The sequence below is a fragment of the Colwellia psychrerythraea genome (assembly GCF_000764185.1).
In the GTDB taxonomy this organism is placed as follows: domain Bacteria; phylum Pseudomonadota; class Gammaproteobacteria; order Enterobacterales; family Alteromonadaceae; genus Colwellia; species Colwellia psychrerythraea_B.
The window spans coordinates 1-230,686 of record NZ_JQEC01000002.1; the positions used below are offsets into that span (position 1 = coordinate 1).

Sequence of the window (230,686 nt, forward strand, 5' to 3'; positions counted from 1 at the left end):
CCCCCACCATAAGGCATATTCCCAAGCATTACTCACCCGTCCGCCGCTCGTCAGCAGATAGCAAGCTATCTCTGTTACCGCTCGACTTGCATGTGTTAAGCCTGCCGCCAGCGTTCAATCTGAGCCATGATCAAACTCTTCAATTAAAAATCGTTTGTGATGTCACCGAAGTGAACATCTGCTCAATGAATTCTGTCGTGATACCAACTCCCTCTAAAGGTAATTGATATCGCATTACATAGTCGCTACCTACCTCGCTAAAGATAAGTAACTATATTTATTTGCATGAACATCATTCATTAAGCGTTTTTGTTCTCCCGAAGGAAAACTATGTAAAACAACATTAATGTGAGTACTCACACAAATTGCATGATAACTAATTGTTAAAGAATGACTTCTAAATAATCGCTAAGATTAAGTTGAAGTAGATGAGAGTCGCATTCGCTCTTCACCTGAACTGAAAACCGTGTAGTTAATCAGTGTTGCTTGTTGCTGTTGCCCCGAAGCAGGAGGCGTATAATACGCTTCCGAGTTTTGATGTCAATGTTTTTTTCTATTTAAAGTAAAGTATTTTAAAACACTTTAAAACGAGACGTTAAGTTAACTGGTTTAGCTTAAAAGCAACTAGATAACTTATCAAAACGCCCAGTTGGTAGAGGTTTTCACCTGACCCCCTTGGAACTGGAGCGCATTGTAGAGAGTTTTACGGTTAGCACAAGGGTTATTTTAATCTTTTTATTTAAGTGTCTATATATACCTCAACATGTACACTTTAAACGCACATGGCTGCTATTTATATATGAAATGTTTAATCTAGTATGATTAATTGCATAATTTTTGCACTTGATAGTTGCACATTATAAAAAGCTGCGTAACATAGAATCGCTATTTGCATTTATTCAACCAGTTAAATTAGTTTATTAAAATAATAATTAGGTATCTTTATATGAAGTCTCCAACCTTACAAACAGTCATCATTGCTGTTGTTTTTGCCATCATCGCTTACATTGTCACTTTTGTTGTACCAACTAGCCCTATTCTTATAGCAGCTCTGGTATTTGTTAGTGCGCTTCTCGCACCGCTAGTTTCTGGTAGCTCATCAACTAGCCAAGACTCTGCTTCTTCCAACAACTCTGATGTTGCTGATGAAGATGTTAGAACACTCTATGTTGGTAACTTACCTTATAGAGCAAATGAAACCGCGGTACGTGAGCTTTTCTCAGATCATGGTTCTGTACTCTCAGTACGATTAATGAAAGATAAACATACAGGAAAGCGTCGAGGTTTCGGTTTTGTTGAAATGGCAGCAGCTGATTTAGATAAAGCTATCACCGCACTTAATGATACCGAGTTTCAACAACGTACATTAAAAGTAAGAGAAGCTAAGGATCGCCCTGAAAGAGCTGATGATAATAATCAAGATGATTGATATCTAATTTAAAACTTTCCTGATATGAAAGGCTACTAACGAAAGTTAGTAGCCTTTTTTAATGGTTTCTAGCTAAAGCTGAGTTGTTATCTTTTCCCTACAAGCTATGATTCTTGTTGTAATTTGAGAAGGCTTAACTTAATGCTTTGTAGTAATTATTTTATTTCATGCTTTATTCTCGCCAATTTCGACTTTAGCTTGAGTTATTTAGTTAATCTTTCATAAGTAATTATATTAATTAAAGGCTAGACAAAAGCTAAGTGAATAGTAAACTTCGCGCTGTAATTTACATCCCTATTATTTATACAAGGCACTATATATGTTTAGTCACATTCACCCCGATAATTACAATGCGCAATTATCGAAAAAACAACAAGATATGGCTAGATTATTTAGTGACTTTAATCTACCTGCCGCTGATTTATATCCGTCAGTCTCATTAAATTACCGTCAAAGAGCTGAGTTTAGAGTTTGGCATGATGGTGATGACCTCTATTACATAATGTTTGATAGTAAAACTAAGGAAAAATTTAGAGTTGATGACTTCCCTGTAGCCAGTATATTAATAAACAAAGCAATGAAGGCTTTACTCGCCGCCATCAAAGAACATAAAGAATTGCGTTATAAACTTTTCCAAGTCGATTTTTTATCAACATTGAGTGGTGAGTTATTGATTAGCATGTTGTATCACAAACCCCTAGAAGATAATTGGCAGGTCGAAGCTGAAAAATTAAAAGCTCAACTATCTTCAATAGCTCCTGTAGATATCATTGGTCGCGCAAAGAAGCAAAAAATTATTGTTGATAAGGATTATGTAATGGAATCCTTGCAAGTGGGAAGTAAGACATATATTTATCAGCAAGTAGAAAATAGTTTCACCCAGCCCAATGCTGGAGTAAATGAACAAATGCTATTATGGGCTCAACAAGCTACACAAAATGCAGAAGGAGATTTAATTGAACTTTACTGTGGCAATGGGAATTTTAGCATTGCTCTCGCTGAAAATTTTGAGCGAGTATTAGGTACAGAGATATCTAAAACATCTGTTCGTTCAGCACAAATAAACATTAATAAAAACAATATTGATAATATCGATATTGTTCGTATGTCGAGTGAAGAATTCAGTCAAGCAATGAATGGTGAACGAAAATTCAGACGTTTAGAAGGTTTCGATTTAACTGCATATAACTACGATACGGTTCTGGTTGATCCACCGCGCGCAGGCTTAGATAAAGATAGCGTTGAATTGGTCAGTCGCTTTAACAAGATTATTTACATATCTTGTAACCCTGAAACATTGAAAGATAACTTATCTCTTCTGGTAGAAACGCATAACATTGACAAATTTGCGTTATTTGACCAATTCCCTTATACCGACCATGTAGAAACAGGTGTAATACTAACAAGAAAGTAAGATTAGCGGTTTCTTCTCATTTTTTTTCGGCGGTCACTTAGTTCCAATGCGCCGCGGGCAATAAAGCGAAGTTGTTGAATAGTTTGCTGGGCTAACTGATCTCTTTCTACTTTATCTTCTATATCAAGCGCGTCGGAGCCAGCACTGAAAACAATGGTTACTGCAGCGTTTGCTTGCATATAGGCAACATCAGCATCAAGCTGATTCGCTTTTTGCAAGTAATCGCATAACTCCATAGTAAAGTAACGTATTTCTCGAATTACGGCGGCTCGAAAAGCTGCAGATGTTCCTGAACGCTCACGTAGCAATAATCTAAAAATATTACCGTTACTTTCAATTAATTCCATAAAAGTTTGCACTGAAATTTGAATAACAGATCCACCTTTGGCGATTCTTTGTCTTGCTTGACGCATTAGCTGCCTTAGAGTGAGGCCCGCTTCATCAACTAGAGTTAAACCTAATTCATCCATATCAGAAAAGTGTCGATAAAAAGAGGTTGGTGCTAATCCTGCCTCTTTAGCGACTTCACGTAAACTTAAGCTAGAAAAACTACGTTCGGCACTGAGTTGGTTTAAAGCCGCATTAATGATTTGACGACGGGTCTTTTCTTTTTGCTGCGCTCTTACACCGCTCATCTAATGGACTCTTTATGAAATAAATTCTAATATTATTGTCATAATACTGAATTAGCTCAATATTGTCAGTTTTAGTTCTGATAATATACAGCTATATTTTTTACATTAAATAACTTGAGGACTTACTATTGGCTAAATCAAAAGCAAGTAAAGCAGAAAATTTAAATTTTGATTATGACGTAATTATCATTGGTACAGGTCCTGGTGGCGAAGGTGCAGCAATGAATCTCGCTAAGCGTCAAAAGAAAGTGGCCATTATTGAACGATACCATCAAGTTGGTGGTGGTTGTACTCATTGGGGTACTATTCCATCGAAGGCATTACGCCAATCAGTAAGTCGTTTAATTGAATACAATTCCAATCCATTGTTTAACCAAAACGATCAAGTAAAACAGTTAACCTTTCAAGATATATTAAGTCATGCTTCTGCAGTAATTCGTAAGCAAGTTAATTTACGTAGCGGTTTTTATAATCGTAACCGTGTTGAGCATATATTAGGTGAAGCGTCTTTTATTGATGCTCATACAATACACGTCTTGCACACTGATGGCTCTGTTGAAAAAATTACCGCCAAGCAAATAGTCATTGCTACAGGCTCTCGACCTTACCGACCCGATGATATCGACTTTAATCATTCCCGCGTTTATGACTCCGATAGCATATTAAGCCTTAAACATGCACCTAGACACGTCATTATTTATGGTGCTGGTGTTATAGGTAGTGAGTATGCCTCTATATTTAGAGGCTTAGGGGTAAAAGTAGACTTAATCAATACCCGTGAACGATTGCTATCATTCTTAGATGCAGAAATGTCTGACTCGCTCAGTTACCATTTATGGAATAGCGGTGTTGTTATACGTCATGGTGAAGAAATTGAACGTGTTGAGGCTAGCGATGATGCTGTTGTAGTACATTTACAATCGGGTAAAAAAATGCGTGCCGATTGTTTGCTGTTTGCCAATGGTCGTACCGGTAATACTGCAGATTTAAACCTAGCGGCTGCTGGCTTAAAAGCAGATAGTCGTGGCCAACTAAAAGTAAACGACTGCTACCAGACAGAAGTTGACAATATTTTTGCTGTTGGTGATGTTATTGGCTACCCAAGCTTGGCTAGTGCAGCCTTTGATCAAGGCCGAATTGCTGCTTTAGCAATGGTTGATAGCAGTAGTCAGGCTAAATTAATTGTTGATATTCCTACTGGTATATACACGATTCCAGAAATTAGCTCTGTTGGTAAAACAGAACAAGAACTTACTGAAGCCAAAATACCTTATGAAGTGGGTAGAGCTCAATTTAAGCACCTTGCCAGAGCTCAAATCTCTAATAACTTGGTTGGCTCTTTAAAGATCCTTTTTCATCGTGAAACTAAAGAAATTTTAGGAATTCATTGTTTTGGTGAAAATGCTGCAGAAATCATTCATATCGGCCAAGCAATTATGCAACAAAAAAATGGTGGCAATACCATAGAGTATTTTGTTGAAACAACCTTTAATTACCCTACTATGGCGGAAGCATTTCGAGTTGCCGCCTTAAATGGCTTAAATCGACTGTTTTAGTGATGATTTAGACTTTACTGGTTAGGGTGATAGTTAAATACTTATGACTCTAACCAGTTAAGGTTCTTTGAAGATAATAATGTGTTGAAAGGTATATGATGAAAAATTTTAGTTTAGTGATTGCCATTGTCTTGTTGTTTCAACCTTGCTTAGCGAGCGATAATTTTACTCTTTACCTAGTAAGGCATGCAGAGAAGGAAACTGAGAATAAAAATCCAGCATTAACCCAATGTGGTAAAGAAAGAGCAAGACAGTTGGCAGTCTTATTGAGTACGGCGAATATAAAGTCTATTTATAGTACTAGCTACCAACGTACACTGTCGACAGCGGCCCCTTTGTCTAACAAAAAAAACATAGCTATAAAAAATTATGATCCAAAGCAACTTGAACAACTTTCTCTACATTTAAAGCAGCGTAAAGAAAATGCCCTGATTGTTGGTCATAGCAATACAACTCCCCAGCTGACTCAGTTATTAAGTCAGCAGGAAGTAGTCAACATTAGTGAAAAAGAATATCAAAGGTTATATCAAGTACAGTTTATTGAAGGCAATACTCTGCTCACACAACTAAAGCAACCCCACAGCTGTAGTCACAACAAGTAATGAAAAGTAAACTGCATTGGGTACACGAGTAAAGGCTAATTAATATATCAAGACTTCCGCTTCATACAATAGGCCTTCTTTACTACTATCATCAAAGAGCAGTGTTAATTGAAATTTTTCAGCCTCTACCTGCACAGTATCATCTAACTCAAATGATCCCACTGGAAAGTAACTTCTAAGTTGTTCTTTACTTTTACCTTGAATGAAATCACCTAATTTCCAAGGTAGTTCAGTTGCATAATCACCTTCTTTGTTAAATAACTCCTCTAACAATTGAAGTGAAACTAGCCTTGACCTCTTTGCTTCAACCAGCATATTGGAATTATATATATCTATATACGCATTTACCGAGAGTGTAATACGGCCGAGTGGTTCACCTAGCCTGCCTGATAATGATGCCAACTTTACTTCTTGATCTTGAACCAATGAAGAGAAAGCCAGCCCTAGTGTGTCTAATTGAGCTTTTTTCCTGTTATCTATTTGATAGCTAGATTTGATATATGAGTTATCTTGAAGAGAGAAGCCATCTAAAATATAACTGGTGTCACCACTATCATGGTTTTTACTAGCAGAGAAATATAATATTAAACTATTATTCTGATCGCTCATCACGACTTCTTTTTTGGATGATAGTTGAATATCACCTGCTAATACAGAAGTTACTTCCGATAGTAGAGAACGGTGCATTATTTGGTTAGCAATAAGCCAAGGACTATCATCAAAGAAGTCACGCAGCGGAATCTTATTCAAAAGCGTAGGTGATAAAATTGATATATCACTTTGAATATTGACTAAACGACCAGAACGAAAGTGTAGCCAGTGACTTCGTCCATAACCTATAACAACTTCACCTTTAAACATAAAAAATTCAACACTCGGATCACCAAGCTTTTCTACAACGCTTTGATAACTGGTTCCAATTTTAACGCCATATAAACCATTAGCTAGAGAAAGCTCTTTATTTGTTATTATGGGATGATTAAGTTTTTCTTTTATTAGGGGAGTGAAGGTATACGTCGTTTCAATGGTAGTGGTTGTGTTGAGAGTATCTATTACTTTGTGACCTTGATTATTATAAGGTGCTAGTTTTTGGTTTTTGCTGTTATTTCCTTTGCATTGACTGATTAACTCGGCTTGATAACTAACGATATAATTAGCTGCTGCCGATGATGCCAAGCCATGAGTCACAGCCTTATTTTTTTCTCTTCTAGTTTTTTTATCAATTAATATAAGCGCATCCGCATCAACCGCCAATGCCTTTTTTCTTAATTTAGTTAATAAATTCAATGTAGTATCAGTAGATAAAGGCTGATCTGTTTTCATTCTTACTTTAGTCGTATTAATAACCGTATAATCGCAATTTGGATAGTAATCTAGAATTTCAGGTAAGTCACTTGCAACACTTACTATTGAAAGGCAAAGTAACGATAAAAACATAGAGAAAACAATATATATCCTAGCTTGTGTCCAATTCATATATAATCCTAAAAATAGTGCTAAAAATTAAGTTGATGATAAACCGTAGTTTAATATTATCCGATCACGGTCTAACGTTTCAATTAAGCCATAAATACTTTCGTGCTTACTGATGAATAAATCTAAATTTAAAAAACCTTGTTCTAAATTAGGCACTCTTATTTTTGATTCTTGTTTAAAAGTACTTAATACTTTTTCACGGTCAGGGAATGCCTTTGGGTATTCAGAAAATGAGTCGCTATATTCCAACACTTGCATTTCAATACTACTCCAATGGCTATACCATTTAGCATGAGTATTTCGTTGTGTTAATGAACTAGACAATGACAAATTTATTGCTAAGTTAGCATAAGGCTCGAAGTCTTTTTTTGCTTGAATGAAATATGGCTGTATTGCCGCCTCTGCTAGACTTGACCGAACAAGAGATAACAAATTAGCACTTTCCTCAGTCAATTTAATATTGAGTGTTTGAAGCATCACAGCGCTATCACTAAGTGCAATATCAATTAAATAGTTTTGTGTACTTTGAATCATTCCTTGCTGATTTCGAATGCCAGCTTGCCATTTTTCTATTTCCGGAAATAGGTAACTATTATGTTCACGCTCTATAGCAAGCAATGAAGAGTTCAATGCTTTGGCAGCGTTCCTAAGTTGCCCAAGAACAGAGTTTATCTCAATAAGGTCCCATTCAAGAATAGGCAGATTTTGATATTTAGATAAAAGCTCAGGAATTTTCTCAGGTAAATACTGGAATGATTTACCAATATTGGTATGCACGCCTACTGCATAACTTAACATCGACTCGGTTTTGATAAGTATCTTTTTACTTTCTCCTGTTGGAATTATTCTATAGGACTTATGACTGGCAAGGTAAGCTAAATAAAAGTTGCCTTTGGCCATATAAGACTGGGCCTCTTGCAATTTGACTAATGCCATTTGAGCTGTCTTTAGTTTGATTTGATATACTTCTGGCTCTAACACTGCAAGTGTTTCTAATATTGCAATGATTGGTTCCACCTTATTTTCAACCTTCGCTTGCTCATAAGAACTTTCTGCAAAGTAGAGGTCGATTCGAGAGCAGCCAGTTAAGAGTAATAGAATAAATAAATAAATAAATACGGAACAAGACGATACTCCACGTTATAACTCCCTCCTATGCTAAGTGACTTCCTATCAATTAAAATGTTACACCTGCATCTGCCTTGCCTAATTTAACTAATTCAACATCCGTAATTTTAAAAGGTTGTCCCCATTGCTGAATGGTTACCATACCTTTAATAATTTGGCCTTTCACTTTAAGAACTGTGCCTGATAACTGGTATTTTTTGGCTAGGTTCATTGGTAATAATTTACCGCCTGACTTAGATGTTAGGCCATAAAAACCACCTTCTAAGTCATAATGTTTCACAGTAACTTCTTGCCAAACCTGCTCTTTTTTATCTGTCACTTGCTGTTTTCCTACTTTGACTAACGCTTGCTTTTGTTCTTTTTCTTGCACATTACTTGCTTGTGAACAACCCACTGTAAATAGTGAAAGCATAGTGATGAATAGTAAAACTATCGTTTTATACATAGAATTTTTCCCATAAAAAAGGTCATGATATTTATCATACCATGACCTTTATTTATATTGTTGTCAAAAAAATCAATAACTAACAACAGTAACTACTGTATTGAATAACTTTACAGTTAAGCTTGTTTTAACCATTAAAGCATATAGTTTTCTGGCATCTCTAGTGCAGCAACACCAGAATCAACGGCTGCTTGTGCCACAGCTTTAGCTACAACAGCACACAGTCGTGAGTCCATAGGCTTAGGGATAATATAATCTTTACCGAAAGTCAGGCTCTTAACACCACTTGCTTTAAGTACTTCAGCCGGTACAGGCTCTTTAGCTAGTGCTCTAATTGCATGTACTGCCGCAATTTTCATTGCATCATTAATAGTACTAGCACGCACATCTAGTGCTCCACGAAAAATAAAGGGGAAACATAAAACATTATTTACCTGATTAGGGTAATCAGAACGACCAGTAGCCATGATTAAATCATCACGTGCAGCAACAGCCAATTCTGGCTTAATTTCTGGATCCGGATTTGAACACGCAAATATAATAGGGTTACCTGCCATTAACTTAACTTGATCTTGATTTAATAAGTTAGGGCCTGAAACACCAACAAAAACATCCGCACCAATAATGGCATCATCCAAAGTACGTTTGTCAGTATTATTAGCAAATAATTTTTTGTATTCATTCAAGTCATCGCGGCGAGTATGTACTACGCCTTTTGAATCGAGCATGTAGATTTTTTCACGCTGGGCACCACATTTAATCAGTAGTTCCATACAAGCGATTGCTGCAGCTCCAGCACCTAAACAAACAATATTAGCTTGTTTGATATCTTTACCCTGTATATCTAACGCATTCATCATGCCCGCTGCCGTTACGATTGCCGTACCGTGTTGATCATCATGAAATACTGGTATTTTACAGCGTTCGATTAACGCTTTTTCAATGGCGAAACATTCTGGCGCTTTGATATCTTCGAGATTAATACCGCCAAAACTATCGGCTATATTTGCTACGGTATTAACAAAATCATCAATGGTTTTATGCGTTACTTCAATGTCAAATGAATCAATATTGGCGAAGCGTTTGAACAATAACGACTTGCCTTCCATAACAGGTTTTGAGGCCATAGGGCCTATGTTACCAAGACCTAATACTGCAGTACCATTACTAATAACTGCAACAGTATTACCTTTTGCTGTGTATTTATAAACATCTTCTGGATTAGCGGCAATCTCTCGACAAGGCTCTGCGACACCCGGGCTATAGGCTAATGATAAGTCATGACTTGTTTCAGCTGATGTTGTCAGTGCTACACTAATTTTACCTGGCGTAGGTTGAGAGTGGTAATCTAAAGCTTGCTGGCGTAGATCTGTCATGAGAGTTCCTAATGCGTTATTAATAATGTTAGTTTGTTGTAAATGCAAGTATAGCCATGATTGTTTTTTATTATCGTTATTATTAACACAAGCTTTTACTTACTTATATGGTATTTCATAGTGATAGAGCAATACAAGTCTGTTTTACTATATAAACGCTATGCAGACTGTAACTAATGAGACTATAGCATACGATAAAAGCATATTAATTTGATAAATATTGGCTATATACAATTAACTATTCAATTAAAAATACAACGTAGTTAAGATATAATTGACTTACACCCCTTTAAAACACGTTATCTACAATGTCGTCCTGTATATATGATTATGGAAGTTAAAATGAATTAATCTAGACATCCGATCACTTTTTTAATTCAGCTATAATAATAGAATTTTTTCCAAAAAAAAGTCCAGCACATGGCTAGACTTTTTTGCTAAGTAATCTCTCTACTTACCTTTTATAATAAAGGTAAGTTATTCTTAAAGAAAAGGATTTACTTTAATAATCGTTTCAACACGATCTGGACCGGTAGATATGATATCTACTGGTATACCGGTAATGTCTTCAATACGTTTGATGTAAGCAAGAGCATTTTCAGGTAAAACATCAACTGATGTTGCGCCTACTGTGCTTTCACTCCAACCTGGCATTTCCTCATATACAGGTGTAATTTTCTCATACCCTTCAGCAGCCGTAGGTGGCACAGTGATAATATCACCTGCTTCAGTTTTATAACCAGTACAGATTTTTAATGTTTTTAAGCCATCAAGTACATCAAGCTTAGTCAAACAAAAACCGGTGATACTATTTACTTGAATGGCACGATGCATAGCAACGGCATCAAACCAACCACAACGACGTTCACGGCCTGTAGTTGCGCCAAATTCATGGCCAACGGTACCTAAATGTTCACCGATATCATCATGCAGCTCTGTAGGGAAAGGGCCTGAACCAACACGTGTAGTGTAAGCTTTGGTAATACCTAAGATGTAATCTAAATGACGAGGTCCTACGCCACAACCTGTCGCAACACCACCCGCGGTAGTATTTGAAGAGGTTACGTAAGGATAGGTACCATGGTCGATATCAAGTAAAGTACCTTGGGCACCTTCAAACATGATTGACTCACCCGCCTTACGCGATTGATCTAATATTTCTGAAATATCAGCGGTCATGTTTTTAATAGTATCAGCAACCGCTAAGGCGTCTGCTAATATTTCTTCATAGTTCACTGGCTCAACTTTATAGTAGTTAACCAATGAGAAGTTATGATATTCAACAATTTCTTTTAGTTTAGCCGCAAATGTTTCTGCACAGAACAAATCGCCAACACGTAAACCGCGTCTCGCAACTTTATCTTCATATGCTGGACCAATACCACGACCTGTAGTACCAATAGCTTTATTACCACGCGCAACTTCACGTGCAGCATCTAAGGCGTTATGGTAAGGAAGGATTAGTGGACATGCGTCACTAATCAATAAACGTTCACGTACTGGAACGCCTTTGGCTTCTAACATGGTAATTTCTGTCATCAAAGCTTTAGGACATAAAACTACACCGTTACCGATAAGACATTTTACGTTATCACGTAATACGCCAGATGGAATAAGATGTAATACGGTTTTTTCACCGTTGATCACTAAAGTATGGCCAGCATTGTGACCGCCTTGATAACGAACTACATATTTAGCTTTATCGGTTAGTAAGTCTACAATCTTACCTTTACCTTCGTCACCCCATTGAGTGCCGAGAACAACTACATTTTTGCCCATGTTTTACTATTTCATAAGAAAATTAGGCGGGGATTTTACCAAAATTTCATTTATAGTCCAAGAGAAAAAAGCAGCTTTTTAAGCTGCTTTTAAAATAACCTATAAAGTTAACAAGTTAGCTTATAAATTAATCGTAACCCCATGGTGCTATAGGATCAGTAATTGGCTTAGTTAAATCGAAATCTACTCTAAATTCTCTACCTTGGCGTATTAAACGATAAGTAAATTTTTCTGGGTAGATGTACATTTGCCAAGTATTACCAACTGATTGTGGTATTCCTTGTTCGACAAATAGCTCTTTAGAGTATTGATCTGCCGGGAAAGATTGCATTTCCGACCAACCAGCACCATTAGTATGGCCACCATACATAGTTGATTTATCATTACTACCATCTTTTTGTCTATGATCATGCTTTAATGAAAGACCTGAGCCAGTTTTAGTAATGATCCAGGTACGCGAAGCATCATCACCAACATGAAAAGGAACTTGTAATTGGCTATCTGTACACTTACGCACATGCATGACCAATTTTTTATTTGAAAAACTGCCACCGGCCGCATTATCAATCGTAACCTTGCCTTCAAAAGCCTTACCACAGTGTTTACTTATATTGTTAAAAAAATCATCATGGGTTTTGATTGAAACAAGTGGTGCTTCAGCAGCCAACAAAGTGGCAGCCATTGGTAGTGATAGTATAACAGCGATTAGATATTTTCTTATTGTCATGTTTTTACCTTTATTAAGTTTATACTTTATAGAAATTTTTAGTTGCTCTATTCATTTTCTGCGCACTCTACTGCTAGTCGCTTTGAATATAACAGAATTTGATAACATTATTTGTTTCATAGTGTTTACTTTTGCTGCAGTTTTCCCTTATTTTTATCATCAAACTTATTTAGCATGGGCTATATACCGGACACAAAAAAGCCAGCAAAAATGCTGGCTTTATATAATTACTCATTAATAGTTACTATTTAGCGTTACTACCATCTTTTAAAAAACGGAAGAATTCACTATCTGGCTTAACCACCATGATATCATTTTTACTGCTAAAGCTTTTTTCGTAGGCTTCAAGACTACGGTAGAAGCTATAAAATTCAGCATCTTTGGTATAAGCATCAGCGTAAACTTTTGCCGCAAGTGCATCACCTTCACCACGCACAGTAAAGGCATTTTTTTGCGCTTCGGCTAACATAATAGTTACTTTAGCATCAATAGTAGCTCGAATAATTTCAGCTTGCTCTTGACCTTGTGATCTATGCTCTTTAGCAACAGCAGTACGTTCAGCACGCATACGTTCATAAATTGAATTACTTATCTCAGTCGGTAAGTTAATCGCTTTAATACGTACATCAACAACTTCGATACCTAAATCTTCACGACTACTAGCTGCACTTTCTAGGGCTTTGCTCATTATAGCCGAGCGATCACCGGAAACAATTTCTTTAATAGTACGATTACCAAATTCGGTACGCAAACCATTATTTACTTTTTGTTTAAGTAATGCACGAGCATTATCTACAGAGCCAGAAGTACGTAAGTAATAAGTAGAAAAATCAACGATGCGCCATTTAACAAATGAGTCGACCATTAAATCTTTTTTCTCTGATGTTACAAAACGATCTGCTGGTTCATCTAATGTTTGAATACGTGCATCTAATTTACGTACTGACTCAATAAATGGAATTTTGAAATGCAAGCCTGGCTTATACACCATCATTTCATCAGTAGCAGTATCACGTTTAATCTTTGAGAATTGAAATACGATGCCTCGTTGGCCTTCATAAATCACAAAAACTGACGATACAGCTAATACAAATAGCAACGATATTATAGCAATGGAAAAATTCTTCATTTCTTAGTTTCTCCCGTTACTGAATCTATCAGAGCGATCTGAAGATGATGAAGGTGATGTATTTATATTAGGCTCAGTTATCGGTGCATAGGTAGTTTTGCCACTGCGATTACTGGTATTTTGGTGCTGAATAATTTTATCTAAAGGTAAGTACATCATGTTATTACCCCCTTCAACATCAATCATAACCTTACTAGTATTACCATACACTTTTTCCATGGTGGCAATATATAAGCGTTCACGTGTAACTTTCGGGGCTGCTTGATACTCTGGTAAAATTTTCTCGAAACGAGCAACCTCACCTTGTGCATCTAAAACAATTTGAGCTTTATAGGCAATTGCTTCTTGCTCCATACGCTTAACACGACCACGGGCACGTGGTTCAATACCTCGAGCATAAGCTTCGGCTTCACGTAAGAAACGAACTTCATCTTCTTGTGCCGAAATTGCATCATCAAAAGCGTCTTTCACTTCATTTGGTGGACGCGCATCTTTAAAGTTAACATCAACAATAATTAGACCTAAATTATAAGGTGCAATTATTTTGTCTAACTCTTGCCAAACAGATTGACGAATAGACTCACGCCCACTGGTTAGAATGTCGTCCATATCTGCATGACCAACAACATAACGCAGTGCACTATCAAGTGATTGATTCAAGCTATCATCAGCGTTAGTTACACTAAAAACATAGTTACGAGCATCAACAACGCGATATTGAATTTGCATCTCTACACGTACTACGTTTTCATCTTTAGTTAACATAAAACCTGATGAAGGCATATCACGGGTACTTTGCATATCTACTGGAATAATGCGATCAATAAAGGTCCACTTCCAGTTAATACCCGGTTCAACTGTACCTGAGTATTCGCCAAATCTTAGTACAATGCCCTGCTCAGCTTCTTTAATAGTATAAAAACCACTAAATGCATAAACTACAGAGGCAACGATAAGAAGGATGGATAAACCAATACTGGAAAAGCTTTTACCTGATCCAGATCCGCCTTTAGTGGTTTTACCACCAAAAATCCCAGTAACTTTTTTACCAAGATCGTTAAGAAGTTCATCTAAATCTGGTGGCCCTTGATTCTTGCCACCTTTATTTTTCCAGGGGTCTTTATCATTATTCCCCGGTTCGTTCCAAGCCATATTGTTCTCCACTAAAATCGGCGAAAGTATAATTATCGCCACTATAATTAAAATTTATTTACACTTATGTTCAATATATCTAATACTCAATGTAACTGGCTATTGCATTACTTTCATTAGCGAGTAATTTCTGCCATTCACGCGAGGGTAAATTCACTTCAAGATGACAGTGACCATGCTCATCAAAAGTCTCGCTGGTAATACAATTTAATCGGTATAACTCTCCACGCAATTTCCCAGCATTTGGTGGGATATTTAATTGGTAATTTACCACTTGTATATCCAAGCGTTCTGCTAATGCCGTATATAATAATTCAATACCAATATTCGCTTGTGCCGATAGCCAAACACGAATTGGCAATCCTTGCGCGTCTCTATCTATTCGCGGCTCAATATCATCTAAATTATCTATTTTGTTGCAGATAAGTAGCTGAGGAACCTCGTTAGCCTCTATTTCTTTAAGTACATATTCTACTTGTTCTATATTTTCGCTACGTCGGTCATCTGAAATATCAACAACATGCAATAATAACTCAGCTTCGCGAGTTTCAGTTAGTGTTGCTTTAAAGGCAGCGACTAAATCATGGGGTAAATGACGAATAAAACCCACTGTATCAGCTAAAATAACACGGCCGACACCCGCTAAGTCTATTTTTCTCAAGGTGGGGTCTAAGGTCGCAAATAACTGATCTGCAGCATAAACTTCAGCCTGAGTTATGGTATTAAATAAGGTCGATTTACCTGCGTTGGTATAACCTACTAACGACAAAGTTGGTAACTCGGCTCGAGTTCTTGCTCTTCGCCCTTGTTGTCTTTGCACTTCAACTTTGGCTAAACGTTTGCGAATATTAACCATACGCTCTCGCAATAAACGTCTATCAGTTTCAAGTTGAGTTTCACCTGGTCCTCGAAGGCCGATACCACCTTTTTGTCTCTCTAAATGAGTCCAACCGCGAATTAAGCGACTACTCATATGACGCAATTGTGCAAGTTCAACTTGCAACTTACCTTCATGGGTTCTAGCGCGTTGTGCAAAAATATCAAGAATTAAAGTGGTGCGGTCAACTACTCGACATTCACATAGTGCTTCAATATTCTTTTCTTGAGACGGTGTTAGACTATGATTAAACAGCACAACATTAGCGCCAACTAAATGCACAGCATCACGAATTTCTTCTGCTTTACCTGAGCCGACAAAAAAACGGGGGTGAGGAGAATTTCGCTTACCTGTTACAACGGTTAACGCCTGTACACCAGCAGAAGACACTAACATCTTAAATTCGCTTAGATCTTCTCTACTGCTTTCATCTGGGAAGTCTACATGCACAAGTACTGCTTGTTCACCCGCTTGATAACGTTCAAACAATAGCGTTAAATCCTAGTACCATAAAGAATTGTACTCAAAAAGAGATAAAAATCTTTAATCATCAGAAGACTGATCATCCAAGCTAGGTACAGGTGCTGTATTAACAGCACGCGAAGGTACAACAGTGGATATAGCATGCTTATATACCATCTGACTTACTGTATTTTTAAGAAGAATTACAAACTGATCAAACGATTCTACCTGTCCTTGTAATTTAATACCGTTAACTAAATATATTGCAACTGGAATGCGATCACGACGTAATGCATTTAAGAATGGGTCTTGTAAAGACTGCCCTTTTGCCATTATATGGTCCCTTTATTATTATTAAACATTACTGGTAAACTTAAAACGCAGTAACAAATTATCTGAAAAATTTACTATGAAAACAACACAACTAAACGTTGTATTAAATAGCTAACGAGTTAATTATACATCAATTTTAAACTATTGCTTTATATTTGCTTGCCCTTTACTGCTTTGTCTCAAGCAGCGATAAAACATGTGCTAAGTTGCTTTTATCATCCGTTGTTAGCCAATGTAAATCAGGCCAATTCCTTAACCATGTTAACTGTCTTTTAGCTAACTGTCTGGTTGCACAAACACCACGAAAAATCATTTCATCGTGGTCAAATTCACCATCAAGGTATTGCCACATTTGTCTGTAACCAACACAACGAATAGCAGGTAAATTTTGGTGTAAATCAGCACGAGCTTTTAGCTTAATCACTTCTTGCTCAAAGCCCATAGCTATCATTTGCTGATAACGAAGTGCAATTCTCTGGTGCAATGTACTACGTTCTTTGGGTGTTATTGCCAATTGTAGAACATTGCCGCTGAGCTTATCACCTTTTATTTTAGTCAATTGTGTCAAAGTGTTACCTGTCAATCGATACACTTCAAGCGCTCTAGTTAAGCGTTGTGGATCGTTCGGATGTATCCGCTCCGCTGAAACAGGATCTATTTCCGTTAAATGATCATGCATTGCCTGCCAGCCGTTTGCTAAAGCTTCACTCTCAATCACATTACGAATTTCTTCATTCGCTGTCGGTAGCGGAGAAATACCTTCAATTAAACTTTTGAAATACATCATAGTACCGCCGACCAACAATGGAATGCGATTGTTACTTCTGATTTCAGCAATTTCAGCTAAAGCATCCCGACAAAAATCTGCTGCTGAATAACTTTCACTGGCATCACGTAAATCGATAAGTCGATGAGGGTATTGAGCTAATTCAGCCTTTGTTGGTTTGGCTGTACCAATGTCCATATCTCGATAAATAAGTGCAGAGTCGACACTCACTATATCGCAAGGTAATGCATCCTGCAGTGCCATAGCCAAAGCAGTTTTACCCGATGCAGTTGGTCCCATTAAACAAATAACAGGTGGCTGATTTGACTCTGAGATACTTTGAACTGACACGAATACTAAACTCTTATCTAATGAAAACTAAGTTAACTGCTTAATATGTGATGTAAGGTCAAGGGGGATAGAATTCAAGAGCAATTGCTGACTTAGTTGATCATTAAACAATTTTATCGACAGCTTTAGCAAACTATCAGTCTGTGTTTCATCATAATCTGGTAAAATCATCGCTACTGCAAGGCTTTGAGAAAGCTCCCCTTGGCATAATTGCTTACCAACATTTTTACTCTGCTTTTTAATAAGCTCATCAATAATAGTAACAAAGGCCTGACTTACATCTTGTTCACGTAATAATGCGGGAAATTGCCGTATTTGTATTTTATTTTTACTATGTTTTACAAAAATAACACCAGCTTTGGAGAGTATTTCTTGCTCCGCTATTGCGAGATTTAGTTGTTCATCTGAAAGCCTCACCATCACTGGCAATAATAATGGTTGGCTGACTAAACCTTCATTAGTCGAATTTGATTGATCGATGTTTTTTTGCCAGCTCTGCTCCACAAGTTTAGCGAATGTGCTCGCCGCTAATTTAAACAGTGATAGCACCCTTACCTTATTCTCAGTCTTATAAAGTGCATAACCTGGTTGATGCAAGCTTATAAAGATGTTCGGGTTTGACAAGCAATACTCACTTATTAACTCATGTTCGAGGGCAAAACCTTTATTAGCGGTCGATATTATTGGCCCCTTACTTAAAACGTCAACATGAGGCGTCATTAAAGATTGATAATTATTCGCAGCCACAGGAGAAAGACTATTACGGCTAGTTTGCTGAGAATTACCACTATAACCATAAGCTGATTGACGACTACTCGTATCATTAACATGCTGTAGGGGTTTAACATAATCTGCACGTGGGTAGTTTACTGAAGAATCGCTAGAGCTAGATAAAATCTTGCCTTGTCCTTCATTCTCGCCACTTGTTGAATAAGATTGCTCAGGCACTAGTGCCATATCACTATCGGGGGTAGCAAATAATTCTTCGCCAGCTAATGCCGACGTTAGTGCTTTATGACAAACTGAGTAGATAAAATCATGAACATAACGACTTTGGTGAAAACGTACTTCATGTTTTGCCGGATGCACATTTACATCCACTTCTTTATGATCGAGCTTCAAAAACAATACAAAAGCAGGATAGGTATCTGGTGGTAATAAATCTGCATACGCTTGGCGAATAGCATGGTTTATTAACTTATCACGCATCATCCGACCATTGACATAACTATAACAAAGATCATTTTGGCTGCGCGAAAAACTTGGTTTAGTTAACCAGCCAGACAGTGTCATATTGTCATGGGGGCAGTCTACCTCGACCGCATGCTCAATAAATTTTGGACCACAAACCATTGCGACACGTTTAGCCTGTTGTACATGAGTACTAGCTATACGATATTGGCGGACCGTATTTCCATTATGCGTTAGCGTAAAACTGACACAAAAATGAGCAAGCGCTATACGCCGAACCACTTCATCAATATGATTAAATTCTGTTTTTTCAGTTCTTAAAAACTTGCGCCTAGCCGGAGTATTAAAGAATAAGTCAAGTGCTTCGATGCTAGTGCCATCAGGGTGAGCCGCAGGTTTTACATTCACCGACATATCGCGACCTTCAGCAACAGCTTGCCATGCCGTTGTTTGATCTTTTGGTTTAGATGTTAACGTTAATCGGGAAACTGAACTAATACTTGCTAAAGCTTCACCACGAAAACCTAAACTATCGATAGCTTCCAAGTCATTTAAATCTTTAATTTTACTGGTTGCATGACGACTTAACGCTAAGGTTAGCTCATCTTTGACTATGCCATGTCCATTATCAGTAATTTTTATTTTTTTTATGCCGCCTTTATCAACATCTATTTGAATTGATGTTGCACCAGCATCTAAACTATTTTCAATTAATTCTTTAATAACAGACGCTGGGCGTTCGACCACTTCACCAGCAGCAATTTGGTTAGCCAAGCGTGCCGGTAATATAGCAATACTCATAAGGGGTTATCCGGTACGGGGAATTTTTAAGGTTTGACCAATTTGTAGAGAATTGGACTTTAAATTATTGATAGATTTTAACTTACTCATAGAAATATTATAACGTTTAGCCAATACTGAAAGTGATTCACCACTGCGTACTTTGTGTTTTTTATAACCGACAGATGCAAAATACGACCCGGTTAAAGGATGAGCCAAAAAGTGGTTTTTAATGCCTTTATGAATTGCATCAGCTAAACGCTGTTGATGTTTAGACCAAGTTAAATTCTTCTCTTCTCTATGGTTAGAAATAAAACCGGTTTCAACCAAAATAGAAGGTATATCTGAAGATTTCAATACACCAAAATTACCATTTTGTGGAGTTTTCTTGTGCATTTTAGTGATTTTTTTCAGTTCTTTTATTACGTTGTTAGCGACACCAAAACTCACACCTAGGGAGTGCTCTTTACTCATATCAGCGAGGGCAAGCGCTAAATGACTATCCGAAGTATTTTTGATTACCCCGCCACCACCGCCAAGTAACTCTGATTTTTTCTCTCTATTTGCTAACCATTTGGCTAACTCAGATTCGGCTCTACGTTTAGTAACAACCCAGACCGAAGCACCACTAGGTCCAGGGGTGTAAAAAGCATCCGCATGGATAGAGACAAAGAAATCAACGTGCTTTTCTCTGGCTAAACTAGTACGACGGTTTATCGCTACGGCATAATCACCGCTACGAATCATAACCGCTTTCATGCCTTTTTCTTTGTTAATTAGTTTTTGCAATTTTTTAGCTATTGCTAAAGTTACTCGCTTTTCATAAGTGCCTTTACCGCCAATGGAGCCGGGATCTTCACCACCATGGCCAGCATCTATGCCAATAATGATATCGCCGATATTACTTTTAGGTTTTGACTTTGCTTTGCCTGCTCTGTTTTTATCATAAAGATCAAGCACCAAACGATGGCCATATTGTCCCGCTGGCGCTAAAGGAAAAACAGTCAATTGATATGATTGCGCTAACTCTAAAACTAAGCGGGTTTTGCCTTTATTCACGCTGGAACGAAAAAGCTTTACCCGAGGATCGTTAGCGGCAAGGTTTTTCAAGGCTACGGTATTTTTAGTATTGGTAAAATCAATAACCAAACGGTTTGGTTTACTGAGAGTAAAATATTTGTATTCTGGCTTTTGCTTAACATCAAAAACGATACGCGTATTTTCTGGTGCCGGCCAGACACGAATACCATCAATGCTATTAGCCGCGAAAGCATTTACCGAATATAAACTCGATAAAGTAATAACAGCTAACAAACTAAATACGCGTAACTTTTCTATCGCCAGAATAACTCTGTGATACATCCAACTTACCCCAATTTTATAATTTTATAATTTGTGCAAGTGCTGTCATCATTTGTTCGCCATGAGTTGACTCTGCTTGCAGCTTGATGATTCTTTGTTCATCTTGATATTCTATATTAATGATTAAATCTGCTTTAGCCAATAGCCCTGAGCCTTTTTCTGGCCATTCAATAAAGCAGCAGCAATCATTATTAAAATAATCCCTTATACCCATATATTCTAGTTCTTCAGCATCCGCAAGACGATATAGGTCAAAGTGGAAGATCCGCCAATTAGCTAATTCGTAAGGCTCCACTAAAGTATAAGTTGGGCTTTTTACATTACCCTCATGTCCCATACCTCTTACAAAACCTCGTGTGAGGGTGGTTTTACCTGCACCTAAATCACCATTAAGGTAAACCACTAAGACTTGTTGAACGGTTGTACTTTTCAGTACATTGGCAAGCCCAGCACCAATGGCAATGGTAGCGGCTTCATCAGGTAAAAAATATTCTAATTGCTTCATTTTGCTTTTCTATATTTGTGACGACGACTGTTGTAGCGCTAATGATTTTGCTCTTTCCCATTGAGCATTACTGCAAGGGCATAAATAAATCAATGGCTAGCAAACCATGTTGATCATTTCTATTGGCTATAATATCAGCTGACGCTCCATGAATATAGGTTGCCAAACATGTTGCGTAAAAATATCCTCTCTTGGCATTACTAACGTGCTAATAATGCCATTGAATACGTCGTCCATACCACTCTCTATACCAACCCTGAATTTCATAAGCTATTAATAACAATTGTTCACCATCAGAAATAAGCCCTCCACCCCTTTAAGAAATTATCATCATATAACTTGGTAATTGCTTTAACTGCTCCACAACGGTCGCTTTCAACATCACTCACTGTCAACAATGATAGTACCACAGTACTATAAAGCTTCCGCTTCTTTCGGCTGCGGTATCAATATCTACTGTTCATTAGAGCATATATAAAGATGCCTTTACTTCGCGCAACCTTAGCCTCATTTCCCAGTACATGTTCAGCACTATACACTGACGTCACGGGCTGATTTTGTGATAAACTTAGCGACAATTTCATGGTTAACCTCAATCAATGATTCAACAAACGAACTTCAACTGGCTTTATTTGTATGACAATGTCTATTATTAACTATCAAGAATTAGCTGATAAAATTAACTGCTGGGGCAAGGAGTTAGGCTTTTCTGATTTAGGTATCAGTGATATTGACTTATCCGCCCATGAAAGTGTATTAGAGCGTTGGCTAGCCAATAATTACCACGGTAATATGGATTACATGGCACGCCATGGCTTAATGCGTGCACGACCAGCGGAATTAGTGCCCGGAACTATTAGAGTAATTAGTGTACGTTTAGATTACCTGCCCCAAAATGCTAAATTTGCTAGCATTCTAAAAGATAAAAACAAAGCTTATATAAGCCGCTACGCTCTTGGCCGTGATTATCACAAATTAATGCGTAAACGCTTACAGCTGTTAGGTAAAAAAATTGCAGAGCACTGCAGCGATTTTAACTGCCGACCATTTGTTGATTCTGCGCCCGTTATGGAAAGGCCTCTAGCAGAAAAAGCGGGATTAGGCTGGGCTGGTAAACATACGCTATTAATCAATAAAGAAGCAGGTTCATGGTTTTTCCTAGGTGAATTATTTATTGATATCCCACTGCCGGTTACTCGTAATGAATATAGTGTTCGGGCCATTCAAGCCGTTGAAACACAAATTAAGACCAACGATTGTGGCACTTGTGTTGCCTGCATCAAAATCTGCCCTACTAAGGCTATAGTTGAACCTTACACTGTTGATGCACGGCGTTGTATTTCTTATTTCACCATAGAATCACCCGAAGCTATTCCTGAAGAATTACGCCCTTTAATGGGAAATAGAATTTATGGCTGTGATGATTGCCAATTAATCTGTCCGTGGAATAAATACGCTAAACTTAGCCTGGTGGATGACTTTCAAACAAGAAATAATCTCGATGACATCAGTTTACTCGAGTTGTTCGCTTGGTCAGAAGAATACTTCCTCAATACATTGCAGGGCTCACCCATTAGGCGTATTGGTTTTCAAAGTTGGCAACGTAATATTGCCGTGGCATTAGGCAATGCCCCCTATAGTGATATGACAGTTAAAGCATTAACTGAAAAACTATCTGAGGCAAGTGCACTCGTTGTCGAACATATTAACTGGGCATTAGAACAGCAAATTAATAAAAAGGTAGTCTCGGAGAAAATTGCAGCAGAGCAAGGTAAAAATCATAGATTAACACTGCGCTTGATTCGCTCCGTTGAGAAAGGCCTTACTAGAGATGCTTGATCTTCTCGTTACCTTTCTTAATAGAATAAGTCTGATTGAGCATATCAATATCTGCTCTTGCTTCATCTAATTCATGCTCAATGCTTAACAGTTTTTTAATAACCTCATTTTTCTCGGTTATTGCTTTTTTCTCACCTGCTTTAGTCTCCTTCAATTGCTGCTGGGTTTTTGACAAAGTAGCCATCAAATTTGCAATATCACTGTTTTTAGCAAATTTTTGATCGTCTCTAGCATTGACAAAATCATCATCGGCTGTACTTAACAATTCCTTCGATTTAAAGCTTACATAATTAACAACCAAACGAATGACAAAAATCAAACAAGATAATATAAAAACAACAATATATTGATTATCATTAATTGAAGTTAAAGCTGCCGATACTTTAGTCAAAAAATCTCCCTTAGCTGTTATAAAGTGAGTAAATAATTGATTATGCCAAACAAGCCAAGTAAGGATATAGATAACGATAAAACTAGGTGCGGGGTGTTGATTCTCAGTAAAGGTGAGTATAGATTTGAGGGTTTTCTTATTAATCACAAAAAGTCCTTTCTTAAAATTGATTAGGTATACAGGGTTAATATTACATTAAACTGCTATCAGAATCTCTATCAATAATGCTTAATAGTTATGGTTACTGTTATCTTGTCGCTGATGACACAATGTAATAACTTGCTGCTTTTCTTGGTTATTAAAACTACGCCAAGCAATAATTTCATCAATATGACGAAAACAACCAAGACAAATATCATCTTCATCTAAGCAGCAATTTCTAACACATGGGCTGTTGATTAATTTTTTTTGAATATTATTAGTCATATGTGTTCCCATTTATAGCTGCTCAGCACCTGCAAAGACTTATAAAATAAGCATCTAAGCAATTGCAGTTGCATGTTCAGCGATAGCTTCAACAGCCAGTATAGTATTATTTAGTAAGCTGACTTGCACTTTATCATTGTTATCTAGCCCTTGAATATTCAATCTTCTTATCCAAATATCGCATAGGTCTATTAAATTCTCAGCAGCAAGTATTTTACCGTTAACCAATAATGCCTTAATAGCCATTTCTGCGTCAGTAGTATCATCAATTGCAATGGCTTGTTCTAAGCAACTAAGTAGTGAGGTGTTTTCTGAGGTATATTCTTCTAACATATAAATAGCCAATTCGGCTGAGCCTTGGTTTTTCAGATAACGCTGAAAATCAAAGCTTGATGAAACTTCGCTTGGTGCTAGCAAAGCACTTTCATATTGCTCGCTATTGACAGAAAACTCATTCAATGCATTTACTTGTACTGTCTTTTTCGAGCAGGCTTCACTACTTTCCCGTTCCTTTAACCAAGGTGTCATTGCTGTTATTAATTCACTTACTGCACTGTCAGCAGCTAACTGACCGACAAGCCAATGACTGTACTTTGTTGTTTTATTCGTTAAATCATTCAAGTTTTCTAAGTTAAAAACGCCTCTAACTAAAGTAGTTTTTTCCGAGGTTTGTTTACCCTCGTCAACCATAAAAGTGGTAAAAGGTTGGTAATCGAACTCAGTCATCAATATAACAAACCTACCACTTTGCCAGTATTTTTTTAGCATTATCTCGCAGCTCACGAACGTTATTTGTAAGCCCATATTTTGTAATAATTGTTGTAAACGTTGATATTTCATCGGTTCCTTTACAGCCAGCAGCACCTCTATAGGCATGATAAAATATTTAGCTGTTAATTTTTCACAAGCCGGGGCTATATTCGATAAATTTCTGGGTATCGACAGCACCTGATAACTATTTTCTTGTTGATTATTAATAACAGCTAACGGTAAAGTGAAGTTAAACAGGTAGCCCTGATCCATTAATTTTGCACTAATATCATTACCATGTTGATATCGCAGCAGGGTATTGAAGTACTCGCTTAGTTCGTCCAACTCCATACTGTCATCATTAAAGTTCTTTAATGATTTCGGCAGCTGAACTACTTCCTCAGTAGTGGTTACGTGGCCAGTGAAACATACCAGCTGTTGACCTTCATTTTTATCCGTCAATTGTAAACTTAGCTCAAGTTTCATCTGTTTATGTTGAGCAAATAATAATCGAATATAAGCTTTAAGCATTTCAGTGAAAAGCTCAGCATCCAAATTGACCTTAGTAATAATCCTTTCATCAATAGTCAGTGATATGCTGTTTTCAAATTGAGACAATTTATTACTGAGATTAAATAAAACGCTCTGGATCTGGGCGACTAAATTTACATCACTAAGAGTGAGTACTGCATCACTGCTTTTTAGGTAACGATAACAGCTAGCTCGGTTTAATTTTCTTATTGAATCCCTAGCTTGAAGATGGGCAAGAAACAAATAGTTATTTTCTGCCTTATCTATAGAGTTCATTGTCGTCGTCAATGCAATTCGCCCCAATAAAACTAACTGTCTTAGTGTTGCTAGCTGAAGAGCTTTGCCACGCTGTTGCTCAAGTTGTAATTGCGATTTTTTCTTCGCTAATGCATTGAATTCAACTAAATCTAATTCTAATTTTAGTTGTGCATATTTGCTATTTTCTTTAAGCACTTCATCCGTTAGCTTTTTATTTTTATCAATTAAAGCTGAGTAGTCTATTTCACTGAAATCACTGCTATTTATTTGTTCAATTTTATTAATTAGTTGCTCAGACTCAACACTGAGTACAGAGCTATTCTTAAGTGCTGTAAAAAAGAGGGGATCACCCGTGCTATCCGAAGGTTTCTCAGCTTCTAGGGCTCGAATTATACATCTAGTATTATATTGACTCGTGGCCTTTATCTTTGCTCGAATAAACCATAAGAGAGCAACAACACAAGCTAAAATAAAGGCAGAAACAATGAACTGCCATAATGATAATCTATTTAATACCGCCGTTTTATTATCACCCGTTAGATAATTTTTGACAGTGGGATTGTTACCTTGGCTTTCGTTTGATAAACCATCAAGAATACTCTGTAATTGTTGTTGCTGCACAACAAGTTGCTGCTGATAGTCGCCCATTAAGCTTAATTGGTCATGCCATTTAACTAATACCCCGGACTTTAATATGAGATCTTCTAACCGGATAAAGTCTCTGACGATGTCGGCCATATTCTGACTATCACCTTGCTGTTCGGCCAATAATTTTGAGTAATCAGCAACAAACATCTCATCTAATTGATTGCTCTGCTGTGCAAATGCCCCGATTGGTGTTTGTAAACTCAATCGTTTAAACATAGTAACAATGCCCATTAATCTGCTCTGTAACTGCAGTAATAACTTTTCTGGTAATGAATCAATACCTGGTTTATTTAATTCAATTAGTATCGCATCAAGTAAAGTATCAAGCTGAATTAAGGCTTTATTTTTTAATAACTCATTTTTAGTTTGGCTAGACTCAATACTAGTTACGAGGTTGGTAGCTATGTTGTTTTCAGAAAACCACTGTTGGTAAATACTCTTATTTGTAGATGTTAATAAAGAGAGTTTTTTGCTTTGCAATGACAGTGATTGTTGCAAAGTTATCAAGGTATGTGCATTAACACTTTGCAATATTTCATCAATGACTTTATTTGAATTAATAAGGTAAGTTTGTTGGTGAAATTGAGTCTGTAAAGGAACTAATTGCTCATTGATTAGTGTCTGGGAGTATTTATATTGTTGTAACGAAAACCATAACGCAGAGGCAAGTGCTATAAGCACAAGCAAAAATAGGGCTTGAAAATATAGGGTGAAATACTGATGGAATGGTTTGCTTATTCCACCTTTTTGATTAACTTTACTCAAAGCTAACTTATTAGTTTTTTTATCTGTTTTAATGCTAGTCATTACTGGTCAATTTAGTTCAAATCCCTTGGACTATATTTTATACCAATTAACCTAGTAAGACATTAAGCATTACAACTTTCCTACGCTATTTTTTACTTACCCATGCCCATTCCATCTGGCATTCTATTGGTGCTTGCCCAGACTCATCTTCAATTGTTACTTGAACAAACAAGCTGCCTTTTTTTTCTTGAGAAATAAGGGCTATTTGATCATCTGTTATTCGTGCTACAGCGGTTAAACTGCCTTGCATACGTCTTTGATAATTTACCTGCATATTTTTAAGAAGGGGTAATTTTGAATCTGGTACATTCATACCGAATACTATTCCAGTAGCAGATTCAGCCAATACCGCTGCTGCTATAGCATGAATACCACCGATGTGATTTTGTACCGATTTTTTATTAGCGAGAAAAATCTTCGTCTTTTTCGTACTAATTTCTTGAATGACAATGCCAGTGGTGCCAGCAAATTTTACTTTGCTGGCGAACAGTTTAGTTAATAAAAATGAACGTAAAAATTCTGGAGCTTTGTTAACCTTGTTAATGATGGTGCTGAACTTATTGGCCATATATTTATCTCTTTATTATTCCCCAAAAGCGTGTAATTCATTATGCACCCTAACTGGTCGGATCACTATCTTTTATTTGTTCAGCTAAGAGTGCAATTGTATCTTCACTAAATACCATAATGCCGTGTTGACGTAGTAGCTTAGTTGTTACACCTTCACCAGCAATTTTTTGCTGACTAAAAGATCCGTCATAAATAACTTGACTCCCACATGATGGGCTTGATTCTTTTAATAACGCAAACTTTATTTTATGTTTCTTGCATAAGTCTAATGCCTGTTTAGCCCCATAATTAAACTGCTTGGTAACATCAATATTCTCAATGGTGATAACTTTATTTGTCTTAGGGTTTATTTCGGCAGGGGCCCTTGGCACAGGTAAGCCAGAAATTACTTCAGGGCAAATAGCAACCAAACGACCTTCTTGTCGCCATTTTTCTAAAGTGGGATTAGTGAACGATTTTATTTCGCCATTATAACGAACTCGCTGCCCTAAAAAGCAGGCACTGATTAAAATTTTATCTAGTGGTGGTGTGGTTATTTTCATTTTTTTACACTTGTATATTGCCGATTACTGACTTCAGGTGAATTAACTTTTCCGTACTCAAAACATCTTGCCCTTCAATCCAACAGGATTGGCTATTACATTCGAAATTCAAAATATAGTAAGTGTTGTTCCAATTAAAACGAATATTTTCTCTATCAGCACCGATTATCCTCTCTTGTATAGTAATCTGCATATTTGGTAAAAAAAGTAATTCAATGAGTACATCGATATTCTCTTGATACCAATCATTTTGAAATTTCACATTTAAGTGATCTCTTTGATCCGTTATCGATTCGATGCTTTGTTGGGCTGCTTCAGACTTCATATTGTTCAGTTTTTCTCTCTTTTAGAATATAGTTAATTATACGACTAACGTTTGCTGTTAATCAGTGGTTTTGATAAAAAAAATCAACGACAAGTTAGCTTATTTTTCATATACTCAAAATAGAATTTTATCTTTGTAACTCAAATATCTTGCGTGTATTTACCTTAGTTACAAAACCTTTAAACTAAAGAGAGCGAAACTATGAATAAACTTATGCTTGCTGTTGCTACAGCAACGGTTATGATGGCATCTCCCGTATTTGCTGGCGATGCAGCCGCTGGTAAAGCAAAATCTGCTATGTGTGCAGCTTGTCACGGTGCTGCGGGTATTTCTGCTGTACCAACTTACCCAAATTTAGCGGGTCAAAAAGAAGCTTATATTACTAAGCAACTTAAAGATTTTAAATCAGGAAAACGTAACGACCCTACAATGAAAGGTATGGTTATGGCACTTTCCGCTACTGATATAGAAAACTTAGCAGCTTATTACGCTAACATGAAATAAACTTCGCTTTTTCAAGTCCTATTAAGCCCCAGTTTAACTAAGTTAAACTGGGGCTTTTTTTATCTGATTTTTGTTCATTTTAAAAACTACACAATGCCCGTATTAAGCCATCACGGAGCGCTTTGATAAAATAATAAAATGCTTAATAATAGGCTAGTTTGGTATCAACTTTGATTTATTATATTTTAGACATAAAAAAACCTCCTGAAGGAGGTTTTTAATGTCTAAATCTTAATTGCTGGTTAAACCAATAAGGTTTAACTATTTAAGCAACTTAAGCTTTACGGCGTGCAGCGCCAGCTAGACCTAAAAGACCTAAACCGAAGATAGCTAAACTAGTAGGCTCTGGGATTGAGTTACCAACAAAGTGAGCTGTACCAACTTGAGAAGTTGAAGCTCCGTGGATACTTCCAGAGAAAGCTAAATCAGCACCAAAATCTAAAGTGTTAGTATCAAAATTACTTGCAACTAAACCACCAACAACGTCTAAATAAGTATTAGTAGTGTCAACAACACTACCATTATCAAAATCATGAGCTGCAGAGCTAGAAACTAGGTCTAACCAAAGAGTACCATTTGAAGCGTCAGCATAAGTACTTGAACCGTTCAACGCTGCGCCGTCATTTACGTAAAATCCTGCAGTACCGCCAGTAAATAATGGAGCTCCTGCGCCAGTAGTCGCAGTAACGAAGAAATCAGTGTAAGAGAAAGTAAGTTGAGTACAAGTAACACAGTACTGACCTGCATTTTGGCCGTTTAATTCATTAATAACACCAAAACCTTGAACTTTATCACCAATAGCTAAATCAGCTGTGTTGTCAAAGATAGTGCCTGCTGGTAAAGAACCATTACCGCTAGCTACATAGTACTGTTTATATTTTGCAGCTGCAAAAAAATCAGTATCAAAGCTAGTGTAATCTGGATCCCAAGTAATGCCACCAGATTGGATTTGTGATGCATCAGCAGCAAAACTGGCGATAGCGATTGCAGAAGCTGCTGCAAAAGTTTTTAATAAATTCATTGAAATATCCTTTTAGATGTTCAGTATAGTTTTAAAATTCTAACCGTAATAAGCATTTGTTGTGCCAAGTTTAAGTTTTTATTTATTTTCGTTATAAAACAACACTTAACGTATGGCATACTTTATGCGGTTAACAATCAAATAACAGATTGTAAAATTTACTGACAGTTATTATTCAACATTCTAACTCTATTGTGACTTATCTACTTGTTGTCTTAATTTAGCAATCTTCACATTTAGTTTACTATCATGTGCACTTAAGCCCGTGAGGATGACTTTAGCTTGTTCTGGGCTATTCACAGCAATATAGGCTTCAGCCAAACTGACTTTAGCACTAACATCTTTTGAGCCTTTATTTATAACTTTATTAAGTACCTCGATACCTTGTATATAACGTTTGTTAGCGACTAAAATTACGCCATAACTTTCCAATATAGAATTGTTATCTGGGGCTAAAGTAAGTGCTTTTTCTATGTTGAGCTGCGCGTTATTCAAGTCACTACTCTGGTATTGCTGCCAAGCAAGGTTATTTAATGCGGGAACATTATTGGGTTGTGCGGCAACAACCTCTTCATAAGTTTTAATAATTTTAGCTGAGTTGCTATTGTCGATATTGTTAAAACCATAAAGCTCCGCAAGGAGCATTCTCACTCTATTATCACTCGATTCATTAACAAGGTACTGTTCAAGTACAGTCTCAGCCTCACTGCCTTGCTTAGCAAATTGTAATGCTCTCGCTAAGTTAATGGCATTACCACTTCTAGGTGTTTGTTGATAGATATCGCTATATAGCTCAATTGCTTGAGGGTATGCTTTCTCTTGCATCGCGGCTTTTGCCTTTGTCGCCATGACTAAATAGTTACTGATACCATTAGCCTCAAGTACTTGTAATTGCTGTTTTGCCGCCTGAATATTATTATTAGCTAGCTCAAGGTAAGCCAACATTATCATCAAGTTACTATCATGAGGAAAATCGATATTGGCAACTCTAGTCATTGTTAACGCTTGTGGGTATTGTTTCAATTTATCTAACACACTTATATATCCAACTCGAATAATATAACTTCTAGGTTGAACTTTGATAGCTTGGTCATAAGTTGATAACGCCTCTTCAAACTGACGCCCCTGCTGATAGCTCTCAGCTAATACGGACCAATAACGAGCTGGTAAATTTTTCTCGAGCTTAATTGACTCTAATAACTCAATAGCTTCAGCTATTTGACCGCTAATGCGTAAATTTTGAGCTAAACCGATAACAAGATTTTTATGAACCACTTTGTCGTTAAGTTTACTTTGATCATTTAATGCACTTAAGAATGAAATGGCTTGGGTAGCCTTATCCTCTCTTGCTTGTAATACACTATATCGACGAATAGCGTTATGATGATTGGGATTACGTTCGATAACTTGTTTGAAGCCAGAAATTGCCTTGCTCATTTCCTTATTATAAGCGGCAACCGATGCTAAATTATATAGCGCGCTAATACTGTCAGGTTCTAACCTCAGCGCTTGTTGAAAGTACCCTTTAGCTTCAGCCACCTTTTCCAACTGCATAGCAATAAGACCACTTAAGATATTTCCCGACACTTGATAACTTTCTGACATTAACCACTTGTTTGCAATAGCTTGTGCTTTAACGATTTCACTGCCATTAATATACTGGCGTGCCAAGGCGAACTCTGTATCGTGCAGACTAGGATCAATACTAAGTGCATGTTCTAACGACTTAACCCCTGATAAGTCTCGCTGACTTAATAGCAGTGCACCACGTTGAACTTGTATATTTGCATTACGAGGTGAGACCTGTGTCGCTTTATTTAACAGCGATTGCGCGCTAGCAAAATCTCCTGCTTTCATTAACTCAGAACTGGTGATTTGTAATAAGTCCGCATCACTATCGCTATTTTTTATTGCATTTAATTTAGCTACAGATGAAGAAATATCATCGGTGTGACCCAGTTTTATTTTTATTGATAACAAAATTACGTTGATAGGATGTGTTGCGGGTAACATACTCTCTAATCCGATCAAATAGTCATACGCTTGCTCCATTTCATCAAGTTTATAAGAGCTAATGCCAGCAATCATCTTAGCAATAACATAACTTTCATCCAAGCCAAGCGCTTGACTAGCAAGCTCCCTCGCTTCAATATAGTTACCATGTTGGTATTCAATTTGAGCTTTATATTGCAAGGCAAGTGCTGAATTTTTAAAAACCTTTAATAAGCCATCATTTACCTTACTTGCCTGCTCGAATTCCCCTGCCTTAATTAAGGTATTAACCTGAAAAAACTTGATATTATAATCAAGTGGGTAAGCCGTTAAATAATCAGTAAACGCAGTATTTGCTTGCTCATAATTACTCAGGGCAAAATGTAAATACCCTTGCAATAACGAGGCTTCTGAAAAATCACTGTGCTCGGTCAACAAACGAGTATTCACTTGTAGAGCTTGTGTAAAGTTTCTTTCAATATACAAAAGATAAGCTTGAGATAACTGACTAAAAGGTAAAGTAGGATTAATCGCAGCAGCTTGAGCAAAATAATCTTGCGCTTTAGATATTTCACTATTTGCAAGCGTACTAATGCCAGCATAACTTAGCAAGGTTTGGTAGATCTCGTCATTAAGTTCGCCACTTAATGCAACTAACTGCTCAACCTTCTTAGGTTTATTGAGACGAGATTTTACCTGTGCTAAAAGCATTGCGGTTTGAGCATGTTCGGCGCCAAGCTCTACTGCACGGTCTAACTCTTTTTCTGCACTAATATAATTACCCTGTTTGAGATATGCTGTACCTAAACCCAAGCGAGCATCTGCATTTTTAGAATCTAATCGAACCGCATTTTTATAATCTATTATTGCATTAGCTAACTTTCCTTGTTGGCTATATTGATTGGCACTAGCAACTAATTGCTCTGGCGTTTTTTGCTCACTACAAGCCGTTAAGTTAAGTGCTAACGTTATAGCAGATGTTAGTATTATTTTATTCATGATAAATCCTTTAATGAAATTTGAGACTTCTGCTTTATTGTTATATAACTATTAAGCGCTTCTATCGGCTAAACTTAGCAAACATTACAAAACGAAAACGACTGCAAAAGCAGTCGTTTTATATCTAACCTAAAGAATTATAATTGTGCTTGTAACTCAGATTTTTTCTTAATTTGTTCATCTGTTTGTGGGGTGGTTTTGCTTAATAAGTCTTTTGCTTCATTGACTCGACTATTCGCAATCAGTGCTTCAACATAATTAAGCTGGATATCAACATCCTGACCTTTAGCCAAATCAAAAGCGATATTAGCATATTTTAATGCCCCTCTTTTATCACCAGAGTTGAGCAACACTTTACCATAAGTATCCGCTATGTTGGGAATATGAGGCGCTAATGCAAAAGCTTCTTTAGCGTGCATTAAGGCTTTATCCACTTTATTCTGCTCTAGATACAACCAGGCTAAATTATTATGCGCGATAATGTTTTTTGGTTGCTTTATAACAATGTCTTCATACACAATAATGGCTTTATTGGTATCACTTTCTAAATGAAGGCCCGCCAGCATAGTTTTAATTCGGTTTTCATTTGGGTTAATGGTTAAATAATGCTCTAGCATTTTAACGGCTTTTGCTTCCTCTTTATTACCCATATAAGCAGCCACTGCATACACCACATTTTGACTGCTCGGGTATACTTGGTATAACTGATTTAACTTTGGTATAGCTTGCACATAGTTTTCTTCTAATAAGAAAATTCTGCCCAAAAAACCCTGCTTTAAAGCATCATTGATATTGCTAACCGCTAAAATTTTATAAAGAGTTTTAGCCGGAGTTATTTGCTTGCTATTAAGCAGTAATTGCATTTTAACCAACTGTAGTATTAAATTATCTTTATGATAATCCAAACCACGTTGCACTACATTTAACGCGCGCTCATTATTACCATTGCTGGCATGTAAATCTGCCAATAACACTACCGGCTCTATATGATATGGACTTGCCTTTAACCAACTTTCTAATAATGATTTAACTTTCTTATTATCATTTTGTTTCTTGTAGCTAAACGCAAGCAATTGCCAATAACGTTTTGGTAGTTTAGGTGTCTCAGCTAAGGAAATAAGCAAATTATCAGCCTGTTTGTACTGTCCTAAGCTCACCATAGCTTCGGCAACTAATATGGCTTTTTTAATATCACTTTTATCTAGCTGGTAGGCAGCCTGTAGGGTACCCAGCGCCATTTCATTTCGGTACACACCAAAGTAATGTCTCAAAACTTTATTATTGCTCGGCGCCAATGCAATTAAATAGTCAACTCGTTGTTTACTCAACACTTCGTTTTTTTGTTGGCGAGCTATTCTTAGCTGTTCTGTCAGTGCAAAGAGATTATCAGGTTCTATGGTTAAGCTTTGTTCTAATGCCTGCTCAGCGTCTTCATATTTTTTCTCTTTAATGGCAATGCTCGCTATTAAGTTATACCCGCCGGCTTTTTCAGGGTACTCCTGCCGCCATTTAGTCGCTATTTCGTGGGCTTTTTTAATGTCATTACCCTGTAGGGCGGCATAAGCTAATGCTAATTCAGCCTCAATAAATTTAGGATCTAACTTAACCGCATCTTGTAAATTTTGAATACCTGATGGATCATTCATCATCAACTTTAAAATACCTTGTCTAGCATTCTCACCAGCATCCTTTAGGGTGGTACTCTCATTTTGCACGAGTAATTTTCTTGCTTCACTCGTTGCGCCTAACTCTAATAATTTATAACTCAACGAGGTCATAAATTGAGCATCTCCACCTTGGTTTGCCTCAAAATCACCAACGGTTGCACTTATTTCATCAATTAAGCCAAGCTCTAATTGAGTAACAGCTAACATACGTCTAGCCTGATGATCTTTGGGTAAGTATTTAACAACCGAAGTTAAATGATGGTGACTCTGCTGCCAGTTTTTTATATAAAATGCACTAGCCCCTGCTACTAACTTTAAATTAAATTGATTAAAGTTTGCCGACAATGCCATTTCTGCATGTTCACTAGCCTTATCAAACGCTTTACCATTAAATGCCACCATAGCTTTAATATAATGTGCGAAAGGTTGGTTAGGAATTCTTTTCAATATGCCATCGGCAAGCTTTTCGGCCTGCTCATATTGTTCAGATTTAAGAAATGCATCTGCTAATAATAATTGCACGATGCCAGAACGAGGCTGTAAATTTAAGTATTGCTTAAAACTCAATGCAGCTTGGTCATAATCTTTAGTCACCATAGAGACCTGACCTTGCAACATAATTGCATCGACCTGTTGTGCATCTATGGTTAAAACACGCAAAATGAGTGTTTTAACTTCATCATAATTATTTTCTGATAACTGCAGGTAGGCCAAAGCCAGCATACTATATAAACTTTGTTTGCTAAGAGTCTCTGCTAATGAAGCACTTTCTTTAGCAATGTCAACTTCCTCACTTCGCAGTGAGGCTAACGTTTTATAAGCTAAATAATGACTTTGTTCTTCATTGGCAAGTTTTGCTGCTTTATCACTTAATGCTAAAACATCAGCATCACTATCAGTTAATGTATATGCTCTAGCAAGCAAAGGGATAACTTTATTTGCAGCATAATCAAGTTGGTGTGCTCGTTCTAGTTCTTTAACTGCCGAAACTCCGTCACCTAAATTTAAATAAGTACGACCTAATAAAAACCGAGCTTCCGCATTTTTGTTATCGCCTCTAATTGCGTTTTTCAGTTCTATAATGCTTTCGTTGACTTTATTTTCATTTAGATAACTTTTAGCATTGGCCAAATGAGATTCAACAGAGACCTGTTCACTACAGGCTGTTACCGCTAGAGCGATGCTTAAACATAGAGAGGCTTTTACAAATTTCATGTCGAATTTCCTGTTGCTGTTATCATTATTATTGAACGAGTACTGTAAAGTACTGCATTAGCAATTTAGCCTTAAAACTAACAAACAATAAAGCCCATTAACAATTAAGCTAATGGGCTTTATTTTTAAGCTCTGGTATTGAGCAGCTGAGTCGATACACTCAAGTTGTTATAACATTCGTGATCTGTCACTAAGATAAGTACATCTGCCCAATTATCAATATCGCTAATAGTTTCTTGGCCTGCACAATGCCAGTTTGGCACAAATGGATCATGGTAATTTACTTCAACACCCGCTTTGTTAAAATGCTCAAGAATGGCATCAGCAGGGGATTCTCGACAATCATCAACATTGGCTTTGTATGCGACACCAAGAATACCTACTTTTTTACCCACTAAGCCACCTTTAGTATCGCCTAATAATGCTAGTGCTTGCTCGGCAACAATGCTTGGACGTTTATCATTTATAGTACGTGCTAAACGAACAAATTCGCCAGCCGTAGTATTTTCAACTAAGAACCAAGGGTCAATTGGAATACAGTGTCCACCTACTCCTGGTCCTGGCGTTAATACATTCACTCTTGGATGACGGTTAGCTAAACGAATAACTTCATAAACATCAACTTCAAGCTCTGCACAAATTTGTGATAATTCATTAGCAAAAGCAATGCCCACATCACGCGAGGTATTTTCAACTAATTTAATGCACTCTGCAGTAGTTAAGTCTGTTAAAAATACTTCACCTTTAACAAAACTTTGGTAAACCGTTTTAACTTTTTGCTGTGCAATGGAGTTCGCTGCACCTATGATCCTATCGTTGTGTACAAGCTCATGTAAGGTTTGTCCCGGAATAGCACGTTCTGGACAGTGAACAACATCAATAGTTAAACCAGCATCCGTGAAACGTTGTGCTACCGCTAAACTAGTTTGCGGCGAAATTGTTGACTCAATAATAACCGTTTGGCCGTTTTTAGCCACTTTAGCAATAGCATCAACTGCACTAAATACATAACTACGATCACAGCTATTATTTTTGTGCGGAGTCGGCACCGCTACTAAGTAAGTTTCACTTGAAGGGATTTCAGTACTAGCGATTAAGAACCCCTGTGAAACCACCTTGGTAATAAGCTCTGGCAAACCAGCTTCATCAAACGGACATTCCGCTTTATTAATGGCCGCCACTTTATCGCTATTTAAATCAACACCTGTCACCTTGTAACCAGCTTCAGCTAATAAACTGGCAATAGGTAAACCCATATAGCCCATACCGATAACACTTAAAGTTTCGTTCTTAGCTATAATTTCCGCATCAAGGGTACTTGGTACTGAATTAGTAATAATATCGAGAATAGTTTCAGCAACATGACCATCACCAAAAGGATTATCCCAATTAAAGCTATCCACATCACTGGCAAGCCACTTCTCTGCTGCGGCCAAAGCTTTATCAGCATCACGGCCAACTAATACGTTAGCACCCACTTCAATAGATTCTGGTCGTTCAGTATTTTCACGTAGGGTAATACAAGGTACGCCTAATAAACAAGCTTCCTCTTGAATGCCACCTGAATCAGTTAAAATCAATTGCGCGTGTTTTTGTAATTGAATGAAGTCTAGGTAACCAACAGGTGGAGTTAGTTTTAAGTAACTTGGTAATTCAATAGAAAACTCTTTCAATTTAGCTTGAGTTCTTGGGTGGATTGGCCAAACAATTGTTTGACTGTATTTGTCATGTAACTTATCAAATAATGCTAATAACTCTAATAAATTCGCCATAACATCAACATTCGAAGCTCGATGAGCGGTAACTAAGAAAAACTCACCTGAAGAGACACCTAAATCAGCCAAAATACTACTAGTGCTGGCTGAAATATCTAAATGCTGAAATAAAGAATCGGAAACAGTATTACCAACAGTAAAAATTTTATCACCATCAATTCCTTCTTTCGCCAAAATAGCATGTTGATTTGGACCTACGGCAAATAAGTACTCACTCATGTGATCCGTAAGTATACGGTTAGTTTCCTCTGGCATGCTGCGATCATAACTACGTAAACCGGCTTCAATATGACCTACCTTAATGTCTAACTTAGATGCAGCTAGTGCACCCGCTAATACCGTATTAGTATCGCCTTGTACTAAAACCACATCAGGCTTTTCTTGTAACAAAATGGGTTCCATTTCAATCAAAATATTACCCGTTTGATTGCTATGTAAACCCGAGCCAACACCCAAATTATAATCTGGCGCTGGTAGCTCTAATTCTTTGAAGAAAATACTATCCATCTCTTGCGAATAATGCTGATTTGAATGGATAATAAAATAGGCAATACCACGTTTTTTACATTCACGGATAACGGGTGCCATTTTGATTATTTCTGGGCGAGTGCCAACGATAATCCCTATTTTCATTTTTCTTCCTTATGTTTCTTAATTAGCGTTATTAATTTAGCTTTATTGATTAAGAGGGTGAATACTTATTTTATTGTGCAATTGTAAAGCATTTTATTGATGCAAGTAACAGCAGTTAAGAAAATTCCTTAACGATCTATTAACTTTTTTATTTGACTAAAGCCCTACAGACTAATTTAACCAGCTGATTCTGCTTATCTCGTTGAGAAAAAGTATGATCTGTCTGACTAATTGTTTGCACATCAATAGTATCTCTAGCCGTTATATCACGCCAATGCTTATTACTTTTAACTAATAACTTAAATTCATCTGCGGTTAAATCATTACCACTGAGCATGATATTACATTTTCCGGTAAACTCATCTAACCCCTGTAGCATTTGTGTTACGAAGTTGTCCGCCGTGTTAGTATTTTGACTGACTTGACTCTGCTTATGAAAACTTTTAATTTCACCAAATGCCATCTTCCCTTTAACCTTGCCTGACAATAGTTTATGCCAAAAATCTTTACTCACAATACGTTTAATATAATAGGATCGTAGGTAAGTTTTGGCAGCTGTATGTGTCTGCCTTACCCAGGGGTTCACCAAAAATAAATGCTTTATTTTATCTTGCTGGGCAGTTTCATTGAGGTAAAGTAAAATAGCTGATGCTGCATCACATAATCCCCATAAAGCCAAATCAGTAATATCATCATGGCGTTGTTTAAAGGTATCAATAGCAGCACTAATGTCATTTTTAACGTTAGTAAAAGGGCTAATCTCCCCCTCACTATCACCAGCTCCAGTATAATCAAAGCGAAATACGGTAATCCCCCGCTTTGCTAGGGCTCTTGCTAAATAAACAAACAGCCGGTGACTACCAACACGCGTTTGTGGGCCGCCTACAACGATGATCAAACCTTTTTTAGCTTGTGTTTTATCACTTGGCAAAGCTTCAACCATAGGTAAATGTTCTATAGCAATTAACTGTTTTCCATTACTATTAAAAATAACCCCTTGCTCAATCATCAGCTGATTTCACTTTTAGATGAGTGCACAGGTGAAAAAACTATTTGTGAAAAAATAACCTGCTCTTGTCTTAAATACGAATCAGCTATTTGTAATTCTGATGCTTGCCAAAACTTGCCATCATCAACTTTTTTTATCGACAATCCACTATTTTTTTTAGTTAGTGCTTGTTGCTGTTTAACTCTGCCTGGACTCAACTCTTCAGATGCTGCTTGCCATTCAAACCAATAGCAACAACCATTAAAGTCAGCTAGTTTACTCAGACTCTGCCCAACTATTTCTTCTAATAAATCTGCATGCATTTGATAACCAGCAATCTCAATAATTTTTTGCTGGTTTGCTTGAGAGTGTATAGACTGATCGTTTTGGACCTTATTGTTTTTAGTTAGCTGAGCAGCTAGCGCTAGACGTTTAAACTGCAGGACAAAACGTTTGCCATTAAAGTCAGGCTGTAACAGCATTACCCCATCAACTTGTTTCAATATTTCATCCGATAATAATAATACTGCAGACAAGGGTAATGATAGATAAATCCCTAAAGTGGAACTCGCTTTAATATCTGTTAATTGCTGAAGTATGTCTTGCTGCCACAAAGCCAAGTTAGCATCAATCAACTCACCGGCACTATCACCTGTGCCATAGTGGTCAAAAACAATAGTTTTTATACCTTGATGATAAGCATTGATGGCTGAACGGGTAGTATGGTGCCGAGTTTGGTTGGCTTGTTCAAACAATGGAGGAATAAATAATAATTGCGCAAGTATTTGCTCTGGCGTTCTAATAATCCGACATAATGGACCTTTAGCGCCTTGATAAAATTCGACCTGAGTTGATACCTTAGTCAAAACTTTTTAACTACGTTCAAGTACTAGTTCGGTTAAACTGCTAACCGAGGCAAAGTTCTCTGCGCTGATATCATCATCGTCAAGGGCTATATCAAAATGCTCTTCTATTTCACCAATCAAAGTGACTAACGCCATGGAATCAAATTCCGCAATAGCGCCAAATAATTCAGTATCTGCGTTCCAAAAAGTATCATCATAATTAGGCATAATCGCAACAAGTAACTTTATTAATTGCTCGGTTGTTGTCTCGCTTATTTGTTCGGTAGTATGTGCTGAAGTCATTGCTTACTTATTTTTCCTGTTAATAAAGTCACTAAACGTGGTATTAAAATATGTCGAATAATAACTAACTTACCATAAATACTATTAGGATTAAAAACCTGAAAACTTTGCCGTGTTCTTTTCTCGGTTAACCAATCTTTTTTATAGGGTTCCGATCCCATACCAAATTCAATACTGCTGACTTTGTCTTGACTGATAACAAACTCAGACAAAGCTAAAGATAGAATAGAGCCAACAGAGTATTCTTGATATTTTGGTGTATAAGCCAGTTTAAAAATTGATGCGGTTGTTTGTAGCTGTCTGCTATTATTCTGAACCTCGCTATTCTCTTGTAGACTCCTAACATCATAAGTCGATTGTAAAAACCACAACTGCACTGCCGCTGGCTCATCATCCACATACAAAAGCCCAAAGCGTAACTTATTTTCAGCTAAGGCTGCTAAACAAACCTGTTCGATAAAATCGAAACTAAATTCATCACCTTTCCAGCTATGCTGGTAAATATCTTTATAAGCAATAAGTGCAGAGCTGAATTCATCAATACGGGTAATTATTTCAATGCGGTACTGATGTGCTTTAGCAAGTTTTTTCTCACGCCTTCTGATTGTATTGCGTAACTGGCTTGGCCTCTGTTGATAGTAACTGGCAAAGTCAGCTATGTCTTCTTGGTAAATATTGTCCGTTTGAGAAAATATTTTTTGATAGCGGAAATACTCAATTATTACCTGGCTAACCATGCCTTCTTCAAAAGCGCCAAGTTGCATACTTGTCCACTGACAATTCTGATCTATAGAGGAGAATAATTGATGCAGGTTTTCTTTAGTGGCAGGCATGAAGAATATTGGTTCAGCAATTGATGAATAAAAACTAGTGAGCGAAATAATTTCTGTTTTAGAAGATTTTCCCTTAACAATATGCACCAGAGGCCAAGCAATAGCTAATACCGACGTTTGTCCTTCAAGTTTTTGATATAAACAATGCACTATCACTTGGCTATTTTCAGGCAGCATAAACTGCTCAGTAGCAGTCAGCCAAGGCAAAGTTAACTCAAATAACCTCACCTTAGGTATTGTCCCTTGATACTGATTAACAAAGTCAGTCAATGCAAGTTCACCATAAGAGAATCGTTTGCTCTCAGTCATCAAGCGCTCAGCCATCAAAGCAGACTACTCAGCTAGCAACAAAGCTAATACTTGCTCTGTTTTTTCCTGCATCAGAGCTTTATCGCCTTTAGACTCAACATTTAAACGCACCACTGGCTCAGTATTACTGCTACGTAAATTAAAACGCCAATTGCCAAATTCCATACTAATACCATCGGTTTTATCAATCACTTGTGCTTGCTCTTGATAGAAGTCGAAAACACGCGATATAGCCGCTTTAGGATCGGTAATTTTATTGTTAATTTCACCTGATGACGGGTACGCGGCAATCCGCTCTTTCACTAAACTTGATAACGGTTGTTTACGTAAACAAACGAGCTCGGCGATTAATAACCACGGGATCATGCCGCTATCACAGTAAAAGAAGTCGCGAAAATAGTGATGTGCACTCATTTCTCCACCATAAATCGCATCCTCACTGCGCATGCGTTCTTTGATAAAGGCGTGACCGGTTTTACTTTGAATTGCTTGGCCACCGGATTTTTCGACAATATCGATGGTATTCCAAGTTAAACGTGGATCATGAATAACTTTTGCATCGGCCTTATTACCCTCAACTTTACTTAAAAAATTATCGGCCAATAAACCAACAATATAATAGCCTTCAATAAACTCGCCATTTTCATCGAAGAGGAAACAACGATCAAAATCGCCATCCCAAGCAATGCCCATATCAGCGCCATGTTTAATTACCGCATCACGTGTCGCAGCACGGTTTTCTACTAATAAGGGATTGGGAATACCATTGGGAAAACTACCATCTGGCTGATGATGTACTTTGATAAATTCCACAGGAACATTTAAGACATTAAAAGCAGCCTCGATAGCGTCAAGTGCTGGCCCTGCCGTACCATTGCCCGCATTGACGACTAATTTTAACGGGGTGATATTTTTTTTATCAATATAAGTGAGCAAATGCTCCGTATAAGGTTTAGTAATATCGACGGTTGTTAAAGTGCCTTTTACTGCAACATCAAAAAAATCGTTTTTTTCGGCTAATGCTTGAATGTCAAACAGCCCGGTATCACCACTGATAGGTTTTGAATTTTCACGAACCAACTTCATACCATTGTAATCGATAGGGTTATGGCTTGCAGTAACCACAATACCGCCATCACATTTTAAATGACTAGTGGCAAAATAAATATGTTCTGTACCTGCTAAACCTAAATCGATAACATTAGTACCACCGTCCATTAACCCTTGTGCTAAAGCTGCCTTTAGTTCTTCACTAGTCAAACGGATATCCCCGCCCACTACGACATTTTTTGCCTGAGTATGTTGAGAAAAAGCACGGCCAACGCGATAAGCAACATCGGTATTTAACTGTTCGCCTAACTTTCCGCGAATATCGTAAGCTTTGAAGCAGGTAATTTTTGAGGGGCCTGACGTTAAGGCTACTTTAGAAGATGACATGGGATAATCTCGTCCTTGGTAATAAGGTAAATAGGATTTGGTAAGGTAATAATGAAGTTCAATTTATAACGAACTAGCTGATATTTTCTCTTCTAACTCAGCTAGCTTTGCTTCAAGTTCACTTAATTTAGCGCGTGTTTTGATCAATACTTGTGTTTGTACATCAAACTCTTCACGTGTTACTACATCAAGCTGTGCTAGTTTATTTTGTAAAACTGTTTTAGCTTTATCTTCAAAATCACTAGCCATATTTTTTAAGCTGGGCGGGATTGAATCAGTTACTTGTTTGGCGATTTCTTCAATCTTTTTGGCATTGATCATAATAATTTCTCATCGATTTGCATTTGATATCATTGTAACTGTTTTGCACTTGACTAAAAACAGGTAAAATCTAACACACAAAAGTTTATTCGAATAAAGTAGTTAAAAAAGTAATGAAACTAAATCCCGGACAAAATGAAGCGGTAAAATTTGTGAGCGGCCCATGTCTAGTACTGGCAGGCGCTGGCTCAGGTAAAACCGGGGTTATTTGTCAAAAAATCGCTTATCTCATTCAAAAATGTGATTACAAAGCACGAAATATTGCTGCAGTAACCTTTACCAATAAAGCCGCCCGTGAAATGAAAGAGCGCATACAAAAAATGTTAGGTAAAGATCTTACCCGTGGTTTAACCGTTTCTACCTTTCACTCACTAGGCCTTGACATTGTTCGCCGTGAAATAAAAATCCTAGGTTATAAACCTGGTTTTACCTTATTTGATGATCAAGACTCGCTAGCCTTACTAAAAGAATTAACCATAGATGAACTCGATGGTGATAAAGATTTACTCAGTAAACTTCAGAGTAAGATTTCAAATTGGAAAAATGATTTGTTCTTGCCTGATGACGCTATAAAATCTGCAAATGATGCTGACAGCGTTGAATGTGCTGAATTTTATCAGCGCTACCATAAACACATGAAAGCTTATAATGCTTTAGACTTTGATGATCTGATCCTTATCCCAACACTGTTACTGAAAAATTACCCAGAAGTACTAGCACGTTGGCAAAACAAAATTCGCTATTTATTGGTCGATGAATACCAAGATACCAACGCCAGTCAATATGAATTAGTCAAACAGCTTGCCGGTGAACGCGCACGTTTAACCGTTGTAGGTGATGACGATCAGTCCATTTATTCTTGGCGTGGTGCTAAACCGGAAAATTTAGTACAACTGGGTAAGGATTATCCAAGCCTAAAGTTGATTAAGTTAGAACAAAATTACCGCTCCAGTGGCCGTATATTAAAGTGTGCCAACGTACTCATTGCCAATAACCCACATATCTACGATAAAGCCTTGTTTAGTGAGCTTGCCTACGGCGTTGAACTAAAAGTTATCCAAGCAAAAAATGAAGAAAATGAAATTGAACGTGTTATTGGTGAGCTGATTGGTCATCGCTTTATGAATCGCAGCCAATATAAAGATTACGCGGTACTTTATCGTGGAAACCACCAATCACGTTTACTTGAAAAAGCGCTAATGCAAAACCGTATCCCTTATAAAATAAGTGGCGGTACTTCATTTTTCTCTCGCGCTGAAATCAAAGACATCATGGCTTACCTGCGAGTATTGGTTAACCCTGATGATGATAATGCTTTTTTACGTATTGTTAATGTGCCTAAACGTGAGTTAGGTCCTGCTACGTTAGAAAAAGTCGGCACTTACGCAAATATGCGTCAAATTAGTATGTTTGCTGCCAGTTTTGAGCTCGGTTTAGAGCAAACCTTAACAGGTCGTAGCTTAATGAAGATGCAAGCCTTTACTCGGTGGGTAGTCGATATTAGCGATCAAGCTGAGCGCGGTGATACTGCCGCAGTATTACGCTCAATGATTCGCGAGATTAATTACGAAGACTTCCTTTACGATACCTCGCCTAGTGCAAAAGCGGCCGAAATGCGCATGAAGAATGTTACTGAGCTTTTTAGCTGGATTACACAAATGCTCGAAGGCAGTGATGACCAAGAACCGATGACCTTGCCAGAAATTGTCACTCGATTAACTTTGCGCGATATGATGGAGCGAAATGAAGAGGAAGAGAGTAACGACCAAGTACAATTGATGACCCTGCATGCTTCTAAAGGCCTCGAGTTCCCTTATGTATTTCTTATTGGTATGGAAGAAGGTTTATTACCTCATCAAGCCAGTATTGATGAAGGCAGTGTTGAAGAAGAACGTCGTCTTGCTTATGTAGGTATTACGCGTGCACAGCGTGAGTTAATATTTACTTATGCCAGAGAGCGCAGACAATTTGGTGAGCTTTCTCGCACTGAAGCTAGTCGATTTTTACATGAATTACCACAAGATGATTTAAATTGGGAACTGGGCGCCGCGAAGAAAAAAACTGTCGAGCATGTTGAGCAGTCCAATAAACAAGGTATGGCCGGTTTACGTGCCCAACTTGCTAAAGCCAAAGAAGCGAAAAAATAAGTTTTCTAATATTACCCAAAAAAGCCACTCGACATGAGTTCTAGTGGCTTAACAATATAGCCGCTGCAATGATAACCCCTACGACAATAATACTAGAAATAATCCTGTGGTTATTTTTACTCTGGCTAGCCAACATAGCTTGCATTAGCTGCGTTTGTTGATGTTGGTTTTCACGACTTGTTTTCAAATAATCGTATACTAAGTCTGGCATTTCAGGCAGCTTTTCATTCCAAAAAGGCAAGTTAGCTTTAATTTTACTAAAGACAGCTTTCACGCCCATTTGCTCTTTTACCCAGTTTTCTAAAAATGGTTTCGCCGTTTGCCATAAATCCAGTTGAGGGTAGAGTTGGCGACCCAAGCCTTCAATATATAATAAGGTTTTTTGCAGTAACACCAGTTGCGGTTGTACTTCCATATTAAAGCGGCGGGCAGTATTAAATAAGTTAACCAATACTTGACCAAAAGATATTTCGGACAGTGGTTTATTAAAAATAGGCTCACATACGGTGCGAATAGCAAACTCAAATTCATCGACACTGGTATTCGCCGGTACCCAACCGGAATCAACATGTAACTGTGCTACTTTTCGATAATCACGATTAAAAAAAGCAACAAAGTTTTCAGCTAAATAACGTTTATCTTCGCGATTCAAAGTACCAACAATACCGCAATCTATCGCTATCCATGTTGGATCATCGGGGTTAGTAGCATCGACAAAAACATTACCAGGATGCATATCCGCATGAAAGAAACTATCACGAAACACTTGAGTGAAAAACACCTCCACGCCACGTTCCGCCAGTAGTTTCATATTGACACCCTGCTGGTTGAGAATATCTATTTCGCCAACGCCGATGCCATAAATACGTTCCATTACCAAAACATTTTTAAAACTATACTCACTATGAATTTCAGGTACGTAAAGCGCTTTGTCGTACTCACTACCTTGTTCAAAATTACGTTTTAATTGGATAGCATTAGCGCCTTCACGGTTAAGATCCAATTCATCTAAAATAGTTTTACGATATTCTTCCACCACTTCTTTAGGGCGTAAACGTTTTCCATCAGGTAACCAGCGCGCGACAATGCCGGCAAATAATGACATCACTTTAATATCGGCCAATATGGTTTTACTTATATTGGGCCGTAATACCTTAATAACGATATCTTTCTCTGCATCATCTCTCAGTAATGTTGCCGTATGCACTTGGGCGATAGAAGCAGACGCTAATGGAGTAAGATCAAAGTCTTTAAAGTGCTGCTCAAATACTTCATCACCCATGGCCGCAATAATAAGTTGCTTGGCTTTTTCGCCTTCAAATGGTGTTACTTTGTCCTGCAATAAGGCTAATTCATCCGCTAATTCTGGTGGTAATAAATCACGCCGAGTAGACAACATTTGACCAAACTTAATAAACACTGGCCCTAAAGCTTCTATCGCTAAACGAAATCTTTGCTCTTGGGTTTTATCTTTATGTTGATTTCTCAGCCAAAATAAACTTGCCCTGCCAACTTTTGCATACCAAGGCAATAGTTCTGCGGGCACCATTTTGTCTAAACCAAAGTTCAAGAAAGTTTTAACGATTTGATAAAGACGTTGGCTACTCACGGCGGTTATTATTTCCTATGCATTAATTAGTCGAATGGTGAACTAAAATTTAGCTACTTGTCAGCGACAGTTGAGAAGAGTTTATCGATACGTGCAGACAAGGTATCGACCTTATTGGCGATGTCTTTTGCTTGTTGATTAAAGGCAGTTATTTGACTAGTTGTCACCACAAGACGTTTTTCATGTACTAGGTAATCGCCAATATCTGCTTCTATTTTCTTACCTGTAGCAAGTATTGATTTAGTAATTTTATTACCAAACTGTAATAACTTATGGGTGGGTACATCACCAAGGTGCCTAGCTAACTCTGATTGCCAGTCTATTGCAAGTGATTGAACAATGTTAGCAAATTGTTGTGCTATTTTGATATCACCGTTTACATCCAATTCATCTTGTTTGATTAACTGCGTCAGAGACTGGTTAGCTTTTAATTTTTTAAGCGTGTTAATGCTAGTAGTTATAGTGCAGTCACTAGACTCAACATGCGTTCTAACAATGATACTTGTTGAACTAGATACAGTATTTACCGTAAAAGATAGCGGAAATGAAAATTCTGCCAACTTTAGCGTTAGCGTTTTTTGGTTTATCGATGCAAATGAGGTTGATTTATTGTTATTTAAAGCCAAAGCTTTATTAATAATCAATTCAATGGCTGACGTAGCGGCTTGTGGTAATAATAGACCTTCGCTAAATAAGGTACTCAATTGGGTGCTAACTTGCTCACTCGATTTAGTAGAATTAGGTGTTAATGCCTGCTTATTGGAGCCTTGCATGATTAAAACTTATAACCTTTATGTAAAGCAACTACACCACCGGTTAGGTTTTTAAAAGTGGTTTGTTCAAAGCCGGCGTTTTCCATCATAACTTTTAAGGTTTCTTGGTCAGGATGCATGCGAATAGATTCTGCTAAGTATTTGTAGCTTTCGCCATCTTTCGCTACCAGTTCACCCATTTTAGGTAGAATGTTGAATGAATAAAAATCATACGCTTTATTCAATAACTCATGTTCTGGCTTTGAAAACTCTAACACTAATAAACGGCCACCTGGTTTTAAAACTGAATATATAGAACGTAATGCTTTATCTTTATCAGTTACATTGCGTAAACCAAAAGCGATTGTGACAATATCAAAAGTATTCTCTTCAAAAGGTAAATATTCAGCATTTGCTTGCACATATTCTATATTTTGTACTAAACCTTTATCGCGTAATTTATCACGACCAACATTTAACATTGAGCTATTGATATCAGCTAAAACAACTTTACCTTCACGGCCGACTAACTGTGAAAACTTAGCGGTTAAATCACCAGTACCACCAGCAAGATCTAGAACCTTATTACCAGGGCGTACGCCACTGGCATCAATGGTGAACCGCTTCCACAAGCGGTGAATGCCAAACGACATTAAATCATTCATCACATCATATTGTTTTGCCACCGAATGAAAAACTCCTGCCACCATAGAAATCTTATCGTCTTTTTCTATGGTTTTATAACCAAAATGCGTGGTGCTTTTACTTTCGGCTAAGTTATCGGATGAAGTATCAGTATCTGCTGTTTTCGGGCTTGTCGGTAAGTCACTGATTTGAGAGTTTTGATCTGTGGATGACATGATATTTTCACTTAAGACATTATTAAAACGATAATTGCCGATAGTTTACTGTATGCATGCTAAATCACCAAATACACTACCCGATTTTTATTGATCTAAGTAAACTAATCACATCATAAATTAACAATAAAAGCTTAAAAGGCAATTATTTTCGCCCGAATCGATGTAATAAAGAAACAAACACGAAATAAAATTACACTTTCACTTGTAAGTATAGAGTATATACTCTACACTTATTTCGTTCCCTTATGCGGACGCTTGTTGTAATAATTGAATATTCTAGCTTTCCTCATAGCTAACTCACCGATAGCCTTTGCTATCGGTTTTTTTTACTTGAAATAAAGTAAATCCATTTAGGAAATAAGGGTTATATACTGAAGGTCTGAGCTGATATAGCCGTTAAACTAGCAAGCGCATTATTCCGGCCTCTTTCTTTCGCTTTATATAAAGCTTCATCCGCGGCCGCAATAAGACTACTGGGATCACTCCCTTTTTGCGGAATGAGCGTGCAATAGCCAATACTAATGGAGACTACAGGTCCAACCGGAGAAAACTCATGTTTAATGTTTAATGCTTCAATGGACTTTAGACAGCGCTGTGCAATTAGTTCAACATTATGCGTATCAAGTAAAACAAAGGCGAACTCTTCACCACCATACCTGGCAACCATATCAACGGCACGATTAACCTGCTCTTTTAGACAAGCACCAACCTTTTTCAAACATTCGTCACCAGCCAGATGACCATAATTATCATTGTATGCTTTGAAAAAATCGATATCGATTAACAAAAAGGAAACCGATGACTCTTGTCTGATGGCTCGCAACCATTCTCTATCTAAAAACTCATCCATAAAGCGACGATTGGCAATACCTGTTAAACCATCAATTCTTGATAGCTTTTTTAATCTCTTATTAGCTTTATTCAGTTCATTGGTTTTTTCAATAACAATACTTTGCACTAAAAAAGCTTGTTTGGTAATACTACGAATATAAACAGTGATAAAGAAGGTAAAGATAATACCGGCACTTAAAACAAACAAAGGTAATATACTTCGCCTTACCGAGATATAACTTTGTGTGGGCGAGCCGATCAAGCTCCATTTTCGTCCCAAAATTTCAGGCAGTGCTTTTGTATAGCTAATATCTTTCTTAATGGTAAAGCCAGTTGATGAACTATGGCTATAAAGTAAATCAACCTTGCTTGGCTCAGTATCATCAACCACTTCAATAGCTAAGCCCAACAATTCATCATTCAGGGTTGAGCTAGCAAATATATCAGCGATTCGATATACCCCTAGAATAAAGCCCTGTAGGTTTTGTTTACGCTTAGCTAAAGTACTTGGCTGACCTTTATATATAGGTAAAAAAGCTAAAAAAGCTTTTTCCTTACTGTGCTCTTGCACTAACATAATGCTAGCTGTGGCTTGTGCTTTGGCACTGTCGCGGGACTTCTCTAACGTCTCTCGTCTGGTAACATTAGATGCTAAATCAAAACCAAACGCAGTCTCATTGCCCACTAACGGCTCAACATAGTAAACCGGAAAGTATTCAGCTCTTTGCTGGGCGACCGTCATATAACCTTGCGATTTTCGCTCAGTAAACTCAAAATCAGCAAAACTTTTTCTTAACTCATTTTCAAAAGCTTGTCTTTGAGCATGAGGGACACGTGGCACCCACTCTAACGCTTGAATATCATTATGACGGTTTAAGGTTTTTCTCGCTTGCGTAGTAAATGCATGAAAATCGGGGGTTGATTCTTGGCTAAATAAAGTTGCTAAGGTATATAGTGCCTCTATATTTATTTCTATTTCGCGAGATAATGAAGCAGCACGTTCATCAATATCTTTTTGAAATTCACTAACAATAGCTTTCTCTTCTATATTGTATAGGAACCACCCACTGAATAATGAAAATAATATACCGCAAATCATGACAAAAATTTGCATTGCTGCGCTGTTAGCTTTTAAAGCCATTTAAGATCCTTAGTTAACTTCGTCCCTACCACTATCTATATTATGAGGTCAACAACCGTTATATTGTCAGTCCATAATTAAAAAGTACTTTTAGGGTGATGGCGTTTAGCTGAGAGTATTCATGAGGGATATTAATAACATATTGGTAAGAGCACAAGGTCATAGCATTAAATAACCTGAACTCTAGATAAGCAGCATTTACTCAATATTCTCCTTTATCCAATCCTAAGCGTTAAAACGTCGATAAATAACTAGTTATTCATAAACCTTTGGCCTTGATAGTCGAATAAATTTAAAAATTGATAGAGTATATCGCTATTTAATCCGATAAATTTTATTTTTAATAACCGTAAACTGTTGTTTTTACTTAAACATCAAGCACTCATTATCCAGAGTTCAGATTAAATATAATTAACAATAACACCATGAGTAATTAAAACTCTTTTGTGCATTTAAATTACTCATGGTTGAATTTTGCTAAGGTAATATGTTTTTATTCAGTTTGAACTGTACTAGGGTAATCATCAAGACATTGTGTTAGGCAATCTTCCACTGAGCTTTGGATGCTTACAGAGAGCTCTCGACTTATCTTTTGAATGTCATTTTCTGATACTTGCAAACTTGCTTGAACATCAGGGTTTGATATCTGCGAGTTATCCTGAGCGAACATACTCATAGCACTTTTATCTTGGACAGCTTCTACTAGCGGGACCAAAAACGATTCTAAATCCTGGCTAAATTGTGATAGAACTTGTTGCAGTTCATCATTGTCAGTTTTTTCAATATTAACCTGTAACTTTAAAGCCGATAATGTTTCATTCAATCGTTGAAAGTCATCCGATTGAGGCTGTACTAATGCATCACCTATCTTAGACAACCCTTGTTGTAATAAGGATATTTGACTGGCGATATTAGCGATTGGATTATCACTATCACCAAGGTTTTGATGACGCACATAATCAGCTTTTATTTGCTGCCAACGGGTAAGTTGCTCATCAGTTTGTGTTTCTCTAAGCTCAGCTAATTTTAATAAATTCTCTTCAGCGCCTACCGTTAAGGTTTGCGCTTCACCACGATAATGATCCTCAATAAGTGACTCTACTTCGTCATCGGTCATCACAGGTACAACTTTTTCGACCATTTTGTTCATGTTACGATAACTACCTTGCAGCTTAAATGGTGGCTCAGTGCGGTACTTATCATCTTGTGCTGCTGAAGCAATATACTGTTCATTAGCTTTTAAAACGGTTTGCTGAATTTTGCGCATACGCTGTATCACCGCAATGATTTCATTTACTTCAGCTTGCGAATAATTATGTTTTAATTCGGTGGTTGCTAAGGGCTCACCATCAGCCATTTTAACTAATTGATATAAATCACTCATGTCTCGGGTAGCAAGCGGAGCGATATAAGCATTACTGGTTAAACTGTTCTCAATAAAACTCAATGAAAACTCTTGTTCTCGGCCACTTAAGGTATCACCTAAATTATAAATATCGGCACGGTTTGCCAGCATATCAGGAATACTGAACGCTTCTCCCGATTCGGTATAAGGATTACCTGCCATCACTACGGCGAATTTTTTACCGCGCATATCATAAGTTTTACTTACCCCATTCCAAACACCATCAACTTTTCTGGAGCCATCACAAAGCGAAATAAATTTTTGTAAAAACTCAGGATTAGTATGTTGAATATCATCCAAATACAGCATGACATTGTTACCCATTTCAAAGGATAAATTGATTTTTTCAATTTCATTACGTGCTGTTGAATTTGTTGCTTGGTCGGGATCCAACGATACTTGCTCATGACCAATTGACGGACAATTGATCTTAAAAAACGTCATACCTAATTTACTAGCCACATATTCAATTAACGTTGTTTTACCATAACCTGGCGGAGAAATAAGTAATAATAAACCCATTAAATCAGAGCGTTTTTTACTGCCAGCAGCGCCAATTTGTTTTGCCAAATTAGCACCAATAATTGGAAAGTAAACATCATTGATGAGCTTATTACGTACAAATGATGATAAAGCACTTGGTTTGAATTGCTCTAGTTTCAAACGTTGCTTTTGCTCGGTTAATACCTGTTGTTTTTGTTGATTAAATTGACTAAATGCAACGACGTCTTGCAAGCTAAATTTACGTAATCGCGTAATAAATTCTTGATAGCTGAATGTTAGTTTTCTGTCATTAATACGTGAATGTTGACCTAATAAATCATTAACCTCACCATGGGTATCAGCACTTGATGAATAAAACTTCAGCTCCGCTTCTAGTGTTATCAACGTAGCTGCTTCGATTAATAGCTCAATATCCGAAGTGAGCTGTTGTGAAACAGAAAAAGACTGTAACCAAGCAAGATATAACTGATATTTTTGCTGTAATGTACCGCAAGCATTAACAGCAGAAGTAACTTGTTGTTGTAAGCTCTTATGTTTTAATTGGTTTTTTAACTGCTTTACTAATGCTTCAGTGCTGTCCTTAACAACGAACTCAGCCCGAGCATTACCTAGCTCTTCAATTAAATAATCAGCGGCTAATGACGTATCGCAGAAAAGCCATTCTTGTTCCGTAACTAAGGCATTAAAAGCATCACTTAGCTCTTGGTTTAACTGTTGACGCAGATCACTGTGACCAAAAGTCTGTTCCATTAAATGCAAGTTATGACAACGATTTACCAGATCATTAGTGCCTTGCTTATCAAGTTTGCTAAAATAATAGATCACCGCAAGTCTTCGCTCTAGCGCGCCATAAGCAAGTAGGCCGATTGATTCACGTAAAGTTAATAGTTTACTTAAGATCAGCGCTGCATCGGCGTCATGAACACCTTTATCATAACCTTCTTGGTACCTTGGCTCTGCAGCTTTGCGAACTAATTCAACAAGACTGTTATCTTTATTAGCACTCGTTAACTCAGCAATGGCACTAGGTCCTTTAGCTTCAGCAGAAAACAATAAGCTAGCTGCTAAGTATTCCCCTCGATAAACCTCACTATTTTCTGAAATTAATGCCTGTTGCCATAAATGTTGTGTACCAGCAAAGAGTTGCTCGGGTAATGATTCAAAATAATCACTACCGCTGATGTGCAACAACATGGCGTCATCGCGAGGTAATAAAGTTAATTCGAGTGCTTGACGATTTACTGAGAATTGATGCTCACCAATTTTAACCAAGCTGCCATCAGCTGAATAAATATCGGTTTTATCGCGTAGGGCGCGAATACCTTGTTCTTTGGCATTCTTAAGCTGTGCCTCAATATCATCAGCGCGAACATTATCATCTAATTCACGCAACTGTTCGATAAGTTGTCGTAATTTAGCGACCATGGCATCGGCGGCAAAATAACTATTTAATGCGTCTTGATCAGACAATGATTGACTACGTCGACTTACACCAGCCAATATACGCCCTGCCGCCGTCATTAAGTTCAAGCAGCGACGTTGTTGGGCATCCATAAGTTGTTGCTTATGTTGCTCAAAGTTATCGTAAATTTCATCGCGTTTAGCGAGGATCTCAGCATAAAAATCATCATAGTCACTAAATTGACTTTCAAGATCTTCTAGCTGGATCAATAACTGCGATAATTGTTGTTCACAGCGTTGCGGAGTATCGCTAGCATTTAGTGCGCTAGTAACACTCTGACTGAGCAATTTAAAACGTGCACCAAATTCTGCTTTTGCCTCTTCACTACCTACACTTTTTGCAGCTAGATCAGCGCTGGCTTTAACGCGATTGATTTGGCTGAAAACACTAGAGATTTCTTCTAAGATGCGAGTACGTTGCCTACTATCTTCTATTTCTAGAGACAACATAGTGTGATTGAGTAATTCTAAGCCGGTAACCAGTTCGTCAATGGCTAAACGAATGGGTTTTAACACACTGATTGATTCAGCTTGTTCAACGGCTTGCGCGAGCTGACTGATCTTATTTTGATAAGGAGCTAACGCGGCCTCTTTTTGTAAGAAGTCCGCCGTTGCTTGGCTTAGTGTTAATGAAAGTTGCTCAACTTGCTGGGCAATATCTTCAATTTTAGCAAGATCAATATAACGTAATTCTTTGTGAGAAATTAGCTCACCTTTAAACGCCGACAACTCAGTAAGTTGTTGCACAAACTCTGTAGCATTATCAAAGTCAGCCTTAGTCGATATTTGCGCTAAGCGGTTAAATTTTTCTTTGGCTTGTAACATCACCTCATCAGATTTCGCCTTAATACTGGTTACTTTCTCAAATTCATCCAGAACTAACTCTGAGGTCAAGATTACTTGTTTAAGTAGCGTATTTAATGATGCTAATTGCGGATCGGTTAACCAATGATATTTATCAAGCAGTTGTCCTGACTCTTTAACCAAATCATTAAAATGATAAGCACTAGGCTCTTTAATTGCCATCAGCTTGGCAACACTATACAAATCTGAAATACCACGAACTAATTCAGGGTTGCCTATTTTGCCAAAAAAACTATTATCTTCTGGCTGCTCACTGGCATATTCCTCACTACAAAAAGGTGTTTGCCATATTTGCATGGCATGTACCCGTGAGGGCTCAGCCTCTGCACTAAAAACCACGGCACGGCCGTTGTTATAAAAACTTTGCCCGTGACCATAAATAGGGTTTTGCAAAGTACGGGTAATAAGATTGTAACCAAACAAGGCATACTGCCCTTCGTTTGGCTCATAGAAGGTATATAAATAGTCTTCACCATTGGGTGATTTAACTACTCGGTGTAACTGCAAATCTTCAGCGCTGTCGTCAAAGCTTTTATGTTCACCACTTTGTAAATAGTAACCACCAGGAAAAATAATACCGTGATCTTCTGGTAGTTGAATACAAGCATGAGCAATAGCATCTTGGCGTAAAACGTTTTGAGTTTTACAGTTAAATATTAGATGACGGGTTTGCTGCTCACGATAGGGCTTAATCTTTAATAAAATGAGCTCCCCTACTTTGGCGAACTGAATATCAGCGTCATCTAGCGATTGATGTTCATCATCAACCTTTTCAGAATAGATGCCTTGACCATTTTCAGTATTATTCTCTACTTTTAAGGTAATTGAACCACCAATAGATTCAACAAATAAGGTATCAAACAAGTTAAAGTGTGGGTGTTTACCTTGCTCTTGTTGTTCACGAGTAACTTTTTGCCACTCAAAATCAAAGTTTTCCGCCTTTTTAATATCTCGTTCACCACGATTATCAATGTATTTAACTTGCTGATTTGCATCGATGCCCCAGCGAAACACGCGAATATCATCTATACGTTCGCCAATTCTAAAAATAGCAAACACATTACTACCTTGACGATAAACATGAGTAAGAAAGGTTTTTTTGTAATAAGTATAAAGCTCATCAAAGTCACGGACAAACTCAGGTTCAGCTAAAAAACTAGCTTCAATAGGTACATCAATTATTTCAACATCACCGTCACTATCTTTAATTTGATGCAAACTAAAAACATCCGCAACGGTAATGTTTCGTTTTAACCCTAAAAATACGTTATAGCCAAAAAGTAAGGTATCACCTATGGCAGCAATATCTCTAGCAACACAGTTATGCTCGGTGCGTACTCTTACTCGAGCATCCACTTTCATATCAGTCGAACCAAAGGTAGCAATCCTATCAGCATTAAGTTGCTTAAGCTGGGTATTAAGATCGCTGCCTAGCCCATCTAAACGACGCTGAATTAGTTCAAACGAACCACCTTCAGCAACAGCCTGATTAGTGACACTTTCCTGATCTGCCATGTGAAACTCCATGAGGTGAATACAGCCATCACCTTTTAATGATGATGGCTGTTTCCTTTAATTTTATTTAAGGTTAATTTATACCAAGTGCATTAATTAGTATTAACTTTATTGAAGCTGTATTCGAGTAAATAACACTCTTTGGCTTAAGGCCTACTTAGCATCAGAGGTTTGTTTACCGGCAAGATTTAATAAACTTGCTAGTGCACCTTTTTGTGAATCATCGGCATTATTTAACGTTGATAATAACTTTGTCATGCTGATATTTTTGATGGTTTCACTTGATGCTGCTGCACCGCCAAGTACACCTTTTAGATCTTCAACGATATTACGCTCACCATTGAGATGATCTTTAAATAAAGCTTGCACTGTCTCACTTTCATTAACCAATCCATCAAGTGATTTACCCACAGTAATTGATTTCATAAATTGGCGTAAGAACTCCCCGTCACCACCCATAATGTTAATATTGGCATCTTGTAAAGCTGTACCTAATACTTCAGCTTGCTTCTCAGCTAAATCAACACTGTTATCAAGTTTAGCTAAGGTTAATTCTCGTTCTTGATTTAAACGCAAACCAAAGGTCTCAAATTCACGCGCCTGCTCAGACATAGCATTAAGCACTTCTTGTTTTTCACGTAAACCGGTAGCTTCTGCTAGGGATTTTTCTTCAATACCTTTAGCTTCTGCCGTTAGTTTAAGCTCTAATGTTTTCGCTTCAGCCTCACCTTGTCTTTCTTGTGCATCTGCTTGGGCTAAAGTGACCTGTGCTTCAGCTAACCCCATTGAAGCGGATTCAGCCTGATTACCTTCTGCCAATATCTTCTTAGACTCTGCTTGTTTACTCGCGGCTTGTAATTCAGCTTCAGCAATAGTTTGCATTTTACGCGCTATATGTTCAGCAGCCTGCTCTTCCGCTTTTGCTGCTTCAATATCCTTCACTAATGCTTCTTCAGCTTCAGCCTGGGCTCTGATCACTTGCTCATCTTTCAATCGGTTTGCTAGAGAAACGACCCGTAAATCCTTAATCAGCTCTTCTTCTTGCGCAACACTTTTTTCAACTGAAATTCTTTCTCTTTGCACTTCGGCAATATTTTTCCTTTCTACCTCAAGCGCCTTTTCTTTATCTATACGTAAGGTTTCTACTTCTTTTTCTCTGTCTATCTGCTCTACTTGGCGTGCTCGCGTTACTTTTTCTTCTTCAATAGCTACCGCACGTAATTTATTTTGCTCAGCAATATCAGCTTCACGTTGTTTATTCTGCTCTGCTACGGCAACTACTTGCTCCGTAGCAATACGTGCCTGTTCAGACTTACTCAGCTCTTCTTGCACAACTTTAGCAGTCTCAGCTTCTTCACGTGCTCTAACTGTTGCTATCTCTCGCTCTTGTTTCGCCTTGGCATCTGCTAACTGGCGATCAAGCTCTAACCCTTTTTCATCGGCTTCAATATCTTGACGCTTGATGCGAATTTCTTCTTGGCGCTTTAAGTCATTCGTTTCAACACTTTGCTGGGCGGTAAGTTCGGTAATACGACGAATACCCTCGGCATCCATAATGTTGTTTGGATCTAGATCATGAATTGATGTTTGCTCTAAGAAATCGATAGCAACATCTTCTAATACATAACCTGATAAGTCTTGTCCTATCACTTCTTTGATCTTGTCTCTAAAGCTATTTCTCTGGGTAAATAGCTCAGTAAAATCTAATTGTTTACCAACCGTTTTAAGTGCCTCAGAAAACTTAGCTTCGAACAATTCTTGTAAAGTTTCAGGATAAGAAGAACGTTCACAACCAACTTGCTTAGCAACACGCAAAATATCCTCTTTGGTTTCATTAACACGAATATAAAAGGTAATAATGATGTCGGCTCGAATATTATCTTGGCAAATAAGTCCTGATCTGCCTTTTCGTTCAAGCATCATGCGCTTGGTTGAGATATCCATAACTTCTTTTTTATGAATTATAGGAATAACCATACCGCCGGTAGTACTAATTTCGGGCTCTGCACGTAATTTATTAATAATAAGTGCTTGTCCCTGCTCAACTTTGTTATAAAATTTTGCGACCATAATCAATAGTGAAAAGACGAATAATGCGCCTAAGCCAATCGCTAAATAAAGTGGTTCCATTACCATGTGTATATCCTCTTATTAAACTAGTGCCACAGCTTTGTGGCGAAAACTTTGTTGTTATTAAATATGTTGAATGTGTTTCAAACTTACGCTGACAAAAAATTTTAACGGCTGTTGATAAAGAGTTACAGCAACTCTTCAGGAAAAGGCGCGACAATATAACTATGACTGCCTTTACTATATTCAATGAGTAGTACCTTATCTCCCATGCTGAGTCTGTGCTCAGGATCACAACGCACATCTAATAAGATTTCAGCACCTTCGTTAAGTACTTTTGCTTGACCAAAAGTTTCAGTAACTTTACCTGTAGCTATAGTGGCATCACTACCAACTAAGTTATGACTTGAGATGGTTTCAATACTAACGAACATGCCTTTGAGGGGACGGATAAGGAAACCGGTAATAGGTAGGGAGATGAAAAAAATCAGTACAGTACTTACACTGCCAAGTAGATAATACAACCAAGCACTATCAAGCAGAACAAAGGCATAAAGCTGTAAATAAATGCTAATTAACCAACTAATTAAACAGATAATACTGATGACTAAGGTAAAGGGCACACTGGTTAAACCAAAAGTGAGTAATAGCCCAGCTAAACCACCAAAACCTGCGCTTAGATCTGTATCAAGATCTGCCTCAACGTCAACATCGAGATCGGCATCAGGGGTAAGGTCTAAATCTATTATCCCCAACATGCCAACTAGCCAATAAATGGCAACAATACCAAGTAAAGTGGAGTAAATAACGGTAGGGAATTGGCCAGCTATGTATAGCAGTTGTTCCATAATTCATCCTTAAAATACTGATTAACAATCATTATTATGTGAAGCGAAGATAATAATTGTTGCAGTTAGCTTTATTAAATTTGTCTGTAGCTGAAACTATATCAACCATACCCTTGTGACATAATATGTCAAGATGAATTGTATGCCCGCTATTTTTCGACAAATAAATTACCACAGTTATTGACATAAAGCTGCCTAAGTTTCAGTTAATTTATGGTGTAAGATAAATTAACTAGCTTGATGATTTATTTAATTAAAATCTATATGATGGTTATATTTATAAAATTAAATACGATAAGGGTGTTTAACAGATGAAATGTACCAGTTGTAATATGGGGGAACTTATCCCTAGCGTCCTCGAAGAACAGTTCAAGGCACATAACTGCTCAAGCTGTCATGGTGATTGGTTACTAATTGAAGATTACCTCGCTTGGAAAGAGCGCAATCCAGAGTTTAATGTTTCAGAAAGTACTCACGGTGCAGCTGATGACTCAAAATCAGCCTTATTATGCCCAGTATCAGGGTTGATAATGCGTAAACTTCGTTTATCAAAAGATACCGACCATCGTATTGATTACAGCGCCAGCGTCGGTGGTGTCTGGCTAGACAAAGGTGAATGGCAATTGCTTAAAGAGCAAGGTTTGGCTGGCTCTTTAAATGCTGTTTTGACCAGTCATTGGCAAAAAAACATCCGCATTAATAACACTAAAGATAATTTTGCTGCGATTTATAAAGACAAGTTTGGTGATGAGAGTTACCAAAAAGTAAAAGAGCTTAGAAAGTGGTTAATTGAACAACCTAATAAAGCTGATTTAAGCGCTTATTTGTTAGCTGTAGACCCATATTCCGCAGAAAAATAATTTATTGCTAGATCTAGATAAACTAGCAGCAAAACATCAAAAATTATTCAGGGGTTAAAAATATATTATATTTTTAACCCCTTTTTTAATTCTTCTTCGTTTAACTGATAAGTAAGTAATTTATTTTACTTACTCCAATTGGAAGTACAGTGTGATCACACCTCTTTAATTTAACTATTTGTGAGGAAACGAGATGAAAAAAATAACAATAATTACCCTATTAGCAGGGGCAACTACCTTTGGCTTATTTGCCTTTATGGCATTTTTGGTTAGTAATGATCATTTAAGCTTCATTGTGCCACCCGATGATATACCTATTGATATAGTGCGTTTACCTGATGAAAAACCTGCTCAAACGAGAGTACGCCCTAACTTACAACCACCAACGCCACCGCCACCTATGCCAAGAACAAGCGTTCCTCCTGAGGTAGGTGACACTAAGCCAACATTGGTTTACAACCCTCCCGGACTTATAATATCGGGTAACAATGGCAATACATTCTCTTTGGGCAATAAAGCTGATGCAGATGCAAGACCACTGGTTAGAGTAAATCCTAAATATCCTATTGGTGCTGCTAGAGATGGTATTGAAGGTTGGGTAGTGTTAGCTTTTGATATTAACGCCATCGGTGAGGTAATCAATATTTCTATTGTCGACTCTCAACCGAAGCGAACTTTTGATAAGGCAGCTAGGCAAGCGCTTAAAAAATGGAAATATCGAGCAAAGTCAGTTGACGGTAAAGCTGTTGTACAGCAGAATTTTACCGTGCAACTTGACTTCTCTATGGCTCAACCTAGTTAAACCAAGTCAAACCAAGCGGACTAATTTATAGGTCACTTACCTGCAATAAATACTGTAGAGGTTAAACATTTATTACAGGTAAGCCCTAGTCATAATGAATAAAAATAGATCTCGCTTGTTATTGAAATTATCGCTTGTACAATATTTTAATCCGATTGCTATTAGGAAATAATTTGAAGCTACCGTCAATGATAAGAGGCTGGTTAAAGCCCACCATTACTGCTGAAAAGTTGTTGATGGACTATGTATCTACCGGTAATAACCGATGTTTAACTTTACTGGTAGAGCAATTTAACGGATCGCTTTATCATTATCTTTTAAGCCTCTCGCATAAAAATTTAGCCGAAGATGCCTTACAAACTACTTGGCTAAAGGTAATGAACAACAAATCACAAACTCACAGTAATGTTAAAAGCTGGTTATTTACTATTGCTAGGAACACATTAATAGACGAGCTTAGACATCAAAATAAATGGCAATACCAAGAGCTAAATGATGAACATGTGATTACGGTTAATTTATCTAAAGAATTAGAGCATACTGATAAACTAGCCAAGTTCAATGAAGCCATAATCATTTTGCCTTTTTACCAGCGTGAAGCTTTCATTTTTCAGCAAGAAGGTTTTTCCGTAACTGAGATTTGTCAGTTAACTGATGAGAATTTTGAAACGGTTAAAAGCCGCTTACGATATGCCCGTAACAATCTAAAGAAAATGTTAGGAACCAGTCCATGAGTACTGATAAATTTGATAATGAAATAGCCCAGCTTTATCAACAAAGAAAGCAGCAAATTGTTGTCCCGAAAATGAAGCTACAACAAGAGCCTAGCCGCCATAAATACTCTCCCCTTAATTTACTCACGCTGTTCTTGGCTGGCGGTATGGCATCATTTGGCATTATGGCTATTGTTAGCCATTTATCAACCAGCCAAATCAAGGCTATTGACCCGGCAATCAATAGCCAAGCTATTAAATTTATTGAACTCGCACCAAACAAACCAACAGAAAAAACACTCGCGACAAGTAAACCTTTGCCGCCGTTGCCAATTGTTACTTCGCCGGAAACGCCGCGGATAATACCCGTTCAAACAAAAACTAATAACCATGTTATCAAGCCTGCCAAGTTAGCAGTAGCATTGATACAATTAGTAACGGTGCCACAACTGAACGAGCCAAAATTAATCATTAAACCAATCTATAAAGTGCTGCCTGAATACCCGCTTGATGCGAGAATCAACAATCAAACAGGGGAAGTTAAACTGAGTTACCAAATAGATACCACAGGCAAGGTAAGTCATATTAATATTATTTCGAGTAGTGTCGAAAAGGGTTTACAACGCTCTGCTAAAAAAGCTTTAGCTAAATGGCAATATAAGCCCAATGCACAGCTGTTAGGCCCTCATGAAATTATTTTTAAATTCACTGCACCCAAAGGCTGAGAATAAAGCTAAATGCAAAGCTAAGCTCACCACACAAAAAATAGATAGCTTGTTACAAAACTGTTAATGCATAAGGTTTACTCTAACCTAATAGCACTATATGGTTTCCAGCAATGCTATTAGCTAGCTGCAACCCGCAATACAAAAAGGAAGTGTTTTGTCCCTATTTATCCAATCGCTCAACCACCAGATCATCGATGGAGATAATCATCGTCATTTATTAATTGATTTAAACTTATCCGTAGCTGCGGGCGAATGCGTAGCATTAATGGGCGATAGTGGCAGTGGTAAAACAACCTTGCTCAATTTAATAGCAGGTCTTGAGCCCATTCAGCACGGTAATATTGCAGTTGCCGGTATATCCTTAACACAAGCCAGTGATAAACAACTTAGTCTGTTACGCAAACAACATATCGGTATTATTTTCCAACAATTTAACTTACTGTCTAGCTTGTCAGTACAAGATAATATTGAATTCAGCGCCAAACTTGCTGGTCGCTATGATGCTCAACATGGTTTAGCCCTAGCAGAACAACTGGGTATTAGCAGCTTATTAAAAAAGTATCCCGCAACCTTGTCTGGAGGGGAAATGCAGCGAGTAGCCATTGCCCGCGCGCTAAACAGTAAACCCAAATTGCTGCTTGCTGATGAGCCAACCGGCAATTTAGATGAAAAGAATAGTAGTCAGGTAGTAGAGCAGTTAGTCAAACTGGCTAAATCTAACAATACAGCTCTGCTCATGGTAACACATAGTGCTGATGTCGCCGCGAGTATGGATAAAATCTACTGTTTACAAGAGTCTTCTATCAGCTTAGTTAACGGTTAAGTCGATGCAAAAAAGTCCGACCTCAACAAGAACTAGCGAGTTTTTCTTGGTATTAAAAGCGCACCTTGCTGAATACTTAAATAAGCCCTTATTAAACTTAGGCTTTATTTTAAGTTTAGCCATAGCCACAAGCACTTTACTGTGCATTTTGGTATTAAATCATGCCAGTGAGCAACAGTACCAAGAAGCCAATAGCCGGTTAAAATCTCCGGTGAGCTTTTATATTGTTGCCAATAAAGGCAATAATATTTCTATCGATGACTTTAGTACCTTAAAAGCTCAAGGCTTTCATCAACTTTCGCCAACACACCTTTTTCGTAAAACCCTCACCTCAGGTAAACAAATAACTTTTAGAGCCATTGATATTCTCCCACTGGTATTGACTATGCCAGACAGTTTTACCACTGATCGCATTAACCTAAGCAGTGACTACGCAAAATACCTTGGCTTAACGAAAACTTTAACTGAGCCCTTAACTAATCCTTTAGCTAAGGTCGTAACTGACGATTTATCCCCTGACATAACACTTGATTTACCAAAAGCTATAAATGATAACAAGCAAGTTACCTTAATTGGTGGGCAGTTATTAAAAGTTAACGACAACCAAATCAATGACTGGGGTAAAGTTGCCTTAATTGACTTACCACTTGCTTGGCAGCTATTCCCCGATATCGAAGGCTTTAGTCATTTAATGGTGGCGACTATTAGCGATACTGAAAAATCACGTTTGGCCGCAGCCTTACCTGGCTATTTATCCATACAAGAAGCTTGGTCACTTGAAGAGCGGGAAGGTTTTGCTGATGCTTTACATTTAAATTTATCGGCACTGGCCATTTTAGGTTTTATAGTGAGTTTATTTATCGCTTTTCAAGCTGCTAATCAGGCATGGCAAAAGCGCGGCGAATTAGCCGCAAAGTTACGCTTACTCGGCGTAGAATTAGCCAGTATACAAAAAGTCATGCTGTGTGAAGCTTTTGCTTTAACCTTGCTCGCCAGTATTATAGGCATCGCCATCGCTTTTTCCTTGGTTTCTATATTGCTGCCGATATTAGGCATTACCTTAGAGCAGCTTTATCAGCTAAGACAAACCGGACATTTTCAATGGAACTTGCTATATAGCTTCTGGGCATTCGGTATTTCTGGCGTGGCCGTTTTTTTGGCACTATTAAAACAGTTTAAAGTTATTAGTTCAGCGAAAATTGCGCTAACAGCCCGCATTGTTCCTCAACCATTTAACTACAGAGCAAGCGCAGTAGTTGGCGCCACTTTACTGGCTGTTTTTCTGCTTTGGCCTGACGTTTATGCTCAACACTCCTGGCATCAATTAATGATCAAGTATGGCCTATTATTAATTGCCAGTGTCGCCTTATTACCTAATATACTGAGTTACCTACTAAAGGCCATGTCGTATTTAACCCGTTCATTTCGTCTCAAGTTTGTTGTTAAAGATGCCCGCCAGCAAGTCGGTAGACGCTATTTACCCTTAGCGGCATTTTACCTAGCACTCACTGCCAGTATTTCAGCTGCGCTTATGGTCAACAGTTTCGAAAAATCTTTCACCGCCTACCTAGATCAGATCCTTAGTTCAGATCTCTTTATTAGTTATAACCACAAACAAAAAGACAAGGTTGAAAGCTGGCTTAATCAACAAGACAATATCGATGAATATGTGCTATTTAAGCAAACTACCGCCAAATACGGTAATGATACCCTAGCAGTTCATGCCCTTATGTCAGTAAAACAACAAAACAGTTTATTGTTTAAAGCGAAGTCTCCCAAGCAGAAACCCACTGGACAATTCTTTTGTTATATCAACGAACAGCTATCTCTGAAAAAAGGCCTAGCCTTAGAACAGGAGTTCACCATAAAACAGGGCAAACAAGCACTTAGCTGTACAATAAAAGCTATATTTTATGACTATGGCAATCAAGGCTACTCGGTAAAAATTCCGTTTAATACTAAGCAAGCTCCCCTTACAGGCTGGCGAGAACATGGTTTTGGTGTCTACTTTAATGACAGTAGTCATTTGAGCAAACAAGCGATTGCCAAGCAGATAGGTCTTGATGATGAGCAAATATTTGTCCCTGAACAAATCAAAACAATGGCATTAGCAATATTTAAGCAAACCTTTGTACTCACTCAGGCAATCGCTTTTGTTTTACTGACTATTGCTTGTTTTGGCCTATTTTTATCAGCCAATAGTTTAGAGTTAGCACGCAAACCGGATTTGCACACCTTAAGTAGTCTCGGTTATAGCCGCATTGAACTATTTAGCCATATGTTAATGCAGTGGCTATTATTAGCTTTTGGTATACTTTTACTTAGCTGGCCGGTAGCTGGCTTACTGGCTAAAGCCTTGGTAGCAAAAGTGCTACCCGCATCATTTGGCTGGTCAATGCCGCTAGTATTAGATGTGGCACCATTTTTCATCACTAGCTTTACCGGGCTAATTATACTGCTGCCTGCATTAGCCATTCCCTTATATAAGCTCAATGTGAGAGCCAGTCTGTAATGATAAATATTTGCTTAATACACTCCTTAAAACATAACTTAAACAATTGCCACAAACAGAGCTTAAAATCGCTATTAATATTGTTAGCCTGTGGCCAATTTGTTACTGGCTGTAGCGAAGAGCCGGATCAAAAACATAGTCCGCTAAAACTGCTTGCTGATGATAACGGTCAATTTGCTAGCCCTTCAATGACAAATAAAATAATTTTCCCACAAGCCCATGCTCCGCAAAAAGCTTACCGCCAAGAATGGTGGTATTTAACCACGACCTTAACAACCGAAGATGGCCAGTCATTAGCAAGCCAATGGACCCTTTTTCGCCGTGCAGTTGGCGATAAACATTGGTACTTCGCCCATGCCGCTTTAGCCGATGCACAAAGCCATAACACAGCTTATAGAAACGGTCGCGAAGAGCTAGGCAATGTCAACATAACCACTGAGCCTTTTAATGCCACAATAGATGACTGGCAATGGCAATCCTCATCTAACTTGCTGCCGGCAAATCTCGTTTATGGCTCAGCTGTTGGTTCAATAGCGAGTGAAACAGATTCCTTAATAAAGGAAAATACCGTTGTGGCTGCAGCAGAAAACCATTGGCAGGTAGAATTAAACCTTTCAACTAAACAAGACTATTTTCTGCAGGGCGAAAATGGCTTTAGCCTTAAGCATCCCAAGCTAAATATCGCCAGCCACTATTATTCTCAGCCCTTTATTGAAGTAACAGGCAAAGTTTATTGGCAAGGAAAATGGCAAAAAGTTACTGGTCAAGCCTGGTTCGATCGTGAATGGGCTTCAAAAATGTTAGGCCAAGATCAGCAAGGTTGGGACTGGTTTTCACTGCGTTTAAATGAAAACACTGCGCTGATGGTTTTCCGTGTTCGCTCAGACAGCGAAGATTACTTTTATGCCAGCATAATGGCACGCGATGGCGAAATTCGTAGTATTGCCTCGCACGAGATTAACCTAATCAGCCACAACAATAATGCCACTAGTGATTCACCCTACCCGCAATCATTTTCATTAGTTATCGCTAAAGAAAACATCGATATCAAGGTGGAAGTACTTAATGAGCAGCAAATCATGCGCTTTGGTATTGAGTACTTTGAAGGTATGGTGAATTTTAGTGGTAGTCATCAAGGTGAAGGGTTTGTCGAAATGACTGGCTATAGTGATAACTAAGATAAAATAACTCAACAAGTTGCTTCTACGTCTATATGCTTGCCATTGCAAACAATGGCCAGCTGTTGTTTGTATAAAGATAACACGATAAAATAATTACTCTTATTCTAAAAAGCCATTTTTGCCCATGCCTATATCAACAGAACAGCTTAATACCATAGAAAATTACGATGATGAAAAACGTTTAAACTATCTACTACAGCAAGTGGTTAGTAATAAAGAAATTTGGATATTAGCGGATGAACATGGCTGCATGATGCTAAATACTGATGATGAAGATTGTGTACCGGTATGGCCTAATGAAGAGTTTGCACAGCGTTGGGCTACGGGTGAGTGGCAAGCATGTAAGCCTCAGTCGATCTCCTTAACTAAATGGTACAGTCGTTGGAGTTTAGGCCTAACCGATGATGAACTTGCTTTGGTGGTATTCCCTAATCAAGAAAACCAAGGTTTAGTGTTATTTCCTGAAGAGTTCGAAGAGTCTTTGTTAAAAGAAACTAATAAACAAAAACGAAAATAATCAAAAAAATTGACTAACAATCAATCATTGTACCTGCTAATCACTTTGTATATATTGTCTCAATGGAATTAAACTTACGTACAACACAAGATGTCTGACTTAGCCGTATTAGAGAACATACAACTTTTTGAATTACAGCCAGGAAAGAGCTTAGACCTGCAAATAAATCATCCTATTTCGCTGCGACTTAAATTACCCCTCATAGGTTATGAACTCGGTAAGTACATCATATTAAAATATCCAAAAGGCGCCAGTACCTCTGAATATAATGATGTTTTGATTGAAGGTAATGTACTCATTGTGCGTTACCTGATGGAAGGCAACAAAGGTGAATGTTTTGCTTTTCGCTCTTCCATCAAAAGCATTACTCAATACCCTGAAAAAATGCTCTTTATCGAGTACCCTAAAAAAATAGAAAACCGTCAATTGCGTTTGCAACAAAGAACCAGCATTCACTTACCTGCGGTAATTATGTTGGAAGATTCAAAAGACAATAAAACCACAAAAATTAACGGTATCATAGGTGACATTTCAGCTAAAGGCTGTGGTTTTACTTTTAAAACAAAAAGCGTAAATGCAAAAGTAAATAAACGTGATATTTATGTCTGTTTACAAAGCCCATTAGATGGCGAAGTAAAAATATCAGCACGGGTCTGTAATAGTCGAAATGATCAAGGGGTGGTCAGCGTAGGAATACAATTTATTGATGAGAAAAAATTGGTGCCTCAATTGCTAAGCCAACTTTTTATTGATAATTCACAGAGCTAATTATTACATTTTAACGCTAACGCCATACTCTAGTTAGCACTTAAGGAAAACTATGGAAATCCGTATTGGGCAGCTATCACACCCCGCAGTCATAAACTTGTTAGAAGAACATCATCAAGACATGTTAATACACTCACCGCCGACAAGTGTGCACGCTCTTGATTTATCTGCATTATCACAGATAGGTGTTACCTTCTGGAGTGTATGGAGTAACAACGAACTTGCCGGTTGTGGCGCTTTAAAAGAATTGGATAGTAGCCACGGTGAAATAAAATCTATGCGTACCGCTAAAAACTTTTTACGACAAGGTGTTGCTAAATTGTTATTGGAGCATATGGTTGAGCAAGCGAGTACCCGAGGTTATCAATATTTAAGTCTAGAAACAGGTACTATGGCTGCGTTTTTACCCGCACAAAAACTCTATCAGCAACTTGGTTTTGAGGTTTGTCAGCCCTTTGCTAATTATCAACAAGATCCTTACAGCACCTTTATGACCAAAGGCATTAGCTAATTAAATACTAACTGTTATGTGAAAGATCACCCTCCATAAGACCGCTTAATCACTTTCCTTGCTCATTACCGCGAACCCGATGATAACTATTTAGGCCGTTTCTTCTCACAACAGGCAACGTTCAGCCAAGCTCAGATTATTAGTCGATTAGCTTGCTAAACAGCTGACCTAGATCTTAACACTCAAAACCACAGTTTAAGCTATAATAAGAAGTTAAAGTCATTTACAAACAATGATTTTAAAGCTTAAGGAGTAAGCTATCAAACTATATGAATTACCCTTCGCACAAATACTATTAATTAGTGAAAGTATTGCCGAAGTTATAGTTAATGAAGGTGTCGAGTTAAACCTTACTATGGTGCACCAATTTCATGATTTTTTACTTGGCCACCTTGTCAGCCCATTTTCATTACTAATTAACAAAGTTAACGCTTACTCTTATAATTTTGATGCGCAAGTCAATATTGGTAATCTAACTGAAATTCACGCCATCGCAGTAATTGCTTATCAAAATGCTAGCCACTTAAATACAGAATATTTAGCAAAATCAGTGCCCCGAGCCGTAGCGTGGAATGTCAGTATTCATTCAAACCGCGATGAAGCTTTAAACTGGTTACAGTTAGAGCAAGCACGACTTAATAAAGTATCAACCAGTCCAACAAACCACTAGCCTCTGCCCTATTTACTGTCAAACACTTCAGTTGGTATCAACAAATACTGCTACCCCCTTTCATATACTCTACCCAAAAGAATTATTAGTAATAAGTTATTTGTACTTGAACTTAACAAAAAGTTAGTTAAAATAACATTTGAACGACATTCGAATAACATTTCACATAGGTTTATTATGGCTCCAGCTCCAAGGTTTAGTGCAGAAGAACAAGAAAAATTGATTATATGCGCGGCAATTAAAGCTATAGAGGAGAGTAGCCTCTTAGATTTTTCTATGTCTGCAATTGCCAAATTAGCCGGACTGTCGATGGGCTCGGTTTATAAATTCGTACAATGTAAAGAAGATGTACTAATTGCGCTAGCCACCCGTATGTATCAAGAGCGCCAAGATGTATTTAAAAAAGTACTCGCTTTAGACTTAACTACACCAGAACGAATAATTGCCGCCAGCTTATTAGATTTTGCCAAAGTGCAAATGTACAACTTTGATAATCAGCTCGAAAGCATTGTTAATACCGAGGCGATGATGAAACGTTGCTCTCAGCGTTGGTTAACACAAATGATGACTTGCGGAGAACAATGCCAAACGATGTTCCAACAGTTTTTACAAGCAGCCGCAGATTCGGGTGAATTGACCTCAGGTAACCGAGATATTGAAGAAATCAACTTAGGTACTTGGTCGTTATCAATAGGGTATTTTCAAACTGTACGTTTGCATCATTGTAGAAACAATAATATTGATGAAACCTCAACAGAAGAAATGCCTGCTTTAGCTCCGGATGATTTGCATATCCGCAGCATGCAACGATTAGTTAATACTTATGATTGGCAGAAAAAAATAAGCAATGACGACATCAAAAAAGTTTGCCTATGCCTAAAAAACTCAGGGCTTAGGTAAGTATAAAAATACCATACCAACATTGATTTACTATCATTAAACAACATCGCCACAATACGGTAAAAGCGTTTAGTTATTATCTAAAAACATTGCCTAAACGTTTTAAATAAAAGAGATAAAGGAACAATCATGAATATAACAAAATGGCTTTTAGTGATTATCATATTAGCCGCAACAATTTTTGGCTTACATAGCTATAAATCATCATTGCAAGAGTCGGCAAAAGCGCAGGCAGCTAGTATGCCAGAGCCTGCGGCAACAGTGACTTCAGTGAAAGTTAAAAATATTAGCTACCAAAAACATATGCAAGTAAGTGGTGAGGTACAAGCGTTTAAATTTTTAATGCTCAATAACGAACTTGCTGGTGAAATTATTCGCTTAAATGCAGCCTCTGGTAGTGTCGTTAATAAAGGCCAGGTATTACTTGAGTTAGATCATAGAGATGAAGATGCTCGCTTAATGGCCGCTAAAGCAACATTGATGTTAGAGAATCAGACCTTAGCGCGTAATATTGAGTTACATAAAAATCGCACTATTAGTGAAGAGCAAGTAGATCAAGCACGCGCAGCAGTGCAAATTGCACAAGCCGATATTAGTGTGATAAAAACTGCGATCGATAAAAAAATATTAACCGCCCCTTTTACTGCCAAAGTAGGTATTCATACCTTAGAAATTGGTCAGTATTTAGATAAAAATAGTCAGGTACTTGAACTAGTTGGTGTTAATGATTTTACCTGGGTTGATTTTAACCTGCCGCAACTTTACCAAGAGCTGGCTTTAGGCTCGACAATAAAAATTAGCCCTATGAATCAAACAGCTGAGTATGAGGCAAAGATAATAGCTATCGACCCGCAGTTATCACGTATTTCACGCCATTTAAAATATCGTGCACAAATACCCTCTGCGACTTTAGCATTAAAACCCAACACCTTAATTTCAGTGATAGTGCCAATTTCTAAACAAAAAACACTCGCTTCAGTACCTGATCTAGCGATAAAACGTGATGCTTTAGGTAGTTATGTATTTATATTAGAAGCGAGTGATAAAGGAAGCTATCGCGCGAAACAAGTACCCGTCGAACTGGGTGAGCGACAAGGCGAACAAGTAATGATCCTTAGCGGCGTTGCCGCTGGTCAGCTTATTGCTAATAAAGGCGCCTTTAAATTGTATCCTGGCATGAAAGTATACCTTGCCAGCGAAATTGTCACTGCAAGTTCTGACGTAGCAGCTAAAACGCCTGTTGCTGATGTTAGTGCAAAATAATAAGGGATTATGATGCAAGAAAGTAAACCATCTATTATGGACATATTTGTTAGGCGACCTGTCGTTGCTATCGTCCTATCTATTATTATTTGTATTGCCGGCCTATGGTCAGCAAGTAAAATTCCGGTACTGCAATTTCCAAAAATTGAAAGTGCCTCATTAGTTATTGATACCTATTATATCGGCGCTTCTGCTGATGTAATACAGGGCTTTATTACTGAGCCAATAGAGCGTGTTGCTGCGACCGTGCCTGGTGTTGAATATGTCGATTCAACCAGTACTTCGGGTAGCTCTAAAGTTACCGCTTGGCTAAAACTTAATGAAAACTCTACCTTAGCACTTGCTGAATTAACCGCCAGGTTAAGCCAAATTCGCTTTGAATTACCCCAAGGTGCACAAGACCCTATGGTATCAGTGAGTCGTGCCGATAGACCTTTTGCGGTATTTTATTTAAATGTCCAAGCCAATGGCAATGACTTATCACGCATCACTGATTATTTAACTCGCCAAGTCAATCCAGTTTTAAATGCCATTGAAGGTGTGCAAAGAGTTGGTATCGAAGGCGCAAGAACACCAGCAATGCGGGTATGGTTAAATGCTGAAGCATTACAAGTATTTAACTTAAGTGCCAGTGATGTTTACCAAGCCTTAGCAACAAATAACACCATAGCGACTATGGGATATGTAGAAAATAGTCGGCAAAAAATTGATATCGTTGCTAATACTCAGCTAAGCAGTGTTAATGAATTTGAACAGTTGGTTATCAGTAAGTTAGATGGCGCTAATATTTATTTAAAAGATGTCGCCAAAATTGAACTCGCCGCAGAAGATAGCAGCGTTACCGCCAGATTAAACGATAAAGATGCCGTATATATTTCTATTTGGCCATTACCTGGCGCCAATGAAATTGCCATTGGCGATAGGTTATACGAGAAAGTAGCAGAGCTAAATCAAACCCTTCCGTATGGTATTTCTATTGATTATGCTTATGACGGCACTTTGTATATGCGTGATGCGTTGAGTGAAATTTTTACTACCCTAGCTGAGACTGTTATTTTAGTAGGCTTAGTTGTGCTGTTATTAATGGGTTCATTTAGAAGCGCGATAGTGCCATTAATCACCATACCTATTTCTATTTTAGGCGCCATAGCCGCCATGTCTATGATGGGCTTTTCACTTAATTTATTAACCGTGTTAGCTATCGTACTATCGGTTGGTTTAGTGGTTGATGATGCCATTGTGGTGGTTGAAAACGTTGCTCGTTTGATGCGTCAAGGTATGTCGAAATTTGATGCGGCGCTTATTAGTTCACGCCAACTGCTTGTACCTATTATTTCAATGACTTTAACGCTAGCGGCTGTTTATGCGCCTATTGGCTTTTTATCTGGCCTGACTGGTGTTTTATTCAAAGAATTCGCTTTTACTCTAGCTATAGCGGTCATTATTTCCGGTATTGTCGCCGTTACCTTATCGCCGATTATGAGTGCTTATGCCTCCCCTAAAGGAGGTGAGGAAGGTTGGTTTACTAGCAAAGTGAATCATCTTTTTGAAAAAATACAACGACGATACGCTAAATTATTAACGCAGATATTCAAATGGCAAGGGCAAGTATTCCTAATTGCCATCGTTGTATCGCTGCTGACAGTGCCTTTTTATCTACACTCGAAAAAAGAACTAGCGCCAGTAGAAGATCAAGCCATGGTTATGTTTGTTATTCAATCACCGCCTGATGCGTCACTCGAATACAACGTCGCACAAATGAATCCTGTTGTTGAAAGCTTACAAGAAATTGAAGGTGGCAAGAAAATTTGGCAAATAATTTTCGGTGGTGGTGGTTTTGGCGGTTTGGAATTAGTCAATGCTGATGAACGCGACTATAGCGCCCAATCATTAGTGCCACAAATTTATGGAAAATTAGCACAAATACCTGGGCTAAATATGTTTCCTATTTTACCGGCCTCATTACCGAGTTCAGGGCAATTTGAAGTGGAAATGATTGTTAAGGCATCAGCTCCTTACAGTGAAATGAAGCAATATGCCGATCAACTGGTTGGTGCAGCCTTTGCTAGTGGCCAATTCCTTTACGCTGATACCGACTTAAAAATAGATCTGCCACAAGTCGAGTTACAACTAAATCGTGAGAAAATTGCTGATTTAGGTATGACTGTGGGTCAAATAAGTGAACAGCTAGGCATTTTATTATCGAGTAATTTTGTCAATCGCTTTGATGCTAATGGTAAAGCGTATCGCGTTATACCTATCGTTAATGATGAAGTTCGCAGTAAAACCGAGGCTATTTTATCATTAAATATTAAATTACCTACAGGTGAACTATTGCCTGTTTCTGCCGTGGCTGAGTTAAAGTGGAAAACAGTACCTAGAGCACTCGGTACTTTTGCTCAGCAAGCTTCATTTAGAATCTATGGTGTTGCAGCCCCAGGTTCAAGTAAAGAAGCAGCTTTATCAGCTATTGAGAGTAAGGCTAAAGAGATATTGCCGTTAGGTTACTCTATTGATTACGCAGGTGAATCGCGTCAGTTACGCCAAGAGGGTAATACCTTAATTATGGTATTAGCTATCTCGCTATTGATTGTATTCTTGGTATTGGCCATACAATTTAATAGCTTTAGAGACCCGTTAGTTGTGCTGCTAGGCTGTGTACCGTTAGCATTATCTGGCGCCTTGTTAATCCCATACATGGAGTTAACCACCATTAATATCTATTCACAAATAGGTTTAATTACCCTAATTGGTTTAATCGCTAAAAATGGTATTTTAATTGTTGAGTTTGCCAACCATGCACAAGAGTTAGGAGCGAATAAACTGGCCGCGGTCACTGAAGCCGCAACGACACGTTTACGCCCTATTTTGATGACTACAGCAGCAACAATATTAGGCCACTTTCCGTTAGTGCTTGTTTCTGGCGCGGGCGCAGAAGCGCGTAATAGTATTGGTATTATTTTAGTTGCCGGTATGTTTATTGGTACGCTCTTTACTTTGTTTATTTTACCTAGCTTTTATTTATTATTAGCTGAGAAAAGACATAAGTTAGACGAACATGAATTTGAAGTATCAGAAGAGGCGCTCAATAAAGTTTGTTAGATAAAAACTGTACTGGCCTTACTAAACTTTGGCTACTAACGCGGTAAGTTGTACCCGAAAAATCAAAAAGCCACAGAGTGATTAATCTTTGTGGCTTTTTTTATTAATTAAAAATAACTAACTAGCAGTTCTGACCACTATTGATTTAATAAATAACAGCATCAAAAATAGTTAAAACTCAAATTTTTTATATGCAATGGACTGATCGCCATTTTGCGATGGCACGCTACTATCACCACGGGCAGAAATGAACGAACTATATGTCTGTGGTAAGCCGCTATAAGCGGATAAAACCAAAACGCTTTTCGCCTGGTTATCCAGAGACTGATTAACTTGCTCACCATAATTCAGGGTAATGGTTATGTTTGCACAACTGATGCCTCGACAGTGATATTCGTAAAAGCCATTCCTACTACGTTTATCATCCTGATAACTTAAGCTGTAATCGCCAACCTCTATTGATTGTAATCCTGACTCAACCGGAATATACAATTTAACATCGCTGAGCTGAGAATTTTCATCATTCACTTGTTCAGTAATAAGTTGCGCGTTCACTTGTAAACCATTGGTGTTGAATTCTTTCGATAACACGGTAAATACTGGCGCGATTTTATTTAATGAGGTGACAGCAGTTGTCTGATATTTCCTTTTACTCCAAGGGAAGACTTCGACATTTTTTATCGGCTGTGAGTTGTTTTTTCCCAGTGATGAAACTAACGAATCTGACAATATTTTTGCGGTCCTTCCTGTGGTAATAAATGCTTCGTTGTGTTGGTTTTGTACATACTGAATATTCAAGCGTTGTGGCAACCATGAAGTAAAGGTAGCTTGGGTGCTAGTCCAAACCACTGATGCACTAGCACTAAATGCAATGATGACGGTCACTAACCTAGACAGGTTATTAGACTGAGTTGAGTCAAAGGTTAACAGTGGTAACAGCGCTATAACAATAAACGCTAACACCACAGCAATAGCCACTGACATACCATAACCCACCATTAACTCTAATACGTAGGCAATTGGCATGAACATAATTGCGATGACAAGAGCCAGAGTTATTAACGAGGCTATTTTTAGGGGCGAAAATTGTGGTTGTGCAACTGTATTAACAATGCCTTGTTGTCCTGTATTGTTCAATTCTTTAGGTAATTCATTACCGGTAACAGCTCTAAATAGTAGTAAAGTGACCATGCCCATTGATGCTGGAATAAGGAATAAATAACTCACCCCTGTTAAGTAAATACTCGTTGTTAGACTTAACACGCTCAAGAGCAAGGTCACTGCACTAACGACATTAACTGCGCTAAGGTTTCGAACAGTTAAGCGACCTACAACCAGCCCACAAAGTAAGACAGCAAACCAAACCGATAACTGCATTGGTAATTGATTAGCGTGCCAAGGCATTTGATGGCCACTAAACAGTCTGACTAACTGTAATACCAAATACCCCATCAGGCCAGAGCTAACCAGAACCAACAAGCAAGCCAAAAGCCCTTTCGCCTGTTGTTTAGCGCTCAACTGTAACCGCACTTTAAACAAATACCACAGCGCACTAAAGACAACTAATAAAGCGATTGACCAAGCAAGGCTAGTGCTCTCACTCCATTTCACCATCCAAAGGCCGGCGATATCGCTATAGACTAGGTTTCCTGATGCCACTTTACTTAAATCCACATCTTTGATCTGCGTTAACACGCCCCAAACATTGTCACCATGATGCTGCAAGCTGCCTCGATCGAGATTTTCAAGATTATCTAATGGCGTATGATAATGAGGTAACCTGTCTGCATGAGCAAAATTTAGTCCTTGTAAGCCATGTTCTTTAAATATGGTTAAATCGGTATCGTTAGGCAAAAACTTATAGACTTCATAAAACAGCGAACTACTTAAAGGCGCGGGCGTGGTTTTACTATATTGCTCAACAAGCCAACCACTATCTTCTCCCGTTTCAAACATAACGCTTTTACCGGTACTACCACGCGCTTCAATATTGATGGCCAGTGTTAATTGCTGAGCAAGTGGATGTTGTTCCATAAAAGCTTGTGCGCCAAATAGACCAAACTCTTCCCCCTCATTAAACAATAAAACAATCGAATTAAGTGGAGGCTCGGTAAGTGTTAACAGTCGTGCCGTCTCCAAAAGCGTACCCACTGCGGCGCCAGCATCACTGCCACCCGGGCCCGCAGGTACAGAATCATAATGAGCCGCTAATAAAATCCCCTTAGCTACGCTACTACCTTGAATATGGACAATGATATTTCTGACTTTAGCGCAACGAGCGAATCCTCGTGAAGAGTCTCGACAAATAGTGGCCTCTTGAATTTCAGGCTGATAGCCCAACTCAGTCAAAAGACTGACAATGCGTTGCTCTACAACCCTATTAGCCAAACTATCTACCGGGTGTGGTACTTGCTCCTTAGTAAGCTGTTGCAAATACTGGAATGCTCGCTCACTTGAAAATACAGTGTCTGGCGCATTCGCCGGAACGGGATCAATAGTACTGGTATATTGAGTTTTCAGAAAAGTGGCTAAGAAGCTGAGCACAACTAAAGTCAGCAATAGCGGTTTGAAGTTCAAGGGGCTGTTCATCTTATTATTCTTTTTATAAATAATTTTCCCAATACATTAGCATAAACTTGGTTGGCACCTATCGAAATATCTCCCTCGATAAACAATAAATAAAACTATATTTATTGTGACATAATTGTTCAAATAGCTTATTAACCATTTGCATTTTTCATTATGAAACTACATCACCTTGATGGCCATATACAAACAATCTTGCTCGCAGAGTATCCTGACAGGTTATTATTACTTGATGGCTGTTGTCGCTCAGATATTTCACTGCTCAAGCATTTCATTACCGACTCCTTGCAACGCCCTTTTAATGATTTAACGTTAGTAGTGGTAACACATATGCACCCAGACCATGCCGGTGCTGCTAATAAACTACGTAAAATTACTGGCTGTAAAATAGCGACTGCCAATGTTAATGGCCAGTGGTATTCTGGTTTAGATGGGCGACTTATGCATCTTACTGACATGTTCCTCACTAAGTGGGTAGCTAAGCGAATGAAAAGACCCCGTCGTAAAATTTGGTATTCGAGCCAGTTGATTGCGGATTATAAACTTGATGATGGCGAATCATTGCCAGGTTTTCCAGAATGGATTGTCCTATCAACTCAAGGCCATACGGATAGGGACTTGTCTCTACATCACTTACCTAGCAATAAAGTTTATGTCGCCGATTTAATGGTAAAAGTTAGAAATAAATTTATTCCGCCCTTCCCCATTTTTTACCCCAATCGTTACCGCGCTTCCCTGCATAAAATAATCGCATTGCAGCCTGATAGCATTATTCTTGCACACGGTGGTGAAGTTAACTTATCGGTTAAGGACTATCAGCAGTTATTGCAATTAGCACCTAAAATACCAAGAACCCATTGGCGCAGCGTTAAAGCAAAGTTATTAAAACTATTTAAGAAATAGTAATATCAGATCAATTTATTGCTTCCGGCCATAAATTTACACGCCACGGTGGCATCCTTTTAGTTAAGGCATCGAATAAAGTCCAAGTGGACTCAAGCAGATCCCTTTTGTATTGCTAGTGTAGCAAATTACGATGTAGCCGAGTTTATTCCTACTAGGGCAGTAAAAGCATTTGAAGCGATCAAGAGTTACGTATAATCAACTAATTATTAAGGCCACTGTATGAATCAAGTTAAGGGTTTTATTTTTTCAATTGCGATAGTAATTATTATATTTATAGTTTCAGCGTTCGCTGCGGGGTTTCTTGCTGATTTAGCTAGCGTTTGGAAAAAACCCATTATTGGCTCTGTTGCTGCATTTTTTGTAGTTATTTCTGGTTATGCCACAGCACCTAGCCATAAAAAAATAGCCGCAGTTACTTGGTTAATTGTAGGCGCCATTTCAGCTTGGATTTTAGCGGGTGATTCCTACTACCCAGAAGATTATGAACATGCATACCAACTTACAATAATTCCTTTACTCGCAACCTATCTTAGCGGTCTATTGGCATTATCGATATGTCTGCTGTGGCATAAAAAAACAAACAAGCACACATAACAATTGGCAGGGTTTATAAATGGATAGTTCATCGATAATGATTTGGAGTGTTTTATTTGGTGGTATAGGCATTGGTTTTTTCTTGTATGGAAAAAAGCAGGGAGCTATTGTGCCATTATGCACAGGATTGGCACTTTTTATTTTCCCATATTTCATGACAAGCGTGCTTATGCTACTAGTCGTTGGTATTATTTTAATCGCCATCCCCTATTTTATTAGATTGTAGTTTACCCAAAAATACACTGCCGCTTATGATGTCGCTTGGTTTAAAACAAACTGCATCATAAGAATAATAAACAATGAGATGTCTATAACAGTTAACAAGAAAATATACCGGCACTTTATAGTTACTCGATCTTGTTTTGATCTTACATCCCCTTGGTAGACAGTACTCAACAAAAAATAATCAGCCCTAAATGGGCATTATGTATCTAGGAGTTATCTTGAATTCACGGTTTAACAAAAAGTCTTTAATTCGATGGAAGGTCTATATAGATCGCTCAAAAATGTATATTGGTTATGTACAGTTTTTGCTTATAATTTTCGTATTTATAAAGTCGCTAGGCGATAATCCCGTAACAGAGTTTGTATTTACCAGCCCTATGGTTGCCGTACCTATCATTTTGATGATATTTGTTCTTTTATCTTTGGCAATTGGTTACCTTGATTCAAGGCTTGGATTTCGTGAAGAAGAAATAAGAAACCACTCTAAATCTAACCCTGTTTTAATGGATATTCAAAAGTCACTTGCCGCGTTAAATGATAAAGTCGAAAAAATGGAACAGAATAGAAAAAAGGAAAAATAACAGATATTTGCACTAGTTTTTATTTTACTTCGTTATACCTTCAATCAACTATCAATTAGCCATTATAGCGATGTAGTATTTCATGAAGAAATTAGACGAATTAGTGTGGTGATGTCGCATATTAGGTTACCGATTGAAGCCCATCGAGTAACTGCTTTAATAATCAAATTTAATTTTCAGTATGGTGATAGTTATGTTGCTCATCGGTGCTTTTCTACTTATTTTTATTGGTTTTATTCATTCATATTTAGGTGAAAAATTCATTTTGATGCGTTTATTTAAACGTGATAACTTGCCCAAGCTACTTGGTAGCGATTGGTTTACTAAACGTATTTTAAGGTTTGCTTGGCACCTAACAACGCTAGCTTGGTGGGGATTTGCAGCAATATTGTATTTTCTTTCTAACCCAAGCGGTAATATTCGTACAGAAATTCTCATCACAATTGCTGTCGTATTCACAATAAGTGGACTTGTATCATTGCTGTTTTCTCGTGGTAAACACTTATCATGGTTGTTCTTTTTCGGCATTGCTTGCACTAGTTTATTTGGCGTAATATAAAGTTAATAGCATTAAATTGACTAGGAGATTTAAATGGTTACGGTTAGACAAGCAACAGTGTCAGATATCGACAAAGTTTATGATTTGATTCTTGCTATAGCCAAGCATCATGACCAAGAACAATATGTGAAAACCAATAAACAAGAATTAATAAATTCAGGTTTTGCTACTAACCCATCTTTTGGTGTGTTGTTAGCAGAAGTTAATGGTAAAACTGCTGGATATTGTTCATATACATGGAATTATTCTATTTGGCTAGGTTCGAGTTATATGAATATTGATGATGTCTTTGTCTGGGAAGAGTTCCGTGGACAGCAAGTAGGTGAAGAGTTAATGTTTAAAGCAAAAGAAGTGTGCTTAGCTAATGGTGCTAGTCGTATTAAATGGGAAGTTGAACAAGATAACCATGGTGCAATAAAGTTTTATCAGCGTTTAGGTGCCAATATCGATATCAAGGGCCTTTTCCGATGGGATGTTGCACCTTAGCTTAACAGGCCAATCAAGACAATACTTGTAGCTGTTGGCTACATTTTCTGCTGCGAACAATTTTACCTAACCATTAACGAATCAATAAACTAGCCGGTTATTTCGGCTTTATAAAGACCTAAAGGATAAATATGCAGGCAACCTTCTTTACAAAAACAGCTGATGACTCTTGCAATCACATTGAAGAAATCCCAGAAGAGACTATCCTCGGTGGAGGGCAATTTACTAAAGATAATATTAGCGAACTACTCAGTTGCTTTAAAAGTGGTAGCTCTGCTCAAACTGACAACCTGTGGTTGTTATCTATTAGTTTTTCGGAGACTTTATCTACCATCGACGATGAAAGTCTGAAAGAGATAGCTGGACATTGGTCTGATGAAAGTTCATGGCTAAATACTGACGTAAATACAACAGACTTAGCCGGCCATTTATTGGAACTTAAATATGCATATACCAACTCCGATGAAAGGATCTGGATATTGTTTGACTAAATTTTTATTACAAGCGGCTTAACTGGCCAAAATAATAGTTACTATGATTACGTTTAAATCAAAAGGTGAATAATATGGACCAAGCACTGCAAACGATGATTAATAATATGCCTGAAAAAACAGGTAAGACGCTAGCAGAGTGGCTTAAAATATTAGATAAAGAGAATGTCGAAAAACATGCAGTGGCAGTCACTTTTTTAAAAACGACACATGGTGTAAGCCATGGATTTGCCAATACTATAGTCACGTTATCTAAACAAAAAAATGAATTGCCCGAAGATCTAGTTGCAAATCAATACAAAGGTAAAGAGTCACTTAAAGCACTATATGAAATGCTAATTTCAACGGTAGAGACATTTGGTGATGATGTTGTCATTACGCCAAAAAAGGCTAGTGTCAGTTTAATTAGAAAAAAACAATTCGCCTTAATAAAACCGGCAACTAAAACAAGAATAGATCTAGGCTTAAAACTACAAGGTGTTGAAGTACAAGGTAGGTTGGAGGGATCTGGGCCATTTGGAACCATGTGCACACATAGAATCCAACTACAGAGCATTGCTGATATTGATAATGAAGTTATTAAATGGTTATTAACTGCCTATGAAAAGTCAGTATAAAAATCACCAGAAATAATTTCAGATCAAAGCACAAGTTTACCTGTGGATATTCCAAATGCTACACCAATAACAACTAAGAGCCTAAAAGGATAAATTAGTCTCAATTTTTACCATACCTTTTCTAATGAATAAACCATGTAATGTTACTGAACAGTCTCAGTAATTCAGCTGTTTGACTTATAATCCATTGATATTACGAATAATTATATTAAATCCTATATTGGATATAACTGAGGTTGCTCAGTCATATCCAAACTCTAACAAAAATAAAATATTTGTTGTTTCTAAAGCTTTGAAACTATGGGATATTAATATTGATTTAATAAATATTATAGGGCGAACATTACTGAGAAGCCTTCATAATAAGCGTTAGGTTTTTAAAAATTTTATCAACAACAAGGAGAGTCCAAAATGGATTATTTTGTAGGCGCACTGAAAAAATATGCTGACTTCACAGGTCGAGCACGTAGAAAAGAGTACTGGATGTTCATACTTATTTATATGATTATCCAAGTCGTTTTCGCAGTACTTGGATTAGATGTTATTTCAATGTTAGTAGGCCTTGGACTGCTAATTCCAAGTCTTAGTATTGGCGCTAGAAGATTGCATGATACCGGACGCTCTGGATGGTGGCAGTTAATTTATTTAGTTCCACTTATCGGTGTAATAGTGATGATTGTCTTTTTAGTACAAGATAGCCATGATGAAAATGACTATGGTGTTAACCCTAAATCGGGTGTTCCTGCGTAAGGCTTAACAAGGCACTCGCTCAAACGGAAAAACTACAGTTAGGCTAAACGGCGCGCAGCGCAAGCCAACTGTATTTTTCCGCTTTGCTTAGTATTTTTCTAAGTAATCAATCGAGGTAAACATGGATAGTATCGATATTCAAAAAAAATGAAGAAGTGCCGAAAGAATATCAAATAGGCATTTTACTCACTGTTTTTTTCTCCTTCGTCGCTTATTTTAAGCAACTATTATTTGCCTCTTCATAGGCGTTTTATGTTTCAGGAATACACTGCATGTTTAAATATCTTCTGCCAATTCTAGTATTGATACCTTGGCTAACTCAAGCTGAAGCTATTGAAGTTTTAACGGTTGACCGATCAGTATCAAAGAACCTCCAACTGTCTTTTCCAAATGATAATAATATTAAACCCAAAAAAAGTGACTTCGAAATAATCAACTATGTGCTGATGAGTAATGAAGTTGGTGAACGGTGGAGTGTTATAACACTTACTAATTTATCATCAGGCAATAGAGAGTTTACTCATGATCACTTAATAGGATTATTTGCTGATGGTAGTCGTATAAGTCCTCTTGAATATAAATTAAACTTTAAGGGCCAAGAAACTCAGTCTATTACAGTATCCTTTGGAGTGCATAAATTTCCAATACTAAGCATATATTCGAGTAATGAATGATACGCTAGTCAATCTCATTTTCTGTCGTCCCCCTCCTGATCAGAGTTGGTATGCGCCGTAGCTAGACTGAGATAAATTAATTAGCAGGTTTATGTCAATATTAGCGAAAAATCCAAAAAAACGTCACAAATTGCCTTATAAAATATGACCATTTTGTGTATCGGAATTAGGTAACACTTAAATCCTACCGACTGTTATTCATATAACAAGAAGTTTTTGCCGCTTGATGAGTAAGGCCATCAATTTTAAAAGAAAGGTTAGATAGCCACTGCTGGAAAGCTCTAAGAACAGATTAAACTATCGTCGATAGCCGTTTTATTATAAGAGAAAAACTCAATTATGATCCCATTCAAAAAATTCATAGCTAGCAGCATTGTTATATTATGCATATTGCCAATGTTTGGTTGTGGCTCTGACGATTCAGTCAGCGATACCGTCGACGATACGGAGCTTTCTTTAACTGAAAAAGTTCAGGTGATCGATAGTTATCTCAAAGTTCTTAACGAACAAGATCGCTTTAACGGAGCGGTTTTGCTAGCACAAGAAGGTGAGCCTGTGATGACGAAAACTTATGGCTACACAAATGCATCCAAAGATAGTTTGTTGACAATAGACTCATCTTTTCGCTTGGCTTCGGTTTCAAAACAATTTACCACCATGGCAATCATGATCTTAAAGGAGCGTGGACTATTGAATTTTTCGGACATAATTAGTCAACACCTACCAGAGCTTGATGACATGAATATTACCATCGAACACTTAATGCACCATACTTCGGGTATACAAGATTACACTCACTTTCCTAAAGCATATATCACTGAACAAGATGCGGATTTTATGACCATACCGGTATTCTTTGAGATCATTCAAGACCACCCATTGAATAGAGAATTTGAACCTGGCAGTCAATGGAAATACAGTAACACAGGCTATATTTTATTAGCCGAAATAGTAGCTCGTGTATCAGGAATAAATTTTGCAGAGTTTATGCATCAAGAGATATTTTTGCCTCTAGAAATGTATGATACGGATGTATATAACTTATTATCCGATCCCAATGAAGGACGATTACTAAATCGTACTGTGGGCATAAATAACGAGCAAAATGTGACAATGACCTTTCTTGACGGCATTGCTGGTGATGGTGCCATTTTCTCAAGTATTGCCGATTTATTAAAATGGGATCAGGCGATAAGAAATGATAAGTTAATTACTGCCGAAACAAAGTTGCAGGCTTTTACTTCTGCCGTTTTAACTAATGGTAGCGACACAAATTATGGCTATGGCTGGTTTATGAGCACTACTGGCAATGATCAATATGTTTCACATAGCGGAGGCTGGCTTTCGGCTCGTACCTATATTCGAAGAAATTTAACGACTGGTGCTGTCATAGTGATACTCGATAGCTCTAAAACAGGAGAGCTCTCATCTATCTTTGATAAAATTACCACGACTCTTGAAGGGGAAGGCTTCTAAAAATTTAGAATAAAATTATATTTCTCAATTTTTTTAGTTAGCTCTACTTTTATCACACTTCGGGGACGAAAACGCCTTAGATTTAATGCACGACTTTATATGGACCTTAGATATGGTCCTAATGTTCAATTTTGAGATTGGGAACAGAATCGTACGTTCAATATTTAGTAGGACTACCCCTGTAGTAAAAATTAACATAAAAAACATTGACTACCATAAAGCGGTTTGATTTTTGGCACAAGTCCCTGTTGCTTGCTTTTAAGGTCAACTGATCGCTAAAAATTAACATTAAGTTTAATTTTTTTTCCATATGTTTTCTAATGAATTGTCTTTAATATTGCATAAAGCCCCCCGTAGTAGGCTTTATGCTGCTAGGTAAGTCATCAATTATTATCGTGCTATTATCATCTCATATTCAACCATCATATCTGGCATACCTAACCGTTGCACATACCGTAATGTACCTCTAGCGGGTTTAACTTCTACGTCACTTAAAAACTCTTCCCATACTGTTGCAATTTGGCCAAATTGAGCTGAATCAACGTCATTGGTAAAAGCCCAATCTGTGCGAATAATGTCATCAAGAGTAAAGCCAGAATATTCTAAAAAATTCTGCATCTGGTTGAGGATTAGCCGGGTTTGCGCGACGGGATTCCCCAGGTACTGAGTAACAAAATCAGGGTTACAATCGCCATGATAGCTTTCCTCTGTTATTTCAATTGTTATTAAATTAGCTAAGTATTACGCGGCTACGTTTATAATGATTTTACCGCAGGCTCTTTGTGACTCACTTAAGGTATGAGCTTGCTTAACCTGCTCTAATGAAAAAATTTTGTCGATATTTACTTGAATTTTACCACTATCGATTAGCTGACTGATCTGCTGAAGATGTTTTGCATTAGGCATTACCCACCAACGTTGAAAGTTAACCCCTTGCCGCTGGGCAATATCAGCATCAAAATCATCCAATAATGAGATTAAATGGCCACCTTTGCGTATAACTTGCAAGGAACGCGATAAAATATCATTTCCACCTACAGCAGCTAACACTGCATCTACATCCTCAATCGTATCTTCAAAACGCTGACTACGATAATCAATAAACTCATCAGCTCCCAATGCTCTGACATAGGATTCTTTAGCTGCCGATGCCGTTCCTATGACATAAGCGCCACATGCTTTGGCTAGTTGCACCGCAAAACTGCCAACCCCACCAGAAGCATTATGAATCAATATCTTATCACCTGACTTTAATTGACAGCCTTGCATCAGAGCTTGCCAAGCGGTGGTTGCCGCAAGTGGCACTGCTGCTGCCGTTAGCATATTCAAGGAGTTAGGTTTAGCCGCCACTAAAGCACCGTCTACCGCAATATATTCAGCGTATGCACCTTGCCCAGAAATAGGCGCGTAAACAAATACCGCATCACCTAGGTTAATATCTTTTACCTCCTCACCCAGTTGAGCAATCTCTCCTGAGACATCCCAGCCTAATATTAACGGTAATTTATGCTCGCCGCTGTCTTGTAAAAACCCTTCGCGTACCATCCAGTCTACTGGATTAACGCCTGCGCCATGCACCTTAATAAGTACTTGATTAGGAAGTATTTTAGGCTTCGTAATTTCACCTACGATTAATTTTTCAGCACTACCATATTGTTCAATATAAACCGCTTTCATGTGTATTCCTTAGCGTTAGCTTTGAGTTAAGTTGTGGCCTTGTTGAGCCGATAAGGCTACTTTGCCAAAACCAATTCATACCGTCTAATTGATGGTTAATATAAGATTCATTGATAATATCAATGCAATTGGTAATACTAATTATCCCTAATGATTAATACGCAACATAATATGGCTAATCTTGATCTGAATTTAATGGTTATTTTTGATGTAATAATGCAAGAGCAGTCTATAACCGCCGCTGCTGAAAGACTGGCGATGACTCAACCTTCGGTCTCTAACGCCGTTGCTCGAATGCGTCATGCATGGAAAGATCCCTTATTTGTAAAACAGGGTCGTGGTATACGTCCGACTCCCTTTGCAGAACAATTATGGCGAGATATTGCAGTACCATTGGATGCGATTAAGCGCGCAGCCGAGCAACAAATATTTGATCCCGCTACTCTTAAACGTACTTTTCGTATTGCCGTTACCGACTGGATGGCTGATTTATTTTGGTTACCTTTGCGGAAAATTATTGAAGCAGAAGCACCACAGGTTAATATTCATGCGGTACCTTACACGGTTAATGGTGAGAATTTATTATTGAATGCCGATGTCGACATGGTGCTAGATTACTTTGAAGGTAGTTCTGGAAAAGTGCAAAGCCAGCACTTATTTGATAATCACTTTGTTTGTGCCATGCGCGCCGATCATCCACTCGTCAAACAAGATCTCAACTTACAATGTTTTGCCTCAGCCGAACATTTATTGCTATCACTTTCTGGTGAGGCTGCTGGAGGTGTTGATAAACTCTTACAGCAGCAAGGGTTAAATCGTCGTATCTCGATGACAGTTAACCATTGTTATAATATCCCCAAGTTATTGATCAATAGCAATATGATAACCACTATTCCTTTGCCCGTTATTTTAGAGAGTGTCGACAGTGGTCAACTGATTATTAAAAAGCCGCCTTTTGACCTTGCACCTGGGCCTATATCAATGACATGGCATACTCGACATCAACGCGATTCGGAAATATTGTGGCTTAGAAATAAAGTGCTAACAGTATTAAAGCATCATTTACACAACAGTATATGTATGCCACCTTTTTGATATATTGTGGCTTATGGCTATCGATGTATTATGTCGGCTTTGTGGTAACAGTGAACATAACCGGTCAGTCCAATTTATTTATGCACTCCTCATCATTTATGAATATTCACAGATATAAAATCGACTTAAAATGATCTAGATCAATAAAAAAGAGCAACTACTCTAGAAATAGCTTTACTTTTATAGAGCTGTTGCTCTATAGTATACTTGTTCTTAAGCGAACACTTATTGTAATAATTTTTCAGCTTCCCCATAAGCTAGTATGCCGGTGTAATTCTTAACTATTTATTAGTTCTGTAAGTATCATCGGCTTTTTTATGTCTGAAATTCATTGAACATTCCAGCTAAACCTCAGTGATAACAATTAAGTAAAGCCCTTTAAATACAGCACTTCCCTGACACCATCTACAAAATTTTCTACTGAAAATAACTTTCTCTTACATTTTTAACAAAAAGTTAGCGTTTTTTTTCACTAACGCCCCCATGTTATACCCAAGTTATTTGAAGATGTGTTTCAGAATGCCTGAACGAGCAAGGTAAATTATTTACCCTAACGTATTCACTAGTCGCTTCACTTTTATTATTACACGCTATAAATAAGGAATATTATGTCTGAACAACTATCTGCTAGTCAAGTTACCGGTGAAGTTGTGGCTGATCTAAAGCCAGATAAAAAAATTGCCATATTGTTTGAGCTTATTCAATTTATTAGCCCTTATAAAGGTCATATATTAGCTGCCTTTATCGCCCTTATTTTTACTGCTGCGGTAATGTTGTCAGTTGGCCAAGGCGTTAGGATGCTAATTGATGAAGGTTTTGCTCAGCAATCCATTGAACAATTACAGCAGGCAGTGTTATTTATCTTAGCTATCACTGTATTAATTGCTGGTGGTACATTTGCCCGCTTCTACCTTGTTTCATGGTTAGGTGAGCGAGTTAGTGCTGATATCCGCTTGGCTGTTTTTAATCATGTTATTACTTTGCACCCGAGTTATTTTGAAACCAATGGCAGTGGCGATATTATGTCGCGTATCACCACCGATACCACTTTACTGCAAAGCATTATTGGCTCTTCATTTTCTATGGCTATTCGTAGTGCCTTAATGCTTATTGGCGCATTAGTTATGTTGTTTGCTACCAACATAAAATTAACCCTGATTGTTTTATTGTCGGTGCCATTTATCTTAGTACCCATATTATTTTATGGCCGAAAAGTAAGAAAACTATCGCGTAAAAGTCAGGACTCTATGGCCGATGTTGGCAGTTATGCTGGCGAAGCCATTGAACATATTAAAACAGTACAAAGTTATACCCACGAACAACATGAAAGACACGCTTTTGGCGAGGAAGTTGAAAAGGCTTTTCAAATTGGTCGTAGTCGTATCAAGCAACGTGCTACCTTGATCGCTGGTGTTATTATTATTGTTTTTGGTGCCATTACTGGCATGTTATGGGTTGGTGGTAGTGATGTAATTCAGGGCACAATGAGTGGCGGTGATTTAGGCGCTTTTGTCTTTTATGCCATTTTAGTTGCTTCTTCATTGGCAACTATTTCCGAAGTATTAGGGGAATTACAACGTGCCGCTGGTGCTACTGAACGTCTCATTGAAATTTTGCAGGTTGAAAGCCATATTCTACCACCAGTAAAAAATACTATTGCAGCCAAAAACCTTAACGCTGAAATTTCTTTTCAGCAGGTAAGCTTTAATTATCCTTCTAGACCTGATCAAGCTGCAACCCAAACACTTAATTTGACTGCTAAGCAAGGTAAAGTATTGGCCCTTGTTGGCCCGTCCGGTGCAGGAAAAACTACACTATTTGAATTACTGCAGCGATTTTATGATCCACAAGCTGGTAAAATTACTCTTGGCGGCACCGATATACGCCAACTTGATCCAAAAGATCTGCGTCAACAAATGGCTTTAGTTCCACAGCAACCGGCCTTATTTAGTAGTGATGTTTTTCATAATATACGCTACGGCAAGCCCGAAGCCAGCGATGAAGAAGTGATAGCTGCAGCTAAAAAAGCCCATGCCCATGAATTTATAAGCCAATTACCTGAAGGTTATAACAGTTTCCTTGGTGAGCGGGGTGTTAGACTTTCAGGCGGGCAACGTCAACGTATTGCTATTGCTAGAGCAATATTGAAAGACCCACATATATTATTATTAGATGAAGCAACAAGTGCACTCGATAGTGAAAGTGAACATCATGTACAGCAGGCTTTAGAAGAGTTAATGCGTGGCCGCACTACTATCATCATCGCGCATCGGTTATCCACGATTAAACATGCTGATCATATTGCAGTCTTAGATCAAGGTCAGTTAGTTGATATCGGTGATCACCAATCATTATTACAAACCTGTGACTTATATCAGCGATTAGTTGAGCTACAGTTTAAGCAGGTAATAGCATCCGTATAAAGAAGTAAGCACTTTCTCATACTGATTGGTATAACCTAACTTCTGAACCAGCAGATAACAAATAAGGGAGAAAGCATGATGCTTTCTCCCTTTTTATTATTACATTAACCTAAGGTTAAATTAGCACTTTTATTAATTCTGAAAGTCTTCGGGTAAGATGTTTTCATCTTCATCATCAAGTTGAACATCTGAGCTATTTTCAACTTCAGGATCATCTGCTTGCTCAAGCCAATCACAAATAACGGCATCAGCTTGTTCTTTGCCGGTGTATTTGAGTGATGAAAAGGCTTGTACTTTAATGTCAGCATCTAATGACGCTAAGGCTTTTTTCACCGCTAATACTTCAGCGCTACGCTTGCCCTGTGATAACTTGTCACACTTAGTTAATAACGCTAAGACGGGTAATTCACTGTCTACTGCCCATTGAATTAAATCCATATCTAAATCTTTTAATGGGTGACGAATATCCATTAATATTACTAAACCTTTTAAGCATCGGCGTTTTTCTAAATATTCACCCAATGCTTTTTGCCATTTTTTCTTCATTTCTAATGGCACTTTGGCGAAACCATAACCAGGCAAATCAATCAGACGTCTGTTCTCTGCTACTTCAAATACATTGATAAGCTGAGTTCGACCCGGAGTTTTACTAATACGCGCCAAACCTCGTTGATTAGTTAGCGTATTTAAAGCACTAGATTTACCTGCATTGGAGCGGCCCGCAAAGGCAACTTCAATACCAGAATCAGCTGGTAAACGACGAATATCAGGGGCGCTAATGGTAAAGGCGGCTTTAGTTAAATGTATCTTTGTAGAAGACAAGGGCTTAACTCGTTTAAAATTTTCGTCATTATAGCGTTTTTCTTCGACAAATATTATTAAAAAAATGCACAAAACCGTTAAATTAAGGTTTTTTTTGTCTGATTTTTTATTATCAACTATTACACGGCGCTATTATTCGTGTAAAATGCCGACACATCCATCATACTTTTTTATCATTTTTTAATTAGATAGCTATTATATTATTCGAACAGCTACGTAATTAATGACAAGCAGAGAGCAACTCAATGAAAAAAATTATCTTTTCGCTATTCGTAGCTTTAAGTTCAGTAAGTGCTGTACAAGCCGCAGATGCTAACGCAGGTAAAGAAAAATCTGCCACTTGTAGCGCCTGTCACGGTCCTACTGGTGTTAGTGCAAGTCCTATGTTTCCTAACCTTGCTGGCCAAAATGATGCTTATATCATTAAGCAATTAAAAGATTTTAAATCAGGCGCACGTACCGATGCCATGATGGCGCCTATGGCGGCGAACTTATCTGAAGCAGATATGGCTGATTTAGCGGCTCATTTCTCAGGTTTACCTAGTGCCAACGAACAAGCTGCTGCTTCAGCAAGTACCGCCTCTAGCACCGATGCTACGCCAGTAAGTGCACCAGCCGCGGGCAATGTTGACATTGTTTCTTCTTCTCCAGCTGCAGCAATTTATCCAGGTGATGTCGCTGCTGGTAAAAGCAAAGCAGTTGCTTGTGCCGCTTGTCACGGTGCCGACGGTAATAGCTTAATACCAATGTACCCTAGCCTTGCGGGTCAAAGTGCTAACTATATAGCTAAACAATTAGCTGATTTCAAATCAGGTAATCGTAACGACCCTGTGATGGCGGGTATGGTTGCGGCGTTAACTCCTGAAGACATAAAAGATTTAGCTAGTTTCTTTGCAGTACAAAGCACTAAAGTAGGTACTGGTGAGTCAAATGAAGCAGGCCATAATTTATACTACGGCGGCGATGCTGCTAAAGGTGTTACTGCTTGTATTGCTTGTCATGGTGTTACGGGTAAAGGCATGAAACAAGCTGGCTTCCCAAGCATTACTGGTCAAAGTAAAGATTACTTGAAAAAACAACTTGCTAGTTTCCGTGATGGTAGCCGTGGTAATGACAATAATGGCATTATGCGTAATATTGCTATTAAATTATCAGATGCTGATATTGAAGCCGTTGCACAATACATTACGTCATTAAAATAACAATGACTTGGTTGCTTCATTAGCAAGTTTCTAAAAAGCAGCGTATATCGCTGCTTTTTTTTTATTGAATTTTTATAGCTAGCAATTAAAGGGACAATAACATTAATACTTCATTATTTGTCGCTTGTCAGCAGTGTGACGCCTTATATGACAAACCACATTTAAAACAGGGACAATTAGCCAAATGTAACCGTTGTGGCTGCACGCTAATAGAACGCAAAGTCGACTCTATTGAGCGCAGTTTTAATTGGTCACTTGCTGGCTTGATATTAATGTTACCGGCCATTTTATTACCTATTATGGGCGTTACTTTGGCAGGACAATTTCATCAAGCATCGTTATTTGATTGCATCCTAGTTTTGATTGATCGCGGTTTCTTTATGATTGCCTGCTTGGTATTTCTCTTTGCGATTGCCGTGCCTATAGTTCGCCTATCCGGCGCACTATATCTATCTTATTGTTTTAAGTTTAAGCGTTTAAAACCTTCATTATTAAGTTTCTTCCGTGCTTATCATCACCTTGACCATTGGGCTATGCTCAATGTATTTATGTTAGGTATTGTCGTTTCTATGTATAAATTGCTCGACGATACTGAACTATCGGTCAACCTTGGTTTACTGTCTTTTAGCTTATGGTTAATTTGCTCAACTATGTCAGCCGCGGCGCTCGATCAGGATTATATATGGGACAAGTTAGAACGTGCTTTTCCTAGGAGCTGTGATGATGAATACTGCTAAAAGCGCAGGACTCGCTTTATGTCCTAAATGCCATAAACTTAATAGTCTTGTTAACGAACATCAGCGCTGCAGCCGTTGTCATGGCATGTTTTATCAGCGTAAGCGTAACTCTTTACAGTATACCTTGGCTTGGAATGTTGCCGCTTTAATCGCTTTCATTCCGGCGAACCTTTATCCTATTATGATTGTTTATCAATTGGGTATACCAAGAGAAGCAACCATTTTATCGGGTATTGGTGAGTTTATTGATTATGGTTTATATCCGATAGCCATTATTATTTTTACTGCCAGTATCATAGTGCCCTTATTGAAAATTATTGGACTATTTGTGCTAGTTTATAAAGTGCATACTGGCATACGTTTAAAACCAGACAAACATAGCAAATTTTACCATGCACTTGAGTTTTTAGGACCTTGGTCAATGCTTGATGTCTTCGTTGTTGCGTTAATGGTTACCGTAGTAGAGCTTGGCTTTGTTACCTCTGTAGCCGCAGGCCCTGCGATAAATTATTTTACCGTAACGGTAATTTTCACCATGTTTGCAGCTAACAGTTTTGATCCTCGTTTATTATGGGATAAAAAGCAGAATAAGAAAGCGGGATAATACCGCAATAGCATTAGTACCAAAAATTTGCCAAACAATCTGCCAAGAAATCTACTAGGCACTTTACCAGAAGGAAAGGGATAGAAATGACCGATAAAAAAGATATTGCTGCCTCTGAGCATAATCAAAATATCAATAGCCATGCCGAAATTGTGCCTAGACAAGGCATTTCTATTATTTGGTTTGTGCCATTTATTGCCTTAATTTTTGGTTTGTGGCTGCTGATAAAAGTGGTTTCTGAGCAAGGAACCTTTATTACCATAGAGTTTGATAATGGCTCTGGCATAGTGCCAAATAAAACAGAAATACGTTATAAAGGTTTAATCACAGGTCTAGTGAAAAAGGTTGTACCTTCAGATGATTTACAACGCGTTATTGCCGAAGTTGAAATATCTAAAAATTTTAGTGATTACCTAACCCAAAACACTCGTTTTTGGTTAGTCAGCGCTGATATTTCTCTACAAGGAGTTTCTGGATTGGATACGCTGATATCAGGAAGTTATATCACTATTTTGCCTGATACCAGTACAAACTCTGATAAGCAGGATCACTTTATCGCCTTAACTGAAGCACCAACTTTAGATATGTCGACCCCTGGTTTACATCTAACTTTGCATACTGATGTATTAGGCTCGATCAGTGAAAACTCTCCAATTAGCTTTAAACAGATTCCTATTGGATATGTCACTGGCTATCACTACATAGAAAGTAGTAAAAAAATTGCCATTAATATATTTATCAAACCTGAGTTCTCTCATTTAATAAAAGAGAATTCTTTATTTTATAATACCAGTGGTGTGCAAGTTACCGCTTCCCTTTCTGCGGGCATAAAGGTCAATACCGACTCTTTAGCTGCTATTATGGCGGGTGGTATCTCCGTTGATACTTTAAGTTATCAAGAAGATTTAGCTGTGGCAAAAAATGGTCGAGCTTTTCCTTTACATGCTGACTTTCAATCAGCTGAAATGGGTCATGAAGTTGAGTTAACTTTAAATTGGAATTCTGGCATAGATCACAATGCGGCAATTTTATACCAAGGTCTGACTATCGGCGTTATTGAATCATTTAGTAAAATAGATCCAGTCAGTCGAAAAATCACCGCCACAGCAAAAGTTAACCCACGTGTAGTGCCTTATTTAACGGATCAGTCACAATTTTATATTGTTTCCCCACAAATTAACCTAACGGGATTATCGAATGCTAAAACATTATTAACCGGTAGTTACATCAGTATCAGGCCTTCGTTAGCAGGAAAACCCCGCAGCAAATTTACTGTATTTAGTAATAAACCCCCCTACAAATACACCGAACCTGGTTTACACCTAATGTTAACCAGTAACGATCGTAGTTCGTTACAAGTAGGTAGCAATGTTTATTACAAACAACAAGTCGTCGGTAATATTCAAGCCATTGAAACCACTGCTCCTGAGCACCATTTAATTCATATACATGTATTGCCAGAATTTAGTCATTATGTGAATCATAACAGTCGCTTTTATAATAATTCCGGCCTTAAAATATCGGCAAGTTTACTGGGTGTTGATATTCAAGCCCAATCATTACAAAGCATTTTAACGGGTGGCATTGCTTTTACCAGCCAAGGTAATAACCAAGACAATCAGAAAAAGCTGATTAAAAATGGTGATAGTTTTTCACTCTATGCTGACAAAAAATTGGCCAAACAAAATATCAGTTTCACCCTAAACATTGCCGCAAGTGAACAAGTCAGTACCAATACCCGTGTTTTATATCGAGGCATTGAAATTGGTGCCATTCATCGAGTAAACAGCCAAGGTGATTATCAACAATTACAGTTAGGCTTATTGCCTAAATATCAGCATATATTAAAAGCTGATACACAATTTTATTTAGTTAAACCAAGCTTGAGCCTTTCCGGTGCTAGTGATACTGATGCTTTGTTCGGCGGTACCTACATTACCTTTAACCTTGGACAAGGTAAAAAACAACGTCAGTTCACTCTATTTAATAAACCACCGGTAAAGTTGGCCAGCGCGTCAGGTTTACAACTGACTTTAACAACAGATCACGCCAGCGTAGCAACACCTGGCAGCGCTATTAGTTATCGAGGCATAACAATTGGCCAAGTAGATAATGTCAGTCTAAATAAAGCAGGTGATAATATTAAAGTTAGTATCACTATTGACGAAGAACACCGAGGTTTATTAAAAAGTACCAGCCGTTTTTATAATGCTAGTGGTATAAGTATCTCAGGTGGTTTAAGTGACTTTGTCGTTAAAACTGAATCTGTTGATGCCATTTTACGTGGGGGTATTAGTTTTTATACCCCAGACAGCAAGCTGAGCAACTCGTTAACCAAAGGTATACCGGTAGAAGAGCTGACAAGTTTCACCTTATTCAAACATGAAGAAGACGCCAAAGGTGCTGGTCAAGCCATTAGTATTCAATTTAATGATGTGACAGGCTTAAAAGTTAATACCAAGGTTGTCTATCAAGAGCAAACTGTCGGCACTATTGAACGTTTGATTTTCGATACAGAAAAAGTAGGTGTCACCGCGCTAGTCTTATTGAATGATTTAGGTCGTCAATATGCTATGCAAGGTACAAAGTTTTGGAAAATTGAACCTCAAATTGGCTTAGTTGGCTCTAAAAATGTTGCCGCCTTACTCGATGGTGCTTTTATTGGTTTATTACCTACTCATGATATTAAAGCTACACCACAACATGAGTTTCATGCGCTGGAGTTAGCACCTACGGTAGAGCAGTTAGCCTATGGATTAAATATTAAATTAACCACAAAACGACTTGGCTCTGTACGTGTCGGTAATCCTATTTTATATCGTCAAATTAAAGTCGGTAAAGTCATTGGCATTGATTTATCACCCACGGCTGATGAAGTTAATATTTTTATCAATATAGCTAAACGTTATTCGCCACTTGTAAACGAACAAAGTCAGTTCTGGAATACCAGTGGTATCAATATCAAAGCGGGTATTTTCTCAGGGGTAAATATTGATTCTGAATCAATAGAAACCCTAATTGCTGGAGGTATTGCCTTTGCAACTCCTGAGCTTGATGAAGAGCTTGATAAAAGAATAACTAGCTTACCGCTGAGCTTTGTTTTGCATCAACACGTTGATACAGACTGGTTAGAATGGCAGCCTAAGATCGCCATAGACAAGGAACATTCTGCAGTTGAGTAAAAGCGCTAATTAATTGCTTACATTTAAATTAACAACAACACTATAATTTGGCGACTTTCTCATTTATGTTAACTTAATATTTTTTAAGTACATAAAAACAACAAATGAGTAATCGCCTCAAAGCATTATTAGCTACTTGGCTGCCTGAAAAAGATTCTTGCCAATGGGTGCTGGCCAGTATCATTGAAACCCAGAGATCTTCATACCGTAAAACCGGCGCTATAATGCTCATTAACAGCCAAGGTAAAAGTTATGGTTTATTAAGCGGTGGCTGCCTTGAAGCTGATTTAAAACGCCAAGCGCAAAAGTGCTGGTATAACAACACCGACATTACCATCTGTTACGATATGCAAGATGATAATGATATAGCTTGGCAGCTCGGTATCGGTTGCGGCGGTTTAGTAAAAGTATTACTGCAGCCCATTAATAGCGAGAATGATTACCTCGACTTACTCACCTTAAAAAGCCAACTCGATAACCGTAATGCTTGTTTTTACCACATTGATACCGTCAATGCTCGAAGTACTCCCCAAAGCCCCGTTCAAATTAAAAACCAAGTTTTATCCAAGCCAAACAACTCTCTCGATCTGGTAATAGCGATTAAACCTGCGCCTGCTTTAGTTATCTTTGGTGGTGGATTAGATGCTCAACCACTCGTTAAAATTGCCAATACCTTAGGTTGGTATATTTGCTTAGTGGATAGCAGAACTGCATATGCCAGAGCTGCCTATTTTAAGGAAGCTGACACCGTAATCAACGAAGGTTATGCTAGTCTAGAGCAAAATCTGCTATTACCCAAAGCTGATGCCATTGTAGTAATGCACCATAATGTATCCCTCGATGCTCACGCCCTTAAACTAGTAAAAAGCCAAGCTAACTTAGCATGCGCTAGTTACTTGGGTTTATTAGGTCCTCAACATCGCACCGAATTGGTATTAGATAAAGCGCAATTGAGCAGCACTGATTTTCCTAATAAATTAAGCAATAAATTAGCTAACCCTATTGGTTTAGACTTGGGTGGCGATCTACCTGAATCGATTGCCCTAGCCATTTTATCGCAAGCCCATGCAGCAATAGAACAAGCGTCAGGAAAGTCATTAGGTTTTTTCCATAGTGAGCTAAACAGCAGTAATAACACCGACAATATCAACAGCATCAAAAAAATTGTTAACCATGCAAATTAATTTAATTTTATTAGCAGCAGGCAAAGGCCAACGCTATCAAGCGTCAACATCTGGCCAAGTGGGCTGCGCCACCATTAAACAGCTCGCTGATATTGGCGGTAAACCGATGATTGTTGATCGTGTTGAGAAATTAAAGCCCTTACTTATAAACCCTGATATTAACAATATATATGTCACCTTAGGCGCTAATAAAAATGTTATTAAAGCGGTATTGCCACAGGATATTTCGGTGATTGACAGTCAGCATTGGTCTCAGGGCATGGGACATTCTTTGGCAGAATCTGTGCAATCTATTAAGGCACAGAGCAGTCATGTGCTAATTGCCTTAGCGGATCAAGCGATGATCAGCACAGAGCATTACCAAAATTTACTCAGCGCCAGTAAAAAACAACCTAATAAAATTATTGCCACCCTGTGTGATGAACAATTGATGGCGCCCGCTATTTTCCCGGAAAAGTACTTTCCGTTATTGATAAAACTGCAAGGTAACAAAGGTGCAGGTTTATTATTAAAAAGTCATGCTTTACAAACAGATGCAATCGCCTGTACAACGGCAAAATTCGACATTAATACCTTGGCTGATTTAGAGCAAATCAGACAACAGCTAGACCATTCTAAACAAGAGAATAACTTACACCAAAACACACCTTCACACTGTCAAAACCTGGAGCCAGTATGATTAAAATAATTTTAAACAATAAGCCTGTTGAGCTTGATGTTGATCCACAAATGCCACTGCTGTATGCGCTTCGAGATGAGTTGCAACTCACTGGCACCAAATTTGGTTGTGGTGCAGGACAATGTGGCGCCTGCACTGTACATGTTAATGGCAAGGCTATGCGCTCTTGTGTAACGCCAATATCAGCCATTGCAGAACAAGCTATTACCACAATAGAAGGCCTAGCAGATAAACAAGGCAACTTAGGTGAGAGTGCCGTGCAAGTTGCATGGCGTGAATTTAAAGTACCGCAGTGTGGTTATTGCCAAAGTGGCCAAATGATGAGTGCTGCAGCTTTATTAAAAGCCATTCCTCAGCCGAACGATGAACAAATTATTGAACACATGCAAGGTAATATCTGTCGTTGTGGTACCTACAAACGCATAAAAGCAGCAATAAAATCAGCAGCAGGAAATACAACTGATTTAGCTGCAAATAACGCATCGCCTAACACCTCACCTGCCAATACTTTACCTAGCAACTCTTTACCTACCAATAATAACGGTGTGGAAATTTTTGATGCCCGCAAATTTACCCATGATAGCAAAGGAGCGTAACCATGAATTCTATTGAAAATGTTAGTCGTCGTGGTTTCTTAAAAGTTGCTGGTATTTCGAGTAGTGCTTTTGTTTTAGGTATGAGCTTACCTATTACTAGCTCACAAGCTAAATCATCAGCCAGCGCAGTAAACCACGAATTAAACTTCTTTGTTAGTATTGCTAATGACTCCATGGTGACTTTAGTGTGTCATCGCAGTGAAATGGGACAAGGCATCCGCACCAGTGTGCCACAAATTATTGCTGAAGAATTAGAAGCAGACTGGCAAAAAGTGACGGTTGTACAAGCAAAGGCTGATGCAAAATACGGTTCACAAGGCACTGCTGGCTCAGCTTCCATTCGTAATCACTTCACCAGTATTCGCCAAATTGGTGCCGTCGCACGTGACATGTTAGAGCAAGCTGCCGCTAATATTTGGCAAGTACAAAAAAATGCGGTTAAAGCCCAAAAACATTTTGTTGTGCATAATGCTACTGGTGAAAAAATTAGCTTTGGCGAACTTGCCAGTCATGCTGCAAAACTTACAACTCCCGATAGCAAGACCATTAAATTAAAAGCCAACAGTGATTTTTCACTTATTGGTAAAGACGTCAAGTTAATCGATTTAGACGATATTGTTGCTGGTAAAGCGCAATATGCTCAAGATATTCAGCTGCCCGATATGCTGATAGCCACGATTGTCAGACCACCTGTAGTTGGCGGTAAAGTTGTATCCTTTGATGCCAGTGAAGCCTTAAAAGTAAAAGGCGTGGTTGATGTTATCGCACTAAAACCACGCAGTATTCCGGTAGGTATCAACCCTCTAGGTGGGGTTGCAGTGTTAGCCAACAATACTTGGGCTGCCCTTGAGGGTCGTAAAAAGCTAACCATTAAATGGCAATTGGGTGATAAACAAAAACACAACAGCAGTGAATTTAGTAAACAACTTGTCAAAAAAGTACAGAGAAAAGGCGAAAAAGTTGCCACAAAAGGTGATGTTTATAATCATCAGTATAATGAAAATAATACTTTAGAAGCAACCTACACTGTCCCCTACATTCATCACGCGCCTATGGAAACACCTGCAGCTACCGCGGTTATTCACGGCAAAAAATGTACTATTTGGGCCGGTACTCAAAATCCACAATGGGCCAAAGGTACTGTTGCCCGTGAATTAGGACTAGGTGAAGATGAGCAAGATAATATTGAGCTTAATGTCACATTAATGGGCGGCGCTTTTGGCCGTAAATCCAAGGCAGATTTTATCGTTGAAGCCGTTGAATTAGCTAAGACAAGTAAGCGGCCAGTGAAAGTTATTTGGAGTCGTGAAGATGATATTCAACATGGTTATTACCATTCAATCTCAGCCAATTACTGCAAAGCCGAGTTAACCGAGCAAAGCAGTGCTGACCATTGGATAAGCCGTAATGCTTATCCACCAATTGGCTGGTTGTGGAACCCTGAAGCAAAAGTACCCAGCGATAATCAACTAGCACTCGGCTTTGGCGATATTCCGTTTGCTTTAAATAACTTAAGCATTGAAAAACACGCTGTCGATTCTTTTGTTAGACCTGGCTGGGTTCGTTCAGTCGCCTGTATCAATAACGGCTTTGCTTTAGGCTCCTTTGTTGATGAGCTGGCAGTTAAAGCGAAGATTCCTACTAGACAAATGTGGTTGAACTTACTCGGCGTTGATCGTCATGTCGATCCTAATAAAAATGGCTTTAAGTACTCTAATTACAATTTAGACTTAACAGCGCACCCTATTGATACAAAACGAATAAAAAACCTAATTAATTTAATTAGTGACAAAGCGAAAGTAGAGCAAGCATTACCTGAAAACCAAGGCTGGGGCATAAGTTTTTTACGCAGTTTTGGCTCCTTTGTTGCCGCTGCCACTAAGGTTTCAGTCGTTAACAATAAAGTCACAGTGCTTGAAATGCATACCGCGGTAGATTGCGGCATTGTTGTTACCCCAGATAGGGTGAAAGCACAAATGGAAGGTGCCATGGTATTTGGTTTATCCATTGCCTTAATGGGTGAAATATCAGTAAAGGATGGACAGGTAGAGCAAAACAATTTTCATGACTACCCAGTAACTCGCATTAACCAAGCACCTGAAATGCATGTACATATTATTGAGTCTGACAAACCGCCAGGCGGTATTGGTGAACCAGGAGTGCCACCAGTAGCACCAAGTATAACTAATGCTATTTATCATGCGAGTAAAACACGTATCCGTGACTTACCTGTGAATAAGGTTTTTACCGTTTAAGGTTGTTCGTCTGCTATTTTTTATGCTGAACCCATCTCAATAAAAAGGGTGTTAACACAAACTGTGTTAACACCCTTTTATTGATTAAGCTGTTATTTACTTAAGTTGAATAACCTACGCTCTAAAACAAAACCCATGATACCGCTAATCAATAACATTACCCCTATGACTTGCAACCAAGCATTAATTGCCCTTGGCTGCTTTATAGGTAAATCATGTTTGGCTTTGGTAAATAAACGCCTACCGCCGGCAACCGCTTCTTCAAAATAGTATCCTTTATTTTGCGGAATTAATTTTACTAAGACATCACTGCGTTGCGCCATGACAATTTTAAGTTGCCGTGTTTTTTCATCTTTTTCATTACGATCTTTAATATCAATCAGTTCACGCCACTTCCAAAATATATCACTTGGCTCACCTGCTAATACCACACCGTCAGAGCGGTATTCATACAAGGTTTCATTAAAAACTTGTTTGGTATAACCGATATAAAACAAAGTAACCGCAAGCACTATAAAGGTACTGGCTATATAGAGGAAATTACGCTGCCGATTTAGCTGCTTAGTACTCGCTTGTTGATATAGCTTTTCAATATCATTAATCACCAAAAGGTTATTTTTTATATAGTTTTCATCCAAACTTTCTAACAACTGGGCAACTGAGAGTGAAAAGGCACGGAGCAGTTTTCCCAGTACTTCGCTAGAAGGCAATGACTTATCATTTTCTAACTTAGATAAGTAAGATTGTTCAATGCCAGCTAACTCGGCTAATTCTGGCTGACTTAAAGCTTTCTCTGCACGTAATTTTTTTAATTGTTCACCTAAGGTCATCGAGAGTGTCATGACTAATATTCCATATAAGTTGATTAATAGTTAATCTGTAAAGTTATAAGTAAAGCGCCGGCAACTAGTTACTTGGTTTTCTACTCGTTGCTAGCAAGCCTAACGGCTTTGTGCTAACTGCATAGTAGATAAGGCTATTCTTGGTTATTCCTCAAGAAATAACTAGCTGAATATTGATGAATATCATCACATAACAAAGAATAAACTGGCTGATGGCTAAACCCCTTGTTAAAGGGCGGCTATTAAAGCTGACATAAAGATAATGAAAATACATTTCACATTGATTTCACACCTTCACTTTTATGCTTATCGTCACTAATGAGAACTAATGTAATTAAAGGCAATAAACCATGTCTAGTCATATCACACCCAGTTATATTCAATTAAGCAATATCAGCCAATCTTTTACCCTTAATAATGCAAAAATTATCCTCTTCGAACAGCTTAACCTCACGATAAGACAAGGGCAATCTTATGCCATTATGGGGCCTTCTGGTGCGGGTAAATCTAGCTTGCTGATGTTGATGTCTGGCTTAGAGCAGCCGAGTTCAGGACAAGGCAGCTACTTTAAAAATGATGTGCAAGGGCAAGAAGAGTTTAGCTTAGATTTTTTGCGCGCTGATATTGGTTTTATTTTTCAGCAATTTCATTTACTGCCAGAGTTAACCGCGCTAAATAATGTTGCCTTACCGCTAAAGTTACGTGGCGACAAAGAAGCCATTAACAAAGCAAAGCTGATGTTAACAAAAGTGGGTTTACAAGACCGTATGAACCATAACCCCAACGAATTAAGCGGCGGCGAACAACAAAGAGTGGCCATTGCTAGAGCATTAGTTTTTGAACCCCGCTTTATTTTTGCCGATGAACCAACAGGTAACCTTGATGAAAATAGTGCAGCTGATATTGCCAATATTTTACTTAGCTGCTGTAAAGACAGCAATGCCGCCTTAATCATGGTGACGCACAGTCAAGTGTTAGCCAATAAAGCCGAGCATGTTTATAACTTGAGCCATGACGGCTTAACTCAACTAAAAAATGCACAGGGTGATGCGCTAAAAGTGGAGGTAGCATGTTAATAACAAATAAAAGCTTATTAGAAAATACTAAATTGGCTTGGCAGTTTTATCGCCAAGAATTTCATTTACCTCAACAAAGGTTATTACGCTGGACACAAGCGATACTATTAATTTTTATGCTAGCTTTATCTCAGTCTAGCGCGAGTGTTCAGCAGTATTTAACACAAAACTTGCAAGGATTATTAGGCGCTGATGCGCAAATAAGTCAGCGGCAGCCATTGACCAACCAACAGGTCAATGATCTATCTATGCAAGTTGATCAAATGGTAGCAACCCAGCAGATTAAAATTAATTTCAGTCATCAAAACAGTTGGCAATATATTAGCTTGAAGGCTGTGGCTGATAATTACCCTTTACAGGGCGAGTTGCTAACAGCAACTTCACTTGACGGCAATTCAGAGCAAAGTTTAACGGGTCCAAAACAGGGTGAAATTTGGTTTGATAGCCGCTTATTTGCTAGCTTTAATCTAAAAATTGGCGATACGGTGGAAATTGCCAAACAAGCGTTTGTCTTCACTAAATTACTTAAACATGAGCCTGACAGGTTAATGGAAGGGCATAATGTTGAAATGCGCGCCATGATTAATATTCGTGATATGGCAGCGCTTAACTTTGGTGAAGATCTTATCCATTATCGGTATTTGTTAACCTTAGATTCAACACAGATACCGACCCTGCAAGACTGGCAGCAACAACAACTTCCTGCAGCACAGTTTATTCATAAACAAGGCAACCACCCACTCGCATTGTTTTGGCAACGGACAGAAAATGTTATCGGTTTAGCCTCCATTATTTTGTTCTTTATGGCAGCCATTGCTATTGAGCAAATTTCATTGAAACACCAAAACAAAGAACAGTACTTTTCTGCTGTCTGTATGAGTTTAGGCGCATCAAAAAACACCGGCATTATTGTTTCAATAGTAAAATGGTGCTTTTCGCTGCTACTATTAGTACCTTTTGCCCTACTCGCCGCTGCCGTTTTTCATTGGCTAATTATTCATTATTTAACTGCAAGTTTTCCAAATTTACAGTGGCAGTGGCATTACGGACTTAGCCTGAAAACTTTGGCTTTTGTTAGCCTCATTTTCGCGCTGTTTTATTTACCGGTTTGGTACTCATTACTTAAAAGTAGTGTGGCAAAATTATTCAATCAGTCAAAAAGTACTAACAGTAATCTGGGGCAAAAGCTGGCCACTGTTGTGGTATTAGTTATTGTTGCGTTAGCCTATTCAGATAATGCCTTATTAACTGCGATGTTAGTCGGTGCCATGATGGTCACCATTTTATTAATATTGCTCTTAAGCTGGTTGGTTTTAACCTTAGGAGAAAAGTTAACAAAAAATTTATCAGGTTTATTACCCTTTGTATTTTTTATGATGAAACAACGTTTAGTCAGTAAAAGTACGCAAATATTAGGTGTTGGCTTATCAGCCTTTTTATTACTTTTTACCCTTATGTTGATGCATGATTTAGGCAAAACTATGTCTAATTACCAGCGAGATCATGATGGTAACTTAATGGTGTCAAAAGCAACCAATGAGCAACTTAGTTATATTAAAAAATGGGCTCAAGATAACGGCGTTAATATTCGACAACATAAGAGTTATTTGCACGCTAAGCTTGTTGAAATTAATGATAAATCCTTAGCTGAACATACTGACAAACCAAGTGATAGTATGGCGACCTTTTCCCGTGAAATAAGAATTCACTGGAACAACCAGCTGCCAACGAATAATCGACTTTTGCAAGGCGATTGGTGGCAAGCGGATAGTGAAAATTGGCAACAAATCTCGGTTGAACAAGAAGTATTGACAGATATGGGATTAGATCTCGGTGATGAGCTTAGTTTTATTATCGCTGGTCAAAGTTACAACTTTACCATTAGTGCCAGTCATGAATTCAAGCCTGGCAATGGCTCTATTACCTTTTGGATTCAAATGCCAACGGCAGCACTAACCCATATTAAGGCCAACCATTACAGCATGGCGAGCCTAGAAGTGAGTGAGCAACAACAACCTCTGTTAGCTGAACTTTGGCAAAAGTTTCCCACCTTGCGTATGGTCTCATTGCAACAAATGACCGAACTATTCGACAATCTGTTAGCCATGATAACTAAGGTGATATCCGGCTTTTCAATGCTCATTATTTTATTGGCTAGCATCGTTATATTGGCATCTATTAACGCGGTTGAAGCAAACGAACAGAAGAAAAATAGTATCATTATGAGTTTTGGTTTTAACCGCACTACCTGTCTAAAACTTAATATTATTGAATGGCTCATCACAGCAATGATAGCTGCTTGTGGCGCTATTGTAGGTACTTATCTTGCAGGATTGCTTATTTACCAGTCACAATTCTCGCTGACTTATCAGCCTGACTTTTCTTGGTTGTTCGCTACCTTATTAATTATTTTAATCAGTGTTATCTCGTTAGGTGTTTTTGCCAGCAGAAAAAGTCTTAACAGCTCTATTAGACAGCTAATGGCAGAGTAAAACCTTAGCGACAATAAATTAAAGCATTTCACACTTGTTTCACACTGAGTTTGACAAGCTAAGCACAACTAATGAATGGATAGATAAAAAGTGAGACTGCAATGATAAATATAAAACAGCAAGTGAACAGCCTGATTACTTTTAAGTTAAGCACCTTAATACTAATTACCTTAATGTTAATAACGCTGCAAGTTAGCGCTGCTTCGGTAAGTAAAAAGATTTTAATGGTGGTCAGTGGTTATGGCCAAGAAGAAAAATCCGCAGGTTATGAATTTGATGAGTTTTCTAAAGCCTATTTAGTCTTTAAAGCCAATGGCATTAGTGTTGATATTGCCAGCCCAAAAGGCGGTAAAGTGACAGCGAGTAAATATGATGCCACTGCTGCCTACAATGCTAAAACTCTGGCTGATAAAAACATTATGGATAAATTAGCGCAGACCTTAGCCACCAGCGACATTGATGCCAGTAAGTATAGTGGTATTTTTATTGTAGGTGGTAAAGGTGCTATGTTTGACTTGCCTAAAGATAAGGCGTTGAAAACGCTAATTGCCGATATTTACCAGCAACAAGGTACTGTTGCCGCGGTATGTCATGGCCCCGCAGCCCTAGTTGATGTTAAGTTAAATGATGGTAGTTACTTAGTGGCCAATAAAGCGATTAATGGTTTTACCAATACCGAAGAACAGCTATTTGGTAAAAAATGGCTATCTAAATTTGATTTTATGCTGGAAGACAAATTGATTGAACGTGGTGGTAAGTTTCAATCCAGTGATATTATGTTAAGTCACGTCGCTATTGATGATCGTTTGATTACCGGCCAAAACCCGAGTTCAACTGTTGGTGTTGCTAATGCACTGGTTAGCAGCTTAGGCATTAAACCTGTACTAACTGAGCAATACCAAGACGACAAAACCTTAGCCCTAGTGGCAAAATTATTAGCTGGTGATAAATCGGTATTAAATACTTTAAGTGAAAACCAGCAAGATTATCACTTAGCCTTAGTGGGCATGTATGGTTTTTATTATGCAAAAATTGCCGAAAATAACCTACAAATATCGAATGCCTTAAGCCTAATGATAGCGGCACAAGCTGAGATTAATAATCCCATGTTAGATATGAAAATTGCCAAGGCACAACAACAGCTGGGTAACTCAGAAAAGGCCAAAACTACCCTAGCTCAGTTATTACTTGCAAAACCTGATTACCAACCAGCCAAAGATATGTTAAAAACATTATAAGAATTAGTAACTAACTTGGAAGTAGCAATATGACATCAACATCACTACAGATCTTAATCATTGAAGATCAGCTCGATATAGCGCGTAATATTGCTGACTATTTAGAGGCAAAAGGCCATGTGCTTGATTTTGCTACACAAGGGCAGCAAGGCTTAGAGTTAGCATTAAATAATCACTATGATCTGCTTATTCTGGATTTAAACCTGCCAGTAATGGATGGCTTAGTTGTTTGCCAACAAGTTAGAGAGAAATCTGCCCGTCATATTCCTATTTTAATGCTTACCGCCAGAGACAGTATCGACGATAAAGTCTCTGGTTTTACTGTCGGTGCGGATGATTACTTAACCAAACCTTTTTCATTACAAGAGTTAGAAGTGCGCTGTTTGGCACTTTCCAGAAGGCATTTATTGCAAAACGAAAACATCATTAACATTGGTCCACTACAGCTAGATAAAAAACGCCAAACGGTGCAGCGTGCTGGTCAATTACTCAACTTGCATAGTATGGGTTATCGCATTTTAACTGTGTTAATCGATGCTTACCCACAAGTGGTAAGTCGTTCGCAGTTATCACAACAATTGTGGGGTGACGAACCAACGGAGTCTGATGCACTGCGCTCTCATATTTATCAGTTACGTACAGTCTTAGATAAGCCATTTCCCTGTGCTCTGTTAAAAACACGCCATGGTGTTGGTTTTGTTTTGGATATTGAAAATCATGACAAATAAAACAAGTATCACAACGAACACTAAGGTTAACACTAAGAAATACCACAGTTTAAGCCGACGTATCGTTGCTCAATTTTGTATTTTCACCTTAATTTTATCATGTCTTTACGGTTTATTAAGTTTCTCACTTATGTACGACTTAGAAGACAGTTTTATCTACAATGCTATGGATGACGAAGTTAAATTTCTCATTGAAGGTTATCAGCAGCAAGGTCAGTGGCCAAAACCTCGCAGTAATAATATGCAACTGCATTTCTCTAAAGATAGCTTACCCGATGCCGTAACATCAGCATTAGTTACTCAACCAAATCGTGGTGAATTTTTTGGCGAAAATGGTCTCTACTATCATCTATATGTCCTACCTGATTTTCAGGAAGTTTATTTGTTAGCTGAAGTGAGCGGCATGTTATTGGTTAGGCCAATGAGTGGCAGTTTGTTGAAATTTTTGTTGGCTGCTAGTTTTGTGTTGATGTTATTAGCCTGCATTATTGCTTGGTTATTAGGTCGTAAAACCGCCAAACCACTGCAGCAACTTGCTGATCTAGTTGATGGCGTCGCGCCGGAGCATATTCCTGATAATTTTTCTGAAAAATTCCCCGCTAATGAGATTGGTATTTTAGCCAATACTTTGCAACAAACCATGGCACGAATTAAAACAGCCTTAGCGCGAGAAAAAAGCTTTACCCGTGATGTCAGCCATGAGTTACGTACACCTGTTGCGATTATTAAAAATGCCGTAGAAGTTTATCAAAACTGCCAAAACCTTGATGATAATACCGATAAAAAGGCTGTTGCGGCCCTAATGAAACGTATTAGTGATGCCAGTATGCAAATGGAACAAACGGTAGTCACTTTATTATCACTTGCTCGAGAAGAACAAACTTCCATTAAAAAAACGGCAGTGAACTTGATGGCACTCATTGAGCAAGCCGTTATCGACCACAGCTATTTACTGAATGATAAAGCCGTTGAAGTTGTTGTTGACGATAATACCAATAGCAAAATTTATCTTCAGCAAGGCATGTTAAAAGTATTATTAGATAATTTAATCAGCAATGCTTTTCAATACACAGATAAGGGGCAAGTACAGATTAGTTACCTTGATAATCGTTTGATTATCGCTGATACCGGCGCCGGCATAGAAGCTGACATTGCTGACAAAGTTACCGAAATTTCGGTAAAAGGCAGCCAAAGTACCGGTTATGGTTTTGGTTTATCGATAGTGAAACGTTTATGTGAACATCAAGACTGGCAACTTAAGGTAACCAGCAGCAATAATGAGGGAACTGAAGTTTCAGTATTATTTGATTATTAAATGGCTGCTAACATTACCGTCAAGTTACTTTGTCAGAAATTATTCACTGAAAACTTTAGACCGAGTAGTATTGGCTAGCCAAACACCAAAGCTCACCAACACCATAGCAACTACTAAGGCCGGCTTTAATGGCTCATCAAAGAAAAATAATGCACTTATGCCCGCGAGTATAGGCACTATGGCCATCATGCTACCCATGCCTGCGGCACCAATCAATTGCACCGCTTTGGTATATAACAACAACTGAATTGTCGCCGCCAATACTCCTTGGTAAACGCTTTGTAATAAGATATCTTGCCATAAGCTCATACTGACATTTTTTGGTAAAAACACGAGATAAATAGGCATATAGAGTAGAAAAGTGATCACCGACAAAGACACTGTTGCTTGCCATGGGCTAATTTCCCAACGATTAAGTAACACTGTAAATAATGCCCAACATAAAGCTGCTGCAGCCATGGTTAAATGCCCCAAAGATAACTGCCCCTGACTACTGAATTCCTGCAAAAATAAAATGCCGACACCTAAAGTAATAACAGCTGTGCCGAGCCATTTTGTCATTGGGTGAGATTGCTTATTAATAAATACCGACAACACAATGATGAGCACCGGCATTAAGCCAGGTAAAATCACCGCCGCTTGCGAGGCTGGTGTTAACTCAAAACCTTTAAAAACAAACAGCGCATAAGCAAAACCACCAATGATGCTAAGCATAATTAATTTTGGCTGAAATAGCTTAAACCTATATTTAAACCACCAAAAAGGTAATACCAAGAAGGCACAGGTGATATAACGTATGGCGATAACATCATAAGAGTATAATTCGCTAATGCCGCCCATACGTGACACTAAAATAAAGCCGGACCAAATGATCACGGCAGCCAGTGCTAACAGATATCCTTGGCGTTGTAGTTGTTGCATGTCTTCTCTTAAAAGTGCTTTTTAGTTTGATGTAAGCACTATAACCTCGCTATACTTTCATTAATAATGAATTATTATGAATAATAAATTCTCAAAATAAGAATGGATAGTTTTAATGGAATTATCAGACCTAAAAATATTCTGCTGTGTAATAGAAGCAGGAGGCATCAGCCCGGCTGCTAAAGCGCTTAATCGTGTGCCCTCAAATATCACTGCAAGAATTCAAAAGCTTGAGGCTGAATTGAATAAGACGTTATTTATTCGAGAAAAAAATCGCTTACGCGCATCACCCGCGGGTGAAAAGCTGTTTAGCTATGCTAAAAAAATATTAGCTATGGCCGAACAGGCTATCGATGAACTAAATCAAGATAAACCTATGGGAACATTGCGTTTAGGTAGTGTTGAAGCTGTTGCCGCTTCACGATTATCCGGGGTGTTAATGGAGTTTCATCAGAGCTGTTCCGAGGTAGATTTAGAGCTAACTATCAGTCCAACAGGTGATTTAGCCGATAAAATCTTGGCAAGTAAGCTAGATTTAGCACTGGTTTGTGATCCTATTTCTGATCAACGGGTTGGCATATTACCGGTATTTCAGGAAAAGTTAGTCTTGGTTTCAGCATTACGAGACGATGTCATTCGCTCGCCAATCGATTTAGGTAACAAACCAACCATACTGGGGTTCTCCACCCAATGTATGTATCGCTCTCGTCTAACCCAGTGGCTTAAACATGCTGAAGTCATTCCTAGAATTGTCGAAATTAACTCATATTTTGCTTTATTAAATTGTATTACTGCCGGTATGGGCGTCGGTTTAGTGCCGGAAAAGTTACTTGATTGTTACCCTTTTGTCGATGGTTTAACAAAACACCCGTTACCCGAAGAAATCAGTAAAACCACTACTTGCCTGATGTGGCGTAAAGATTCACTCAAACCAAGCATGACAGCATTTATAGATACTCTGATGCTGCACTCAAATATTTAGTGATAGGAAGTTTTTGCTGGGCGATGCTACCCTACTGGCAAGGTTCGTGCCTGGCCATAGACTTTAATAAACCTGCCAAAAGTACTCAATATACCAGCAAGTAAAACTTAATAAGAACTATTTGCATAAACAAGGTATGATATCGGTCATTTTATATTTAGAGTCTTTAATTATGCTGCCGCTAGCGCGCATTTTGATAATAGAAGATGACTTAGCACTTAACCAGCAAGTCACAGCTTTACTAACTAAGCATCATTACCATGTCCATCAATGTTTCGATGGCGAACAAGGCTTGTCGACTGCATTGTCATCTGATTTTGATCTAATTTTACTTGATGCTCGATTACCTAAGCTTGATGGTTTTTCTTTATTATCTTCATTAAGACAACATAAAAATACACCCGTTATTATGGTTACTGCCTGTGGTGCCGAAGAAGAAAGAATACAAGGTTTTCGCCAAGGCGCAGATGATTATTTAGCCAAACCTTTTAATATTACTGAATTACTTTTTCGCATTGAAGCAATTTTAAGGCGAACCTTAGTTGGGCCCGCAGAGTTAACTAAGCCAGCCACACAGAAACAACTTGAGGTTGATCAGCTACAACTTAATAAGCATGACATGTCACTATATTATGCCAAACAGGCCATCAAGGTAACGGCTATTCAATTCAAGTTACTTTGGGCACTCGTCACCCATCAAGATGAAGTATTAAGCAAACCTTTTTTATACCCTTTAGTACTCGACCGAGAGTTTAGTTTGTACGATCGCAGTTTAGATATGCACCTAAGTCGTATCAGAAAAAAACTCATCGCCGCCGGTATGTCGGCACATCGCATTGAAACAGCCCATGGTCGGGGTTATTGCTTTAAATAACCTGCTGATATTTAACTTAATGACCTAGTTCTAACGTCCCTTGAACTAGCCATAGAGATCTCCCTATGAATAAACAGTTTTTTTGGAAACTTTCTTTAATTATTGTCGCCGGTTCAATGGCTTTATATTGGCTAATTGATTTTTTATCCAATCACACTGAACTGCGCATGAGTCATATTGCAACAGAGCATCAACAACAGATACTTGCCTATGCGAATAAAACTGAACAACTTTATATTCAAGGCGACATGATTGCCCTATCGACCTATATGAAAAAAATTCAACAGCAAGAAGATACTTGGGCTTCAGTAGTGCAATCTAGCCTAATGCCTTTAGCAGACACTAGCTTATCAAAGCGCTATATTGATGAATTTACTTTAGGGAGAGACGTCAGTTGGAAGATTCATTTATATTTTGCCGATAACCCTGTGATGGGTGTTGTTTTTTCAGATAAAACAGGCCATTTCTTAATGCAGTTACCAGCAAGAATGCGGCCAGGCAGTTATTGGGGCATAACCTCTTTAGTATTAAAAATAGCCTTACCTTTGGTTCTACTTAGCCTATTAACCGCATTATTGTATCGGCATATGATGCAACCATTACGTCAGTTAGAGCAAGCGAGTAGAAAGTTAAGCCAGGGCGATTTTTCTGCCCGCGTTCGAAGACACCTTGGTAGTCGACAAGATGAATTCACGCGTGTCGCTGAGACTTTTGATGCCATGGCGCAGCGCATAGGAAAAATGGTCTCCAGCCAGCGGGCGTTCATTGCCGACTTTTCTCATGAATTACGTACGCCGATAACACGTATTGAAATGGCGCTTGCCTGTGCGCAATCAGAGCTTAACAGCCAAGAAATGTTAGCCCGTATCGCCATAGAAGTTAAAGGTATGCGTAAACTATCTGAAGACTCGTTAACCCTTGCTTGGTTAGATAATGAAGAGCCAAAGGTTAATGATGAAAACTTCGACTTGGTTGACTTACTCGACAGTATTATTGACGATGGCAACTTTGAGTTCCCTGATAAAGTCATCACCAGAGAATTACCTGACTCATTGCTCTTTTGTGGCAATAGTCGTTTGCTTGGCCAAGCTTTCGAAAATATTATTAGAAATGCCCTGCGTTATGCCAAACATGAAGTGTTATTAGCACTGACTACCCATCAAGATGAACTAGTACTAAGTATTACCGATGATGGTGTCGGCGTAGAAGAGCAACACTTAGCGGATATCTTCAAGGCTTTTTACCGTATTCCAACCGTGCAAGTACAAGCAGTTAACCCTGGTTTTGGGCTAGGTTTAGCTTTAGCGCAACGACAAATAATAGCTTGTCATGGCCAAGTGTATGCAAAAAATCTAGCGAGCACATGTTTGAAAAGAACAGGATTAAAAATCACCGTCTTACTACCGATAACAGACGATAAAGGTAACCGCCAAATGTAACAATTGTAAAAGTACTTTAGTTTTTCTGATAAATGTAGAGAATACACGCGAATAAGAACTATTATCATTAATTTTATTATTAAAGCAGTATTAAATAGCTCTCGATATCAGGGTTTAGCAAATAATTACATCGGTATCATTCCAGCTATCAAGCTCAAAGATGAAGAGAAAAATCGAGATAGACTAATTCCAATTGAAAAATCTTGGCAAGTGCTGAATTTTCTATATCAACAAAAGAGTTTCAACTGCTAAATAGTGAGTTTTCCATCACTCTCTCTAAATAATAAAACAACAATTATTAATTACTTTAAAACATGAGTGACATGAAATGAAAAACTTAACTTTCTATAAACACAAACGAACATTATTAGCACTGGCAATTACCACGTCATTTGGTGCTAGTGCACAGGAAAATAATGCGCAGTTGCCTTCTACTGAAGATAAGTCCGCTAAAGAGCAAGAAATTGAAAAAATTGTTGTTACCAGCAAGTTTCAACAATCACTAATCAACCGTATTGCTATTACACCAAAAGAGCTGCCGTTTACCTTAGATGTTGTCGACAGCGAACTGCTAGAGCTTCGTAATTTTACTCGTCCAATTGAAGCGCTAACTACATTACCTAATATTGCCCGTACCGAAGATCGTAATGGTTCAGGTACCACCAGCTTTCTTTCTCGCGGATTTGCCGCACCTATTCTGGTAGATAACCGTGTACAAAATAACTTCAGGGGCGCAGGCGCACGTGATGACTCGTTCGTAGAGCGCTATGAAATACTTAAAGGTCCTGCTTCTATCGCATCAGGTCCAGTTGGTGCAGGTGGTATTATCAATACGGTAACAAAATCACCCGAACGTGAAAGCTTTGCTAGCGTGAAGCTGCGCGCGGATCAATTCGGTAGTACTGGTGTTGATTTTGATGCCAACATAGGTGAATTAAACAGCTCAGATACCGTCTTACTTAGAGTAAGTGGTGCTTATAGAGATTATGAATTCGACGCTGATCACGTTGGTCGTACTACAACCGCTATTCGCCCAGTCGCGATAGTTAATATCAGTGATGATACTTCAATAAAAGCCAGTGTTGCCTACCGTAAAAATGAATCAAATCCAAATGGCGGCTTTCCAGTCCCTAATGGTGAAATCCCAGCTGGTATAGATACAGGCACTTTTCTTGGCTTTGTAGACGGTGAAGTAAACTCTGAAGATGTTCTTTATAATGCCGAACTTAACCATGAGTTTTTAGATAATTTAAAATTAACTGTACGTGGTAGCAAGCAATCAACAGATATGGATTATAAACATGTTGGGGGTATTTATAGCTATGATGGACTTACCACGGGTGATTATACCTACCTATCTGAAAATGCAGCGAAAAATGAGTTAAATGCGACTTTCATCGATGCACAACTTGCTTACAAAGCTAATTTTTGGGGACAAAATCAGGATTTTGCTATTGGTATAGCTCACCAAGAAGATGATTGGACACGTGAATTCGCAGAAAATTATCGCTGGGAAAAAATATCACTAGATGAAATTGCCATGCCTCATTACGGCTGGGATGATGCAAACTACGGTGAGTTTCAACTTTTCCAATCAACAGATGCAAAACTTAAATCAATTTTTGCTGAAGCTGCACTTCGCCCTAGTGAAAACCTTACCATTACCGCAGGTATTCGTTTTGACGATTTAGAGCAAAATAACTTTCGTCGCAGTGCATATGGTTACAATGACAGTGATTTAACCACCAGACTTGGTGCTTCATATTCAGTGACGGAAGATATAAACGTTTATGCAAGTTTTGCCCAAGCATTTGTGCCTCAATACCGCGTACTAAAAGACGGTTCGCCAACACAAGCTGAAACATCTGATGGTATAGAAATTGGCGCAAAAGGTTCATTGTTTGATAACAGAGTTTCATTCCAAGCAGGTGTTTTTTCAACTCAACGTAAAGGGGTAGCAATTACCGATCCTAATGATCCTGATTATGCCATTATTGCTGATGAAGTAGATGTTCAAGGTATAGAAATTTCCACGAACACGATTATAACCGATGCTTTAAGCTTTACCTTTAATATTGGCTATACAGATATCGAAAGTAGTGACGAGGTGCCAGCGCCAGTTTTCCCTGAGGTAACCGCAAGCATGTACCTTAACTATGAATCGCAATCCGGTACGTTAGAAGGTCTAATAGTAAGCGGCGGTTTCCGTCATGTCGGTGAAAGTCAAAATAATATTATGACTGAGCATACTTGGGACGGTTATAATGTTGCCGATCTAAACGCCAGCTATCCTGTGACTGAGAACATTAACGTCTCTGTTGGTATTTTGAACTTAACAGATGAAGAATACATTGAAAATACGCAAGTGGCTGGAGTTAACAAATTCCGCTATGGTGCGGTATTAGGTGCTCCACGCACTGTTACTATGACACTTCGTTGGAATATGTAATACCAAGACCATCACGTTAGTTTCCACTCAGAGCTTGTCAGCTGAGTGGGAAGTTAATTAATGGAATTGATATAAGAGGTTTGATAAATGGTAAATACCAACGCCTTAACGGCAAAAGATTGGTATGACCGTGGTAATGAAATTAAGCGCGCTGGCAATTTTGCTGGCGCGCTTGATGCATTTAAGCGTTCTATAAAACTTAATCCTGAAGCGGCAGCTCCTTGGATAGGTTTAGCTAAGTTACTTGATGCCAATAGCCAATTTGAAGAAGCGAGGCAATGTTTTTTACTTGCCGTTTCGGCAGAGCCTAATCACTTGATGTCACGTCAAATGTTAGCAACAAGCCATCAAAAGTTAGGTTATGTTATCGAAGCAGAGCGTGAATATTACAATGCGATTAAGCTTGAGCCTAATTCATATATTAGCTATTTAGGACTAGGGCAATTGTTCGAAGATATTGGTAAACCAGAGCAGTCTGCCGATGCCTATCGACAAGCAATGAAGTGTGCACCTAACAAGCAAGATGCACTTGCTAGCCTGCTTGAGTTAAGTAAGTTTGTTGATATTGCTAAAGAAATTGTACAAGCTGAAAGCATACTTGCTAAGCTTAAAAATCGAGAAAAAGCCCTCGTAGGTTACGGTTTAGGTAAGGCTTATGAACAGCAGAAAAACTATGATGCCGCATTTGAGGCATATAATGTCGCCAATATTGCTCGAAGGGAAGATTCTGGCACATTCAATCGTGAAGCTTTTGATAGCCGCATAGAAGGAATGATGCAGCTATTTTCTACCGAATTTTTCAAAGCCCGTCAGGGCTGGGGAAACAGCTCAAAAAGGCCAATATTTATTGTTGGTCTACCACGTTCAGGGACGTCACTAACTGAGCAAATACTCGCCTCGCACCCTCAGTGTTTTGGTGCAGGTGAATTGAATGTGTTAACTGACTTGGCAACAGGAACACCTGATAGGCTTGGTAACGCAAAAATATCATGGCCAGAAACGGCCAGTTATTTGTCAAAACAGCAAATTGATGAACTAGCTGAAGATTATCTTGATGGTTCGGGAAAACGCTCTCCAGATACCGCACGTAAAGTGGTTGATAAACAACCTTTAAATTTTTGGCATCTAGGCTTAATTGCCATGGCTTTCCCCAATGCACGTATTATTCACTGTACGCGAGATATTAGGGATTGCGGCTTATCAATTTTTACTCAAAACTTTAATGAAACACAAAGTTGGTCTACTGACCTTGAAGATATTGCCTACTATTGGCGAGGCTATAAAAGACTTATGCAGCATTTCAAGCAAATAAGTGGCTTAGAGATACTCGATGTTAACTATGAATACACAGTCTCTGATATAGAAAAACAAGGGCGCAGTTTGTTAGACTTTGTCGGGTTATCCTGGGATGAGGATGTATTAAACTTTCATAAAAGTGAACGTGCAGTGCAAACCCCGAGCCGCTGGCAAGTAAGACAACCCCTGTACCAGAGCTCTAAAGCGCGCTGGAGAAATTACCAATGTTATCTATCGCCATTGATAAAGGCAGCACAAACTGAATAGTTTTAACTAAAAATATATTACACACTGCCGATCAATAAATATCTCCACCCGTAACCTTGTTATTGGCACTATTGCTTCAATTGTATCCTTCAATCTAGCTTTTCATAAAGGGTCAGATAACGAATCAGCTTAGATGACCTGACGATAACTTAACTAAAAGCGAGTGTTCTGATAAAACACCTGCTTTTTTACATCCCTAATAGAACGCCCCAATAAACACTTTCTCAATTGAGTGAATAAAATCTCATATTATAAAACACTCAATGGTTGACAAAAGCGACTATTTGAATGAGTATATAGCCATCTAAACACCTAAACATCCAAAAACAAACAAAGAAGAAATATTTTGACGACGCAATCAGAGCTACAAACCAGATACAATGATATCAATCGAGGTGTCTACTTTATTGGTACTACACCACCTAAAAGTGATACACCACTTGATAAAGTGAGCGAGATTGCCGAAAAGCTACTTGATCGCGTCAGTGATATCGACTTTGATGGCCTTATTGTTTATGACATTCAAGATGAAAATTCACGCATTAGTAAACCAAGACCTTTCCCGTTTAAGTCAACCCATGACACGAGACTTTATTCTTCTTTATTGAATAAAAAATCAAATCATCCGGTAATAACTTATAAAAGTGTTGCTCAATCTAATAGCGATGATTTTGATCAGTGGGCAAACGAAGCTTGGGAAAAATATGGCGTAAAAGATGTTGTGTTAGTTGGAAGCCCATCTAAGGATAATGAAATATCTTTACCTTTGGCAGATGCTTATAAAACCTTGGTAGATAACCAGCATGACTTTTTTATTGGTGGAGTAACTATTGCTGAGCGCCATGCCAGTAAAAAAGATGAACATCAGCGCTTAATTGCCAAACACCAACAAGGTTGTAGTTTCTTTATATCTCAAGCAATTTATAACCCGCAAGCGACTATAGACTTACTTACCCGCTATGCTATTGAATGCCAAAAACAGGATGTAAAACCACAACGTTTGATCTTAACCTTCTCTCCATGTGGCAGTAAAAAAACCCTAGAGTTCATTGAATGGTTAGGTGTTAATGTGCCCGAAGCAACCAGTTTACGTATTCTTAATGCCGACAACCCTTTACATGAGTCAATTCAAAACTGCGTTAAAAGTCTACAACAGATTTTAGAGGCAATTCAGCCCTATGATCTACCACTTGGCTTAAATATTGAGAGCTTAACTAACCGCAAAGAAGAAATAGATGGCTCAATTTTGCTGTATAAGTTATTACGTTCAAAAATGGATAATTTCTTAGCTAAAAAGGAATTGGCTGCTTTAAGCAAATCATAAGACTGACTAGGAAAACTCATCGTTATGATGAGTTCTTTATCTCGCTTTACTACCTTAAACATGTGTGACTTTAAACATCTGCTATCTTAAAAATTTCCTAGCAGAGCATCACTAAAATTAACTCTTTTGTTAACTCTTCAGTTAATTAAAGAGTTAACAAATACAGCACGAGTTCAATGTATTGCTGCTGTGACTCAAGAGCGCCTGTTTCTACTTTGTATTTACCATTAACAATAGCGGTAGGAACACTCGTTATGCCTTGTTGTCTTAATACCTCTGTCGCTTTATTCATTTTATTTACGCCCGTTTTGACACTAAAACTATTAAATACTTTATCAAAACGTTGACCATCTACACCCAGTAATAGAAAGATATTCTTAATGTCTTTATTAGTGTTAAATGTTGCTTTATTAACATGAATATAATTAAAAATCGCAGCGCTAACTTGGTCTTCAAGCTTTAATAATTTAGCCGTTAATATAGCCCTAGATAGACCTTGTTCAATAACAAGGTCACGGCCAGGCATACCATCGATATGGTTTTTTATAAAAGGTATCTCGGCGGGAAGTTCGGCTTTTAATGCTGTGATAATGGGCTCAATCCTATAACAACCCGGACAATAAAAAGAAAAAAACTCACGTACTTCTTTATTTAAATTATCTGAATTAATTGGCGTAGTTAACTCCTTATAGTGCGTGCCCTTTACAAAAGTAATTGCACTCAACGACTGACTAGCGAACAGTGAAAATGTAGCAACTACAAATATAACTACAGCTATAAAATTGACGTTATTTTTCATGGTTTTCCTTTAATATTTATTTCTTAAAAATAGCTTTATTTAAATAGAGTTATTAAAAACAGATCTATTTTTGCGGGGTGATTTGTTTTAGCTGGGCTAGTAAGTGTTCAGGGTTTAATACTCCTTTGATAACACCACCATTGGCTAATATCATGGTGGGTGTTGCTGATATACCAAATTCCGCCGCTAACGACATTTGTTTATCAAGGTGGTGTTGACAGTTTTCCTTCACTGATATGGAGGCTGCAGAGAATCGGCCTTGCATAGCTAAAGTCATATTTTCTTGTGGGTTTGCAGAACATAAAACAGCGACAGTTTTTTCATAAGATGTAGAGTTTTTACCTGCTCGAGGTAACATCAAATAATTTACTCTAATGCCTAAGGCATTATATTGCGTCATGTTGCTATGAAAGCGTCGACAATAACCGCAATCGATATCAGTGAATAAAGTAACCGCAAAAAGCTCCTCCCCAGCTGCCGGGAAAATCAATTGTTCGCTTTCATCAAATTTGTCAAGTCTTTTAAGCCGAGCCTCTTGCGCTAGTTGCTCACTAATATCTATTTTTAGCTGGGTATCCATCACCTTACCAAGATAAATATAGCGCCCATCTTCACTAGCCAAAAAACTGCGTGCGCCAATATTTACGGTAATTAATTGCTGGTTATAAGGTGTAATAGTGATTTCTGATGAGTTATGAAAAAAACCTCTAATCTTTTCTTCAACCTCTGAGGCAATAGTGTGCTTGATAGAGTTTTTAACAATTGGACCCTGAATATTATTTTTCTGTGCTTGAGTCGAGTGCACCAAAGAAAATAATACCAGTGATAAAATACTGCTAAATTTCAGGATTTTCAGAATGACGGATGTAGTTTTTATGATAATTTTTTTCATCTTAATACCTAATAAATGACCATCTAGCACGAGATGGTAAACGTTAGGGCTAAGATAAAGTTGTTGGTGTGTAAATGCTAATAAGTATATCTATAACTAGCTATAATTACCTATAATCAATTTAAATACAATTAGTTATGAATTAATGACTTTCCGTTTATTTAGATAGTTATAACTTAATAACCAAGGGGTAGACTCTTGTTTCAAACATGCAGATACATCGTCGCTAAGCACTTCTTTGCTTTCTGTCATTTTATTTACTTGTTCACATAAGATGTCAGCAGTAGAGAGTTTTTTTTCACTTGCAGCTGCAGACGGCTCACTCTGCACAGTTTGCTTATAATAACCTGCCAATAGTTTTTCTTTGTCAGTTTGTAAGCCTTTATCATCGATTAGTCGCTGTACTAATCTACCAATACGTTGTTCACTTACTTCAATAGAACAAAAAGATGCTGAATTTTCTAAACTATTGGCGCCGGTAATGGCATAGTTTAAAGCATCAAAAACTAAACCTTGTTGTGCGTACATACGACTCATTAAATCCGCCGCAGAAGAATAGTGATATGAACTTTTATTCAAAGAGTCTAACAACTTAAAGGCTACATCTTGCGCTCTGGTATAGTTTTTTTGTTTAAAGTAGCTTTCAGCCAGCATGAGTTTGCTTTGCACCGAACTAGGATCTTCCAATAAACTAAAATCAAACCATTGTTTAGCTTGGCTATAATGTCCCTTTTCAAATGCGACAACCCCCTTGGCGTAGGCATTAATCGCAGGAAGGCTATTGGTGCCTTTAGCTATGTCACCTTTAACAAGCACATCGTTTTGCTGAGTAGACCATTGTCCCAAATAAAAGCTAAAACAAGCCAACATGGTAATGCTTGCCGCCATCGCTAAATATTGAAAACTATTTTTTCTCAATGCATTAGCTTTCACATTAGACAGTTCAATTGGAGCAGTATCAGCACACTGTTCAACTATTATTTCTTTTGTCGGAGCCACCCATTGATAACCTCTATTAGGTTGGGTACGAACAAGGTCTTCATTTGTCAGTTTTCTAATCTCACTAATCACCTGAAATAAGGTGTGATTTTGTACATGAGTAGTTTGCCATACGGCTTCAAACAGTTCAGCTTTGCTGACGATAACCTGTCTATTTTCAATTAAGTAATTGAGCAGTAGTGCAGTTTTTGGTCGAATACTCACTTTAATATCATCAATACTTAGCTGATATTTTTCACTATTAAATTGAAACTCATAAAATTGATAAACTGACATCTTAGTGCCCTTACTACCCAAGGAATTATCTGCACAATAGCATTTATTGTTACCTACTTATACTGAGGCTGATTTTTTAACTCATAACTGATAAGCTCTCCTTAGACCCACGATATTTCGTGCATGCGTTATTGCTGTTTAATATTACTAAAGTAGATTCGAATATGGCCATAGATATAAAAGCGTTTTTAGCTGACTCCCAACTACTGCTCAACGCCGTCGGTGAAGGCATTTATGGCTTTGATATAGAGGGAAATGCTGTTTTTGTAAACCCTGCCTCAGAGCAAATGACCGGATGGACTTCAGCAGAGTTACTCGGTAAAAACATCCACAAATATCACCATCACAGCCATGCAAACGGTGAGCCGTACCCAAGCGATGAGTGTAATATTTACAATACTATGCGCGATGGCGTAGAGCGTAAAATTACCCATGAAGTATTCTGGCGTAAAGATGGTAGTAGCTTCCCGGTAGAATATACTTCAACACCTGTATATAAAAACGGTGAACTCATTGGCGCTGTGGCTGTATTTCGTGATGTTAGCCAGCAACGACTTGCCGATAGCAACTTACGATCAGCACTAAAAAAAGTACAAGATCTAACTGAGAAACTGCAAGCAGAAAACAGTTACTTGCAAGATGAAATAAATGAAAGCTGGCATGGTTCAGGTTTAGAAGGCAATAGCCCAAAATTTATTGCCATGTTACAGCAAATTAAATTAGTTGCCAAAACAGACAGCACAGTGCTTATTCTCGGTGAAAATGGTACCGGTAAAGAACTCGTCGCCCGTAATTTACATCAATTGAGCCAACGTCAAAATACCCCGTTAGTGAAAGTAAATTGTGCAGCATTTTCGGCTAACTTGTTAGAATCAGAGTTATTTGGCCACGAAAAAGGCGCTTTTACCGGAGCAAGTGAAAAACGGCGCGGTCGCTTTGAGTTGGCCGATAAAGGTACCCTGTTTCTTGATGAAATTGGCGAACTATCACCCGATGCGCAAAGTAAATTGCTCAGAGTATTACAAGAAAGAGAATTTGAACGAGTGGGTGGCAATAAAACCATCAAAGTAGATATCCGCATTATAGCCGCAACCAACCAAGATTTACTCGCTATGGTTGAGCAAGGTAAATTTCGCATGGATTTATATTACCGCTTAAATGTATTTCCTATTGTAATGCCGGCATTAAGAGAACGTATTGAAGACATTCCTTTACTTTGCCATAGTATTTTAACGCAACTGAATCATAAACTTAATAAAGATATCAAAGGTATAACTAAAAAAAGTTTACATAAATTAGCTGACTATCATTGGCCTGGAAATATCAGAGAACTGCAAAACATTCTCGAACGAGAAGTCATTTTATCCAACTCGTACACCCTGCATATTCAACAAAAATTTGATAAGGCGCAGCCTACTGCACGTACTCTCAATAAACCATTAGTTGAAATAGAAAAAGTTTATATCATTGAAGTTTTAAACGACTGTAATTGGCGTATTGGTGGTAAAAATGGTGCAGCGCAAACACTAGGTTTTCCAGATAGCACCTTACGTTCACGTATGAAAAAATTACAAATCTATCGCCAGCAGTAAAAATAGACAATTAAGATTCACCCGCTAAACACCACACAAACCACGACATATCGCCACAACATGATATATCGTGGCCCAGCATTCTCTACCCATAATATTTAACTATATAATACAACAAGTTATAAAGTTGAATTTTTGGCGCGTTTATTGATATAGGGTAGCTACTAATTATGACCCTGTAGTAATCAATGAAGTTTAATATCAAAGAAGAGCACCTCATCATCAAGCCCTATAAAGCCGAGGGCGGTGTCTATGTAAGAGAGCAAAAAGGCTTTTACCAAAAAATTCGCCGAAATATCGGTTGCTTACTGATGATGATGTTTATTGTCATGCCTTGGATACAATTTAACGGCCAACAGGCGATATTATTCGATGTAGTTAGTCAAGAGTTTCGCATATTTGCAGTTACCTTCTGGCCGCAGGACTTTATCTTGTTAGCTGGTGTATTAATGGCTGCTGCCTTTGCCTTATTTTTTATTACCACCTGGCTTGGCCGTGTCTGGTGCGGTTATGTTTGTCCGCAAACAATTTGGACCCTAGCCTATGTTTGGATTGAACACCGAACTGAGGGTACACGTAATCAACGCATAGCCTTAGATAAAGCGCCGTGGACAATAAACAAAATTAGCCGTAAAAGCCTCAAACATATTTGTTGGCTGCTGATGTCCCTGTTCACCGCAACGACCTTTATCTCTTACTTTGTCCCAGTGGTTGAATTTTATCGCGGCCTGTTCAGCTTTGCTTTAAACGGCACTGTAACTTTCTGGGTGTTCTTTTTTGCCGTATGTACACATGTAAACGCCGGCTGGATGAGAGAACACCTTTGCATTCATTTTTGTCCGTACTCTCGCTTTCAGTCGGCCATGTTCGACAAAAATACTTTTATGGTGGCTTACGATAGCAAGCGTGGTGAAAACAGGGCCCCTCGTAAACGTAAAGATGACCCCAAATCACTCGGTTTAGGGGATTGTGTCGATTGTAACTTGTGTGTCGATGTATGCCCTGCTGGCATAGATATTCGCAATGGCATTCAATATGAGTGTATCAATTGTGGCCTATGCATTGATGCCTGTGATCAAACTATGGAAAAATTCAACTATGCAAAAGGCCTTATTAGTTATACCAGTGAGCAAGCATTAGCAGGAAAAGAGACCAATAGATTAAATATAAAACTTGTTTCCTATGCCTGTTTAACTCTAATTTTCAGCGCCTTACTGGTTGTAGCAATAGATAGCAGAATTCCATTAGAAGCTAATGTAATACGCGATAGAACAGCTTTGTACCGTGTAAATTTTGAAGGGGTAGTGGAAAATACTTTCACCCTAAAAATTCTTAACAAAAGCCAAGTGCCACTACATTTTGACCTTAATGTTGAAGCCTTAACCGATACTGAGTTAACACTTAACTTACCTAAAAAAGTATTGATTGGCGCTGGTGTTATGCAAGAGATCCCCATCACTTTAGCTGTTGATGGTTATGAGCTTAAAAAGAAAATTACTCATTTTAACTTTATTATTCAGGCTATTGAACAACCCGATATCACTTTGAAAAAGAGCTCGGTGTTCTTTCGTAACTAAGCATCTAAATATGCCTATAAAACGGTAGTGGCTCGTCACCAACGAGCCCGAGACAATGAATAAAGGCACTGGGAACAAAGCTATTTAGGTGAATATCTCCGTCGAAAGACAGAGTTTGTTGTATTTTTTCGAGTCTATTTTATTGCTATAGCGCACTAGCCTGAGCAGTTTGAGTACACTGTGCTTAAGGTCTGTTAAGTCATTATTTATTAAATTATTAAAACTAACAACTACCCGAATGCAAATGAGAATTGTTTTTATCTGTGATTTATTGTTACTATAGTGCTCTCATAATTTTAGCTAAAAGGATCTATCATAATGCCACTTTTCAGCATTAAAACAGTTATATTTACCACGCTAGTTACACTCACTTCTTTGCAAATAAATGCCCATGAAGTTTGGTTAGAGAGAGACGATAATGGTCCGGTAAGAGTCTATCTAGGGGAACCTGGAGAGCCTGAAGTAGGTAGTGAAATTAATAAATTAGCAGGCTCACAAGTTTTTACTGATGATCGCAAAACCGTTGCTACACTTGCACAAAAAGAGGATCATTTTGAAGCACTAGTCGACAGAGCCGGTGATGCTCGTTTATTTAGTGATCAAGTTTGGCAACCTTGGCAGATGGATGATAGTACTTGGTGGAAATTTTGGAAAAGCAGTGAAGAAAAACTGCAAGGCGGAATTTTACAAGCCCGCGTTGGCCGCAATGAAACGTCGGCAAAATTAACTTACGAACTAGTGCCTGTTTTTGCCAATGGCAATGTTTTTACTGCCACCTTTGAAGGTCAGCCATTAAGGAACAAATCAATATCATTGCTCACACCAAGTAAAATGCATCATAACTTTACTACCAATAAATTAGGTCAAATTGAGATTAAATCTCAAGAGAGTGGCCGCTTTATTTTGACCAGTGTGCATACTGTAGATAAACAAACCATACATTCTGGCAAGCAAGTAGACAGCTTAATGTATATCAGTACTTTAAGTTATGTAGCACCTTAAAATACTGTTAGTTAACCTGATCTCTGGATGATGATCGCTTGATGTTTAAGTAAAAACAACAACTTACAGTTAATAAAAATCAGAGGAGCCGCAAGGCTCCTTTTTAATAGGGTTAATGGTTTTAGTTCACGAGAAAAAATAAGCGCCGTTGATAATATCCTACGATCTTTGTCGATTCCAACACCTTCCCTGATTTACCAGCAGCTTAAAAGTTATAATTTGTCATCTATTTGTACAAAATTGTTTTCAACACTAACACTTACTGTTAACATCCGACCAGCCAAATACAAATCACTATCATTCTTATTTATATCGTTATCATAAAGGTGTTGTTAATGAAATTATCTCTCGTCGCGAGCGCAATAAGTGCTGGTTTATTATTCTCTAATACCGTCAGTGCGTATGCTGATACACAAGTCGTTGCTGATGAAGAACAGCAAATTGAAAGAATTATTGTAACGGGTCAAAAAATTGCCCGAACACTGCAAGAAACCACCACCAGTGTTGCAGTTATAACCAGTGAACAATTTGAGCAACAAAACATAAAGAACTTTGCCGATGCGTTAACTTTTACTGCCAATACTTATGCAACACCATCAAATGGTTTTAGTATTCGCGGCATAAATGGTGAAAATGTTTCTGGTGGCGGAAATAGTTATCTAGCCAGCGTTTATGTTGATGGTGCTGCCTTACCAAGACAAATGATTAGTGGTGGCGGCTTTTCAACATGGGATGCTCAGCAAGTAGAAATTTTACGTGGTCCGCAATCAACACTACAAGGCCGTAATGCGCTTGCCGGTGCTGTGATTTTAAATACCCAAAAACCCACCGATGAATGGCAGGGTATTTATCGCTTACAAGGAGGTGAATACGGTGAAAAAGAAGCGGCAGTCGCTTTTGGTGGTGGTATTATCGAAGAGCAACTTGCTTTTCGCTTAAGCGGTGAACACAAAGAAATAGACGGTTTTAACACCAATATTACCCGAAATGAAAGCAGTGATTACAAAGAAGATGATACCTACCGATTAAAGGTTTTGCTTACCCCTGATGCTATCCCAGATCTTGAAATGCAGTTGAGCTATACCCATGCTAAGCATACCCGAGGCACTTTCGGTGTTTATGAAGCTGAAACTGGCAGCCCATATGATCAGCGTTATACCAATAACAATGATAAACAAGAACAGTTTTATGATGCCGACTTAATCAGCCTAGCAGTAGATTATGAATTAAATGATGAATGGAGTTTGACCGCTGTTACCGCCTACTCAGCAGTTAATTCAGGGTATGACTGGGATGGTGATAATGGCCCAGAAGACTTAGGTACCCGACTTTATGATACTGATATTGATAACCTAAGTCAGGAACTACGTTTTAATTTTGATTATGAAAACTTGCAAGGCATTATTGGCGCTTATTACTCCAATGAAAAGCTAAACACTGCCGTCTCTGGGACCTCTTATACCAGCTTAGCCAGTGTTGGTTTAGATAGCCAATTTTTACAAAATAGTTATGGTTTAGATGCGGGCACGGCTGATTTAGTGATGAGTCAGTACAACGCTTTTGATCCAGTGAGTTATTTGAATACTTCAACTACTGAAAGTGAAGTAACGAGTTATGCAATTTTTACCGATTTTGTTTATCAAATAACTGAGCAGTGGGATATATACGCTGGTTTACGTTGGGATCACGAAAAGCAACAAAATGCTGGTGATGCCAAACTTACCCTATTAAATGGCCAATTGATGCCCGACCCTGCTAGCTATCAAGGCACGCCTTACCAAGGTATCATTCCTTTAGTTACTGGCTTAAATCAATATATTCTCGGCACAGTGCAACAAGCCAGTAATACTAGCCCGCTGGTTGATGCTGACTTTAATACTCTATTACCAAAAATAGGTGCCAGCTATCATTGGAGCGAAGATTTAACCACTAGTTTTACCTTTCAAAAAGGTTACCGTTCCGGTGGTGTTGGTACCAATGATGCGAGAGCAACGACATTCCAATACGATGCTGAGTACACTGATAACTATGAGTTATCTTTGCGTTCTAGCTGGTTAGATGGTGCTTTAATAGCGAATGCCAATATATTTTATGTTGACTGGAAAGATCAACAAGTGGTGGCACAACTATCTGAGAATACTTTTGATACCCAAACCAGCAATGCCGCTAAATCAACGGTAAAAGGTTTTGAAGTTGAAGTTAATTATCAATTTAATAATCAACTGAAATTTTACTCAGCACTGGGTCAAGCGAAGAGTGAATTTATTGACTACATCTTAGAGATACCAGGACAAGATAAGATTGATCTATCGGGTCGTAGTTTTGAAGAGTCTCCAGAGTGGACTGCCACTGTAGGTGGCACCTATGTTGCGGATAATGGTTTTTTCGCCGATGTTAATGCCAACTACGCCAGTGACACCTTAGCTGACATTAATCCATATGCCCGAGGGTTAAACGAAGACGATGAAAATTTTGACAAAAATAATGACAGCCGAACCTTAGTCAATATGCAGCTAGGTTATGAATGGCAACAAATCGGGGTCTATTTAATTGGCAAGAATATTTTTGATGAAGAATATATAGCAACGAGACAAACCCATTATATTACCTTAGGCAATCCAAGACAGGTTAGTTTAAGTGTTAGAGGTAGCTTTTAGTTAATTCAAGGAAGAGTAGTTAGCTCGATTATTAACACTTAGCTAAAATATACAATCAATAATAAAAAAGGAGCCAATTGGCTCCTTTTTTATTGTTCGCTAGATGATCAGAATATACCTTAGCTAATCACCTCAACTAATGCCTTTAACTGATGACACTAGCTTCAGCTATCGGACTATCAATAAAATCGTTATGACTTATTGGCTGCTCGTCTGCAGCACGCTCTACGCTACTAAATAACTTTGATGAAACTAACCAACAACATAAGGCTAAACTTAACAGCATTACTTCGACAATAAGCACATCAAAATGTCCTACTTTGAACATAACAATTATTTTTTGAGGCAACATTAACCAATCCAAAACTGGAATTAATGCTAAAGCTATTGCGGTAACTTTTAAGAAAATTTTCGCGAATTGCTGTTGCGCTTTAATAGCCAATGAAAGCACTAAGCTGGCAACTAAACACGCAAAGAAAATTTGACCAATTAAATCACTGCGATCCAGTAAATCTACTGGTAATAACCTAGCACAAATAAAACCTACCGCCGTAGCAAAAATAGTACCGATAAAGCCACCTGTAGTCATTGCCTTAACTAGCTGTATGCCAAATTTGTTTTGTTTTTCGCTGCGTAAACTGACTCTTTTTTGTAACCACATTAAGTTACCAGTTAAAATAATGTAACAAGTACCTATGCCCAAGACAAAAAATAATATACGTAGTGAATAACCGGCAAAGTCACCAAAGTGCAAACTGGCAATAACCGCTAGACCACCGCGGATATCATTATCATAATTATTTTTGGTCAGATAAAGCTCACGACCCGATGCGATATGGTAAGTCACTTCTTTACGGGTTGAAAACTGACTTTTATCATCGCCACGAAAAGTCACCGAAGCACTTTCATCGCCAAAATGGTCAATAGAGATACGTGTTATAGCGACCTCTCCCAAGGACTCTTTTGCCGTTAGGTATAACTTATCAATGCCTTGTACTGGCACAGCAATATTAGTTTCCTCTATATGAACATCGACCACACCCGCGGCTTTAAATAACTTAGCTTGATCACCACCATACAGAACAACCGCATAAGATATTTGATACACAATCAACAAGTTAAATACTAGCCCTGAAAAGGCATACATAATGTGAAAAGGTAAACCCATCACGCCAATCAAGTTGTGAGTATCAAGTAATTTATCTTTTTTACCGTCTTTACGATATTGAAAAAATTTACTGATTATTTTGCGCCAATGTATGACGACACCACTTAATAATGCAACAAAAAAGAACAAGGTCACTACACCAACAAAATACAGACCCACTTCTGGAATATGTAAATTATAATGCAGTTGATATAGAAAATTTCCCCATTCAAAACCATTACCATCACCCAGTATTTTACCGTCTGGTGAAATGACAAGGTGCTTATCTATATGGTCATCTGCCATGGCCTCGAGTTGGCTGTCTTGTTCACCATCTAGATTCCCCTGGGTTACTATTTCTTCTTCAAAATATATATTACTACTGGGCTGTTCTGCCGTTGGCCGCTGTAAAATAAAATAGCCATGGGTATGCACTTTATAATCTTTTGTTACTTGGCTAATAAGTGCATCAAAAGAAAAATTTTCGATATCATCACTAACAGTAAAATAAGGGTCACGTTCCCAAGAAATAATATCTTCACGGAACAAACTTAATGACCCGGCAAAAAATATAATAAATAAAATGGTAGAAATAATTAGACCAACCCAAGCATGGGCATTGGTTAGCGATTTTAGGGCATCACGTTTCATCAGTAGTTACCGCAGTGAAAGTAGTAGAAGGTTGAGTAAAGCAGAAGGAGCAAGGACGATAGTTAACTTTAACCAAGCCTTTTTCGCACTAGTAAAAGAATAAGCCCAAACTTGTATGCCTACCCATATAGGGAAAGCGCATAATAAACCAATAAGCAGCATGGTATCTTCTTTGATTGGTAACAGTAGGTTAAGGTTTAACACCACAGAGATCGATATTAATAAGCCTAATAACAGGCCCGCAAAAGTACGTGACCACATCAGACATTACCGCCAAAATTAAAATTTATCCAATTGAAAACAGGCGAAGAAAGCGCAATGAAACAAATTATGGCAGTGCTCAAATATAAGTACTGCCTTTTATAAGCGCTAATCAGTGTAACAAGTGGTAAAAAACAGCAGATCAATGACAAGCTCATTATCAGTGCGGATACGATCGGCAAAGCAAATAATAAAATAGCCACTACCAAGCCGATTAATAACAGTGCTATGGGCCAACTCTTTTGAAAGGGTAACGGTTTGTTTAAAATCTTTTGTTTTGGACTTGCGCCGTACAAGAGGCAACAAGCAAACCAGGCGGGGATAAAACTTAAAAACATAGTGTTCTCTAACCTTTAACTACAAATAGTAACTATTAACATTATCATTTGTAATTATAATAAAGCTAGACAAGCTTTTAAGCAACAGCTTGTTTGTTTATGCACTGTTCTACTAAGAAAAAAATCACCTTGAGCTACAATACCTAAGGTGATTTTTTGTTTTTCTAGTTCAGGTTATTTAGTTTGTTCAGCGTTTTCCTGATAACTTTGCCACTGAAATATTTCATCAAGCGATGTTTCAAATATATCAGTTAAACAAAAAGCTATTTCTAATGACGGAGAATACTTACCTGCTTCTATTGCCGCTATTGTTTGTCGAGTAATACCTAACGCTTTGGCTAGTTCTTGCTGGGTCATCTCATCTTTTTCAAAGCGTTTTTTTCTTAACTGATTACTAATAATACCTTTCGCTTTTTTACTCATATTTTTCACCCTAACTCTTTATTTGAATCATTCATATAAAGTATTCAAATTTACTTCTAATAATAATGACTAAAATCATTTAAGCCTACAACTAAGCTGCTTTACGGTAATGATAGATTTGTGAGGCACGTGCAATAAACTCAACCAATATACCTGAAAACATCAAACCGTGAATTAAGAAGTCCAATGGTGGCACATTAGAAAAAAATGGGTAACTGCTGATAACACCTTGGCAAAATATATGAATAATCATGACCATAATGCAGAAACTGAGGTTATAGTAAGCCCAAGTACTCGCTTTGTTTTCAATTACTTCATCTCTTTCATCAATCAACGAAATATCTTCATCATCACCGTTTAATTTTCTAATAAAGGCTAACAACGAAAAAGCAACCACAGCAAAAATAATGCTAGCGATAATTGTGCTCCCCCATAAACCAACAATTGCTCCAGCATTGCTAGCAAAATCTCCTTCAAGTTGACTAAGACCATTAGTATAAAATATCGCTATAAATACGGTAAAAATTAAACTAATCCAAGCTGCTTGTTCACTAAAATTACTATTTTTAAAAATCATACATTCCCTTATCGAATAACCAATGTTAAATAAACTTAACATAGAGTAGGTTAATGAAAACACCATGTCAAATATTATTAACACGGAGGTGAATTTAGTTAACATAATCCAGTTATCAACATAGCTGGTTAGTCAGTTAGGTTTTTCAGCTAATTTTACTATACTTAACAAATCCGTCCTTTATGAATAGGTAAGGATTATGCATTTTGATACTGGCATTTTGGTACTGGTATTTGTGGTGTTATCACTAATAATTGGTGCTATTACCCGTGATGTATTAAAAAACACCCCCATCCCCTATTCAGTTGCGTTATTGGTTATTGGCTTGGCGTTAGGACTGATCCAACGCAGTGGTGTCTTCCAACAATATATGCCCTTGATGAATGAGACTGTTTTGCTGGTCGCTGAAGTAGACCCGCACTTAATTTTGTGGTTATTTTTACCTATTCTTATTTTTGAAAGTGCCTTCGCCATGGAAGTGCACTTATTTCGGCGTATTTTTTCACAAATAGCGCTACTGGCAGTACCGGGTTTGATGGTGGCAACTTTATTGACCGCAGTATTAGCAAAATATGCCTTTCCTTGGGATTGGAGTTGGCCATTGTGCTTTATGTTTGGTGCCTTAATTAGCGCCACAGATCCCGTTGCTGTGGTGGCATTGTTAAAAGAGCTCAGCTCACGAAAGCGGCTGGAAACCTTGATTGAAGGTGAGTCTTTATTCAACGATGGCACCGCCATTGTCTTTTTTATGCTATTCCTTTCTATGGTGGTAAGTCCTAATGAGGCAAACATAAATCCAATACTTATAGCTTGGGATTTTTTACGGGTGGTGTTTATTGGTGGTCTTATTGGCGTGTTTTTTGGTTTTATCGTCATTCACTGGATTGGCCGAGTATTCAACGATCCTATGATTGAAATAACGTTATCCATTGTCGTTTCATATTTAGCCTTTATGGTTGCCGAAACGTTGCATGTTTCCGGCGTAGTGGCTGTGGTGGTTTTAGCGTTAATGTTTGCCAGTTTAGGTCGTACTAAAATATCTCCTGAGGTCAGTGGTTTTTTACATCACTTTTGGGAAATGATGGCTCATATTGCTAATACTATTATCTTTTTACTGGTCGGCACGCTCATCGCCGGCCGAGTACAACTTGATAACAACCAAATGTGGCTAGCATTGCTAATTTTATATATCAGCGTGCAAGTTATTCGCAGCTTATCGGTCGCCTTATTTATGCCATTGCTGAAGCGTATTGGCATAGGTATTACTCGTGAAAAAGCTATCGTACTTGTATGGGGCGGTTTACGTGGCGCGGTTTCATTAGCTTTAGCACTAACCGTTGCGCAAAATGAATTAATTCCTCGAGAAATAGGCGATCAAATACTTTTTTTATGTGCCGGCATTGTCGTGCTCACCATGTTAATTAACGGTGGTAGCATGGGCTGGTTACTAAAAAGATTGGGCCTGAATCGTTTGCCCGAGGCTAAACAAGCCACTGTTGATAAAGCGAGTGGCGAGGTAAATAAAACCTTATCTGCTGTTTTACCCGAGATGATGGCCGACGAGTTTTTAAAAGGCGCAAACTGGCCACAAGTTAAGAAAATATCAGGTATTCAAGCGATCAGTAGGCAAATTCAAGTTGAACAAATTAGTGAAGAAGACTTAATCACTGCTTATCGCCGGCGCTTGCTCGAAACAGAGCGTAAACATTACTGGACTCAATTTGAACATGGAACCTTGGGTGAAGGGGCAACCAATAAACTAGTTTCCTCGGTTGAACATGCTCTTGACGGCACGCCGACCATAACCCCACGTACTGAATTAGAAAATTTATGGCAAACACCGCCATTGTTAAATGCTTTGAAAAATATCAAAACAATGAAGAAGTTTGCCTTAAAACTTAGCTTTAACCGATTGTTTTTGAGTTATGAAGTGGCCCGAGGTTTTATACAGGCACAAAGTGAACTTAAATCCCATATTGATGAGTTAGCGCCCAACGATAGCGCCGCAGAAGCAGTGCATATTATGGTCGAAGACAATAAAAAAACCACACTGTCTTATATCGCCAGTTTACGAGAAGCTTTTCCAGAGATCATCCATAGCCTAGAAACATACTCTGCTTGCCGGTTATTGTTATATCGTGAGCGAGCGGTTATATCACAGCAACTTAAACAAGCGGTGCTTGATAAACCCGAAGCTGAACGCATGATAATAGCGGTAGAAAAACGCATGTCTGCACTCAATAAAGCGCCAAATATTGAAAGCTCAATTTCTGGTGAGCAGCTTATAAAACAGCTGGCATGGTTACAACAACTACCAAAAAGTGCGCAAGATAAAGTTAATAACATAATGCATCATAGTATTTATAACCCCACTGAAGAAATAGCTAAAGCGGGTAAGGCTTTTTGTGCGCTAGGCATAATCACCCGTGGTACGGTCGAATTAGTACGAGAGCAAGACGGCAAAACAATAACCAGTGTTTTAGGCATAGGCGAAACGCTTAGTGCAATATCCTTACTCTCTGGTTTTTCTGCCGAGACTATTACCGCGACTTCTTTGGTCGATATTATTTGGTTGCCGGGGGAAAAAATAAAACCTATTTTAGCCAGTGAGCCTGAACTATCTCAGGCTATTGGTAAGATGATGCAATAGAACAAGGTTTGATATATAGCTCACCTGTAATAAAGCTTAGTGGCAAACCATGCTTTTTAAAACCAATATAGGCTTGAACAGTATGGGCTGAATACAATAAATACAAACGATTCATAAGATTTTTCCAATTATTCATTTTTCATTAAAGTGCCCATCAACTCAAGCGGGTTATTTTTCATCAACTTACCATCATGGTAAAATACCATCAGCTCAAACGGTCCATCATTAAGCGCTTTTACCGCAATATTATCTGGGCTAATAGTATAACGTCCCAATGTAGACTCAGTTGGCCATTGAATATGGCTATAGGCTAAATAAACCAGCTGAGAGCAGACTATTTTATCGGTAGTTTCAACATCAAAATTAAAGTCGTAAGCTTTACCTATTTGCCGTAACGCTAATAAAATCGTCTCGCGTAATTGCGCTTTAGATAATAATTTTTTACTTCTAACAATAGCGACATCATCAACATTTAAAAAGTGCGCTAAGCTGCTCAATTGCGTACCACTACGTAGTGATTCAGCAATCAATTCGCCTGCTTGTATTTGCTGCTGGTAAGGTTTTACTAATGCATGTTGCCATAAACCTATGCTTTTGAGTTCTTGTTCTGTGCCTATCCAAACGGCAGCGTGGCCCCAATGACCTGGAATCATGCTATCGGTTAAACGAAAAGGTGTTTTTTCTAATAATATATCGCCTATTTGTAACTGACTGGTAAGTGCTGCTGCCACTTGTTTATCTTGATAGAGTAAACCTTTACGTTCCTCATAATCACCAACAGCATTACTAAAACCTTCACTGAGTCCATTTATGGTTGCACGGCCAATGTTTTGTAAAGTATCACTGGTTACTCGACGACGCACTTTACGTCTATAGTTTGCGGCGTCAAAGAAGTCCATCTCCAATAAAACAGGGAAACTTTTAGACTGTTCTACCACATTAATGAGATAAGCTAAGTTGTCATCACCTTGCGCCAACTGTTCAATAACATCTTTGCCCTGATTATATTCTTGAATTAACTCGGTAGTGTAAGACAATAAATCTGAATCAATGAACATCTTAGTTAGACTTTCCAGTAAGTACTCATCTCGGTCATAACCGCTATCAGCGTTATTAAGAAAACGTCTTAACCTGTCGTTTTCACTAATAACCGCAAACACAGTGCCATATTCATCGTATAACGAAACTAAAGTTGCTAAAACAATCATATTGCCCTTGAGCTTAATGCTGTTTTTAACCTTCAATTTTTCATGTTTTATCCAACAGCCATGTCGAACTGCAGTAGCTAAAATTGGCCGCATCAAATCAATTTCTGTCTTAATAGCTTGGCTTAACTTATCAATTAACAACGGCGAGAAAGGTTTATCTTGGTCGGTATACTGCGTTAGTTTGGCAAGGTTAGCTGTTATTTTTTCACGAAAAACCAAACTGCGTTCAATATTATGCTGCAACTGGTAAATAGTTAAGTCCATCTTGGCATTAGCGTCTGCTAGCGATAACTGACTATATTGCTTACATTGTTTTTTAGGGGTATTGCCTTTAAAAAAGGCAGCAGGATTGAAGTTAACACCGGTAGAGCAACCCGCCAGCATCATAGTAAAAGCAAAACATAAAAATCGATTTAACATTTTTTGCTTATTTAATGAGGAATATAGCAAGGCTGATGACTCTTTTTATAATTGAGATTCAATAGGAAGAATTGAATACAGACTTAAATTAAAACGTCGCCACCAGCTGGTTTCAGGTTGTACGTCATGCACAATGACTTTACCATTAACTTTATCTAACCACACAACCTCATCATCTTGTAAAGTCACTTGATAAGCCGCCTGTTTGATATTTTTATCAAATAATTCTGTGGCTATATATTCTGCCATTTCAGGAATTTCACATACTACGCCCAGCTCAGTATTAATTTTGGCAGAACGTGGATCAAAGTTAAAAGAGCCGATATAAACTTCCTTGCGATCAAAAATATAGGTTTTTGCATGTAAGGCACTTTTTGCTTCTGCGCTCCGACTCAAAGAACGACTCGCTTTCGATTTTGCTCTCGGTTTTAACTCATATAACTCAACACCACCTTGCAACAGTTCATATCGCTGTCGTGCATAACCTGATTGCGCCATAATTCCATCAGTAGAAGCAAGTGAGTTAGTGATCACTCTTACCTTAATACCTTTATTTACTAGCGCTATTAAATGTTTAGTTCCTTCATCACCAGGTACAAAATAGGGTGAGATTAATTCTAAAGACTGGTTAATTTTATCTACATGGGGTCGTAGCATTGACAGCATATAAGTGGTTTCTAACTCAGACTTACCTAGAGTCTTAGCTGGGCTGTCATAAATAACATGGGCTTTGCCTTGATAGATTCTCTCCTTATTATTGCCAGCTAAACCACTTTCTATGCGCTGGTACATGGCTGAATTTTTTAAGTCTTGTGCGTAATCAGAATTTTTAACAGATAAAACATAATCAGCCAATGCTTGTTTTACTTCTTCCAAACTATTTTTCTGGAATTTATGGTCATCAAAAACATAACCAGGTATCGCTAACGGACTATTAAAATATATATCAAATTGCTCATTTACTTCTGCGACTACAGGGCCAACTGCAATAATATCTAAATCTGCATAGTTACTTCTTTCATTGGCTGAAAAATAATTCTCTTCGATGTTGCGTCCACCAACTATGGTGTATTGGCTATCAACGGTAAATGATTTGTTATGCATACGCCTATTAATACGTGATGTGTCTGTTAAGGCGGCAGGCGCTTTATAACCACTTGAGGAAAAAGGGTTGTAAATACGTACTTCAATAAATTCATGATGATCCATAGCAAAAAGTATTTTTTTGGTTTTATTATCTAGGCTTAAATCATCGAGTAATAATCGAACGCGCACACCTTTATCAGCTACTTCAAGCATTTTATGCATCAGTAACTTACCAATAATGTCAGCCTTCCAAATAAAATACTGCACATCAACCGAGCGTTCAGCTTTTGATAATAACGCCATGCGAGTTAAAAAAGCATCGGTACCCTCAGCAATTAAATACATGCTTGAATGTTCGGTATTTTCTACTTGAAGTTGGCTGGCCGTTTCCCCCAACCAAGTCTGCCCAGTGTCGGTATAAGCTTTACTTTCTATTTGCTCAAAATCTGTCGGCAACATGGAACAAGCAGAGAGAATAACAGTAAAAAACAGATAAATAATTACTGAGTAAATACGCGAAAATGACATAAATCTATCCTTAAAATTTATTGTATTAGCCCAAAGTAGCTTTAAATATCAACACCAAGAAATCCACTATATGATAAATGGTTAGGCCATAGATGTTGCCTAGACAGAAGGATTTAGGACAATTATTAAAGTAATAATTTACCGACATTGTTGTGATATAACAAGAATCCCGGCAAATATTTACATAAATATATTCAGTAAAAACCTGTTTAATCCTTTGGTTTTTAAAAATAAGTTGCAAATCTCCTGATAACAATATTATCTTAGTATTCAACTATAATTAATGTCGCTAACACTTTAGCAAACGACACTTACTTCTAGCTCGCCAACACATTTTATTTAAGGGATAAATAATGAAATTAACAAACACACTCATCAGTAAAGCCATCAGCAAGGTAGTTATCACTGCGGCTATTGCGGTATCACTTACCTCGGCAGCTTTTGCTGCTGAGCAAACGTTAATTAAAAATGTAAAAATTTGGGATGGTACTTCAAAAAATCTAAGTAAAACGCAAGACGTTTTAATTGAAGGTGAGTTAATTAAATCTATTGGTACAGGTTTAAAAGTCGCTGCTGATGTTGAAGTGATTGATGGTGGTGGCCGAACATTAATGCCAGGCCTTATTGAAGGACATGGTCATTTACAAATGAATGGCACTTCTTTAGCTGACATTGAAAATAATAGAAATTGGGAAGAACTAGCGGTTCGTTCTGCCGCTAAAGCTAAAATGGCACTGATGAGTGGTTTTACTAGCTGGCGCGATGCTGGTGGTATGGGTGCTGGTCTGAAGAAAAGTATTGATTCTGGAGTGACTGATGGCCCACGTATTTACCCTGCAGGTGCTTTTTTAGGTCCTACAGGTTCTCATGCTGATTTTAGAAATTTCACCACTCCAAACGAAACATTTAATGGCCCTCAATCATCAGGAGCTCGTCATGGCATGACGGTTACTGCAGATGGCGTAGATGCGATAAAAGCTGCAGCGAGACAAAACTTTATGCAGGGCGCAACCCAAATAAAAATCATGTCTAGTGGTGGAGTAGCGTCTGCATTTGACCCTTGGCAATTAGATGCCTATTCAGCAGAAGAGATTCGTGCGGCAGTTGAAGTAGCGGATGCTTATGGCTCTTATGTTATGTCTCATGCTTATAGTAAAAAATCCATAATGCGTTGTTTAGAAAATGGCGTAAAAACTATTGAACACGGTTTTATGTTTGATGAAGACATTGCCAAATTGATGGTAGAAAAAGGCGCATACATGACCACTAATATGCATGCTTTTTCTCCATATTTAGGTGATATCGAAGCAATTAAATCAAGCCCTGCTGCGTCAAGAAAAGCAGAGTCTGCAGTAAAAGCATTTACACATTACATTGATAACGTAAAGAAATACCAACCTAAATTAGCGTTCAATGCTGACTGTGTAGGTTTTGGTGACTCTTGTCTTAAGCAAACAGACCATGAGATTTATTTAAGTGCTAAGTTCTTCGGTAATCACTTTGCCCTTAAATCTCTAACATCTGTTCCCGGTGAAATGGTTGCTCTTTCAGGCAACACGCTAAACCCATACTTTAAAGGCCCTTTAGGTGTAGTAAAAGCAGGCGCTTATGCAGATGTTTTACTTGTTGATGGTAACCCATTAAAAGATATTACAGTGATTGGCGGAAACAAAAAGTGGTTTGATGCTAAATCAAGAAAAGCTGATGGCATTAAAGCTATGCGTCTTATCATGAAGGGCGGCGTTGTTTACAAGAACACCTTATAAGATTTATTGAATAGGCTCTAAAGCACTTTTTTTGAAAGTGCTTTTTACTATATTTTCTGCCCAGATAAAAATTACTTTCAATATTTTATATAAAGAATGGAATCCATTTATGTTGACTCACAAAACTATTCTTACCGTTGTCATCACTGCTTTGTTAGCAACATCATCTGTTTACGCAGAACATAATTCAGTAAAAGATAAAGGCACTAACTTTGGTGGTCCTGATGCTGTTGATAATCAAATAGCTGAAGATAATAAAAAATCGAAACCAGATTTTAAAACACAGTTAGAGCAAAATAATATCAACATGGGTGTCGATTACTCTACCGTATTCCTTCGTGCTAATAATGTTCTTCCAGGCTCTGATGATAATGCTAGCAGTGGTATGGTGCGATTTTACGGTAGTTGGAATCCTGTAGGTGTTGGCACTAAAGAAACCGGCGGTTTAGTATGGAAAGTAGAGCACAGACATTCATATACCGATACTTCAGTTAAAGACTTTGAATTTGGCACTGGTGGCTTAGGTTTAGTGACACCTCCTTTTAGTGACCAAGGATTTCGTGTTACCAATCTTTATTACAAACAGAAGCTAATGGATGGTAAAGCCACGGTCGTTGCTGGTTTTCTTGATATTACCGACTTTGTTGATGTCTTTGCTATGGCGAGTCCATGGACGGGTTTTATGAACTTTGCTTTTAGTACCGGCACCACAACTATCGCCTTACCTGGCGATGCGGCACTGGGTGCTGCTGGCGGTATCATGCTGACCGATGAATATTATATGGTTGCTAGTTTGGTCGATATGAATTCAGATCCGACTAATATCCTTGATGGTATTGATACTTTTTTCTCTGACAATAACTACTTTAAGAGTGTTGAACTCGGTTGGACAAAATCACAAGGTCAAATCTATGTTGATAATATTCACGCCACCCTTTGGCATGCCGATGAAAGTATTGAGCAAGGCTCAACTAAAGGTTACGGCGTTAACTTTTCAGCTTCACGTTTAATTGACGGCCAATGGTTACCTTTTGTACGTGCCGGTTACTCACAAGACGCTGGTACCCTAATGGAAAAATCTATTAGCGCTGGTTTTGGCTATTATGGTTTAGGTGGTGAAGCAAATAACCTTGGTGTAGCGATGAACTGGGGCCAAGTTGCCGGCAGTGACGACCAATACACCACAGAAGTCTTTTACATCATGAAACCGCTCGATTATTTAGAAGTTACCGCTGATATTCAATATATTGCGAACCCGGCATTAAATGCCATTGATAGCAGTACACTGATTTATGGTTTAAGAATGCGAGTAGCGATCTAATTATAATGCCGCCTTTGAGTAAAGGCCCCACCAAGCTCTACTCAAAATGCATGGTCATTTACGAGCTAAAGTAATTTGATGAATACAATAAAAATAGTGCTACTTTCTCACCTTTACTGGTTGCCCGCAGTGTTCAACAAGGCGCCTTAAATTTAACTACCGTTGGGTTGATTTAAACCGTTGTAGCTTTAACTCTGAGCAATGTGTTCTACAAGGAAAAAGCAGCGGCTTTAATACTCGTTTATTACTCTCTCTTTAAATAAAAGCCTAAAATTACTTTCAGTGGTTCACCAAGGAAGTTACTACTGAGAAATATACTTAGCTAACATAGCAAAACACATAAATACTACTAAGTACCTTAGATAATTGACTGGTATTTTAAATAAACAATGTGAGCCTAACCAAGCACCAATAAATTGCCCAACCATCATTGTTAGCCCAACCATCCAAATAACTTGCCCTGCAAAAATAAATACAATGAGTGAGGCAATGTTAGTGGAGAAATTTAAGGTTTTGGCAATAGCCGTGGCTTCAAGAAACTTCTGACCACGTAATGCTCGCCCTGCCAAAGTAAAAAACGAGCCGGTACCTGGACCAAATATGCCGTCATAACAGCCAATGATTGGTACAACAAATCTTTTATAGTTAACCGAAGATACTTTTGCCGGTTTATTATCTTCATCAATCGTCGGGGTAAATAAAAAATAAAGTCCAATAATGGTAATGACAATTGGAATAACCATTGTCAGCATTTGTGCATCAATAAACTGAATGATTAATGTACCAATAGCAGAGCCAATAAAAGCACAGAGCATAAGGTATTTCACCTGATGCCAGCGCACTCGCCTGCCACGTAACATCATCACGCTAGCCGTAGCAGTACCCATACATGATTGCAGTTTATTAGTCGCCAGCGCTGACAGCGGCGGCATGCCACTCATCATTAAAGCTGGCAGCGTCAGTAAACCTCCTCCACCTGCTAAGGTATCAAGAAATCCGGCAACAATAGCGACGGTAAATAAAAATAAGGCAATCTCAATGGTTAAACTGGCAAATTCCAAGATGCATCCTCAAAATAGAATTATAGAATAAAGGCGATATAAATAAGCAACCGAGACTTTAAGCAAGTGTCGCGTAATTAGCAAGACAGCAAGCCGATAATCAATTTCAAAGAGATAAATGGAAAGCAGAACTAGTGGACTTAAGAATCAAAGCTCTAGCGGTGATCAGGGTTAGATTTTATATCGACAAGACTTCATCAAGAGGTAATAAGAAAATTGGCTAAAATATGTAATTAAGGAGAAAAAGAAACTTCCTTTACCCCCTTTATTTAGTTTGTTAGCGCTAATTGTACCGATTTACTGAAAAATCAACGTCTTGCTCCTTATTCAAATCGACAATAATTGTTTCGCCACCAAAACCATGTTTATTACATTTGGCTCGTACTATTACCTTAGAAGTTGCTAATGGAATTTGGATTTTACATCGACTACGGGTAAATGGTTGCTCATTATCGTGAGGGTGGCCAAGCGTACGGTATGCAAGTGGATTACCCGCTAAGTCTATCACCTCCCAGCCGTCGGCGTAATGTTCCCAGCCTTGATCATTGTGGCGAACCGACGTATCAAAACACCAATTACCGCTAGATCTTTGAGTGGCGACAACATGGACAACCTGAGCAAAATCTAAGGAAGGGGAATAAGTATCTATATCAAATTTTGATGCAAACACTGATGGAGTAAAGACTGGTAAAAAAAACATCGATAATATTAATAGTAGTTTCATCTAATTCTAATTCCCTCTAATAATTTTTATGTAGAGGTCTTAGTAATTCCATCTACTTGGTTACTTTATAATCTACCGAAAAATGATTTAATTTCAATCTCTTAATTTCAATATTTTAGTTTTTGTGGCTATACCCACGGTTCATAAAATTCAGATGACACACTTCAACCCCCCCTTAAGCAATAAAGATACTCATGCTAGCTATTAATGATAATACAATGGCTAATTCGGGAACTATTTTTGCTCGATAGGTTAATAATAATATCAGTAATAAGGTTGCGATAGTGAGCGCACCAAATAACAGTGCAGGGCCGATAGACCAACCATACATATCGACACTTAAATAGCCGGTAAACAACAACAATAACCAAGCAAATGGCCGGAAGAATCGCACTGCCAGCATAGAAACTTCAGATTCTAACACTTGCTCTCTGTGCTTAGTCATGGCTAAACAAAATAACACCATGATAGAGAAACTTAAGCTGGTTAATACTAACATTAGCACTTCTCCTTATTCACTTGCTGCAATGGCAGTAGGCTTTCATTAGCCACTTGTACTGGTCGATTAGTTTGTTTTTCTATTTCTCTATCATTATTTGCTCGTTTACTTATCTGTAATGTTTTAAATTTATAGGCGGCGAAGGCAAAACAGCCGCCAACAAGCAATAAGGTTAAATCAAATCCCGCTAAATTCCAGTCTTGTTTGTTAAGGCTGTTGAACAGATGTTTGTCTGTAGTGAGTGCATTCACTAATGGTAGCCCTATATACACTAGTGTTGCCAATTGTAATTGCTCATACCACGCTTTAGCTGCTGGGCGGAACATCGGATAGATTAATAATATTGCCCAACTAATAAACATTACATTAGCTTCCCAATTAATTCGATTAGCCATATCAAGCGGCAACAAACGATTAGCATAAAAGTACATGGCGATGGCAATAGGCAAACCAACTATAGTACCAATATTAAGTTGCTCAACCAGTCGATAACCAAAGTCAGGACCATTGGTCTTTTTCATTTGTTTTGGTTTGCGTTTAGTTGTCCACAAAATTAAGCCTGAAGCAATCATCGCGCTGCCAATGAGACCAGTAAAAAAATACACCCAGCGGGCAACCGGGCCAGAAAATTGGCCTTCATGTAAAGAGAAGAAACCATTATGTATCATAGCCGCAACAGTATACTGCTTATGTTTTGATAGTATGATCTCACCTGTTACAGCATTTACTGTTATTTCATCGTCAGGGTTATAAGTGATATCAGTTTCGTGCCGAACAAAAAGTGCGTGGGCATTAACATCATTAGCAGCAAACATTTCAACATAACTTAATTCACTCGCCTGCCAGGTGGTTTTTGCCTGCTGGTATAAGAATGAAATATCTAACATCTTCGCGGCTTGGTTTGTTTTGTCTAAATGCACTGTTCTCGGATATATCTCTTTGCGCATTTCCCTATATTCATCTTCATTGGTTTGTAAATTAGTACTGAGCACCATGTAAGTAAAAAGGAAAAACAGTAAACCACTGTAGGTAATCATAAAGTGAAATGGCAGCGCAATAACACTTAATACATTGTGAATGTCTAACCAACCAGGCAAACCTTTTTTGGCTCTAAAGGTAAAAAAATCGGTGAATATTTTTTTATGAATAACGACACCCGTGATAACGGCAAGCAACATTAACATGCTACAAAAACCAACAATCCAATAACTAATATTGGTTGATAAATAATGTAAACGATAGTGCATTCGGTACAGTAACCGGCCACCACCAGTTGCCCTTCGCTCAACTTTATCCCCCGTATTTACATCCAATACTTTTATTTTATATTTGCCACGTTTTTTACCCGGCTCTGCTGGATGTCGCCAACCAACACGCAAGTTTTGATCTCGTATATTGGGTAGCATGATATCCCACCCATCAGCCCCCTCTGCGTGTTTTTCTAAGTAAATTTGGGCGGTATCAAGTAATTCTTCAGTACTTATTTGCTGTACTACAAAAGGTCTTTCTGGCTCCATCCAACGGGTGATTTCTTGATAAAAATAGCCTAAGCTACCGGTTAAAAACATGAAAAATAATATCCAACCAACCACTAAGCCGACCCAAGTATGAAACCACTTCATTGATTGTCTAAAATTATCTTTCATTAGCTAGCCACACCATTAAACTGCATCAACAACCAAGTTGCTACAACAAAGGAAATGGATAATTTGAGCAAACCTAACCATGCCTTTGTTGCCGTTTTCACTGAAAAAACCCACATGGCAACACAGGCGTAAACGATGAAAGTTAACATCAAACCTATGTGAATGGCTTGGTATTTGCCAACACTTGTCATAAGTAATTGGCTGATAAAAAACGAGCTTGCAGTCGCTAAGATATAACCACCTAAAGTAGCGGCTAATACTCTGGATAATACTGACCATCGTGGGCTAGAGAAATTGAGTTTATTGACAAGGTAAGGCACTATGGTTCCATGCTCGCATTGGCAAGCGCACTAGATAAAACAGTAAGTAAGAATTGCTGTTACATCTGCACATTCTTAAACATAAAAAGATTATTGCTAGCATAGCAAAAAGATAAATGTAAATCATTACCATTTAACTTACACTGGATGATTACTTGATAACTTCATTCTTGATCAATTATTTACGCTTTCACATTTGTTTGCATTTTCAAACAAATTAACCTTTATGAGTAATCGGAGCATATTTTGTTTTGCCAAAGTAGCACTAAATTTCAGGCTATATATCTAAATTTAGCCTTACTTCTCCCATACCTAATTTTATGCAAACTATGCACACTCAGAAAACGGAACCGCGGATGATACTGCCATAGAAAGATTCAGGTCGTCGATCGTAACGTCACTAAAAAACTAACCTCTTCTGGCATCGCAATCGCCAGAAATTGGCTAAAGTGAGACCTAGCCGAGTGCTATTAAACCAAGTAACCTGAACTCTGGATAAGCAGATTTTTCGATTGCGGTCATGAAATAGACTCATTTGAGTGTTAGAATAGTTGCAGAATTAGCTATTTCCCCTCCAATGAGAATTTTGTGACTCTTCAAGAAAAAAGTGTACTGTTATTCGATCTCGATGGCACCTTAGTTGATAGTGCCCCTGACCTTGCCTTAGCTGTAAATAAAACCCTTCGTGATTTAAATAAAGAAGAGTTTGATACACAAATTATTCATCACTGGGTTGGCAATGGTGCCAAGGTCTTAATTGAACGGGCATTATCTGGTTCATCTAAAATCAACGAACAATTAGACTCGGCACTTGCTCAGGATGCATTAACTATTTTCTTAGCGCATTATCAACAATGTTTATGCGTAGAATCAATTCTGTATGACGATGTAAAATCTGGCTTAGTTAGCTTAAAAAATGCTGGCTATCGCCTAGCTATTATTACCAATAAACCGACGGTATTCATTCAACCAATCTTGAGTGGTTTAGGTATCGATAACCTATTTGAATTATTAATTGGCGGCGATACCTTACCAGTGAGAAAGCCAAACCCAGCGCCGCTAAATTATGCCTTAGCGCAGCTTAAAGTTACCGCTGATCAGTGTGTGATGATTGGCGACTCGCGAAACGATATTTTAGCTGCAAAAGCGGCGAATATAGACAGCGTTGGTTTAACTTATGGTTATAACTATGGTGAAGATATCAATCAATATCAGCCAGAGTGGTGTTTTGATAGCTTTGCAGAGCTACTAGCAGCGCTGCAACGTTAATCTAATCTGGTTATCCTAGCTTGCTTTAAAGCAGGCTTTATAGGTTTTTTGCCAAAGCAATAGGGTAGTCACGCTGTTTGGCTAAGGCAATTGCCTTTTCTGTTACTTCAACTGAAGAGCATTGCTGACTTATAGGAAAATAATGTTCAGTTAGAAACTTACCTAGTTCAACCTCTGCTATTAATCCACAATCTACTAAATTTTTTAATATGGCATCCGCAGCAGCCAGCGCTGAAGAAGCTTTAACAATTTCAGTGCGGGCATAATGTTGACCATAAAAAGAGACGTCTGCTGCACGTAAGTCTGCATCTTCTCCAGGAATTTGTTGAGCGCCAAATAGTGGCTTTGCTGCGGCTTCTGCGCTGCTAAAAGTCGGGATAAACTGGGCAATATGTTCAATAGATCCTAAGGTTCTATTACTGATCAGCTGCTCAGGCCATTGTTTATCAATCTTTTCGAGAAAACGTTGTGCTAATTTGGGTTGAGCACTTTTTTGACAACTCGCCACTAAACCTTGATCAAATAGTGTGATGTCTTGGGTCATACCATGTAGTTGAAAGTAACCATCGGGATAAGGGGTTAGTTGCGCCATGCCTTGAGGGGTACCACGCTCACCATAAAAAACCACTTCAGGCCATAAACCTTGGCATTTAGACCAATGAGCAACATAAGCGGCTTTAAACTCCACCATACGTTGCCGCTTAGCACTTACCATGTCATCAATTTCACCACTTTTAAAACCACAGGCATTAATAACGTAATCATAATGATTATGTTCAATCACTTGGCTGTGTTGTTGCTGAGTCGAGACTTGCCAGCCTAAGCAATTTTCTTGTTGAGTAATGGCGATAACTTGGCTGCTAGTTTTAAGGTGACAGCTGGGCAAACGATCTATCGCTAAATTGCTAATAGCTGCAAAACGAAATGCAGATAAACCATATTCTTGCACCAGTAATAGCGGAAATTTAAGGCTTTCTAAGTCAACATTTTGTGCAAAAGCAACTAACCAATCACTGTCATTTTGTGCCACACTAGGTAGCGGTAACTCAAGTAAAACATCAAGCTCTGCTCGGGAATAAAATCTAAAATAATTTTCTGGCTCACCTAGCACTTTATTCCTGACATCTTCTGCCACTAGATCTGCATATCTAGCTCTTAGTTTCTTTAATCGAGGCAATAGATCTGTAGGTTGACCATGATCCGTTTTAGGCAAGGCAATAAGTGTTGGCCGAATATTAACGCTGTGCGGGTATACTTTAACGGTATCTATCGATTGTTGTAATAACGTGAGGCACTGTTGATCACAAATTTCACGGTACAAATTACCACCAGCATGCAAATGGCAAATAGGTGGGCCATTAACTAAGCTAGGGCCTTTTTCTATTAGCGTGGTATCTAACCCTAATTCAGCAAATCGCAAAGCTATTGTAGAGCCAGCAACTCCACCACCGATAATGGCAATTTTGGCTTTTGAACTGAGAATTGGCTGATGTACTGCTCGGCTTGCTTGGGCTTTATTCATAAAGGTGACAATAAAATTGTTTTCATAGCAAACATTTTACTATCCTGAGCGTTACTTTCGTAGTACTAAATCATAAATAATTGTTGTTCGCATGTGTCTTTCTTTTTACACCGCTTAAAATTGTCTTTATTTAGGCCATTTATTACTGTTATTCCTCTTTTCTGACAATTTTTGATGTTTGCTGCTGATTATAATGCTCAATACAGCTATTACAAATACAAGTCTTTGCCTTAAACTCGACAGGAACTTGCGCTAGCAGTGCTGCTGGCACTTTGGTATTCATACACCAGCAACCCTTGTTAGACTTAACATCGCAACGATTACTTTGTTTACATAGAGGACAAATACTGTCATTCACTCGTTTAATCATAGTTGCTCAGTTCACTGGAATAGACTATTGCTCTTACAACATTGAACTAATTACTCATTGCAGTGTTAAAGAAAACTGACTTCATTATACCAAAAATTTAAATTCAGGCATAAAAAAACGACCCGAAGGTCGCTTTAGCCATATACTCGATTTATAAAATAAAAAGAATATTTAAGCTGAAAAATCATTCGCTTTAGTTTTACGGCTTTTAGCCATAAAGCCTAAGGCTATTAACATAAGTAATAAAGTTGTTGGCTCAGGTACGCTAGTAGGTCGGTTAACACTTACTACGCCATCTACTACATCGTTTGCACATGACATAGCCCAGCTAAATGCTAATTGTGAAGCATTTTGAAATGCATCAATACCATTTACGTTAAAGCTAAAACTAATCAGGTCATAATTATCACGATTAGGTCCAGTATTTTGTCTATCTACAGACCAAGCGCTTTGTTGCCCTGTACCTATAGTATTACCTGCTACAACCTGACCATCTTGAACCTGGCTAGAGTTATTATGATATTCTTTAGCGGATACCGTTGAACCTATCTCAGTAAAAGTACCAGTATTATTCCAGTGATCTTGACTGTAATATTGGGTACGTTCTCTATCAGCATCGGATAATACAAAAGCGTAGTCAAATGGAGAGCTTGCACCGCCAGTACCAATAAGAAGATCGCCTAAGACGATATTACCATTGCCATAGCCAGTACTATATTCATTATTGTAATCAACAAAGTTAGTATAAATATCAACAGTAATTAAACCATCACTTGCCCATTGAACATCCATTTTATCAATTTCATATTTCCAACCACCAACAGCATCATTATTAGCATCATCGATCGTTGTATCAACGAGAAAGTCAGCAGCAAATACGTTAGCAGATGAAAATAACGCGGTTATTGCAAAAATTTTAAATACATTTTTAATTAAAGTCATAGTCTTAATACTTTATCACTTTCAAATTTAGGGTAAGGAGTTTGTGTTTATTCAACACAAATCATTAGTCGACCAATGTTAAAGCAATTATTGTTCCAACAATTCAATGTCGCCATTTAACAACACCTTAGACATATTACGTTGCAACACCTATCGAGTAAAGCATTCTGCTGTAAAAAAACCTGACAAGACAATTAATAACTTTAACGAGCTATATAAATATATTTTTCAACAAAGTTACTATCAATGTTACTATTTTCCCAATGAATATCTTTCAATAGATTTACACTTAATTCATATGGCGAAGAACCTGGCTAAGTTAACTAGGGTTGGTAATGGCCGTATAAACAGATCATTAAAATCGGTATCACATGAATATAAAAAACAGCCTTCTGGCGACACTACTCTCTTTGACCTTTATATCCGGCTTCACTTTCGCAAGTGAAAGCCTTGACGCGAGTTATGAAAAAGCCTTAATCGCTTTTCAAAATGAAGAGTTTTCCAGTGCTATTATTCATTTAAAGAATATTATTCAAGAAAACCCTCAGCACATGCCATCCCGTGTATTAATGGCACAAATACTTATCATGCAAGGCAACGGCTCCGCTGCACAAATTGAGTTAGACCGAGCACGCGATGGTAAAGTTGATAACGACCGATTAATAACCTTGTACGGGCATGCTTACATACTGCAAGGCCAATACGATAAAGCATTAAAAGTCGCTAAGCTTGGTCAGCGAAATGAAAAAATTGAAAGTGAATTGTTACTCATCAGAGGGCAAGCTTATATTGGCAAAAAGCAATTTAAGTTAGCCGATAAAGCATTTATTAGCGTATTGCAGTTAAAACCCAAAAATCAAATGGCTTTGTTAGGTCGTGCACAAATCGCACTACAAGAATCAAAAGTTAACCAAGCTCTGAGTTACATAGACTTATCTCTTGCGAGTGTTAAGCCTTTCGTTAATGGTTGGGTGTTAAAATCAAAAATATTGCACCGCTTAGGCGATCGCCAAGGTGCATTACTTGCTATCAATGAAGCACTAAAAATTAATGAAAAACACCTTTCTGCACGTTTAACTAAAGCGATGCTGCATATAGAATTAAAAGAATATCAACTGGCAGTGCCTCATGTAGATTATATTCTTAGTGAAATACCTAATGAGCCTAGAGCTGGTTATTTGAAAGCTATTATCAATGCCAGTCTACCTAGTACTGATAAAGATGCTTCAGATAACGACAAACTCTCTGAAGTCATTGCCACTTTGTCCGCAGTACCGTCAGAAGTAATGAGAAATACCCCAGATTATTATTTTCTAGCTGGCCTAACCAACTTTCAGTTTGGTAATTTAAATGATGCCCATCGCTATCTAAGCTATTACCTAAATTATGTTGAATACGATATAGACTCTGTCCGTATGATCGCCAGTATTGAAATAGAGCAAGGTGACTTAAATTCAGCACGCCATTTATTGACTAAAACTAATGTCGCTCGCCCAAACAACCCTGATATTTTAACACTACTTGGCTTAACTTATTTGCGATTAGAAGACAGTAGCAAGGCCCAGTTTTACTTTGAAAAGGTGGTTGATAGCTACCCTAATTCAACGATTAGCGTCAGTAATTTAGCCCGTAGTAAAATGCAGTCGGGTGATTATAAAGCAGCAATAAACGCACTGTCAGCGATTAAAGATAACGAAATTAATGGTACTCAAATCAAGTTACTACTTATTGAGTCATACCAAAATACAAAAAAATATACTTTAGCCATTGATGTCGCCAAAGATTTAATCAAAGAATTTCCTGAAAATAGTTTTTTTCAACAACGTATCGGCATGCTGTATGGTTTAAACAGACAACTGCCCGAAGCTAGAGCTGCGTTTGAACAAGCCCTAGTGTTAAATGAAGCAAATATTATTGCTATGGTACATTTAGCGCGTATGCATAATATTGTTGGTGATTATGATAAAGCGCTGAGTTTTCTTCAGGCTAAACTCGCCTTATTTGAACATAACACCTTAATAATGACTGAAATATCTGACAGTTATTTATTTAAAAAAGATATTAAAAATGCAAAGGTTTGGATACAAAAGTCCTATGCGCAAGACCCAAATGACTTTTACGTGGTATTAAAGTTAAGTCGCATTCTAACCAAGCAAAATAGGCTTGATGAAGCCATTGATTTAATCGATGGTTTTATTGGCCAACACCGGAGAGAGCCAGAGCCGTTACTCACTATTGCGAAGCTATATCAGCAACAAAATAAGCACCAACAAGCTGTACTTGCCTTACGGGATTATGTAGAAAAATCTCGGAAAAAAGCACCTGCCCTTATCATTCTTGCCAAAGCACAGTTAAAAGCCAAAGATAATGCGGGTGCAGTAAAATCGTATAAAAAAGCCATTATCGCTAATGATACATTTCTTCCTGCTTATTTAGGCTTGGTAAATCTGACCATTAAAAATAAAAATGAAGCTTTTGCCTTAAGTCTAATCTCATCGATTGCTGACATTACACAGAGTAGCAGCTTAACATTGGTACTTAAGGGTGACCTATACCTTGCCTTAGGTGACAGTAATCAAGCCATTAAATTTTATCAAAACGCTTTACGTAAGTCGGATCAAAAACAAGCCATTCTTGGTTTATATCGAAGTTATAAACAACAAGATAAAACCAGCAAGGCGATAAAGCCTTTGAAAAATTGGTTATTAAAATACCCAGATGACATGCTGGTGGCTATCGCTTTAGCAGACAGTTACAAAGGTAGTAAACAGTTACAAAAATCCGCAGAGAATTATCAACTATTGATGACAAAGTTTGGGCCATTACCCATTCTATTAAACAATGCCGCTAGTGTTGAATTTAGTTTAGGTAATACCGAAAAAGCTAAACAATATGCCCAGCAAGCCTATGATTACTTGCCTGAAAACGTCGCTATAATTGATACCCTAGCCTGGATAAAAAGTCGATTAGGTGAACATAAACAAGCTGTTGCATTATTTCGACTAGCACTAACAAAAGACTTTGATAATGCTGAAGTTAAATATCATATCTCAGTAACTCTTTATGCTTTATCGAGAAAAGTTGAAGCTAAAAAACAATTAATTGAAGCCGTTGATAGTGAGCAGAACTTTCCTGAGAAAAAAGCCGCTGCGGCATTATTAAAAACCTGGTAATTCAAGGTTAAAAGTTAACTAGGTTCCCTTTACAGCTACTTTCTTAAAACAAGTTAGTAGCTTTATTGAAATTTTTATACTGCAATACGGTCTTTTAAGCCAGAATCCACAAAAGACTGTAACCTGAATGAACATTAGAACTGAATTAACCTTCCATCGCAAAGCAGTAATTTCACTTTTATTATCACTCTTATTTTTAACTAACAGTGCCATTGCCAACACTATCTCGAATGTCGGTCCCACTCTCAACCAAAAAGCGCCGATAATATCAGTTCTGAATACTCAACTCAAAGCTGTCAATATTAGTCAGCTAAGTGGTAAACAAGGTCTCATTATCTTATTTTTCCGCTCTGCCGATTGGTGTCCTTTTTGTAAAAAACACCTCATTGAATTGAACAATCAAGCTGAAGATTTTACCAAATTAGGTTACGGCTTAGCCGGAATTTCTTATGATAATACTGATATATTGAAAAAATTCGCAAGACAACAAAATATCAGTTTTCCATTATTATCAGACCAGAATGTACGAACTATGTCAGCCTATAATATTCTCAATAAAGAATATTCGCTAGGTGATGATAATTACGGTATTCCGTATCCAGGGGTAGTAGTCATTGATAACCAAGGTAAGGTAATTCATAAACATTTTTTCAAAGGTTATAAAAAGCGCGTCAGATTTAGCGATCTGTATCTACAGCTAAAAAATGTAGATAAGTAATAGTTATTTCTCTTTTCAGTGAGGATTTTATCAGCCTTGCTGTTATTGGTATAAACCACTATCTACAAACGCTTGAGTAAGCTGCTGGTATAACTGGTCTATGGTAGGCCGCTCACTAATATTGCCAAAAAGCGTAGTATGAACTTGCGCTTTTACTCGTTCTTTTTTATCCGATAATTTATAACATAGGTTTACCGGTTTTATCATCTCAGCTAACAACACATCAATAAGTATAAAAGCCTGTGCTAATACTATTTTTCCACCGCCTTTTTTTAGTATAACCCGCTGAGCGGTACCAACAATTTTCTTGCCATTTATATTGATATTGTAATCACCATCACAGTAAGAGAACTCGGTCGCATGTGTTTGGCTAACTAAGTTAAATTGACGAAAAAATCCATGCAATACTGTGCATAGGTTTTCATAAGCTTGGGGGATTGAGTACTGTGTATCGTTTGGCCAAGTATAAAGGTGAGATAAATTAATAACACCCGGACATTGCGGCACTGGTGCACCACCCGTTTTTCTTGAATACAGCAACCAATGCTCATTTGATAAAGCTTGAATCAAATTCTCAGATTCTGGCCACTTTTTCCCCGCAGGCAATACTAAAGTTGCTTGCTTGGCTTGCCAGAGCATCAGACATTGCTTGAGTTGGCCAGATTGTATTTGGGCAATAAGCTGGGTTTCTTTATCAAAGACATTATCAACAGAAACCTGTTTATAACGTAGTAATTTATCACGATTCATGTTCATTTTTTACGCTATACTTACCCATATTTACGTCGCTACCTTTAAGCGTCTTCTTCGTGCATTTGACCATCAATTAGCATCATTAGCTCAGCAGACTTTTCATCATGTTTAGTTAAGCAATAACTGCCATCAAACATATTCTCTAAAAAGATAGTCTCCCCTTCACTGGTTTGTAATTGTTTTAGCACCTCTGGTGGCAGTTCGACTCCCACTCCCCCACCAACTGCCTGTATTTTCAGTTCAATCATAATAATACTCCTAATTAAATACCAGACATATCAGATAAAGTTTCTATGCCTTCAACATTAAAATTATAGCTGGCTATTTTTCACTCACAATATTGATTATTTACCCGTATTCACGATATTTAAAGCTATCAGCCGCTAACAAACGCCATAACATTAAATATTACAGTAATTACAATTCTTAACATATTAGGCGGTTTATAGCAGGGTAGTGCTAGTGTCTAACCTCACGTTTTGCTGTAGCATACTTAATCATTAACTTATGATGAAAAGCAATAAAAAACAAAGCGTAAGATTGTTTATTTGTGCAATTTAACCAATAGAGATGACTTGTAGTTTTATCATTTACCCACTATATAATAACAGCGAAGAATGGCTTTTTTTCATATGATAAACCGTAAGATACTATCTACTTTGACTTAAGAGTGGAGAAAATAATTAAGTAATGCTATTCGCCGTAAGTAACCCGTTAATCAACAACCTTAAGGGAAAACATGAAAACAAAGATTATTGCATTGGCTATTGCCAGCACATTAATACCTCTAGTAGCTTGCGCTGGTAGTGATCACGATAACGTTTCTAATCAAGTTATAGAAAAGCAACGTGCTATGTTAGAAATAAAAACGGACGGTAAAGGTTTCGGTCCGCAATCACCACGCGATCTTAGCTCTCATCAAGGTAGCAATGCCCGTATATTTGGTGAGGCACCTGCATATCAAGACATGAATCTTTGTAATATCCACTTTCATAAAAATGCTGAACATAAAGGTGGTGAGTTTAACAAATATGCAGGAAATGGCACTGGTACTGGTTATCAATCGGGTTTCGTTTACTCAGGAAAGCTAAGCAGCAGTGAAACCAAAAAGATTGACAAAGACATTTGTCCTAGTCCACACGGCGGTCTATTTCCTGGTGATACTATTGAAGTACATTATGTTCACTCAACCGCTCTTGCAAAACCTGGTCATACATTAGGTGCCTGTTTAGGTGAATCTATCACCAATATACAAGCCCGCGTAGAAACACAGGTTTATGTGCTAGTGAATGATAAAAGTGCTTTAGACTTTGGTAACTTAACTAAACATGCGGTAGTGAATGGTAAACATCAGGCATTAAACATTCCAAATAACACTGGAACAGCAATTCAGTATGCCGGTTCTACTACTGGACCTAGTTACAATGAAAAAGCCTCACCATTTCAAATTTCTTGGAGTGTTCGTCCTAAAGTTGCAAAAGTTAATATTGAAACAGTGGGAGAGTGGTGTAAAGGTAACGCCTTTAAAGAAGATCATGCTCATGGTGTAAGAAACTTAGTGACCAATCCAAAATTATTGTCACAAATGAAATAAGTTATAGAAAGTTATTAATACTTTCTATAATATTTTTCTATACAGTATAAAAAAGGGGAAGTGCAGTAATGCCCTTCCCCTTTTAATGTGTAAATATTTCGTGTTTTATTTGCAATAAATTATTATAACCAAGGGCGAACTTGTTTTTTATAATTGATAAATTCATCCTTAAATATCTTAATTAGTGCTCGCTCTTCTGGCATGATTTGAAAACGTTGAATATACGCAACATACACGGCAATTAGAGCTACTCCCCAAGCTGACTCCAAATAACTTGTCCAAGCAAATAAAAACGCAACAAAACCGACATACATAGGGTTTCTGGAAAATTGATAAATCCCCGAAGTAACTAACGAACTTGCCGTATCAGGCTTTAGTGGATTTACCGTAGTTTTAGCCAATCGAAAAGAGACTGCGCCAGCCAAAGCGAAAAAAGCACCGCTAAGAGTAAAGACAGCTACCAAAGCCATTTTTATGGTACTAGTAAGGGTAATCAGCGGTGTTAAGGTACTTAACCACCACATGCCAGCGGCAGTTAATAAAGCCACTAACGGTGGTGGGATCTTATTTTCTAAAAATTTCATTATTATCCTTAATGAACAGTTTTTGGCTTTGATCGAATTAAGATATTAAGCGCTATGACATTGTAATGCTATAGCTTGTATTTTAGCTACGGCCTGCTCAGGTGATATACCGTGTGACTTTTCTGCTTCAGTTATTGCTGTAACTACGGCAATGCTTTCTACGCCTGTTTCGACCACTTTAGCTGCGCGTTCAAGGGTAATACCGCCAATAGCCACTACGGGGGTTTGTTGCTCATTTTCAGGTCGTAAAGCTAAAACTTGCCTTAAGTTATCAAGACCTTGAATTTGCCCGGTCATGTCTTTGGTTTTGGTGGGGAAAATAGCGCCAATGGCTAAATAAGAGGGCTGTAATTGCTGCGCTAATAAGAATTCATAACAGCCATGAGTACTGATACCTAGGCGTATACCCGACTGTTGAATAGCAACAAGATCTGCTTCAGCTAGATCTTCTTGGCCAATATGCACGCCATAAGCGCCATGTTTAATGGCCAGTTGCCAATAATCATTAATGAACAAGCGAGTACCATAGTCTTTAGCCAACTCTACCGCTTCAATGATTACTTGCTCTAACTCGTTTTCAGCTAAATTTTTCACCCGTAACTGAATAATCTCTAAACCTAATGGTAATAAGCGTTTTAACCAATATAACGAGTCAATTACTGGGTATAAAGCAAGTTTTTTATCGTTAAGTTCTAAAGAGTTAAATGCTGGTAAGTTATGGTATTGCACACTTACTTGCTCAACAACTTTAGGAAAAAATTGAGCCTCACGTGGCCAACCTTGCTGCTCAAATGCACCATAATATTGATGACAGTGCAATTCACTTATTTGCTCACTAGCGCTTAAACCCTGATTGACAAAGGCTTTGGCTAGGGTAAAAGCATCGCGAATTAAATAACCATGAGCTAAAAATGAAGAGAGTGCGGTAGCAAAGCTACAACCGCCACCATGACTGTAATGTGTATTTACACGAGGTGAACTAAGTTGATAGCTAATAACTTGATGTAACTTTTCTTGGTTATCTTGTTTTTCCTCACTGAGCTGGTTAAGTTGGTGATAACAGTAATCAATGGCTAAGCCATTATCTTTTTCACTATGGCCACCTTTAACGATAATACTAGTGATCGAGTAATCATCATAAATTTTCTTTGCAAGTTTTTCGACTGCTGCATCTTGAGCTACCTGATCAAAGCGCGCTAAGCTTTTTGCTTCCATCAAGTTCGGTGTTATCACGTCAACTTGCCGTAATAATGGCGTGAGTTGTTCTAAAGTTATAGCGCTGAAGCTACCACCAACACTGGCTTGACCAACAGGGTCATAAACCACAATCAAATTGCTATCAGTTTTCTTGGCGTTTATTATTAATTGCCTTAACCATACTACTTGCTCAACATTAGCGACTAAGCCAATTTTGATGACCGATGGCGGTTTGTCAACAATTAACACTTCGAACTGGTGCTGTAAAATATCAATCGGAACGGGATTTACTGAGATTAATTTCGATGAATTTTGTACTGTATTAGCCGTGATAAGGTGACAGACTTCAACGCCCAATCCATGCCCTGTTTTAATATCAGCAGCAATACCAGCGCCACCAGAGCAGTCACTGCCAGAAATGGTCCAGATTATTGGTTTTTTCTTATTAAGCTTAGTCATCAATGTCTTATACTTTAAAAGTTAAAATACAAATAGCTTAAAGGCTAAGTTAGTTGACACTAATGCAAGGCGAATACGCGGAGCCTAGTTTACTAGGTGTAGCATATTCAACGCCGCAGTAGCGTTAAATAACAAAGTCATTTAACTATTTTGGTGCCAAAACGGTGTATCAAGTGTCGGCGTTGAAGGGTGGGCGGTCTGTCTTTGTTGCATTATACCAGCGACATAACCTTGCGCACCTGCTTGCAGTGCTTGGCCAAACGCTTTTGCCATCAATACCGGATTATCTGCTAGTGCCACTGCACTATTTAACAATACGCCGTCATAGCCCATTTCCATGGCTAAACAGGCATCCGATGGTTTGCCAATACCTGCATCTAAGATCAAAGTAGCTTCAGGTAAACGTAAGCGAATAGTTTCTAGATTATAAGGGTTCATCAGCCCTTTACCTGTACCAATTGGCGATGCCCAAGGCATGATCACTTGACAGCCTAAGTCATATAGGCGCTGACATAACACAAGATCATCAGTGCAATACGGCAGTACTTTAAAGCCATCAGCAATGAGTTGTTCTGTAGCATTCAACAATTCTATGGGATCTGGCTGTAAGTTATAATCATCGCCAATAACTTCCAACTTAATCCAGTCAGTTTTAAAAATCTCACGGCTCATCTTTGCTAAGGTTACCGCTTCCTTAGCTGTTTTACAGCCTGCAGTATTTGGCAGTAAATGGCCATTAGTTTGCGCCACTATTTCTTGTAAATAATGCCAAATTTGCTGACCCGATTTTTCAGCTGGATTCTGTCTTTTTAGCGACAGCGTGACAACTTGTGAGCCACTGGCCAGAATCGCTTGTTTCATTACGTGTGGTGAAGGATATAAAGCACTACCAATAAGCAAACGACTATCTAGATTTTGTCCATAGATATTCAATGACATTACACTTAACCTCCCTGAATCGGTTGTAATACATCAAGGCTGTCGCCATTTTTTACCATAGTAGTGTCGTAATCTGTTCTACCGACAAAATCACCATTAAGCGCCACTGCAAATGTACTTTGTTGCGGCTCAATAAAGTGTAAAGTTAACGCTGAACTGACACTAATATGTGTTTCATTACTTAGTGGATAGGCTTTTCCGTTAATATGAATGTTCATAAGATGGCTCTTGTTTATTTATGCTTACGGACTTCTCTACAGGTAACAGCTCTGCATAAGGTAAAGGGCTATTACTAGAGTTTAGTTGATTAGCGATAACAGTTAGGGTTTGTTCAAGCACCACGGGAGCAATTAAAAAACCGTGACGAAATAAACCATTTACTTGAATAAGTGAATCTTGCACGGTAATTTTAGGCTGGTTATCACTAAAGGCTGGCCGACATTGACTCACGTGTTGACGGATATTGGCTTCAGCAAAGCCTGGATGCACACTATACGCAGCACTGAGTAATTCCATTGCTGAACGAACTGTCATTGCCGAGTTATCATCACTTTCAATTTCAGTTGCACCCACCACATAAAAACCTTTACCTTTTGGCGCGATATAAAGCTGATATCTTGGGTGCATTAATCTTATTGGTCTTGAAATGTTGACATCAGGCGCGAATAGCTGAAAGAGTTCACCTCGAACCGATCGCAAATCAACCAATGGAGCGCAAGCACTCGAGCTATTTTTACTGGTTGCCCCTGTACCTCGACAATCAATGACTAGATCAAAATGTTGGCTGTGCTTATCGCCACATTGAACATAACTTACCGTACTGCCCTCTGTAGAAGTATTGATTTCAACTACTTCACATGCACTTAACCAATTCAGCTTATTGCCTGAGCTATTATTACCCGAAACTGCCTGCTGACTTTCTTTCTCAAGTTGTTTACGCAGTGCTACTAATAAACGGCGATTACCCAGCTGCCCTTCTTGAGGAAGATATAAACCTTGGTTAAAACTTCGGCCAATTTCTGGCTCTAGCGCCAATAATGCTTGTCGATCTAATCTATGTAACTCATGCTCTGGATAATTACTACTAAGATGTCTAACAAAGCGTTGATAGTCACCTTTATCTTGCTCATGACTTACCATGATGGCACCAGTTTGTTGAAAAAAAGTATATTCATCCAAACTGTCGATCAAAGTCGGCCATAAACGTAATGACTCAAATCCCATACTAACGATATTGGGCTCACAATGAAGTGATTCTCCTAATGGCGTTAATAAGCCAGCAGCAGCATAAGCTGCACTGTTATGGGCGAGTTTATTATCTCTATCAAATAAAGTAATACTTACGCTTTCTGGCTGTATGTCGCCAGGCTGTTCACCTCGAAGTAAAGAAAGAGCGAGTAATCGCCCCATCAATCCTGCGCCAACAATGGCAATATTCATCTTTTATCTTCTGCCTATTTTCACATTATTGTCATCCCCGAAATTTATTCAGGGTGACAATGGATATCCGATTAAAAACTTCGGATACGACGAAATAAAGCTAATCAGCTAATTGATAGATTTCACTACCCGTAGCTTTAAACTCAGCAGATTTTTCTTGCATCGCTTTTTCAATAGCTTCGTCAGACGTTATCGTTACGGTTTCATCAAGCAATTGAATTTTGATGGCATTTTTATCAAGGTTAGCAGCGTATTCTCGTACTTCTTGTGAGATTTTCATCGAACAGAATTTCGGTCCACACATAGAACAGAAATGCGCTACTTTACCTGACTCTTGTGGCAAGGTTTCATCATGGTAAGCTTTAGCTGTTTCTGGGTCTAAACCAATGTTAAATTGATCGTACCAACGGAACTCAAAACGCGCTTTAGACATAGCATTGTCACGAATTTGTGCACCTGGATGACCTTTAGCCAAATCACCGGCATGGGCAGCAATTTTATAAGTCATCAACCCTTCTTTAACGTCTTCTTTGTTTGGTAAACCTAAATGTTCTTTTGGCGTTACATAACAAAGCATGGCACAACCGTACCAACCAATGTTAGCGGCACCGATACCAGAAGTAATATGGTCATAACCTGGGGCAATATCCGTAGTTAATGGACCTAAAGTGTAGAAAGGTGCTTCACCACAGTGCTCAATTTGCTCTTCCATATTTTCTTTAATCATATGAAGTGGCACATGACCTGGCCCTTCAATGATCGTTTGTACATCATGCTGCCAAGCAATTTTAGTTAATTCACCTAAAGTATGTAATTCAGCAAATTGCGCTTCATCGTTTGCATCAGCCACAGATCCTGGACGTAAGCCATCACCTAAAGAGAATGATACGTCGTACTGTTTTAATATTTCACAGATATCTTCAAAGTGAGTATATAAGAAGTTTTCTTTATGATGCGCTAAACACCATTTCGCCATAATTGAACCACCACGCGAAACAATACCGGTAACACGTTTAGCTGTCATAGGTACATAACGTAAAAGAACACCCGCATGAATAGTGAAATAATCGACACCTTGCTCTGCTTGCTCAATTAAGGTATCACGGAAAATTTCCCACGTTAGGTCTTCTGCTACGCCGTTTACTTTTTCAAGCGCTTGGTAAATTGGTACTGTGCCAATTGGTACAGGCGAGTTACGCATGATCCATTCACGTGTTTCATGAATATTACGGCCAGTAGATAAATCCATTACCGTGTCAGCGCCCCATTTTGCTGACCATACTAGTTTTTCTACTTCTTCTTCAATAGAAGAGGTCACTGCTGAGTTACCAATGTTGGCGTTAACTTTAATTAAAAAGTTACGACCAATGATCATAGGTTCACATTCTGGGTGATTAATATTTACTGGAATGATCGCGCGACCGCGAGCCACTTCATCACGAACAAATTCAGCGGTGATTTGCTCTGGTATGCTAGCACCAAAAGATTGACCTTTATGTTGTAGCAACAAGGTTGCATCTTTTACTTCTTCACGTTTTAAGTTTTCTCGAATCGCGATGTATTCCATCTCAGGAGTGATGATACCTTGGCGAGCGTAATGCATTTGCGTGACGTTTTTACCTTTTTTAGCGATGCGCATTTGAGGTAAATGTTCAAAACGAATACTGTCAACACCTTCATCGGCAAGACGTTGCTGGGCGAACTTAGAGCTATTAGATTCTAAAAATTCGACATCACCACGCGCATCAATCCATGACTCACGCAGGCGTGGAATACCTTGGTGTACATTAATTTCAACATTTTCGTCGGTATAAAACCCTGAAGTATCATAAACACATAGCGGTTCATTTTTTTCATAAACGGCCTTGTCTTTACTACCACTAACTAAAGTATCCGATAAGCTTATTTCACGCATACCCACTTTGATATCGTGGATCTTACCTTGAACATAAACTTTCTTGGAATTAGGAAAAGATTGATCGGAAACATTTTTTAAAAATGCTTCTGCCGCCTCACGTTTTTCACGTCGTGTTTGTGGCTTTTTAGTTTGTTCGTTTGTAGCTTGGTCGCTCATGGTCGCACCTTGTTTTTGTTTTTCTGCAGCAAAGCAAGAAAATGATAAAAATAGGCGGAGTTTTTAGCTAAAGAAGAGGGTCAAATAGTATAGTTTATCCCCTAGGACTCAGGGTTTAATTGCTCTCTCTTGTTTCCTACGCAGATATTAATCTGATCAGGTTTTACGGATCCCGCTTACGCGATCTCAGCCTTTGGCACTCCGACAAGTGTTGCGCTTACTAATGTTCTTACTTGATTCAATAAGCGCAGACAGATTCTAACGTGAGCTGAGCAGATAGTGCAAGCGCTAAAATAATTAGCTCTACAAATCAGACCACTGACAAAGCAGAGCACAAATAACCATTGCCTCTGTGAATAAGCTAGGTAATATGAGCAAAAACCTACCCTTAAGACACCGCTATGTTAACAATACTTTCTCCTGAAAAATTTAAAACCATCCCATGGAAAAACGGGTTAGGCCATACCACTGAATTAGCCATTAGCGAAGGTGGTAGTTTAGACAGTTTTGATTGGCGACTCAGTATTGCCAGCGTGGTCAATGATGGTGACTTTTCAAACTTTGCCGGTTATCAGCGTAATTTGGTCTTAATCGAAGGTGAAGGCTTAACATTAGATCATCGTAACGGTGATATTGATAACTTAACTAACTTACTTGATATCGCTCATTTTGATGGTGGCTGTAATACCCACGGCGCACTCGTCAATGGTGGCATTAAAGACTTCAATATAATGACTAAGCAAGCCTCATTTTCTGCAGAAGTTAACTGTTATGTTGAACAACAAAAAGTCATCATAAACTTATCAACTGATAGCTTAGTTTTTGCTTACAGTCTCTCGGATGAAATGATGATCAACACCTCTGACAATGAAGTTGGTAAAGTACCTGTTGCACACCTTGCCAAATTACATGTTAACCAATCCGCCAAAGGCACTGAGCGATTAAACGCCGCTGTTACCGGAAAAAACATCCTAATAATTGAGCTAGAGCCAAAAAAAACAATTAATTTCTTAATGACCAGTTAATAGCTTTGTAACTTTAACACCACGTATATTGCTTCAGCTTGTAAATTAGTTTTTGCTCGTTTAATGGCTTCAGACATAATTTTTTGATCATAATTGTGGCTGATAACCTCATCAATGACAGCGTCATAATCAGGATGTGATTGAGGTTAACAGGTGTTAATTTTTCCATGCGTTGTCCTTACGAGGATAGGAAGACACTTAACTTAGCAGGTTAAGCATCTTTAATTTCCAGTCATTAAGCTGAATACTAAGCCGCGTGCAGGTAGTTTCTTACTTTTCTCATTCTTACCAAAACAAGTAATATTAATAACCAAAAAGTCGTACCTGCATTGAGACGCTCTGCGAGCGCTTCGCTTTCACCGTCAATGACACTTACTACTCGAAAGCTAGTAACACTCGTTGTTGATAACTCACCATCACTTACCGTGACTTGTATTTCAATTAACTCATCTAAAATAACTTCAGGTAGGCTTACATTGACCATTGCGAATGTGGCATCATCAAAAACCACTTCAGGACCTGAAACTTGCTGCCATAGATAAGTAAGCTCATCACCATCTTCGTCATTAGCTTGTGCAGTTAGGCTAAAGCTTGTCTCTTCTGCATAACCATATTCGGGAGTAGTAATCACGACCACGGGAGCATGATTAACAGCATCTATCACAATAGCACCAGGATCTTCTACTGAGCCATTAATGATAAGGTCTACATCATTAGGACCACCATCTTCTATTATTAACTGGAAGCAGTTATCCCCCTGGTTTAACCCTAATACATAGCTTTCATCATTAGCAGCAGGACAATTACCATTAATATCAGTGTGTGCTGAACTAATGTTATTGTTTTCATCTTCGACAAAGGTAAACCAACCATCACGCTCATTATACTTACGGTAAATGGCGCCAGCAGGTAAAAAAGTATCAACAGCCATCGGAATAACAACGGCAACAGAGCTACCTTGCTCAGTTAAACCATCAATTGTAAAGTTATACAATGGCGTAACCGCCAACACACCTTCATCATGGGTTTCTGCGGCATTATCACCAACAAGCTGCGCTAAATCATCTACCGATAAACTCGCTTCATTACTCGTGACACCTTGGGAAGAAACAAGTGAGCCAAGTGACATGATTAATCCTGCAGTTGTTTGCATTGGCTCAGTATTTTCACTGCTTGGCAAACGTGTGGTATTGCTATCGTTATCTAAATAATCAGCAATGCCATCACCATCACTGTCGCTATAACCTTCATCACTATCATTAATACCATCATGGTCACTATCACTACTGCTGACTAGCTCAGCTAGTTGCTCAACCACAAACCGCACAGTTTTTGTCACCGATAACGACTCTTGGGTATTATTTTCAACGACACTGACCTCAAAGTTATAAGTTCCTTGTTCAAGTGTGCTGGGTTCAAGATGATACGTTAAAACATCAACAGCATTAGCAAAAGTACCACTGGCATCTGTCCAAGTAATATCATGCTCATCATTGAAGTTAACATCGCTTATTTGTAGCGCAAACGTTACCTCACCCTTATCAGGATCAATGACACTCACCAATTGATCGTTTTGACTCATCGTAAAACTAAGCAGCGGTGCAATATTGCCTTCAACAAGGATCAATTGGCTTTGGCTTGTATCACCAACAAAGACATTGTCGACTTCAGCTAAATGGAGCACCAAGTTATCCGCTGTTTGCAGTGCTGTTGGTATCAATAATGACAGTTTACCTGTGGTACCTTCATCAATAATCAGCGAATCAGTCTCAAGTTGTTCACCATTTAAAGATAATTGATAACTAATCGATACTGGATAATTGGGTGCATCTCCGCTTAAATTAACATCGATATTATAGACACCACCAGACTCAACCAATAACGTGTTTCTAATGCTTGCCTCTGGATAAATAGTAACAGGTACTGTAGCTATGCTTTCATTACCCGCCATATCAGTCGCTACAATTTGTAGCTCATGAAAGCCGGAAGGCAGCATGGTATTCTCAAAAGTCGTTACCAAAACATCACCATCAACAATGTCTACCGCAATAGCGTTAACCAAATAATACACGTCAGTTAAGCGACCTTCAGCATTGACCGTTATTGCTTCAACTGTTGTAAAAACAGGTGCCGTTGAGTCTATAATCACTACCGCTTGTATAGCCGTACTTTGATTACCCACACCATCAATTGCAGTCCAAGTCACTGAGTGAGTACCAATTGTTAACCCTTCGGATAAATTTGATGTCACTGTAGGTGACTCAGTAGAATTATCAGTAACACTAGGTGAAGGTAGTTCTACAATAGTTACCTCACCCTTGGCCTCAAAGATAAGCTGTTCCAACTCTGCAAATACTGGTGCTTGAGTATCAACAAATGCAACCAACGGCTTGTCATCTTCATCATCTAAGATGCCATCGTTATCGTCATCAGTATCGGCATTGTTACCTATATTATCGCCATCGGTATCAACTGATTCTGCGGGGTCTAATGGGAAGGCGTCCGATGAATCTTCAACGCTGTCATTATCATCATCACTATCGGCGTTGTTGCCCATTCCATCATTGTCGGAGTCTAACCATTCTGTAACATCTGATGGAAAATCATCTATTTCATCCGCAAACCCATCACCATCAGAATCCTGTCCAATAATTTTCTGCACTGTCACTTGACGGTTCCTAGTTTGCCCTGGGTTACCTGCACTATCCGATACATTATAACTTAAGAGGTAAGTACCTACTGTTGAGCTATCCACCGAGCCAGCAACAATAACATTATTAGATAAATCACCATCAACATTATCAATGACGCTATAACCTGCTTCAATATAGGTCTCATTCCAGCCCAATATTGCCGATGTACTACCCAGTAAAGTTAATACTGGTGCGCTTTGGTCAATAATCGTTACGGTTGCCCGTGCCGTACCTAAATTGCCTGAGCTATCAGTAGCGCTAAAGGTTATCGTGGTTATACCAAGAGGGAAGAGTGAAGGAGCATCATGACTAACTGCAATATCAGTGTCGACATTATCACTTGCGCTAGCAGCGCTTAAAAAGTCATTGATGTCTATATCTGAATCAAGTGTTCCATTAGCGTCTACTGCTGCCACGATAATATTAATGGGAGAAATAATTACCGGAGCAGCAGCATCTTGCACCGTCACTTGACGATTTTGAGTCGCGGTAAAGTTACCTGCAGCATCTTTAATTTTATAACTGATGATATAAGTACCTAGGGTTGAGCTATCAACAACACCATTAACGACCACATTAGCCGATATATCACCATCAACATTATCAATAGCGCTATAACCTAACTCGCTATAAGTCTCATTTAAGCTCAGCGTTATTGATGTATTACCCACTAAACTTAGCGCTGGAGCATCTAAATCGGTAACCGTGACCGTTGCTTGGGCGCTGCCAACATTGTTAGCCGAATCAATTGCGGTAAAATATACCGTGGTTACACCCAGTGGAAATATATTTGGCGCGTCATACACAACAGCTAAACTGCCATCAACGTCATCATTGGCATTGGCTGAATTAAGAAATGCGTTTATTTCTGTATTTGAAATTGGAGTACCAAAGGCATCAATCGTCGCGATAATGATATTGTTTGGCGCAATAACGACGGGAGCAGAGACATCTTGTACTGTCACTTGACGTGTTTTGGTAATAGCCGCATTACTAGCAGCATCAATTACGTTATAACTAATAATGTAAGTACCCACTATTGAGCTATCAACTGTACCACTAATCTCAACACTGCCAGACAAGTCACCATCAACGTTATCTAGCGCACTAAAACCGGGTTCAACATAGTCTTGATTTACCATTACATTAATGGATGAATTACCAAGCAAATAAATAATAGGTGCTGCAATATCTCCTATGTTGTTATCCAGTGGTGAGCCATCTTGCTCATCAGGAATACCATCACCATCATCATCGGTATCAGCATTGTTACCAACACCATCAAAATCAGTATCTAACCATTCTAATGGGTTTAAAGGAAACTCATCACCTTCATCAGGATAGCCATCACCATCATCATCGGTATCTGCATTATTACCAACACCATCTGCATCGGTGTCCGTGGTTTCGTTTGGATCGAGCGGAAAAGCATCGCTGCTATCATCAACACCATCGCCATCAGTATCTAGATCACTGATACTGAACTCAACAGCACCAATATCACACAAGCTTTCTTGAGGACGACTTATTCCTCTAATATCAAACTCTTGATGGCAGTCACTTTCGGAAATAACATCAACCGCAGGACCTTGAAGAGTTGGTAATACCGTTAATATATTACCACCATTGTCAGCCAGAGTTTGTTCAGTAATTTGTTCAATTGTTAATGCCGAAGTAAAGCTTGTAGCTGAGTCAAAGGCTTGTACAAAACTTAAACCTGTTTGGCTGACAAAACCGTTAAGGCTATTGGCACCTACTAGGTTATAACCTAAATCATTGACATCATTAACAACATAGATGTTATTGGCCTTGGTGCCGGTATTACCAACAAATAAGTTGAAGCCTAAGTTATTTGTTGAACTTGTAGAGCTAATCGCGCCTGCATCGTTAGTCGACTTATTATTAATAAAGCTAGAATGTTTAACAGTCAGTGGAAAATCTTCAGCTTGCTCAATGCCATGGGTTTGCATAAAAATGGAATTGTTAACATTTAAGATATTTTGGGACTTCACCTCTCCAATATTTTTAAAGACAGAGTCATTTATGGTTACGGTCAAATTCGATTGATCTGAAGTTGTATATAAAAGGCGTTCGCTTGAGCGGTTTTCATTAATAACTGAGATACGGTTGAACTCGATATTATTATCGCCACCACGCACTTCAAACATACTGTCATCGGTATAAGCGTTTGTGGTGCTAAGATCAGAAATCGTTATTTTTTGACATTGAGTATCAAATATTTTGACTAACGGTGAGCCCGTCGTAATATTGATCAAATTAATATTATTCATCTCAATTTGGCAATTAATATTTTCTCGTAAATTAATCGACGATTTACTGCCAATAATATCAATATTTTTTACTGTCGCGTTACCACTACTAATATTAAGGGCATATTGATTGCTTTGCATTCGCGATACACCCGTTAAGGTAAGTCCAGCAATGGTATAATCTTGGCTACCTAATGCCGTAAAAATAATCACACTAGCATTATCACCAATAATATCTGTAACCGTTTGGGTAATACCTAAATTATCAGTTAAATCTGGACTGCTTAAATGATCAACATCACCACTTAAAATCGTTTTAAATTTATGAGGGTCTGCCTCAGTTAATAGAGTTGGATTCGCAGCGGCATTAAAACCGCCATACAAAGAAACGTTACTCGGTAATTTAAAGGCTACAAGATCATTATTAAAAACATTGTTATCACTTTCATTTGGGTAATATAGCCCTTGCGCTAACCAAATTTGTTGATTGGTATTAGCTACAACTAAGGCGTCTTGCAAGGTACGAAATGGGCTTTGCCAAGATTGGCCACATACTTCATTTGCCGCATCACAACTTGAGCTGCTATCAACATAAATGACACCGTTAATATAGTTATCAGTAACCATACCGCTCTGTTGACATTCACTATCACAACTATCCGGTATGCCGTCCAAATCTGAATCTGTTAAGCCCGCTAAACTAATATAAGGGTAAGCATCATTAAAATTCGTTACGCCATCGTTATCAATATCAGCGTCATCACCGTTTACCGTCCCGTCACCGTCAGTATCAACAACAAAGTCGCCGAATGAGTAGGTAAAAATAGCTCCGGCATTAGACGCTTGGCCGTCATGTAAATAGTCACCCACTACAATTTCTGAAAAATTATCGCCAGTGATATCATCAATTACAAGTAGGCTTTCAGCAAAACTGCCTCGACTCAAAATATTTTTATTATTTATTCGTCCTATAATGTGCTTTTTACTGGTTGAGTAAAAAATAATATCGCGTACGGATCCTGAGCCATCATCACCTTCATCAGTAATGACAAGATCAATACTGCCGTCACCATCAATGTCAGAGATAGAATAAAGCTGGTCTGCAAAGCCGCCTAGTGAATAGTTACCGGCAATTAACTGCTCAATTTGATTACCGTCTTTACCTGATGCGAAAGTGATAAAGCGACGTTCTTCACCGTTTACGGTTAATTTTGTTCTATTTGAATAAACAAAATCATTGATGCCATCATTATCGATATCGCCAATTGCAACCATCTCTTCACCAATCTCTTGATTAGTTTCTTGACCACCTACCTGATACAAAAGTTGATTATCTGCACCAGAATATGCATAGATTCGCCCTTCTCTATCATTTTGCCCATCGAAACTTGCAGCACTGACAATAAAATCAGCAATTAAGTCATCATTGATATCACCTAATACCGCGATTTCATCACCAAAATAACCGCCTTCTCCTTCGATATGACTTAATTCACTACCGTCAGCACCCGAGTAGATATATACCGCGCCAATATTATTTTGCACATTATCAAAGCCCGGCAAGGTTACTAAGATATCAGCAATGCCATCACCATTAAGGTCATCTATAAAAGCTAATTTATTAACATTTAAATCATTCGGTATAGCAATAGTAAACAAAGATGTGCCCGCTTTACTTGAAAAAAGTTCAACAGATTCAAGTTCATCACCATTTGTTCCTCGCCTGCGCACCAAAAAATCGGCAATATTGTCGCCATCCATATCTGGTGCCGATATCATCGCCTCAGCGAGCTTATCGTCTTCACCCTCACCATAGATCTTATAAAGTATTTGGCCTGTTTTAGCTGACATCACATGAACTGAACCGCTGTTGTCAAAGCCATTACTGTCATCTTCGTGAGCACTAATTGCTAAATCATTAACGCCATCACCATCAACATCTCCAATATTGGCTATTGCTTGGGCAAATCGGATATCGGCATTATCACCACTTTGCTGGCGAATTGGGGTTAAACCAGGTAGCAGAGAATTTAAAGGGGCACTATCTTTACTGTCAATATAACCATCATTATCATCATCTACATCGGCATTATCACCTATTCCATCTCCGTCAGTATCCGAGGACTCAGCAGCATCAAGAGGAAATTCATCTTGGTCATCATTAACGCCATCATTATCATCATCTAAATCGGCGTTATCACCCGTGCCATCGGAGTCATTATCTGTAAACTCGCTAGCATCAAAAGGAAATGCATCACTATCATCGTCAACACCATCATTATCATCATCTACATCAGCTATTAAGCCCGAAGATAAACAATTGGCATCACAATCATCAGGAATACCATCGTTATCATTATCTAACAAGGCGCCAATAGCTATGCTTGGAAAAGCATCTAGTTGGTCACTAACGCCATCGCCATCAAAGTCAGCGAGGAAGTAAACAGTGCCATTTTGCATTAATGCGGGAAGTTGATTGTTAGTGCCAAATTGCCAAATAGGCGTTGAATCGTCCCAATCAGCATAAAAGATTTGATTACAAGAATTATCTCCCGCATTAGTTGGGCAAGATAAGTCGACTAAGTTAGCTTCAGTGATTGTGATAGGTACATTTCTACCATAAAAAACCGCGCTTTCTGCAATACCTGTTAACCAATAGCTGCTCGAAATACTAGCATCGGGTGCAAAAATAGAACCGAGAATTGCCCCTGTATCAAAATTTCCTGTTACTTGCGCAACCACATAAGACCGCGCTAAATGTGCAGAGCTTATACCCGAAGTAATACCCCCTACCCGCTGATCGCCATTAACATAGCCGGCAACATAGACATCACTTATAGCACTATCGCTAGTACCTGTAATTCCGCCAACGCGATCTCCTCCCTTGACGCTACCGATATTAAAGGCATTTTCAATTGAGCTATTGTTAGCCAAATTACCTACGATGCCACCGACACGCTCACCAAAACCACTAATATAGCCAATATGATGAACTGTAGTTATCGCAACAGTATTTGCCCAACCAATTAACCCACCCACGTCATTACTGCCGCTTACATGACCGGTACTAAAAACATTATTGAAAGTAGTATTATCTGCCTTACCCACTAAAGCGCCTACGCCGTTTTTACCAATAACTCTTGTATTAGTTAAGTCTAGGTTTTGTATATTGGCGCCCCCTCTGGCAAAACCAAAAAAACCAACACCATCTTCTTGGCCACGGTTAATGTTTAAATTATTGATGGTAAAACTGTTTCCTTCAAAAATGGCTTTAAAAGCACTATTACTTTTGCGGCCAATCGGTAGCCAACCATCACCAGCATTCCAATAGTCATCATTGGCACCAACAACACCATCACCTGAAGTATCAAAATCTAAATCTTTAGTTAATTCAAATCCAATACAAGCTGCACCACAACCATCTGATTTACCAAATAATGCTGCACCCGCTAAGTTGTTTCGAACTTCATCCAATTCAGCCAAGGTTGAAATTTCTATTAAGCCATCGCCATCGACATCAAGATCCCAATAATTTGAGACTCCATCGTCATCTGGATCATATGCGCCATCTGGTCTTAAAACTGAACTAGGAATAATTTGTTTGCTGATAGTAGCAGAGCTATAACTGACAGCTAGTGAATGGCCACCACCGGAGTTAAAATACTTTACTTCAATAAAGTGCCAACCTACGCCTAAGGTAATGCTGTTGTTAAGCTCGTTACTATCATCATGAGTGTTATCGTTATTAATTAATAGATTGCCATTAATAAACAACTGACTACCATCATCAGATTTTAGGTAAAAGGTAATGTTTTCTTCAGCTGAAATAAAAAGTTCACCACCAAAGTACTCAGCAAAGTATTCGGTACACACACCAGAATCATTATTGCCGATAGTAAAATTGCTGCTAACTTTCTTTACTTCTGGAGAGTCATTAAAATTAATGTCTGATAGCTTTGTAGGCTTACCTTGGCATTCACTATCATAATATGAGGCAAGCGCGTGAAATTGTTTATTCCATAAACCATTGGTATCAGCAGAAGCTGTTATTGACACTGTAGAAAACATTAAAGCAAAAGGTAGCAAACAAATGTTGATAGCCTTATTTCTTACACTATAACTTAATGAACTTATCAATTTTTTCATATACACCAACCACATAAGTTAATTCCTTTTATTTAAATACGCCCAGTTATTCATTAACAAGAGGCTACTACTAGCAATTACTTTTAGGATATGAAAAGAGTTAGGAGGATTCATGGAGAAACAGGATTTTACTAACAAAAATGCCCACCACTGAATGGTGGTAGGCATTTAAAGATACAAGGCGTTTATGATTATCTAACTCGTTTTAACCGCTGATACCTAGCTAATAACAATAAGCATAAAAATAAATAGTTTATGCTACCGCCACTACTTTCGCTGTTTGTCTCAGACTCTGTTTCCTCAACTGTTTCAACAATATTAGTGACTGTAAGTGTGGTGGTTGTTACTGTTGTTAACTCACCATCAAAAACACTCACTTGCAACTCAATAACTTCATTACGATCTACAACTGGCAAGCTAACCGTTGTTTGAGTACTAGTCACATCATCAAATGTTACTGTCGGGCCAGATAATTGACTCCAGCTATAACTCAAAACATCTTCTTCTGGGTCGATGCCTTGTACTGAAATGGTTATATCACTACCTTCTTCAAAAGTTGTTTGATGGGGATTGATACTCACTTCTGGTGCTGTATTAATTGGATCTGTTATAACGGAATCTGTATTAACTGAGGCAATCATTACCGCACCTGGATCTTCAACTGAGCCGTTAATCATAAAGTCAGCATCATTAGCACCACCATCTTCAATGATTAATTGAATACAGTTATCACCTGCCGTTAACCCGACATGATAACGGCTATCATTCGCTGCAGGACAATTCCCATTGATATCTGAAATTGCTGAGCTGACACTATTTTTGTCATTTTCGACAAAAGTGTACCAACCATCTACAGTGTTGTATTTACGATAGACTGCATCTTCAGGTAATGAAGTACCGGAAGCTAATGGAATAACGACAGCAACGGAGTCGCCTTGTTCACTCAACCCGCCAACCGTAAAATTATAAAGCGGTGTCGCAGCCTCAAAATCTGTGCTTTGTGTATCAGCAGCATATTCTCCCACCGCGACAGCTAAGCTTTCAAGGGTTAAACTTGCATCTTGGCTTTGAACGCCCCGCACCAATGAGCCTAGTGACATAGTTAATCCCGGCGCTGTTTGCATAGGCTGTGCACTGACACTACTGGGTAATTCGGTAGTATTGCTATTGTTATCGAGATAATCAGCAATGCCATCACCGTCACTATCACTATAACCTTCTTCGCTGTCGTTAATGCCGTCATTATCACTATCAAGATCAAGTGCAAGTTTGGCTAACTGCTCAACAACAAGCTGTAAGGTATGTTGAACCGATAGTGCGGGTTCGGTATTACTTTCAATAACGATAATATCTAATGAATAATTACCATCGACAAGTTCACTAGGATCCACTTCAAACGTCATCAACTGATTATCATTGTTTATATCGTCAAACGTATTATCTTGTACCGACCAAATAATATCATGTTGATCTGCTTGATTAATATCTTCAATACTGGCTTGAATAGTCACTAGGCCGTTATCAGGATCAATACTACTTACTTGCTCACCATTTTGCGTAACATGTGTTTGCATTAATGGCGCAAAATTCCTATCACTCAAGGTCAACTTAGCTAGATTTTTTGTACCAATAAAAGCAGGGCTAGCAAACTCAAGGCTGATCGACATAGTGTCGCTGACAGATAAGTTAGCAGGCACCGTGACTTTTATATCACCTTGTGTGCCAGCAGTAATATTTACCCATGCTTCATCATAAACTTCACCGTTAAGGTAAATGTTATATAACACTTCGACCGGATAATGAGGCGCTTCACCACTTAGGTATAAGGCTAGAGCATAGCTGCCACCCGATTCTACATTTATCTGGGAGATAACATTAACTTCAGGTTTGATATTTAATTCAAGCTGGTAATAAGCAATATTTCCCACAGTATCTTCAGCACTTAACTCAACCATATGTTGACCTGAAAGATAAAGGGTTTCACCGACAATATTGGAGGTAACCTCACCGTCAACAGCATCAAGTGCTTTTACCTCAACCAAAGCAGCAATATCGGTTAAACGGCCTTGCGCTTTGATAAAAATAGCGTCTGAGTGATTAAATACTGGTGGAGAAATATCGCCAATCACGGCATTTAATGGCTCACCATCTAACTCATCAATAATACCGTCATTATCATCATCAGTATCTGCATTATTACCAATGCCATCTAAATCAGTATCAATGGACTCACTTGCATCTGCAGGGAAAGCATCTACAAGATCCTCAACCCCATCGTTATCATCATCTGTATCCAATTCATTAACGATACCGTCATTATCATAATCCGTATCTGCCGATAGCCCTGTGGCTAGACAATCCACATCACAGTTATCAGGTGCTCCATCATGATCACTATCTAGATAATCGTTTATGGTAATTGTCGGAAATAGATCGTTGAGATCATTGACACCATCACTATCAAAATCACCAATACCATGTTCATTACCTTCAATAAGTAATACGGGGTATTGTGTAGTTGAGCCAAAATACCAATCTGTGGTCGACCTATTCCAATTTGAATAGATTACTGGTGAACAAAGTAAGTCATTCGCCGATTGTGGACAGGTTAATTGCGCGCTAGTTAAGGCTTGACTAGTATCGGTAATATCTGAAAACCCTAAGCCCAACTGTGCTGACGATTGCAGCCAGTAACTCTCATTGATCTCTGATTCATTGGTAAGTTGACCTGCAATAGCACCTACTGAATCATTACCTGAAACACTAGCCAAGGTATAAACATTGGTTAACTTAGTCTCCTCTAAAGCCCCACCTATACCACCAACGGCATCGTTACCTTGCACCTTGCCGACACTAAAAGCATCTTTAAGTTGAGCTGATTTAATATTGTTAAGGCCAATGATCCCACCTACTTTTTCTATGCCTAACACCGGTCCTATATTGTATAACGTTGAAAAGTAACCGCCGTCAGAGTCACCGATAATACCGCCAACTTCCCCATCACCTTGTACTCGACCAATGTGATAAACATCACTTACCGATTCGCCACCACTAAAACCTAGTACACCACCAATGTTGTAACCGCCTGAAATACTACCAGTACTATAAACATTGTCATATTCTGACGATGAAGAAAAACCAGTTAAAGCACCGACATAATGCTTACCTGTGACTTGAACATTCTCCAAACCTAAATTAAGCACACGAGCACCGTCATTAGTAAAACCAATCAGTCCTACATATTGTTGATCTGGTCTGTTACTCATCAAATGTCGAATAACAAAACCATTACCTTCTAGTGTGGTAATAAATCTGTCTTGAAAATCACTAGAGCCAATTGGTTGCCAACCTAAACCACCATTCCAGTAATCATCATTAACATCAATAACACCATCAGCATTGGTATCAAAGTCTAAATCATTTATTAGTTCAAACCCCTCACAGCCATAGAGACAACCTGCACTACTGCCAAATAAAGCCATACCAGTTAAGTTGTTTCTGATTTCATTTAGCTCTGCTAATGTGCTGATTTCAATAAGGCCATCATTATCATCATCTATATCAAGGGAGTCAGTGATACCATCAAAATCTTTATCATTATCTGCCATTAACCCTGAGGCTAAACACGCTGCATTACATTCATCAGGAACCCCATCGTTATCTTCATCAGGGTACCCGGCTATTGAAATAGAGGGAAACTGATCATCTAAATCATTAACACCATCATTGTCAAAATCACCTATCCGATAGTAGCTACCTGCCATATTGAGGCTGGGATATTGTGAAGTATTACCAAAGTCCCAAGCACTATCTGATTCATTCCAGTTTTGATAGGTAATAGTGGCGCAGCTAACATCTGCTGCAGATTGTGGGCACTGCAACTGGATTTGAGACAGGGCTTGTGTATTATCAGTTATTTCAGATCTTCCTAGTGCTTTAGCCGCACTTCCAGCAAGCCAATAAACATTGTTAAGCTCTGACTCTCTGGAGATTCTTCCTGCGATAGCAGCGTGTTGTGCATTGCCAGAGATTTTTGCTAAAGAGAAAACATTAGTCAAAGTAGAAATATAGTTATTTCCCACAATACCGCCAACAGTGTTACTACCTGAGATTAAGCCGACACTGTAGCCATTGGTTAAATTGTTAATGCGATCGCCGGTAACCTCGGTACTGCCAAATAGACCACCAACATCGCTATATCCTGTTACTGGACCAATATTATAAAAGTTAGTGAAGTTTCCCCCCTCAGCATAACCAATGAGTCCACCCACCTCACTACTTGGAGATGAAACCCGACCAACATGATAAAGGTTAGTAATGTCTTCACTATTGCTATAACCGATTACCCCACCGACACTATCCATGCCTGTGATATGACCAGTACTGAAAATATTGTTGTATGTGGTATTTGAAGAAGACCCCGTCATGGCACCAACATAGTATTTTCCCGCTATATTAACTTTTTCCAAACCAAGATTTTGAATCTCTGCGCCAACGCCCGTTGTGCCAAACAAGCCAACATTGCTCAGCTCAGGTCGGTTTATCATCAGGCTTTTAATGACAAAACCATTACCATTTGCCTTAGCAATAAAAGGCGATCTATAATCAAGACCAATCGGTGACCAACCTAAGCCAGCATTCCAATAACTATCACTAGCATCAATAACACCATCGCCAGAAGTATCAAAATCTAAGTCATTAACTAATTCAAAACCATTACAAACTGAGCTACAGCCACTGCTACTACCAAATAAAGCCGTCCCTGATAGGTTATTTCTAATCTCATCTAAATCTGCCAAGCTGCTAATTTCAATAAGATTGTCGTTATCGTCATCTATATCGATTAAATCTGAGACATAATCACCATCATTATCACTAGGGAAACTATTAGCATCAGTTACTGATGTGCCATTTGCTATTTCATCTGTATCGCTATAACCATCATTGTCATCATCAAGATCGATGTCATTATTAATGCCATCATTATCCGTATCAAATGGGAAGGCATCATCATCATCTAAAACACCATCATTATCATCATCGGGATCTGTTAAGTCTGAAATGAAATCGCCATCACTATCGATTGGGATATCATTTTCATCTATTGTAGAAGTACCGTTGGCCGCTTCATCAATATCTGTGTATCCATCATTATCATCATCTTCATCAATTTGATCGGCTATTTTATCGCCATCAGTATCAATCCTCACTTGTAGCTGTAGCTTACTGCCTGACTCATCAACAACAACTGCATAGCCGCTTGATAATCCAATAAAAGTATAATTTAGGTTAGAGAGGTTGCTTATACTTCCTGCGCTAGCAAAATCAATAGTGAACTCTTCAGTTACAGTGAAATTAAAATCAAACACAGCATCGCTAGCAGTACCAAAAGCAATATCACCAGTTACAGCAAGTTCATCAAAACTACCTTGCTCTTTGGCATCTAACTCTATTGTTAACTGCCCATTAAAAGCGACATTACCAGTCACTGAAAGCGTGCCGACTCCAGAACCGGGATTTACCTCAGCTTGCTCTTCTATTTGTAAAGTATTGGCTGCTAAAATAACCCTGCCATTACCTGTTAATAAACCACCAGAAAAATTAACGCCACCATCAGCAGCTAACTGACTATTCAATATTGTAGTACCCGTGGTTTGATCAAAACTGCCAGTCCCATATAAAGCACTGCCAGAGTTAAGGGTTAACGTACCTGCGTTGGTAAAAGTAGCAGCGTTATTTAAATAACCCGATAAGTTGATTGTGCCATCAGAATTATTTTGAATAAGCGCTTCATTTTTAAGGGATTGACCTGAGTTATGAAACCAAGTACCACTGTTATAAAGGCTACCACTATTGGGGCTATTATCAGCAAAGGTAACTGAAGCAGCACCATTACCTTTAGTGGTTAAGGTGCCACCACTAAGGTTAGTTAAGGGGCGAGTAAGCGTCAATTTTTCTAAGATCAACGTACCGCTATTTTGAATAGTTTGCGCAAATCTATAAGAGTTTCGCCATTTCGATAAAGAGGCATCGCCAGCATTAGTCAGTATACCAACTTTATTATCACCCCTTGCTTGTTTAACAATTAAGCTTGCACCCACATTATTATAAAACTGCCCTGAATTATAAAAATGAGTAAAATCACCCGCGCTGATTGAGCCATCATTATTAACGACACCGTCATTAATAAAATATTTATTAGCGCCATTATTTTCTAGGGTAATAGTGGCGCCAGCTTTATTATTTAATACACCACCGGCTTCGTTATCTAACCTCAAATTATTATTATAGTGAGCATTAGAATTATATAAATGAATTAAGCCGCCCGCTTCATTGTTAATAGTCCCTTGATTCACCAAGAAATTTTGATAAGCACTTAAGTTTATTGTACCGCTATTTTCTAAGGTGCCGGCATTAGTAAAAGCATTATGTTTACCCTCTACATGGTTAGCGTAACCATTAAGATTAAGCTTGCCACCAACATGGTTTTTTAAGCTAGCGTTATTAGTTAATAAGCCCGTTGCTTCAACCTTAATAGTGCCCGAGTTATCAAAAGCAACATCGTTAGTCACATCAGTAGTGGCAATAGAAATAGTATTTCCAGCATCATTTGGGTTTGGCGTGAGCTGAGCAGCAAAGCTAAGCTCAGAGCTAAGTAATAACGGCGAGATTAATACAAGAGGTAAAGCTTTATTCACCGCTTTACTTACCAAGGAGCGACAAGGCTCAAAAACGGTTAATTGTTTAATAGTATTCAAATGATTAGTCATTAGTTATTAATCCTAGAAGTCGACTTTAAAAGGGTTTTGCGGATAAAGATCACCTTATTGCTGCCAAAAACGAGCAAAACGATCAATATTTTGCCACGCCGCACTCTCTGTCACCGTGACATCAAACGTACTTGGCCAACGAGGCTTTTGTGGCTCAACTTGATTTCTAATGACATGTAAGTCTTTAAAACCATAAGCGCTATCATCTTCCCAAGTGATTTGCTCCACATAGTTAAAGTCATGCGGAAAGTTTTTTTGTTGTAAAAATTGATAGATTGACTGCATTGTTGCTTTAGGATTGCTAGTTAACTCATCAAAATCAACAATATGCATATTGGGCCCCCAACCGCGGGTAATGGCATCTCTAATGGCATTAAACGCTCGACCAACGGGCTGTGCGTCATCAATAAACATTTCAAATCGCCCCAAAGCGGTTTTACATTTAATCGGATTATTGGCATCAAGTGGCACTTGAGAAAGTGCTGAAGTTTTACGATAAAGGTGCTCAAAAGAAGCCAAAACATCACGTAAATCTCTTACTGTGACTAATATTTTCACCTGTTCTTTACTGCCTAAAAGTGCGGCCGCCATTTCGGCGTACTCTAACCAGTAGCGGTTTTTATCAATACAAATGCTCTGCTCTACATGAGAAAAATAGCCTTGTAACATACCGGTAAGCACATTCTTTTTAATCAACTCATTTTCATTACGTTCCCTGGCTCTATTGGCTTCATTTTTGTCCCAATTATTTTTAACTTGGCCAAGCATGTCTAAAATTCCAGACGTTGGTGTGACATAAAAATCTGGATTCTGACCTAAAATATTCATCAATAACGTTGAGCCACTACGCGGCAGACCCGCAACAAAATAAACTGTTTTCACAACAAACTCCCTAAAATTACATGCTGCAACAGGAGCACGTATCAACCCTATATTTAGGTTAACAACAGATGTAGGATATTTTGTGGAGGAATTAATAACTCAAATAAAAAATGCCCACTACTAATCGCAGTGAGCATTTAAAAGTCATGCAAACAAAGGTTGATGACGCTTTAAGATTACGACAGCTTAATGTTACTTAATAAATTTTCGCCTGTGATAACCAGCATTTCAAAAAAGGAGTTAAATTAGTACTGCCAGTTCGGCACTTTTTTCACCATATATGTTGAGGCTGACTCAAGTTCCTCGATGATATTGAACACAGTAAAGTTAAACTTAGCCCATTGGTTCAAATTTAGATTAAGGTCGTACTCTTACAGCGACTATCTAAAGTTATTGCTCGGGTAATCAGTACTCGTACTTTTGAAGCTACAATTGAAACATGGTTATAACAACCATCAATAGCTGTCTCGGTAATGACTTTATTTTTAATACCACTTTTATCATTACCCCGCGCCCAGAAGCTATCAGCCCCCTTACTTGTACCCGCACCATAACTTTCCTTTGCCTGTAAAGCCTTTATTGTGTCCTTACAATTACTTAAAATAAGCACCGCTGAAGCATCATCATTCAAATGTTTAATTTCGTCTGCTCCTTGACAATTTAATGTTACTGTAGAGCCTGCAGTTCGAAATATACCTTTATCTTCAACAGCACAAGTCACTCTATTTTTATCGCCGTCAAAATACTCCACTAATACCGAACATTGCGCCAGTTTGGCACTCTCGTAAGTAATCGATAAGTTACCTGCTAGCGTTGAGGAACAAGCTAAAACCAGTGATGTTGCAACTATTTTTTTCAAAATTTAGCGCTCCTAATTAATCATTTTGCTATCAATCAACATGCCACAATGTTCATTTAACAATAACAATGTGGATAAATTATGGGTTTATTGATATTTCCTTTGCTATTACAAATGACCTTCAGACAAATAAGCTCTAAATATTCAAAAATGTTTTCTCTATTCAGTGTTATTTAGCCCAAGTTTCTCCTAAGTTTGCGTCTAAACTTAAAAGTAGACGGTTTTAAAGTATAGACAAGTATTTACTAGGGTCACTTGCAAAAATGAACGAATTAAAACGACTTTTCCTCACTAGAATTTCTTGAAAAAAGTGACTTATAATGATGACAAAAAGCCTAGTTATTCTCTTTTTCCTGCTTAAGTTAATTATCTATCAAACGCTTGCTGTAGCTAAGTCGCCTACAACTCTCCCTATATCTGTGTCTCCTTTAGATGTTCATAGTCCGTTCTTTCAGACACTTAATCACGAAAGTGCTGTTTTCAATTATGTGAATTATGAGATAGCTCAGGATAGTGAAGGATTTTTGTGGTTTGCAGGTTATGGCGGTTTAGTCCGTTTTGATGGATATGAAGTTAAGGAGTTTAAACACGACCCTAAAAATCACTACTCCATAGCTGAAGATGCTGTACGCAGCATCAGTGCTGATAATGATGCTGGTCTTTGGTTATCTCTATATAACTTAGGCCTGAGCCACTACGATGCAAAAACAAAAACATTTACTCATTACCCACACGATAAAAATAACCTCAACAGCCCAAGTAGCAATACGATTAGAGATATTATTGTCTTGGAAAATAATGACTTGTGGATTGGCGGTAAAGGCGGCTTAAGTTATTACACCAGTAAAACAAAAACGTTTAACCATTTTGTTTCTGGCAGTGACATAAAGAATGATAATTACATCCTTGATATGACTATTGATAGACAAGGCGTACTCTGGCTATCTACAGCAAAAGGTCTAAAAGTATTTGATAACATCACTAAGAAGTTAATAGTGCCAACTTTAGTTAATGAAAATAATCAGCCGTTAAAGCCAGCGCAGCAATCAAAGTTATTTAGAAAGATTATCACCGCTGAAAATGGCAAAATTTGGCTGGCTGGTTTTCATGAAAATATCCATGTGCTTGACCCAAATACAAAGATGATTTTTCCACTTGCTGATCGAGAGAAAGGCGGTAAGTATAATCATATGAGTATCAACCAAGTGAATGATAATGAAATATGGGTCAGTAATTTGACCACTGGCATTGAAGTATTTAATGCTAAGACGATGGAGAAAACCAAACATATTTCTGCAAATAATAAAAAACCTCACCAACTCCAAAGAATTAATGTCGATGTTATTTATACTGATGTTTCAGGCAACATTTGGCTAAGTTTTTATGGTGAAAAGCCGCAATTTTATAATCAAAACTTATCTGCTTATCAATACATTAAGTTTGATAGAAACATCAACGGTGAAGGAATATTAAGGGTAAAACCTTTGGATAAAAACATATCAATTATCTCTATTTTTAAGCATCTAGCACTTTTCGACAGGAAACAAGGTTCGCTCAAGCCACTTAACTTTCCGAAATCTTTAGCCTTTAAAGATACAGCATGGGAAATATCAGAGCTGACGCTAGGAAGGGATAACGAATTATGGCTTGGCTTAACAACACCAACACTTATTAAGTTCAATTTAGCAACGCAAGAGGAACACTACTACTCCTTTGATGAGTTAGGTGTTAGAGGCAATGTTACCTACGGAATAAATTATATTTCAGACAACGAAATTATTATTTCAACCAGTGGCGGCGCTATGACATTTAATCCAAAAACAGAAAAGTTTGCTGCATTAAAAACAACGCAAGGTGACGAGATACATTCACGTGTATGGCGTAGTTATAAATCAGAGCAAGATGACTACTTCCTTGCATCCAACGAGGGCTTACTTTATCAACTCAATGACCAGCAAGGCTTTTCGTTGTTGCCACTAGATAAATCAACATTTAAGGGGTCGTCTGTGGAGATGATCGCTAAAGGAAAAGAAGGGGAATTATGGATTTTCACCAATCAGGCTATTTATCAAGCCAAGATAACCGAGGCGCAAATAGCACTCACACAAGTGCCTCAACCTGATAGTCAATTACCCATCGATAGAGTAGCTATTACCATTGATGAACAAGGCTTATTGTGGTTAGGGCCCTATGTTTATTATGACCCTTATAATAGAAAATACGTAAATCTTAGCCACTACAGTTACCTTACTAAAAATGCCTTTAACGATACTATATCGTTAGCGAATCATATCTATGTAAGTTCCGATAAAGAAATACTTATTATAGATAAAAACAAAATTGAACCACAAACTTACCAAGCTCCAATAAGGCTTACTGAGCTCACCTCTGGTAAGCAACAATTAAATGAACAACAACTAGCCAATTCGATAACTATACCCGCGATATCACAAGAATTTAGTGCCAGGTTTTCAGCACTCGATTTTGCTCATGCCAATAATACAAGTTACCAGTACCGTTTAAAGGGCTTAGATGAATTCTGGCGTACCACGTCTTCATTAGAGCGACGTGCTAGTTATAACTCGCTGCCACCTGGTAACTTTGTTTTAGAAATCAAAGCGTATCATGAAAGCGGAGCAGTTGAGCATAGAAAGTTATCCATAGCCATTACCGTACAGCCAAAATTTTACCAAACGATTTGGTTTAAAATATCTATAATTTTCACTATCGCTGTTTGTCTTTGGCTAATACACAAAGTCTTTTTAAAACGTGCCATGGTAAAAGAGCACGCGGTAAATACTCACAAATTGGCCATTGAACGCGCAGAGATGATGGAAGATCTCATCATCAAAAAAAACCAGTTGCTTGCTGATGTCTCCCATGAACTGAGTACCCCACTTACGGTATTGAAACTACAAGTAGAGTCTCTCAAAGATGACTTAGAAGACGATGTACAAGTGACCTATCAAGCCCTTGATAATAAACTTGATGATATTCAGCATTTAATTGATGATATTCATCAACTTGCCCAGTCAGATGTTGGCGCCTTACAACTAAACATGAAGCATTTCGAACTTAATGAAGCCCTAGATCATTGGCAAGAAGAGCTTTCACAATTCATTAATAACAATAAGCTGTCTTTTACATTCATTCGAAATTTACCCAAAACACTCATGGTTAATTTTGATAAAGATAGGATTAAACAGGTATTCATCAACTTATTGACCAATAGTATTAAATATACCAATAAACCCGGTCAAGTTCAGTTGCATGCAACTGTTCAAGAAGACACGCTAGTGTTTATCATTGAAGACAGTGCTCCTGGTGTAACGGGTGACGATTTAAGCAACATATTCGAACGGCTATATCGTGTTGAGAGTTCAAGAAGTAGAGAAACAGGTGGCTCTGGTTTAGGGTTAGCTATTTGCAAAAGCTTGATTTCAGGACATAACGGACAAATATATGCGAAACAGTCTGACATAGGCGGGCTAAAAATTGTGATTACACTTCCCCTACTTTAATCGACTTAACTTGCATGATCGCAAACTGATATTTATCCATATTTTATCCTAACTCTTTTAATATCATTATTATGTCAAAACATGGAAGTGCTCATCTACAGTGCCATTGCTCAGTAAACAGCCCTTCACAGCCCCTATAATTAACGACATAAGGAAAAATCATGAGGTTAAAAACAACACTCTTTGTTTTACTATCTTCGATTTACACCATAACAGCAAATGCAGGATTAATTCATACCGGTGACGGGATGTTTGCCCTGGATAGTAGAGATGCTACCTACATGAAAATAACCAGCTCATTTGGAACCATCTCTGATTTTGGTATCTACTTCACCAATTCCTGGGGAGCCAAAACATTGTATACCTTAGTACCTGAACGCACCGAGATCCTCCGAAATGATGTGTTTTATGCCAATATGTTTAACAACACACCGCTAAAAGAAGTTTACAGCTGGAACGGCGAACAAATCATTGATTATGATTATTCCAACGGAGATGTATTTGGTTTTTATATGTTAACTGGTGGTTATCATTTTTCTGAAACAGATATTAGCTTTACAGGTCCGAGTGGCAATTATTCTGAAGGCGAATTAAACCTATCTCATGTAAATACAATTACTAATGTCACCTTTAGTGAACATCCATTTTCAGATGCTTTCTACCCAGATCCTTTACCAACAACTCCTCCAATCGAAGTGTCTGAGCCAGCAACTGCATTATTATTTTGCATGGTCGGACTGCTAGTTATAAGGCAAAAGCGTGACAACCCAAAAGGTCAAATAGCTTATTAAACCATTACGTCTCGCTGCTAACAGTATTGAAGAAAATTGCAGGGAGAAGCAATAACGGTTATGTTAATGTCCACGGCCAATTAAATAAATTTACGGTGTTTCATCGTTCTGCAGGCTTTACCCAAAATCACTAATGATGGGTAAAGCCTCATCAATTTCTTCTATTTTAGAGAGTCCCCGTTGAACATTTTGCTTCTTATAAAAATAACAGTTTTTTCAGTATCTTGTTTGAGTTCCGTATCATTCGGACAATCTTTTCTTGAATTAAAAAGTCAACTTCAATCAACAAAAAACGACATTGATAAGTTAAGTTTATTGCAAAAAACAGAGTCTCAGGTAGCACACTTTAACTACACTGAGCAAAGCAAATACTGGTTTTTACTCGGCACTCATTATGAAAAACAACGTCAACTAAACGATGCTGTAACAGCCTTTACTAAAGGCATTAACCTGCATAATAGCCATAATTTATCACCATCAAGTTTATTAGTTAATCTACATATTGAACGCTCTAGAGCAGCAGGTAGTGTTGATTATTACAATACTACGGCCTGTGAAGACCGTGAAAAAGCTTTGTTGTTTGCCAGAGAAATATCGCAACCTAGTCTAATTGCCAAATCCATAGCCTACTATGCTAAATGTTTGCAAAGTGAAGAACACGGTATATCTAACAGCCTTAAATTATTTGATGAAGCTTTTACTATTGCCAAAACACAAAAGCTAGAACCTCTTATAAAGCAAATTATTTATAATCAAGCAGCCTCACTATCATTCCGCGCGTTAATTTATGACAAAGCTTATGAATACAATGAGCTTGCGCATAGAGCTTTTACCGCAACAAATGATACAAACAGCGTATATGTCTCCATTATAAATGCCATTCATTACAGTAGCGCATTAGTTGATATTGAATTAGCTAAGCAGCATTTAGCTGAATTAAAAGTGTTTGCCAAAAAACACCCTAAATTTAAAGGGGCAATGCTAAAGTTTTACTATTTATCGGCAAAAATAGCGCAGCTAGAAGAAGACTGGCCACTAAGTATTTCTTTTTTAGAGACCGGGTTAACTGAGATCACAAACAGCCAAAATATCTCCTATATCCAAGCGACTTATGAGCTACTCAGTATTTCCTACTTCAGAGTTGGTAACATTGAAAAAAGCTATCAAACATTATTAATAGTTGAACAACTTTATCCAAATAAAAAGCCCATAAAGCAAGAAATCTTACTTATAAAAGGTATGATGACAAATAAGCCAGATGAAATAGCAATATCAGCATTTAAGCTCATTGATAAAGAAAAACAATCAAAGAATAGGTTTGTTAGACAATCGAACATACAAGCATCCAAAATATTTGATGATAATTTAAAACAACTAGACAATATCATTTTAGAACAAAAGCTTACCGTAGTATTAGTGTCTACCTTTTTGATTATCGTTATTTTAATCGTTTTTTCTTACCTACAAATACAACGAAAAAAATTAGCGCTTAAAGAAAAGCACTTTATGGATAAGCTATTAACTCAAAAAAACAAAGTACTTGCCGATGTTTCCCATGAGCTAAGTACCCCACTTACCGTGTTAAAGCTGCAAGTAGAGTCGCTCAAAGATAATTTAGAAGAGGATGTACAGGCAAGCTATGATGCGTTAGACAATAAGGTCAGCGATATCGAAAACTTAATTGCCGACATTCATCAATTGGCCCAATCAGATGTTGGTGCTTTACAACTAAATATTGAATCTTTTGACCTTAACCGTACCCTAGGATTATGGGAAAATGAATTAAGTAATTTTGTAAATAAAAACAAACTTACTTTTGAAATCAACAGAGACTTACCCAACGGATTACTCGTTAGCTTTGACCGAGATAGAGTCAAGCAAGTATTTATTAACTTACTGACTAATAGCATTAAATACACCGATAAACCTGGGAAAGTGAAATTATCAGCAAGTGCAAAGGGTAATACTCTTTATCTATCAATAGAAGATAGTGCTCCTGGTATCCTAGATAAAGACTTAGCGGCCATTTTCGAGCGCTTATATCGTGTAGAAAGTTCACGCAGTAGAGATACCGGTGGCTCAGGTCTAGGGTTAGCTATTTGTAAAAGTTTAATAGAGGCACATAGTGGTGAAGTATACGCTGAACATTCCAAGCTAGGTGGTCTGAAAATAGTTATCCAATTACCAATTTAAGCCTGATCGCTTTCTAAAGAATCACTTTTTAATGAAGAATTATGATTAGATAGCGCGCTTACCCCTTGCCAGTCCTCTATATCTTGGTCTGGTTTTTCTTGTCGAAAGTTACTATAAAGTGAAATGCCTTGTTGATCCTCTAAGATATCAACTTGAATACCTTTATCACGTAAAAGTGCTTCATTACCTGACGCGTTGGTAACGTCTCCAACCACCACACGACTTACTCCCCTCATGTATAATAATGTCGCACAAACATCACAAGGACTAAGTGAGGTAAATAGTGAGGTACGGCTAAAGTCTATTCTGCCCGCATCTCGCATTGCTGACGTTTCACCATGATTATAAGGGTGATCTTCTTGGATAAGGGTATTATGTCCTTTGCCAACAATCTTTCTAGTCTTGTTATCAATAATAACTGCGCCAATAGGGCAACCGCCTTCATCATAACTTTTTTGCGCAAGTAAAACGGCAATACGCATAAAGTCACTATCTGTTAGACCTAAAGTAAAATCACTATCCAATAATACAGGAAGGCTATGTGTTGGCATATGCGCAATAGTGTTTAATACCGTTGCACTTTTATTGGTGTGTTTATCAAAGAGGGTCTTCATATTGTATGCTCAGAAAATTTAATAAATGTTAATTAGTACAAAGAAGCTAACAAGTTAATTGATTGTTTAACTATTTTCAGTAAATAATTTGCTAAAATAAAATGCCGTCATAGAGTCTCTTTCGCCCAAATAATTAACAATAACACTTAGCGATCTACAAGTAAAAACAGCCATTGACTCAAACATCTCGCCACGAATCAGCTTCAACTTAAAACTAAATTGCCTTAATTGACAAGCCGATATTTTTTGTACGAGGCTCAACTGATCATAATATGAGACAGTACCTTGGCTATTTTGTTTATTTTCGTGTGTTTGATTAAGTTGTTCTAATAAGTCCAACGGGAGCCACCACTTTGCATAATAACGAAGGTATGTTCAATGCACGTTTTTATATTTTTTGACGGCGTTTAATAACTGATAAAAGAATAAAGCCTAATAAAAAAGTCATGGTGATATTTTCTGGCTCAGGAACTTCAACAGTATTAATCACCAAGCGAGGACCAAAACCGATATATTCACTACTGTAAAAGCGTTGAAAGTAATTATCGCCAAGCCCTGCCAGCATGACACCATTATTATCAACTTCCGCCATCATCCAGCCTTGAACAAGCTCAGTTAAATCCCATGACTGCCATCCTCTCGCTTCAGCATCTGTATATGTTGTACTTACAATTGAGTAGCTGTCATAGCTTGGCATAGTCGAAAGTTCATCCCATGAAGAGGTAATCGTATATGCATTAATGATCATATCAGCATCACTGCCCCAGTAACCCGAGTACCGCTACATTTGCAGCTCTGCTGATACTATTTTTATATTGTCCAGTGCGCTTAAATTATTAAATTGAACGCCAATGCGTTGATCACTTTTTGATACATCGTTAGTACGTAATTCAGTGTCATTTGACTGTACAACTCCACTCCACCACCAGGTATCTTGCACATCATTATCTATAGTAATTAAACCAGCAAAACTTGGTTTAGAAAAAACGAGTGCAGCGCACAGTATTACGGCAAGTTTTATCCCAAAAATGTTATTCATGATTCCCCTAAAGCTTATTTAATTTATTCACATTTTAAAAGGAAATAATAAGGACAAATTGAGGAGGATTTATGGAGATTTCAATTAAAGCTTATACTTTTTTTTTATCCTAACTTTATTCACATTTGCTTTATAAGCTAGTCCAACTCACTCGCCATCAAGGACTATTATCATGGACAAATTAAAAAAAAGTTGGACAAGCGTTAACACTAAAGCCCTGAGGGTATTAATGCCTAACTTAGCCTTAAAGATTGCCAAAAAAGTATTTTTCAGGCCCAAAAGAAAATATTCAAATTGGCCAAATCATGTAAAACAATTTGAGGTTAATACACGTTATGGTCAACTAAAGGCTTATAAATATGGCGAAGGTAAATGTATTTGGTTAGTACACGGTTGGTCTGGGAGCGCGTTTGATTTTTGGCCCTTAATGCAAAAACTTGCTGAAAAAGGCTATTCAGCAATCAGCTTTGATTTTCCTGCGCATGGTAATAGCCAAGGAAAATTCTGTACCTTACCACAAATGATAAAAGTATTTGATGATGTCTCTGCAGGTCTATTTTCACCTAGTATGGTTATTTCTCATGGTATGGGAGCCTCAGTTATAGCCAATAGCAATTGGTTCAAAAATTACCATCAAGACTTATTGCTAATATCTCCTATTCTAGATATCTATCTGTTATTACAAAGCCGAGTACGACTCTCAGGTTTTGATGAAGTGCTATTTGAACAAATAATAAAAAAGGTTTCCAAAAATGAAAAAATATCTATAACAGAGCTATGTACCATACCAAAACTAAAGGCATTTGTTGGTCAACTTAAAGTCATTCATGATACTCAAGATGACTTGGCACCATTTGTTATAAGTGAAAAATTTACCCAATTCTCAAAGGTAGCATTAGTTAGTACCAACAAACTTGGTCACAATAAAATATTGAATTCAAGAAAAATACTTAATGTAATAGAATCCTATGACTCACCTTGCTTGAAAGATATTCTACAATGGCATAATGCTAGCTAATAGGAACGTAACGAAAGCCAGCCCCGTAGGTTGTTTCGATTACATTATGTTCAATAGCGAGCGAACGAACTTTCTTACGAATATTTTTAATGTGGCTGTCAATAGCCCTATCAGAGGCATTGCATTCATTATTATAAGCGAGCTCTATTATTTGCTCTCTAGAATATATTCTACCTGGTTTTTGCATAAGTAAATTAAGTAAAGAAAACTCTAAATTCGTTAATTTGGTTTCTTGACCATTGTACTTTAAAAAGAAGCCATTTTTATCTAACTGTAAACCTGAGTTTTCTTGTTTATTTTCTATTCCCGTGCGTTTTAAAATAGCCTGAATGCGAAGCATCAATTCTTTTGCACTAAAGGGCTTACAAACATAATCATCAACACCTGCTTGCAACCCCAAAATTCTATCATTTTCAGTTTTTCTAGCGGTTAGCATAATGATTGGAATTTCAGAAAATTCCCGAATTTCTTTACAGCAGGTTACTCCATCTTTTATCGGCAACATAACGTCTAGGACAATAATATCAGGTAACTCTTGTTTCACTGTATCAATAACATGCTCACCCGAATTTAAGACAATAGGTTTGTAGCCTTCTCGGGTAATATATTTGGCAACTTGCGCGGCAATTTCTCTCTCATCTTCAACGACTAAAACTTTAATCATAATCCGTTATTTTAACTACCTATGCTTGAGCACTCTAAATACAAAGCCATCTATTTAATTATCTAAAATAATCAGCAAACGACTTTATAATTTCAATAATATAATTATATACCAATTATTACCCCAAAAAACTAGTGATAGCCTCTTTGTTCTTCCCTTAAAGTAAAAGCTTGCCTTTAAAATCAGCCTGTATATACTAACAGTAATACTGTGTAAGTTTACAGGCTAATGCTATGATTGATTCAACAACCGAATTACGTCCACTGACTAAACGTCAGAAACAAATTTATGATTTAATTAAAGATAAAATCAAAGATACGGGCATGCCCCCAACTCGTGCCGAGATCGCCAATTTTTTTGGTTTCAAATCTGCTAATGCCGCCGAAGAGCATTTAAAAGCTTTAGCCAAAAAAGGTTATATAGAAATGCTGGCTGGCACCTCTCGTGGCATTCGTTTAGTTGAAGAGCTTCTCGAAAAAGAAGGTTTACCACTAATTGGCCGTGTTGCCGCCGGTGAACCGATTTTGGCGCAAGAGCATATCGAAGAGCATTATAAAATGGATGGTGATTTATTCCACCCTGCAGCTAATTACCTCCTACGTGTTAATGGCGAAAGCATGAAAGATATTGGTATTTTAGATGGCGATTTACTTGCTGTACACCAAACTACTGATGTGAAAAATGGTCAAGTTGTTGTTGCTCGAGTTGAAGACGAAGTAACAGTTAAACGTTTTAAGCGTGAAGGCAATATTGTGTATTTGCATGCTGAAAATGAAGACTTCTCACCAATTAAAGTTGATCTAACTAGCCAAGAATTTAATATTGAAGGTATTGCTGTCGGTATTATCCGCAGTGGTAGTTGGATGTAAAAAATTCCAGAGCCTGTTCAAATACATATTATTTAACTAGCACTATATCAAGCGCCATAATTCCCCTTGCTCATAATGTATCGAGCTGTAATTATGGCTTTTTTGTTTTTCTTCATAGCAGAAAACCCCACAATATTTCTAAATTCTTTTTTTATCTACATCCTAAATTTATCAAAGCTACTTGCAGCAAAGCTCACGTAAACATTAGAGCTATTACTCCATTGAATTAAATGACTTTTCTCTAATTTATTAGCTATAAAATATTTGACCTAGATCAAATTTTAGCGTAATTCTAGTAACAGTAACGCATACAAAACGAACATAAAAAGAATAAAAAGACGTCGATGCGCTAATCCTGTCACACTAGTTTACTAGTGTCATGCCTGATTACTATTTCACGTCGGTGATTAACCTGATTTCGGAATTGATACCAAAGGGTAGAAGTAAATTGGTCATCAATCGTTTTACATTGCGAATCCGTGGCTAAACCGATCTCTTGTTAGTGAATACAATAATAATAAAACTACAGATATTCAGTTCAGTGGTTATGAAGTACATTGCTGCACATCTGTTCTCTATGAATACCAAGAGGAGATGCCGTGTGGGGAAACATAAGCTATTTTGGCTAGTGTTGGTAAGCCTGTTTACCAATTCAGCCTGGGCAGAAATGCAGTTAAACCTGACTAAAGGGGTTACTGCCGTTAGCCGGGATGTATATGATTTACATATGCTAGTGCTGTACATTTGTACCGCCATTGGCGTAATAGTATTTGGCGCTATGTTTTGGTCGATGGCTTTTCATCGAAAATCTAAAGGGGTAAAGCCTGCTAACTTTCATGAAAGTACTAAGGTTGAGATATTGTGGACGGCAATACCCGTTGTCATCTTAATCGCCATGGCAATACCGGCAACCCACACATTAATAGCCATGGAAGATAACTCTAATTCTGATGTTACCATTCAAATAACTGGCTCTCAGTGGAAGTGGCATTACAAATATTTTGATCAAGATATCGAATATTACTCGGTACTCTCAACACCACGCGAACAATACCAAAATCAACAAGGCGCTGGTGCCGATAAAGGTGAAAACTACCTTTTGGAAGTTGATAAACCACTGGTTATTCCTGCCAATAAAAAAGTCCGTTTTTTAATTACTTCTGACGATGTTATCCATGCTTGGTGGGTTCCTGCTTTTGCCGTTAAGCAAGATGCTAACCCAGGTTTTATCAACGAAGCATGGACTCGGGTTGAAGAGCCTGGCATCTACCGCGGCCAATGTGCTGAACTATGTGGTAAAGATCATGGCTTTATGCCCATTGTCGTTGAAGTAAAATCAGCAGCAGATTACGACATTTGGTTAAGTGAACAAAAACAACGTGTCGCCCAAGCGGCCAGTGCTGAGCAGGCCTCATTAAGTGCATCAATGTCAAAAGAAGAGCTGATGCAATTAGGCGAAACAACATACACAGCCTATTGTTCGGCATGTCATCAACCTACAGGTTTAGGTTTACCGCCAGCCTTCCCGGCTTTAAAAGGTAGCCCTGTTGTGACTACTGGTACTATTAAAGATCACATCAATATTGTCTTTAATGGTAAAGCTGGTACGGGTATGCAAGGTTATGGCAAGCAATTAAGTATGAAACAAATTGCTGCTGTTGTTACCTTTGAGCGAAATGCTTGGGGCAATAATACCGGTGATGCCGTGCAAGCATCTGATGTTAAATCGGCTGTTGACAACTCCTCTGTTGAAGGTACGGCACCAGAGGCAACAGCATCCGTAACAATTGAGACTAGCGCCGAAGAAATAGTAGAGACAATATCTGAAAAAGCTCCCGTAGAAGATTTAGCTAAAGTGTATAGCCATGATGAATTAATGACTATGGGCGAAGAAGTCTATCTAAAAGCTTGTGTTGCTTGTCATCAACCGACAGGTGCAGGTTTACCTCCGGCGTTTCCTGCACTTAAAGGCAGTGTAATTGCAACAGGAGATATTGCTGTGCATTTAGATATGGTGATTAACGGTAGTAAGAAAAATGCTGCCATGGCTGCTTTTTCTAATCAATTAACCAAAACCGAAATAGCCGCAGTTGTGACTTATGAGCGTAATGCTTGGGGAAATAATACCGGTGATTTAGTTCAACCTGCAGCTGTTGATGCTGCTAGTGCGAAGTAGGGGCATATAAAATGACTACAGACGTAATAGAACAAGATTCGCACGACGAACATCATGATGACTCACATGAACATGGGAAAATGACTGGCATAAAACGCTGGCTTTATACCACCAACCATAAGGATATCGGCACCCTATATTTATGGTTTGCTTTTATTATGTTTTTAACTGGTGGCGCCATGGCTATGGTCATTCGTGCAGAGTTATTTCAGCCTGGATTACAACTTGTAGAGCCAGACTTTTTTAACCAGCTAACCACAGTGCATGGTTTAATCATGGTTTTTGGCGCCATTATGCCGGCCTTTACTGGTTTTGCTAACTGGATGTTACCTATGATGTTAGGTGCTCCAGATATGGCACTGCCACGGATGAATAACTGGAGTTTTTGGATTCTGCCTTTTGCCTTTGCTATTTTGCTTGGCTCTTTCTTTATGGAAAGTGGTGCTCCTAACTTTGGTTGGACCTTCTATGCGCCACTATCAACAACCTATTCAAATGGTAGTACTGCCTTCTTCGTTTTTGCTGTGCATATTATGGGTATATCATCAATTATGGGTGCGATTAATATTGTTGTAACCATAATGAATTTGCGTGCCCCTGGCATGACTTATATGAAGATGCCGTTATTTGTTTGGACCTTCTTTATCACTGCCTATTTGTTGATTGCCGTCATGCCCGTCCTCGCTGGCGTGGTCACCATGTTACTGACCGATACTTATTTTGGTACAAGTTTCTTTGACGCTGCCGGTGGCGGTGATCCGGTTATGTTCCAACATATTTTTTGGTTCTTTGGCCACCCTGAAGTTTATATTATGATTTTACCGGCCTTTGGTATCGTCTCTACCATTATTCCGGCTTTTTCTCGCAAACGGTTATTCGGTTATAGTTCAATGGTTTATGCCACGTCATCCATTGCTTTATTATCTTTTATCGTTTGGGCACATCACATGTTCACCACAGGTATGCCGCTATTTGGTGAATTATTCTTTATGTATTGCACCATGCTCATTGCGGTACCCACTGGCGTTAAAGTATTTAACTGGGTAGCAACTATGTGGCGTGGTTCATTAAGCTTTGAAACACCTATGTTGTTTTCAATCGCTTTTGTGATTTTATTTACCATTGGCGGCTTCTCTGGCTTGATGTTAGCAATGACGCCGGTTGATTTTCAATATCACGATACCTATTTTGTCGTTGCTCACTTTCATTATGTCTTAGTTACCGGCTCACTATTTTCGATTTATGCCGGCGCATATTATTGGTTACCAAAATGGACCGGTCATATGTACAACGATACCTTGAGTAAGTGGCATTTCTGGTGTTCATTAATATCAGTAAACTTATTGTTCTTCCCTATGCACTTTTTAGGACTAGCAGGTATGCCGCGCAGAATTCCTGATTACGCGCTGCAATTTGCCGACTTTAATAAGTGGGTCAGTATTGGCGGCTTTGCCTTCGGTTTATCACAACTTATTTTCTTGGCTGTAGTCATAAAATGTATTCGCGGCGGTGAAAAAGCGCCAGCCAAACCTTGGGATGGTGCAATAGGTTTAGAGTGGACTGTAGCGAGCCCTGCTCCTTATCACACCTTTAGTACACCGCCACCGCAAAAAGATATCGATAACGCCGATCAGCACGAGCACTAATTAATATGACTGATAAAGAGCAAGCTCAAAAGCAGATTGATACGGTAAACAATAGCAACAGCAAAACTGTAAAGAAGTTGTTGTTAGTAGTTATTGCTATGTTTGGCTTTGGTTTTGCTCTAGTGCCTTTATACGACGTTTTTTGTGATATTACAGGCTTAAATGGTAAGACAAACACCACCGCCGCCAGTTATGAGGCGAGTGCTGTCGACACATCTCGACTGATAAAAGTACAGTTTATTACTCGAAATGCTAAAGGCATACCGTGGAAGTTTGAACCAGTATTGAATGAAGTTAATGTTCACCCTGGTGAAATTAAAGTTGTCTCTTTTTATGCAAAAAACAATGCTTTACATGACATTATCGGTCAAGCAGTACCGTCAGTATCACCGGGTTTAGCAGCCAATTATTTTCACAAAATTGAATGTTTTTGCTTTACCCAACAGCCGTTGAAAGCTTCAGAAGATGTTGAAATGGCTTTACAGTTTTATGTCGATTTAGATTTACCAGAAGATATCAACACCTTAACTTTATCTTATACCTTGTATGACATAACAGAGAAGTCGTCATAGGGTTCACTGAAAAAGGGATAGAAAATGACTAACAAAGAATACGAAAGTTATTACGTACCCAACCAAAGTCACTGGCCAATTGTTGGCGCAGTAGCATTATTTATGATCGCCTTTGGTGCAGGTAACTATGTAACAGATTTATCAAAGCAAGAAAGTGGTTACGGTGGTTATTTACTTTTAGCTGGTATTGCCCTTGTGGTGTATATGCTGGTTGGCTGGTTTAGTGATGTTATCAACGAGTCATTAGCAGGTAAATACTCTCACCAAATGGATAATTCATTCCGCCAAGGCATGAGTTGGTTTATTTTTTCTGAAGTGATGTTTTTTGCCGCTTTTTTTGGTGCATTATTATATTTACGTGTATTTTCGATACCTTGGCTTGGGGGCGCTGGCAATAATGTAGAAACTGGGGCTGTACTTTGGCCTGAATTTAAGGCGATATGGCCGTTAATAAAAACCCCTGATGGCACAACTACTACAGCTATGGGTTGGTATGGCTTACCATTAATTAATACGGTGTTGCTGTTAACCTCTTCTGTTACCGCTCACTTTGCTCATAGTGCCTTAATTAAAAACAATCGTAGCCAGCTTAAAGCCTGGCTTGGCATAACCATTTTACTTGGTTTGGCTTTTATGTTTTTTCAAGTACAAGAATATGCGCACGGCTACTCAGAAGAGATGCGACTATTTTTAGATAGTGGTGTCTACGGTAATACCTTTTACTTATTAACTGGCTTTCACGGCATGCATGTCACCTTGGGCTGTATCATGTTGATAGTCATGTGGTTGAGAGTTTTAAAAGGTCACTTTACCCCAGAAAATCATTTTGCCTTTCAAGCAGCAAGTTGGTATTGGCATTTTGTCGATGTTGTTTGGGTAATGCTATTTGTCTTTGTTTATATTTTATAAGGTCTGATTTTTTGCAGTATGTTGATAAACTAAAAAAGATACCTATACAATCACTAGTAAGAACTGCCCTTTGGTTAGGGCTAACGCTTAGCGTCTTTTTATGTTTAGTGAAATTATCACTTTGGCAATATCACCGCGGTTTTGAGAAAGAGCAACGAACTGCCCGTATTAGCCAACTAAATCAACAATCACCGCTAACTCTTAGTGAGGTTGTCAACATCGCTGCAGAAGAGCAGTTCACTGGCAAGGAAAGTATTAACGATTTCCCAGTAACTATTACTGGGGAATTTAACCAAAATTATATTTTTTTACTTGATAATCAAGTAGAAAAATCTTCGTTAGGTTATCGGGTATTACAAGTTGTACAAACACCAACTCATACAGTATTAGTCAATTTAGGCTGGGTGCAAGGCTCGATAGATAGAAACATACTGCCTGATGTAACCGCATTGCATGGTCAGTATACATTTCATGGTCATGTTCGTATTGTTGAACAAGGCATCATGCTTACAGAGCAAGATTTTACCCATGTCAGTTGGCCGTTACGGGTACAACAAATTGAGTTAGCTAAATTTTCCTCCCTTATTAACAAACCACTTCTTCCCTTTGTTATCTATGTAGATAAAGAAGAAAGTCTAGGTTATAAAAAAAATTGGCACCCGATAGTGATGCCTGCGGAAAAGCATTTTGGCTACGCCTTTCAATGGGCTACGCTAGCTATTGCTTGGTTAATATTAATGATTTGTTTACGAATTAAAACTCAAAAAGATGTTAAAAAAATGACAACAAACTCAGTTAATGCTTTGCAAAATAGCTGAACGAATACATTCATCATAATAAAAAGAATAATAAGGCGGTAAAGTATGGCTAAATCAATTTCTCCCAGTGATTCAAATGATAATGCTACCTTGCCCTTGGATAATACCAGCAAGAAAAAAACTAAAAACCGTCGCAGTTTATTATTGCTACTAGGCGTATTTATCTTACCCATTTTATTAGCCAAGTTAGCCTTAGATAACCAGTGGTTAGATCTAGGGGTGACTAACCAAGGTGTGTTAATACCTCAACCATTAACGCTGACCGAATTAGGTATTGATGAACCCGAGCTAGCTAAACAATGGCTTATCATTTATCGGCTACCCAAAACATGTTCTGATATTTGCTTACACAGCATCGAGACCGTACATAACAGTTATGTCGCGCTAGGCAAAGATATGCCTAGAGTCACTCCGGTATTACTCAAGACCAATATTTTTTCTGCCCTGCAAAGTAAGCAACTTGCTAAAAGCCAGTGGAAAATACGCAGCTTAACCCCACAAATGGATAACTTATTGCAAGGTCCACAGGTACTTATCGCTGACCCGTTAGGCAATATTATTCTACGACATCAACTACCTGAAAAAGCGCAGCAACAAGCGGCTTTAGGTAAAGCGATTGTCGCCGATATGAAAAAACTTTTGAAATACTCTAAGGTTGGTTAACTTAATGACTGACCACAGCAAAAACACTCAAAACCTAAGTCGTTTAGTACTTACAAGCTTATTATTAGCTATTGTTGTCATTGGCTTAGGTGCCTATACACGCTTAACACATGCCGGCCTAGGCTGCCCAGATTGGCCGACCTGTTATGGCTTACTTGATGTTCCTCAAACCAGTGCTCAAATTGCAGCAGCTGAGCAAGCTTTCCCACAAAAGCCTGTTGAACCAGCTAAAGCATGGAACGAAATGATTCACCGCTATTTCGCCGGCAGTTTAGGTTTACTTATTGCTGCGATTGCTTTCTTTTCAGTTAAATTGCGCTTTTCCAAACGTTCAACTATTAGGTATCCGGTAATTCTGCCCTTATTTATTTTATGCGTTGTTATCTTTCAAGCAGCGCTTGGCATGTGGACGGTAACGCTGAAATTAATGCCCATAGTAGTGATGGGACACCTACTCGGCGGCTTTACCACGCTGTGTTTATTGTTTTTATTATATTTACGCATAAATGCTAAAGGTATAAATGCCCAAGGTGGAAACCTAGTCGATTGGCAACTTAAAAAATACAGTAGCTACGCTCTATTAGGTATTAGCATTTTAACAGCACAAATAGCACTCGGCGGTTGGACTTCCTCAAACTATGCGGCAATGAGCTGTGTAGAGTTGCCTATTTGTCAGGGTGACTGGCTTGGAAATTTAACTTTTGAGCAGTCTTTTGATCTAATTCCCCCTAATAAAGACAGTTATGAATTTGGTCATCTAGAACACAATGAAAGGGTTACTATCCATGTTAGTCATCGTATAGGAGCAATCATAACAGGTGTTTTTATTGCGTGGTTAGCCATCATGGTTTTCCTAAGAGCGAGAACACATGCAATAAAAAGCACCGCGCTAGTATTACTTAGTTTATTAATTGTGCAGATCAGCTTAGGCATTAGTAATATCTGGTTTTCATTACCACTTAAAGTTGCCGTCGCGCACAACTTAGTTGCCGCCTGTTTAATGCTGAGTTTAATCACTTTAGCTTATAAGTTAAGACAAAATTCTGAGGAGTCATTCTATGAATAAGGCCATAAATAAAACAATTAGTGAAGCAATGCCAGCTACGGTCAACGTCGATAGCAATAACGCCCTGAGTCATATTTTCACTAATTGGCGTGCTTATTACGATATCACCAAGCCGAAGGTTGTCGCCTTACTGGTACTAACAGCACTCGTTGGTATGAGCTTATCTGTTCCTGGAGGACTGCCGTGGCAACTACTGTTGCCAGCAATGTTAGGTATAGCGTTACTTTCTTCTGCGGCGGCGGCCATTAATCATATTGTCGATGAAAAAATTGATACCATTATGGGAAGAACACATAACAGGCCTTTACCAGAAGGCAGGCTCAGTGTCAGTAATGCAGTAGTTTTCGCGGCAAGCATAGCCTTGTTAGGTTTTATTATTCTTTATACTTTAGTTAATCCTCTTACCGCTTTTTTAACTTTAGCCGGCTTAGTGGGTTATAGCTTTGTTTATACCTTGTATCTTAAGCGCGCTACACCACAAAACATCACTATTGGCGGTTTAGCTGGTGCAATTCCACCTTTACTAGGCTGGACAGCTATGACCAATGAGATAGCGCCTAATGCCTTGTTGTTAGTGTTGATTATTTTCACTTGGACACCACCACACTTTTGGGCATTAGCGATCCACCGTAAAAATGATTATGCCAAAGTCAATATACCTATGTTGCCGGTAACCCATGGCATTAGCTTTACCAAAACCCAAATATTGCTCTATACAATATTACTTTTTGTGGTTTGTTTATTGCCTTATTTAGTTGGCATGAGTAATTGGCTGTATTTGGTAGGGGCGTGCGTGTTGAACTTGATCTTTTTTGGCTATGCCTGGCAACTTAAATTTAATGCCAAAGAAGAAACCGCTATGGCAACTTTCAAGTTTTCTATCATACACTTAATGTTGCTATTTATTATTTTATTAATTGACCATTATTGGCTACCTATGAGTTAGTGATTGAACGCTATCAGTAAAACTTAGTCATAAAAAATGTTCCGTGATAATTTATAACAAGCGCTTAGTAACAATGGCGCTAAAGACAGGATTTCAATGAATAAAACTATCTATGCCATGGTTGCCTTACTCTCCATCTTAGCTGGTGCTGTCGGATTTTATTTTATTAGCCAAGCTAAACAACTACCAGCACCGAAATATGCTTTGCATTACCAGCAAGCGCGGCCATTATCCGCTTTTACTTTTACTGATGAGCTAGAGCGGGACTTTAATAATGCTCATCTACAAGGCAAGTGGTCGTTGGTTTTTTTTGGTTATACTTCCTGCCCTGATGTCTGCCCAACCACCTTACAAAATCTCAATTTCATTTATGATGATCTAACGGCTATTGCCAGCAACAGCCAAGTACTCTTAGTGACTGTTGATCCAAAAAGAGACAACATAACAAAGCTCGCTCAATATATTGCTTATTTTAACCCTGAGTTCAAAGCCTTGCGAGCAGAGCATGATGTATTATTTCCGTTTGCTCGAAATTTAGGGTTGATGTATGCCATTACGAGTAAAGAGACAAGTAAAAGCGGAGATGATATGTCGGGATCAGATGAAAATTATTGGGTAGATCACAGCGCGTCTTTGGCTCTAATCAACCCTGAGGGCAAGGTAGCGGCGATATTTAGACCTGAGCAAGAAGTCGGTCAAGTGCCAACTATTGATAATGATAAGTTATTAAGCGACTACCAAAAAATAGTCGCTCTTTATAATAAATAAGTAAGTAATAAGTGTAAGACATTTGGGATAAAGGCCATAACCTATTATAAATGGTACCAACTGCCATCGTCTTTTAAGATAAACCAAGGCTTTGAATACCAGTAATAGCGCCCTGGTTTACTAATGCTTGCCGCAGTGCAGTTTGCACGAACTCTGCCAACAGGTAAGTCTTTACTGAAGTTAATACTGAAACTCTTATCGTCATTCCAAGTGATCTTTTGTTTACCTAACCCTGAAATATAACAATTAAGTGCTGACTTATAAAAGTCACCTGTTTCGATGGCAAAGGTAATGCTCTTAGTTTTTTTATGTTTAAATATTGTTTCGGCCTGCTCTCCCTCTAAGCGAATATTAAACGCCAATGAATTTAACTTATCACGTAAACCTGAAATCTTGTCGTAAGGTTTTGAAGCGGGAAAACGTGGTACGCTAGTTAAGTCCGTTGTTAAATCAATCGCACCCGATTGCTGTGAAAATGCGACGAAGTCATTCTCTTTCGCCCAAGCTTGTACTGCCAAATCATACTCGCCATAAGGGTAAGCATAATAACGCCAACTTTGGCCGGTATTATCTTTAATAATTGCTTCGGCTTTTAATAATAACTGTGTTTGTTTCTTCAACCATTGTGCTTGCGTTACACCTTCGGCAATTCTGACCATTGAGTCATGTTCATAACCGTGATTAGCAATTATAACGCCTTCATCTGCAAGTGCTTTGAGTTGAATCCAAGACAAATAAGGCGAAGTACTTTTACTTTCATTACGATTGATGATGCCTGGGTTGACATAAATGGTATATGGGAAAGAAAATTTGTTTAAAATGGGTTTTGCTTGCGTTAAAACATCGGTGTAAGCATCATCAAAAGTGATAGCGACACTTTTATCAGGTAAGGGTTGCTGCTTTTTAATGCCTTCAACTAGCTCAGATAACGGTACTACTTTAAAGTTATTATCTTTCAGATATTGAAGATGCACTTCAAATTGCTTGGGAGAAATGCTGGTACTAGCTGGCGTAGTATCACTCACATGGTGATATTGTAAAATAACCGCGGCATGACTGTTGAGTGTTACAGCCAATAATAATGAAACTGAAAACAGTGTCCGCAACATATATTTCATGGTATATACCTTTAAAAAATTAGATGATACCAATCCGCTTACAGTGGAACTCTCTTGCCGAGATTTATTTTTACGGGATGGTATCGGTAAAATAACGCCTTTCTCTTTAAATCACTAGCACTTTAGGGTATTTCTTTGTTTAAAAGTAGCCATTTAGATCAACACAAACGTTTATTTTATTTAGCATTGCCAATGATCTTATCAAATATTACCGTACCACTACTTGGTTTGGTCGATACAGCAGTTATTGGCCATCTTGAACATGCCTACTTTTTAGGTGGCAGCACCATCGGCGCTATGCTTATAACCTCGGTAGTTTGGTTATGTGGTTTCTTACGTATGTCCACTACAGGTTTAAGTGCTCAAACTCTTGGGCTTGGTGATTTATCGAAAAACTTACTGATATTGATACGTGGTGTTTGTCTGGCTATTGTTATTGGTATTGTATTTATCTTACTGCAAAACCCATTTCTTGATCTTGCCTTAGCCGTTGCCGGAGGATCTGAAAAAGTACAGTTTTATGCCAATCAATATGCACAGATTCGCATTTGGGGAGTACCGGCCGCATTGGCAAATTTAGTTATTTTAGGCTGGCTAATTGGTAATCAACAGGGCAAAACAGTGATGTGGTTGCTTATTGCCACTAATGTAATCAATATTATTTTAGATCTACTCTTTGTTTATATTTTCCATTGGCAAGTACAAGGCGTGGCTTTTGCTAGTTTATTGGCTGAGTACTCTGCGATGTTACTGGGTATAACTTTGATTGCTCATCATTATAAAAGCGCACTGACAAAGCTTGGCAGTGATTTTCGACAACTCTGTCGTGAGCTATTTGATAAACAAGTACTGCTCAACTATTTTCAACTAAATCGCGATATCTTAATCCGAACCTTATGTTTACAAATTTGTTTTTTGTTTATTACTTTCCAAGGTGCAAGGTTAGGCGATACGGTTGTTGCCGCTAATGCCATTTTGATGAATTTCTTATTATTGATTTCTTTTGGTTTAGACGGCATTGCTAATGCTGCTGAAGCTTTGGTTGGTGAAGCACACGGGAAGAAAAATACTAAGCAACTTAAACTAACGGTTCGTATTGCGCTATTTTGGAGTTTTATCTTTGCTTGCTTATATACACTGTTATTTTCCACCTTAGCGCACTTTTTCTTAGGCATAATTTCTGATATTAGCAGTGTTATAACATTTGCAGAGCAGTATCTTTTCTGGATAATATTGTTACCCTTAGTGAGTTGCTGGTGCTTTTTATATGACGGTATTTATATCGGTTTAATGCAGGCTAAAGTAATGCGAAATAGTATGATAATAGCCACTTTCGGTTGTTTTTTTCCGCTTTGGTTTTTATTACAAGGCTTTGGCAATCATGGCTTATGGGCTGCTTTTTCAATTTTCATGTTGGCAAGAGGCGCAACCCTTGCGTGGCACTTTCATTGTTATCGAAAAGAAAGTATTTAACCTAAACTCTGAATAAGCAGCACTTATTCAAGATTCCCCTCTATCCGAATCTCAGCGTTAAAACGTCGATAAATAATGCTAACCACAATGCCAATAGCAGCCGTCGCAAGGCTGCCTTTGGCGATCATTGGTGATACTTTTTGCCATAATCGCTTAGGGGTGTGCTACCGGAAGGTGATGAGCGGGAGTTTCTGTCGACATAAGTTAATTGGCTTGACGGTGTAAAAATAAGAGAATCTTAACACGCTAATTTTCGACAAACTTAATACCGGTCAACGATTAATTAAAAATCGGCACAGCTTAGGTAATTAATTGTTAGCTAAGCTGCTCAGTAAAGAAGTGTTCAAGAATTTTTGCCAATATTATGCCACAAGCTAAGCCTGCAACATTCGCAGCCATGTCAAGCCATTCACCATATCTATTAACATAAGGCTGAATTAACTCAATAGCACCACTAAAAGCAGCAAAACCTAATGTTATCCATAACCAGTGTTTAGGTTTTCTCAGCGCTACAGGCAACATTAAAGCGCCATAGGAGATAAAGTGATGAGTCTTATCGCTTCCTGGAACTTGCGGTAATTGTTCAGCAGGCCATAAAGATAAAGTCGTAATCGCGCTAAGTAAAAAAACTGTAATGATAAACCAGTAGGTCTTTATTAAATTTACTATGAGATTCATTTAATTTGTATGTTCATTAGGAGATCGTTTATTACCAGATCGAGTACGATAAATAATATTTAACCAGCGATTGGCAAATATTCCCAGGTAACCCCAGGCAGAAATTAAACAAGCAAGACTAAGTATTGCCACGCCAGCTACTTGCCAAAGATGATGATAGAAATAACCTAAAGCAACAAATAGTAAGCCAAGAACAAAAAGGCCAAGCCCACGTAGAAACAGCGTTAAACTGCGCTGTGGATTTTGGCCTAGCTTTTCTAATAGCTTAATCATAAAAACTCAGTCACATAAACTGAGGCATACGATCTTAGTTTAGTAATATGAATGATCACCGCGTTCATGCTCGGTTGCATCTTTAACGCCTTTAATTTCGCCAGCCATTAATTCAATCAATTGTTTTTCAATGCCATCTTTTACTGTGACATCAATTTGTGCACAACCATTACAGCCTCCGCCAAATTGCAATACCGCATAACCATCTTCGGTAACTTCAACTAAAGTACACTCACCGCCATGGCCAGCCAGTTGAGGGTTAACTTCGGCTTGTAAGAAGTAATGCACACGTTCAAATAATGGAGCATCATCGGCGACTTTACGTAATTTAGCATTAGGCGCTTTCAACGTTAATTGAGAGCCCATTTGATCGGTAGTAAAATCAATTTCAGCTTCTTCTAAGAAGCCTTTACTGTCAGCATCAACCATGGCTGAAAAACCATCAAAAGGTAGTTCAATATCATCAGATTCAACCGCATCCGGTGGGCAATATGAAACACCACACTCCGCTTTTGCAGTGCCTGGATTTACAACAAAAACACGAATATGTGTACCTTCAGCTTGTTGCGAAAGTAAGTTAATAAAATGCTTTTGTGCATTTTCTGAAATAGTGATCATTATTTGACTCTCTTAGCTCTCTGATATCCACCCAATTTAACCAATCAAAAAGGGATAATACCTGACTGTTTTACTCAAGTATGACTATTTTACTCTGCTATTTAGTTATGTGCTAATGATTTTTATGCTTTTGTTTGATACTTTAGTGCAGTCAAAAAAAGAGGCCATCTAGATGTTACTTATAAGAATTCTAATTATTTCATTCACCCTGTTCTGCTCTACTTTAGTTCCTGCCAAACCCGTGCAAAATTATTTGCCAACAGGCATACAATTTAATAAAGAAATCCCCTTACCTAGCAGTACTTTAGGGTTTGAAATAGGCCAGCGCCATGTCAGACATGATCAGTTAACAAACTACTTTTATTCTCTTGCCAATCATTCAGATCGGGTGAAATTAACCTCGATGGGGAAAACACCTCAACAACGAGAGCAATTACTTGTCACTATATCTAGCCCACAAAACCTGGAAAATTTAGCCAATATACTTAGCGAGCGTGATTTATTTTCCAAATCAAAAAAACAATTAAAACAACAAAGCTCTAGCAATGCTCCCTTAGTTATTTGGTTAGGTTATAGCGTGCATGGCGATGAGATCAGTGGCGCAAATGCTGCCATGATAGTTGCCTATTACTTAGCTGCTAATAATGATAAAAAAATGGCTGAATTGCTTGCCAATACCGTCATAGTATTAGAGCCAAGTATTAACCCCGATGGCATGGATAGATTTGTGAACTGGGTGAACACTTATCGCAATTCAAGTGATAATAGTGATGCTAATCATATAGAGCATCATCAGAATTGGGTTACGGGTCGAACTAATCATTTTTGGTTTGATTTGAATCGTGACTGGTTATTACTTTCTCAGCAGGAAAGCCAACACAGATTAAAGTATTTCCACCAATATCAGCCTCATGTGGTAGGTGATTTTCACGAAATGGGTCATAACAGCAGCTACTTTTTCCAACCTGGCATTCAAAGTCGCACTCACCCGTTGACACCAAAAAGAAATGTTGAATTAACAACTACTTTAGCAACCTTCCATGCAGCAGCATTAGATAAACAACAACGCCTCTATTACAGTGAAGAAAATTTTGATGATTTTTACTACGGTAAAGGCTCAACCTATCCAGACATTAATGGCAGTATTGGCGTATTATTCGAACAAGCTAGCCCACGTGGTATGCAACAAGAAACAGTCAATGGCTTACTAACCCTAGAGTTTAGTATTGAAAATCATGTCACCACATCACTTTCAACTATCAATGGTGCTTGGGTAAACAGAAATCAGCTAAAACAATACCGCAGTGATTTTTACCAGCAAAGTAATAAATTAGCTGAAAAGGAAGACTTTTCCGGCTATTTATTACACGAAAGCAAAGACAACTACCGTCTTAACGCCTTATTATCTAAGTTAATTCAGCATAAAATTAAGGTGTATGCACTAACCACTGATTTTGAGTTTAACGATAAGAATTATCAAAAAGGTACAAGTTATTATGTGCCACTTGCTCAACCGCAATTTCGACTTATCCAAGCATTGTTTAATCAACAAACAAATTTCAAAGATAATACTTTCTATGATGTTTCTGGCTGGACTATGCCTTTAGCAATGAATATTGAAAGCATCAAAATAAACCGTACTCGTGGACTGAAACTGGCGAAACAAGCTTGGTCTCTGCCGGCAAGCTTAATAAAAAACAGTGCAAGTAAACTTGCCTATGCTTATATTTTTGAATGGCATCACTTTTTGGCACCAAAATTACTTAATCAACTCTTAGCCAGTAATATTAAAGCTAGAGTAGCAACCAAGCCATTTTCTAGTTTGATAAATGGTAAAGAAAAACATTTTAAGGCTGGTAGTATCGTAATTCCGGCAGGTATTCAAAAAAATGAAAACTGGCAAGCACAATTAATTGCCGCCAGTAATAGTACCGACATTTATTTAGAGAGCGTCACTACTGGCTTAACCATGAAGGGCGTTGATATTGGTAGTAGCTCGATAAAACCTCTTTATCAGCCAAAAGCAATGTTATTAGGCGGTATGGGTATTTCACAATACGAAGCGGGTGAAGTGCGTTTTTACCTTGATGAAACCTTAAATATTCCGCTATCAATTATTGACCACAGCAAGTTACGCCGAGTCGATTTATCGACTTATAGTCATATTATTCTTGTTGATGGCAATTACCAGTCTGTAGCTGAGCATACCGCAAAACAATTAAAACACTGGGTTAAAAATGGCGGTGTGATTATCGGCCAAAAACGTGCTGCGGTATGGTTAGCAAAGCAAGAAATATTACGTGCTAGTTTTGTTTCAAAAGAACAGATAAACCAGCTATTTGATCATGAAAACCTTAACTATCAAGATAAGGAAAAGCTCGCCAGTCGTAAACGTATTGCCGGGGCCATCTTTCAGGTAGAGTTAGATACTAGTCATCCACTAGCTTATGGCTATCAGCAGAGCTTATTACCTGTATTTCGTGACAATAATTTAATTATGGAACAGCCTAAGCAGCCCTTTGTTACATTAGCGCAATATACACCAACGCCGCTATTGAGTGGTTATACCGACAAAAATTTAGTAAATCGATTGGCGCATAACGCCGCCATTGTTGCTCACAATGTTGGCAAAGGTCGGGTTATTGCTACCACTGAAGTATTAGCTTTTCGGGGCTACTGGTATGGAAGTGCGAAATTACTCGCTAACAGTTTATTTTTCAGCAAAGCTTTTTCCGCGCCATATAAATAAAAACTTTATGGCTTACCAAGTAGTTTCTAATGCTACTTGGTCTTGGGTAAAGTGAGACAAACCGTTACTAAGGTAACGGTTTCAACACCAGTTTTTTTCAATAATTTGCTGATTTCACTGACAGTAGTACCTGTTGTCACCACATCATCAATAATCAATACATGTTTGATGTTGTTAGCTATTTGTTCCTGTAAAATAAAGGTTTTAGCTAAATTTTTTCGTCGCTGACTACCTGTCTTTCCCATTTGACTAGCATTATGCTTTATTCTTACAACTAACTTCTCGTCATAAGGTAACGATAACTGTGATGCAAATGACTTGGCAATAAGGTGGGCTTGGTTATAACCACGGATTTGCCACTTTTTCACATGTAAGGGCACAGACAGCACCAAATCGATAGGGAGTTTTACTTGGTTCGTTTGCATTGCTTGCCATTGAGCACAAAGTAAAGTACCGAATAAATTTGCTAACTCAAAGCGACCTAAATATTTCATTTGGGCTAGCCATTTATCAAACGGATAAGTATAAGGTGATAATGCAAACAGTTGGTCAAAATGAATGTTAGGCAATGCTCGATGAATTGCTGGCCAACTGAGTAAATTACCTGAGATAATAGTTTGATCAAAGTAAGGTAAATCGCTGATACAATTTTGACAGAGTAATGTTTGTCGTAGCTGATAACCCAATAAAAAACTCTTATTAACGTTGGCACCACAGAGGTCACAACAACTCATTTGACCAAGGGCTTTACTACAAAACGACTTAACTTGTCTTAAGTCGATCTTCCATGTCATATTGCTTACCTTTTGCTATCAGTTTATATGATATAAACTGTTGTTTTTATATTTATAGTACCTTTATAAGCATGGCAAAAAACTTATCATTTTCAACATACTGCTCGAATAACAGCCCTAAAAAAAATGCCATTCCTATTGTTCTTCTTCATGGTTGGGGTTTAAATTCAGGTGTTTGGCAACCACTACTAGCTTTATTCAACGAGAATAAAGAAAATAACTACCAAATAATTACTGTCGACCTGCCTGGTTTTGGTACTAATAGCAGTGTCGAGATAAAGCCCTACACTTTAGCCAATATTTGCCAGAAAATTGATAAAATAATTACTCAACCTGCTATCTACTTAGGTTGGTCATTAGGCGGTTTGATCGCAACTGAAATGTCGCTAAAATATTCAAACAAAGTCTTGGCATTAATCACCGTTGCCAGTACGCCATATTTTGTCGACCAACCGGTAACGGATTGGCCCGGAATAAAAGAAAACGTACTTAATAGCTTTCATAGCCAACTTGCCAAAGATACCGAAAAAACCATTAGCGGTTTCTTGAAAATTCAAGCGATGGGCAGCCCTCACATCAGGCAAGATTTAAAACTAATCACCCAGTTAGTTATGGCGCATAACCTACCTAGCAAGAAAACCTTAGCAGACTCGCTGGCATTACTAAGCCAGTGCGATTTACGTCAACAGATATCAACTATCAAAAAACCTTTTTTACGCTTATACGGTCATAACGATAGCCTAGTACCCAAGGCAGTGATCGAACAAATCAATGATTTAGTTCCAAATAGTGACCATCACCTATTCGAACATGCCTCGCATGCACCATTTATCTCCCACCTTGATGACTTTTATCAAGTGTTATGCGCTTGGTTAAAATCCAACTTTGACTAAAGAATAAACCTCTATATAGCTTAAATTATGATGATTTCAGCTTTACTTTTACTCTTTTTAGATTAATAATTAACCAATACAGCTTATAAACAGCGGAGCATTACCCGTGGAAATACCATCTGCATTTAATTCAGGGCTACAAGGCTTACAAAATGCGCAAGCAAAAGCTGATCAAGCCGCGAGTGATATTGTCGCCAGTACAACTTTACCTGCTGAGCAACAAACAAGCTCAGCCACTATTGGCGAAGTCAATACTGAAGTGACTAATCCTAATAACAACCAAGAAATACCTGACTTAAACCAAGCAATTGTTAATTTGAAAGTGGCTGAATTTCAGGCTAAGGCCTCAGTAGAAGTAATTAAAAGTGCTGATGACTCACTTGGCACACTACTGGATGTAACTGCCTAAGAGTTTATAACTGTTCGCTTTATTGACAGGTAAATTATTTGTCTCATGAATATTACCCCGCATACAGCAAGCTTACCCCTAGCAACCGTGGTGAATCCATCAACGGAGGGCTTGCGTCGCGAAAATCATCAACGTGAAATAATCACCCAAGTGGTCGCTACCAACCCATCTGCGGCAGAAAAAGGTGTCGCTTCAGATAAAGAGCGTGCCCGTACTCCCGCCCAAGTAAACGAACAAGTCGATTTTGCTAACTTAAGAAAGCAAGCCGAGCAGGCTGCTAGCACTATAGCGGAACAAGAGAAACAACAAGGTGGCCAGCAGGGAGAACAAGAATCCCAGCACAATGCAGAACATCAACAAGATGAGAAAACTGAAAATGCTAACACTACTTCTTCAGAAACAGAACAAGATAATGAAATAATTCAACAAGAACAGATCGATGAAAAAATTATTAATCAACTACAACAAAGAGATAAAGAAGTAAGAACCCATGAATTGGCTCATGCTACAGCAGGGGGTTCAGCGACTGGCTCTCCATCATTTACTTTTGAAGTAGGCCCTGATGGCAAGAAATATGCGGTTGGTGGTGAAGTGGCTGTCGATTTAAGCAGTGTCGCAGGTGATCCACAAGCGACAATAACTAAAATGCAAAAAATACATGCTGCAGCATTAGCACCGGCAAGCCCATCAACACAAGATACTCGCGTTGCCGCTAGTGCAGCACAAACTATTCTAGCTGCACAATCAGAACTATTAGCACTAAAAAGTGATGCTGCAACTCAATCCAGTAATGCTAATAACAATCTAAATATACAATCGAATTCGACTCTTAATAAGAATCAAAACGATGAAAGTAATGATTTTGATACATTAATCAATCAGACATTGACCGCACAAGACGCTATTCTTTCCAGCTCATCAAATCACCAACTTGCCTCGACTCAAAGCATTAATAGTGAGCAGTCTAATGACGTTCAGCAACGTGCCCTACGTGTTGAAAGTTATTACTTCAAAATAAGTCAGGGGTATGAAAAACCAGATAATTTTCAATTTGAATTAACTGCTTAACAAACTTTTCACTACTTAAACTGTTTCTGCTTCTTCTTGATATCTTTGCTGGTATACATCACGCGCTTGATTAAGCTCGCTAATTGCATGTTCTTTAGTATATGGGCGTAAAATGACTAATATTTTAAGTACGCCTTGATAAAAGACTGAATCATTAACTTCATTTACTATAGTCTGAGTTTGGTAAAAACTTACCCAAAAAGTATTTATCAATCGTAATATACTAACAATATCTGCCAAGTCATCATCCTCAAAATCGATGAAATCAGCGGCTCTTAACGAAATTAGTAGTTGACTGACACGCTCAGAAATGGACTGTTGCACTTCCACATATTTTTCACGCAAAATAGGGCTTTTATCCAATAATACCGGCAGGTTACTATAAAAAAAGCGAAATTTCATCGTCGTTTGGAAAACTGAATCCATATATAACACAAGTGAGTCAAGTGGCTTTAAGTCCGAAGATACCTTTGGCAGAGTCTCTAACAGTAAGCTCCTGGCATATTCTTCGTAAATAGATAAAATAATATCTTCTTTATTACGAAAGTGATAATACAAATTTCCAGGGCTAATGGCTAAGTGGGCAGCAATATGATTAGTGGTAACATTACGCTCTCCTTGCTCGTTAAATAATTCAATACTGGCTTGGATTATTTTATCGCGGGTTTTCATGCTACTACTTCTTATTTGATTTGATTAAAACTAGCACAATAATACTATCAAAATTCAGTATATATAAAGTGTTTTGAGTAAATACTTTAAGATTTTTTACTTTTTTTTGTGATTAATTATTCATTTTTGCTGATTATCCGCTGCTTAGCTTGATACTGAAAGCTTTAAAAACTTGTCACTACGTCACTTCTACTATTACAATAATGTTTAACAACCGTTAATAAAACAGTAAATAATGACAATAAAAGCAATATACCCAGGTACTTTTGATCCCGTAACCAATGGTCATAGCGACTTGATTGTTCGCGCAAGTAAGTTATTCAGTCAAGTAATTATAGGTGTCGCCGCAAGTCCTAGTAAGCAACCACGGTTTGACTTAAAGCAACGTGTTGCCATGCTTGAGCAAGTTACCCAAGATTTAACGAATGTGACTGTAGTTGGTTTTACTGGCTTATTGGTAGATTTTGCTAAGCAACATCAAGCTAAAGTACTTATTCGAGGTTTACGTGCAGTTTCAGACTTTGAATATGAATTTCAACTAGCCAATATGAATCGTCGCTTATCTCCTGACCTTGAAAGCGTATTTCTGACACCTGCTGAAGAAAACTCTTTTATTTCTTCAACCCTGGTAAAAGAAGTTGCTCTTCACCAAGGCGATGTTAGTCAATTTGTTCATCCCATTGTAAAACTGGCACTGGAACAAAATTAATAGCAAGATTGGTTAGTCATATTATTTCTCAGCTGAAAAATCATTACTAAGTAGCTCAGGTCCCAACTTAGTTAACCTGAACTCTGGATAATCAGTGCTTGGTGTTTAAGTAAAAACAACAACTTACGGTTATTAACAATAAAATTAACAGGATTAAGTCGCGATAAATCCTATCAATGTTTCAATTTATTTTATTATCAAGGCAAAACGTTTATGAATAACGGGTTATTTATCGACGTTTTAACGCTGAGAATTGGATAAAGGGGAGTCTTGAGTAAGTGCTGCTTATCCAGAGTTCAGGTTAGTTAATATCCAAGTTCATCTTGAGCATTAGCTAATCATAATGCCGCACCAAAACGTTGAGGGTCATTCAAACGTAATACTTTGCTAGGTTAAAATACTAAATCAAAATGATCATATTTGGCTACAGGGGTATCAAGCTCAATTACTCTTATGGTACCTGGCATACCTAAATGTAATAATAAAGTCCCAGTTGAGAAGCGCAATAGGAGAAACTTAGCGCGCCTATTAACATCAAGTACAGTATAAACCTTCTAAGAGTGAACCTCGTCTGGAATAAGCCATTTTAAAGGGCTATTACGAACGATTGCTTTACTGACTTGTTGAGTAATAATGTGCGTGCTTATACCTAAACGGCATACTTGATCGAGAATAATACATAAAAATTGTATCTTTAATTTTGATTTGTATGCCTCGTATTTACTAGGCAGCAGATGATTATATTAAATAAGGCGTAGATACATTATTGAATACAATTTTTTAGTAACTCTACCCTATTAAAACAAGCCTTATTGATTTGTTCACAAGAACTTTCGAAAGAGAATATTACTTACTTTGACATTGCGGACAATAGACCGTTGCCCTCCCTGCTTGTTTTATTTCCTTCAGTTTTTCTTTGCAAATAAAACAAGGTTTACCTGAACGGCCATAAACCTGTAGTTGTTGAGCAAAATATCCGGGTTTACCGTCTACTTGAGTAAAGTCTTTTAATGTAGTGCCACCCTGATTGATTGCCTTACTCAACACCGTTTTAATAAGCACCGTCAAATCTTCAAATCGTTTACGACTTACTTTACCAGCCGCAACTGTAGGTATGATTTTCGCTTGAAATAATGCTTCATTCGCATAAATGTTACCTACACCAACAACTACATGGTTATTCATTAGGAAGGTTTTTATTGCGACCGTTTTCTTACGTGACTTTTTATATAAATAATCAGCTGTAAAGTCAGAAGTTAAAGGCTCAGGACCAAGGTTTTTAATTAATCGGTGATCGTCAATATCTTCAGTAACCCATAACACAGAACCGAAGCGACGAGGATCATTGAGTCTCAAGGCTAAGCCACATTCTAATACTAAATCAAAATGATCGTGTTTTGCGACCGGCGTGTCTTTGTCAATGACTCTGATAGTACCTGACATGCCTAAATGTAACATTAATGTGCCTTTAGATGTCTCAAGTAAAAGATATTTAGCACGGCGATTAATCGAGATAATCTTTTCACCACAAATATCTGAAATGGTCGGGGTGATAGGCCAACGCATTTTAGCATTACGGACTACTACATTACTGACATTTTGGTTTAATACATGTGGTTCTATCCCACGCCTGCATACTTCAACTTCGGGTAATTCTGGCATAATTTATTCCTACTATTGCACTGCTATCTGATGAGAGCAAACGTCTACAAATGAAAAGGTATTAGCTGCTGCGCGAGTGTAGCGGGTAGTGCTAACCACCTGTTATCTCGTTGCTGATAGATCAATAATTGATCGCTAAGTGGGTATAGTACAAGGGTTCGCTCTTGCGGCTCACCCGCTAAAGCAATTTTTACTGTTATTCCCTGCTCGCTATCAATGACAATTTCAGCCGCTTGCACTAAACCATTGCTTTGTTGCCAAGCAAACATCATTTGCTCAATCTGCTGACCATTTTTTTCCAGTATTATGCCTTTAGTTGTTAATTGCCAACTGCGACCGACACGTTCAAATAAAACCTGCTGGCTTTCTGTTAGCTCTATTAGCAAGGTTAAAATCACACTGTTTGCTGGCAAAATAAGCTGTTCGGCATTATTTCTATCTTCTTCGTTTGGGAAGAGTTTATCGTTAGTGGCATTAATTAATAAAATGATAATCATCACTGAAAAAATAATGACATTGTTCCAGCCTGTCTTAGATAATTTCATTTAAGTTTTCCAATATAGCAAGTAGTTATATCATACTGAAATTTTTATAAAATAGCGCGTTTAGCTGCCGATACGCATGTATATATGCGACAAGCATCATATTTTAGATATAAAAAAGCCCGGTATAAACCGGGCTTTTAGTAGAAACAAAATTAATTACTTAATTTTAGCTTCTTTATAGATTACGTGCTTACGAATGGTTGGATCAAATTTTTTGATTTCCATTTTCTCAGGCATAGTCTTTTTATTCTTATCAGTAGTATAAAAATGACCAGTACCAGCACTAGAAACTAAACGAATTTTATCGCGCATAGTATTTTCCTTAGAATAATAAAGTTATTAAACTTTTTCGCCACGGGCACGGATGTCTGCTAAAACAACATCAATACCTTTTTTATCGATAATACGCATTCCTTTCGGAGTTAAACGTAATTTAACGAAACGATTTTCGCTCTCAACCCAAAAACGGTGAGATTGAAGGTTAGGTAAAAAACGACGACGAGTCGCGTTTCTTGCGTGAGAACGGTTGTTTCCAACCATTGGCACTTTGCCTGTTACTTGGCAAATTTTAGACATGTGAGTACTCCAATATTAATTTCAGCTCGAGCTATATTTTCCCCAAGACCGTCGTCTCGGGATCCTGAAAAAGGTGGCATATTATAGAGAAACTGGATAATTAATACTAGCCTTAATGGAAAAATACTCAAAAAATAGTACTTGTTAATAAGTTTCATATAGTTAGATAGGATATATAAAGAAATACCTCACCGAAACAGTGATTTTTCGACTAAATTTTGTATCTTTCAAGGGGGAAAATCAACCTATTCTTGATTGCAGTAACTTCTTCAATTGTTCATTTTGTTCTTTATTACACAATTCATCAATGAGAATACGTAATATGTGTGATTTAGCTAAGTCAGAGCCTTGTGACAAATCTTGTAACTGCCCTATAGCTTCTTCACTTAAGGTAAAGGTTGCTCGTCGAAATGGCTTTTCAACTCTTGCGCTAACACCCGCCTTAACTTCTGCTGCTTGCTGGTGTTCTACTTCAGTCATTTTTACATAACGTTTAGCTTCACTAATAGCTTCTTTAAGATTTAATTTATGGCATGTGCCGTCTGTTGTTAACTCACTAACAATTTTAGGCGCACCTTTAGCATAATCTTCCGAATCAGAGATAAACTCATCAATAGTGAAAATTTTCTTTCTTTTCTTGCTGTCTTTACTCTTTTTTAAATCAGTTAAACTCATGTGAATTGTCCGGTTCCATTGCTAATAACTCTTCAGCAATAGTCATCATTTCCTGCGCAGCTTTACCTGTAGGATCTATTTCAATAACTGAAGAGCCCTGCTCTTCGCTATCATCATAAACGTTTCGGTTATAGGTTACGGCATCTAAGACATTAATACCATACGAGCTACACACCTCTTTAGCTTCGAGTATTCTTCCGGCTTGATTTGGTAATGACGGGCATTGAGTAATAAGAAAAGAAGCTATCATTTTAGGGTTTACCATTTTACATGTGCTGAGCATATCTTCCATGTGAGGTACTGTTTTCAGATCTCGCCTTTTAGGTCTTAGCGGGATAACTACGTGATCAGCAACAGACATAGCAGCACGCAAGGCTAAGTTATCTTGACCACCACAATCGACGATTACATAGTCATAGTGTTGAACTAAACTCAGCAAATCATTTCGAATTTTTCCATATAATTGAATGCAGTTAATTGCAGGTAGTGAGGGGTCACCGTTTCTAGCTTGTATCCAATCGGAGGTTGTTCTTTGCGGATCACAATCAACCATTAACACTATTGATTTTTTATTTCCGGCGAAATATACCGCTAAATTTTGGGCTAAGCAGCTTTTACCACTGCCTCCTTTCTCGCCACCTACTAATATCATCATTTTAGTACCGTCCTTTACCACAATATAGTTAACATCTTATCGTGCTAATTGTAGTTCACTTTCTAGAAATTGCTTTTACCTAAATAAGCTTATGATCTTGGTCTGTGCTAAGCACCTTTATCCAGAACTAAGGCAATTTCAAACCAGCCACTTTCTTGTTTCACACTTCGTAGCACTTTGCCGTAAAGCTTCTGGTTACTCGCATTAGCTGACTTGAATACTACAGTTACTGCAGTATTGGTGGCTAAACTTTGATCACAATCTAACCTTAATCCGCCACGAGCAAAGTCTAAACAAGCAATTTTTTTATTATGCTCCTGACCACTTTTGTCAATCCAAACTATATCCACTAACTCTTTTTCCATATCTAAACGAAACGATTTACGACGCTCCTGTTCCTCGCTACTATCAGTCATAAGGTGATCCTTCTTTTTAAAATATTTACTAAAGCCACACTATTAAAAGTAATTGCCTTTCATGTTTTTCGCAAATTATCAGATATATACCTGTTAATTTGTCATCTCACCATGCTCTGCAAAGGAGTAACACTGATGACCAGCAACAATGATGTGGTCTAATACACGCACATCGATTAATTGTAGTGCTTGCATTAATTTATCGGTTATTTGCTTATCTGCAATGCTGGCCTCAGCTACGCCAGAAGGATGGTTATGCGTTAGAATTACCGCTGCAGCGTGATGTTTTATCGCTTGCTCAACAACAACTCTAGGGTAAACAGCCGCCGCATCAAGTGTGCCAAAAAACAAACGTTCAAATGTTAAAACTTGATGCTGATTATCTAAAAAAAGCACGGCAAATATTTCACGGTTTTCAAAACGTAATTCACTTAATAAATAATCACGTGTTGCTTGTGAAGAAGTTAAAGAACAATCAGTCTCCCTGATTTTCTCAGCTAAGTAACGTTTAGACATTTCTAAACAAGCTTGCAGTTGCACATATTTTGCCTTTCCAAGCCCATGCCTTGCGCAAAAGTCTTCTTGACTCGCAGAAAAAACAGCCCCTAAACTGCCAAAGCTACTCAGTAATTTTCGGGCTAAGTCAACTACATGACAGCCCTTAACCCCGGTGCGTAAAAATATTGCCAGTAATTCAGCATCGCTTAAACTGGAAGAGCCCAAATGTAGTAGTTTCTCTCGTGGCCTCTCTAACTCTGGCCAGTCTTTTAACACGCTTTGCTTTAAATGCGATTCCTTCAACACAGATTCTTTTAACATAAGTGCATCCTTGCTTTACATTTCACTACTTTTTATCGATGAATAACTGTCTTTATTTAGCAACAGTTATTTCTAAATAAAGATAATAAATGTTATCTTATCCGCCTTATTGTTTACTTTAAGATTAGCAGCTTATGCAAATTCTTCAGGACAAAAAAATAGTACTGGGCATTACCGGTGGCATCGCCGCCTACAAAACACCAGAATTGGTACGTCGACTTAAAGATCACGGCGCAGATGTGCGTGTGGTTATGACCGATGGCGCAAAAGCCTTCATTACCCCATTAACGCTGCAAGCGGTATCGGGTAATCATGTTTCAGATAGCTTGCTCGATAGTCAGGCCGAACTTGCCATGGGGCACATTGAATTAGCTAAGTGGGCTGATTTAATTATTATCGCTCCAGCTACTGCCGATATTATTGCCCGTATAACCGCAGGTATGGCCAATGATTTACTGTCAACATTATGTTTAGCGACAAGTGCGCCAATCGCTATTGCACCCGCAATGAATCAGCAGATGTGGCACGCCAAAGCAACACAAGTAAATATCAACACGTTAAAGCAATGGGGACTTCATATCTGGGGCCCTGGCTCTGGAGAACAGGCTTGTGGCGATGTTGGTTTAGGACGAATGTTAGATGTTAATGAGCTAGTTAGCTTAAGTAGTGACTTTTTTGTCGAGAAATATTTAAAAGGCCAACATTGGGTCATTACTGCTGGGCCAACACGTGAAGCAATAGACCCTGTGCGTTATATTTCTAACCATAGCTCAGGTAAAATGGGTTATGCCATAGCTCATGCTGCATTGCGCGCAGGCGCTAAAGTGACGTTGATTTCTGGACCTGTAAGTATACCTGCTCCCGTAGGTTGTGAGCTAATTCAAGTAACCAGTGCTGATCAAATGCACCAGCAAGCACTAACTCATGTGCCACAGGCGACAACTTTTGTTGCCTGTGCTGCTGTTGCCGATTACCGAGTAGCTAACATTGCTGATGAAAAAATTAAAAAAGATAATGAAAGTATGCAATTGTCCTTAATTAAAAACCACGATATCGTTGCCGATGTAGCTAAACTAGTTAATAAACCTTTTATCGTCGGTTTTGCGGCTGAAACACAAAATGTAGAGCATTATGCACGTGGTAAGTTAATGCGCAAAAATTTAGACCTAATCGCTGCCAATGATGTTGCTAAAGCAGGCCAAGGCTTTAACAGTGATGACAATGCCTTAACGCTTTATAGCGCTATTGATAAAATAGAGATCCCCTTAGCAAATAAGCAAATAATTGCTAAACAACTAGTCTCATTAATCAATCAACATTATCTAGCAAAAAACGCTGAAAACTAAGCTAACTTAATTTACCTTAAGCATAAGCGAATTTATTAGCATAATGGACAGAATAATAACAATAGAGAATATTTTTATATGGTCGCCACACAAAGTAAGAACCAAAAGCCAAACCGTAAACACCAAATATTAGAATCCTTAGCGTTAATGTTACAAAACTGTCCAGGGCAGCGTATCACCACCGCGAAACTCGCTGCTGAAGTCGGTTTTTCAGAAGCAGCTTTATATCGCCACTTTCCGTCAAAAGCCCGCATGTTTGAGGGTTTAATCGACTTTATTGAGGAATCTATATTTTCACGTATCAATTTAATCCTTTCCGATCATAAAGAAACCTTGGTACGTTGCCATCACATATTGCATGTTTTATTGGTTTTTTCTGAGCGTAATCCTGGTATGTGTAGAATATTAGCGGGCGATGCATTAATGGGTGAAAATGAGCGTTTACGCAATAGGGTACACCAGTTTTTTGAAAAATTAGAATCACAATTTAAACAAGTATTGCGTGAACGCAAACTTCGTGAAGGCAAAACCTTTACTATTAGTGAAGCTGCTTTAGCTAGTCTATTAGTTTCTTTCGCTGAAGGTAAAATGAGCCAATATGTTCGCTCTGGTTATACTAAAAAGCCGAGTAGTGACTTTAATGAACAATGGCAATTTTTAATGGCCGACAAATAATAGCAATAACAACTAATCATATAACTATAAGTTTGGGCAATGCCTGCTACTTGTTAGTAATCTTAAAATTTATCGAGGAAAGCTATGAGCACTCTCTCACAATTGCAACCTGCCAGCTTGTGGCAGCTATTTGAAAAAATTTGCAGTATCCCACATCCATCAAAACATGAACAAAAAATATCCTTATGGATCCAAGATTGGGCGAAAGAGCTTGGTTTAGCCATTAAAGAAGACGCTGTTGGTAACTTATTCATTAAAAAGCCGGCAACAGCTGGTATGGAAGACCGTAAAGGTATTATCTTACAAGCGCATATGGATATGGTACCGCAAAAAAATAATGATACTGACCATGACTTCCTTACTGATCCAATTAAACCATATATTATCGACTCAGGTGACTGGGTAACTGCAGAAGGCACGACTTTAGGTGCAGATAATGGTGTTGGTTTAGCTTCTGCATTAGCGGTATTGGCCAGTGATGATATTCCTCATGGTCCGCTAGAAGTATTGGTAACCATTGATGAAGAAGCGGGCATGACCGGCGCATTTGGTTTAGAGGCTGGCTGGCTTGACGGTGACATTTTAATAAACACTGACTCTGAGCAAGAAGGTGAAGTTTACATGGGTTGTGCCGGTGGCATTGATGGCAATGCCAGTTTCCCACTCACTTTTGAGGATGTACCAAACGATTATCAAGCTTTTAACTTATCTATATCGGGTTTGAAAGGCGGTCATTCTGGTGTTGATATTCATACTGGCCGTGCTAACGCTAACAAATTATTAGTGCGATTTTTATTAAACGCCAGCAATAACTTGGATATCAGCTTAACTGAATTAAATGGTGGTAGTTTACGTAATGCGATTCCTCGTGAAGCCAACGCTAGTTTTGTTATTGCTAAAGATAAAGTGTCAGCATTAAAAACCGCTTTAGCAGATTATTTATCGACTATTAAGGCAAATTTAGGCGCTATCGAAACAGATATAGATATGTTATTGATCTCGCCTGAAGACTTTGACGAATGTTGGACAAAAGCAACACAAGCCGCCATTTTACGTGCCCTTAATGCTTGTCCTAACGGCGTAGTTCGCATGAGTGATGATATTGAAGGTATAGTAGAGAGCTCATTAAATTTAGGCGTTATACGTACCCGAGGAAAAAACTTCAGTGCCATGACACTCATACGAAGTTTACACGATGACGGACGTTTAGAGACTCAACGTACAGTACAATCGGTGTTTGAACTTGCTGGTGCTAACGTTGTATTCTCAGGCGCTTATCCTGGTTGGAAACCTAATACAGATTCTGCCATCATGCAGACTGTACGAGATACTTATCAAAGTATATTTAATAAAATCCCTGCGGTAATGGTAATCCATGCTGGCTTGGAATGTGGTTTGTTTAAAACAGCTTACCCACATTGGGATATGGTTTCTATTGGACCAACGATTAAATTCCCTCATTCTCCTGATGAGAAAATAGAAATCGCCACCGTTGCACAATATTGGCAATTACTAGTTGCGGTTTTGGCTAATATCCCAACTAAGTAAAACTAGCGAATAATGACAAGCTATTAACTTCTAGGTTATTAGCTTGTCATTTTGATATAACAACTTTATTTCTACCTGAATTTTTTGCCTGATATAATAGTTTATCGGCTAATTCATAAGCACTTTCTACCGAGATATTTTGTTGGGAGTCAATCAATAATAAACCCGCAGATATGGTGATTTTCTTTTCAAGTTCACAATATTGCTGCAAACTTTCGACAGCCACTCTAATATCTTCAATCAAAATTAATGCACTTTGTTCATTTTTCGCCTGATATAACAGTGCAAACTCCTCTCCTCCCAAACGAAACACAGCATCATTGCCGCGCTTCATTTGTACCTTTAATAGATTAGCCAAAGCAACAAGTGCAACATCACCCGCAGGATGGCCAAAAGTATCGTTATAACTTTTAAAATGGTCAATATCTATGATGGCAAGCGCAAGTAATTCATGACTTCTATTAGCCCTGCTCATTTGCTGTGGTAAAACTTCATCAAAATGTCGGCGATTAAATAGTCCTGTTAAGGCATCAGTTTTTGTTAATTTTTCTAACTGACTTTTTGCGGTAATTAATTTTTCAAAGGTTCTCGAAATAAGCATCTCTGCCAAATAGGCAAAAAATAAAGTAAAACAAGCAACCATAGTAAAACGGACAAATTCCATCATGGTGACTGTGCTGCTAGTAAATGAAAACAATTCTATTAACAATATAGTCAGAAAAGCGAGAGATATCCGTAAGCCAACTTTATGCCCGTACAAAGACATAACAAGAAATATATACAGAAAGTACCAAATAGGGGTATATTCTCTACCGTGATTGAAGTAAACAACCAAGAGAACACCCAGTCCCATAAAATGTAAAACAATATGGGAAGCATACTTACGCAATTTTCCTGGCAAGAAAAGTATCACCGACATTGTGATGAACAAACATAGATTGACATAAAAAATAGCGGTATTGCTATAAATGAAGTTACCAATCATCAAGGTTGAAAGAATTATAAAAGAGAGTAATAAGATAAACTTACTAGTCACTTTTTTACGATAAAAGTTACTTTCAATATCCTTATCTAATTGTAAGTAGGTTGTAAACCATGCTTTCATAACCCTAGATCCAAACTTCATTTATACCGAACTTAGTTTATCATAGATAAATTAGCACAGCGTTGCTTTCATGTTTAAATTTTATACACTAAACTATCAATTATTCAAACTGTTATAACTGGTTAATTAGGATACAAGTATAATTTATCAAATAAACCGCTTATTTAAACAAGCCAATTACGGCTATGAAGTCACTTATTTGAATCCCCCCCTAATGAGCACCCACAACATTAGTAACAATAACCATTATTCCAATTTCATGCTTTTACTTACCATAATCACAATTCATAACTAAACTTTGTTATTAAAATAATTTCCGTTAGAATGGGGAATCACTACTTAGGATATTTGTTATGATTCAGCCAGATAAAATAATAATAGCTGACGATCATCCCTTATTTAGACAGGCGCTATTAGGGACTTTAAAGGCCAAGCTAACTTATACTACATGGTTTGAGGCACAGACAATTGCAGAGCTAGAACAACAACTTACCAGTAATGATGATAGTGACTTGTTATTACTCGATTTACACATCCCTGGCGCTCATGGTTTCAATACCCTGATCCATGTACGTAATCACTTTCCACAAATCCCTGTTGTTATCGTATCCGCTCATGAAGATCACGACACCATCAGTAAAGCAATGTCTTATGGTGCTGCTGGCTTTGTACCAAAATCGACTCCTGTTGATGATATTTATTCAGCGATCGTGGCCATATTGTCGGGTAATACCTGGCTACCTGCTTATTTTGAACAAAAACAAAATGATAATAATAGTGAGATTGGTGAAAGGGTTGCCAGTTTAACTCAGCAACAATACCGAATATTAATGATGTTCGCGCAAGGCATGTTAAATAAGCAGATTGCTTATGATTTAAATGTTTCTGAGGCAACCATTAAAGCCCATGCTACTGCGATTTTTAGAAAGCTTGATGTCCGTAATCGTACGCAAGCAGTTATTGCTATTGCACAACTGGACCTATCTGAAGCAGGCTTCCAGCAAGGTTAATAAGGAAAATTTAACGACTTGAGTATCAACACTTTAAAGAATAAAAAAGCCCGCCTTTGATATTTTAAAGACGGGCTTTTCTTTTTGTCTATTTTATTTTAGATGAAGGCAAATGCATCAGCGTACATATGCTCTAATAGAGCACCATGCTCAACAAAATCACTACGAATAGCACCAACCATATCAAAACGTCCTGCAAGATAGATATCATATGGTTCAAAGCTAACAATATCGTGCATTGCAGCTTGATGAACTAAGCCAGTTTTACCTTGCCATGATTTCTCTGCATTTTCATTAATGTTTTCAATAACCGGAATAAAGTTAGCATGAGGCAGCTTGGCAATAGTCGCAATAGTTTTTTCAAGTTCATAAACAGCACCTTCTTCACGAAGCCCCCAGTACACCATAATATGGCGCTGTGACTTTTGCTCGGCTAAATACTCAAACATTGATTTAATATATGAAAAGCCTGTACCACCAGCAAGTAACAATAATGGTCGTTCACTGTCAGTACGTAATTGAGCATTGCCTGCAGGGATTTCAATGGTTACCGCTTCACCACTCTCATAACTTGCCTTAATACACTCAATGACTTGCATAGGGTAACTATCAGCAACAAAAGCGCCTATTTGTAATTCAATCAAATCACTATTTGGTGAACTGGCAATTGAAAATGGACGTTTATCTTCATCACTCATAACAAAGTTCAAATATTGACCCGCAATAAAATCAATTTTTTCACTAGGCTTTAATAATACTTTATAAACATGAGGCGTTAACGAGGATAACGACTGTATTTGACAACTAACTGTCTTCATTCTTTAACCTTTTTACTTTATTGGTAATTTCTCTTGGTTACATATTAGTTTTCCAAGAGCTAATAAACTAAAATTGTGACTGCCATTAAGTATAGTCAGCAATTTATATATAAAATCTATAAAATATCTAATTCATCCCAAAGATCATCAACTTGGTCCTTTATTTTCTTCGTCATTTCAATGGGTTCCCCCCACTCACGGTCAGTTTCACCAGGCCATTTATTAGTAGCATCCAGACCCATTTTAGAGCCTAAACCTGAAACAGGTGAGGCAAAATCAAGGTAATCTATTGGCGTATTTTCGATTAAAACAGTATCTCTACTTGGATCCATTCGTGTGGTCATTGCCCAAATGACATCTTCCCAATCTCTAGCATTAATATCATCATCACAGACGATGACAAACTTGGTGTACATAAATTGTCGTAAAAATGACCAAACCCCCATCATCACGCGTTTAGCATGTCCTGCATATTGCTTTTTAATAGTGACAATAGCGAGGCGATAAGAGCAGCCTTCTGGTGGTAAATAAAAATCTTGAATTTCAGGAAACTGCTTTTGTAAAATAGGCACAAACACTTCATTAAGCGCAACGCCCAAAATAGCAGGCTCGTCAGGTGGTCTGCCCGTGTAAGTGCTGTGATAAATAGCGTCTTTACGCATAGTGATATGTGTTACTGTCATCACAGGGAAGTTATCCACTTCATTGTAATAGCCAGTATGATCACCATAAGGCCCTTCTGGCGCCGTTTCATCCGGGTCTAAATAGCCCTCCAAGATAATTTCAGCGCTAGCGGGAACTTCTAAATCATTACTTATCGATTTAGCTACTTGTGTTTTAGCACCACGTAATAGACCGGCAAAAGCATATTCAGATAACGTATCAGGTACTGGCGTTACCGCGCCTAAAATAGTGGCTGGATCTGCGCCTAAAGCTACTGAAACAGGATATTTCTCACCAGGATTTTCTTTTTTAAATTCTTGAAAATCAAGTGCGCCACCACGATGAGATAACCAACGCATGATGACTTTATTTTTACTGAGAACTTGTTGACGATAAATGCCTAGATTTTGGCGCTCTTTATGCGGACCTCTAGTAATTGTTAATCCCCAAGTAATTAATGGCGCGACATCACCAGGCCAACACGTTTGAACTGGTAGTTTAGTCAGATCAACATCATCACCAGATAGTATTATTTGCTGACATAATGGCTTTTTAATGACCTTTACTGGCATATTCAATACTTGTTTATAGACAGGTATTTTACCCAAGGCATCTCGGAAACCTTTGGGAGGCTCAGGCTCTTTTAGCATAGCGAGTAACTTGCCAACATCACGAAGCGCGCCAACATTTTCTTGCCCCATGGCTAGGGCAACTCGGTCAGGGGTACCAAAAAGATTAGTAAGTACTGGCATACCCTGCGGCTCACCATGTTCATCAACTGCGTTTTCGAAAAGTAATGCCGGCCCTTTCGCTCTAAGCGTTCTATCACTAATTTCAGTCATTGCTAAATGAGTAGATATTGGCTGAGTAATACGTTTGAGCTGGCCTATTTTTTCAAGCTGACTAATAAAGTCTCTTAAATCACTATATTTCATAATATTTTTTATTTGTTATTAACAAGTGGCAGTACTTTTGCCTAGCTTGTTGTAAAATAAAAAAACCAGTCACTAAGACTGGTTTTCATCAAGTAAGTTATTCAACTATGCAGCGATTATTTACGCTTCATCGAATCAAAGAATTCATCATTGGTTTTGGTCATCGCTAATTTGTCGATAAGGAATTCAATCGATCCTATTTCATCCATTTCATGAACGATTTTACGCAATATCCACATTTTTTGTAATTCATCTGGCTTAGTAATAAGCTCTTCACGACGAGTACCACTGCGATTAATGTTAATAGCCGGGAAAACACGCTTTTCAGAAATCTTACGTGACAGGTGTAATTCCATATTACCTGTGCCTTTAAACTCTTCGTAGATAACTTCGTCCATTTTAGAACCCGTTTCTACTAGCGCCGTTGCAATAATAGTTAAACTACCACCTTCTTCAATTTTACGCGCCGCACCAAAGAAACGTTTTGGACGATGTAAAGCATTAGCATCAACACCACCAGATAGAATTTTACCTGACGAAGGGATAACTGTGTTGTAGGCACGGGCTAAACGGGTAATAGAATCAAGTAAAATTACCACATCTTTTTTATGTTCAACTAAACGTTTTGCTTTCTCAATGACCATTTCTGCCACTTGTACGTGACGACTTGCTGGTTCATCAAAGGTGGAAGCAATCACTTCACCTTTTACCAAACGCTGCATTTCAGTTACTTCTTCCGGACGTTCATCAATTAACAATACCATTAATTCCGCGTCTGGGTGATTGTGGGCAATGCTTTGTGCAATATTTTGTAGTAATAAGGTTTTACCGGCTTTTGGCGGAGCAACAATTAAACCACGCTGGCCTTTACCAATGGGTGACGCTAAATCAATAACACGAGCGGTAATATCTTCGGTAGAGCCATTACCACGTTCCATGGTAAGTCTATCGATAGGATGAATTGGGGTTAAGTTTTCAAATAAAATCTTATTACGGGCATTTTCCGGGCGGTCAAAGTTAACTTCAGTCACTTTTAATAAGGCAAAGTAGCGTTCGCCTTTTTTCGGAGAACGAATTTTACCTTGGATGGTATCACCCGTTCGCATACTAAAGCGGCGAATTTGGCTTGGTGATACATAAATATCATCTGGCCCTGCTAAGTATGATGAGTCTGCTGAGCGTAAAAAGCCAAAACCATCTTGTAAAATTTCTAAAACACCGCCGCCGAAAATATCATTATCACCTTCAGCATGTGCTTTTAAAATAGCAAAGATTATATCTTGCTTGCGTGTTCTAGCTAAGTTATCAAGCTTCATTGACTCGGCAAGCTTAACCAATTCGCTGATGGATTTTTCTTTTAATTCGGTAAGGTTCATAGGGGGTTTCTTAAACTATTTTAAGTGATAGTGCCTTAGGCGATTGCCGACACAAGTGTATGTTAAATATATTTGTTACAATAAGAATAGAGATAAAGAGATGTTATTTTGTACTCAGGGGCTAAATTTAGCACTAAAATTTGATTAGGTAAAGGCTGAATAATAATGTAAGTAAATATTTTATCTGCTGAAAACAAAAAGCCTGATAACTTAGTGATTCGTTATCAGGCTTTTTTTATAATTTATAAGTTTTTATCTAAAAACTCTTTTAATTGAGTTTTTGATAATGCGCCTACTTTAGTGTCAGCGATTTCACCGTCTTTAAATAGTAATAATGTTGGAATACCACGTACACCATATTTAGGTGGTGTCATTGAGTTTTGATCTATGTTTAATTTACCAATAGTCACTTTGCCATCGTATTCTGTGGCAATATCATCAAGTACTGGGGCAATCATTTTACATGGACCACACCATTCAGCCCAAAAATCAACTAATACTAAACCCGATGCTTTTAACACATCTGCTTCAAAACTATCATCAGTTAGCTGAACAATTTTATCGCTCATTATATTCTCCGTTGTTATGGCGAAAACGCCTTTGTGGTAATTATACCGTGATTCACTGCTTTTCCAATACTGTTTTATGTAACATTGGTATTTTTTAAGCACTAATTTCATAAAATCTAATTAATTAATTTTTAAGCAACTATTTAGCTAACAAAAATGTTAAGCTTGCGCCATGAAAAAAACACACTTAACTGAAACAAAATTCACTGACCTAAATCTTGCCCCGCAAGTTGTCACTGGACTAGAAGCCATGGGCTTCGAATATTGTACGTCTATTCAGGCGAAATCTTTACCTGTTCTTTTGCAAGGCACTGATATAGCTGGCCAAGCACAAACAGGTGAAGGTAAAACCCTTGCCTTTTTAGCTGCTACTTTCCATCATCTGCTTCAAAAAGAAGCGCCTACGCATAACCAGCCTCGAGCCTTGATAATGGCGCCAACACGTGAATTAGCTATACAAATTCATCGTGATGCTAAAGAGATGGCAAAAAGCACTGGCTTACGCCTTGGTGTTGTATATGGGGGCGAAGGTTATGAAAGTCAACGCTTAGAGCTTGAGCAAGGTGTTGATATTCTTATTGGCACTTGTGGTCGTTTAATCGATTACATGAAGCAAGGCGTTTACAATCTTACCAACATCGAAGTCATCGTACTTGATGAAGCCGACAGAATGTTCGATTTAGGTTTTATTAAAGATATTCGTTATATGTTTAATAAAATGCCTCCGGCAACTGAACGTTTAAGCATGCTTTTCTCTGCTACCTTATCATTCCGTGTTAAAGAGCTCGCTTTTGACCACATGAACGAACCAACCAGCGTAGAAGTTGCGCCAGAACAAAAAACCAATAGTCGTATCAGTGAAGAATTATTTTATCCATCTAACGAAGATAAAATGACGTTATTACAAACGCTAATTGAAGAAGATTGGCCAGAAAAAGCCATTGTTTTTGCTAATACTAAACATGTTTGTGAAAAAGTTTATGATCACTTAATAGCTGATAAAATTCGTGTTGGTTTATTAACGGGCGATGTTCCACAGAAGAAGCGTCTAAAAATATTAGAGCAATTCACAGAAGGCAGCATAGACATCCTAGTCGCAACTGATGTTGCTGCTCGTGGTTTACATATACCTAGTGTTACCCATGTTTTTAACTATGACTTACCTGATGATTGCCAAGATTATGTTCATCGTATTGGTCGTACTGGCCGTGCTGGTGCAACTGGTCACGCGATAAGCTTAGCTTGTGAGCAATATGTTTTTAATTTACCTGAAATTGAAACTTATATCGAACATGAGTTACCAGTAACTAAGTATGATCATGATGCCTTACTGACTGATTTACCAAGGCCTAAACCGCGTCAACGACGTCCTAGACCTAGTGGAAACAGACAAGGTGGCCGTTCTAATAGTAGACAAGGAAACCGTGGTGGAAATACATATCGCGGCAACCGTAGTTAAAACTACCCTCTTGGATTTAAAAAACCTTGAGTAAATTAGTTAACTCAAATCAAGCCTCTCCGAAGGCAATACCACAGTATGATGATAGTCATTATGCTGTGGTTGATTTAGGCTCCAATAGTTTCCATCTACTTATCACCCAACTGGCTACCGAACCAAAGGGTAAATCATTAAAAACCGTAAATAAAGTCAAACAAAAAGTGCGCTTAGCTGCAGGGTTAGACAATAATAACCTACTTACTGATGAGGCCATGACACGTGGTCTTAACTGCCTTAAAGACTTCTCCCTATATCTAAAAACTATCCCGGTAAATAATATCCTTGTTGTTGCAACTGCCGCATTACGTATTGCTAAAAACAACCAACTATTTTTTGATGCTGCCAAGCAGATTTTACCCAAGCAGATTAAATTATTGAGTGGCGAACAAGAAGCCAAAACGATTTATGCTGGAGTTGCCCATACCTCGAATACCAATCAGCAAGCAAATAATAAACAATTGGTGCTCGATATTGGTGGCGCTAGTACTGAAATTATTGTTGGCTCAGGCTGTTCAGCACAAAAGCTAGTCAGTTTAAATATTGGTTGCGTTAGCTATATTGGTAAGTACTTTGTAAATGGTGAACTGAAGCAAGAAAATTTTACTCAATGCATTAGTGCAGCAGCTGATGTGATTAAGACTGTCAATAAAGAGTTTACTCAGCTTGGCTGGCAAACGGCAGTTGGTAGTTCAGGTACTATGCAAGCCATGATAGAAATACTTAAACAACGCCAACAAGAGCCGACCATCACTTTATCTTTTCTTAACGAAATACAACAAACACTGATCTGTTGCCAAAGAATAGATGATATCCAAATAGCGGGACTCAGAGCTGATCGCAAGGCGATATTAGCCAGCGGTTTAAGTATATTGATTGCTTTATTTGAATGTCTAGACATAACAGAATTATGCCTCTCAAGTGGTGCTCTGCGTGAAGGGTTGTTATTTGAATTAGTCCCTGACGCAAGAATTATCTAAAAGCATCCCGATACTATTTAGTTTACTGCACTTATCTTACTTGTTTTTATAAAATTGAGTGATTTCTAGCCTGAAATACCAAAGTGCTACCGGTATTTCCAAAACACCGTAACTAAGTAAGGTAAACCAAAACCAGTTCAACTCAAACATTAAAAAGTCAAAAATAATACCTGTTTCCCAGTATTTACTTGCCACAATAATAAGTGCTACTCCTGAAGCTAGACAATCAAACATTGCCACTTTATTAAGATTATTACCTGCTAATTTAGGATAAATGGAAAGATACGCAACAATAATAATCACAGCATTAAGCAATAATATACTTAATTCAGCTGACATCACTACCCTCCTTCTCTGATAATGAAGCAACTCCTACTTGGCAAGCAACCAATAACTCATTACTCAACTTTTTATCATCTAATGCTCTAGATAAAGCCAATCCACCAATCATTAATACCGCGCTTTGCAGTGCCTTTTCTCGGCTAACTGTCAATGTTTCAGCTTGATCTATAAATGCTTGCAGTGTTTTAGTGTAAGTAGCTTTAACTTGGTTATCTTGTTGATTAATATCTGACACCAAAAAT

The 230,686-nt window shown here is 38.1% G+C and carries 191 protein-coding genes, 1 rRNA gene, 2 pseudogenes and 1 riboswitch (1 of these 195 cut by a window edge); of the genes and pseudogenes, 93 read left to right on the top strand and 101 right to left on the bottom strand.

The genetic code is table 11. The annotated features are described in order from the left end of the window. A 16S ribosomal RNA gene (locus GAB14E_RS0122335) occupies window positions 1–146 on the bottom strand; the annotation flags it as partial. A gap of 800 nt (window positions 147–946) precedes the next feature. Between GAB14E_RS0122335 and GAB14E_RS22130 the strand changes: the two genes are divergently transcribed. Both GAB14E_RS22130 and trmA read left to right on the top strand, forming a co-directional pair. Continuing rightward, window positions 947–1,429 (top strand): RNA recognition motif domain-containing protein, encoded by a 483-nt coding sequence (locus GAB14E_RS22130; RefSeq protein WP_033080219.1) that lies wholly within the window; start codon window positions 947–949, stop codon window positions 1,427–1,429. 319 nt (window positions 1,430–1,748) lie between these two features. Next, window positions 1,749–2,843 (top strand): tRNA (uridine(54)-C5)-methyltransferase TrmA, encoded by a 1,095-nt coding sequence (gene trmA, locus GAB14E_RS22125; RefSeq protein ID WP_033080220.1) that lies wholly within the window; start codon window positions 1,749–1,751, stop codon window positions 2,841–2,843. A gap of 2 nt (window positions 2,844–2,845) precedes the next feature. Here the strand turns inward: trmA and fabR are convergent, their stop codons facing one another. Next, on the bottom strand, window positions 2,846–3,478 hold the full coding sequence (gene fabR / locus GAB14E_RS22120) for an HTH-type transcriptional repressor FabR (protein WP_033080221.1): 633 nt from the start codon (window positions 3,476–3,478) through the stop codon (window positions 2,846–2,848). 128 nt (window positions 3,479–3,606) lie between these two features. Between fabR and sthA the strand changes: the two genes are divergently transcribed. Both sthA and GAB14E_RS22110 read left to right on the top strand, forming a co-directional pair. Further along, entirely contained in the window at window positions 3,607–5,034 is a 1,428-nt protein-coding gene (gene sthA, locus GAB14E_RS22115; RefSeq protein WP_033080222.1) for a Si-specific NAD(P)(+) transhydrogenase, read from the top strand. A 95-nt stretch (window positions 5,035–5,129) separates the two neighbouring features. Then, window positions 5,130–5,636, top strand: coding sequence for a SixA phosphatase family protein (locus tag GAB14E_RS22110; protein WP_231561949.1), 507 nt, complete (start codon window positions 5,130–5,132; stop codon window positions 5,634–5,636). Window positions 5,637–5,675: 39 nt separating this feature from the next. Here GAB14E_RS22110 and GAB14E_RS22105 read toward each other — a convergent pair whose 3' ends face one another. The 14 genes from GAB14E_RS22105 to tsaE form a co-directional block, all read right to left on the bottom strand. Beyond that, window positions 5,676–7,112, bottom strand: coding sequence for an MBL fold metallo-hydrolase (locus GAB14E_RS22105; protein ID WP_033080224.1), 1,437 nt, complete (start codon window positions 7,110–7,112; stop codon window positions 5,676–5,678). A 27-nt stretch (window positions 7,113–7,139) separates the two neighbouring features. Beyond that, window positions 7,140–8,129: a hypothetical protein gene (locus GAB14E_RS22100; protein WP_033080225.1), complete on the bottom strand. Its 990-nt coding sequence runs from the start codon at window positions 8,127–8,129 to the stop codon at window positions 7,140–7,142. Window positions 8,130–8,289: 160 nt separating this feature from the next. Next, window positions 8,290–8,685 carry a hypothetical protein gene (locus GAB14E_RS22095; protein WP_033080226.1) on the bottom strand — a complete coding sequence of 132 codons (396 nt, stop codon included), beginning with the start codon at window positions 8,683–8,685 and terminating at the stop codon, window positions 8,290–8,292. A gap of 134 nt (window positions 8,686–8,819) precedes the next feature. Beyond that, complete coding sequence (locus tag GAB14E_RS22090) at window positions 8,820–10,061, bottom strand: malic enzyme-like NAD(P)-binding protein (RefSeq protein ID WP_033080227.1); 1,242 nt, start codon at window positions 10,059–10,061, stop codon at window positions 8,820–8,822. Window positions 10,062–10,544: 483 nt separating this feature from the next. Further along, window positions 10,545–11,840: an adenylosuccinate synthase gene (locus GAB14E_RS22085; RefSeq protein ID WP_033080228.1), complete on the bottom strand. Its 1,296-nt coding sequence runs from the start codon at window positions 11,838–11,840 to the stop codon at window positions 10,545–10,547. 127 nt (window positions 11,841–11,967) lie between these two features. Next, on the bottom strand, window positions 11,968–12,567 hold the full coding sequence (locus GAB14E_RS22080; protein WP_052093321.1) for a hypothetical protein: 600 nt from the start codon (window positions 12,565–12,567) through the stop codon (window positions 11,968–11,970). Between the two features lie 244 nt (window positions 12,568–12,811). Continuing rightward, window positions 12,812–13,696 carry a protease modulator HflC gene (gene hflC / locus GAB14E_RS22075; RefSeq protein WP_033080229.1) on the bottom strand — a complete coding sequence of 295 codons (885 nt, stop codon included), beginning with the start codon at window positions 13,694–13,696 and terminating at the stop codon, window positions 12,812–12,814. A gap of 3 nt (window positions 13,697–13,699) precedes the next feature. Further along, window positions 13,700–14,848, bottom strand: a complete 1,149-nt coding sequence (gene hflK, locus GAB14E_RS22070; RefSeq protein ID WP_033080230.1) for an FtsH protease activity modulator HflK — start codon at window positions 14,846–14,848, stop codon at window positions 13,700–13,702. A 79-nt stretch (window positions 14,849–14,927) separates the two neighbouring features. Further along, window positions 14,928–16,214, bottom strand: coding sequence for a ribosome rescue GTPase HflX (gene hflX, locus GAB14E_RS22065; RefSeq protein WP_033080231.1), 1,287 nt, complete (start codon window positions 16,212–16,214; stop codon window positions 14,928–14,930). A 54-nt stretch (window positions 16,215–16,268) separates the two neighbouring features. Continuing rightward, window positions 16,269–16,520, bottom strand: coding sequence for an RNA chaperone Hfq (gene hfq, locus GAB14E_RS22060; protein ID WP_033080232.1), 252 nt, complete (start codon window positions 16,518–16,520; stop codon window positions 16,269–16,271). Window positions 16,521–16,686: 166 nt separating this feature from the next. Next, window positions 16,687–17,586: a tRNA (adenosine(37)-N6)-dimethylallyltransferase MiaA gene (miaA, locus tag GAB14E_RS22055; protein ID WP_231561963.1), complete on the bottom strand. Its 900-nt coding sequence runs from the start codon at window positions 17,584–17,586 to the stop codon at window positions 16,687–16,689. A gap of 78 nt (window positions 17,587–17,664) precedes the next feature. Further along, window positions 17,665–19,629, bottom strand: coding sequence for a DNA mismatch repair endonuclease MutL (gene mutL / locus GAB14E_RS22050; protein WP_033080233.1), 1,965 nt, complete (start codon window positions 19,627–19,629; stop codon window positions 17,665–17,667). A 6-nt stretch (window positions 19,630–19,635) separates the two neighbouring features. Then, window positions 19,636–20,970 (bottom strand): N-acetylmuramoyl-L-alanine amidase, encoded by a 1,335-nt coding sequence (locus tag GAB14E_RS22045; protein ID WP_081967658.1) that lies wholly within the window; start codon window positions 20,968–20,970, stop codon window positions 19,636–19,638. Between the two features lie 16 nt (window positions 20,971–20,986). Beyond that, entirely contained in the window at window positions 20,987–21,475 is a 489-nt protein-coding gene (gene tsaE, locus GAB14E_RS22040; RefSeq protein WP_033080234.1) for a tRNA (adenosine(37)-N6)-threonylcarbamoyltransferase complex ATPase subunit type 1 TsaE, read from the bottom strand. A gap of 636 nt (window positions 21,476–22,111) precedes the next feature. Between tsaE and queG the strand changes: the two genes are divergently transcribed. Then, a complete protein-coding gene (gene queG, locus GAB14E_RS22035; RefSeq protein WP_414734046.1) occupies window positions 22,112–23,314 on the top strand; it encodes a tRNA epoxyqueuosine(34) reductase QueG in 1,203 nt (400 codons plus the stop codon). Here queG and GAB14E_RS22030 read toward each other — a convergent pair. The 6 genes from GAB14E_RS22030 to GAB14E_RS22005 all read right to left on the bottom strand — a co-directional run bounded on the left by GAB14E_RS22030 (window position 23,301) and on the right by GAB14E_RS22005 (window position 28,562). Then, window positions 23,301–23,852, bottom strand: coding sequence for a hypothetical protein (locus tag GAB14E_RS22030; RefSeq protein ID WP_231561950.1), 552 nt, complete (start codon window positions 23,850–23,852; stop codon window positions 23,301–23,303). The two genes, queG and GAB14E_RS22030, sit on opposite strands and share 14 nt — an antisense overlap. Window positions 23,853–23,933: 81 nt before the next feature. Then, window positions 23,934–24,131, bottom strand: coding sequence for a DUF1289 domain-containing protein (locus tag GAB14E_RS22025; RefSeq protein ID WP_033080235.1), 198 nt, complete (start codon window positions 24,129–24,131; stop codon window positions 23,934–23,936). 54 nt (window positions 24,132–24,185) lie between these two features. After that, window positions 24,186–27,125, bottom strand: coding sequence for a hypothetical protein (locus tag GAB14E_RS22020; RefSeq protein ID WP_033080236.1), 2,940 nt, complete (start codon window positions 27,123–27,125; stop codon window positions 24,186–24,188). 85 nt (window positions 27,126–27,210) lie between these two features. Beyond that, complete coding sequence (locus GAB14E_RS22015; protein ID WP_033080237.1) at window positions 27,211–27,693, bottom strand: DUF4442 domain-containing protein; 483 nt, start codon at window positions 27,691–27,693, stop codon at window positions 27,211–27,213. A 49-nt stretch (window positions 27,694–27,742) separates the two neighbouring features. Beyond that, on the bottom strand, window positions 27,743–28,237 hold the full coding sequence (locus GAB14E_RS22010) for a 2-thiouracil desulfurase family protein (RefSeq protein ID WP_033080238.1): 495 nt from the start codon (window positions 28,235–28,237) through the stop codon (window positions 27,743–27,745). A gap of 4 nt (window positions 28,238–28,241) precedes the next feature. Next, the gene (locus GAB14E_RS22005) at window positions 28,242–28,562 is read right to left on the bottom strand and encodes a DUF3630 family protein (protein WP_052093324.1); all 321 of its coding nucleotides are present in this window, start codon (window positions 28,560–28,562) and stop codon (window positions 28,242–28,244) included. Between the two features lie 201 nt (window positions 28,563–28,763). On the opposite strand from GAB14E_RS22005, the gene GAB14E_RS22000 reads away from it, so the two are divergent. After that, window positions 28,764–29,066, top strand: a complete 303-nt coding sequence (locus GAB14E_RS22000) for a c-type cytochrome (RefSeq protein WP_033080239.1) — start codon at window positions 28,764–28,766, stop codon at window positions 29,064–29,066. Window positions 29,067–29,340: 274 nt separating this feature from the next. Here the strand turns inward: GAB14E_RS22000 and GAB14E_RS21995 are convergent, their stop codons facing one another. The 10 genes from GAB14E_RS21995 to ubiK form a co-directional block, all read right to left on the bottom strand. Beyond that, the gene (locus GAB14E_RS21995; protein WP_033080240.1) at window positions 29,341–30,087 is read right to left on the bottom strand and encodes a PEP-CTERM sorting domain-containing protein; all 747 of its coding nucleotides are present in this window, start codon (window positions 30,085–30,087) and stop codon (window positions 29,341–29,343) included. 189 nt (window positions 30,088–30,276) lie between these two features. Continuing rightward, on the bottom strand, window positions 30,277–33,078 hold the full coding sequence (gene prsT / locus GAB14E_RS21990; protein WP_033080241.1) for an XrtA/PEP-CTERM system TPR-repeat protein PrsT: 2,802 nt from the start codon (window positions 33,076–33,078) through the stop codon (window positions 30,277–30,279). A gap of 137 nt (window positions 33,079–33,215) precedes the next feature. Beyond that, window positions 33,216–35,960 (bottom strand): XrtA/PEP-CTERM system TPR-repeat protein PrsT, encoded by a 2,745-nt coding sequence (gene prsT / locus GAB14E_RS21985; protein WP_033080242.1) that lies wholly within the window; start codon window positions 35,958–35,960, stop codon window positions 33,216–33,218. Between the two features lie 125 nt (window positions 35,961–36,085). Next, window positions 36,086–38,368: a non-hydrolyzing UDP-N-acetylglucosamine 2-epimerase gene (gene wecB / locus GAB14E_RS21980; protein ID WP_033080243.1), complete on the bottom strand. Its 2,283-nt coding sequence runs from the start codon at window positions 38,366–38,368 to the stop codon at window positions 36,086–36,088. A gap of 148 nt (window positions 38,369–38,516) precedes the next feature. After that, window positions 38,517–39,377: a hydrolase 1, exosortase A system-associated gene (locus GAB14E_RS21975; RefSeq protein WP_033080244.1), complete on the bottom strand. Its 861-nt coding sequence runs from the start codon at window positions 39,375–39,377 to the stop codon at window positions 38,517–38,519. Then, complete coding sequence (locus tag GAB14E_RS21970; RefSeq protein WP_033080245.1) at window positions 39,377–40,222, bottom strand: hydrolase 2, exosortase A system-associated; 846 nt, start codon at window positions 40,220–40,222, stop codon at window positions 39,377–39,379. Before GAB14E_RS21970 ends, GAB14E_RS21975 begins: the two co-directional genes overlap by 1 nt. A gap of 6 nt (window positions 40,223–40,228) precedes the next feature. Then, window positions 40,229–40,504, bottom strand: a complete 276-nt coding sequence (locus GAB14E_RS21965; protein WP_052093325.1) for an acyl carrier protein — start codon at window positions 40,502–40,504, stop codon at window positions 40,229–40,231. Beyond that, entirely contained in the window at window positions 40,501–41,646 is a 1,146-nt protein-coding gene (locus GAB14E_RS21960) for a GNAT family N-acetyltransferase (RefSeq protein WP_197061128.1), read from the bottom strand. The genes GAB14E_RS21965 and GAB14E_RS21960 overlap by 4 nt, the downstream gene beginning before the upstream one ends. Window positions 41,647–41,670: 24 nt before the next feature. Then, window positions 41,671–43,083 (bottom strand): phosphohexomutase domain-containing protein, encoded by a 1,413-nt coding sequence (locus GAB14E_RS21955; RefSeq protein WP_052093327.1) that lies wholly within the window; start codon window positions 43,081–43,083, stop codon window positions 41,671–41,673. A 63-nt stretch (window positions 43,084–43,146) separates the two neighbouring features. After that, a complete protein-coding gene (ubiK, locus tag GAB14E_RS21950) occupies window positions 43,147–43,404 on the bottom strand; it encodes a ubiquinone biosynthesis accessory factor UbiK (RefSeq protein WP_033080247.1) in 258 nt (85 codons plus the stop codon). Window positions 43,405–43,517: 113 nt separating this feature from the next. On the opposite strand from ubiK, the gene rep reads away from it, so the two are divergent. Beyond that, window positions 43,518–45,551: a DNA helicase Rep gene (gene rep, locus GAB14E_RS21945; RefSeq protein WP_033080248.1), complete on the top strand. Its 2,034-nt coding sequence runs from the start codon at window positions 43,518–43,520 to the stop codon at window positions 45,549–45,551. Between the two features lie 40 nt (window positions 45,552–45,591). Here rep and ubiB read toward each other — a convergent pair whose 3' ends face one another. The 7 genes from ubiB to GAB14E_RS21910 form a co-directional block, all read right to left on the bottom strand. Beyond that, the gene (gene ubiB, locus GAB14E_RS21940; RefSeq protein ID WP_033080249.1) at window positions 45,592–47,160 is read right to left on the bottom strand and encodes a ubiquinone biosynthesis regulatory protein kinase UbiB; all 1,569 of its coding nucleotides are present in this window, start codon (window positions 47,158–47,160) and stop codon (window positions 45,592–45,594) included. A 53-nt stretch (window positions 47,161–47,213) separates the two neighbouring features. Then, on the bottom strand, window positions 47,214–47,933 hold the full coding sequence (locus GAB14E_RS21935) for a ubiquinone biosynthesis accessory factor UbiJ (RefSeq protein ID WP_033080250.1): 720 nt from the start codon (window positions 47,931–47,933) through the stop codon (window positions 47,214–47,216). A gap of 2 nt (window positions 47,934–47,935) precedes the next feature. Further along, complete coding sequence (gene ubiE, locus GAB14E_RS21930; protein ID WP_197061129.1) at window positions 47,936–48,772, bottom strand: bifunctional demethylmenaquinone methyltransferase/2-methoxy-6-polyprenyl-1,4-benzoquinol methylase UbiE; 837 nt, start codon at window positions 48,770–48,772, stop codon at window positions 47,936–47,938. Between the two features lie 367 nt (window positions 48,773–49,139). Continuing rightward, a complete protein-coding gene (locus tag GAB14E_RS21925; protein ID WP_052093328.1) occupies window positions 49,140–50,747 on the bottom strand; it encodes a CHASE domain-containing protein in 1,608 nt (535 codons plus the stop codon). A 493-nt stretch (window positions 50,748–51,240) separates the two neighbouring features. Continuing rightward, the gene (locus tag GAB14E_RS21920; RefSeq protein ID WP_033080251.1) at window positions 51,241–56,496 is read right to left on the bottom strand and encodes a DNA repair ATPase; all 5,256 of its coding nucleotides are present in this window, start codon (window positions 56,494–56,496) and stop codon (window positions 51,241–51,243) included. A gap of 153 nt (window positions 56,497–56,649) precedes the next feature. Beyond that, the gene (locus GAB14E_RS21915) at window positions 56,650–58,626 is read right to left on the bottom strand and encodes a flotillin family protein (protein WP_033080526.1); all 1,977 of its coding nucleotides are present in this window, start codon (window positions 58,624–58,626) and stop codon (window positions 56,650–56,652) included. Window positions 58,627–58,754: 128 nt separating this feature from the next. Further along, the gene (locus GAB14E_RS21910) at window positions 58,755–59,414 is read right to left on the bottom strand and encodes an OB-fold-containig protein (RefSeq protein ID WP_033080252.1); all 660 of its coding nucleotides are present in this window, start codon (window positions 59,412–59,414) and stop codon (window positions 58,755–58,757) included. A gap of 311 nt (window positions 59,415–59,725) precedes the next feature. Between GAB14E_RS21910 and GAB14E_RS21905 the strand changes: the two genes are divergently transcribed. The 14 genes from GAB14E_RS21905 to GAB14E_RS21850 all read left to right on the top strand — a co-directional run bounded on the left by GAB14E_RS21905 (window position 59,726) and on the right by GAB14E_RS21850 (window position 74,764). Further along, a complete protein-coding gene (locus GAB14E_RS21905; RefSeq protein WP_033080253.1) occupies window positions 59,726–60,274 on the top strand; it encodes a zf-TFIIB domain-containing protein in 549 nt (182 codons plus the stop codon). Between the two features lie 193 nt (window positions 60,275–60,467). After that, window positions 60,468–61,076: an energy transducer TonB gene (locus GAB14E_RS21900; RefSeq protein WP_033080254.1), complete on the top strand. Its 609-nt coding sequence runs from the start codon at window positions 60,468–60,470 to the stop codon at window positions 61,074–61,076. A gap of 173 nt (window positions 61,077–61,249) precedes the next feature. Then, window positions 61,250–61,810, top strand: coding sequence for an RNA polymerase sigma factor (locus GAB14E_RS21895; protein ID WP_156115633.1), 561 nt, complete (start codon window positions 61,250–61,252; stop codon window positions 61,808–61,810). Next, window positions 61,807–62,514 (top strand): energy transducer TonB, encoded by a 708-nt coding sequence (locus GAB14E_RS23805; protein WP_052093330.1) that lies wholly within the window; start codon window positions 61,807–61,809, stop codon window positions 62,512–62,514. Before GAB14E_RS21895 ends, GAB14E_RS23805 begins: the two co-directional genes overlap by 4 nt. A gap of 157 nt (window positions 62,515–62,671) precedes the next feature. Continuing rightward, a complete protein-coding gene (locus GAB14E_RS21890; protein WP_033080256.1) occupies window positions 62,672–63,340 on the top strand; it encodes an ABC transporter ATP-binding protein in 669 nt (222 codons plus the stop codon). A gap of 4 nt (window positions 63,341–63,344) precedes the next feature. Next, window positions 63,345–65,852, top strand: a complete 2,508-nt coding sequence (locus GAB14E_RS21885; RefSeq protein WP_033080257.1) for an FtsX-like permease family protein — start codon at window positions 63,345–63,347, stop codon at window positions 65,850–65,852. Beyond that, on the top strand, window positions 65,852–67,030 hold the full coding sequence (locus GAB14E_RS21880; RefSeq protein ID WP_033080258.1) for a lipocalin-like domain-containing protein: 1,179 nt from the start codon (window positions 65,852–65,854) through the stop codon (window positions 67,028–67,030). Before GAB14E_RS21885 ends, GAB14E_RS21880 begins: the two co-directional genes overlap by 1 nt. A 127-nt stretch (window positions 67,031–67,157) precedes the next feature. Next, complete coding sequence (locus GAB14E_RS21875) at window positions 67,158–67,550, top strand: DUF2750 domain-containing protein (protein WP_033080259.1); 393 nt, start codon at window positions 67,158–67,160, stop codon at window positions 67,548–67,550. Window positions 67,551–67,640: 90 nt separating this feature from the next. Next, the gene (locus GAB14E_RS21870) at window positions 67,641–68,318 is read left to right on the top strand and encodes a flagellar brake domain-containing protein (protein WP_033080260.1); all 678 of its coding nucleotides are present in this window, start codon (window positions 67,641–67,643) and stop codon (window positions 68,316–68,318) included. A 52-nt stretch (window positions 68,319–68,370) separates the two neighbouring features. Then, a complete protein-coding gene (locus tag GAB14E_RS21865) occupies window positions 68,371–68,829 on the top strand; it encodes a GNAT family N-acetyltransferase (protein ID WP_033080261.1) in 459 nt (152 codons plus the stop codon). A 355-nt stretch (window positions 68,830–69,184) separates the two neighbouring features. Continuing rightward, the gene (locus tag GAB14E_RS0122345) at window positions 69,185–69,499 is read left to right on the top strand and encodes a hypothetical protein (RefSeq protein ID WP_231561951.1); all 315 of its coding nucleotides are present in this window, start codon (window positions 69,185–69,187) and stop codon (window positions 69,497–69,499) included. 177 nt (window positions 69,500–69,676) lie between these two features. Continuing rightward, complete coding sequence (locus GAB14E_RS21860; protein ID WP_033080263.1) at window positions 69,677–70,399, top strand: TetR/AcrR family transcriptional regulator; 723 nt, start codon at window positions 69,677–69,679, stop codon at window positions 70,397–70,399. 129 nt (window positions 70,400–70,528) lie between these two features. Further along, window positions 70,529–71,662, top strand: a complete 1,134-nt coding sequence (locus GAB14E_RS21855; RefSeq protein ID WP_033080264.1) for an efflux RND transporter periplasmic adaptor subunit — start codon at window positions 70,529–70,531, stop codon at window positions 71,660–71,662. Window positions 71,663–71,674: 12 nt separating this feature from the next. After that, window positions 71,675–74,764 (top strand): efflux RND transporter permease subunit, encoded by a 3,090-nt coding sequence (locus tag GAB14E_RS21850; RefSeq protein ID WP_033080265.1) that lies wholly within the window; start codon window positions 71,675–71,677, stop codon window positions 74,762–74,764. A gap of 171 nt (window positions 74,765–74,935) precedes the next feature. Here GAB14E_RS21850 and GAB14E_RS21845 read toward each other — a convergent pair whose 3' ends face one another. Beyond that, window positions 74,936–77,353: a M28 family peptidase gene (locus GAB14E_RS21845; protein WP_033080266.1), complete on the bottom strand. Its 2,418-nt coding sequence runs from the start codon at window positions 77,351–77,353 to the stop codon at window positions 74,936–74,938. 153 nt (window positions 77,354–77,506) lie between these two features. On the opposite strand from GAB14E_RS21845, the gene GAB14E_RS21840 reads away from it, so the two are divergent. The 11 genes from GAB14E_RS21840 to GAB14E_RS21790 all read left to right on the top strand — a co-directional run bounded on the left by GAB14E_RS21840 (window position 77,507) and on the right by GAB14E_RS21790 (window position 84,709). Further along, window positions 77,507–78,253, top strand: coding sequence for an MBL fold metallo-hydrolase (locus tag GAB14E_RS21840; RefSeq protein WP_033080267.1), 747 nt, complete (start codon window positions 77,507–77,509; stop codon window positions 78,251–78,253). Between the two features lie 222 nt (window positions 78,254–78,475). Continuing rightward, complete coding sequence (locus GAB14E_RS21835) at window positions 78,476–78,850, top strand: hypothetical protein (RefSeq protein ID WP_033080268.1); 375 nt, start codon at window positions 78,476–78,478, stop codon at window positions 78,848–78,850. Window positions 78,851–78,869: 19 nt separating this feature from the next. Then, window positions 78,870–79,076: a hypothetical protein gene (locus GAB14E_RS21830; protein WP_033080269.1), complete on the top strand. Its 207-nt coding sequence runs from the start codon at window positions 78,870–78,872 to the stop codon at window positions 79,074–79,076. A gap of 217 nt (window positions 79,077–79,293) precedes the next feature. Beyond that, window positions 79,294–79,656 carry a hypothetical protein gene (locus tag GAB14E_RS21825; protein ID WP_156115634.1) on the top strand — a complete coding sequence of 121 codons (363 nt, stop codon included), beginning with the start codon at window positions 79,294–79,296 and terminating at the stop codon, window positions 79,654–79,656. A gap of 193 nt (window positions 79,657–79,849) precedes the next feature. Beyond that, window positions 79,850–80,215: a hypothetical protein gene (locus GAB14E_RS21820; protein ID WP_033080270.1), complete on the top strand. Its 366-nt coding sequence runs from the start codon at window positions 79,850–79,852 to the stop codon at window positions 80,213–80,215. A gap of 33 nt (window positions 80,216–80,248) precedes the next feature. Further along, window positions 80,249–80,701, top strand: coding sequence for a GNAT family N-acetyltransferase (locus GAB14E_RS21815; RefSeq protein ID WP_033080271.1), 453 nt, complete (start codon window positions 80,249–80,251; stop codon window positions 80,699–80,701). A gap of 131 nt (window positions 80,702–80,832) precedes the next feature. Continuing rightward, on the top strand, window positions 80,833–81,192 hold the full coding sequence (locus GAB14E_RS21810; RefSeq protein ID WP_033080272.1) for a hypothetical protein: 360 nt from the start codon (window positions 80,833–80,835) through the stop codon (window positions 81,190–81,192). A 74-nt stretch (window positions 81,193–81,266) separates the two neighbouring features. Next, the gene (locus GAB14E_RS21805) at window positions 81,267–81,809 is read left to right on the top strand and encodes a DUF4287 domain-containing protein (RefSeq protein WP_033080273.1); all 543 of its coding nucleotides are present in this window, start codon (window positions 81,267–81,269) and stop codon (window positions 81,807–81,809) included. Between the two features lie 411 nt (window positions 81,810–82,220). Further along, window positions 82,221–82,559, top strand: coding sequence for a DUF805 domain-containing protein (locus tag GAB14E_RS21800; protein WP_033080274.1), 339 nt, complete (start codon window positions 82,221–82,223; stop codon window positions 82,557–82,559). A gap of 272 nt (window positions 82,560–82,831) precedes the next feature. Beyond that, complete coding sequence (locus GAB14E_RS21795) at window positions 82,832–83,233, top strand: hypothetical protein (protein ID WP_052093331.1); 402 nt, start codon at window positions 82,832–82,834, stop codon at window positions 83,231–83,233. A 339-nt stretch (window positions 83,234–83,572) separates the two neighbouring features. Then, complete coding sequence (locus GAB14E_RS21790; protein WP_033080275.1) at window positions 83,573–84,709, top strand: serine hydrolase domain-containing protein; 1,137 nt, start codon at window positions 83,573–83,575, stop codon at window positions 84,707–84,709. Window positions 84,710–85,099: 390 nt separating this feature from the next. On the opposite strand, the gene GAB14E_RS0122350 is transcribed toward GAB14E_RS21790, so the two are convergent. Together GAB14E_RS0122350 and GAB14E_RS21785 are read right to left on the bottom strand one after the other, a co-directional pair. Continuing rightward, complete coding sequence (locus GAB14E_RS0122350; RefSeq protein WP_081967659.1) at window positions 85,100–85,435, bottom strand: RidA family protein; 336 nt, start codon at window positions 85,433–85,435, stop codon at window positions 85,100–85,102. A gap of 15 nt (window positions 85,436–85,450) precedes the next feature. Then, window positions 85,451–86,386: an NADP-dependent oxidoreductase gene (locus tag GAB14E_RS21785; RefSeq protein ID WP_033080276.1), complete on the bottom strand. Its 936-nt coding sequence runs from the start codon at window positions 86,384–86,386 to the stop codon at window positions 85,451–85,453. Window positions 86,387–86,557: 171 nt separating this feature from the next. Between GAB14E_RS21785 and GAB14E_RS21780 the strand changes: the two genes are divergently transcribed. Together GAB14E_RS21780 and GAB14E_RS21775 are read left to right on the top strand one after the other, a co-directional pair. Further along, window positions 86,558–87,481: a LysR family transcriptional regulator gene (locus tag GAB14E_RS21780; protein WP_033080531.1), complete on the top strand. Its 924-nt coding sequence runs from the start codon at window positions 86,558–86,560 to the stop codon at window positions 87,479–87,481. A gap of 608 nt (window positions 87,482–88,089) precedes the next feature. Further along, window positions 88,090–89,904, top strand: coding sequence for an ABC transporter ATP-binding protein/permease (locus GAB14E_RS21775; RefSeq protein ID WP_231561952.1), 1,815 nt, complete (start codon window positions 88,090–88,092; stop codon window positions 89,902–89,904). Between the two features lie 132 nt (window positions 89,905–90,036). Here GAB14E_RS21775 and yihA read toward each other — a convergent pair whose 3' ends face one another. Continuing rightward, window positions 90,037–90,726 (bottom strand): ribosome biogenesis GTP-binding protein YihA/YsxC, encoded by a 690-nt coding sequence (yihA, locus tag GAB14E_RS21770; protein WP_033080532.1) that lies wholly within the window; start codon window positions 90,724–90,726, stop codon window positions 90,037–90,039. 245 nt (window positions 90,727–90,971) lie between these two features. On the opposite strand from yihA, the pseudogene GAB14E_RS25620 reads away from it, so the two are divergent. From GAB14E_RS25620 to GAB14E_RS21735, 9 genes and pseudogenes are all read left to right on the top strand, one after another. Further along, window positions 90,972–91,241: pseudogene (locus GAB14E_RS25620) on the top strand (c-type cytochrome); the annotation flags it as partial. Between the two features lie 117 nt (window positions 91,242–91,358). Then, the gene (locus GAB14E_RS25625) at window positions 91,359–91,928 is read left to right on the top strand and encodes a c-type cytochrome (protein WP_414734048.1); all 570 of its coding nucleotides are present in this window, start codon (window positions 91,359–91,361) and stop codon (window positions 91,926–91,928) included. Between the two features lie 230 nt (window positions 91,929–92,158). After that, entirely contained in the window at window positions 92,159–92,665 is a 507-nt protein-coding gene (locus tag GAB14E_RS0122355) for a paraquat-inducible protein A (RefSeq protein ID WP_269429092.1), read from the top strand. Next, the gene (locus tag GAB14E_RS21760; RefSeq protein ID WP_033080279.1) at window positions 92,649–93,269 is read left to right on the top strand and encodes a paraquat-inducible protein A; all 621 of its coding nucleotides are present in this window, start codon (window positions 92,649–92,651) and stop codon (window positions 93,267–93,269) included. The genes GAB14E_RS0122355 and GAB14E_RS21760 overlap by 17 nt, the downstream gene beginning before the upstream one ends. Before the next feature lie 86 nt (window positions 93,270–93,355). Further along, the gene (locus GAB14E_RS21755) at window positions 93,356–96,451 is read left to right on the top strand and encodes a PqiB family protein (protein WP_033080280.1); all 3,096 of its coding nucleotides are present in this window, start codon (window positions 93,356–93,358) and stop codon (window positions 96,449–96,451) included. Window positions 96,452–96,555: 104 nt separating this feature from the next. Next, on the top strand, window positions 96,556–97,635 hold the full coding sequence (locus GAB14E_RS21750; RefSeq protein ID WP_052093334.1) for an XdhC family protein: 1,080 nt from the start codon (window positions 96,556–96,558) through the stop codon (window positions 97,633–97,635). Next, window positions 97,625–98,314 carry a nucleotidyltransferase family protein gene (locus tag GAB14E_RS21745; RefSeq protein ID WP_052093414.1) on the top strand — a complete coding sequence of 230 codons (690 nt, stop codon included), beginning with the start codon at window positions 97,625–97,627 and terminating at the stop codon, window positions 98,312–98,314. Before GAB14E_RS21750 ends, GAB14E_RS21745 begins: the two co-directional genes overlap by 11 nt. Continuing rightward, a complete protein-coding gene (locus GAB14E_RS21740; protein WP_033080281.1) occupies window positions 98,311–98,910 on the top strand; it encodes a (2Fe-2S)-binding protein in 600 nt (199 codons plus the stop codon). The genes GAB14E_RS21745 and GAB14E_RS21740 overlap by 4 nt, the downstream gene beginning before the upstream one ends. Window positions 98,911–98,912: 2 nt before the next feature. Continuing rightward, complete coding sequence (locus GAB14E_RS21735) at window positions 98,913–101,165, top strand: xanthine dehydrogenase family protein molybdopterin-binding subunit (RefSeq protein WP_033080282.1); 2,253 nt, start codon at window positions 98,913–98,915, stop codon at window positions 101,163–101,165. Window positions 101,166–101,257: 92 nt separating this feature from the next. Here GAB14E_RS21735 and GAB14E_RS21730 read toward each other — a convergent pair whose 3' ends face one another. Next, window positions 101,258–102,007 carry a helix-turn-helix domain-containing protein gene (locus tag GAB14E_RS21730; RefSeq protein ID WP_052093336.1) on the bottom strand — a complete coding sequence of 250 codons (750 nt, stop codon included), beginning with the start codon at window positions 102,005–102,007 and terminating at the stop codon, window positions 101,258–101,260. A 350-nt stretch (window positions 102,008–102,357) separates the two neighbouring features. Between GAB14E_RS21730 and GAB14E_RS21725 the strand changes: the two genes are divergently transcribed. The 5 genes from GAB14E_RS21725 to GAB14E_RS21705 all read left to right on the top strand — a co-directional run bounded on the left by GAB14E_RS21725 (window position 102,358) and on the right by GAB14E_RS21705 (window position 108,856). Beyond that, window positions 102,358–103,083, top strand: a complete 726-nt coding sequence (locus tag GAB14E_RS21725) for an ABC transporter ATP-binding protein (protein ID WP_033080283.1) — start codon at window positions 102,358–102,360, stop codon at window positions 103,081–103,083. A 2,135-nt stretch (window positions 103,084–105,218) separates the two neighbouring features. Next, window positions 105,219–105,575 carry an FtsX-like permease family protein gene (locus GAB14E_RS25630; RefSeq protein WP_414734049.1) on the top strand — a complete coding sequence of 119 codons (357 nt, stop codon included), beginning with the start codon at window positions 105,219–105,221 and terminating at the stop codon, window positions 105,573–105,575. 101 nt (window positions 105,576–105,676) lie between these two features. Then, the gene (locus GAB14E_RS21715) at window positions 105,677–106,813 is read left to right on the top strand and encodes a type 1 glutamine amidotransferase domain-containing protein (RefSeq protein ID WP_052093338.1); all 1,137 of its coding nucleotides are present in this window, start codon (window positions 105,677–105,679) and stop codon (window positions 106,811–106,813) included. 29 nt (window positions 106,814–106,842) lie between these two features. Further along, the gene (locus tag GAB14E_RS21710; RefSeq protein ID WP_033080285.1) at window positions 106,843–107,541 is read left to right on the top strand and encodes a response regulator transcription factor; all 699 of its coding nucleotides are present in this window, start codon (window positions 106,843–106,845) and stop codon (window positions 107,539–107,541) included. Continuing rightward, window positions 107,531–108,856, top strand: a complete 1,326-nt coding sequence (locus tag GAB14E_RS21705; protein WP_052093341.1) for a sensor histidine kinase — start codon at window positions 107,531–107,533, stop codon at window positions 108,854–108,856. Before GAB14E_RS21710 ends, GAB14E_RS21705 begins: the two co-directional genes overlap by 11 nt. Before the next feature lie 39 nt (window positions 108,857–108,895). Here the strand turns inward: GAB14E_RS21705 and GAB14E_RS21700 are convergent, their stop codons facing one another. After that, window positions 108,896–109,777, bottom strand: coding sequence for a DMT family transporter (locus tag GAB14E_RS21700; protein WP_033080286.1), 882 nt, complete (start codon window positions 109,775–109,777; stop codon window positions 108,896–108,898). A gap of 115 nt (window positions 109,778–109,892) precedes the next feature. On the opposite strand from GAB14E_RS21700, the gene GAB14E_RS21695 reads away from it, so the two are divergent. From GAB14E_RS21695 to GAB14E_RS21675, 6 genes are all read left to right on the top strand, one after another. Further along, a complete protein-coding gene (locus GAB14E_RS21695) occupies window positions 109,893–110,759 on the top strand; it encodes a LysR substrate-binding domain-containing protein (protein WP_033080287.1) in 867 nt (288 codons plus the stop codon). A gap of 172 nt (window positions 110,760–110,931) precedes the next feature. Beyond that, window positions 110,932–111,633, top strand: a complete 702-nt coding sequence (locus GAB14E_RS21690; protein WP_033080539.1) for a response regulator transcription factor — start codon at window positions 110,932–110,934, stop codon at window positions 111,631–111,633. 65 nt (window positions 111,634–111,698) lie between these two features. Next, complete coding sequence (locus GAB14E_RS21685; protein ID WP_033080288.1) at window positions 111,699–113,072, top strand: histidine kinase sensor domain-containing protein; 1,374 nt, start codon at window positions 111,699–111,701, stop codon at window positions 113,070–113,072. A gap of 328 nt (window positions 113,073–113,400) precedes the next feature. Further along, window positions 113,401–115,521: a TonB-dependent siderophore receptor gene (locus GAB14E_RS21680; RefSeq protein WP_033080289.1), complete on the top strand. Its 2,121-nt coding sequence runs from the start codon at window positions 113,401–113,403 to the stop codon at window positions 115,519–115,521. A gap of 87 nt (window positions 115,522–115,608) precedes the next feature. Continuing rightward, window positions 115,609–117,084 (top strand): tetratricopeptide repeat-containing sulfotransferase family protein, encoded by a 1,476-nt coding sequence (locus tag GAB14E_RS0122360; RefSeq protein WP_052093344.1) that lies wholly within the window; start codon window positions 115,609–115,611, stop codon window positions 117,082–117,084. Between the two features lie 346 nt (window positions 117,085–117,430). Next, entirely contained in the window at window positions 117,431–118,408 is a 978-nt protein-coding gene (locus tag GAB14E_RS21675) for a methylenetetrahydrofolate reductase (RefSeq protein WP_033080290.1), read from the top strand. A 145-nt stretch (window positions 118,409–118,553) separates the two neighbouring features. Here the strand turns inward: GAB14E_RS21675 and GAB14E_RS21670 are convergent, their stop codons facing one another. The 3 genes from GAB14E_RS21670 to GAB14E_RS21660 all read right to left on the bottom strand — a co-directional run bounded on the left by GAB14E_RS21670 (window position 118,554) and on the right by GAB14E_RS21660 (window position 121,374). Then, window positions 118,554–119,207, bottom strand: a complete 654-nt coding sequence (locus tag GAB14E_RS21670; protein WP_052093345.1) for a thiol:disulfide interchange protein DsbA/DsbL — start codon at window positions 119,205–119,207, stop codon at window positions 118,554–118,556. A 64-nt stretch (window positions 119,208–119,271) separates the two neighbouring features. Continuing rightward, on the bottom strand, window positions 119,272–120,099 hold the full coding sequence (locus GAB14E_RS21665; protein WP_033080291.1) for a thioredoxin fold domain-containing protein: 828 nt from the start codon (window positions 120,097–120,099) through the stop codon (window positions 119,272–119,274). Between the two features lie 135 nt (window positions 120,100–120,234). Then, window positions 120,235–121,374, bottom strand: coding sequence for a winged helix-turn-helix domain-containing protein (locus tag GAB14E_RS21660; RefSeq protein ID WP_033080292.1), 1,140 nt, complete (start codon window positions 121,372–121,374; stop codon window positions 120,235–120,237). A gap of 164 nt (window positions 121,375–121,538) precedes the next feature. On the opposite strand from GAB14E_RS21660, the gene GAB14E_RS21655 reads away from it, so the two are divergent. The 4 genes from GAB14E_RS21655 to GAB14E_RS21640 all read left to right on the top strand — a co-directional run bounded on the left by GAB14E_RS21655 (window position 121,539) and on the right by GAB14E_RS21640 (window position 128,202). Beyond that, the gene (locus GAB14E_RS21655) at window positions 121,539–122,966 is read left to right on the top strand and encodes a sigma-54 interaction domain-containing protein (RefSeq protein WP_033080293.1); all 1,428 of its coding nucleotides are present in this window, start codon (window positions 121,539–121,541) and stop codon (window positions 122,964–122,966) included. Between the two features lie 188 nt (window positions 122,967–123,154). Continuing rightward, complete coding sequence (gene ccoG, locus GAB14E_RS21650; RefSeq protein WP_033080294.1) at window positions 123,155–124,543, top strand: cytochrome c oxidase accessory protein CcoG; 1,389 nt, start codon at window positions 123,155–123,157, stop codon at window positions 124,541–124,543. A 318-nt stretch (window positions 124,544–124,861) separates the two neighbouring features. Continuing rightward, on the top strand, window positions 124,862–125,545 hold the full coding sequence (locus GAB14E_RS21645; protein ID WP_033080295.1) for a hypothetical protein: 684 nt from the start codon (window positions 124,862–124,864) through the stop codon (window positions 125,543–125,545). 335 nt (window positions 125,546–125,880) lie between these two features. After that, complete coding sequence (locus tag GAB14E_RS21640; protein ID WP_052093347.1) at window positions 125,881–128,202, top strand: TonB-dependent receptor; 2,322 nt, start codon at window positions 125,881–125,883, stop codon at window positions 128,200–128,202. A gap of 145 nt (window positions 128,203–128,347) precedes the next feature. On the opposite strand, the gene GAB14E_RS21635 is transcribed toward GAB14E_RS21640, so the two are convergent. From GAB14E_RS21635 to GAB14E_RS21620, 4 genes are all read right to left on the bottom strand, one after another. Beyond that, window positions 128,348–130,000: a PepSY-associated TM helix domain-containing protein gene (locus GAB14E_RS21635; RefSeq protein ID WP_052093349.1), complete on the bottom strand. Its 1,653-nt coding sequence runs from the start codon at window positions 129,998–130,000 to the stop codon at window positions 128,348–128,350. Window positions 130,001–130,006: 6 nt separating this feature from the next. After that, window positions 130,007–130,261 (bottom strand): hypothetical protein, encoded by a 255-nt coding sequence (locus tag GAB14E_RS21630; protein WP_033080297.1) that lies wholly within the window; start codon window positions 130,259–130,261, stop codon window positions 130,007–130,009. A 512-nt stretch (window positions 130,262–130,773) separates the two neighbouring features. After that, on the bottom strand, window positions 130,774–131,022 hold the full coding sequence (locus tag GAB14E_RS21625; protein ID WP_033080299.1) for a helix-turn-helix transcriptional regulator: 249 nt from the start codon (window positions 131,020–131,022) through the stop codon (window positions 130,774–130,776). A 91-nt stretch (window positions 131,023–131,113) separates the two neighbouring features. Beyond that, window positions 131,114–131,599 (bottom strand): hypothetical protein, encoded by a 486-nt coding sequence (locus tag GAB14E_RS21620; RefSeq protein WP_033080300.1) that lies wholly within the window; start codon window positions 131,597–131,599, stop codon window positions 131,114–131,116. Between the two features lie 199 nt (window positions 131,600–131,798). Here GAB14E_RS21620 and GAB14E_RS21615 point away from each other — a divergent pair, with 199 nt between their 5' ends. Continuing rightward, window positions 131,799–134,249, top strand: coding sequence for a cation:proton antiporter (locus GAB14E_RS21615; RefSeq protein ID WP_033080301.1), 2,451 nt, complete (start codon window positions 131,799–131,801; stop codon window positions 134,247–134,249). Between the two features lie 128 nt (window positions 134,250–134,377). Here GAB14E_RS21615 and GAB14E_RS0122370 read toward each other — a convergent pair whose 3' ends face one another. Both GAB14E_RS0122370 and GAB14E_RS21610 read right to left on the bottom strand, forming a co-directional pair. Next, window positions 134,378–135,877 carry a YiiX/YebB-like N1pC/P60 family cysteine hydrolase gene (locus GAB14E_RS0122370; protein ID WP_052093351.1) on the bottom strand — a complete coding sequence of 500 codons (1,500 nt, stop codon included), beginning with the start codon at window positions 135,875–135,877 and terminating at the stop codon, window positions 134,378–134,380. A 45-nt stretch (window positions 135,878–135,922) separates the two neighbouring features. Continuing rightward, window positions 135,923–137,491 (bottom strand): phospholipase D family protein, encoded by a 1,569-nt coding sequence (locus tag GAB14E_RS21610; RefSeq protein WP_052093353.1) that lies wholly within the window; start codon window positions 137,489–137,491, stop codon window positions 135,923–135,925. A 353-nt stretch (window positions 137,492–137,844) separates the two neighbouring features. Between GAB14E_RS21610 and GAB14E_RS21605 the strand changes: the two genes are divergently transcribed. Together GAB14E_RS21605 and GAB14E_RS21600 are read left to right on the top strand one after the other, a co-directional pair. Further along, a complete protein-coding gene (locus GAB14E_RS21605) occupies window positions 137,845–139,257 on the top strand; it encodes a metal-dependent hydrolase family protein (RefSeq protein WP_052093355.1) in 1,413 nt (470 codons plus the stop codon). A gap of 109 nt (window positions 139,258–139,366) precedes the next feature. Further along, window positions 139,367–140,578 carry a carbohydrate porin gene (locus GAB14E_RS21600; RefSeq protein WP_033080302.1) on the top strand — a complete coding sequence of 404 codons (1,212 nt, stop codon included), beginning with the start codon at window positions 139,367–139,369 and terminating at the stop codon, window positions 140,576–140,578. A gap of 302 nt (window positions 140,579–140,880) precedes the next feature. Here the strand turns inward: GAB14E_RS21600 and GAB14E_RS21595 are convergent, their stop codons facing one another. From GAB14E_RS21595 to GAB14E_RS21580, 5 genes are all read right to left on the bottom strand, one after another. Continuing rightward, window positions 140,881–141,639 (bottom strand): TSUP family transporter, encoded by a 759-nt coding sequence (locus GAB14E_RS21595; RefSeq protein ID WP_033080303.1) that lies wholly within the window; start codon window positions 141,637–141,639, stop codon window positions 140,881–140,883. A 283-nt stretch (window positions 141,640–141,922) separates the two neighbouring features. After that, a complete protein-coding gene (locus tag GAB14E_RS21590) occupies window positions 141,923–142,363 on the bottom strand; it encodes a hypothetical protein (protein WP_033080304.1) in 441 nt (146 codons plus the stop codon). A gap of 175 nt (window positions 142,364–142,538) precedes the next feature. Further along, on the bottom strand, window positions 142,539–142,862 hold the full coding sequence (locus GAB14E_RS0122375; RefSeq protein WP_052093359.1) for a DUF3325 domain-containing protein: 324 nt from the start codon (window positions 142,860–142,862) through the stop codon (window positions 142,539–142,541). Next, window positions 142,862–144,508: a PepSY-associated TM helix domain-containing protein gene (locus tag GAB14E_RS21585; RefSeq protein ID WP_033080305.1), complete on the bottom strand. Its 1,647-nt coding sequence runs from the start codon at window positions 144,506–144,508 to the stop codon at window positions 142,862–142,864. Before GAB14E_RS21585 ends, GAB14E_RS0122375 begins: the two co-directional genes overlap by 1 nt. Continuing rightward, a complete protein-coding gene (locus GAB14E_RS21580; RefSeq protein ID WP_033080306.1) occupies window positions 144,508–144,828 on the bottom strand; it encodes a DUF3649 domain-containing protein in 321 nt (106 codons plus the stop codon). The genes GAB14E_RS21585 and GAB14E_RS21580 overlap by 1 nt, the downstream gene beginning before the upstream one ends. Before the next feature lie 588 nt (window positions 144,829–145,416). On the opposite strand from GAB14E_RS21580, the gene GAB14E_RS21575 reads away from it, so the two are divergent. Next, window positions 145,417–146,097, top strand: a complete 681-nt coding sequence (locus GAB14E_RS21575; protein ID WP_033080307.1) for a phosphoglycolate phosphatase — start codon at window positions 145,417–145,419, stop codon at window positions 146,095–146,097. Between the two features lie 37 nt (window positions 146,098–146,134). Here GAB14E_RS21575 and GAB14E_RS21570 read toward each other — a convergent pair whose 3' ends face one another. The 3 genes from GAB14E_RS21570 to GAB14E_RS21560 all read right to left on the bottom strand — a co-directional run bounded on the left by GAB14E_RS21570 (window position 146,135) and on the right by GAB14E_RS21560 (window position 148,931). Then, window positions 146,135–147,619, bottom strand: a complete 1,485-nt coding sequence (locus GAB14E_RS21570; RefSeq protein ID WP_033080308.1) for an FAD-dependent oxidoreductase — start codon at window positions 147,617–147,619, stop codon at window positions 146,135–146,137. Between the two features lie 148 nt (window positions 147,620–147,767). Next, window positions 147,768–147,989, bottom strand: a complete 222-nt coding sequence (locus tag GAB14E_RS25430; protein ID WP_033080309.1) for a cysteine-rich CWC family protein — start codon at window positions 147,987–147,989, stop codon at window positions 147,768–147,770. Between the two features lie 171 nt (window positions 147,990–148,160). After that, window positions 148,161–148,931, bottom strand: coding sequence for a PEP-CTERM sorting domain-containing protein (locus tag GAB14E_RS21560; protein ID WP_033080310.1), 771 nt, complete (start codon window positions 148,929–148,931; stop codon window positions 148,161–148,163). 371 nt (window positions 148,932–149,302) lie between these two features. Between GAB14E_RS21560 and prsT (GAB14E_RS21555) the strand changes: the two genes are divergently transcribed. Further along, a complete protein-coding gene (gene prsT / locus GAB14E_RS21555; RefSeq protein WP_033080311.1) occupies window positions 149,303–152,104 on the top strand; it encodes an XrtA/PEP-CTERM system TPR-repeat protein PrsT in 2,802 nt (933 codons plus the stop codon). A 127-nt stretch (window positions 152,105–152,231) separates the two neighbouring features. After that, window positions 152,232–152,822, top strand: a complete 591-nt coding sequence (locus tag GAB14E_RS21550; RefSeq protein ID WP_052093361.1) for a peroxiredoxin family protein — start codon at window positions 152,232–152,234, stop codon at window positions 152,820–152,822. A gap of 42 nt (window positions 152,823–152,864) precedes the next feature. Here the strand turns inward: GAB14E_RS21550 and GAB14E_RS21545 are convergent, their stop codons facing one another. After that, window positions 152,865–153,572 carry a lipoate--protein ligase family protein gene (locus GAB14E_RS21545; protein ID WP_033080548.1) on the bottom strand — a complete coding sequence of 236 codons (708 nt, stop codon included), beginning with the start codon at window positions 153,570–153,572 and terminating at the stop codon, window positions 152,865–152,867. Between the two features lie 44 nt (window positions 153,573–153,616). Then, on the bottom strand, window positions 153,617–153,823 hold the full coding sequence (locus GAB14E_RS21540) for an AbrB/MazE/SpoVT family DNA-binding domain-containing protein (protein ID WP_033080312.1): 207 nt from the start codon (window positions 153,821–153,823) through the stop codon (window positions 153,617–153,619). 491 nt (window positions 153,824–154,314) lie between these two features. On the opposite strand from GAB14E_RS21540, the gene GAB14E_RS21535 reads away from it, so the two are divergent. Further along, window positions 154,315–155,169, top strand: coding sequence for a delta-class carbonic anhydrase (locus GAB14E_RS21535; RefSeq protein ID WP_033080313.1), 855 nt, complete (start codon window positions 154,315–154,317; stop codon window positions 155,167–155,169). Window positions 155,170–155,291: 122 nt separating this feature from the next. Here the strand turns inward: GAB14E_RS21535 and GAB14E_RS21530 are convergent, their stop codons facing one another. The 6 genes from GAB14E_RS21530 to thiC form a co-directional block, all read right to left on the bottom strand. Then, window positions 155,292–155,753: a methyltransferase family protein gene (locus GAB14E_RS21530; protein WP_033080314.1), complete on the bottom strand. Its 462-nt coding sequence runs from the start codon at window positions 155,751–155,753 to the stop codon at window positions 155,292–155,294. Between the two features lie 45 nt (window positions 155,754–155,798). Beyond that, window positions 155,799–157,409 (bottom strand): thiamine phosphate synthase, encoded by a 1,611-nt coding sequence (gene thiE, locus GAB14E_RS21525; RefSeq protein ID WP_033080315.1) that lies wholly within the window; start codon window positions 157,407–157,409, stop codon window positions 155,799–155,801. Window positions 157,410–157,550: 141 nt separating this feature from the next. Then, window positions 157,551–158,348 (bottom strand): thiazole synthase, encoded by a 798-nt coding sequence (locus GAB14E_RS21520; RefSeq protein ID WP_033080316.1) that lies wholly within the window; start codon window positions 158,346–158,348, stop codon window positions 157,551–157,553. Window positions 158,349–158,353: 5 nt separating this feature from the next. Next, the gene (gene thiS / locus GAB14E_RS21515; RefSeq protein ID WP_033080317.1) at window positions 158,354–158,566 is read right to left on the bottom strand and encodes a sulfur carrier protein ThiS; all 213 of its coding nucleotides are present in this window, start codon (window positions 158,564–158,566) and stop codon (window positions 158,354–158,356) included. Continuing rightward, window positions 158,550–159,788: an FAD-dependent oxidoreductase gene (locus GAB14E_RS21510; protein WP_033080318.1), complete on the bottom strand. Its 1,239-nt coding sequence runs from the start codon at window positions 159,786–159,788 to the stop codon at window positions 158,550–158,552. The genes thiS and GAB14E_RS21510 overlap by 17 nt, the downstream gene beginning before the upstream one ends. Before the next feature lie 100 nt (window positions 159,789–159,888). Beyond that, window positions 159,889–161,862 carry a phosphomethylpyrimidine synthase ThiC gene (thiC, locus tag GAB14E_RS21505; protein WP_033080319.1) on the bottom strand — a complete coding sequence of 658 codons (1,974 nt, stop codon included), beginning with the start codon at window positions 161,860–161,862 and terminating at the stop codon, window positions 159,889–159,891. Window positions 161,863–161,978: 116 nt separating this feature from the next. Further along, window positions 161,979–162,076: riboswitch (TPP riboswitch) on the bottom strand. Window positions 162,077–162,263: 187 nt separating this feature from the next. Between thiC and GAB14E_RS0122380 the strand changes: the two genes are divergently transcribed. Beyond that, the gene (locus GAB14E_RS0122380; RefSeq protein WP_052093363.1) at window positions 162,264–162,887 is read left to right on the top strand and encodes a HutD/Ves family protein; all 624 of its coding nucleotides are present in this window, start codon (window positions 162,264–162,266) and stop codon (window positions 162,885–162,887) included. Between the two features lie 247 nt (window positions 162,888–163,134). On the opposite strand, the gene GAB14E_RS21500 is transcribed toward GAB14E_RS0122380, so the two are convergent. From GAB14E_RS21500 to GAB14E_RS21485, 4 genes are all read right to left on the bottom strand, one after another. Beyond that, on the bottom strand, window positions 163,135–171,996 hold the full coding sequence (locus GAB14E_RS21500) for an immunoglobulin-like domain-containing protein (protein ID WP_197061131.1): 8,862 nt from the start codon (window positions 171,994–171,996) through the stop codon (window positions 163,135–163,137). 191 nt (window positions 171,997–172,187) lie between these two features. After that, entirely contained in the window at window positions 172,188–178,766 is a 6,579-nt protein-coding gene (locus GAB14E_RS21495; RefSeq protein WP_033080321.1) for a beta strand repeat-containing protein, read from the bottom strand. A gap of 54 nt (window positions 178,767–178,820) precedes the next feature. Continuing rightward, window positions 178,821–179,648, bottom strand: coding sequence for a sulfotransferase family protein (locus tag GAB14E_RS21490; RefSeq protein WP_033080322.1), 828 nt, complete (start codon window positions 179,646–179,648; stop codon window positions 178,821–178,823). Window positions 179,649–180,000: 352 nt separating this feature from the next. Continuing rightward, the gene (locus tag GAB14E_RS21485) at window positions 180,001–180,507 is read right to left on the bottom strand and encodes a hypothetical protein (protein WP_033080323.1); all 507 of its coding nucleotides are present in this window, start codon (window positions 180,505–180,507) and stop codon (window positions 180,001–180,003) included. Between the two features lie 320 nt (window positions 180,508–180,827). On the opposite strand from GAB14E_RS21485, the gene GAB14E_RS21480 reads away from it, so the two are divergent. The 3 genes from GAB14E_RS21480 (at window position 180,828) to GAB14E_RS23810 (ending at window position 187,012) form a co-directional block, all read left to right on the top strand. Then, entirely contained in the window at window positions 180,828–184,028 is a 3,201-nt protein-coding gene (locus GAB14E_RS21480; protein WP_033080324.1) for an ATP-binding protein, read from the top strand. Between the two features lie 161 nt (window positions 184,029–184,189). Further along, window positions 184,190–184,819: a hypothetical protein gene (locus GAB14E_RS21475; RefSeq protein WP_033080325.1), complete on the top strand. Its 630-nt coding sequence runs from the start codon at window positions 184,190–184,192 to the stop codon at window positions 184,817–184,819. A 228-nt stretch (window positions 184,820–185,047) separates the two neighbouring features. Beyond that, complete coding sequence (locus GAB14E_RS23810) at window positions 185,048–187,012, top strand: ATP-binding protein (RefSeq protein ID WP_052093364.1); 1,965 nt, start codon at window positions 185,048–185,050, stop codon at window positions 187,010–187,012. On the opposite strand, the gene GAB14E_RS21470 is transcribed toward GAB14E_RS23810, so the two are convergent. The 4 genes from GAB14E_RS21470 to GAB14E_RS21460 all read right to left on the bottom strand — a co-directional run bounded on the left by GAB14E_RS21470 (window position 187,009) and on the right by GAB14E_RS21460 (window position 188,665). Next, window positions 187,009–187,626 (bottom strand): nucleoside deaminase, encoded by a 618-nt coding sequence (locus GAB14E_RS21470; protein WP_052093366.1) that lies wholly within the window; start codon window positions 187,624–187,626, stop codon window positions 187,009–187,011. The two genes, GAB14E_RS23810 and GAB14E_RS21470, sit on opposite strands and share 4 nt — an antisense overlap. Window positions 187,627–187,692: 66 nt before the next feature. Beyond that, entirely contained in the window at window positions 187,693–187,965 is a 273-nt protein-coding gene (locus GAB14E_RS0122390; protein ID WP_033080326.1) for a hypothetical protein, read from the bottom strand. Window positions 187,966–188,014: 49 nt separating this feature from the next. Further along, entirely contained in the window at window positions 188,015–188,374 is a 360-nt protein-coding gene (locus GAB14E_RS21465) for a DNRLRE domain-containing protein (protein ID WP_033080327.1), read from the bottom strand. Window positions 188,375–188,407: 33 nt separating this feature from the next. Continuing rightward, complete coding sequence (locus tag GAB14E_RS21460; RefSeq protein ID WP_033080328.1) at window positions 188,408–188,665, bottom strand: hypothetical protein; 258 nt, start codon at window positions 188,663–188,665, stop codon at window positions 188,408–188,410. A 172-nt stretch (window positions 188,666–188,837) separates the two neighbouring features. Between GAB14E_RS21460 and GAB14E_RS21455 the strand changes: the two genes are divergently transcribed. Continuing rightward, window positions 188,838–189,683, top strand: a complete 846-nt coding sequence (locus GAB14E_RS21455) for an alpha/beta hydrolase (RefSeq protein WP_033080329.1) — start codon at window positions 188,838–188,840, stop codon at window positions 189,681–189,683. On the opposite strand, the gene GAB14E_RS21450 is transcribed toward GAB14E_RS21455, so the two are convergent. Continuing rightward, window positions 189,676–190,347: a response regulator gene (locus GAB14E_RS21450; RefSeq protein WP_033080330.1), complete on the bottom strand. Its 672-nt coding sequence runs from the start codon at window positions 190,345–190,347 to the stop codon at window positions 189,676–189,678. The genes GAB14E_RS21455 and GAB14E_RS21450 overlap by 8 nt on opposite strands. A 233-nt stretch (window positions 190,348–190,580) precedes the next feature. On the opposite strand from GAB14E_RS21450, the gene lexA reads away from it, so the two are divergent. From lexA to GAB14E_RS21400, 10 genes are all read left to right on the top strand, one after another. Further along, on the top strand, window positions 190,581–191,216 hold the full coding sequence (gene lexA / locus GAB14E_RS21445; RefSeq protein WP_033080331.1) for a transcriptional repressor LexA: 636 nt from the start codon (window positions 190,581–190,583) through the stop codon (window positions 191,214–191,216). 577 nt (window positions 191,217–191,793) lie between these two features. Continuing rightward, window positions 191,794–193,392: a cytochrome c oxidase subunit II gene (gene coxB, locus GAB14E_RS21440; protein WP_052093368.1), complete on the top strand. Its 1,599-nt coding sequence runs from the start codon at window positions 191,794–191,796 to the stop codon at window positions 193,390–193,392. A gap of 11 nt (window positions 193,393–193,403) precedes the next feature. Then, complete coding sequence (gene ctaD / locus GAB14E_RS21435) at window positions 193,404–195,038, top strand: cytochrome c oxidase subunit I (RefSeq protein ID WP_033080333.1); 1,635 nt, start codon at window positions 193,404–193,406, stop codon at window positions 195,036–195,038. 5 nt (window positions 195,039–195,043) lie between these two features. Continuing rightward, window positions 195,044–195,610 carry a cytochrome c oxidase assembly protein gene (locus GAB14E_RS21430; RefSeq protein WP_052093370.1) on the top strand — a complete coding sequence of 189 codons (567 nt, stop codon included), beginning with the start codon at window positions 195,044–195,046 and terminating at the stop codon, window positions 195,608–195,610. A gap of 24 nt (window positions 195,611–195,634) precedes the next feature. After that, window positions 195,635–196,519: a cytochrome c oxidase subunit 3 gene (locus tag GAB14E_RS21425; RefSeq protein WP_033080334.1), complete on the top strand. Its 885-nt coding sequence runs from the start codon at window positions 195,635–195,637 to the stop codon at window positions 196,517–196,519. Between the two features lie 11 nt (window positions 196,520–196,530). Beyond that, window positions 196,531–197,337, top strand: coding sequence for an SURF1 family protein (locus GAB14E_RS21420; RefSeq protein WP_033080553.1), 807 nt, complete (start codon window positions 196,531–196,533; stop codon window positions 197,335–197,337). Between the two features lie 45 nt (window positions 197,338–197,382). After that, window positions 197,383–198,000 carry a hypothetical protein gene (locus GAB14E_RS21415; RefSeq protein WP_033080335.1) on the top strand — a complete coding sequence of 206 codons (618 nt, stop codon included), beginning with the start codon at window positions 197,383–197,385 and terminating at the stop codon, window positions 197,998–198,000. 4 nt (window positions 198,001–198,004) lie between these two features. Further along, complete coding sequence (locus GAB14E_RS21410; RefSeq protein ID WP_033080336.1) at window positions 198,005–199,066, top strand: COX15/CtaA family protein; 1,062 nt, start codon at window positions 198,005–198,007, stop codon at window positions 199,064–199,066. Between the two features lie 28 nt (window positions 199,067–199,094). Continuing rightward, on the top strand, window positions 199,095–200,012 hold the full coding sequence (gene cyoE, locus GAB14E_RS21405) for a heme o synthase (protein ID WP_033080554.1): 918 nt from the start codon (window positions 199,095–199,097) through the stop codon (window positions 200,010–200,012). 96 nt (window positions 200,013–200,108) lie between these two features. After that, window positions 200,109–200,780 (top strand): SCO family protein, encoded by a 672-nt coding sequence (locus GAB14E_RS21400; protein WP_033080337.1) that lies wholly within the window; start codon window positions 200,109–200,111, stop codon window positions 200,778–200,780. A gap of 44 nt (window positions 200,781–200,824) precedes the next feature. On the opposite strand, the gene GAB14E_RS21395 is transcribed toward GAB14E_RS21400, so the two are convergent. Further along, window positions 200,825–201,898, bottom strand: coding sequence for a polysaccharide deacetylase family protein (locus GAB14E_RS21395; protein WP_052093371.1), 1,074 nt, complete (start codon window positions 201,896–201,898; stop codon window positions 200,825–200,827). Between the two features lie 135 nt (window positions 201,899–202,033). Between GAB14E_RS21395 and GAB14E_RS21390 the strand changes: the two genes are divergently transcribed. Then, on the top strand, window positions 202,034–203,371 hold the full coding sequence (locus GAB14E_RS21390; protein ID WP_231561954.1) for an MATE family efflux transporter: 1,338 nt from the start codon (window positions 202,034–202,036) through the stop codon (window positions 203,369–203,371). Between the two features lie 315 nt (window positions 203,372–203,686). Here GAB14E_RS21390 and GAB14E_RS21385 read toward each other — a convergent pair whose 3' ends face one another. From GAB14E_RS21385 to nfuA, 3 genes are read right to left on the bottom strand one after another with little or no spacing between them, the layout of a single operon-like run. Beyond that, on the bottom strand, window positions 203,687–204,049 hold the full coding sequence (locus GAB14E_RS21385; protein WP_033080339.1) for a VanZ family protein: 363 nt from the start codon (window positions 204,047–204,049) through the stop codon (window positions 203,687–203,689). Then, a complete protein-coding gene (locus GAB14E_RS21380; protein WP_033080340.1) occupies window positions 204,050–204,322 on the bottom strand; it encodes a hypothetical protein in 273 nt (90 codons plus the stop codon). It abuts the gene before it with no gap. Between the two features lie 39 nt (window positions 204,323–204,361). Beyond that, entirely contained in the window at window positions 204,362–204,940 is a 579-nt protein-coding gene (gene nfuA, locus GAB14E_RS21375; RefSeq protein ID WP_033080341.1) for a Fe-S biogenesis protein NfuA, read from the bottom strand. 172 nt (window positions 204,941–205,112) lie between these two features. Here nfuA and GAB14E_RS21370 point away from each other — a divergent pair, with 172 nt between their 5' ends. Then, window positions 205,113–207,689 carry a M14 family zinc carboxypeptidase gene (locus GAB14E_RS21370; protein WP_052093373.1) on the top strand — a complete coding sequence of 859 codons (2,577 nt, stop codon included), beginning with the start codon at window positions 205,113–205,115 and terminating at the stop codon, window positions 207,687–207,689. Between the two features lie 32 nt (window positions 207,690–207,721). On the opposite strand, the gene GAB14E_RS21365 is transcribed toward GAB14E_RS21370, so the two are convergent. Further along, complete coding sequence (locus GAB14E_RS21365; protein ID WP_033080342.1) at window positions 207,722–208,483, bottom strand: ComF family protein; 762 nt, start codon at window positions 208,481–208,483, stop codon at window positions 207,722–207,724. A gap of 71 nt (window positions 208,484–208,554) precedes the next feature. Between GAB14E_RS21365 and bioH the strand changes: the two genes are divergently transcribed. From bioH to GAB14E_RS21350, 3 genes are all read left to right on the top strand, one after another. Beyond that, complete coding sequence (gene bioH, locus GAB14E_RS21360) at window positions 208,555–209,376, top strand: pimeloyl-ACP methyl ester esterase BioH (RefSeq protein ID WP_033080557.1); 822 nt, start codon at window positions 208,555–208,557, stop codon at window positions 209,374–209,376. A 106-nt stretch (window positions 209,377–209,482) separates the two neighbouring features. Further along, window positions 209,483–209,785 (top strand): hypothetical protein, encoded by a 303-nt coding sequence (locus GAB14E_RS21355; RefSeq protein ID WP_033080343.1) that lies wholly within the window; start codon window positions 209,483–209,485, stop codon window positions 209,783–209,785. A gap of 45 nt (window positions 209,786–209,830) precedes the next feature. Next, a complete protein-coding gene (locus GAB14E_RS21350) occupies window positions 209,831–210,853 on the top strand; it encodes a putative metalloprotease CJM1_0395 family protein (protein WP_033080344.1) in 1,023 nt (340 codons plus the stop codon). 15 nt (window positions 210,854–210,868) lie between these two features. Here GAB14E_RS21350 and GAB14E_RS21345 read toward each other — a convergent pair whose 3' ends face one another. After that, on the bottom strand, window positions 210,869–211,525 hold the full coding sequence (locus GAB14E_RS21345) for a TetR/AcrR family transcriptional regulator (RefSeq protein ID WP_033080345.1): 657 nt from the start codon (window positions 211,523–211,525) through the stop codon (window positions 210,869–210,871). Between the two features lie 235 nt (window positions 211,526–211,760). On the opposite strand from GAB14E_RS21345, the gene coaD reads away from it, so the two are divergent. Together coaD and GAB14E_RS25635 are read left to right on the top strand one after the other, a co-directional pair. Continuing rightward, complete coding sequence (coaD, locus tag GAB14E_RS21340; RefSeq protein ID WP_033080346.1) at window positions 211,761–212,234, top strand: pantetheine-phosphate adenylyltransferase; 474 nt, start codon at window positions 211,761–211,763, stop codon at window positions 212,232–212,234. A gap of 90 nt (window positions 212,235–212,324) precedes the next feature. After that, window positions 212,325–212,495, top strand: coding sequence for a GH36 C-terminal domain-containing protein (locus GAB14E_RS25635; protein WP_414734050.1), 171 nt, complete (start codon window positions 212,325–212,327; stop codon window positions 212,493–212,495). Between the two features lie 131 nt (window positions 212,496–212,626). Here GAB14E_RS25635 and GAB14E_RS25220 read toward each other — a convergent pair. From GAB14E_RS25220 to radC, 9 genes and pseudogenes are all read right to left on the bottom strand, one after another. After that, window positions 212,627–212,767: pseudogene (locus GAB14E_RS25220) on the bottom strand (DNA-formamidopyrimidine glycosylase family protein); the annotation flags it as partial. 313 nt (window positions 212,768–213,080) lie between these two features. Further along, a complete protein-coding gene (mutM, locus tag GAB14E_RS21335) occupies window positions 213,081–213,896 on the bottom strand; it encodes a bifunctional DNA-formamidopyrimidine glycosylase/DNA-(apurinic or apyrimidinic site) lyase (RefSeq protein ID WP_033080347.1) in 816 nt (271 codons plus the stop codon). Between the two features lie 44 nt (window positions 213,897–213,940). Then, window positions 213,941–214,441, bottom strand: coding sequence for a hypothetical protein (locus GAB14E_RS21330; protein WP_033080348.1), 501 nt, complete (start codon window positions 214,439–214,441; stop codon window positions 213,941–213,943). Window positions 214,442–214,597: 156 nt separating this feature from the next. Beyond that, window positions 214,598–214,753: a 50S ribosomal protein L33 gene (gene rpmG / locus GAB14E_RS21325; RefSeq protein WP_011041084.1), complete on the bottom strand. Its 156-nt coding sequence runs from the start codon at window positions 214,751–214,753 to the stop codon at window positions 214,598–214,600. A gap of 27 nt (window positions 214,754–214,780) precedes the next feature. Further along, window positions 214,781–215,017 carry a 50S ribosomal protein L28 gene (gene rpmB, locus GAB14E_RS21320; protein ID WP_033080349.1) on the bottom strand — a complete coding sequence of 79 codons (237 nt, stop codon included), beginning with the start codon at window positions 215,015–215,017 and terminating at the stop codon, window positions 214,781–214,783. A gap of 240 nt (window positions 215,018–215,257) precedes the next feature. Further along, complete coding sequence (locus GAB14E_RS21315; RefSeq protein WP_033080350.1) at window positions 215,258–215,692, bottom strand: hypothetical protein; 435 nt, start codon at window positions 215,690–215,692, stop codon at window positions 215,258–215,260. Then, window positions 215,679–216,347 carry an AAA family ATPase gene (locus tag GAB14E_RS21310; RefSeq protein ID WP_033080351.1) on the bottom strand — a complete coding sequence of 223 codons (669 nt, stop codon included), beginning with the start codon at window positions 216,345–216,347 and terminating at the stop codon, window positions 215,679–215,681. Before GAB14E_RS21310 ends, GAB14E_RS21315 begins: the two co-directional genes overlap by 14 nt. A 107-nt stretch (window positions 216,348–216,454) precedes the next feature. Beyond that, window positions 216,455–216,763, bottom strand: coding sequence for a PilZ domain-containing protein (locus tag GAB14E_RS21305; RefSeq protein ID WP_033080352.1), 309 nt, complete (start codon window positions 216,761–216,763; stop codon window positions 216,455–216,457). A gap of 93 nt (window positions 216,764–216,856) precedes the next feature. Then, entirely contained in the window at window positions 216,857–217,582 is a 726-nt protein-coding gene (radC, locus tag GAB14E_RS21300) for a RadC family protein (RefSeq protein ID WP_052093375.1), read from the bottom strand. A 134-nt stretch (window positions 217,583–217,716) separates the two neighbouring features. Here radC and coaBC point away from each other — a divergent pair, with 134 nt between their 5' ends. From coaBC to GAB14E_RS21285, 3 genes are all read left to right on the top strand, one after another. Next, window positions 217,717–218,928: a bifunctional phosphopantothenoylcysteine decarboxylase/phosphopantothenate--cysteine ligase CoaBC gene (coaBC, locus tag GAB14E_RS21295; RefSeq protein WP_033080353.1), complete on the top strand. Its 1,212-nt coding sequence runs from the start codon at window positions 217,717–217,719 to the stop codon at window positions 218,926–218,928. 78 nt (window positions 218,929–219,006) lie between these two features. Continuing rightward, window positions 219,007–219,603, top strand: a complete 597-nt coding sequence (gene slmA / locus GAB14E_RS21290) for a nucleoid occlusion factor SlmA (RefSeq protein WP_033080354.1) — start codon at window positions 219,007–219,009, stop codon at window positions 219,601–219,603. Between the two features lie 84 nt (window positions 219,604–219,687). After that, window positions 219,688–221,151: an aminoacyl-histidine dipeptidase gene (locus GAB14E_RS21285; protein WP_033080355.1), complete on the top strand. Its 1,464-nt coding sequence runs from the start codon at window positions 219,688–219,690 to the stop codon at window positions 221,149–221,151. 46 nt (window positions 221,152–221,197) lie between these two features. Here the strand turns inward: GAB14E_RS21285 and GAB14E_RS23815 are convergent, their stop codons facing one another. Further along, window positions 221,198–222,256, bottom strand: a complete 1,059-nt coding sequence (locus GAB14E_RS23815; RefSeq protein ID WP_052093377.1) for a diguanylate cyclase — start codon at window positions 222,254–222,256, stop codon at window positions 221,198–221,200. Window positions 222,257–222,609: 353 nt separating this feature from the next. Here GAB14E_RS23815 and GAB14E_RS21280 point away from each other — a divergent pair, with 353 nt between their 5' ends. After that, window positions 222,610–223,266, top strand: coding sequence for a response regulator transcription factor (locus tag GAB14E_RS21280; RefSeq protein WP_033080356.1), 657 nt, complete (start codon window positions 222,610–222,612; stop codon window positions 223,264–223,266). 98 nt (window positions 223,267–223,364) lie between these two features. On the opposite strand, the gene fre is transcribed toward GAB14E_RS21280, so the two are convergent. The 4 genes from fre to trxA all read right to left on the bottom strand — a co-directional run bounded on the left by fre (window position 223,365) and on the right by trxA (window position 227,627). Beyond that, a complete protein-coding gene (fre, locus tag GAB14E_RS21275; protein WP_033080357.1) occupies window positions 223,365–224,084 on the bottom strand; it encodes an NAD(P)H-flavin reductase in 720 nt (239 codons plus the stop codon). 116 nt (window positions 224,085–224,200) lie between these two features. Continuing rightward, complete coding sequence (ubiD, locus tag GAB14E_RS21270; RefSeq protein WP_033080358.1) at window positions 224,201–225,682, bottom strand: 4-hydroxy-3-polyprenylbenzoate decarboxylase; 1,482 nt, start codon at window positions 225,680–225,682, stop codon at window positions 224,201–224,203. Between the two features lie 116 nt (window positions 225,683–225,798). Continuing rightward, on the bottom strand, window positions 225,799–227,058 hold the full coding sequence (gene rho / locus GAB14E_RS21265) for a transcription termination factor Rho (RefSeq protein WP_033080359.1): 1,260 nt from the start codon (window positions 227,056–227,058) through the stop codon (window positions 225,799–225,801). Between the two features lie 242 nt (window positions 227,059–227,300). After that, the gene (gene trxA, locus GAB14E_RS21260) at window positions 227,301–227,627 is read right to left on the bottom strand and encodes a thioredoxin TrxA (RefSeq protein ID WP_033080360.1); all 327 of its coding nucleotides are present in this window, start codon (window positions 227,625–227,627) and stop codon (window positions 227,301–227,303) included. Between the two features lie 172 nt (window positions 227,628–227,799). On the opposite strand from trxA, the gene rhlB reads away from it, so the two are divergent. Together rhlB and GAB14E_RS21250 are read left to right on the top strand one after the other, a co-directional pair. Beyond that, complete coding sequence (rhlB, locus tag GAB14E_RS21255) at window positions 227,800–229,086, top strand: ATP-dependent RNA helicase RhlB (protein ID WP_033080361.1); 1,287 nt, start codon at window positions 227,800–227,802, stop codon at window positions 229,084–229,086. Window positions 229,087–229,112: 26 nt separating this feature from the next. After that, window positions 229,113–230,102 (top strand): Ppx/GppA phosphatase family protein, encoded by a 990-nt coding sequence (locus GAB14E_RS21250; protein ID WP_052093379.1) that lies wholly within the window; start codon window positions 229,113–229,115, stop codon window positions 230,100–230,102. A 36-nt stretch (window positions 230,103–230,138) separates the two neighbouring features. Here the strand turns inward: GAB14E_RS21250 and GAB14E_RS21245 are convergent, their stop codons facing one another. Together GAB14E_RS21245 and GAB14E_RS21240 are read right to left on the bottom strand one after the other, a co-directional pair. Next, window positions 230,139–230,441 (bottom strand): hypothetical protein, encoded by a 303-nt coding sequence (locus tag GAB14E_RS21245; RefSeq protein WP_033080362.1) that lies wholly within the window; start codon window positions 230,439–230,441, stop codon window positions 230,139–230,141. Then, window positions 230,431–230,686, bottom strand: partial view of a TetR/AcrR family transcriptional regulator gene (locus GAB14E_RS21240; RefSeq protein WP_033080363.1) — the end only. The gene runs 314 nt beyond the window's last position; the window shows 256 of its 570 coding nt (coding positions 315–570); its start codon lies beyond the right edge, outside the window; it ends in the stop codon at window positions 230,431–230,433. The genes GAB14E_RS21245 and GAB14E_RS21240 overlap by 11 nt, the downstream gene beginning before the upstream one ends.

Excerpts from the sequence above, each read along its gene's own strand:
- GAB14E_RS21495 (WP_033080321.1), bottom strand. The coding sequence starts at position 178,766 with ATGACTAATCATTTGAATACTATTAAACAATTAACCGTTTTTGAGCCT.
- cyoE (WP_033080554.1), top strand. The coding sequence starts at position 199,095 with ATGCCAGCTACGGTCAACGTCGATAGCAATAACGCCCTGAGTCATATT.
- GAB14E_RS21870 (WP_033080260.1), top strand. The coding sequence starts at position 67,641 with ATGTCTGACTTAGCCGTATTAGAGAACATACAACTTTTTGAATTACAG.
- GAB14E_RS21550 (WP_052093361.1), top strand. The coding sequence starts at position 152,232 with ATGAACATTAGAACTGAATTAACCTTCCATCGCAAAGCAGTAATTTCA.
- GAB14E_RS22025 (WP_033080235.1), bottom strand. The coding sequence starts at position 24,131 with ATGACTAATAATATTCAAAAAAAATTAATCAACAGCCCATGTGTTAGA.
- GAB14E_RS21740 (WP_033080281.1), top strand. The coding sequence starts at position 98,311 with ATGATTAAAATAATTTTAAACAATAAGCCTGTTGAGCTTGATGTTGAT.
- GAB14E_RS21585 (WP_033080305.1), bottom strand. The coding sequence starts at position 144,508 with ATGAAAGATAATTTTAGACAATCAATGAAGTGGTTTCATACTTGGGTC.
- GAB14E_RS21830 (WP_033080269.1), top strand. The coding sequence starts at position 78,870 with ATGGATAGTTCATCGATAATGATTTGGAGTGTTTTATTTGGTGGTATA.
- GAB14E_RS21535 (WP_033080313.1), top strand. The coding sequence starts at position 154,315 with ATGAAAACAAAGATTATTGCATTGGCTATTGCCAGCACATTAATACCT.
- GAB14E_RS21540 (WP_033080312.1), bottom strand. The coding sequence starts at position 153,823 with ATGATTGAACTGAAAATACAGGCAGTTGGTGGGGGAGTGGGAGTCGAA.
- GAB14E_RS22080 (WP_052093321.1), bottom strand. The coding sequence starts at position 12,567 with ATGACAATAAGAAAATATCTAATCGCTGTTATACTATCACTACCAATG.
- GAB14E_RS0122370 (WP_052093351.1), bottom strand. The coding sequence starts at position 135,877 with ATGTTAAATCGATTTTTATGTTTTGCTTTTACTATGATGCTGGCGGGT.
- GAB14E_RS21280 (WP_033080356.1), top strand. The coding sequence starts at position 222,610 with ATGATTCAGCCAGATAAAATAATAATAGCTGACGATCATCCCTTATTT.
- GAB14E_RS21380 (WP_033080340.1), bottom strand. The coding sequence starts at position 204,322 with ATGATTAAGCTATTAGAAAAGCTAGGCCAAAATCCACAGCGCAGTTTA.
- GAB14E_RS21850 (WP_033080265.1), top strand. The coding sequence starts at position 71,675 with ATGCAAGAAAGTAAACCATCTATTATGGACATATTTGTTAGGCGACCT.
- GAB14E_RS21480 (WP_033080324.1), top strand. The coding sequence starts at position 180,828 with ATGATGACAAAAAGCCTAGTTATTCTCTTTTTCCTGCTTAAGTTAATT.
- GAB14E_RS21725 (WP_033080283.1), top strand. The coding sequence starts at position 102,358 with ATGTCTAGTCATATCACACCCAGTTATATTCAATTAAGCAATATCAGC.
- GAB14E_RS21835 (WP_033080268.1), top strand. The coding sequence starts at position 78,476 with ATGAATCAAGTTAAGGGTTTTATTTTTTCAATTGCGATAGTAATTATT.
- fabR (WP_033080221.1), bottom strand. The coding sequence starts at position 3,478 with ATGAGCGGTGTAAGAGCGCAGCAAAAAGAAAAGACCCGTCGTCAAATC.
- GAB14E_RS21310 (WP_033080351.1), bottom strand. The coding sequence starts at position 216,347 with ATGATGATATTAGTAGGTGGCGAGAAAGGAGGCAGTGGTAAAAGCTGC.
- GAB14E_RS21695 (WP_033080287.1), top strand. The coding sequence starts at position 109,893 with ATGGAATTATCAGACCTAAAAATATTCTGCTGTGTAATAGAAGCAGGA.
- GAB14E_RS21430 (WP_052093370.1), top strand. The coding sequence starts at position 195,044 with ATGACTGATAAAGAGCAAGCTCAAAAGCAGATTGATACGGTAAACAAT.
- trmA (WP_033080220.1), top strand. The coding sequence starts at position 1,749 with ATGTTTAGTCACATTCACCCCGATAATTACAATGCGCAATTATCGAAA.
- GAB14E_RS21500 (WP_197061131.1), bottom strand. The coding sequence starts at position 171,996 with ATGAAAAAATTGATAAGTTCATTAAGTTATAGTGTAAGAAATAAGGCT.
- GAB14E_RS21630 (WP_033080297.1), bottom strand. The coding sequence starts at position 130,261 with ATGTGGTCACGTACTTTTGCGGGCCTGTTATTAGGCTTATTAATATCG.
- GAB14E_RS21370 (WP_052093373.1), top strand. The coding sequence starts at position 205,113 with ATGTTACTTATAAGAATTCTAATTATTTCATTCACCCTGTTCTGCTCT.
- tsaE (WP_033080234.1), bottom strand. The coding sequence starts at position 21,475 with ATGAAGCAATTAGAATATTTTTTACCTGATGAAGCCGCTACCATTGCC.
- GAB14E_RS21735 (WP_033080282.1), top strand. The coding sequence starts at position 98,913 with ATGAATTCTATTGAAAATGTTAGTCGTCGTGGTTTCTTAAAAGTTGCT.
- GAB14E_RS25430 (WP_033080309.1), bottom strand. The coding sequence starts at position 147,989 with ATGATTAAACGAGTGAATGACAGTATTTGTCCTCTATGTAAACAAAGT.
- GAB14E_RS21865 (WP_033080261.1), top strand. The coding sequence starts at position 68,371 with ATGGAAATCCGTATTGGGCAGCTATCACACCCCGCAGTCATAAACTTG.
- GAB14E_RS21880 (WP_033080258.1), top strand. The coding sequence starts at position 65,852 with ATGATAAATATTTGCTTAATACACTCCTTAAAACATAACTTAAACAAT.
- GAB14E_RS21400 (WP_033080337.1), top strand. The coding sequence starts at position 200,109 with ATGAATAAAACTATCTATGCCATGGTTGCCTTACTCTCCATCTTAGCT.
- GAB14E_RS0122345 (WP_231561951.1), top strand. The coding sequence starts at position 69,185 with ATGGTGCACCAATTTCATGATTTTTTACTTGGCCACCTTGTCAGCCCA.
- GAB14E_RS21685 (WP_033080288.1), top strand. The coding sequence starts at position 111,699 with ATGAATAAACAGTTTTTTTGGAAACTTTCTTTAATTATTGTCGCCGGT.
- GAB14E_RS21785 (WP_033080276.1), bottom strand. The coding sequence starts at position 86,386 with ATGAAAGCGGTTTATATTGAACAATATGGTAGTGCTGAAAAATTAATC.
- GAB14E_RS21640 (WP_052093347.1), top strand. The coding sequence starts at position 125,881 with ATGAAATTATCTCTCGTCGCGAGCGCAATAAGTGCTGGTTTATTATTC.
- GAB14E_RS21530 (WP_033080314.1), bottom strand. The coding sequence starts at position 155,753 with ATGAAATTTTTAGAAAATAAGATCCCACCACCGTTAGTGGCTTTATTA.
- GAB14E_RS21775 (WP_231561952.1), top strand. The coding sequence starts at position 88,090 with ATGTCTGAACAACTATCTGCTAGTCAAGTTACCGGTGAAGTTGTGGCT.
- GAB14E_RS22090 (WP_033080227.1), bottom strand. The coding sequence starts at position 10,061 with ATGACAGATCTACGCCAGCAAGCTTTAGATTACCACTCTCAACCTACG.
- GAB14E_RS21475 (WP_033080325.1), top strand. The coding sequence starts at position 184,190 with ATGAGGTTAAAAACAACACTCTTTGTTTTACTATCTTCGATTTACACC.
- GAB14E_RS25630 (WP_414734049.1), top strand. The coding sequence starts at position 105,219 with ATGCTCATTATTTTATTGGCTAGCATCGTTATATTGGCATCTATTAAC.
- GAB14E_RS21855 (WP_033080264.1), top strand. The coding sequence starts at position 70,529 with ATGAATATAACAAAATGGCTTTTAGTGATTATCATATTAGCCGCAACA.
- GAB14E_RS21820 (WP_033080270.1), top strand. The coding sequence starts at position 79,850 with ATGTTGCTCATCGGTGCTTTTCTACTTATTTTTATTGGTTTTATTCAT.
- GAB14E_RS21625 (WP_033080299.1), bottom strand. The coding sequence starts at position 131,022 with ATGAGTAAAAAAGCGAAAGGTATTATTAGTAATCAGTTAAGAAAAAAA.
- GAB14E_RS21700 (WP_033080286.1), bottom strand. The coding sequence starts at position 109,777 with ATGCAACAACTACAACGCCAAGGATATCTGTTAGCACTGGCTGCCGTG.
- GAB14E_RS21810 (WP_033080272.1), top strand. The coding sequence starts at position 80,833 with ATGCAGGCAACCTTCTTTACAAAAACAGCTGATGACTCTTGCAATCAC.
- GAB14E_RS21465 (WP_033080327.1), bottom strand. The coding sequence starts at position 188,374 with ATGATCATTAATGCATATACGATTACCTCTTCATGGGATGAACTTTCG.
- GAB14E_RS22005 (WP_052093324.1), bottom strand. The coding sequence starts at position 28,562 with ATGAAGTCTGAAGCAGCCCAACAAAGCATCGAATCGATAACGGATCAA.
- GAB14E_RS23815 (WP_052093377.1), bottom strand. The coding sequence starts at position 222,256 with ATGAAAGCATGGTTTACAACCTACTTACAATTAGATAAGGATATTGAA.
- GAB14E_RS21730 (WP_052093336.1), bottom strand. The coding sequence starts at position 102,007 with ATGACACTCTCGATGACCTTAGGTGAACAATTAAAAAAATTACGTGCA.
- GAB14E_RS21655 (WP_033080293.1), top strand. The coding sequence starts at position 121,539 with ATGGCCATAGATATAAAAGCGTTTTTAGCTGACTCCCAACTACTGCTC.
- thiS (WP_033080317.1), bottom strand. The coding sequence starts at position 158,566 with ATGAACATTCATATTAACGGAAAAGCCTATCCACTAAGTAATGAAACA.
- GAB14E_RS0122360 (WP_052093344.1), top strand. The coding sequence starts at position 115,609 with ATGGTAAATACCAACGCCTTAACGGCAAAAGATTGGTATGACCGTGGT.
- GAB14E_RS21665 (WP_033080291.1), bottom strand. The coding sequence starts at position 120,099 with ATGAAAAAAATTATCATAAAAACTACATCCGTCATTCTGAAAATCCTG.
- GAB14E_RS21645 (WP_033080295.1), top strand. The coding sequence starts at position 124,862 with ATGCCACTTTTCAGCATTAAAACAGTTATATTTACCACGCTAGTTACA.
- nfuA (WP_033080341.1), bottom strand. The coding sequence starts at position 204,940 with ATGATCACTATTTCAGAAAATGCACAAAAGCATTTTATTAACTTACTT.
- GAB14E_RS21245 (WP_033080362.1), bottom strand. The coding sequence starts at position 230,441 with ATGTCAGCTGAATTAAGTATATTATTGCTTAATGCTGTGATTATTATT.
- coaD (WP_033080346.1), top strand. The coding sequence starts at position 211,761 with ATGACAATAAAAGCAATATACCCAGGTACTTTTGATCCCGTAACCAAT.
- GAB14E_RS21910 (WP_033080252.1), bottom strand. The coding sequence starts at position 59,414 with ATGGAACAACTGCTATACATAGCTGGCCAATTCCCTACCGTTATTTAC.
- GAB14E_RS21610 (WP_052093353.1), bottom strand. The coding sequence starts at position 137,491 with ATGTCATTTTCGCGTATTTACTCAGTAATTATTTATCTGTTTTTTACT.
- GAB14E_RS21705 (WP_052093341.1), top strand. The coding sequence starts at position 107,531 with ATGACAAATAAAACAAGTATCACAACGAACACTAAGGTTAACACTAAG.
- GAB14E_RS0122375 (WP_052093359.1), bottom strand. The coding sequence starts at position 142,862 with ATGTTAGTATTAACCAGCTTAAGTTTCTCTATCATGGTGTTATTTTGT.
- thiC (WP_033080319.1), bottom strand. The coding sequence starts at position 161,862 with ATGAGCGACCAAGCTACAAACGAACAAACTAAAAAGCCACAAACACGA.
- GAB14E_RS22110 (WP_231561949.1), top strand. The coding sequence starts at position 5,130 with ATGATGAAAAATTTTAGTTTAGTGATTGCCATTGTCTTGTTGTTTCAA.
- GAB14E_RS21545 (WP_033080548.1), bottom strand. The coding sequence starts at position 153,572 with ATGAATCGTGATAAATTACTACGTTATAAACAGGTTTCTGTTGATAAT.
- GAB14E_RS21455 (WP_033080329.1), top strand. The coding sequence starts at position 188,838 with ATGGACAAATTAAAAAAAAGTTGGACAAGCGTTAACACTAAAGCCCTG.
- GAB14E_RS21365 (WP_033080342.1), bottom strand. The coding sequence starts at position 208,483 with ATGACATGGAAGATCGACTTAAGACAAGTTAAGTCGTTTTGTAGTAAA.
- GAB14E_RS21590 (WP_033080304.1), bottom strand. The coding sequence starts at position 142,363 with ATGAAACTACTATTAATATTATCGATGTTTTTTTTACCAGTCTTTACT.
- GAB14E_RS21905 (WP_033080253.1), top strand. The coding sequence starts at position 59,726 with ATGAAATGTACCAGTTGTAATATGGGGGAACTTATCCCTAGCGTCCTC.
- GAB14E_RS21755 (WP_033080280.1), top strand. The coding sequence starts at position 93,356 with ATGACCGATAAAAAAGATATTGCTGCCTCTGAGCATAATCAAAATATC.
- GAB14E_RS21900 (WP_033080254.1), top strand. The coding sequence starts at position 60,468 with ATGAAAAAAATAACAATAATTACCCTATTAGCAGGGGCAACTACCTTT.
- GAB14E_RS21840 (WP_033080267.1), top strand. The coding sequence starts at position 77,507 with ATGAAACTACATCACCTTGATGGCCATATACAAACAATCTTGCTCGCA.
- prsT (WP_033080242.1), bottom strand. The coding sequence starts at position 35,960 with ATGAAATTTGTAAAAGCCTCTCTATGTTTAAGCATCGCTCTAGCGGTA.
- GAB14E_RS21795 (WP_052093331.1), top strand. The coding sequence starts at position 82,832 with ATGTTTAAATATCTTCTGCCAATTCTAGTATTGATACCTTGGCTAACT.
- GAB14E_RS21520 (WP_033080316.1), bottom strand. The coding sequence starts at position 158,348 with ATGTCATTGAATATCTATGGACAAAATCTAGATAGTCGTTTGCTTATT.
- GAB14E_RS21350 (WP_033080344.1), top strand. The coding sequence starts at position 209,831 with ATGAATATTACCCCGCATACAGCAAGCTTACCCCTAGCAACCGTGGTG.
- GAB14E_RS21510 (WP_033080318.1), bottom strand. The coding sequence starts at position 159,788 with ATGAATATTGCCATTGTTGGCGCAGGATTGATGGGGCGATTACTCGCT.
- GAB14E_RS21345 (WP_033080345.1), bottom strand. The coding sequence starts at position 211,525 with ATGAAAACCCGCGATAAAATAATCCAAGCCAGTATTGAATTATTTAAC.
- GAB14E_RS21330 (WP_033080348.1), bottom strand. The coding sequence starts at position 214,441 with ATGAAATTATCTAAGACAGGCTGGAACAATGTCATTATTTTTTCAGTG.
- GAB14E_RS21415 (WP_033080335.1), top strand. The coding sequence starts at position 197,383 with ATGGCTAAATCAATTTCTCCCAGTGATTCAAATGATAATGCTACCTTG.
- mutM (WP_033080347.1), bottom strand. The coding sequence starts at position 213,896 with ATGCCAGAATTACCCGAAGTTGAAGTATGCAGGCGTGGGATAGAACCA.
- GAB14E_RS23805 (WP_052093330.1), top strand. The coding sequence starts at position 61,807 with ATGAGTACTGATAAATTTGATAATGAAATAGCCCAGCTTTATCAACAA.
- rpmB (WP_033080349.1), bottom strand. The coding sequence starts at position 215,017 with ATGTCTAAAATTTGCCAAGTAACAGGCAAAGTGCCAATGGTTGGAAAC.
- ubiK (WP_033080247.1), bottom strand. The coding sequence starts at position 43,404 with ATGATCAATGCCAAAAAGATTGAAGAAATCGCCAAACAAGTAACTGAT.
- GAB14E_RS21915 (WP_033080526.1), bottom strand. The coding sequence starts at position 58,626 with ATGGAACCACTTTATTTAGCGATTGGCTTAGGCGCATTATTCGTCTTT.
- GAB14E_RS21285 (WP_033080355.1), top strand. The coding sequence starts at position 219,688 with ATGAGCACTCTCTCACAATTGCAACCTGCCAGCTTGTGGCAGCTATTT.
- GAB14E_RS22045 (WP_081967658.1), bottom strand. The coding sequence starts at position 20,970 with ATGTATCACAGAGTTATTCTGGCGATAGAAAAGTTACGCGTATTTAGT.
- GAB14E_RS22015 (WP_033080237.1), bottom strand. The coding sequence starts at position 27,693 with ATGGCCAATAAGTTCAGCACCATCATTAACAAGGTTAACAAAGCTCCA.
- thiE (WP_033080315.1), bottom strand. The coding sequence starts at position 157,409 with ATGACTAAGCTTAATAAGAAAAAACCAATAATCTGGACCATTTCTGGC.
- GAB14E_RS21925 (WP_052093328.1), bottom strand. The coding sequence starts at position 50,747 with ATGGCTTTAAAAGCTAACAGCGCAGCAATGCAAATTTTTGTCATGATT.
- ubiD (WP_033080358.1), bottom strand. The coding sequence starts at position 225,682 with ATGAAATATAGTGATTTAAGAGACTTTATTAGTCAGCTTGAAAAAATA.
- GAB14E_RS21815 (WP_033080271.1), top strand. The coding sequence starts at position 80,249 with ATGGTTACGGTTAGACAAGCAACAGTGTCAGATATCGACAAAGTTTAT.
- rpmG (WP_011041084.1), bottom strand. The coding sequence starts at position 214,753 with ATGCGCGATAAAATTCGTTTAGTTTCTAGTGCTGGTACTGGTCATTTT.
- GAB14E_RS21885 (WP_033080257.1), top strand. The coding sequence starts at position 63,345 with ATGCAAAAAAGTCCGACCTCAACAAGAACTAGCGAGTTTTTCTTGGTA.
- fre (WP_033080357.1), bottom strand. The coding sequence starts at position 224,084 with ATGAAGACAGTTAGTTGTCAAATACAGTCGTTATCCTCGTTAACGCCT.
- GAB14E_RS21305 (WP_033080352.1), bottom strand. The coding sequence starts at position 216,763 with ATGACTGATAGTAGCGAGGAACAGGAGCGTCGTAAATCGTTTCGTTTA.
- coaBC (WP_033080353.1), top strand. The coding sequence starts at position 217,717 with ATGCAAATTCTTCAGGACAAAAAAATAGTACTGGGCATTACCGGTGGC.
- GAB14E_RS21570 (WP_033080308.1), bottom strand. The coding sequence starts at position 147,619 with ATGAATAAAGCCCAAGCAAGCCGAGCAGTACATCAGCCAATTCTCAGT.
- GAB14E_RS22085 (WP_033080228.1), bottom strand. The coding sequence starts at position 11,840 with ATGGGCAAAAATGTAGTTGTTCTCGGCACTCAATGGGGTGACGAAGGT.
- GAB14E_RS21975 (WP_033080244.1), bottom strand. The coding sequence starts at position 39,377 with ATGATTGAGCAAGGGGTTATTTTTAATAGTAATGGAAAACAGTTAATT.
- trxA (WP_033080360.1), bottom strand. The coding sequence starts at position 227,627 with ATGAGCGATAAAATTGTTCAGCTAACTGATGATAGTTTTGAAGCAGAT.
- ubiE (WP_197061129.1), bottom strand. The coding sequence starts at position 48,772 with ATGTCATCCACAGATCAAAACTCTCAAATCAGTGACTTACCGACAAGC.
- rep (WP_033080248.1), top strand. The coding sequence starts at position 43,518 with ATGAAACTAAATCCCGGACAAAATGAAGCGGTAAAATTTGTGAGCGGC.
- GAB14E_RS21800 (WP_033080274.1), top strand. The coding sequence starts at position 82,221 with ATGGATTATTTTGTAGGCGCACTGAAAAAATATGCTGACTTCACAGGT.
- GAB14E_RS22130 (WP_033080219.1), top strand. The coding sequence starts at position 947 with ATGAAGTCTCCAACCTTACAAACAGTCATCATTGCTGTTGTTTTTGCC.
- GAB14E_RS21920 (WP_033080251.1), bottom strand. The coding sequence starts at position 56,496 with ATGGCAGATCAGGAAAGTGTCACTAATCAGGCTGTTGCTGAAGGTGGT.
- GAB14E_RS21660 (WP_033080292.1), bottom strand. The coding sequence starts at position 121,374 with ATGTCAGTTTATCAATTTTATGAGTTTCAATTTAATAGTGAAAAATAT.
- GAB14E_RS21790 (WP_033080275.1), top strand. The coding sequence starts at position 83,573 with ATGATCCCATTCAAAAAATTCATAGCTAGCAGCATTGTTATATTATGC.
- GAB14E_RS21615 (WP_033080301.1), top strand. The coding sequence starts at position 131,799 with ATGCATTTTGATACTGGCATTTTGGTACTGGTATTTGTGGTGTTATCA.
- GAB14E_RS21955 (WP_052093327.1), bottom strand. The coding sequence starts at position 43,083 with ATGTCATCTTCTAAAGTAGCCTTAACGTCAGGCCCCTCAAAAATTACC.
- wecB (WP_033080243.1), bottom strand. The coding sequence starts at position 38,368 with ATGAAAATAGGGATTATCGTTGGCACTCGCCCAGAAATAATCAAAATG.
- coxB (WP_052093368.1), top strand. The coding sequence starts at position 191,794 with ATGAATACCAAGAGGAGATGCCGTGTGGGGAAACATAAGCTATTTTGG.
- GAB14E_RS21715 (WP_052093338.1), top strand. The coding sequence starts at position 105,677 with ATGATAAATATAAAACAGCAAGTGAACAGCCTGATTACTTTTAAGTTA.
- GAB14E_RS21450 (WP_033080330.1), bottom strand. The coding sequence starts at position 190,347 with ATGATTAAAGTTTTAGTCGTTGAAGATGAGAGAGAAATTGCCGCGCAA.
- GAB14E_RS22010 (WP_033080238.1), bottom strand. The coding sequence starts at position 28,237 with ATGAAAATAACCACACCACCACTAGATAAAATTTTAATCAGTGCCTGC.
- hflK (WP_033080230.1), bottom strand. The coding sequence starts at position 14,848 with ATGGCTTGGAACGAACCGGGGAATAATGATAAAGACCCCTGGAAAAAT.
- GAB14E_RS21710 (WP_033080285.1), top strand. The coding sequence starts at position 106,843 with ATGACATCAACATCACTACAGATCTTAATCATTGAAGATCAGCTCGAT.
- GAB14E_RS21620 (WP_033080300.1), bottom strand. The coding sequence starts at position 131,599 with ATGATTTTTAAAAATAGTAATTTTAGTGAACAAGCAGCTTGGATTAGT.
- GAB14E_RS21470 (WP_052093366.1), bottom strand. The coding sequence starts at position 187,626 with ATGAAGACCCTCTTTGATAAACACACCAATAAAAGTGCAACGGTATTA.
- GAB14E_RS21425 (WP_033080334.1), top strand. The coding sequence starts at position 195,635 with ATGACTAACAAAGAATACGAAAGTTATTACGTACCCAACCAAAGTCAC.
- queG (WP_414734046.1), top strand. The coding sequence starts at position 22,112 with ATGACAATGTCTATTATTAACTATCAAGAATTAGCTGATAAAATTAAC.
- miaA (WP_231561963.1), bottom strand. The coding sequence starts at position 17,586 with ATGGGACCAACTGCATCGGGTAAAACTGCTTTGGCTATGGCACTGCAG.
- GAB14E_RS22020 (WP_033080236.1), bottom strand. The coding sequence starts at position 27,125 with ATGACTAGCATTAAAACAGATAAAAAAACTAATAAGTTAGCTTTGAGT.
- GAB14E_RS21805 (WP_033080273.1), top strand. The coding sequence starts at position 81,267 with ATGGACCAAGCACTGCAAACGATGATTAATAATATGCCTGAAAAAACA.
- prsT (WP_033080311.1), top strand. The coding sequence starts at position 149,303 with ATGAATATAAAAAACAGCCTTCTGGCGACACTACTCTCTTTGACCTTT.
- prsT (WP_033080241.1), bottom strand. The coding sequence starts at position 33,078 with ATGAATAAAATAATACTAACATCTGCTATAACGTTAGCACTTAACTTA.
- GAB14E_RS21960 (WP_197061128.1), bottom strand. The coding sequence starts at position 41,646 with ATGACTGAGAGCAAACGATTCTCTTATGGTGAACTTGCATTGACTGAC.
- GAB14E_RS21860 (WP_033080263.1), top strand. The coding sequence starts at position 69,677 with ATGGCTCCAGCTCCAAGGTTTAGTGCAGAAGAACAAGAAAAATTGATT.
- rhlB (WP_033080361.1), top strand. The coding sequence starts at position 227,800 with ATGAAAAAAACACACTTAACTGAAACAAAATTCACTGACCTAAATCTT.
- GAB14E_RS21690 (WP_033080539.1), top strand. The coding sequence starts at position 110,932 with ATGCTGCCGCTAGCGCGCATTTTGATAATAGAAGATGACTTAGCACTT.
- GAB14E_RS21395 (WP_052093371.1), bottom strand. The coding sequence starts at position 201,898 with ATGAAATATATGTTGCGGACACTGTTTTCAGTTTCATTATTATTGGCT.
- GAB14E_RS21935 (WP_033080250.1), bottom strand. The coding sequence starts at position 47,933 with ATGCAAGGCTCCAATAAGCAGGCATTAACACCTAATTCTACTAAATCG.
- GAB14E_RS21605 (WP_052093355.1), top strand. The coding sequence starts at position 137,845 with ATGAAATTAACAAACACACTCATCAGTAAAGCCATCAGCAAGGTAGTT.
- GAB14E_RS21780 (WP_033080531.1), top strand. The coding sequence starts at position 86,558 with ATGGCTAATCTTGATCTGAATTTAATGGTTATTTTTGATGTAATAATG.
- GAB14E_RS0122380 (WP_052093363.1), top strand. The coding sequence starts at position 162,264 with ATGTTAACAATACTTTCTCCTGAAAAATTTAAAACCATCCCATGGAAA.
- GAB14E_RS21560 (WP_033080310.1), bottom strand. The coding sequence starts at position 148,931 with ATGACTTTAATTAAAAATGTATTTAAAATTTTTGCAATAACCGCGTTA.
- GAB14E_RS21600 (WP_033080302.1), top strand. The coding sequence starts at position 139,367 with ATGTTGACTCACAAAACTATTCTTACCGTTGTCATCACTGCTTTGTTA.
- GAB14E_RS21760 (WP_033080279.1), top strand. The coding sequence starts at position 92,649 with ATGATGAATACTGCTAAAAGCGCAGGACTCGCTTTATGTCCTAAATGC.
- GAB14E_RS21750 (WP_052093334.1), top strand. The coding sequence starts at position 96,556 with ATGAGTAATCGCCTCAAAGCATTATTAGCTACTTGGCTGCCTGAAAAA.
- GAB14E_RS22000 (WP_033080239.1), top strand. The coding sequence starts at position 28,764 with ATGAATAAACTTATGCTTGCTGTTGCTACAGCAACGGTTATGATGGCA.
- GAB14E_RS21965 (WP_052093325.1), bottom strand. The coding sequence starts at position 40,504 with ATGACTTCAGCACATACTACCGAACAAATAAGCGAGACAACAACCGAG.
- hflC (WP_033080229.1), bottom strand. The coding sequence starts at position 13,696 with ATGAAGAATTTTTCCATTGCTATAATATCGTTGCTATTTGTATTAGCT.
- ccoG (WP_033080294.1), top strand. The coding sequence starts at position 123,155 with ATGAAGTTTAATATCAAAGAAGAGCACCTCATCATCAAGCCCTATAAA.
- GAB14E_RS21670 (WP_052093345.1), bottom strand. The coding sequence starts at position 119,207 with ATGAAAAATAACGTCAATTTTATAGCTGTAGTTATATTTGTAGTTGCT.
- GAB14E_RS22095 (WP_033080226.1), bottom strand. The coding sequence starts at position 8,685 with ATGTATAAAACGATAGTTTTACTATTCATCACTATGCTTTCACTATTT.
- GAB14E_RS21995 (WP_033080240.1), bottom strand. The coding sequence starts at position 30,087 with ATGAATTTATTAAAAACTTTTGCAGCAGCTTCTGCAATCGCTATCGCC.
- GAB14E_RS21845 (WP_033080266.1), bottom strand. The coding sequence starts at position 77,353 with ATGAACAGCCCCTTGAACTTCAAACCGCTATTGCTGACTTTAGTTGTG.
- radC (WP_052093375.1), bottom strand. The coding sequence starts at position 217,582 with ATGTTAAAAGAATCTGTGTTGAAGGAATCGCATTTAAAGCAAAGCGTG.
- slmA (WP_033080354.1), top strand. The coding sequence starts at position 219,007 with ATGGTCGCCACACAAAGTAAGAACCAAAAGCCAAACCGTAAACACCAA.
- GAB14E_RS22105 (WP_033080224.1), bottom strand. The coding sequence starts at position 7,112 with ATGAATTGGACACAAGCTAGGATATATATTGTTTTCTCTATGTTTTTA.
- ctaD (WP_033080333.1), top strand. The coding sequence starts at position 193,404 with ATGACTACAGACGTAATAGAACAAGATTCGCACGACGAACATCATGAT.
- bioH (WP_033080557.1), top strand. The coding sequence starts at position 208,555 with ATGGCAAAAAACTTATCATTTTCAACATACTGCTCGAATAACAGCCCT.
- GAB14E_RS21410 (WP_033080336.1), top strand. The coding sequence starts at position 198,005 with ATGACTGACCACAGCAAAAACACTCAAAACCTAAGTCGTTTAGTACTT.
- GAB14E_RS21315 (WP_033080350.1), bottom strand. The coding sequence starts at position 215,692 with ATGAGTTTAACTGATTTAAAAAAGAGTAAAGACAGCAAGAAAAGAAAG.
- GAB14E_RS21680 (WP_033080289.1), top strand. The coding sequence starts at position 113,401 with ATGAAAAACTTAACTTTCTATAAACACAAACGAACATTATTAGCACTG.
- GAB14E_RS21875 (WP_033080259.1), top strand. The coding sequence starts at position 67,158 with ATGCCTATATCAACAGAACAGCTTAATACCATAGAAAATTACGATGAT.
- lexA (WP_033080331.1), top strand. The coding sequence starts at position 190,581 with ATGATTGATTCAACAACCGAATTACGTCCACTGACTAAACGTCAGAAA.
- mutL (WP_033080233.1), bottom strand. The coding sequence starts at position 19,629 with ATGAGTATTGCTATATTACCGGCACGCTTGGCTAACCAAATTGCTGCT.
- hfq (WP_033080232.1), bottom strand. The coding sequence starts at position 16,520 with ATGGCAAAAGGGCAGTCTTTACAAGACCCATTCTTAAATGCATTACGT.
- GAB14E_RS21460 (WP_033080328.1), bottom strand. The coding sequence starts at position 188,665 with ATGAATAACATTTTTGGGATAAAACTTGCCGTAATACTGTGCGCTGCA.
- GAB14E_RS21635 (WP_052093349.1), bottom strand. The coding sequence starts at position 130,000 with ATGAAACGTGATGCCCTAAAATCGCTAACCAATGCCCATGCTTGGGTT.
- GAB14E_RS21745 (WP_052093414.1), top strand. The coding sequence starts at position 97,625 with ATGCAAATTAATTTAATTTTATTAGCAGCAGGCAAAGGCCAACGCTAT.
- rho (WP_033080359.1), bottom strand. The coding sequence starts at position 227,058 with ATGAACCTTACCGAATTAAAAGAAAAATCCATCAGCGAATTGGTTAAG.
- GAB14E_RS21385 (WP_033080339.1), bottom strand. The coding sequence starts at position 204,049 with ATGAATCTCATAGTAAATTTAATAAAGACCTACTGGTTTATCATTACA.